This is a genomic window from Pelovirga sp. C15f, from assembly GCF_057178085.1.
Genome location: NZ_JBXUCV010000001.1, coordinates 230,687 through 461,372 on the forward strand (window position 1 = coordinate 230,687; position 230,686 = coordinate 461,372).

General features: G+C 49.3%; 231 protein-coding genes, 4 tRNA genes, 1 other RNA gene, 1 pseudogene and 1 riboswitch (2 of these 238 cut by a window edge). Of the genes and pseudogenes, 205 read left to right on the forward strand and 32 right to left on the reverse strand.

All coding sequences use genetic code 11. The features are described 5' to 3' along the window. The 21 genes from AC1931_RS01110 to AC1931_RS01210 all read left to right on the forward strand — a co-directional run. On the forward strand, window positions 1-164 hold the 3' portion of the coding sequence (locus tag AC1931_RS01110; RefSeq protein WP_483875387.1) for a ComEA family DNA-binding protein. The gene continues 115 nt to the left of window position 1, outside the view; the window shows 164 of its 279 coding nt (coding positions 116-279); its start codon lies off the left edge, out of view; it ends in the stop codon at window positions 162-164. An 87-nt stretch (window positions 165-251) separates the two neighbouring features. Continuing rightward, window positions 252-1,259 (forward strand): NAD-dependent epimerase, encoded by a 1,008-nt coding sequence (locus tag AC1931_RS01115; protein ID WP_483875388.1) that lies wholly within the window; start codon window positions 252-254, stop codon window positions 1,257-1,259. Window positions 1,260-1,472: 213 nt separating this feature from the next. Next, a tRNA-Val gene (locus AC1931_RS01120) sits at window positions 1,473-1,547 on the forward strand. A 74-nt stretch (window positions 1,548-1,621) separates the two neighbouring features. Continuing rightward, window positions 1,622-3,538: a threonine--tRNA ligase gene (thrS, locus tag AC1931_RS01125; protein WP_483875389.1), complete on the forward strand. Its 1,917-nt coding sequence runs from the start codon at window positions 1,622-1,624 to the stop codon at window positions 3,536-3,538. A gap of 80 nt (window positions 3,539-3,618) precedes the next feature. Further along, the gene (infC, locus tag AC1931_RS01130; RefSeq protein ID WP_483876151.1) at window positions 3,619-4,131 is read left to right on the forward strand and encodes a translation initiation factor IF-3; all 513 of its coding nucleotides are present in this window, start codon (window positions 3,619-3,621) and stop codon (window positions 4,129-4,131) included. A 200-nt stretch (window positions 4,132-4,331) separates the two neighbouring features. Further along, the gene (gene rpmI, locus AC1931_RS01135; RefSeq protein ID WP_483875390.1) at window positions 4,332-4,529 is read left to right on the forward strand and encodes a 50S ribosomal protein L35; all 198 of its coding nucleotides are present in this window, start codon (window positions 4,332-4,334) and stop codon (window positions 4,527-4,529) included. A gap of 121 nt (window positions 4,530-4,650) precedes the next feature. After that, window positions 4,651-5,007, forward strand: coding sequence for a 50S ribosomal protein L20 (rplT, locus tag AC1931_RS01140; RefSeq protein ID WP_483875391.1), 357 nt, complete (start codon window positions 4,651-4,653; stop codon window positions 5,005-5,007). 145 nt (window positions 5,008-5,152) lie between these two features. Next, window positions 5,153-6,172: a phenylalanine--tRNA ligase subunit alpha gene (gene pheS / locus AC1931_RS01145; protein WP_483875392.1), complete on the forward strand. Its 1,020-nt coding sequence runs from the start codon at window positions 5,153-5,155 to the stop codon at window positions 6,170-6,172. Window positions 6,173-6,192: 20 nt separating this feature from the next. Continuing rightward, window positions 6,193-8,604 carry a phenylalanine--tRNA ligase subunit beta gene (gene pheT / locus AC1931_RS01150; protein WP_483875393.1) on the forward strand — a complete coding sequence of 804 codons (2,412 nt, stop codon included), beginning with the start codon at window positions 6,193-6,195 and terminating at the stop codon, window positions 8,602-8,604. A 93-nt stretch (window positions 8,605-8,697) separates the two neighbouring features. Further along, complete coding sequence (locus tag AC1931_RS01155) at window positions 8,698-8,979, forward strand: integration host factor subunit alpha (RefSeq protein WP_483875394.1); 282 nt, start codon at window positions 8,698-8,700, stop codon at window positions 8,977-8,979. Window positions 8,980-8,997: 18 nt separating this feature from the next. After that, a complete protein-coding gene (locus AC1931_RS01160; protein ID WP_483875395.1) occupies window positions 8,998-9,372 on the forward strand; it encodes a MerR family transcriptional regulator in 375 nt (124 codons plus the stop codon). Between the two features lie 4 nt (window positions 9,373-9,376). Next, window positions 9,377-10,135 (forward strand): 5'/3'-nucleotidase SurE, encoded by a 759-nt coding sequence (gene surE / locus AC1931_RS01165; protein WP_483875396.1) that lies wholly within the window; start codon window positions 9,377-9,379, stop codon window positions 10,133-10,135. 2 nt (window positions 10,136-10,137) lie between these two features. Then, entirely contained in the window at window positions 10,138-10,794 is a 657-nt protein-coding gene (locus tag AC1931_RS01170; RefSeq protein WP_483876152.1) for a protein-L-isoaspartate(D-aspartate) O-methyltransferase, read from the forward strand. A gap of 21 nt (window positions 10,795-10,815) precedes the next feature. Further along, entirely contained in the window at window positions 10,816-11,412 is a 597-nt protein-coding gene (locus AC1931_RS01175; protein WP_483875397.1) for a YqaA family protein, read from the forward strand. A gap of 67 nt (window positions 11,413-11,479) precedes the next feature. Then, complete coding sequence (locus tag AC1931_RS01180; protein ID WP_483875398.1) at window positions 11,480-12,247, forward strand: peptidoglycan DD-metalloendopeptidase family protein; 768 nt, start codon at window positions 11,480-11,482, stop codon at window positions 12,245-12,247. 46 nt (window positions 12,248-12,293) lie between these two features. After that, entirely contained in the window at window positions 12,294-13,256 is a 963-nt protein-coding gene (locus AC1931_RS01185) for a sigma-70 family RNA polymerase sigma factor (protein ID WP_483875399.1), read from the forward strand. 24 nt (window positions 13,257-13,280) lie between these two features. After that, window positions 13,281-13,796: an adenine phosphoribosyltransferase gene (locus AC1931_RS01190; protein ID WP_483875400.1), complete on the forward strand. Its 516-nt coding sequence runs from the start codon at window positions 13,281-13,283 to the stop codon at window positions 13,794-13,796. A gap of 45 nt (window positions 13,797-13,841) precedes the next feature. Further along, window positions 13,842-13,918 (forward strand) — tRNA-Arg (locus AC1931_RS01195). A gap of 869 nt (window positions 13,919-14,787) precedes the next feature. Beyond that, window positions 14,788-15,456, forward strand: coding sequence for a PEP-CTERM sorting domain-containing protein (locus tag AC1931_RS01200; protein WP_483875401.1), 669 nt, complete (start codon window positions 14,788-14,790; stop codon window positions 15,454-15,456). A 303-nt stretch (window positions 15,457-15,759) separates the two neighbouring features. Further along, a tRNA-Val gene (locus AC1931_RS01205) sits at window positions 15,760-15,834 on the forward strand. An 82-nt stretch (window positions 15,835-15,916) separates the two neighbouring features. Then, window positions 15,917-16,075 carry a rubredoxin gene (locus AC1931_RS01210; protein ID WP_483875402.1) on the forward strand — a complete coding sequence of 53 codons (159 nt, stop codon included), beginning with the start codon at window positions 15,917-15,919 and terminating at the stop codon, window positions 16,073-16,075. 10 nt (window positions 16,076-16,085) lie between these two features. Here the strand turns inward: AC1931_RS01210 and AC1931_RS01215 are convergent, their stop codons facing one another. The 3 genes from AC1931_RS01215 to amrA form a co-directional block, all read right to left on the reverse strand. Next, window positions 16,086-17,255, reverse strand: a complete 1,170-nt coding sequence (locus tag AC1931_RS01215) for an aminotransferase (RefSeq protein WP_483875403.1) — start codon at window positions 17,253-17,255, stop codon at window positions 16,086-16,088. Window positions 17,256-17,290: 35 nt separating this feature from the next. Continuing rightward, window positions 17,291-18,031: a methylenetetrahydrofolate reductase gene (locus AC1931_RS01220; protein WP_483875404.1), complete on the reverse strand. Its 741-nt coding sequence runs from the start codon at window positions 18,029-18,031 to the stop codon at window positions 17,291-17,293. Between the two features lie 181 nt (window positions 18,032-18,212). Next, complete coding sequence (gene amrA, locus AC1931_RS01225; protein WP_483875405.1) at window positions 18,213-18,767, reverse strand: AmmeMemoRadiSam system protein A; 555 nt, start codon at window positions 18,765-18,767, stop codon at window positions 18,213-18,215. A gap of 289 nt (window positions 18,768-19,056) precedes the next feature. On the opposite strand from amrA, the gene AC1931_RS01230 reads away from it, so the two are divergent. From AC1931_RS01230 to AC1931_RS01255, 6 genes are all read left to right on the forward strand, one after another. Then, entirely contained in the window at window positions 19,057-20,181 is a 1,125-nt protein-coding gene (locus AC1931_RS01230) for a tetratricopeptide repeat protein (RefSeq protein WP_483875406.1), read from the forward strand. A 5-nt stretch (window positions 20,182-20,186) separates the two neighbouring features. Beyond that, on the forward strand, window positions 20,187-20,690 hold the full coding sequence (locus AC1931_RS01235; protein ID WP_483875407.1) for a hypothetical protein: 504 nt from the start codon (window positions 20,187-20,189) through the stop codon (window positions 20,688-20,690). A 78-nt stretch (window positions 20,691-20,768) separates the two neighbouring features. Continuing rightward, window positions 20,769-22,094 carry a tRNA (N6-isopentenyl adenosine(37)-C2)-methylthiotransferase MiaB gene (gene miaB / locus AC1931_RS01240; protein ID WP_483875408.1) on the forward strand — a complete coding sequence of 442 codons (1,326 nt, stop codon included), beginning with the start codon at window positions 20,769-20,771 and terminating at the stop codon, window positions 22,092-22,094. 16 nt (window positions 22,095-22,110) lie between these two features. Next, window positions 22,111-22,761 carry a histidinol phosphate phosphatase domain-containing protein gene (locus AC1931_RS01245; RefSeq protein WP_483875409.1) on the forward strand — a complete coding sequence of 217 codons (651 nt, stop codon included), beginning with the start codon at window positions 22,111-22,113 and terminating at the stop codon, window positions 22,759-22,761. Between the two features lie 163 nt (window positions 22,762-22,924). Beyond that, entirely contained in the window at window positions 22,925-23,992 is a 1,068-nt protein-coding gene (locus AC1931_RS01250; protein WP_483875410.1) for a M42 family metallopeptidase, read from the forward strand. A gap of 10 nt (window positions 23,993-24,002) precedes the next feature. Further along, on the forward strand, window positions 24,003-25,193 hold the full coding sequence (locus tag AC1931_RS01255; protein ID WP_483875411.1) for a cation diffusion facilitator family transporter: 1,191 nt from the start codon (window positions 24,003-24,005) through the stop codon (window positions 25,191-25,193). Between the two features lie 34 nt (window positions 25,194-25,227). Here AC1931_RS01255 and AC1931_RS01260 read toward each other — a convergent pair whose 3' ends face one another. The 3 genes from AC1931_RS01260 to AC1931_RS01270 all read right to left on the reverse strand — a co-directional run bounded on the left by AC1931_RS01260 (window position 25,228) and on the right by AC1931_RS01270 (window position 31,331). After that, window positions 25,228-26,973: a DEAD/DEAH box helicase gene (locus AC1931_RS01260; protein ID WP_483875412.1), complete on the reverse strand. Its 1,746-nt coding sequence runs from the start codon at window positions 26,971-26,973 to the stop codon at window positions 25,228-25,230. Between the two features lie 91 nt (window positions 26,974-27,064). Then, entirely contained in the window at window positions 27,065-29,572 is a 2,508-nt protein-coding gene (locus AC1931_RS01265; protein ID WP_483875413.1) for an efflux RND transporter permease subunit, read from the reverse strand. Between the two features lie 139 nt (window positions 29,573-29,711). Next, complete coding sequence (locus AC1931_RS01270; RefSeq protein WP_483875414.1) at window positions 29,712-31,331, reverse strand: fumarate hydratase; 1,620 nt, start codon at window positions 31,329-31,331, stop codon at window positions 29,712-29,714. 298 nt (window positions 31,332-31,629) lie between these two features. Here AC1931_RS01270 and cysE point away from each other — a divergent pair, with 298 nt between their 5' ends. The 6 genes from cysE (at window position 31,630) to mtaB (ending at window position 36,902) form a co-directional block, all read left to right on the forward strand. After that, on the forward strand, window positions 31,630-32,328 hold the full coding sequence (cysE, locus tag AC1931_RS01275; RefSeq protein ID WP_483875415.1) for a serine O-acetyltransferase: 699 nt from the start codon (window positions 31,630-31,632) through the stop codon (window positions 32,326-32,328). Beyond that, the gene (locus AC1931_RS01280) at window positions 32,325-32,771 is read left to right on the forward strand and encodes an Rrf2 family transcriptional regulator (protein ID WP_483875416.1); all 447 of its coding nucleotides are present in this window, start codon (window positions 32,325-32,327) and stop codon (window positions 32,769-32,771) included. The genes cysE and AC1931_RS01280 overlap by 4 nt, the downstream gene beginning before the upstream one ends. A 33-nt stretch (window positions 32,772-32,804) precedes the next feature. Continuing rightward, window positions 32,805-34,025: a cysteine desulfurase NifS gene (gene nifS, locus AC1931_RS01285; RefSeq protein WP_483875417.1), complete on the forward strand. Its 1,221-nt coding sequence runs from the start codon at window positions 32,805-32,807 to the stop codon at window positions 34,023-34,025. Window positions 34,026-34,077: 52 nt separating this feature from the next. Beyond that, window positions 34,078-34,446, forward strand: coding sequence for a Fe-S cluster assembly scaffold protein NifU (gene nifU / locus AC1931_RS01290; protein ID WP_483875418.1), 369 nt, complete (start codon window positions 34,078-34,080; stop codon window positions 34,444-34,446). A gap of 96 nt (window positions 34,447-34,542) precedes the next feature. Then, a complete protein-coding gene (gene mnmA / locus AC1931_RS01295) occupies window positions 34,543-35,595 on the forward strand; it encodes a tRNA 2-thiouridine(34) synthase MnmA (RefSeq protein ID WP_483876153.1) in 1,053 nt (350 codons plus the stop codon). After that, window positions 35,583-36,902, forward strand: a complete 1,320-nt coding sequence (gene mtaB, locus AC1931_RS01300) for a tRNA (N(6)-L-threonylcarbamoyladenosine(37)-C(2))-methylthiotransferase MtaB (protein WP_483875419.1) — start codon at window positions 35,583-35,585, stop codon at window positions 36,900-36,902. The genes mnmA and mtaB overlap by 13 nt, the downstream gene beginning before the upstream one ends. A gap of 5 nt (window positions 36,903-36,907) precedes the next feature. Here the strand turns inward: mtaB and AC1931_RS01305 are convergent, their stop codons facing one another. Then, the gene (locus tag AC1931_RS01305) at window positions 36,908-37,198 is read right to left on the reverse strand and encodes a YkgJ family cysteine cluster protein (RefSeq protein ID WP_483875420.1); all 291 of its coding nucleotides are present in this window, start codon (window positions 37,196-37,198) and stop codon (window positions 36,908-36,910) included. Continuing rightward, window positions 37,161-39,380: a vitamin B12-dependent ribonucleotide reductase gene (locus AC1931_RS01310; RefSeq protein ID WP_483875421.1), complete on the reverse strand. Its 2,220-nt coding sequence runs from the start codon at window positions 39,378-39,380 to the stop codon at window positions 37,161-37,163. Before AC1931_RS01310 ends, AC1931_RS01305 begins: the two co-directional genes overlap by 38 nt. Before the next feature lie 318 nt (window positions 39,381-39,698). On the opposite strand from AC1931_RS01310, the gene AC1931_RS01315 reads away from it, so the two are divergent. The 29 genes from AC1931_RS01315 (at window position 39,699) to AC1931_RS01455 (ending at window position 67,869) form a co-directional block, all read left to right on the forward strand. After that, a complete protein-coding gene (locus AC1931_RS01315; RefSeq protein WP_483875422.1) occupies window positions 39,699-40,847 on the forward strand; it encodes an aminotransferase class V-fold PLP-dependent enzyme in 1,149 nt (382 codons plus the stop codon). Window positions 40,848-40,887: 40 nt separating this feature from the next. Further along, window positions 40,888-42,204, forward strand: a complete 1,317-nt coding sequence (locus tag AC1931_RS01320; RefSeq protein WP_483875423.1) for a PhoH family protein — start codon at window positions 40,888-40,890, stop codon at window positions 42,202-42,204. A 16-nt stretch (window positions 42,205-42,220) separates the two neighbouring features. Beyond that, window positions 42,221-43,234: a tRNA (adenosine(37)-N6)-threonylcarbamoyltransferase complex transferase subunit TsaD gene (tsaD, locus tag AC1931_RS01325; protein WP_483875424.1), complete on the forward strand. Its 1,014-nt coding sequence runs from the start codon at window positions 42,221-42,223 to the stop codon at window positions 43,232-43,234. Then, window positions 43,231-43,761: a DUF2062 domain-containing protein gene (locus tag AC1931_RS01330; protein WP_483875425.1), complete on the forward strand. Its 531-nt coding sequence runs from the start codon at window positions 43,231-43,233 to the stop codon at window positions 43,759-43,761. Before tsaD ends, AC1931_RS01330 begins: the two co-directional genes overlap by 4 nt. Then, window positions 43,758-44,558 carry a 16S rRNA (adenine(1518)-N(6)/adenine(1519)-N(6))-dimethyltransferase RsmA gene (gene rsmA, locus AC1931_RS01335; RefSeq protein ID WP_483875426.1) on the forward strand — a complete coding sequence of 267 codons (801 nt, stop codon included), beginning with the start codon at window positions 43,758-43,760 and terminating at the stop codon, window positions 44,556-44,558. The genes AC1931_RS01330 and rsmA overlap by 4 nt, the downstream gene beginning before the upstream one ends. 110 nt (window positions 44,559-44,668) lie before the next feature. Further along, complete coding sequence (locus AC1931_RS01340) at window positions 44,669-49,426, forward strand: NAD-glutamate dehydrogenase domain-containing protein (RefSeq protein ID WP_483875427.1); 4,758 nt, start codon at window positions 44,669-44,671, stop codon at window positions 49,424-49,426. A gap of 319 nt (window positions 49,427-49,745) precedes the next feature. Next, entirely contained in the window at window positions 49,746-50,549 is an 804-nt protein-coding gene (gene panB, locus AC1931_RS01345; RefSeq protein WP_483876154.1) for a 3-methyl-2-oxobutanoate hydroxymethyltransferase, read from the forward strand. A 10-nt stretch (window positions 50,550-50,559) separates the two neighbouring features. Continuing rightward, window positions 50,560-51,411: a pantoate--beta-alanine ligase gene (gene panC / locus AC1931_RS01350; RefSeq protein ID WP_483875428.1), complete on the forward strand. Its 852-nt coding sequence runs from the start codon at window positions 50,560-50,562 to the stop codon at window positions 51,409-51,411. Then, complete coding sequence (gene panP, locus AC1931_RS01355) at window positions 51,408-53,057, forward strand: pyridoxal-dependent aspartate 1-decarboxylase PanP (protein ID WP_483875429.1); 1,650 nt, start codon at window positions 51,408-51,410, stop codon at window positions 53,055-53,057. The genes panC and panP overlap by 4 nt, the downstream gene beginning before the upstream one ends. Continuing rightward, window positions 53,057-54,340 (forward strand): amidohydrolase family protein, encoded by a 1,284-nt coding sequence (locus tag AC1931_RS01360; RefSeq protein WP_483875430.1) that lies wholly within the window; start codon window positions 53,057-53,059, stop codon window positions 54,338-54,340. Before panP ends, AC1931_RS01360 begins: the two co-directional genes overlap by 1 nt. 2 nt (window positions 54,341-54,342) lie before the next feature. Beyond that, on the forward strand, window positions 54,343-54,792 hold the full coding sequence (locus AC1931_RS01365; protein ID WP_483875431.1) for a SoxR reducing system RseC family protein: 450 nt from the start codon (window positions 54,343-54,345) through the stop codon (window positions 54,790-54,792). A gap of 16 nt (window positions 54,793-54,808) precedes the next feature. Further along, complete coding sequence (gene smpB, locus AC1931_RS01370) at window positions 54,809-55,264, forward strand: SsrA-binding protein SmpB (RefSeq protein ID WP_483875432.1); 456 nt, start codon at window positions 54,809-54,811, stop codon at window positions 55,262-55,264. Window positions 55,265-55,506: 242 nt separating this feature from the next. Continuing rightward, window positions 55,507-55,863, forward strand: a transfer-messenger RNA (tmRNA) gene (ssrA, locus tag AC1931_RS01375). A gap of 232 nt (window positions 55,864-56,095) precedes the next feature. After that, on the forward strand, window positions 56,096-57,331 hold the full coding sequence (locus AC1931_RS01380) for a tyrosine-type recombinase/integrase (protein ID WP_483875433.1): 1,236 nt from the start codon (window positions 56,096-56,098) through the stop codon (window positions 57,329-57,331). Window positions 57,332-57,340: 9 nt separating this feature from the next. Beyond that, complete coding sequence (locus AC1931_RS01385) at window positions 57,341-57,517, forward strand: hypothetical protein (protein WP_483875434.1); 177 nt, start codon at window positions 57,341-57,343, stop codon at window positions 57,515-57,517. Window positions 57,518-57,585: 68 nt separating this feature from the next. Beyond that, window positions 57,586-57,789, forward strand: a complete 204-nt coding sequence (locus tag AC1931_RS01390) for a hypothetical protein (protein WP_483875435.1) — start codon at window positions 57,586-57,588, stop codon at window positions 57,787-57,789. Window positions 57,790-57,863: 74 nt separating this feature from the next. Continuing rightward, on the forward strand, window positions 57,864-58,331 hold the full coding sequence (locus AC1931_RS01395; RefSeq protein WP_483875436.1) for a JAB domain-containing protein: 468 nt from the start codon (window positions 57,864-57,866) through the stop codon (window positions 58,329-58,331). A 108-nt stretch (window positions 58,332-58,439) separates the two neighbouring features. Beyond that, the gene (locus tag AC1931_RS01400) at window positions 58,440-59,189 is read left to right on the forward strand and encodes a hypothetical protein (protein ID WP_483875437.1); all 750 of its coding nucleotides are present in this window, start codon (window positions 58,440-58,442) and stop codon (window positions 59,187-59,189) included. Window positions 59,190-59,317: 128 nt separating this feature from the next. Continuing rightward, window positions 59,318-59,521, forward strand: a complete 204-nt coding sequence (locus AC1931_RS01405; protein WP_483875438.1) for a helix-turn-helix transcriptional regulator — start codon at window positions 59,318-59,320, stop codon at window positions 59,519-59,521. 2 nt (window positions 59,522-59,523) lie between these two features. Further along, window positions 59,524-59,742 (forward strand): helix-turn-helix transcriptional regulator, encoded by a 219-nt coding sequence (locus AC1931_RS01410; RefSeq protein ID WP_483875439.1) that lies wholly within the window; start codon window positions 59,524-59,526, stop codon window positions 59,740-59,742. Between the two features lie 76 nt (window positions 59,743-59,818). Then, window positions 59,819-60,205, forward strand: a complete 387-nt coding sequence (locus AC1931_RS01415) for a hypothetical protein (RefSeq protein WP_483875440.1) — start codon at window positions 59,819-59,821, stop codon at window positions 60,203-60,205. Between the two features lie 180 nt (window positions 60,206-60,385). Next, complete coding sequence (locus AC1931_RS01420; RefSeq protein WP_483875441.1) at window positions 60,386-61,057, forward strand: hypothetical protein; 672 nt, start codon at window positions 60,386-60,388, stop codon at window positions 61,055-61,057. Between the two features lie 246 nt (window positions 61,058-61,303). Beyond that, window positions 61,304-61,561, forward strand: coding sequence for a hypothetical protein (locus tag AC1931_RS01425; RefSeq protein WP_483875442.1), 258 nt, complete (start codon window positions 61,304-61,306; stop codon window positions 61,559-61,561). Window positions 61,562-61,730: 169 nt separating this feature from the next. Continuing rightward, window positions 61,731-62,168, forward strand: a complete 438-nt coding sequence (locus tag AC1931_RS01430; protein ID WP_483875443.1) for a hypothetical protein — start codon at window positions 61,731-61,733, stop codon at window positions 62,166-62,168. 31 nt (window positions 62,169-62,199) lie between these two features. Beyond that, window positions 62,200-63,669 (forward strand): toprim domain-containing protein, encoded by a 1,470-nt coding sequence (locus tag AC1931_RS01435; protein WP_483875444.1) that lies wholly within the window; start codon window positions 62,200-62,202, stop codon window positions 63,667-63,669. Continuing rightward, a complete protein-coding gene (locus AC1931_RS01440; protein WP_483875445.1) occupies window positions 63,670-65,238 on the forward strand; it encodes a DNA primase family protein in 1,569 nt (522 codons plus the stop codon). Window positions 65,239-65,632: 394 nt separating this feature from the next. Beyond that, on the forward strand, window positions 65,633-67,066 hold the full coding sequence (locus tag AC1931_RS01445) for a hypothetical protein (RefSeq protein ID WP_483875446.1): 1,434 nt from the start codon (window positions 65,633-65,635) through the stop codon (window positions 67,064-67,066). A 24-nt stretch (window positions 67,067-67,090) separates the two neighbouring features. Continuing rightward, a complete protein-coding gene (locus tag AC1931_RS01450) occupies window positions 67,091-67,435 on the forward strand; it encodes a hypothetical protein (RefSeq protein WP_483875447.1) in 345 nt (114 codons plus the stop codon). 176 nt (window positions 67,436-67,611) lie between these two features. Continuing rightward, on the forward strand, window positions 67,612-67,869 hold the full coding sequence (locus AC1931_RS01455) for a hypothetical protein (RefSeq protein ID WP_483875448.1): 258 nt from the start codon (window positions 67,612-67,614) through the stop codon (window positions 67,867-67,869). Between the two features lie 305 nt (window positions 67,870-68,174). Here the strand turns inward: AC1931_RS01455 and AC1931_RS01460 are convergent, their stop codons facing one another. The 3 genes from AC1931_RS01460 to AC1931_RS01470 are packed head-to-tail and all read right to left on the reverse strand — an operon-like array spanning window position 68,175 to window position 69,477. Further along, on the reverse strand, window positions 68,175-68,669 hold the full coding sequence (locus AC1931_RS01460; protein ID WP_483875449.1) for an alpha/beta hydrolase: 495 nt from the start codon (window positions 68,667-68,669) through the stop codon (window positions 68,175-68,177). Window positions 68,670-68,704: 35 nt separating this feature from the next. Next, window positions 68,705-68,938 carry a hypothetical protein gene (locus tag AC1931_RS01465; RefSeq protein ID WP_483875450.1) on the reverse strand — a complete coding sequence of 78 codons (234 nt, stop codon included), beginning with the start codon at window positions 68,936-68,938 and terminating at the stop codon, window positions 68,705-68,707. Between the two features lie 26 nt (window positions 68,939-68,964). Beyond that, entirely contained in the window at window positions 68,965-69,477 is a 513-nt protein-coding gene (locus AC1931_RS01470; protein ID WP_483875451.1) for a tetratricopeptide repeat protein, read from the reverse strand. 283 nt (window positions 69,478-69,760) lie between these two features. Between AC1931_RS01470 and AC1931_RS01475 the strand changes: the two genes are divergently transcribed. The 6 genes and pseudogenes from AC1931_RS01475 (at window position 69,761) to AC1931_RS01500 (ending at window position 72,550) form a co-directional block, all read left to right on the forward strand. Further along, on the forward strand, window positions 69,761-70,066 hold the full coding sequence (locus AC1931_RS01475) for a GIY-YIG nuclease family protein (RefSeq protein ID WP_483875452.1): 306 nt from the start codon (window positions 69,761-69,763) through the stop codon (window positions 70,064-70,066). Continuing rightward, window positions 70,063-70,308 (forward strand): YheU family protein, encoded by a 246-nt coding sequence (locus tag AC1931_RS01480; RefSeq protein WP_483875453.1) that lies wholly within the window; start codon window positions 70,063-70,065, stop codon window positions 70,306-70,308. Before AC1931_RS01475 ends, AC1931_RS01480 begins: the two co-directional genes overlap by 4 nt. A 205-nt stretch (window positions 70,309-70,513) precedes the next feature. Then, on the forward strand, window positions 70,514-71,209 hold the full coding sequence (locus AC1931_RS01485; protein ID WP_483875454.1) for an aspartate/glutamate racemase family protein: 696 nt from the start codon (window positions 70,514-70,516) through the stop codon (window positions 71,207-71,209). Between the two features lie 2 nt (window positions 71,210-71,211). Further along, a complete protein-coding gene (locus AC1931_RS01490; RefSeq protein WP_483875455.1) occupies window positions 71,212-71,457 on the forward strand; it encodes a hypothetical protein in 246 nt (81 codons plus the stop codon). Between the two features lie 12 nt (window positions 71,458-71,469). Next, window positions 71,470-71,853, forward strand: a pseudogene (locus tag AC1931_RS01495) (thioredoxin domain-containing protein); the annotation flags it as partial. A 100-nt stretch (window positions 71,854-71,953) separates the two neighbouring features. Then, window positions 71,954-72,550, forward strand: coding sequence for a histidine phosphatase family protein (locus AC1931_RS01500; RefSeq protein ID WP_483875456.1), 597 nt, complete (start codon window positions 71,954-71,956; stop codon window positions 72,548-72,550). A 92-nt stretch (window positions 72,551-72,642) separates the two neighbouring features. Here the strand turns inward: AC1931_RS01500 and thiE are convergent, their stop codons facing one another. Genes thiE through thiF form a run of 5 tightly spaced genes read right to left on the reverse strand, consistent with a single transcriptional unit; the run spans window position 72,643 to window position 76,286 of the window. Beyond that, complete coding sequence (gene thiE / locus AC1931_RS01505; RefSeq protein WP_483875457.1) at window positions 72,643-73,278, reverse strand: thiamine phosphate synthase; 636 nt, start codon at window positions 73,276-73,278, stop codon at window positions 72,643-72,645. Between the two features lie 7 nt (window positions 73,279-73,285). Then, the gene (gene thiH / locus AC1931_RS01510) at window positions 73,286-74,416 is read right to left on the reverse strand and encodes a 2-iminoacetate synthase ThiH (RefSeq protein WP_483875458.1); all 1,131 of its coding nucleotides are present in this window, start codon (window positions 74,414-74,416) and stop codon (window positions 73,286-73,288) included. After that, window positions 74,413-75,189, reverse strand: a complete 777-nt coding sequence (locus AC1931_RS01515) for a thiazole synthase (RefSeq protein WP_483875459.1) — start codon at window positions 75,187-75,189, stop codon at window positions 74,413-74,415. Before AC1931_RS01515 ends, thiH begins: the two co-directional genes overlap by 4 nt. Window positions 75,190-75,247: 58 nt before the next feature. Beyond that, window positions 75,248-75,448: a sulfur carrier protein ThiS gene (thiS, locus tag AC1931_RS01520; protein ID WP_483875460.1), complete on the reverse strand. Its 201-nt coding sequence runs from the start codon at window positions 75,446-75,448 to the stop codon at window positions 75,248-75,250. A gap of 7 nt (window positions 75,449-75,455) precedes the next feature. Further along, a complete protein-coding gene (thiF, locus tag AC1931_RS01525; protein ID WP_483875461.1) occupies window positions 75,456-76,286 on the reverse strand; it encodes a sulfur carrier protein ThiS adenylyltransferase ThiF in 831 nt (276 codons plus the stop codon). Window positions 76,287-76,324: 38 nt separating this feature from the next. Then, a riboswitch (TPP riboswitch) is annotated at window positions 76,325-76,430 on the reverse strand. Window positions 76,431-76,608: 178 nt separating this feature from the next. Here thiF and AC1931_RS01530 point away from each other — a divergent pair. Further along, complete coding sequence (locus AC1931_RS01530; protein WP_483875462.1) at window positions 76,609-76,929, forward strand: hypothetical protein; 321 nt, start codon at window positions 76,609-76,611, stop codon at window positions 76,927-76,929. A gap of 5 nt (window positions 76,930-76,934) precedes the next feature. On the opposite strand, the gene AC1931_RS01535 is transcribed toward AC1931_RS01530, so the two are convergent. After that, window positions 76,935-77,990, reverse strand: a complete 1,056-nt coding sequence (locus AC1931_RS01535; RefSeq protein WP_483875463.1) for a 3-deoxy-7-phosphoheptulonate synthase — start codon at window positions 77,988-77,990, stop codon at window positions 76,935-76,937. Between the two features lie 244 nt (window positions 77,991-78,234). On the opposite strand from AC1931_RS01535, the gene AC1931_RS01540 reads away from it, so the two are divergent. From AC1931_RS01540 to gcvH, 7 genes are all read left to right on the forward strand, one after another. Next, on the forward strand, window positions 78,235-78,519 hold the full coding sequence (locus AC1931_RS01540; protein WP_483875464.1) for a YggT family protein: 285 nt from the start codon (window positions 78,235-78,237) through the stop codon (window positions 78,517-78,519). 26 nt (window positions 78,520-78,545) lie between these two features. After that, on the forward strand, window positions 78,546-79,076 hold the full coding sequence (locus AC1931_RS01545; protein ID WP_483875465.1) for a DivIVA domain-containing protein: 531 nt from the start codon (window positions 78,546-78,548) through the stop codon (window positions 79,074-79,076). After that, window positions 79,076-79,378: a DUF167 domain-containing protein gene (locus AC1931_RS01550; protein WP_483875466.1), complete on the forward strand. Its 303-nt coding sequence runs from the start codon at window positions 79,076-79,078 to the stop codon at window positions 79,376-79,378. The genes AC1931_RS01545 and AC1931_RS01550 overlap by 1 nt, the downstream gene beginning before the upstream one ends. A gap of 71 nt (window positions 79,379-79,449) precedes the next feature. After that, entirely contained in the window at window positions 79,450-81,846 is a 2,397-nt protein-coding gene (locus AC1931_RS01555) for a TonB-dependent receptor plug domain-containing protein (RefSeq protein WP_483876155.1), read from the forward strand. Between the two features lie 135 nt (window positions 81,847-81,981). Then, a complete protein-coding gene (locus AC1931_RS01560; protein ID WP_483875467.1) occupies window positions 81,982-82,245 on the forward strand; it encodes an FmdB family zinc ribbon protein in 264 nt (87 codons plus the stop codon). A 169-nt stretch (window positions 82,246-82,414) separates the two neighbouring features. After that, window positions 82,415-83,263 (forward strand): bifunctional methylenetetrahydrofolate dehydrogenase/methenyltetrahydrofolate cyclohydrolase FolD, encoded by an 849-nt coding sequence (gene folD / locus AC1931_RS01565; protein ID WP_483875468.1) that lies wholly within the window; start codon window positions 82,415-82,417, stop codon window positions 83,261-83,263. 84 nt (window positions 83,264-83,347) lie between these two features. Continuing rightward, a complete protein-coding gene (gene gcvH, locus AC1931_RS01570) occupies window positions 83,348-83,734 on the forward strand; it encodes a glycine cleavage system protein GcvH (RefSeq protein ID WP_483875469.1) in 387 nt (128 codons plus the stop codon). 19 nt (window positions 83,735-83,753) lie between these two features. Here gcvH and AC1931_RS01575 read toward each other — a convergent pair whose 3' ends face one another. Continuing rightward, window positions 83,754-84,638 carry an energy transducer TonB gene (locus AC1931_RS01575; protein ID WP_483875470.1) on the reverse strand — a complete coding sequence of 295 codons (885 nt, stop codon included), beginning with the start codon at window positions 84,636-84,638 and terminating at the stop codon, window positions 83,754-83,756. Between the two features lie 344 nt (window positions 84,639-84,982). On the opposite strand from AC1931_RS01575, the gene pta reads away from it, so the two are divergent. The 10 genes from pta to dxs all read left to right on the forward strand — a co-directional run bounded on the left by pta (window position 84,983) and on the right by dxs (window position 95,823). Then, window positions 84,983-85,984 (forward strand): phosphate acetyltransferase, encoded by a 1,002-nt coding sequence (gene pta, locus AC1931_RS01580; RefSeq protein ID WP_483875471.1) that lies wholly within the window; start codon window positions 84,983-84,985, stop codon window positions 85,982-85,984. A 30-nt stretch (window positions 85,985-86,014) separates the two neighbouring features. Further along, complete coding sequence (ftsE, locus tag AC1931_RS01585; RefSeq protein ID WP_483875472.1) at window positions 86,015-86,704, forward strand: cell division ATP-binding protein FtsE; 690 nt, start codon at window positions 86,015-86,017, stop codon at window positions 86,702-86,704. A gap of 24 nt (window positions 86,705-86,728) precedes the next feature. Then, window positions 86,729-87,625: a permease-like cell division protein FtsX gene (gene ftsX, locus AC1931_RS01590; RefSeq protein ID WP_483875473.1), complete on the forward strand. Its 897-nt coding sequence runs from the start codon at window positions 86,729-86,731 to the stop codon at window positions 87,623-87,625. Further along, window positions 87,625-88,782: a murein hydrolase activator EnvC family protein gene (locus tag AC1931_RS01595; protein WP_483875474.1), complete on the forward strand. Its 1,158-nt coding sequence runs from the start codon at window positions 87,625-87,627 to the stop codon at window positions 88,780-88,782. The genes ftsX and AC1931_RS01595 overlap by 1 nt, the downstream gene beginning before the upstream one ends. A 14-nt stretch (window positions 88,783-88,796) precedes the next feature. Then, on the forward strand, window positions 88,797-90,143 hold the full coding sequence (locus AC1931_RS01600; protein WP_483875475.1) for a S41 family peptidase: 1,347 nt from the start codon (window positions 88,797-88,799) through the stop codon (window positions 90,141-90,143). Window positions 90,144-90,238: 95 nt separating this feature from the next. Further along, entirely contained in the window at window positions 90,239-91,342 is a 1,104-nt protein-coding gene (locus AC1931_RS01605) for a divergent polysaccharide deacetylase family protein (protein ID WP_483875476.1), read from the forward strand. A 43-nt stretch (window positions 91,343-91,385) separates the two neighbouring features. After that, window positions 91,386-92,624, forward strand: coding sequence for an exodeoxyribonuclease VII large subunit (gene xseA / locus AC1931_RS01610; RefSeq protein WP_483875477.1), 1,239 nt, complete (start codon window positions 91,386-91,388; stop codon window positions 92,622-92,624). A 112-nt stretch (window positions 92,625-92,736) separates the two neighbouring features. Further along, window positions 92,737-92,964, forward strand: coding sequence for an exodeoxyribonuclease VII small subunit (gene xseB / locus AC1931_RS01615; protein WP_483875478.1), 228 nt, complete (start codon window positions 92,737-92,739; stop codon window positions 92,962-92,964). Next, window positions 92,954-93,859 carry a polyprenyl synthetase family protein gene (locus AC1931_RS01620; RefSeq protein WP_483875479.1) on the forward strand — a complete coding sequence of 302 codons (906 nt, stop codon included), beginning with the start codon at window positions 92,954-92,956 and terminating at the stop codon, window positions 93,857-93,859. Before xseB ends, AC1931_RS01620 begins: the two co-directional genes overlap by 11 nt. Window positions 93,860-93,921: 62 nt before the next feature. Beyond that, window positions 93,922-95,823: a 1-deoxy-D-xylulose-5-phosphate synthase gene (gene dxs, locus AC1931_RS01625; protein ID WP_483875480.1), complete on the forward strand. Its 1,902-nt coding sequence runs from the start codon at window positions 93,922-93,924 to the stop codon at window positions 95,821-95,823. Window positions 95,824-95,839: 16 nt separating this feature from the next. Here the strand turns inward: dxs and AC1931_RS01630 are convergent, their stop codons facing one another. Then, window positions 95,840-96,613 carry an alpha/beta hydrolase family protein gene (locus AC1931_RS01630; protein ID WP_483875481.1) on the reverse strand — a complete coding sequence of 258 codons (774 nt, stop codon included), beginning with the start codon at window positions 96,611-96,613 and terminating at the stop codon, window positions 95,840-95,842. Window positions 96,614-96,744: 131 nt separating this feature from the next. Between AC1931_RS01630 and AC1931_RS01635 the strand changes: the two genes are divergently transcribed. The 9 genes from AC1931_RS01635 to AC1931_RS01675 all read left to right on the forward strand — a co-directional run bounded on the left by AC1931_RS01635 (window position 96,745) and on the right by AC1931_RS01675 (window position 104,501). Further along, the gene (locus tag AC1931_RS01635; RefSeq protein WP_483875482.1) at window positions 96,745-97,842 is read left to right on the forward strand and encodes a phosphotransacetylase family protein; all 1,098 of its coding nucleotides are present in this window, start codon (window positions 96,745-96,747) and stop codon (window positions 97,840-97,842) included. A 78-nt stretch (window positions 97,843-97,920) separates the two neighbouring features. After that, a complete protein-coding gene (locus AC1931_RS01640) occupies window positions 97,921-98,112 on the forward strand; it encodes a GSU3473 family protein (RefSeq protein WP_483875483.1) in 192 nt (63 codons plus the stop codon). A gap of 10 nt (window positions 98,113-98,122) precedes the next feature. Continuing rightward, window positions 98,123-98,797 carry a lipoyl(octanoyl) transferase LipB gene (gene lipB, locus AC1931_RS01645; RefSeq protein ID WP_483875484.1) on the forward strand — a complete coding sequence of 225 codons (675 nt, stop codon included), beginning with the start codon at window positions 98,123-98,125 and terminating at the stop codon, window positions 98,795-98,797. Window positions 98,798-98,871: 74 nt separating this feature from the next. After that, window positions 98,872-99,693 (forward strand): SDR family oxidoreductase, encoded by an 822-nt coding sequence (locus AC1931_RS01650; protein WP_483875485.1) that lies wholly within the window; start codon window positions 98,872-98,874, stop codon window positions 99,691-99,693. Window positions 99,694-99,775: 82 nt separating this feature from the next. Then, the gene (locus AC1931_RS01655; protein ID WP_483875486.1) at window positions 99,776-100,636 is read left to right on the forward strand and encodes an HDOD domain-containing protein; all 861 of its coding nucleotides are present in this window, start codon (window positions 99,776-99,778) and stop codon (window positions 100,634-100,636) included. Window positions 100,637-100,714: 78 nt separating this feature from the next. After that, window positions 100,715-101,458: a TlyA family RNA methyltransferase gene (locus AC1931_RS01660; protein ID WP_483875487.1), complete on the forward strand. Its 744-nt coding sequence runs from the start codon at window positions 100,715-100,717 to the stop codon at window positions 101,456-101,458. Window positions 101,459-101,553: 95 nt separating this feature from the next. Then, window positions 101,554-101,901 (forward strand): histidine triad nucleotide-binding protein, encoded by a 348-nt coding sequence (locus AC1931_RS01665; RefSeq protein WP_483875488.1) that lies wholly within the window; start codon window positions 101,554-101,556, stop codon window positions 101,899-101,901. A gap of 74 nt (window positions 101,902-101,975) precedes the next feature. Continuing rightward, complete coding sequence (locus AC1931_RS01670) at window positions 101,976-103,436, forward strand: HD domain-containing protein (protein ID WP_483875489.1); 1,461 nt, start codon at window positions 101,976-101,978, stop codon at window positions 103,434-103,436. Between the two features lie 3 nt (window positions 103,437-103,439). After that, on the forward strand, window positions 103,440-104,501 hold the full coding sequence (locus AC1931_RS01675) for a polysaccharide deacetylase family protein (RefSeq protein WP_483875490.1): 1,062 nt from the start codon (window positions 103,440-103,442) through the stop codon (window positions 104,499-104,501). 1 nt (window position 104,502) lies between these two features. Here AC1931_RS01675 and AC1931_RS01680 read toward each other — a convergent pair whose 3' ends face one another. Next, window positions 104,503-105,387 carry a glucosaminidase domain-containing protein gene (locus AC1931_RS01680; protein ID WP_483875491.1) on the reverse strand — a complete coding sequence of 295 codons (885 nt, stop codon included), beginning with the start codon at window positions 105,385-105,387 and terminating at the stop codon, window positions 104,503-104,505. A 202-nt stretch (window positions 105,388-105,589) separates the two neighbouring features. On the opposite strand from AC1931_RS01680, the gene AC1931_RS01685 reads away from it, so the two are divergent. The 6 genes from AC1931_RS01685 (at window position 105,590) to htpG (ending at window position 110,284) form a co-directional block, all read left to right on the forward strand. Continuing rightward, window positions 105,590-106,009, forward strand: a complete 420-nt coding sequence (locus AC1931_RS01685; protein WP_483875492.1) for a secondary thiamine-phosphate synthase enzyme YjbQ — start codon at window positions 105,590-105,592, stop codon at window positions 106,007-106,009. Window positions 106,010-106,095: 86 nt separating this feature from the next. Beyond that, a complete protein-coding gene (locus AC1931_RS01690) occupies window positions 106,096-106,260 on the forward strand; it encodes a hypothetical protein (RefSeq protein WP_483875493.1) in 165 nt (54 codons plus the stop codon). 25 nt (window positions 106,261-106,285) lie between these two features. Then, window positions 106,286-106,783 carry a ferritin family protein gene (locus AC1931_RS01695; protein WP_483875494.1) on the forward strand — a complete coding sequence of 166 codons (498 nt, stop codon included), beginning with the start codon at window positions 106,286-106,288 and terminating at the stop codon, window positions 106,781-106,783. Between the two features lie 392 nt (window positions 106,784-107,175). Then, on the forward strand, window positions 107,176-107,394 hold the full coding sequence (locus AC1931_RS01700) for a hypothetical protein (protein ID WP_483875495.1): 219 nt from the start codon (window positions 107,176-107,178) through the stop codon (window positions 107,392-107,394). A 201-nt stretch (window positions 107,395-107,595) separates the two neighbouring features. Then, on the forward strand, window positions 107,596-108,087 hold the full coding sequence (locus tag AC1931_RS01705) for a PEP-CTERM sorting domain-containing protein (RefSeq protein WP_483875496.1): 492 nt from the start codon (window positions 107,596-107,598) through the stop codon (window positions 108,085-108,087). Window positions 108,088-108,442: 355 nt separating this feature from the next. Next, entirely contained in the window at window positions 108,443-110,284 is a 1,842-nt protein-coding gene (htpG, locus tag AC1931_RS01710; RefSeq protein WP_483875497.1) for a molecular chaperone HtpG, read from the forward strand. 54 nt (window positions 110,285-110,338) lie between these two features. Here the strand turns inward: htpG and AC1931_RS01715 are convergent, their stop codons facing one another. The 3 genes from AC1931_RS01715 to AC1931_RS01725 all read right to left on the reverse strand — a co-directional run bounded on the left by AC1931_RS01715 (window position 110,339) and on the right by AC1931_RS01725 (window position 113,886). Further along, the gene (locus AC1931_RS01715; protein WP_483875498.1) at window positions 110,339-110,830 is read right to left on the reverse strand and encodes a tRNA (cytidine(34)-2'-O)-methyltransferase; all 492 of its coding nucleotides are present in this window, start codon (window positions 110,828-110,830) and stop codon (window positions 110,339-110,341) included. A gap of 162 nt (window positions 110,831-110,992) precedes the next feature. Then, on the reverse strand, window positions 110,993-112,273 hold the full coding sequence (locus AC1931_RS01720) for an O-acetylhomoserine aminocarboxypropyltransferase/cysteine synthase family protein (RefSeq protein WP_483875499.1): 1,281 nt from the start codon (window positions 112,271-112,273) through the stop codon (window positions 110,993-110,995). A 326-nt stretch (window positions 112,274-112,599) separates the two neighbouring features. Beyond that, entirely contained in the window at window positions 112,600-113,886 is a 1,287-nt protein-coding gene (locus AC1931_RS01725) for an O-acetylhomoserine aminocarboxypropyltransferase/cysteine synthase family protein (protein WP_483875500.1), read from the reverse strand. A gap of 205 nt (window positions 113,887-114,091) precedes the next feature. Here AC1931_RS01725 and AC1931_RS01730 point away from each other — a divergent pair, with 205 nt between their 5' ends. From AC1931_RS01730 to AC1931_RS02025, 60 genes are all read left to right on the forward strand, one after another. Further along, window positions 114,092-114,457 (forward strand): DUF1622 domain-containing protein, encoded by a 366-nt coding sequence (locus AC1931_RS01730; RefSeq protein ID WP_483875501.1) that lies wholly within the window; start codon window positions 114,092-114,094, stop codon window positions 114,455-114,457. Window positions 114,458-114,470: 13 nt separating this feature from the next. Continuing rightward, entirely contained in the window at window positions 114,471-115,892 is a 1,422-nt protein-coding gene (locus AC1931_RS01735) for an Rqc2 family fibronectin-binding protein (protein WP_483875502.1), read from the forward strand. Window positions 115,893-115,965: 73 nt separating this feature from the next. Beyond that, window positions 115,966-116,052 (forward strand) — tRNA-Leu (locus AC1931_RS01740). A gap of 379 nt (window positions 116,053-116,431) precedes the next feature. Then, window positions 116,432-118,678, forward strand: a complete 2,247-nt coding sequence (locus tag AC1931_RS01745) for a hybrid sensor histidine kinase/response regulator (RefSeq protein ID WP_483875503.1) — start codon at window positions 116,432-116,434, stop codon at window positions 118,676-118,678. A 413-nt stretch (window positions 118,679-119,091) separates the two neighbouring features. Further along, window positions 119,092-121,728: an XrtA/PEP-CTERM system TPR-repeat protein PrsT gene (gene prsT, locus AC1931_RS01750; RefSeq protein WP_483875504.1), complete on the forward strand. Its 2,637-nt coding sequence runs from the start codon at window positions 119,092-119,094 to the stop codon at window positions 121,726-121,728. Window positions 121,729-121,739: 11 nt separating this feature from the next. Then, window positions 121,740-123,101 (forward strand): TIGR03013 family XrtA/PEP-CTERM system glycosyltransferase, encoded by a 1,362-nt coding sequence (locus AC1931_RS01755; RefSeq protein ID WP_483875505.1) that lies wholly within the window; start codon window positions 121,740-121,742, stop codon window positions 123,099-123,101. Between the two features lie 3 nt (window positions 123,102-123,104). After that, complete coding sequence (locus AC1931_RS01760; RefSeq protein WP_483875506.1) at window positions 123,105-123,896, forward strand: polysaccharide biosynthesis/export family protein; 792 nt, start codon at window positions 123,105-123,107, stop codon at window positions 123,894-123,896. A gap of 13 nt (window positions 123,897-123,909) precedes the next feature. Next, a complete protein-coding gene (locus tag AC1931_RS01765; protein ID WP_483875507.1) occupies window positions 123,910-125,445 on the forward strand; it encodes an XrtA system polysaccharide chain length determinant in 1,536 nt (511 codons plus the stop codon). A 7-nt stretch (window positions 125,446-125,452) separates the two neighbouring features. Further along, window positions 125,453-126,292, forward strand: a complete 840-nt coding sequence (locus tag AC1931_RS01770) for an XrtA-associated tyrosine autokinase (RefSeq protein WP_483875508.1) — start codon at window positions 125,453-125,455, stop codon at window positions 126,290-126,292. Between the two features lie 22 nt (window positions 126,293-126,314). Next, window positions 126,315-127,556 (forward strand): TIGR03016 family PEP-CTERM system-associated outer membrane protein, encoded by a 1,242-nt coding sequence (locus AC1931_RS01775; protein WP_483875509.1) that lies wholly within the window; start codon window positions 126,315-126,317, stop codon window positions 127,554-127,556. Between the two features lie 163 nt (window positions 127,557-127,719). Then, a complete protein-coding gene (locus AC1931_RS01780) occupies window positions 127,720-128,892 on the forward strand; it encodes an XrtA/PEP-CTERM system-associated ATPase (protein WP_483875510.1) in 1,173 nt (390 codons plus the stop codon). Window positions 128,893-128,984: 92 nt separating this feature from the next. After that, on the forward strand, window positions 128,985-129,938 hold the full coding sequence (locus AC1931_RS01785; RefSeq protein ID WP_483875511.1) for an NAD-dependent epimerase/dehydratase family protein: 954 nt from the start codon (window positions 128,985-128,987) through the stop codon (window positions 129,936-129,938). A 112-nt stretch (window positions 129,939-130,050) separates the two neighbouring features. Next, a complete protein-coding gene (locus tag AC1931_RS01790) occupies window positions 130,051-130,920 on the forward strand; it encodes an XrtA system polysaccharide deacetylase (protein WP_483875512.1) in 870 nt (289 codons plus the stop codon). A gap of 156 nt (window positions 130,921-131,076) precedes the next feature. Then, window positions 131,077-132,549 (forward strand): mannose-1-phosphate guanylyltransferase/mannose-6-phosphate isomerase, encoded by a 1,473-nt coding sequence (locus tag AC1931_RS01795; RefSeq protein ID WP_483875513.1) that lies wholly within the window; start codon window positions 131,077-131,079, stop codon window positions 132,547-132,549. 87 nt (window positions 132,550-132,636) lie between these two features. Further along, complete coding sequence (locus tag AC1931_RS01800) at window positions 132,637-133,041, forward strand: four helix bundle protein (RefSeq protein ID WP_483875514.1); 405 nt, start codon at window positions 132,637-132,639, stop codon at window positions 133,039-133,041. Between the two features lie 70 nt (window positions 133,042-133,111). Beyond that, window positions 133,112-134,530 carry a phosphohexomutase domain-containing protein gene (locus tag AC1931_RS01805; RefSeq protein WP_483875515.1) on the forward strand — a complete coding sequence of 473 codons (1,419 nt, stop codon included), beginning with the start codon at window positions 133,112-133,114 and terminating at the stop codon, window positions 134,528-134,530. A 228-nt stretch (window positions 134,531-134,758) separates the two neighbouring features. Further along, complete coding sequence (locus AC1931_RS01810) at window positions 134,759-135,175, forward strand: nucleotidyltransferase substrate binding protein (RefSeq protein WP_483875516.1); 417 nt, start codon at window positions 134,759-134,761, stop codon at window positions 135,173-135,175. Window positions 135,176-135,195: 20 nt separating this feature from the next. Further along, window positions 135,196-135,531, forward strand: a complete 336-nt coding sequence (locus AC1931_RS01815) for a nucleotidyltransferase domain-containing protein (protein ID WP_483875517.1) — start codon at window positions 135,196-135,198, stop codon at window positions 135,529-135,531. 93 nt (window positions 135,532-135,624) lie between these two features. Beyond that, on the forward strand, window positions 135,625-136,674 hold the full coding sequence (locus AC1931_RS01820) for a FemAB family XrtA/PEP-CTERM system-associated protein (RefSeq protein WP_483875518.1): 1,050 nt from the start codon (window positions 135,625-135,627) through the stop codon (window positions 136,672-136,674). 2 nt (window positions 136,675-136,676) lie between these two features. Beyond that, window positions 136,677-137,879 (forward strand): DegT/DnrJ/EryC1/StrS family aminotransferase, encoded by a 1,203-nt coding sequence (locus tag AC1931_RS01825; RefSeq protein WP_483875519.1) that lies wholly within the window; start codon window positions 136,677-136,679, stop codon window positions 137,877-137,879. 31 nt (window positions 137,880-137,910) lie between these two features. Beyond that, window positions 137,911-138,948: a GNAT family N-acetyltransferase gene (locus AC1931_RS01830; protein WP_483875520.1), complete on the forward strand. Its 1,038-nt coding sequence runs from the start codon at window positions 137,911-137,913 to the stop codon at window positions 138,946-138,948. A 49-nt stretch (window positions 138,949-138,997) separates the two neighbouring features. Beyond that, window positions 138,998-139,249, forward strand: a complete 252-nt coding sequence (locus AC1931_RS01835; RefSeq protein WP_483875521.1) for an acyl carrier protein — start codon at window positions 138,998-139,000, stop codon at window positions 139,247-139,249. A gap of 11 nt (window positions 139,250-139,260) precedes the next feature. Next, window positions 139,261-140,406, forward strand: coding sequence for an acyl-CoA dehydrogenase family protein (locus AC1931_RS01840; RefSeq protein ID WP_483875522.1), 1,146 nt, complete (start codon window positions 139,261-139,263; stop codon window positions 140,404-140,406). 2 nt (window positions 140,407-140,408) lie between these two features. Further along, complete coding sequence (locus AC1931_RS01845; RefSeq protein WP_483875523.1) at window positions 140,409-141,992, forward strand: amino acid adenylation domain-containing protein; 1,584 nt, start codon at window positions 140,409-140,411, stop codon at window positions 141,990-141,992. After that, on the forward strand, window positions 141,989-143,080 hold the full coding sequence (locus AC1931_RS01850) for an amidohydrolase family protein (protein WP_483875524.1): 1,092 nt from the start codon (window positions 141,989-141,991) through the stop codon (window positions 143,078-143,080). Before AC1931_RS01845 ends, AC1931_RS01850 begins: the two co-directional genes overlap by 4 nt. A 38-nt stretch (window positions 143,081-143,118) precedes the next feature. Continuing rightward, a complete protein-coding gene (locus AC1931_RS01855) occupies window positions 143,119-144,138 on the forward strand; it encodes an acyltransferase family protein (RefSeq protein ID WP_483875525.1) in 1,020 nt (339 codons plus the stop codon). Window positions 144,139-144,144: 6 nt separating this feature from the next. Further along, the gene (locus AC1931_RS01860; RefSeq protein WP_483875526.1) at window positions 144,145-145,323 is read left to right on the forward strand and encodes a GNAT family N-acetyltransferase; all 1,179 of its coding nucleotides are present in this window, start codon (window positions 144,145-144,147) and stop codon (window positions 145,321-145,323) included. Further along, on the forward strand, window positions 145,323-145,937 hold the full coding sequence (locus AC1931_RS01865; protein WP_483875527.1) for an N-acetyltransferase family protein: 615 nt from the start codon (window positions 145,323-145,325) through the stop codon (window positions 145,935-145,937). Before AC1931_RS01860 ends, AC1931_RS01865 begins: the two co-directional genes overlap by 1 nt. A gap of 21 nt (window positions 145,938-145,958) precedes the next feature. Then, window positions 145,959-147,047, forward strand: coding sequence for a GNAT family N-acetyltransferase (locus AC1931_RS01870; RefSeq protein ID WP_483875528.1), 1,089 nt, complete (start codon window positions 145,959-145,961; stop codon window positions 147,045-147,047). A 12-nt stretch (window positions 147,048-147,059) separates the two neighbouring features. Continuing rightward, window positions 147,060-148,016, forward strand: coding sequence for a polysaccharide deacetylase family protein (locus AC1931_RS01875; RefSeq protein WP_483875529.1), 957 nt, complete (start codon window positions 147,060-147,062; stop codon window positions 148,014-148,016). Window positions 148,017-148,049: 33 nt separating this feature from the next. Further along, window positions 148,050-148,967: a glycosyltransferase family 2 protein gene (locus tag AC1931_RS01880; protein WP_483875530.1), complete on the forward strand. Its 918-nt coding sequence runs from the start codon at window positions 148,050-148,052 to the stop codon at window positions 148,965-148,967. Between the two features lie 52 nt (window positions 148,968-149,019). Further along, window positions 149,020-150,456 carry a lipopolysaccharide biosynthesis protein gene (locus AC1931_RS01885; protein WP_483875531.1) on the forward strand — a complete coding sequence of 479 codons (1,437 nt, stop codon included), beginning with the start codon at window positions 149,020-149,022 and terminating at the stop codon, window positions 150,454-150,456. 45 nt (window positions 150,457-150,501) lie between these two features. Continuing rightward, window positions 150,502-151,635: a glycosyltransferase gene (locus tag AC1931_RS01890; protein WP_483875532.1), complete on the forward strand. Its 1,134-nt coding sequence runs from the start codon at window positions 150,502-150,504 to the stop codon at window positions 151,633-151,635. 103 nt (window positions 151,636-151,738) lie between these two features. Continuing rightward, window positions 151,739-152,278 (forward strand): GNAT family N-acetyltransferase, encoded by a 540-nt coding sequence (locus AC1931_RS01895; RefSeq protein WP_483875533.1) that lies wholly within the window; start codon window positions 151,739-151,741, stop codon window positions 152,276-152,278. A 485-nt stretch (window positions 152,279-152,763) separates the two neighbouring features. Then, a complete protein-coding gene (locus AC1931_RS01900) occupies window positions 152,764-153,288 on the forward strand; it encodes a GNAT family N-acetyltransferase (RefSeq protein ID WP_483875534.1) in 525 nt (174 codons plus the stop codon). Between the two features lie 9 nt (window positions 153,289-153,297). Beyond that, window positions 153,298-154,485, forward strand: coding sequence for a carboxylate--amine ligase (locus AC1931_RS01905; protein ID WP_483875535.1), 1,188 nt, complete (start codon window positions 153,298-153,300; stop codon window positions 154,483-154,485). Then, on the forward strand, window positions 154,482-155,687 hold the full coding sequence (locus AC1931_RS01910) for a glycosyltransferase family 2 protein (RefSeq protein ID WP_483876156.1): 1,206 nt from the start codon (window positions 154,482-154,484) through the stop codon (window positions 155,685-155,687). The genes AC1931_RS01905 and AC1931_RS01910 overlap by 4 nt, the downstream gene beginning before the upstream one ends. A 398-nt stretch (window positions 155,688-156,085) precedes the next feature. Continuing rightward, window positions 156,086-156,310, forward strand: a complete 225-nt coding sequence (locus AC1931_RS01915; RefSeq protein WP_483876157.1) for an acyltransferase — start codon at window positions 156,086-156,088, stop codon at window positions 156,308-156,310. Next, window positions 156,303-157,421: a glycosyltransferase gene (locus AC1931_RS01920; RefSeq protein WP_483875536.1), complete on the forward strand. Its 1,119-nt coding sequence runs from the start codon at window positions 156,303-156,305 to the stop codon at window positions 157,419-157,421. Before AC1931_RS01915 ends, AC1931_RS01920 begins: the two co-directional genes overlap by 8 nt. Further along, window positions 157,418-158,623, forward strand: a complete 1,206-nt coding sequence (locus AC1931_RS01925) for an O-antigen ligase family protein (protein WP_483875537.1) — start codon at window positions 157,418-157,420, stop codon at window positions 158,621-158,623. The genes AC1931_RS01920 and AC1931_RS01925 overlap by 4 nt, the downstream gene beginning before the upstream one ends. After that, window positions 158,620-160,686 (forward strand): hypothetical protein, encoded by a 2,067-nt coding sequence (locus AC1931_RS01930; RefSeq protein ID WP_483875538.1) that lies wholly within the window; start codon window positions 158,620-158,622, stop codon window positions 160,684-160,686. Before AC1931_RS01925 ends, AC1931_RS01930 begins: the two co-directional genes overlap by 4 nt. Further along, entirely contained in the window at window positions 160,679-161,629 is a 951-nt protein-coding gene (locus AC1931_RS01935) for a glycosyltransferase family 2 protein (protein WP_483875539.1), read from the forward strand. The genes AC1931_RS01930 and AC1931_RS01935 overlap by 8 nt, the downstream gene beginning before the upstream one ends. 12 nt (window positions 161,630-161,641) lie before the next feature. Further along, window positions 161,642-161,983: an EamA family transporter gene (locus AC1931_RS01940; RefSeq protein ID WP_483875540.1), complete on the forward strand. Its 342-nt coding sequence runs from the start codon at window positions 161,642-161,644 to the stop codon at window positions 161,981-161,983. A 121-nt stretch (window positions 161,984-162,104) separates the two neighbouring features. Further along, complete coding sequence (locus AC1931_RS01945; protein ID WP_483875541.1) at window positions 162,105-162,659, forward strand: ElyC/SanA/YdcF family protein; 555 nt, start codon at window positions 162,105-162,107, stop codon at window positions 162,657-162,659. A gap of 99 nt (window positions 162,660-162,758) precedes the next feature. Then, window positions 162,759-164,606 (forward strand): hypothetical protein, encoded by a 1,848-nt coding sequence (locus AC1931_RS01950; RefSeq protein WP_483875542.1) that lies wholly within the window; start codon window positions 162,759-162,761, stop codon window positions 164,604-164,606. A 157-nt stretch (window positions 164,607-164,763) separates the two neighbouring features. Continuing rightward, window positions 164,764-166,383 carry an AMP-binding protein gene (locus tag AC1931_RS01955; protein WP_483875543.1) on the forward strand — a complete coding sequence of 540 codons (1,620 nt, stop codon included), beginning with the start codon at window positions 164,764-164,766 and terminating at the stop codon, window positions 166,381-166,383. A 1-nt stretch (window position 166,384) separates the two neighbouring features. Further along, complete coding sequence (locus AC1931_RS01960) at window positions 166,385-166,618, forward strand: acyl carrier protein (RefSeq protein WP_483875544.1); 234 nt, start codon at window positions 166,385-166,387, stop codon at window positions 166,616-166,618. 4 nt (window positions 166,619-166,622) lie between these two features. Then, complete coding sequence (locus tag AC1931_RS01965) at window positions 166,623-167,765, forward strand: SGNH/GDSL hydrolase family protein (RefSeq protein ID WP_483875545.1); 1,143 nt, start codon at window positions 166,623-166,625, stop codon at window positions 167,763-167,765. A gap of 17 nt (window positions 167,766-167,782) precedes the next feature. Further along, entirely contained in the window at window positions 167,783-169,285 is a 1,503-nt protein-coding gene (locus tag AC1931_RS01970; protein WP_483875546.1) for an MBOAT family O-acyltransferase, read from the forward strand. Window positions 169,286-169,382: 97 nt separating this feature from the next. Next, the gene (locus tag AC1931_RS01975) at window positions 169,383-170,771 is read left to right on the forward strand and encodes a GMC oxidoreductase (RefSeq protein WP_483875547.1); all 1,389 of its coding nucleotides are present in this window, start codon (window positions 169,383-169,385) and stop codon (window positions 170,769-170,771) included. A 392-nt stretch (window positions 170,772-171,163) separates the two neighbouring features. Further along, a complete protein-coding gene (locus AC1931_RS01980) occupies window positions 171,164-171,463 on the forward strand; it encodes a type II toxin-antitoxin system RelE/ParE family toxin (RefSeq protein ID WP_483875548.1) in 300 nt (99 codons plus the stop codon). Then, complete coding sequence (locus AC1931_RS01985; protein WP_483875549.1) at window positions 171,456-171,785, forward strand: addiction module antidote protein; 330 nt, start codon at window positions 171,456-171,458, stop codon at window positions 171,783-171,785. Before AC1931_RS01980 ends, AC1931_RS01985 begins: the two co-directional genes overlap by 8 nt. Before the next feature lie 607 nt (window positions 171,786-172,392). Continuing rightward, complete coding sequence (locus AC1931_RS01990; RefSeq protein ID WP_483875550.1) at window positions 172,393-173,388, forward strand: NAD-dependent epimerase/dehydratase family protein; 996 nt, start codon at window positions 172,393-172,395, stop codon at window positions 173,386-173,388. 151 nt (window positions 173,389-173,539) lie between these two features. After that, the gene (locus AC1931_RS01995) at window positions 173,540-173,923 is read left to right on the forward strand and encodes a GxxExxY protein (protein WP_483875551.1); all 384 of its coding nucleotides are present in this window, start codon (window positions 173,540-173,542) and stop codon (window positions 173,921-173,923) included. Between the two features lie 402 nt (window positions 173,924-174,325). Then, a complete protein-coding gene (asnB, locus tag AC1931_RS02000) occupies window positions 174,326-176,233 on the forward strand; it encodes an asparagine synthase (glutamine-hydrolyzing) (protein WP_483875552.1) in 1,908 nt (635 codons plus the stop codon). Further along, on the forward strand, window positions 176,230-177,360 hold the full coding sequence (locus tag AC1931_RS02005; RefSeq protein ID WP_483875553.1) for a glycosyltransferase family 2 protein: 1,131 nt from the start codon (window positions 176,230-176,232) through the stop codon (window positions 177,358-177,360). The genes asnB and AC1931_RS02005 overlap by 4 nt, the downstream gene beginning before the upstream one ends. Before the next feature lie 29 nt (window positions 177,361-177,389). Continuing rightward, window positions 177,390-178,001, forward strand: a complete 612-nt coding sequence (locus AC1931_RS02010) for a YdcF family protein (RefSeq protein ID WP_483875554.1) — start codon at window positions 177,390-177,392, stop codon at window positions 177,999-178,001. A gap of 114 nt (window positions 178,002-178,115) precedes the next feature. After that, window positions 178,116-179,678 carry an exosortase W gene (gene xrtW, locus AC1931_RS02015; RefSeq protein WP_483875555.1) on the forward strand — a complete coding sequence of 521 codons (1,563 nt, stop codon included), beginning with the start codon at window positions 178,116-178,118 and terminating at the stop codon, window positions 179,676-179,678. A gap of 416 nt (window positions 179,679-180,094) precedes the next feature. After that, on the forward strand, window positions 180,095-180,595 hold the full coding sequence (locus AC1931_RS02020) for a PEP-CTERM sorting domain-containing protein (RefSeq protein ID WP_483875556.1): 501 nt from the start codon (window positions 180,095-180,097) through the stop codon (window positions 180,593-180,595). Window positions 180,596-180,835: 240 nt separating this feature from the next. After that, window positions 180,836-182,200, forward strand: a complete 1,365-nt coding sequence (locus AC1931_RS02025) for an MBL fold metallo-hydrolase (protein WP_483875557.1) — start codon at window positions 180,836-180,838, stop codon at window positions 182,198-182,200. A gap of 248 nt (window positions 182,201-182,448) precedes the next feature. Here AC1931_RS02025 and AC1931_RS02030 read toward each other — a convergent pair whose 3' ends face one another. Together AC1931_RS02030 and relB are read right to left on the reverse strand one after the other, a co-directional pair. Next, window positions 182,449-182,721: a type II toxin-antitoxin system RelE family toxin gene (locus AC1931_RS02030; protein WP_483875558.1), complete on the reverse strand. Its 273-nt coding sequence runs from the start codon at window positions 182,719-182,721 to the stop codon at window positions 182,449-182,451. After that, a complete protein-coding gene (relB, locus tag AC1931_RS02035) occupies window positions 182,705-182,929 on the reverse strand; it encodes a type II toxin-antitoxin system RelB family antitoxin (protein ID WP_483875559.1) in 225 nt (74 codons plus the stop codon). Before relB ends, AC1931_RS02030 begins: the two co-directional genes overlap by 17 nt. A 274-nt stretch (window positions 182,930-183,203) precedes the next feature. Between relB and AC1931_RS02040 the strand changes: the two genes are divergently transcribed. The 8 genes from AC1931_RS02040 (at window position 183,204) to AC1931_RS02075 (ending at window position 189,885) form a co-directional block, all read left to right on the forward strand. Next, window positions 183,204-184,541: a UDP-glucose dehydrogenase family protein gene (locus AC1931_RS02040; RefSeq protein WP_483875560.1), complete on the forward strand. Its 1,338-nt coding sequence runs from the start codon at window positions 183,204-183,206 to the stop codon at window positions 184,539-184,541. Between the two features lie 88 nt (window positions 184,542-184,629). Then, window positions 184,630-184,866: a transposase gene (locus AC1931_RS02045; protein ID WP_483875561.1), complete on the forward strand. Its 237-nt coding sequence runs from the start codon at window positions 184,630-184,632 to the stop codon at window positions 184,864-184,866. 12 nt (window positions 184,867-184,878) lie between these two features. Next, window positions 184,879-185,169 (forward strand): transposase, encoded by a 291-nt coding sequence (locus AC1931_RS02050; RefSeq protein WP_483875562.1) that lies wholly within the window; start codon window positions 184,879-184,881, stop codon window positions 185,167-185,169. Between the two features lie 49 nt (window positions 185,170-185,218). Beyond that, window positions 185,219-186,097, forward strand: coding sequence for a YicC/YloC family endoribonuclease (locus tag AC1931_RS02055; protein ID WP_483875563.1), 879 nt, complete (start codon window positions 185,219-185,221; stop codon window positions 186,095-186,097). After that, window positions 186,090-186,707, forward strand: a complete 618-nt coding sequence (gene gmk / locus AC1931_RS02060) for a guanylate kinase (protein ID WP_483875564.1) — start codon at window positions 186,090-186,092, stop codon at window positions 186,705-186,707. Before AC1931_RS02055 ends, gmk begins: the two co-directional genes overlap by 8 nt. 149 nt (window positions 186,708-186,856) lie before the next feature. Further along, window positions 186,857-187,063 (forward strand): DNA-directed RNA polymerase subunit omega, encoded by a 207-nt coding sequence (gene rpoZ / locus AC1931_RS02065; RefSeq protein WP_483875565.1) that lies wholly within the window; start codon window positions 186,857-186,859, stop codon window positions 187,061-187,063. Window positions 187,064-187,157: 94 nt separating this feature from the next. Then, window positions 187,158-189,308 carry a RelA/SpoT family protein gene (locus tag AC1931_RS02070; protein ID WP_483875566.1) on the forward strand — a complete coding sequence of 717 codons (2,151 nt, stop codon included), beginning with the start codon at window positions 187,158-187,160 and terminating at the stop codon, window positions 189,306-189,308. Window positions 189,309-189,480: 172 nt separating this feature from the next. Beyond that, window positions 189,481-189,885 carry a RidA family protein gene (locus AC1931_RS02075; protein WP_483875567.1) on the forward strand — a complete coding sequence of 135 codons (405 nt, stop codon included), beginning with the start codon at window positions 189,481-189,483 and terminating at the stop codon, window positions 189,883-189,885. Window positions 189,886-189,953: 68 nt separating this feature from the next. On the opposite strand, the gene rpmB is transcribed toward AC1931_RS02075, so the two are convergent. From rpmB to purM, 3 genes are all read right to left on the reverse strand, one after another. Continuing rightward, complete coding sequence (gene rpmB, locus AC1931_RS02080; protein ID WP_483875568.1) at window positions 189,954-190,145, reverse strand: 50S ribosomal protein L28; 192 nt, start codon at window positions 190,143-190,145, stop codon at window positions 189,954-189,956. A gap of 118 nt (window positions 190,146-190,263) precedes the next feature. Further along, a complete protein-coding gene (gene purN, locus AC1931_RS02085) occupies window positions 190,264-190,920 on the reverse strand; it encodes a phosphoribosylglycinamide formyltransferase (RefSeq protein ID WP_483875569.1) in 657 nt (218 codons plus the stop codon). A 15-nt stretch (window positions 190,921-190,935) separates the two neighbouring features. Continuing rightward, window positions 190,936-191,979: a phosphoribosylformylglycinamidine cyclo-ligase gene (gene purM, locus AC1931_RS02090; protein ID WP_483875570.1), complete on the reverse strand. Its 1,044-nt coding sequence runs from the start codon at window positions 191,977-191,979 to the stop codon at window positions 190,936-190,938. Window positions 191,980-192,211: 232 nt separating this feature from the next. Between purM and rimI the strand changes: the two genes are divergently transcribed. The 33 genes from rimI (at window position 192,212) to coaBC (ending at window position 225,984) form a co-directional block, all read left to right on the forward strand. Further along, window positions 192,212-192,688, forward strand: coding sequence for a ribosomal protein S18-alanine N-acetyltransferase (gene rimI / locus AC1931_RS02095; RefSeq protein WP_483875571.1), 477 nt, complete (start codon window positions 192,212-192,214; stop codon window positions 192,686-192,688). After that, the gene (locus AC1931_RS02100; protein WP_483875572.1) at window positions 192,685-193,560 is read left to right on the forward strand and encodes a dihydroorotate dehydrogenase electron transfer subunit; all 876 of its coding nucleotides are present in this window, start codon (window positions 192,685-192,687) and stop codon (window positions 193,558-193,560) included. The genes rimI and AC1931_RS02100 overlap by 4 nt, the downstream gene beginning before the upstream one ends. Then, window positions 193,557-194,495: a dihydroorotate dehydrogenase gene (locus AC1931_RS02105; protein ID WP_483875573.1), complete on the forward strand. Its 939-nt coding sequence runs from the start codon at window positions 193,557-193,559 to the stop codon at window positions 194,493-194,495. The genes AC1931_RS02100 and AC1931_RS02105 overlap by 4 nt, the downstream gene beginning before the upstream one ends. Window positions 194,496-194,661: 166 nt before the next feature. Then, complete coding sequence (locus tag AC1931_RS02110) at window positions 194,662-197,361, forward strand: CBS domain-containing protein (protein WP_483875574.1); 2,700 nt, start codon at window positions 194,662-194,664, stop codon at window positions 197,359-197,361. A gap of 71 nt (window positions 197,362-197,432) precedes the next feature. Then, the gene (locus tag AC1931_RS02115; RefSeq protein ID WP_483875575.1) at window positions 197,433-198,119 is read left to right on the forward strand and encodes a site-2 protease family protein; all 687 of its coding nucleotides are present in this window, start codon (window positions 197,433-197,435) and stop codon (window positions 198,117-198,119) included. 76 nt (window positions 198,120-198,195) lie between these two features. Further along, window positions 198,196-198,966, forward strand: coding sequence for a segregation and condensation protein A (locus tag AC1931_RS02120; protein ID WP_483875576.1), 771 nt, complete (start codon window positions 198,196-198,198; stop codon window positions 198,964-198,966). Next, entirely contained in the window at window positions 198,959-199,513 is a 555-nt protein-coding gene (scpB, locus tag AC1931_RS02125) for an SMC-Scp complex subunit ScpB (protein ID WP_483875577.1), read from the forward strand. Before AC1931_RS02120 ends, scpB begins: the two co-directional genes overlap by 8 nt. Window positions 199,514-199,529: 16 nt before the next feature. Continuing rightward, window positions 199,530-200,243: a pseudouridine synthase gene (locus tag AC1931_RS02130; RefSeq protein ID WP_483875578.1), complete on the forward strand. Its 714-nt coding sequence runs from the start codon at window positions 199,530-199,532 to the stop codon at window positions 200,241-200,243. Window positions 200,244-200,404: 161 nt separating this feature from the next. Then, window positions 200,405-202,570, forward strand: coding sequence for a tetratricopeptide repeat protein (locus tag AC1931_RS02135; protein WP_483875579.1), 2,166 nt, complete (start codon window positions 200,405-200,407; stop codon window positions 202,568-202,570). A gap of 36 nt (window positions 202,571-202,606) precedes the next feature. Next, the gene (locus AC1931_RS02140; protein WP_483875580.1) at window positions 202,607-203,509 is read left to right on the forward strand and encodes an ExeA family protein; all 903 of its coding nucleotides are present in this window, start codon (window positions 202,607-202,609) and stop codon (window positions 203,507-203,509) included. 90 nt (window positions 203,510-203,599) lie between these two features. Next, window positions 203,600-205,456: a DNA mismatch repair endonuclease MutL gene (gene mutL, locus AC1931_RS02145; RefSeq protein ID WP_483875581.1), complete on the forward strand. Its 1,857-nt coding sequence runs from the start codon at window positions 203,600-203,602 to the stop codon at window positions 205,454-205,456. After that, entirely contained in the window at window positions 205,453-206,406 is a 954-nt protein-coding gene (miaA, locus tag AC1931_RS02150; protein ID WP_483875582.1) for a tRNA (adenosine(37)-N6)-dimethylallyltransferase MiaA, read from the forward strand. Before mutL ends, miaA begins: the two co-directional genes overlap by 4 nt. Then, window positions 206,399-206,632, forward strand: coding sequence for an RNA chaperone Hfq (gene hfq / locus AC1931_RS02155; RefSeq protein WP_483875583.1), 234 nt, complete (start codon window positions 206,399-206,401; stop codon window positions 206,630-206,632). The genes miaA and hfq overlap by 8 nt, the downstream gene beginning before the upstream one ends. An 86-nt stretch (window positions 206,633-206,718) precedes the next feature. Further along, window positions 206,719-208,032, forward strand: coding sequence for a DUF512 domain-containing protein (locus AC1931_RS02160; protein WP_483875584.1), 1,314 nt, complete (start codon window positions 206,719-206,721; stop codon window positions 208,030-208,032). Window positions 208,033-208,066: 34 nt separating this feature from the next. Beyond that, window positions 208,067-210,289, forward strand: coding sequence for a heavy metal translocating P-type ATPase (locus AC1931_RS02165; RefSeq protein WP_483875585.1), 2,223 nt, complete (start codon window positions 208,067-208,069; stop codon window positions 210,287-210,289). Continuing rightward, window positions 210,289-210,765, forward strand: coding sequence for a TIGR00725 family protein (locus AC1931_RS02170; protein WP_483875586.1), 477 nt, complete (start codon window positions 210,289-210,291; stop codon window positions 210,763-210,765). Before AC1931_RS02165 ends, AC1931_RS02170 begins: the two co-directional genes overlap by 1 nt. Then, entirely contained in the window at window positions 210,762-211,844 is a 1,083-nt protein-coding gene (locus AC1931_RS02175) for a DHH family phosphoesterase (protein ID WP_483875587.1), read from the forward strand. Before AC1931_RS02170 ends, AC1931_RS02175 begins: the two co-directional genes overlap by 4 nt. 48 nt (window positions 211,845-211,892) lie before the next feature. Next, the gene (locus tag AC1931_RS02180; RefSeq protein ID WP_483875588.1) at window positions 211,893-212,954 is read left to right on the forward strand and encodes an N-acetylmuramoyl-L-alanine amidase family protein; all 1,062 of its coding nucleotides are present in this window, start codon (window positions 211,893-211,895) and stop codon (window positions 212,952-212,954) included. Then, complete coding sequence (gene rph, locus AC1931_RS02185) at window positions 212,954-213,688, forward strand: ribonuclease PH (protein WP_483875589.1); 735 nt, start codon at window positions 212,954-212,956, stop codon at window positions 213,686-213,688. The genes AC1931_RS02180 and rph overlap by 1 nt, the downstream gene beginning before the upstream one ends. 3 nt (window positions 213,689-213,691) lie before the next feature. Further along, window positions 213,692-214,288, forward strand: coding sequence for an XTP/dITP diphosphatase (locus AC1931_RS02190; RefSeq protein WP_483875590.1), 597 nt, complete (start codon window positions 213,692-213,694; stop codon window positions 214,286-214,288). A gap of 60 nt (window positions 214,289-214,348) precedes the next feature. Further along, window positions 214,349-214,762, forward strand: coding sequence for a nucleoside-diphosphate kinase (ndk, locus tag AC1931_RS02195; protein WP_483875591.1), 414 nt, complete (start codon window positions 214,349-214,351; stop codon window positions 214,760-214,762). A gap of 169 nt (window positions 214,763-214,931) precedes the next feature. Next, a complete protein-coding gene (rlmN, locus tag AC1931_RS02200) occupies window positions 214,932-215,981 on the forward strand; it encodes a dual-specificity RNA methyltransferase RlmN (protein ID WP_483875592.1) in 1,050 nt (349 codons plus the stop codon). Window positions 215,982-216,001: 20 nt separating this feature from the next. Further along, window positions 216,002-216,877 carry an S-methyl-5'-thioadenosine phosphorylase gene (mtnP, locus tag AC1931_RS02205; RefSeq protein ID WP_483875593.1) on the forward strand — a complete coding sequence of 292 codons (876 nt, stop codon included), beginning with the start codon at window positions 216,002-216,004 and terminating at the stop codon, window positions 216,875-216,877. Between the two features lie 150 nt (window positions 216,878-217,027). Continuing rightward, window positions 217,028-217,939 (forward strand): PfkB family carbohydrate kinase, encoded by a 912-nt coding sequence (locus AC1931_RS02210; protein ID WP_483875594.1) that lies wholly within the window; start codon window positions 217,028-217,030, stop codon window positions 217,937-217,939. A gap of 130 nt (window positions 217,940-218,069) precedes the next feature. Beyond that, window positions 218,070-218,561 (forward strand): hypothetical protein, encoded by a 492-nt coding sequence (locus AC1931_RS02215; RefSeq protein ID WP_483875595.1) that lies wholly within the window; start codon window positions 218,070-218,072, stop codon window positions 218,559-218,561. Window positions 218,562-218,581: 20 nt separating this feature from the next. Continuing rightward, on the forward strand, window positions 218,582-219,346 hold the full coding sequence (locus AC1931_RS02220) for a tetratricopeptide repeat protein (RefSeq protein WP_483875596.1): 765 nt from the start codon (window positions 218,582-218,584) through the stop codon (window positions 219,344-219,346). Between the two features lie 78 nt (window positions 219,347-219,424). Next, window positions 219,425-219,928, forward strand: a complete 504-nt coding sequence (locus AC1931_RS02225) for a response regulator (protein WP_483875597.1) — start codon at window positions 219,425-219,427, stop codon at window positions 219,926-219,928. Further along, on the forward strand, window positions 219,925-220,737 hold the full coding sequence (locus AC1931_RS02230; protein WP_483875598.1) for a purine-nucleoside phosphorylase: 813 nt from the start codon (window positions 219,925-219,927) through the stop codon (window positions 220,735-220,737). Before AC1931_RS02225 ends, AC1931_RS02230 begins: the two co-directional genes overlap by 4 nt. Window positions 220,738-220,874: 137 nt before the next feature. Then, on the forward strand, window positions 220,875-221,324 hold the full coding sequence (locus tag AC1931_RS02235; RefSeq protein ID WP_483875599.1) for a universal stress protein: 450 nt from the start codon (window positions 220,875-220,877) through the stop codon (window positions 221,322-221,324). A 93-nt stretch (window positions 221,325-221,417) separates the two neighbouring features. Continuing rightward, entirely contained in the window at window positions 221,418-223,013 is a 1,596-nt protein-coding gene (locus tag AC1931_RS02240) for an NAD(P)/FAD-dependent oxidoreductase (protein ID WP_483875600.1), read from the forward strand. Beyond that, on the forward strand, window positions 223,010-224,152 hold the full coding sequence (locus AC1931_RS02245; RefSeq protein ID WP_483875601.1) for a 3'-5' exoribonuclease YhaM family protein: 1,143 nt from the start codon (window positions 223,010-223,012) through the stop codon (window positions 224,150-224,152). Before AC1931_RS02240 ends, AC1931_RS02245 begins: the two co-directional genes overlap by 4 nt. Beyond that, a complete protein-coding gene (locus tag AC1931_RS02250; protein WP_483875602.1) occupies window positions 224,149-224,772 on the forward strand; it encodes an MBL fold metallo-hydrolase in 624 nt (207 codons plus the stop codon). Before AC1931_RS02245 ends, AC1931_RS02250 begins: the two co-directional genes overlap by 4 nt. Before the next feature lie 12 nt (window positions 224,773-224,784). Continuing rightward, window positions 224,785-225,984 (forward strand): bifunctional phosphopantothenoylcysteine decarboxylase/phosphopantothenate--cysteine ligase CoaBC, encoded by a 1,200-nt coding sequence (gene coaBC, locus AC1931_RS02255; RefSeq protein ID WP_483875603.1) that lies wholly within the window; start codon window positions 224,785-224,787, stop codon window positions 225,982-225,984. 117 nt (window positions 225,985-226,101) lie between these two features. Here coaBC and AC1931_RS02260 read toward each other — a convergent pair whose 3' ends face one another. Then, a complete protein-coding gene (locus AC1931_RS02260; protein ID WP_483875604.1) occupies window positions 226,102-227,013 on the reverse strand; it encodes a zinc dependent phospholipase C family protein in 912 nt (303 codons plus the stop codon). A 56-nt stretch (window positions 227,014-227,069) separates the two neighbouring features. Between AC1931_RS02260 and AC1931_RS02265 the strand changes: the two genes are divergently transcribed. Further along, complete coding sequence (locus tag AC1931_RS02265; protein ID WP_483875605.1) at window positions 227,070-227,804, forward strand: uracil-DNA glycosylase; 735 nt, start codon at window positions 227,070-227,072, stop codon at window positions 227,802-227,804. On the opposite strand, the gene AC1931_RS02270 is transcribed toward AC1931_RS02265, so the two are convergent. Continuing rightward, a complete protein-coding gene (locus tag AC1931_RS02270; RefSeq protein ID WP_483875606.1) occupies window positions 227,788-228,135 on the reverse strand; it encodes a hypothetical protein in 348 nt (115 codons plus the stop codon). The genes AC1931_RS02265 and AC1931_RS02270 overlap by 17 nt on opposite strands. Window positions 228,136-228,217: 82 nt before the next feature. After that, complete coding sequence (locus AC1931_RS02275) at window positions 228,218-228,568, reverse strand: hypothetical protein (protein ID WP_483875607.1); 351 nt, start codon at window positions 228,566-228,568, stop codon at window positions 228,218-228,220. 213 nt (window positions 228,569-228,781) lie between these two features. Here AC1931_RS02275 and AC1931_RS02280 point away from each other — a divergent pair, with 213 nt between their 5' ends. Beyond that, entirely contained in the window at window positions 228,782-228,979 is a 198-nt protein-coding gene (locus AC1931_RS02280) for a tautomerase family protein (protein WP_191153485.1), read from the forward strand. Between the two features lie 74 nt (window positions 228,980-229,053). On the opposite strand, the gene AC1931_RS02285 is transcribed toward AC1931_RS02280, so the two are convergent. Then, on the reverse strand, window positions 229,054-229,350 hold the full coding sequence (locus tag AC1931_RS02285; protein ID WP_483876158.1) for an ArsR/SmtB family transcription factor: 297 nt from the start codon (window positions 229,348-229,350) through the stop codon (window positions 229,054-229,056). Between the two features lie 177 nt (window positions 229,351-229,527). Between AC1931_RS02285 and AC1931_RS02290 the strand changes: the two genes are divergently transcribed. Beyond that, window positions 229,528-230,686, forward strand: the 5' portion of a protein-coding gene (locus tag AC1931_RS02290; RefSeq protein WP_483875608.1) for a putative manganese-dependent inorganic diphosphatase. It continues 497 nt past the right edge of the window; only the first 1,159 of its 1,656 coding nucleotides appear in the window; the start codon lies at window positions 229,528-229,530; its stop codon lies beyond the right edge, outside the window.

A 230,686-nucleotide genomic window follows, 5' to 3' on the forward strand; every position in this document is an offset into this window, starting at 1 on the left:
AATTAACTCAATTAAATGGTGTCGGTCTGGCTACGGCACAAAAGATTGTTGATTATCGACAAGAAAAAAAATTCAGCAGTATTGATGAACTGACTAATGTGAAAGGGGTTGGAGAGAAGACCCTGACGAAGTTTCGTGATCAACTGACGGTTGAAGACAAGTAAGTCTCTACAACCGATTATCCGGCCACTCACGCAACGCTGACGGGTGGGGGTATTGCCCCCTCCCGTTTTTTTTTACGGAGATAACAAATGAAGGTTCTGGTGACCGGTGCTGCTGGTTTTATTGGTTTCCACCTTTGTCAAAGGCTTCTCAAACGTGGTGATGAGGTCGTTGGGCTTGACAACCTCAACGATTATTACGATGTGAATCTCAAGTATGCCCGCCTGGCACAGATTGAGAACCATTCCAATTTCCGACTGGTCAAAATCGATCTGGCCGACCGTGAAGGCATTGCCGATCTGTTTCGCGCCGAGGGTTTTGACCGGGTTGTCAATCTCGCGGCCCAGGCCGGGGTGCGGTATTCCCTGATCAATCCCTACGCCTACATCGACAGTAATCTGCAGGGGTTTATCAATATCCTTGAGGGGTGCCGTCACGCCAACGTGGAGCATCTGGTGTACGCCTCGTCTTCTTCGGTCTATGGCGCCAACACCAGCATGCCTTTTTCAGTGCATGACAACGTCGATCACCCCTTGTCCCTCTACGCGGCCAGTAAAAAAGCTAATGAGTTGATGGCCCATACCTACAGCCACCTCTATGGACTGCCGACTACGGGACTGCGTTTTTTTACCGTCTACGGCCCTTGGGGGCGCCCTGACATGGCTCTGTTTCTATTTGCCCGGGCGCTTCTGGCAGGTGAGCCGATTGATGTTTATAACTACGGCAAGATGCGGCGCGATTTTACTTACATCGATGATATTGTCGAGGGGGTTGTGCGTACCCTGGATCATACCGCAACCGCCAATGCCAACTGGGACGGTGCAACCCCTGATCCGGGTACCAGCGCGGCAGCCTACCGACTTTATAATATCGGCAACAATAACCCCGTAGAGCTGATGTATCTGATCGAGGTACTGGAGGAAAAACTGGGAGTTACAGCGCAGAAAAATATGCTCCCTATCCAGCCCGGTGACGTACCGGCGACCTATGCCGATGTTGATGCTTTAAGCGCCGCTGTCGGTTTCAAGCCGGCAACGCCAATCGAGGTTGGCGTAGAGCGTTTTGTTGCCTGGTATCGGGAATTTTATAAGAAATAAAAGATGGCGTCGCAAAAACTCACCAACTGCTGCGTTGCTGCAATTGTCTCACTGCTTCGACGTACGTAAGTACGCCTCATTGCTCAACAATGGCGCGCCTTGCATTCGGCGCTTTTTGCTTAGCCATCCAACTTGATGCTTTTTTGCGAAAGCATCATGAAAGCGCTTGACTTTTTCTGTTGTGATTTGTTAAAAGGACGCCTCGGTTGTTGCAGGCACGTAGCTCAGTGGGAGAGCACTACCTTGACACGGTAGGGGTCGGCGGTTCAATCCCGCCCGTGCCTACCAGCGACTGCAGCGAGACAATTCCAACCGAGTCAAGGCATCTAACCGATGCCTTTTTTGTTTTGGAGATAATGCTGATGGCCGCTATACAGATAGAACTTCCAGATGGATCGATCAAGGATGTTGAAGCTGGCGCGACACCTTACGATATTGCCCTGTCAATCAGTGAAGGGCTGGCACGCCAAACCCTCGCAGCACGTTTTAATGGTGTCCTGATTGACACCACCCGTGCCCTGGATGAATCCGGAAAGCTACTGCTCATCACCCTCAACTCTCCGGAAGCTTTGGAGATGATTCGCCACTCTTGTGCGCACCTGATGGCACAAGCAGTCAAGGAACTATATGGTAACGAGGTGCAGGTTACCATCGGACCGGCGATCAAGGATGGTTTCTACTACGATTTTTACAGCGAAACCAAAAAGTTTGTTCCCGAAGATTTTCCCGTCATCGAAGCCAAGATGGAAGAACTGGCAAGAGCTGACATGGCCGTTGAACGTAAGGTGATGAATCGTGACGAGGCAATCGCCATGTTTCGCTCCATGGGTGAGAACTACAAGGTTGAACTGATTGAAGATCTTGAGCAGGACACCCTTTCATTGTACCAGCAGGGTAGTTTTATCGATTTGTGTCGCGGACCACACGTGCCGCGTACCGGAGTTTTTAAGGCCTTCAAGTTGACCAGCCTGGCTGGTGCCTATTGGCGTGGCGACGAAAAGAAGGCGATGCTCCAGCGCATTTATGCGACTGCGTTTTTGAATAAAAAAGATCTAAAAAAGCATCTGGAGCGGCTTGAAGAGGCGCGTAAGCGTGATCATCGCAAGCTGGGACGTGAGCTCGATCTGTTCTCTTTCAGTGATGAGATTGGTGCAGGGATGGTTCTCTGGCATCCCAAAGGGGCGCTGTTGCGAATGCTGATAGAGGATTTTGAGCGTAAGGAGCACCTTAAGCGCGGTTACGATATTGTTGTCGGTCCGCAGCTGCTGAAAACCGAGTTGTGGAAAACGTCCGGCCATTACGACAACTATCGGGAAAATATGTATTTCACCGAGGTTGACGAACAGGGCTACGGTATCAAGCCGATGAACTGTTTGGCCCACATGCTCATTTACAAATCAAAACCACGCTCCTATCGTAACCTCCCGGTTCGTTATTTTGAGCTGGGGACTGTCCATCGTCACGAAAAGTCCGGCGTATTACACGGTCTGTTGCGGGTCCGAGGTTTTACCCAGGATGATGCCCATATCATTTGTCGTCCCGATCAGATTGACGCGGAAGTCAAAGGTGTCATGTCTTTTGTCCGGGATGTCGCCGGTATTTTTGGTTTTGATTACACCATGGAGCTGTCAACCCGTCCGGAAAAGTCGATCGGCAGTGATGCTGACTGGGAACTGGCAACCGGCGCTTTAAGAAATGCTCTGGATGATGTTGGTGAACCCTATGAGGTCAATGAAGGTGATGGTGCTTTTTACGGGCCAAAGATTGATGTAAAGCTCAAGGACGCGCTTGACAGGGAGTGGCAGTGTGCTACAATCCAGTGCGATTTTACCCTGCCGGAACGTTTTGATCTGACCTACACAGGACAGGATGGAGAAAAACACCGCCCGGTCATGCTTCACCGGGTGATTGTTGGTTCCATCGAGCGGTTCATTGGTGTTCTCATTGAACATTATGCTGGTAGTTTCCCTCTCTGGTTATCTCCGGTACAAGCCATCGTGCTGAACGTGACGGATCGTCAGGCAGAGTACGCCCAGCAGGTTTTTGAGCAGTTGCGCGCTGCTGGTGTACGGGTTGAGCTTGATCTGCGTAACGAAAAACTGGGCTTTAAAATTCGTGAAGCACAGGTAGCAAAGATTCCCTACATGCTGGTTATTGGCGATCGGGAAATGGAAGAGCAGACGGTGGCACCGCGCTTCCGTGATGGCAGTACCTTGGATTCGTTAAGTGCGGCGGATTTTGCTGCATTTGTTGCGGCAGAGGCCGCAGCATATAAATAGTTAGCGCTGAGCAAGAGGCCCGTAGCGGGTCTTTTATGTGTGAAAAAGTGCCTTAGCTTGCCAAGAATAGGAGACATGTCATAGCCAAAGAAGCGAACATCAACGAAGACATCAGGGCTCGCCAGGTGCGTGTTATTGATGATGAGGGCGGCCAGTTGGGAGTTCTTGATATTGACCGGGCGTTGGAGTTGTCGCGGGAGCAAGGCCTGGATCTGGTTGAAGTTTCACCACAGGCTGAGCCTCCAGTGTGCCGGATCATGGATTATGGCAAATACAAATACCAGCAGGCCAAGCGTTCATCGGAAGCGAAGAAAAAGCAAGTCAAGTTCGAAATAAAAGAAGTTAAGATGCGTCCAAAAACCGACGAGCATGATTTCCTCTTTAAAATGAAACATGCCCGCCGCTTTCTTGACGAAGGTAATAAGGTCAAATTGACTATCATGTTTCGCGGACGCGAAAATGCCCACCCTGAGCAGGGAATGATGCAGCTTAATAAAGCTGTTGAAGCGTTAAAAGATATTGGCCAGGTTGAAGCCCAACCAAGCAAGATGGGGCGCTTCATGACCATGATGATCGGTCCACTTAAAAAATGATTGCGTCGCAAAAACTCACCAACTGCGGCGTTACTGCCATCGTTTCACTGCTTCGACGTACGTAAGTACGTCTCACTGCTCGACAATGGCGGGCCTTGCATTTGGCGTTTTTTGCTTAGCTATCCCAACTATTGCTTTCTGCGAAAGCATTTTTAAAAGTCTGTGGCTGTGTACAGTCACATCGGTAACAGGAGAGAACCATGCCAAAGATTAAAACAAATCGCGGTGCCGCCAAGCGTTTCCGTAAAACCGGTACCGGCAAGATTCGTCGCAACAAGGCTTATACCAGCCACATCCTTACCTCAAAAACGACGAAGCGTAAGCGCAACCTGCGCCAGGGAAGTACGGTGAATAAGGCCGATGAGAGAAATATCGGTCAACTGATTCCTTACCTGTAGCATGTAAAAAAGATGTAACTGCCCGAAGCAGTTACGGCAGTGAACTGTGGGGACGATCTCCCCCTGCAGATCCGGCCACGGCAGATGCCGAAACCACCATTTAAGTGAAGGAGCAAGTGAGATGGCAAGAGTAAAAAGAGGTTTCAAAGCCAGACGTCGTCGTAACAAGATTCTTAAACTGGCAAAAGGGTACCGTGGTGCCCGGAGTAAATTGTTTCGCTCAGCAACCGAGGCAGTTGATCGTGCCTTAAATTATGCGTTTCGTGACCGACGTGTAAAAAAGCGCGATTTCCGTGCCCTGTGGATTGCTCGCATTAATGCCGCTGCGCGTGAAAATGGGTTGTCTTACAGTCGTTTGATCCATGGCTTAAAGCAGGCCGAAATAGGTCTTGATCGCAAAATTATGGCCGATCTTGCTGTTAATGATCCTGCGGCTTTCAGCGTTATTGCCGAAACGGCCAAAGCCCGTCTGCAGTAAATAGATAGGTGTTCATTTCCGGGAGACCGAGTGCCAGGCTCTGTCTCCCTTTTTTTTTGCAAGCTGTTTTTTCTCGTTTTCCCTGTAAAAGTCAAGATCTGAACTAAACCACCGGTACGCGGTAGCTCGAGATACGGACAACGTCATGATAGAACGTATACAGCAACTTCAGCACGATTCTTTGGCAGCGTTGCAAGCTGCTGCATCACTGAAAGATCTTCAGGCAATCAGAATCCAGGTTCTCGGCAAAAAAGGGAGCCTGACCGATATCATGAAGGGGATGCGTGACCTTTCTGCGGAGGAACGTCCGGCGATTGGAAGTCTTGTTAATACCTTCAAGGATGCTTTTGAAGAGGCGTATGCACAACGCCAGATTCATCTTGATGAACTTGAAATTTCGACCCGACTCAATCGAGAAACAATCGATGTGACTCTGCCCGGACGTAAAAACCCTTGCGGCAGTCTGCATCCGGTGTCCCTGGTAACCGACGATATCGTTGATATTTTTTCCCGCCTGGGCTTTTCGGTAGAGGAGGGCCCCGAGATTGAGAAGGATTTCTACAATTTTGAAGCTCTCAATATTCCCAAGGATCATCCCGCCAGGGATATGCAGGACACCTTTTACATCAATGATGATCTGGTACTGCGAACCCATACTTCACCGGTACAGATCCGTACCATGCTGAAGCAGCCGCCTCCTATCCGCATTATTGCCCCAGGGACCGTTTATCGGCGCGATTCCGACCTGACCCACAGCCCGATGTTTCATCAGATTGAGGGGTTTCTGGTCGATGAGCGGGTAACCTTTGGCGACCTGAAAGGGATTTTGACCCATTTTCTCAATGAATATTTTGGCGCCGGGCTGCAGGTGCGTTTCCGCCCTTCTTTCTTCCCGTTTACTGAGCCCAGCGCCGAGGTCGATATCGCCTGTGTTATCTGTGGCGGAAGCGGTTGTCGAGTGTGTGGTGGCACCGGCTGGTTGGAGATTCTTGGCTGCGGAATGATTGATCCGGAAGTTTTTGCCGCGGTCAACTATGACGCAACACATTACAGCGGATTTGCCTTTGGCATGGGTCTTGAGCGGATTGCCATGTTGAAGTATGGAGTCAGTGATCTGCGCCTGTTCTTTGAAAACGATATACGCTTCTTAAAGCAGTTCAGTTAAGCGCAAAGGGCCAAAAAGTTATGATCGTTACCTATAACTGGTTAAAAGAATTTGTGGATATTGACGCGCCGCCGCAAGAATTATGTCATCGCCTGACCATGGCCGGCCTCGAGGTCGATTCCATCAAAGAATTGGGTGCCGGTCTTGAGACGGTGATCGTTGCCAGGCTAGACCAGGTCGATCCCCATCCGGACGCCGATCGTCTGACCCTGTGTCAGGTCAATACCGGCAGCGAAGTCGTCTCGGTGGTCTGTGGTGCGACCAATCACAAGGCGGGAGATCTGGTGGCGCTGGCGCAGCCGGGTACGGTTTTGCCGGGCGATTTCAAGATAAAAAAATCGAAGATTCGCGGCCAGGTTTCCTGTGGCATGTTGTGCTCTGAAAAAGAGCTGGGATTGGCTGATGCGTCTGAAGGGATCATGATTCTGCCGGCACAACTACCGCTGGGTCAGCCGGTTTTTGATGTAATGGGGTGGCGAGACTATCAGATTGAAATTGGTTTGACCCCGAACCGTCCGGACTGTCTCAGTATTATCGGAGTTGCTCGTGAAGTAGCGGCCCTGTACGGCAAACAACTGAAACTCCCGACGATAAAACTGACGGAGGCTGGTGAATCAATAGTGTCGCACGCCAGCGTTGATATTGAAAACACTCAAGCCTGTCCACGTTATGCTGCGCGCATGATTCGCGGGGTAAACATTGGACCCTCACCCGACTGGATGGTGCGGCGTCTAGAGGCGGTTGGTATGCGTTCGATCAACAATATTGTCGATGTCACCAACTACGTCATGATGGAATTGGGGCATCCGCTTCATGCTTTTGATTTTCGCTTTGTTGAGGACGGGCGCATCGTCGTTAAGTGCGCACAAGAAGGTGAAAAATTCGGTACCCTTGACGGTCAGGAACATCACCTCTCAGCAGATGACCTGATGATTTGTGATGGTCGTAAAGCTGTCGCCCTGGCAGGTGTGATGGGCGGGTTGAATTCCGAGGTCCAGGATGATACGCAAACAATCTTGCTTGAAGCGGCATATTTTAACCCGTTATCGGTGCGTCGTACGAGTAAGCGTCATGGTTTGCATACCGAATCCTCACATCGTTTTGAACGTGGCGCAGACGTTGATATGGTTCCCGTTGCCTTGGATCGGGCCGCGGCTCTGATGGCGGAATTGGGAGGCGGCAACGTTCTGGCTGATGTCATTGACACTTATCCACAGGCGCTGCCACAACGAAAGGTTAAGTTAGCGTTGGCGAGTGTCCAGCGCACCCTTGACCTCCCTCTGAACGCTGCCACGGTCAGTCAGTGTCTTGAATCCATTGGTTTGAACGTTGCAATATGCCCAGGTGAAATCCCCCTGTTTGAGGTCAGTATCCCGAGCTTTCGCCCGGATCTCGAGCGCGAGATTGACCTGATTGAAGAAATTGCGCGTCTTTATGGCTACGATAAAATTCCGGTAACGATGCCGGTTGGCGCAGTTGACGCGAGCGTACCGGCTGATCATCAGCGCCTGCAGAAAAAATTGCGCGATATGCTGGTCGCTGCCGGGTTTTCTGAGACCATCAATTATTCTTTCATTGCTGCTCACGCGGTTGAGAGGATCGGGCTGCCAGAGGATGATGTGCGTCGCTGTCAGGTACCGATTTTAAATCCACTTTCGGAAGAACAGGCGGTGATGCGCACCAGTCTGGTACCGAGTCTGCTGGAAACGGTTACCAGGAACCTGAATTACCGCAGCACTGACCTGCGTTTGTTTGAATTGCGGCCGGTTTTTTTGTCTGGTGAAGGAGACCAAACAACTGAACGCTTGTCCCTGTCTGCCGTCATGACGGGACGCAGAGAGCCCGAAGGTTGGGCGCAGAGTAGTGCCCTGGTGGATTTTTACGATTTGAAGGGGACGGTTGAGAATATTCTGACAGCTTTTGGACTGGAACATGTCAGATTTGACGCAAGGTCAACACAACCTTATCTGCATCCTGGCAAGTCCTGTGCCCTGACGGCTGAGGATGGGGTCCTCCTGGGGTATCTAGGCGAGGTCCACCCCCGCACCTTGTCAGCGTTTGATATTGATCAGCCGGCTTATCTGCTTGATCTGGATGCTGAGGAATTGCTTTGCCGCTGTGTTTCACGCCGGTCTTTTACTCCCCTGTCACGCTTTCCCGATGTCAGTCGTGATACGGCGTTGCTGGTGGATGAGGAGGTTCGGGCCGAACAGATTCTTGATATTTTACGTCAGCACCAGGCCAGAACCGTTGAGGATCTGACCCTGTTTGATCTCTACATCGGAAAAGGCATTCCGTCTGGCAAAAAAAGCATCGGGGTTCGTATTCGTTATCGCGACATGACCAAGACTCTCACGGAAGAAGAGGTTGGCAAAGCGCATGACAGGATGATCAGCACCTTATGCGAAAAATTAGCTGCTGAAATTCGCTGATAGCACTTGCGGCAACTTTGTCTCTATGGTACAAACTATTGAAATCAAATAGATACTTGGTTCCAGTCTTATTTGAAAAGGGTAGGAGGGTTTATGACAAAAGCAGATTTGATAGAGAATGTTTATCTGACAACCGGGTTCTCAAAAAAAGAATCTGCCGAAATTGTCGAGATGGTTTTTGACTTGATGAAGTCAACTCTCGAGGACGGTGAAAAAATCAAGATTGCCGGCTTTGGCAATTTTGTTGTCAAAGAAAAAGCCTCCCGGCGCGGGCGCAATCCGCAGACCGGCGGCGAAATTGAAATCTCTGCTCGTAAAATTCTGACATTCAAGCCGAGTCAGGTACTCAAGGCAGCTATCAACGAGGCTCCCTGAGCTACTTAAAGAGAAGCTGTGGCTGATATACCCGACAAACTGTTTTTTAAAATAGGTGAGGTGGCGGATCTTCTCGATCTTAAAACCCATGTATTGCGTTATTGGGAGACAGAGTTCGGCTGCCTTAATCCGGTTAAAAGTCGAACCAATCAGCGACTTTATCGCCGTAAGGATGTAGAAACTGCCCTGTTGATCAAAGACCTTCTTTATCATCAGGGCTTTACTATAGCCGGAGCGCGTAATCAGCTTGATCATCAAAATAGTCTCGACCTGCCTGCCGCTTCAAGTGAAGAGTCCTCTCCTTCCGTACAGCAACGGTTGATACAGGTTAAGTCAGATCTGTTGGCGTTGCGCCAATCATTGTTAGAAAACCAAAGACCCATCGAAAAGTAATGACGTGCTGATATTGGTAACCAATGATGATGGCGTATATTCTCCCGGTCTGAGAGCGCTTGCGGGCGCCATGGCGACCCTCGGCGAGGCTGTGATTGTTGCTCCGGATCGCAATCGCAGCGCCGTTGGTCATGCCCTTACTCTGGAGCATCCACTGCGTGCTCAAGAAATTGAGCCGGGCATCTTTGCCGTCGATGGAACCCCGACTGACTGTGTCAATCTGGGAATTCACGGCTTGATAATGCAGCGCCCCGACCTGGTAGTTTCGGGCATTAACAGTGGTAGTAATATGGGCGATGATATTACCTATTCAGGAACCGTCAGCGCGGCGCTGGAAGCTTCTTTGATGGGGATACCGTCCATAGCCGTATCCCTGGACGCCAGCATATTTTCAGAATCTGACCTGCTGGTTGCAACCCGGTTTGTCGTTAGTCTTGCCGGGCAGGTGATGAAAAAAGGATTGCCGCCCGATACTTTTCTTAATGTCAATATCCCCTCCGGCAGCTGTCGTGGGGTGAAAATTACCCGTCAGGGCAAACGCCGTTATGGCAAGGCCGTAATTGTTAATGAAGACCCCCGTGGTCGAAAATATTACTGGATCGGGGGTTCCAGCGTTGGTTTTGAGGATATACCAGGTACCGATTGCTCTGCCCTATCACGAGGATTTATCTCGATAACGCCCCTGTACACCAATCTGACCAGTGACAGTTGTTGCGAGAGCCTGAAAACTTGGTCACTTCAGTGCGATGAGGAAGGAGCGTGATGGTGGACTACTCTGTCGCTCGGCGGCGTATGGTCGAACAACAGATTGTTGCCCGCGGGATTGACGATCCGCGTCTGATTGATGTGATGAACAAGGTGCCGCGTCATTTGTTCGTTAATGAGGGTCTGCGCGGTCACGCCTATGCTGATGGCCCTCTGACGATCGGGCACAAACAGACCATCTCCCAGCCTTACATGGTTGCTGTCATGTCAGCTGCACTGAATTTACAGGGGCAGGAACGGGTGCTTGAAATCGGTACCGGCTCAGGCTATCAGACCGCCATACTTGCCCTGTTGGCTAAACGTGTCTATTCCGTTGAACGTATCGCTACCCTTGCTGCCTGCGCCCGCAAGGTGCTTGATCAATTGCACATCAGTAACGTCAATATAAAGACTGCGGATGGCACCCTGGGATGGAAAGATCAAGCTCCATTCGACAGGATTTTAGTTGCTGCCGGCGCTCCTGATATACCACAGGAATATCTGGCGCAGTTATCTGTAGGTGGCAAACTTGTTATGCCGGTCGGAGGTTATAATCAGCAAAGCCTGATACGCATAACCCGCCTTGATAAAGATCAGTTTAAACGTGAAGAACTGATGGCTTGTCGCTTTGTACCACTGATCGGCGCAGCTGGTTGGTCTGACGCCGATGAAACCTAGGAACCTTGCGGTGGTCTTATCATGCTGAAATCTATCCGCCGCCTCTACGACTGGGTACTGACCTGGGCCAACAGCCGCTACGCGCTGCTGGCGTTGGGATTGCTCGCCTTTACCGAAGCCAGTTTTTTCCCAATCCCGCCCGACGTTCTGATTATGGCTCTGGCCCTGTCCATGCCGCAGATGTCGTTCCGCTATGCCCTGATTGCCACGATCGGTTCCGTGCTGGGTGCCGCACTAGGCTATGCCATCGGCTGGGGGCTGTGGGATGTGCTGGCGGTACATTTCTACGCCTATGTGCCGGGTATTACCGAAACAGGTTTTGCTCGGGTTGGAGAACTATTCAGCGAATATGATTTCTGGATCATTTTTGCGGCCGGTTTCACCCCGATCCCTTACAAGATATTTACTATTGCCGCCGGCGTGTTTGCCATCAATTTCCCGGTATTTATGCTGGCATCCCTGATTGGCCGCGGTTTACGCTTTTATCTGGTTGCCACCCTGTTCTATTATATGGGTCAGCCGGCTCGCACTCTGATTGAAAAGTACTTCAATCTGTTAACCATCATTGTTTTTGTTCTTATTGTGGTTGCAGTTGTTGTCGTTCGGCTGACCAGTTGATGGCCAGGGCTGACGACAAGTAGACAATCTTCTTTTAATTGCCGGCCGCAGAAAGGTGATCGTGTCTTTGTCCCGCTTCTCATTGGCTCTGTTGATCGCTGTGACAGTTATGACTTTTTTGTCAGCCTGTCACCGTGGGGTCTATCATACGGTTGCTCCGGGTCAAACCCTTTTCAGGATCAGTCGTACTTATGGGATTGATAGCAATTATCTCGCCCGTATCAACAATATATCCGACCCGACGCAACTGCGAGCCGGTACCAAGCTGTTTATTCCGGGAACAGATCAGCACCGTCGCGTTGAAGTAATAACATCGCCACCGGCTTCCACGACGACCCGCACAACCCCTCCGTTGCGACCAGCAACGTCCGCATCTCCAGCATCTGTTCCTGCCCCGGTAACCCGCCCAACCCCGGTGCCACCATCATCACCACCACCCTCCACTGTTGCCGGCGTGCCACAGAAGAAACTGAACTGGCCACTTAAAGGGCGCATTGTACGACAGTTCAGCTCAGCGGCAGAAACGGGTGCGGGGCGCGGTATTGAAATAGCTGCGATGCCGGGCTCATCCGTACTGGCAGCCGAAGCCGGGCGGGTTATTTATAGTGGCGATGGAGTCAGTGGTTACGGACATCTGGTGATTTTACAGCACGATAACCAGCTATTTACTGTTTACGGATTCAATCAGCGCACTCTGGTAAATCAGGGGGTATTTGTCAGCCGGGGCGACAGAATTGCCTTGTCTGGGACCCCGCCTGCGGGGGGGGAGCCACGTTTGCATTTTGAGGTTCGATCGGGAAAGGAACCGGTAAATCCTCAATTGTATCTCCCATAGTGATCACTGCGACCATATTTAAAACCCAGGGATTTGGAGATTATTGATGAGCGGATACAATTCAGAAGAGGAGCAACCGGAAGAGTTGGATACTTTACCTGATGGTGAGGAGAATACCCGAGATCAGGAAGCGGATGCAGTGGAAGAGGAAGAAGAAAAGGAATACCAGTCTGATGATCAGTCATCAACGGCTGATGCCATCAAGCTCTATCTCAAGGACATCCAGAAAAGTCAGCTGTTAAGCGCCGCCCAGGAACGTGAACTGGCTGAATTGATCGCTGCCGGGGATGATCACGCCAGAGCGCGGATGATCGAATCGAATCTGCGCCTGGTTGTTAAAATTGCCAAGCGTTACATGAATCGCGGCCTGCCTTTTCTTGATCTGATCGAAGAAGGCAACATGGGTCTGATCAAGGCTGTTGAAAAGTTCAAAGTCAGCAAGGGGTGTCGTTTTTCTACCTACGCTACCTGGTGGATTCGGCAGTCGATTGAGCGGGCTCTGGTGAATCAAAGCCGCACCATTCGCTTGCCGGTACATGTCGCCGACGAAATCAATAAGCTTGTTAAGGTGAATCGCGAACTGGTTCAGACCCTTAAACGTGATCCCTCCACCGCAGAAATCGCTGCCGCTATGGGTGTTGGTGAGGCGCAGGTGGAAAAGATGCAGATTCTGCTCAGAAAGACCTATTCAATTGAGCATCCCATGGGGGACAATAATGATTACAGCCTCATTGATACCGTAGAGGACAAAAATCTTGTTGATCCTGCCAGCACGATAGAAGATGTCGATCTTTTTGCCCATGTGTTAGAGCTGATGGCTGATTTGACCGAGACCGAACGTGACATTCTGATTATGCGTTTCGGTCTGGACGATTCCGAACCTCAAACCCTCGACACCATCGGCCAACTTTTCGGGGTGACCCGCGAGCGTATCCGCCAGATTGAGGCCAAGAGTTTGGCAACCCTGCGCAAAGCCGCTCAGCAAAAACTCATGTCGTCTGAACCTTAACCATTGTTTATGGGAGAACAGTAAATGGATGATTTAAAGAATATTATTCGGGATATCCCCGATTTTCCCAAAAAAGGGATCATCTTTAAGGATGTTACCACTTTACTGGCCGATGCAAAAAGTTATCAACGCATGATTGACTTGCTTGCCCATCGCTATATTGGTGAGAAAATTGATCAAATCGTCGGTATTGAAGCACGCGGGTTTATTCTCGGGGCGGCACTGGCATATAAGCTTGGTACCGGCATCACCCTGGTACGTAAATCGGGAAAACTCCCCTACAAAACCCATCAGGTAACCTATGACCCGGAATATGGCAGTGATATTCTTGAAATCCATGAAGACGCATTCAAGAAAGGTGACCGGGTTATTATTGCCGATGATCTGCTTGCCACCGGCGGCACCATGGCCGCCGTGATTCAACTCCTTGACCGTGCCGATGCCGAGTTGGTTGAGTGTGCTTTTCTGGCGGAGCTGGAGTTTCTGAATGGTCGCAGTAAGTTGCCCGAGGGGAAGGTTTTCAGCCTGCTGAAATTCTGATGATGGGTTGCCGCAAGCAGCGGTTTGATGTATAAGCCTGCATACGACCCCATAGCTCAGCTGGATAGAGCGACTCCCTCCTAAGGAGTAGGCCGGAGGTTCGAATCCTCCTGGGGTCGCCATTAATATTAAACAATTCAACAGGAAGATTAGAAGCGCAGCGAACGCTGACTGGATGTCAGAAGAGCGGCCATGGACGGCCGCGTCAGTGGGCGCAGGGGAGCCGACGCAGGAGCCGCCGTGATGGCGGCGAAGTGAGTTAACGCTCCTTGAACCGTAAAAATTATATAAACAGCCTCTTGGCTAATTATTAGGCGAATTTTTTATCACAAAAACATTAACCTGTGACCGGGTCTGTTATTAATGGGAAACAAAAAAGAGTTGTTTCCTTTTTGTCGTCGACCGATAGGGTAGGGCTAAACCTGTTTGACGCGTTCCAAGTGGTCGGCTACATTAAGTTTGTAGGGGGTGTTTACGTCCTTCTAGCCCTTCGTGTTGCCCTCCTCCGGCGGCACGAGGGGCTTTTTATTGCGTTGGGCTAGTGGTTCGTAGGTTTCTATTGGTTGTTTTCTTATCGTCCTGCCATGTTGACATTCTGCCGTTTCAAGTTTTATCAAATTCCTTTGTCTTCCCTCCTCGTATTGCTAGCCTTTCTGTGTGTGCGAAACGTCCACCTATACATTGACAACGTGGCGTTCAACCCGAAGCCTCTTGGTGCGGATTCTGGCGGAAATGTTATAGGCTAACATCTGCCAGTGTTCGCTGGTCAGAGTGCGTGACCCTAATCATTTCCATATTCTAATAAATTATGTGTCGACATTTTTTACACATTATTTTTTTATTATTTTGACCACCGTAACCCACTGAAATGGTTAGCATTAGGTATCATGGTACGCGTATTGCTAACCAATATGGTAACAATGGAAAGGAGAAAATAATTTAAGTAAATCTTCACAAGTAGTGGAGATCAGCATGTAAAGGAGACGTATAAATGGAAAAATCCAACAGTTATAGACTCGTAAAACTCGTGGCAATTTTCATTCTTCTATATGTGCTCGTCGGGATCAACGTAGCAAGTGCATCACTCATTGAAAACTTCAACGACGGCGAGGCGCAGGGTTGGGTTCTGTCCGGTCTCTGGCACGTAACCGGCAACTCACCGAATGGAACTCAAGCGCTTGGATATGTTAAAGACGAAACAGAGGGCACCACTCTAAATGGGAATTACGATACATTTGGCTTCGCAAATAGCGGTACAGCGACAACATCAGAGTTTGTATGCGGTGATATATGCTCGGTTAGCTTTGACTGGCTTGACGACTCTGAAGGTGGTAGCATCTTCGACCTCTTATCTGTCAATGTCTTGCTCGAAAGCGATGTAGAGACTATTTTTTCACCTGAGACAAGAAGCACCTCCTACTCTTACTTCAGCACTGACTTACTATCGCTTGTAGGAACAGGAAACCTGTTCAGTTTACAGTTTTCATTCGCCACGTTAGACTCTATTGCTAACTCTACTTCTGGTGTCCGTATTGACAATGTCGAGATCAATACTGGCGCTGTTCCTGCTCCCGTCCCAGAGCCCGGCACGCTACTGCTCCTCGGTTCCGGGCTTGCCGGTCTGGCGTTATATCGTCGTCGAATGAACAACAAAACGTAAAGTTTTCCGATAACTGTAAAAATTATCGACAAAAGAAGCGGGGTCAGCTATGGCCTCGCTTTTTTGTGCCGCCCTGTTACTTCAGATGATGAAGCATCCGATAACCGACATTGACCAATGACGTTCTTTCCAACCGTTTATAATATTCCCTTATCAGCTGGTTGATTTCCTTCGGATCTTCCACTATTAACTATCACGGACAGTGTGTCGTGATAAGTAGTACCCGAAGGTTTGACTCCTCCCGGGGCGCGAGAACAACCAATTGACAGATCACCATGATGCTGCTATAAAAGTGCGTCATGCGGGCGGTTAGCTCAGCGGGAGAGCATTCGCCTCACACGCGAAGGGTCACTGGTTCAATCCCAGTACCGCCCACCAAAAGATACAAGACTCAAGCTTATATGACTTGGGTCTTTTTTTGTTCAGGTTTGACACTTGAGTTTCAAAGGATGGAAATAATATGCGCTATATCTGCACCTGCTGTGGTTATGTTTATGATCCCGAACAGGGCGATTCTTTGAATAATGTGCTTCCCGGCACTGAATTTGCTGATTTGCCGCCGGAATGGGTTTGCCCTTTGTGTTATGCAGAGCGGGATCAATTTGATCCCCTGGACTAAACCAGGTATCTTATAGTCTTCTTAGTCGCTGTTCCAATTCACTTATCTGGGCCGTTTCGATGTTGCCAAAGGCCAGCCGCACGTAGGGCTCCAGACCTGGACCGAAGGTCTCGCCCGGCAAACAGATAATCCCCGCCCGCTCAAGCAGCTTCCGTGCTGCCTGGCGACCACTCATGCCGACCCAGGGGTGCTTGACCCAGGCGAAAAAAGAACCACTGGCGGTCAACTCAAACCCGTTGATTCCCGTGCCGAAGCAAGCAGTAACGGCGGTATGGCGTTCCTGCATCTGCTGTGCTTTTTCTACAATCCAGCCATCTAGATGACAACAGCCATATTGTAGGGCCAGTTGTGCCGGGCGTGGCTGGCAAACCACCATACTGTCCTGAATTTTCAACCCCTGTTCGATCAGTTCCGCAGCACCAATCAGAGCGCCACAGCGCATGCCGGTCAAGGCAAAGGTTTTGCCGAAGGACGCAATGTGAACAAAGTTGTTCTGCCAGTTTCTACGCGAAAAGAGCCGGTGCGGAGGGGAGTTTCTGAAGTCGCTGATAAAGCTGTTATAGGTTTCGTCAATTATCAGGATGATGGAGTGCGCCTGAGCGAGATCAAAAAGTTGCTCCAGTTGCCGGGGCGGGATAATCGCCCCGGTCGGGTTGCTGGGCGACACCAGTAGCAGGGCACGGGTCCTTGGGGTGATCTTCTCTTCGATGGCAGCAAGGCTCACAAGACCGCCGGTGGCTGGATTAAAGGGAATGCATGATGACGTTATTCCATAACTTTGCAATGCCATCAAGTGATCGAAATAGGCCGGCAGGGGGACAATGATTTCATCCCCTGGTTGACACAGGCACAGCATCGCCAGCCAGAAAGCCTGACTGGCACCTATGGTCAGGCAGACCTGGTCGGGCTCGGGGCCACTCTGGTAGTGACGCTGATACCAGTTACACAGATCTGTCCGTACTTCCGGCAACCCTTCGTCCGGGCTGTAACGGTAGGTAGCCGGATCATCAAGGGCTGTGTGCAGACAAGCAATGAGGCCGGGTGCCGGTGGATAATTTGGTACCGCCTGGCAGAGATCAAGCAGGGCGGTTGTTTCCAAGATACAGTCCCCACCAAGCCAGTTTTTGACTTCGGTAATTGGAGGTGGCTGCACCTGGAATATGCGGTTATTGATCTTCATGACTTAAAATCCACCCGAGTGCTCGTAACCTGACATTAAAGAATGCCCTGGAGATACTGGATGATGTCGGTTTTGATCGGCATAAAGTAAACATTGTCATCATGGCTCTTGCTGAATTCCAGAACCTTGCGCGCAAATTCACGATTCCATTCCAGGGTCGGTTCAAAGTCGCGCGGAAATATGGCGTGGTTTTTATTCTCCCAGTAACTGCGACTACTGTCGGTAAGAACCGGTGAAACCCCCCAGTAAACGATGGTATTACGGAAGAATCCCTGGTAAATCTCCATCAAGCGCAGATCAAAAAACGGCTGGGTAAAAAAACCATCAGCGCCGGCGTCCTGTTTGGCACGCATGTAGTCGATTTCATCCTTGATGCCGCTACGATAGGGATCAATTCCAGCGTAAATGGTCAGCTCGGGGCATTCCCGCTTGATACGCCGAATCAATTCCAGGGAACTGGTACGGTAGTAGGTGTGTTTCATCTCCTGCGGCGGATCGCCATTGATAATCAGTAACGCCTCGATTTTACTGTCACGCAGCTGTTCAAAAATCGGCAGGGGCGCATCAGGATTAAAATCGATGGCGCGCAAGTGGGGGATAGTGCGAGGAACGTACTCTCCAGCAATGGCGCAGCCCTGCCAGCTGCGCATATTAAAACGCAGGATGTCAGGGATATTGATCCTTTTCACCAGCGGGAGATGCCGGCACACCAGTTCCAGCTCTTTTCGCAGGGAAGATTCACTCCGGGGTACAAGTTCCAGTGAAATTTCAGTCATTCCGGCTCCTGACAAAGGATTTAGTTCCCTGTAGTTCATGATCTGTCTTGTCATGCTTGTTATTTAAAGTGTCAACGACGTTATGCTCAATGTAGATCAGCTAAGGGCAAGCAGCCATGGTCATACCTTGTTGATTCCCCAACCTCCTGAGCACTCTTTCCGTCAGGTTACAGGTTACAGGTTACAGGGCGCCAGGCTTCTCTGCAATGATCTCACCACGGAATCGATAAATCTCGGTATCAGGCGCCTGCCACATGTCTGCTGCCAGCCCGGCCTTCTGACAGGTCTGACGCAGAAAAGTCAAGGCATCCCATTGGTGTTCAGTAGCGACTTGAGGGAGCAAAACGCCCCGGTTGATGCCATGTTCAAGATAAATACCATGTTCACCAATGGTGATATCTTCGGGATCGGAGATTTTTTCCAGTGGCGACAGTATGGTGATTTCAATATTTACCAGATCAAGTTCGGGTTTGGTCAGGGGTGCGAAACGCGGGTCCTGGGTTGCGGCAGCAACAGCCATTAACGCCACCTCCTGATACAGAGGGCGGCGGGACTGAAAATTGCCGATACAGCCGCGCAATTGATCGTTCATTTTAAGGGTGACAAAGCACCCTGCGCGGTCATTAAGTGACTGTTCTTCCCGGGGTGGCGGGCTATAGGGTTGGTTATTGATTTTATGGTCAATCGCGGTTCGTGCAATGTTCAGCAAGAACTGCGTTGCGGTTTCGGTCATCATGGCAGCTCCTTATTTTAAATAGGTGAAAAAGTTGTTTTTCGGCGACGAGATAACTTATAGTTGCTGCTTGTTTTCGGTGCAACTGTTTTAATATCAGGCATTAGAGTGATATTGACTTGATCATTTGCAAATGGGGTATCTGTTGGTACGAATTGTTCAATTTTTGTTGGTTGTTTTTATCCTGCTTGTGGTTGCCGGATGTGCCCCGAGGGCACTTGTCGAAAAGATTACGGATGATAGGCCCCTGACTCCACAACAGGAAGCCCGGCTGGGCGGGATATTGAGTGATATGCTAATTCAATATCTGGGAGGGGACTGCCCCGACACCGGCCTTGAAAACCATGTCAATCAGGTTGCCGGACGCTTGAGGGCTGATGATCTCAGCCAGCCCATTCAGGTTCGGGTTGCCGATCACTCTGACCCACATTCTTTTGCCCTCCCGGGGAACATTGTTGTTGTTACCCGTGGACTGTTGCAGGAACTTGAGACGGAAACCCAACTTGCGGCCCTGTTGGCACGTGAAATCGGTTATTATCAGGCCGGTCTTGTCACTGAGAGTCTGCGGCCGATGGTTCGGGGTCGTGCGGTCTTTTTACAGGATGTGCCACCCGGAGATGCAAACTATTCACAACGGTTATTGCTGGTACGCGAACTGACCGATGTTGCCCTGCATCGGAGCTATGGAAATGAGAAAGACAATAGCCCTGATATCGCAGCCATCGATGTGCTGGTGCGTAGTGGTTATTCTCTGAACGGTTTTTTTGAGCTGGACGAGATGTGGCGGCGTCTGAACCGGGCAGCCATTGACAGTGGTCGGTCAGTCTATCCTGATCAATTATCAGCACTGCGTCTGCAGGCAGCACGTGATTATATCGTCGCAACTTATCCCAACTATCGTGGTGCTAAAAGTTTTGATTCAAACACCAATGTCCGCCGGCTGGCAAATCCTGACGAGCTGACGATTGCCTATCAACTTTATGATCAGGCGCGCTCTGCTGAGGCGGCGGGGGAGCAAACACGAGCTCTGCGGTTATATCATCAGGCGATTCAGCAACAGCCCCGGAGTCTGTTACTGACAGCGCTGGGGATGGCTTATCTGCGCGGAGAAGACCTGATCCCGGCACGCCGTTATCTGCGCCAGGCAGTTCATGTCGATGGGGACTTTTATCAGTCGCGTCTGGGGCTTGGCTACATTCATCTGCGGCGCTCAGAATGGTCGGATGCGGTAGCAGAGCTAGAGGCTTCCCTGGTACTGTTTCCAACCTTACAGGGAACTTTTCTGCTGGCAGAAACCGAGGAGGGGCGTGGCAATCTGGTCCGGGCGCGCGAGCTGTATCGCCATCTGTTCGAGGTTGATGGGCAAAGTGCCCTTGGGCGTGCTGCCGCAGAGCGTTTGCGCCGGTTGCCGCGCTGATCTGTATGCTCAGATGGCCCCTGGAAAAAGATGAGGTTTTGCTCTGGCAAGGGCGGCCGGCGCCCCGCTGTTACCTTTTCAGGTATTGGCGCAGCCAGCTCGTCGCAGTTGTAGTTCTATTGATGGTGGCGGCGTGCTTGTGGCAAGGCCGGGATCATGACGTTACCCCCTGGCTCCTGGTTTTTTTACTGGTGCTGTCCCTGTTGGCACTGGTGTGTGGACCTGTTCGGTTGATCTATTTGCGCTGGCGCTGGGAAACCCTTTTTTATGCCATCAGTGACCAGCGGTTATTGGTTCGGCCTGGAAGCAATAAACAGACTGTCAGTTATCCCTGGCTCATGTTATACGCCATAGCTCTTCATCCCTACACAGACCATCTGGCCGATATTGAACTGAAATTTACCGACTCGCAACGGGTGGTGCTTGAATGTCTGGAAGAGCCCGGGACCTGCCTGCGCGTCCTGTCTGCATTGGCTGCGAATTCTCCGGAACAACAGGATCCGGTTTGACTCTGATAAGTTCCCGTGACTATGATACATGGTTAATTCTAAATCCTTGCCGAAAGGCATTTTAGCGATGATGGTGATATGAAGTCCTTTTACCTGGAAACATTTGGTTGTCAGATGAATGTTGTTGATTCCGAGCAGATTGTCGCTTTGCTGCAGGGGATCGGCTATCAAGCGGTAGGTTCTCCCGATCTGGCTGATCTGGTGCTGCTCAATACCTGCTCGGTGCGTGATAAAGCGGAACGTAAAGTTTACGGTCATCTTGGGCGCTTCAAACCGATCAAGGACAGACGTCCGGAGCTGATTATCGGTGTCGGGGGTTGTGTTGCCCAGCAGGAAGGACAACGCATGCTTGACTCGGTTTCTTATCTCGATCTGGTTTTCGGCACCCACAATATCCACCGTTTGCCGGAGATGGTGCAGCAGGTGGAACAGACCCGCCAACGCGCCAGTGAAACCGACTTTCTCGATCGCGATACGCGTTTGAATCTGTTCCCCGAGCGCTCGGCCGGCGAGAGTGCTACCCGCTTTGTCACCATCATGCAAGGTTGTGATAATTTCTGCTCCTACTGTATTGTCCCTCATGTTCGCGGACGCGAGATCAGCCGACCCAGCGCTGAAATCCTCCGCGAAATCGAAGCCCTCGTCGCGACCGGGGTCAGGGAAGTGACCCTGCTTGGACAGAACGTCAACTCCTACGGTTTCAAGAATGACAATGAATTGTCCTTTCCCCGGCTGTTAGAGGCAGTAGATGCCATTCCTGACCTGGAGCGCTTGCGCTTTGCAACCTCACACCCCAAGGACATTACGGCAGAGTTGATTGACTGTTTCGGGCGCTTAAAAAGTCTTTGTCCACAGATCCATCTGCCGGTTCAAAGTGGTTCCGACCGGATTCTGGCGTTGATGAATCGCGGCTATGATGCCGCTGATTATCTGGATAAGGTGAGTCGCTTAAAAGCCGTGTGTCCGCAGATCCGTTTGACCACCGATATGATTGTCGGCTTTCCCGGGGAGACGGAAGAAGATTTTCAGGCGACCCTCGATCTGGTAGCACAGGTCCGGTATGCTGATGCCTTCACCTTTTTATATTCACCCAGAGTGGAAACAGCCGCAGCGTCCATGCCCGATAACGCCTCTGCGCGGCAGAAACAGCAGCGTTTTGAGCGGCTGCTGACATTACAGCAGCGTATCAGTGGAGAAATCTGGCAAGAAGATGAGGGGATGGTATTGCCGGTGCTGGTTGAGGGGGCGAGTAAACAGGGTGATGGTCAGCTCTTCGGGCGCAGCGTCTGGAATCGGATTGTCAACTTTAGTGGGCCCCAAGAGCTGATCGGTCGGATTGTCCCCGTAGCTATTAAAAAGGTGTTGCGCAACTCCCATCTGGGTGAATACCAGAATAACTTATGATGACAGGAATACTACAATGATTGATCTTCATACCCATACCTTTTTCAGTGATGGTGAACTGGTGCCGGCTGAACTGGTGCGCCGCGCTGCGGTTGCCGGATATCGCGCTATGGCCATTACTGATCATGCCGACAAAAGCAACATTGCCTGGCTATTGGCCAATATTGTCCCCGTGGTTGATGAACTCGGTGAGGCCAATGGTATGCAGGTTCTGGCCGGAGTGGAACTGACCCATGTAGCTCCGGCCGCCATCGCCGATGCGGCCAGGCTGGCCCGTGATCATGGTGCCGAACTGGTGGTAGTTCATGGCGAAACCATTGTCGAACCGGTAATGCCCGGAACCAACCTGGCCGCCATCAGGGCCGGTGTTGATATCCTCTCACATCCGGGACTCATCACCCCTGAAGAGGTACAGCTGGCCGCTGAAATGGGTGTCTGTCTGGAAATTACCACCCGTAAAGGACACTCACTCACCAATGGTCATGTCGCCAGGCTGGCGCACAAATACGGTGCCAAACTGGTCATCAATAATGACGCCCATGGTCCCGGAGATCTGGTCGCTACCGAACAGATGCGGCGAATTGCATTGGGGGCGGCGATGACTGAAGAGCAGTTTCTGCAGGCTCAGGCAAACTCAAGCGCTCTGGTTGCTCGCGCCAAGGGGTGATGGCGTCGCAAAAACTCACCAACTGCGGCGTTGCTGCGATTATTTCACTGCTTCGACGTACGAAAGTACGCCTCATTGCTCAATAATCACGCGCCTTGCATTTGGCGCTTTTGGCTTAGCCATCCAAATTGATATTTTTTACGAAACCAACAAAGGGTAGTTGATGAACAATTTGTGTAATTTTGATTTTCTTAAGCAACTGGTTGAAACCCCCAGCCCATCAGGTTTTGAACAGCCGGTGCAACGCCTGATTCGTCAACAGCTTGAGTCTGTGGCCGACACTATTGAGACCGATATCATGGGTAATCTCATCGCCCTGCTCAAAGGGCGTGGCGGCCCCACGGTCATGCTTGCCGGTCACTGCGATGAAATCGGCTTCATGGTCCAGTTTGTCGATGATAAGGGCTTTATCTATTTTGGCGCTATCGGGGGTGTTGATCCCCACCTGTCACCGGGACAGCGGGTGGCAATCCATACTGACCAGGGTGACATTGCCGGCGTGATCGGAAAAAAAGCCATTCATCTGATTGACAGTAAAGACCGGGATACCGTCATTAATCTGAAGAAGCAATACATCGACATCGGCTGTACATCGCGCGAAGAGGTAGAAAAGCTTGTCTCCATCGGTGATCCGGTCACTTTCGCCGTTGGTTTGCAACCGCTCCAGGGACGGCGGGTTACGGCCCGAGCCTTCGATGATAAAATGGGGGCCTTTATTGTCACTGAGGTGCTGAAACAGGTACGCCAAAACGGTGGCATAGCTGCCGATCTGTATAGCGTCTCGACGGTGCAGGAAGAAGTCGGGTTGCGCGGTGGTACAACCAGTTCCTATGGGGTCAACCCCGACATCGGTATCGTTGTTGAAGTGACTCACGCCACCGACTGCCCGGATGTTGAGCGCAATGGTATTGGTCGCGTTGAACTTGGCAAAGGGCCGGTGATTGCCCGTGGCGCCAATATCAATCCGATGCTGTTCAGATTGCTGGTAGAAACGGCAAAAGCCGAAGACATTCCAGTGCAGATTATCGGCGTGCCGCGCGCTACTGGCACCGATGCCAACGTGATGCAGCTTTCCCGAGGTGGGGTGGCGACAGCGCTGTTGGGGATTCCTTTACGCTACATGCACACCCCGGTAGAAACCCTCGATCTGAACGATCTGGAACGGGCAATTAAGCTGCTCACAGCTACCCTGTCGAGGATCGACAGCCAAACCAGCTTTGTTCCGGCCTGATAGATTTGTGATGGTGATAGAATCTCAAATGCACGACCAGCAATCGCAAGCGGCGCGCAAGGTCACCCTGATTGGCCTGGTGGTTAATGTCATCAATGCATTTATCAAGGTCATTGTTGGTTTTTGGGCCAACTCCTATGCCCTGATTGCCGACGGTATTCATTCTGCGTCCGACATGCTCAGCGATGTTCTGGTGCTGGTGGCCAGTCATTATGGGCGTCAGCAGCCGGACAAAGACCACCCTTACGGCCATGATCGTTACGAAACCCTGGCCACCCTGATCCTGGGTGCCTTGCTGATCGCCGTTGCCGGTGCACTGGTCTGGGACAGCATGATGCGTCTGCTGACGCCGCGCGAACTGGTGACCCCTAATGCCATTGCCCTGGTCGTTGCCCTGGCTTCGATTGTCAGCAAGGAATGGATATATCGCTATACCTTGCGTATTGCCCGGCAGAACAACTCACGCCTGCTCGAAGGCAACGCCTGGCATCATCGCACGGATTCCCTGTCTTCCATTGTGGTCTTTGTTGCCATTGGTGGTGCACTACTGGGTATTACCTGGCTCGATCAGCTGGCCGCAGTGGTTGTCGCATTGATGGTGGCGCGCATCGGTTTTACCCTGATCTGGGACAGCCTCAAAGAGCTGGTCGATACGGCGCTGCCCCAGGATGAAGTCACCAGCATCCGCGCAAGCGCCCTGACCATTCCCGGTGTCAGGGGTGTACACGATCTGCGTAGCCGGCGCATGGCAAATCGCACGTTGCTTGATATTCATCTGCAGGTGGATCCGCACATCAGTGTTTCAGAGGGACATGAAGTTGGTGCCTGGGTAGCGCGTTTGTTACGCAATCAATATGATCACATCTCCGATGTCATCTTTCATATTGATCCCGAATGTGATGAACAGGTTGATGTCACCGAAGACAACCGGCGTTTACCTTTGCGACCGGATGCCGTTGCCCAGTTGACTCAACGCTGGCAGGGAATGCCGCTTTTTGAACAGCCTCATCATACCGTTCTGCACTATCTTGATCTGGCTATCGATGTTGATCTGTTCTATGGGATCGACGATATCTCTGCTGACGATATTGAGCTTTTACAGGTGAGCCTGATGGCTCGTGCCCATGATTTGCCGTGGCTTCGACAAGTGAAGGTCTGGGTTGGTCAGCCACGGGATATTAGCAGCAAACCTTCCCCCTGACTATCTATGACGATAATGATCGGGCCCGCCCGTCTCAGCTGCGCTTCGGGTTTCTGCTCCGAGGTGCTGTTTTTCTGGGGGCTGAATTTCGTCCCTTGCCGATAATCCGCTTACCACGATTCGTTCTTTTATGAGCGTCCGGTTGGGATGATCCCTTGGTGTCAAGACTGATCAATAAAGGGTGTTGATTGATGGTGATGTCCCTGACCCGTTTGACCTGCACCGCGTCCAGGGGGATGAGCAAATCGACCAGGCTGAAGTGCTCAAAAATATTGATGCGACCGATTGAGCGACTGTCGATCCGACCTTCGTTGCTCAGGGCACCAACAATATTGCCCGCTTCGATGCCGTGACTGCGGCCCACCTCGAGCCGGTAGCAGGTGGCCTGCTCGCCGGTTCTGCGTTCAACTCGCTTGCCGGAAGCGCGCGGTTCAGCTGGCTCCTCTTGAACAAAATTGTCCTCTTCCATCTGCAGGGGACGTTCCTTCTGCAGCAGAAACGCCAGGGCCGCAGCAATGCGACGGTGACCAATATCGTAGTCAGTCTGAATGTCATCAATCAGCTCTTCAAAGAACTCAAGATCCTGGGATTCCAGGATAGCATTGACCTGTTCTTTAAACAGCCCGACGCGGCGATTAGTAATTTCTTTGCGGCTCGGCAATGCCATGGCCTTGATCGGTTGCCGGGTGGCCCGTTCAATCGCTGCCAGCATTCTTTTTTCCCTGGGGGCAACGAATAAGATGGCTTTTCCTTCCCGGCCGGCCCGGCCGGTGCGGCCGATGCGGTGCACGTAGGCCTCCGTATCGTGGGGAATATCATAATTAACCACGTGGCTGATACGTTTAACATCCAGCCCGCGAGCCGCCACATCGGTAGCAACGACGATATCAAGAGTCCCCTCCTTGAGTCGTTCAACCGTTTTTTCGCGCATCACCTGGGTCATGTCGCCATTTAAAGGAGCACTTGAAAAACCCCGTGCTTCAAGTTTTTCCGCCAGTTCCACGGTGGCTATCTTGGTGCGTACAAAGATGATCATGCCGTCGATCTCTTCCGCCTCAAGAATTCGGGTTAGCGCATCCAGCTTGTGGAGACCTTTGACCTGCCAGTAGCGCTGGGTGACCTGTTCAACCGTTGAAGTTCTGGATTTGATCCGGATTTCAACCGGGTCTTTGAGATGACGCCGTGCAATTTTGAGTACTTCCTGTGGCATGGTGGCTGAAAAGAGCGCGGTCTGATGCTCGGGTGGGGTATGGGAGAGGATTTCTTCAACCTCGTCGATGAACCCCATTTTCAGCATTTCGTCAGCTTCGTCGATCACCACGGCAGTGAGTCTGTCGAGTTTAAGTGTGCCCCTGTTAAGGTGATCCTTGATACGGCCCGGGGTGCCGACCACAACCTGCACACCACGTTGTAGCTGGCGCAACTGCTGGACCATATTCTGTCCACCATAAACCGGCAGAACCTGAAAACCCGGAAGATGGCGGGCATAGGTCTGTACGGCCTCGGCTACCTGGAGGGCGAGTTCGCGGGTCGGGGTCAGAATCAGCAGTTGCGGATATTTCAGCTCAGGTTTAAGGCGGGACAACAGTGGCAATGAAAAAGCAGCCGTCTTGCCGGTACCGGTCTGGGCCTGGCCAAGTAGATCTCGGCCGGCGAGCAGGGGAGGGATGCTCTGTGCCTGGATTGGCGTTGGCGATTCGTAACCGACTTCGTCGATAACTTTAATGATGGCCGGTGCCAGAGCCAATTCGCTGAAAGAAAGTAGTTCGTCGCTGCTCATGTTATTCCTGTCCTGAAAAAGTCGTATTTTGACGGCAAAGTTTTGGACAATAGCCTGTCCGTCGGTTGAATACCAGTTTTTTATGTCGTTTTTACGTCGGTTCCTGCCGGGGTTGCCACAATAAGAGCAACAGCGCGAGCAAGGTTAAGTTGGCAAACATGGCAACAATCATGGCCAGACCGGTAAACAGTCCAAAGTAGATGGTTGGGTTGAAATTGGACAGGGCCAGAATGGAGAAACCGGTAATAATTGTAATCGATGTGTAATACATGGCGCGTCCAACACTGTCGTGGGTCCGTTTGACAGCCGCCAGAGGGTCACCATCGATTCGCAGTTCGTCGCTGTAGCGATGGATATAATGGATGGTGTCATCCACCGCAATGCCGATGGTGATGGCAGCAATGGTGATGGTCATAATATCCAGCGGGATGTTCATCAACCCCATCAGCCCCAGTACCGCAGCCGCCGACAGGAGGTTGGGGACAATCGCAATGAGTGCCAGCCGCAATGAACGGAACTGGATCAGAAACATGCCGACAATCACCAGAAAAACCACGCCGATGGTCATGATCTGGGATGAGAAGAGACTCTGCAGAACATTATTGTAGAGCACGAACATGCCGGTCAGATGAACCTGCTCCGGTTTGAGATCAAACAAAGCAACCAGATCATCTTCAACCTTGCCGATCAGCTGATTGCGCTGCAAGTTCGGGTCGGAGTCGATAATCCGCAGATTAAAACGGATCTGGTTGCCATCCGTAGCCATGTAAGGGCGAAACAGGGTTTCGTCAATCACCTCAGGCAACTTACGGTGAATGACTGACAGAGCTATGTTGTCAAGTGGTTGCCCTTCATTAACATGCTCCATCAGGGTAAAGGTGGTCGACATAGACAGCACCTTGCCCGACTCCGGGAGTTGATCAAGATAGTCATGGATGGCGTGAATATCATTTACCCGGTAACTGTTATACCAGTAGCTGCTACCGGAAAGACCTGCTTCAACCGTATCATCAGCAAAGAAATCGTCTGCAAAGGGGTCATCATCAGCAGCGGCTGATTCCTGTTCAAGAGCGGCTAAAAATTCCGGATCAGCATCGATAATGACATCGAGGGGGGTGGTGCCGCCCAGTTGCCGGTCGATCAGTGCCATTCCCTGATAGATTTCTGTCGTTGGTTTGAAATAGTCGATAAAGCGATTTTCAACCGATAATTGGGCGATGCCGTAAATGCTGATCAGGGTGATCAGGGCAAAGGTCAGCAATGTTGCCCGGCCATGGTGTTCAACCAGATGACTGCAAAACCTGGTGATATAGCCGGTAATATCGAGGCGTGAGACAAAGGGTTGGGGTTTTTTCAACAGCACCAGTCCGGCCGGGAAGAGAATGAGGCTTATTACCAGGGCAAAACCGATACCGATGGCCATCATCCACCCGAAGTCGATAATAGGTCGAATATCGCTGGTCAGTAACGAGGCAAAAGCGGCGATGGTGGTTAATGCGGTATAAATACTCGGCAGCGCTTTGGAGCGAATGGTTTCACGGATCAGGGCAGCATGGCTGGCTTCAGGCTGTTCGGCTAACAGTTCGTTGTAACGAACAATCAGATGAACACAGAGGGAAAGGGTGATGATCAGCAGTAATGAGGTGAAGTTGGAGGAAACAACCGTGACTTTCCAGCCAACCAGTCCCAAAAAACCAAACATGAATAAAACCGCTAAAAAACAGCAGGCCATGGGCAGCAATACCCATTGGGAACGCCGGAAAATCAGAATCAGCATGGTAACCAGAAATACCAGGACGCCAAGACCGAACTTAACCAGATCGTTGCGAATAAAATCGATCATGTCGACAACAATCATCGGGATGCCGCCTAAAAACAGCTCAGCCGTATCACGATGCTCATCCATGATGGCACGGATGGTGGCAATATCGCGTGCTTCCTGATCATTGTGGGCACGACTGACCCGGTCGTAAGCGTTGGAAATAGCCGTCAGTTGTTGTTCTTCTGCGGCCGTGATCTTCCCATCATCGCGTTTTTCACGGAGTTCGGTACGTTGGCGATGTAAAGCGCGCAGCTCTTCATTGGTCGCCAGCATGACCTGGAGGGCGGTGGTGCGCCCATCAGCACTGACCAGGAGATTTTGATAGATCGGCCCGGTGGTAAATTCAGCCAGCGCCAGCTCCATATCGATACCTGGTGTTTCGACGGTGCGGATCTCGCGGCTGAGTTCCGACAGGGTGACGCGTGGGCTGTCGATCAGTGGCGCATCAAGGATACTCATTACCTGGGTGACGCGTTCAATTTCGAGCAGGCTCTCCCGCAAGGTGCGAAGATCGGCGATGGTTTCCGGTGCCAGCAGTTCACCTCTGGGGGTATAGCTGATAATCAGGAAGTCGCTGGTACCATACTGGGCGTTAATCTGGCGAAAATAACGCAGATCCTTGTCGTGCTCGAGCATCAACGAGTCCGCTGAGGCATCAAGGTGAAAATCCTTGGCAAAAAGGCCCACGCTTGCAATCAGTGTCAACAGCAAGCCGAGGGTGACCAGAGGGTGTTTCAAAACCAGACGTTCGTAGATCGAAATGATCGTTTGTTTCATTAATTGTCCATCGCTATGACTGCAGCAGGGGGAAATAAAAAGTGTCAAAATCAAAATGCCACTATAACGCCACCAGGGTAAAAAGACAAAAGCCCCGGCTTAGCGCCGGGGCTTTTGGGCAGTTTCTGGTCCCAGTTGATTAGAGACCAAGTTTTTTGAAGAAATCGTTGCCCTTGTCATCAACTAGAATAAAGGCCGGGAAGTCAACAACCTCAATCTTCCAAACGGCTTCCATTCCCAGTTCGGGGAAATCGATACATTCAACCTTCTTGATATTTTCTTCAGCAAGAACTGCGGCCGGTCCACCGATTGAGCCAAGGTAAAAACCACCGTGTTTGGCACAGGCGTCAGTAACTTGTTGGCTGCGGTTGCCTTTGGCAATCATCACCATCGAGCCGCCATTACTCTGAAGCAGATCAACATAGCTGTCCATGCGCCCGGCCGTGGTTGGGCCAAAGGAACCGGAGGCTTTGCCGGATGGGGTTTTGGCCGGACCGGCATAGTAGATCGGATGCTGTTTCAGGTAGTCAGGCAACGGCTTGCCGCTGTCGAGAATTTCCTTGAACTTTGAGTGGGCAATATCCCGACCTACAACAATAGTTCCATCTAAAAGAAGGGGTGCTCCAACTTCAAGTTTGGAAAGATCAGCGAGAATATCCGGCATCGGCCGGTTGAGGTCGATACGGGTTCCCTGGCTGGTTTTGCCACGATATTTTTCCGGAATCAGGCGTCCGGGATTGCGATCCATTTCTTCGACAAAGAGTCCCTCGCGGGTAATCTTGGCTTTGATATTACGGTCTGCTGAGCAGGAAACTGCCATGCCGACAGGGCAGGAGGCACCGTGGCGCGGAAGACGGATGACGCGCACATCGTGGGCAAAATACTTGCCCCCAAACTGGGCGCCGATACCGAGCTCCTGGGCAGCGTTGAGAAGTTTCTCTTCGAGTTCGATGTCACGGAAGGCCCGGCCGTGGTCGTTGCCACTGGTCGGCAGGCCATCTAGGTAACGAGCGGTTGCCAGTTTGACGGTTTTCAAGCAGGCATCTGCCGAAGTGCCGCCGACAACAAAGGCCAGATGGTAGGGCGGACAGGCTGCAGTGCCGATGGTCTTCATCTTCTGGACGAGAAAGTTATAGAGCGAATCAGGGTTGAGCAGGGCCTTGGTTTCCTGATAGAGCATGGTTTTGTTGGCGGAACCACCCCCCTTGGCGATAAACAGAAATTTATAGGCATCCCCATCGGTTGCGTAGATGTCGATCTGAGCCGGCAGGTTAGTACCGGTATTTTTTTCCTTGTACATATCGAGGGCGACAGTTTGGCTGTAACGCAGATTTTCTTCTTTATAGGTTTTAAAGACACCTTCTGAGATTTTTTCTGCATCGTTGCAGCCGGTCCAGACCTGTTGCCCCTTTTTGGCAACGACGGTGGCGGTACCGGTATCCTGGCAGGTGGGCAGCTCGAACATGGCGGAAATTTCAGCATTACGCAAAAAAGCCATGGCTACGCCGCGATCATTGTCGCTGGCTTCAGGGTCGCTGAGAATTTTAGCTACCTGTTCGTTGTGTTCAGGGCGCAGCAGAAAGGAAACATCGCGCATCGCCATATTGGATAATACTTTTAACGCTTCCGGGTCGACCTTGATCACTTCTTTGCCTTCGAAATTGGTGACAGTGACATATTTTTCAGACCCTTCAATCTTGTAGTACCTGGTAGTGTCTGCTCCCATCGGCATGGGATCCTGATAGGTGAATTCCGGCATCTCTCTCACTCCTTGGTCAATGTTAATAGGATGATAAGGCCTTTGCGGCCGGCAAAATTAATGCAAATAACTATAGGTGATTTTTCATCCAGTGTCGACCGCTAACTACAGTGTCCCGGTGTAAAACAACAGGACTATTTCTTATGAAATTTCAGGATGAGAATACCTGACCGTTTCTCTTTAATAGAAATTGACAGAAACAGTCAGGTATGATAGTCAATTGAGATAATTTATAGCGCGCAAGCTGGTCGTTGTCCGATCCAGTATCATGTCGTTAGGGCTTGTCAGGAGGTTGTTCATGTTAGCTTTTTTAAAAGACGATATCAGGGCAGTGTTTGATCGCGATCCGGCTGTGCGCAGCGTGTTTGAGGTGATTTTCTGTTATCCCGGTTTTCATGCCATGCTGTTTTATCGGCTATCCCACTGGTTATGGATTAACAACTGTAACTTTATGGGGCGCTTTGTCTCGCACCTCGGGCGCTTTTTTACCGGTATTGAGATCCACCCCGGGGCAAAAATCGGGCGAGGTTTTTTTATCGACCACGGTATGGGAGTAGTTATTGGCGAGACCGCCGAAATCGGTGAAAATTGTACTCTCTACCATGGCGTGACCCTGGGGGGGACATCCTGGGCCAAGGAAAAACGCCACCCGACCCTCGGCAATAATGTCGTAGTCGGCTCCGGCGCCAAGATTCTCGGTCCATTCAAGGTCGGCGATGATAGCAAGATCGGCTCGAATTCTGTTGTAGTTAAAGAGGTTCCAGCCACGGCTACAGTGGTGGGAATTCCTGGGCGCGTAGTGCTGTCAGGGGAAAAACGGGTCGGTGTCGATTTGCAGCACGGTGAATTACCTGACCCCGTAGCCAAAGCCGTGAGTTGTGTGTTTGATCAGATTCAGAGACTTGAAGAGCAGGTAGTCGGTTTACGCCATGAACAGGATAAGCTCAAGGCTGAACTGGTGAGGTATCGGGCTGACGAGGAGGATGCAGTCTCATGAGATTGTCAACCAAAGCTCAGTATGCTGTCCGTGCTCTGGTGAGTCTGAACCTGGCCAGCAGTGGAAGCCCGGTGACCATCAAGGATATTTCCGAGCGTGAAAAAATTTCACTGACCTATCTCGAGCAGCTTTTTGTCAAGCTCAGGCGCGGTCAGATTGTTAAAAGTGTACGTGGTCCCGGCGGTGGGTACCTGCTGGCTCGCGCGGCTGATCAGATTCGCGTAGACCAGATTATTGATACCGTTGAAGAGATTCTCGTGCCGGTCTCCTGTATGAACGCTGATGGCAGTTGCGGGTGCGACCTGGAATGTGCGACCCAGTCGGTATGGCAGGGGTTGGGAAATCAGATCCGTACTTTTCTCGCATCCATGACCCTGGAAGATCTTACCAAAGAAGCCCGTTGCCGTCTCGATCAACGATTTGGAGGGCAGGTTTGCATTTGATGTTTTACATTCACGTTACCCCGGAGGATTTTTGTGAAGCAGATTTATCTTGATAACAACGCAACGACAACAGTCAAGCCGGAAGTGCTGGAGGCTATGCTTCCTTATTTTCGTGAGCAATTCGGCAACCCCTCCAGCGTCCACTGGGCCGGCCGCATGGTCAGTGGGGCCATCGAGAAGGCCCGTGAACAGGTCGCGGAATTGCTCAACTGCTCACCGGCAGAAATTATTTTCGTCTCCTGCGGCAGCGAAGGGGATAACTTCGCAATCAAAGGGACTGCTGAAGCGTTGCGCCCCAAGGGAAACCACATTATCACTACCACAGTGGAGCACCCGGCCGTATTGGAGACCTGTGAATATCTGGAAAAAAACGGCTTTGAAGTAACCTATCTGCCGGTCGATAAAGATGGCATGCTCGATCTGGATGAGCTGGAGGCTGCTATCACCAGCAAGACCATCCTGATTTCGATCATGTGGGCTAATAATGAAACCGGCAATCTGTTCCCGATTCCCGAGATCGGTGAGATTGCCAGTCGTCATAAAGTACGTTTCCATACCGACGCGGTTCAGGCGATCGGCAAGGTTCCGGTGGACGTACAGGCTGCCAAGGTTGATATGCTGGTGCTGTCAGGTCACAAGATTGGCGCGCCCAAGGGCGTCGGCGCCTTGTACCTGCGTCGTGGTACCCGTATGACGCGTTTTATGCATGGCGGTCATCAGGAACGCAATCGTCGCGCTGGAACCCATAACGTGCCCGGTATTGTCGGTCTTGGTGTGGCTTGTGAACTGGCCCGTCTGAATCAGCAAAAGGACTATGCCTATGTCCGTCGCCTGCGTGACAAGCTCGAACAGGGGATTCTCAGCACGGTTCCTGATGTTAAACTGAACGGCCATCCGAACCCTGACCTGCGGCTGCCCAACACGCTGAATATCAGTTTTAATTTTATTGAAGGGGAATCGTTGCTGTTGTTTTTTGATATGAAGGGAATTGCCGCTTCCTCGGGCTCTGCCTGTACTTCCGGTTCGTTGGAGCCCTCTCATGTGATGCAGGCGATGGGCGTTGATATTGTGCTTGCCCACTCAAGTGTACGTTTCAGCTTCAGTGCTGACAACACTGAGGAGGAAGTAGACTATATCCTGGCCGAACTTCCCCCGATTGTTCAACGCCTGCGAGAGATGAGCCCCCTTTATCAACGTAAAGAACCGACACCGTTGCACTGTGATGAGTGCCGGATGGTTCATAAGGCCAGCTGAACAGAAAATAACGAACCTTTGTTGTGAATATAAGAAATAGGAGACCAAAAGGATGTACACAGAAAAAGTCATGGAACATTTCAGCAACCCACGCAATGTTGGTGAAATCGAAAATGCTAACGGGGTGGGTGAAGTCGGCAATGCCTCCTGTGGCGATATTATGAAGATCTACCTGAAGGTCGAAGACAATATTATCAAGGATGTTAAATTTAAAACCTTCGGTTGCGGTGCAGCGATAGCTACTTCTTCCATGGTGACGGAGCTCGCCATCGGCAAGACCATCGACGAGGCACTGGTATTGACCAACCAGGCAGTTGCTGAAGCCCTTGACGGTCTGCCGCCGGCTAAAATGCATTGTTCCAACCTGGCCGCCGATGCCCTGCATGAAGCAATCAAGGATTACAAGGCCAAGAATTCCTGATTTGTCGGTCTTTTTGCCGGCAATCTTTTCAAAAGGCTCCGCTTATACCGGGGCCTTTTGTGTGAGGTGGATGTGAAAAAACGTGTTGTCGTTGCCATGAGTGGCGGCGTTGATTCCTCGGTAACCGCCGCACTGCTGAAAGAGCAGGGGTATGAGGTTGTTGGTATGACCATGCAGATCTGGGATTATTCCCAGTATACTGACAAGCATGGTGAGACCTTCGGCAGTTGCTGTTCCCTTGATGACGTCTACGATGCTCGGCGGGTTGCCGAACAGCTGGATATTCCTTTTTATGTCATCAATTTTGAAAAGCAGTTCAAGCAGCAGGTGATTGATCGTTTTTGTAATGATTATCTTGCCGGACGGACACCCAATCCCTGTGTGCTCTGTAATCAGGTGCTCAAGTTTGAATTACTGATGCGCAAGGCGCGTGAACTTGAGGCGGATTTTCTGGCAACCGGCCATTATGCACAGATTCTTCCCCGTGCCGAAGGTGGTTTTGCCCTGCATAAAGGAATCGATCAGGATAAGGATCAGAGTTATTTCCTTTTTACCCTGACGGCGGAGCAGATGGCGCAGGTGCGTTTTCCCCTGGGCGGGATGACCAAGGAAGAAGTGAGAGCACACGCCGCGCGCTTTAATCTGCGCGTTGCTGAAAAAGCTGAAAGTCAGGACATCTGTTTTGTGCCGGATGGCGACTATGTCCGGTTTTTGGAAGAAGAACGACAACTCGATCATTGTGCCGGACCCATTGTTCATGTATCAGGGCAGGTGCTGGGACACCATCAAGGCTACTACCGCTATACCGTCGGTCAGCGCAAAGGACTCGGTGTCGGCTGGAGTGAGCCTCTCTATGTGATCCGTATTGATGCTGCCAACAAGAGTGTCGTCGTCGGAGAAAAACAGCACTTGCAGTGTGATCAGATGATTGTCGGCAACTGTGTGTGGAACATGGCGGCCCCGCAACTATCTTTTACCAGCGCCTGTCGTATCCGTTACCGCCAGCTGGAACAAACGGCCGAGGTTGTCCCCTTTGATCATGAGCGTGTCAAGGTGATTTTTTCTAATCCCCAGTCGGGAGTAACTCCGGGGCAGGCTGCCGTTTTCTATCAGGGTGATCGGGTGTTGGGGGGGGGATGGATTCAGTAACCAGGTCAGTTGCGATTGTTACTCTCGGCTGTAAAACCAATCAGTTTGAATCAGCGGCCATGCTTGAACAATTAACCGCCGAAGGCTATCAGCAGGTGAATTTTTCCTCAGGAGCCGATCTGGTGATTGTCAATACCTGCACGGTGACGGCGGCTACTGATTCCCAGTCGCGCAACCTGATTCGCCGCGCGCAGCGGCTAAACCCGGCGGCCCGGATTGTCGTTACCGGCTGTTACGCCCAGATCAATCCAACTGAACTGCAAAAACTTCCCGGTGTCAGTTTGATCATCGGGAATGAGCAGAAAAGAGAATTGCTGCGGCTGCTGGCACGGGCACAAGAAAACAACACCAGCAAAACCACCATTGAAGTGACCGATATCCGCGCGGTCGAGCACTGTAATCCTCTCGATCTTAGTACTTTTGCCCAGCGCAGCCGAGCTTTTGTGCAGATCCAGAACGGTTGTGACGCCTTTTGCTCTTACTGTATTATTCCGTATGCTCGTGGTACCAGCCGCTCGGTGACGGTTAATCAGGTTGTTGCCCAGATCGAGCGCCTGGGGGCGGCCGGTTATCGAGAGGTTGTGCTGACAGGTATCCATATCGGAGGCTATGGCCGGGATTTTGGGGATGGTACCAGTCTGCTGACATTATTGCGGGCGATAGAAGTTTGTGGGTTTGTCGGCCGTGTGCGTTTAGGGTCGATTGAACCAACGGAGCTGCCCCTTGAGCTGCGTGATTATCTCGTACAGAAGCAGTGGCTCTGCTCTCATCTGCATATCCCTTTACAGGCCGGTGATGACGAGATTCTAAGGCGCATGAATCGTCATTATGATACCGCATTTTTTGCTGATCTGCTTACAGATATGCATCAGCGTCACCCTGCGATGGCTCTTGGGCTTGATGTCATCTGTGGCTTTCCCGGAGAAACCGAGGATCATTTCTTAAACACTTACCGATTGTTAGAGCAGCTTCCTTTCAGTCATTTACATGTTTTCCCCTTTAGCCGCAGGCCTGGAACCCCGGCTGCGACTATGCCCGATCAGATTGCTCCAGCGTTGATCAAGGAGCGTGCTGCCAGATTGCGCGCGTTGGGAGAAGCAAAACTACAGCAGTTCAGTAGCCATTTTATCGGAACGGAATTGCTGATGCTGGTTGAGGGGGGGGGCTGCAAAGGGCTACACAAGGGACTGTCGGAAAATTATCTGACACTGCTGATCAATCAGCACCAGGCGCGGGCGGGGGAACTGTGTCTGGTGCGGGTTGTTGATCAGGTCAAAGACGGGCTGATGGTCGAGAGAGTGAACTGATGAGCTTATCGTGGTGTACGATATGCACAGGCTAGCGGTAACCACTTCAGGTCATCAATATTCTCCGGCGTCAGTTGAATACAATCTTCCTCCAGTTCCTGGCGTTGTGCATAAACGCGGCAGGTACGCTCATGGATGTCGAGAAAGCGGCAGGGGACACTTGTTGTGTGAACCCTGCCGTAACGATCGATAGTTTTTTCGAAACAGCATTCCCCGCAGCGTCGGCACCGGCTTTCCCATTCCGTCAATGCTGTTGTATCAGGCACACTCACTGTAGCCACAGGCGTGGCAAACACAGCAGCCTCCTTCATGCTCTACCGGACCACCACAATCGGGACAGGCGCCACCACCATTGTTGACTGCCGTCAAGATTTCTTCAGAATCTGCCATGTGCAGCTGAATCGCCTTGGCTACAGCGTCGGCACAGGAGGTGATACGGTTATTGCCGAAGCCGCTGGGTTTGTGACAGGTGATGCCGATCAGCTGTTTAACGCTCTGACGTGCCTGCACGCCGCTGCGCCAGGCCAGCGATACCAGACGGCCGATGGCTTCACACTGTGATGCGGCACAGCCTCCCGCCTTGCCCATGGTCGTGAAAAGTTCAAACAGCCCTTTTTCATCCTGATTGATGGTGATATAGAGGGGTCCGCAGCCGGTTTCCATCTGGTAGGTAGCGCCGGTCAGGGCGCGTGGGCGCTCACGTTTTCGCAACCCCTTGCGGGTTTCCATCGGGACATCCTCTTCGGTTTTGGCTTCCGCTTTGCCGGCCACTGAGAGAACCTGCATGGAGCGCGAGCCATCGCGATAGATGGTAACCCCCTTGCATCCCTGCTGATAGGCAAGACGATAAACCGTGGAGACATCTTCACGGGTGGCGTTATGACAGAAATTCACGGTTTTGGAGACGGCATTGTCGGTATGTTTCTGGAATGCCGCTTGCATCATCACGTGATCTTCGGGGGTAATGTCGTGAGAAGTGACAAAGATTTTGCGGATATCGTCAGGGACCCCTTTAACCGTCTGCACCGAGCCTTTTTCGGCGATCTCCTGCATCAGCTCTTCCGAATAAAAGCCGCGTTCGCGGGCAATGCGGGCAAAAACCGGATGAACTTCAATTAACTTGTTGTTGTCCATGACCTGGCGCACGTAGGAGACAGCGAACAGGGGCTCAACTCCGCTCGAACAGTTGGCAATAATTGAAATTGTACCGGTCGGGGCAATAGTGGTGCAGGTAGAATTACGCATAGCGCGACCTTCGGGATGATCAAAAATACTCCCCTGGAAGTTGGGGAAGGGGCCACGCTCAGCTGCTAACTGCGCTGACTCTTCGTGAGCAGCGTCATTGATAAAGCGCATGACTTTTTCCGCCAGGGCCACCGCTTCCGGGCTGTTGTAGGGAGTTTTGAGTAGAATCAGCAAATCGGCCCAGCCCATGACGCCAAGGCCGATCTTGCGGTTGGCACGGGTCATCTGATCAATTTCCGGTAGCGGATAGGCGTTGGCTTCTATGACGTTGTCGAGAAAGCGGGTAGCCAGTCTCACAGTTTTCTTCAGCTTTTCCCAGTCGATTTGTCCATTGTTGATCATCCGCGCCAGATTGATTGAGCCCAGATTGCACGACTCGTAGGGGAGCAGAGGCTGCTCACCGCAGGGATTGGTGCTCTCAATTTCTCCTACCAGCGGAGTCGGGTTGTCACGGTTCAGACGGTCGAGGAAGACAATCCCGGGTTCGCCATTGGTCCAGGCCATATCAACAATCTGGGTAAACACCTTGGTGGCATTCAGCAGTTTGACCTGCTCGCCGGTACGCGGGTTGATCAGCGGGTAGTCATCACCTGCTTCCACCGCCTGCATAAAGGTTTCGGTAACACCAACCGAGATGTTGAAGTTAGTCAGCACCGTCGGATCGCGTTTGGCCATGATAAAGTCCATGATGTCTGGATGATCGACCCGCAGGATGGCCATGTTGGCACCGCGGCGGGTGCCGCCTTGTTTGATGGTTTCCGTCGCTGCATCAAAGACCTGCATGAAAGAGATGGGGCCCGAGGAGACACCGCTGGTCGATTGCACCTCGTCATTGGCCGGACGAATACGTGAAAAGGAGAAGCCGGTGCCGCCGCCGCTTTTATGGATCAGGGCGGTATGCTTGATGGCATCGAAAATACTCTCCATGGAATCACCAACCGGCAAGACAAAGCAGGCCGACAGCTGTCCCAGGGGACGTCCGGCATTCATCAGGGTCGGCGAGTTAGGCAGGAAATCAAGTTGAGACATCATCTCATAGCAGGCGGCTTCAAACTGCTCACGCCGATTGCTGTCGGCTTCAACGCCGGCGATTGTACGAGCAACGCGGCGAAACAATTCTTCGGCATTTTCCAGGGACTTGCCGCCGGCATCGCGGATGAAATAGCGCTTGCGTAAAACAGTGAGGGCATTACTGGACAGGTTAAGGGTGTTTTCTGAGTGATTATCGGTCATGTTCAGGTCCTTCTGATCTGGATGGCGAGACAATGTGTTTATCTTGCTTAGCACTATATATATGAAGATTGAAACTTTAACGACTATATATTGTGGTTTCAAGTTCTTTTTTATTTATTTCTTGTAACCCGCCGACTGCGCCGAAGCAGGTGCCGGTGCGGTTTTCATCGGTACAGGAATCCGTTATAGTGAACGGTGTATTTGTGGCATTATGTTGCCGGCGCGAGAATGTCTTGTCGCCACCCTGGATTTTAAGTATTGTCCAGATCTTGATGAAACCTTACTGTTTTTTTGCCTTTGACAGGATCAACTGCGTCCATGAATCGGGTTTATCTTGACAACGCTGCGACCAGTCATCCCAAGCCGGAGGTCGTTTATCATGCGGTTGATGCCGTTCTGCGTCGTGGTGGCAGTGCCGGACGCGGCAGTCATCAACAGGGAATTAGTGCTGATCGTGAGGTTTTTGCCACGCGCGAACTCTTGGCACAGCTGTTCGGAGTTGCCTCCTCAGAACGCTTTATTTTTACCGCTAATGCAACCCAGGCGCTCAATCTGGCAATCTTTGGCCTTCTGAATAACGGCGATCGGGTAGTCACTACCAGCATGGAACACAATGCGGTAACCCGGCCTTTACGCGTGTTGCAGGATCAGGGTGTCGAGATTGTCAAGATTGCAGCCGATGCACAGACCGGAATGGTAGCTATAACCGATATCCAGCGGGCCTGTCTGGCAGCGCCCACCCGCCTGCTGGTGATTAATCATTCATCCAATGTGTTCGGTTCGCTCCAGCCGCTGGATGGCCTCGGACACTGGTGTCGTCAGCAGGGTATTATCCTGCTGGTTGACGGTTCCCAGAGCGCGGGGCTGCTACCAATCAATCTCGAAGAATTAGCGATTGATCTTTTCGCTGCTCCCGGTCATAAAGGATTGTTGGGACCTCAAGGTACCGGTTTTTTGTATATCCATGAGGGAATCGCATTACGTCCCTTGATCTATGGTGGTACCGGGGCCAATTCCCACTCGTCACAGCAGCCGCAAGTTCTGCCCGAACGCTTCGAAAGCGGTACCTTCAATATTCCCGGCCTGGCGGGCCTGGGTGCCGCCCTGCGCTTTTTGCTGGAAACCGGCGTTGAGCAGATTCACGCCCGGGAGACACAACTGGTGCGGCTGTTGATCACCGGGCTGGTCCAGATGGATATGGTTCAGCTTTACGGTCCGCCCGCCGATCAACCCCGCGGTTCCGCTGTATCTTTCACTATCAAGGGGCTCGATACATCAGCAGCAGGGTTTCTTCTCGATCAGCGTGGTATTGCAGTACGTACCGGCTTGCATTGTTCTCCGGATAGCCATCGCAGTTGTGGGACTTTTCCTGAAGGAACCATTCGCGTGAGTCCCGGATTTTTTACCACTGAAGAACACATCTACTATTTTCTTGAGCAGGTTGATAGCTTAAAGCAGGTTTTTTGAACTGGACTGTTGGAGTCCTGCCCCCAGGGAGAGGTATGTAATGAAGTATTATATTCTTGATACTAATGTTGTCCTGCACGATCCCCAGGCTATTTTTAAATTTGATGACAATGTCGTTGTGCTTCCTTTAACGGTGATTGAAGAGATTGATCGCTTCAAAAAAGATCAGAGCGAAACCGGGCGTAATGCGCGTCATATCTCGCGGATGATCGATGGCTTCCGTTCCCAGGCCAAGCTGGTGGAGGGCGTAACGCTGGAAAATGGTGGAATTCTCAAGGTCGCTATCTACAAGCAGGAGTTCATGCAGAAGCTGCCGCCGGAATTGCGCGTCGATCGTGGTGATAACCGTATTCTGGCGGTTGCTAACGACCTGATGGAGTCCCTGCCTGATGGCAGGGTGGTTCTCGTTTCCAAAGATATCAACCTGCGTATCAAAGCCGACACCCTGGGCTTGCAGGCGGAGGATTTTCAGAATGACAAGGTGCCGGTAGATGAGCTGTACACCGGGACGGCAGAACAGTTGGTCAGCAAGGAACTGGTTGATCAATTTTACGAAGAAGGTTCTATTGATATTGAGCTCGACTTTTACCCCAATCAGGGGGTGACTCTGGTTGATGACACCAACCCTTCACACACTGCCCTTGGTCGTTTTGTTGCCGCACAGCGGAAGATCGTTCCCTTGATCAAGGTTCCAAAAGAGGGGGTATGGGGGATCCATCCACGTAATCGCGAACAGCAGTTTGCATTTGATCTGCTGCTGAATGATGATGTTCAGCTTGTTTCGCTGGTCGGCAAGGCCGGTACCGGTAAAACGTTGCTGGCTATTGCCGCGGGTCTGCTAAAATCCGCCGATGAGGGAACTTATAACCGGTTGCTGATCTCGCGACCGGTCTTTCCTATGGGGCGGGATTTAGGGTTTTTACCGGGAGATATTGAAGAAAAACTGGCACCCTGGATGCAACCGATTTTCGATAATGTTGAACTGCTGCTGTCATCCCACGATGAAGGGGGAAAGCGCAAACGCGGTTATCGTGAACTGATTGATCTGGGACTGATGGAGATTGAACCCTTAACCTATATCCGTGGGCGTTCAATCCCAAAACAATACCTGATTGTCGATGAAGCCCAGAATCTGACTCCCCATGAAATAAAAACGATCATCAGTCGCGCCGGTGAAGGAACAAAAATTGTCCTGACCGGTGATCCCTATCAGATTGACAACCCCTATGTTGATTCAGCGAGTAACGGACTCTCTTTTTCCGTCGAACGGTTCAAAGGGCAGGAGCTGATTGGCCATGTCACTCTGACCAAGGGTGAACGCTCGGCGTTAGCTGAGCTGGCCGCCAATTTATTGTGATTGATAAGGATCTGTGATGTTGCTTCTGGCTCTGGAAAGCTCCTGCGATGAAACTGCCGCCGCCGTTGTCCGGGATGGTCGCGAGGTCTTATCGAATATTATCTCGTCACAGATTGATCTGCATTCAATTTATGGTGGGGTAGTGCCCGAACTGGCTTCGCGCCGCCATCTGGAAGTAATCAATCCATTGGTTGACGAAGCCCTGCAACGTGCTGGAATAACGGCGGAGGATCTTGAAGGGGTCGCCGTGACCAGTGGCCCCGGGTTAACCGGTGCCCTGCTGGTTGGTGTGTCATTTGCCAAGGCTTTTGCCTATGCCCTGAATATTCCTTTTATCGGGGTCCACCATATTGAGGCACACATCCAGGCGATCCGCCTTGAACAGGAGGTTTCCTGTCCGTTTCTGGGAGCTGCGGTTTCCGGCGGACATACTCACCTGTATCGCGTTGATGGAATCGGTTCCTACCGTTTGCTCGGGCGTACCATCGATGATGCTGCCGGTGAAGCCTTTGATAAGGTTGCCAAGATGCTTGGACTTGGTTACCCTGGTGGCCCGCTGATCGATAAACTTGCGGCCAGGTACGATAGTGGTGATATTAAATTTCCTCGCCCTTTGCTCAATCGTGACAATCATGACTTCAGTTTTTCAGGTCTGAAAACCGCTGTACTTAGTCACATTCAGGGGTTGCCGCAACCACTGAATGAACAGCAGGTTGGACAGATTGCCAGTGCTTTTCAACAAGCGGTGGTCGATGTGCTCACGATCAAGATTCTACGCGCGGCACAGCAGGAAGGGCTGGTACGAATTGTTGTTGCCGGCGGGGTTGCTTGTAACTCGGGGTTGCGTCAGCGTTTTGCTGACCTTACTGCTGAAACAAAGACGCAGGTTTATTTCCCCAAACCCTTGTTGTGTGCTGACAACGCAGCAATGATTGCCGTGGCCGCCGACTTTTATTTAAGCCACGGCAAAAGCTCCGGTTTTGATCTTAATGCGGTGTCCAGCTGGCCTCTGGAGCAGGTTTCCCTTTGACCGACTTCTCTACTAATCGCTGGCAGCGCTTCGGTTTTTTTCGCCAGTTCAAACTTCATTTGATCCGCCTGGCGAGAATCAAATCATCCCCCGATGCGATCGCGCGGGGGATGGCTCTTGGTGTCTTTATCGGGTTTACCCCGTTTTTTGGCCTTCACATCCTGATTGCTCTGCTTTTTGCCTTTGTCCTGCAACAGAACAAGATTGCTACTTTCGTGGGTGTCTGGGTTACCAATCCGCTTACTGCGCCCTTTATTTACGCTCTTGAATACGAAATCGGCCGCATGCTGCTTGGCAAACCGCCCATCGGTATCCTCATGTTTAATCGTGAATTGACCTGGGGTGCTGCTTTGCAGATGGGTTTACCGTTGGGGCTCGGCTCTGTCGTTCTTGGTCTGCCGCTGGCGTTGATCAGCTATGCCCTGACCTTACGTCTTATTCCCTGGTTACGCCAATACCGGATACCACGCTGGCCCAAGCCCCTGCGCAAGCTGCTACCTCACGACAGCAAGAACGAGAAGCCATGAGCTATCAGACAAAAAAACGCTTTGGCCAGCATTTTCTACATGATCCCGCGGTGATCGCCAAGATTATTGGCGCCGCCCGCCTTCAAAGCCAGCAGTCGGTTGTCGAAATCGGACCCGGGCTGGGGGTTCTTACTGACCAGCTGCTTGAGAAAGTAGGTCGGGTTGAAGTAATCGAAATCGATCGTGATCTGATCACGCTGCTGCACCAGCGACAGGAGGAACGTCTGATCATCCATGAGGGCGACGTGCTTAAGCTGTCCTGGCCTGATCTGTTGACTGAGCCTCCCTACACTCTGGTTGCCAACCTGCCTTACAACATTTCCAGTCAGATCATTTTCAAGCTGCTGGATCATCGTCCCCTGTTTGCGCGGATGGTTCTGATGTTTCAGCGCGAGGTGGGTCAACGTCTGATGGCCCGGCCCGGCACCAAAGATTATGGTATCCTCTCGGTATTGTGCCAGCTCTGGTATGATATAAATAAAGTTGTGCTGGTCAAACCCGGAGCCTTTAATCCACCTCCCAAGGTCGATTCCCTGGTGCTCTCTTTTGTCCCGCTGGCAGCGCCCCGTGTGGATCCGGGTGATGAGTTCCTGTTCAAAAAACTGGTAAAGGGGGCTTTTACCCAGCGCCGCAAAACCCTGCGCAACAGTTTGCTGGCCAGCGGGATTAAAGCCATAGACATCGATGTGGCCCTGTCCCTGGCGGAGATCGATCCCGGCTGTCGTGGTGAAACCTTGGGCCTGCAGCAGTTTTCAGCTTTGACCAGGGCCTTTCTGGCCATTGAATCGGCTGAATAAATCTTTCGATCTCATTGCACCCCGGCCGCGGCTATTTTATATTTCACAGGTGTTAACATGGTATTGTCAGTAACAAGAGCTCGTTTCACCCACCAACAAAGGAGTCGGTAATGAAGGTAACGGTTCTAAGTAGCGGATCAATAGAAGAAAATGAACAGCTGTTTGAACCGGAGGCGATCAAGAAGGAGTTGAAGCGTCAGGGGCAAAAAGGACATCTCGATACCTTTGTTGTCCTAGCTGAGATCCTGCGCGCGGAGATTCCAGAGCATTTACTGACCCAGTTGAGTTTTGCCGAATTGACCCAGCAGTTGATCGAGGCTGGTAATTTTCTCTTTAAACAGGATCATGAGGTCAGGGTTAAACTGTTTCCCCTCAAGGATTCAGGAAATTATCGCCTCTTCACCAACTCACCTGACGCCAATCATATTTTTTTCTCATTGCAGGAATATCTGCACCGCAGAGCCCTGCAGTTTCACGTGGTATGCCATCCGATTCTGTCGGTAGCGAGAAAAGACGGCATGATTGAAGTGCTCACCAACGCTTGCGATGAACTTCCACGTGAGTCGTTTGTCTGGATGGAGTTTGAGCGTCTCGCTGAAGGGCAGGTTGAGGAGATTGAATCGGCACTTAAATCAATTATTTCAGCGGCTCTGACCATCTACCGGGATCGCCCGGCGATGCTTGAAAAATTCGATGAGCTTTTGAAAATAAAAGAGTTTTCCGGACACCAGGCCCTGTTTGAATGGTTGAAGCAGGAGAACTTCATTCCCGTTGCCACGCGTAATTTCACTTACACTTCAGGTAACGATATCAGTCACTTCAAAGAAGAGAAAAACAAAGCCCTGGGGTTGACCGAGTTTTATCTCCAGCCCTTTCACAAAGCTGATAAACCATTTGCTCTGAGTGTCGAAAAAGTTTTTTCACTGCTTGGCCATGGTAAAATAGTCGACGTCGAACGCACGGAATTGCGTTGTCCGTTGCACCGCTTTGAACGGCTGACCTATCTCGGATTTCGCGAAAAAATCAAGGGTGGCTACCGCGAATACTGTTTCTTTGGTTTTTACACGCAAAAAAGCATTGATGAAAACAGTTATATGATCCCGGCCCTGCGCCAGCGAATTGAAAAGGCGCAACAGCAGTTGAATATCGTCCGCGATAGTCACAACTATCGTAAGACGGTGCAGATCATCAACAGCTTCCCCAAAATCGAACTTTTTTTGATGGAAGAGGATGAATTGCGGCGCATGTTGCGTTCTTTTATCCAGATGCACCGTCAGGCCGGTGTCAAGGTGGTGATCGCACCGACAACCGCGGAGCAGGGGTTGACGCTGCTGCTGATCATGCCTAATGAATATTATCTGCCTGAGCATATTGAGCGTCTGGAGGCCTATCTGCGTCGTTATTTCAAGGCCGTCAGCGTCGATATTCGCCTCATCCATGCCGCATCGGATTATTTGACCCTGCACGTCAACCTGCAGCTGCGCCATAAAGAGGTGCAGGTTGATCTGCTCAAGCTGGAGCAGGGGTTGACCCGTCTGACCATGCCGTGGAAGCTGCGTTTTCGTACCCTGCTGGAAAAGAACTTCAGCAGGGAATCCTATGCGACCTGGGATACTTACATCAAAGCTTTTGATAAAGAATACCGGGCGCGCAATGAACCGCGTTTTGCCATCCGGGATTTGCGAAATATTGAAAAGCTCCTGCATTTTCAGCAGGATGTTTTTGATTTATGGGGGCCATTCCACGGTCAGCGCGATTATTATCGTCTGCAGTTTTACAGTTTGAACCGTTGTTACCTGAACGACCTGATGCCCTTTCTGCAGAACCTCAATCTGTATGTGCTGCATCAGGTCGATTCTGATCTGGTCATTAACGATCAGCCGGTTTATATCAAAAGTTTTTCGGTGCGCGCTGATACCGCTAAAAGTTTGCCAATGGCACAGGTTAAAACACCACTGATCGAAACCCTGCGCGCGCTGAAAAGTAACGAGGTGGAGAATGATTATCTCCACCAGCTGTTGTTGCCAACCGGACTCTCATGGCGTCAGATCGATGTCTTCCGGGCCTATCGAAATTATTATCTGCAATTAGGAAGCCCTTTTTCCAAAAAACGGGTAGCAGAAACCTTGACCAATAATATCGCTGCAACGCAGTTGTTGTATCGCTATTTTGAAGGACGTTTCAAGCCGGCACCAGAGTGGGAAGATCCGATGGTGCGTGAGTTGGAGGTGCTCTCGCCGGTGCGACAGGAATTGGTCAAGGTCTTGGAAGATGTCACTAACCCCAATGAAGACAAGATCCTGCGCACCCTGTTTAATCTGATTGATTCCACCATTCGCACTAACTTTTTTGTGCGCTGCGACCAGGAAGACTATCTTATTTCCCTCAAGATCAGCTCGTTGGGTGTTATCGATATGCCCACTCCGCGACCGCTCTACGAGGTCTATGTTCATTCAGCGCAGATAGAAGGTGTTCACCTGCGTGGCGGCAAGGTGGCCCGTGGTGGCATCCGCTGGTCCGACCGGCCGGATGATTTCAGGACCGAAGTATTGGGTCTGGTTAAGGCTCAGATGACCAAAAATGCGGTGATTGTGCCGGAAGGGTCCAAGGGAGGATTTGTTACAAAACGCAGCAGTGCCGATCGCGAGCAGATGGGGCAGATCGTCAAGGAGGCCTACCAGACCTTCATGCGTGGTCTGCTGGATATCACTGATAACCGGGTCGGCAATGAAATCGTCCGTCCTGTCGGGGTGATTGCCCATGATGATAATGACCCCTATCTGGTGGTTGCGGCCGATAAGGGCACGGCTCATCTATCCGATGTTGCTAACGCAATCAGTGAATCCTACAACTTCTGGCTGGGTGACGCCTTTGCCAGTGGCGGTTCTCACGGTTATGATCACAAAAAGCTGGGGATTACGGCGCGTGGTGCCTGGGAGAGCGTTAAACGCCTGTTCCGGGAGATGGGACGCGATATTCAGACAGAACCTTTTACCGTGGTCGGCATTGGCGACATGAGTGGCGACGTCTTTGGCAATGGCATGTTGTTATCGAAAAAAATTCGTCTGCTGGCGGCTTTTGATCACCGTCATATTTTCCTTGACCCTGATCCCGATACGGAAACGTCCTGGCAGGAGCGTCAGCGCCTGTTCAACCTGCCGCGCTCAACCTGGGAAGATTACAACAGTCAACTGATTTCTGCCGGTGGCGGCATTTATTCGCGCCAACTCAAAGAGATTCCCCTGACGCCGCAAGTGGCCAAGTGGCTGGGTGTGCGCCAGAGCAGTATTGACGTTCCCGGCTTGATAAAGTTGTTGCTCACCGCCCCGGTAGATCTGTTGTGGAACGGTGGTATTGGTACTTATATCAAAGCCTCAACCCAGAACCATGAAGAAGCCGGTGACCGGGCCAATGACGGATTGCGCGCCGATGGTATTGAGGTGCGTGCCAAGGTGATAGGTGAAGGGGGCAACCTTGGCCTAACCCAGGCGGGACGCATAGAGTTTGCTCTTAATGGTGGCCGGGTGAATACCGATGCCATCGACAATTCAGGTGGTGTTGACAGCTCCGATCACGAGGTCAACCTGAAGATACTGTTACGCCTGTTGCGTCAGGAAAGGAAAGTTAAATCACTCAAGGCCGGTTACGCTTTGCTGGAAGAGATTGAGGAGACCGTTTGCCAGGACGTACTGACTAACAACTATACCCAGACGCTGTCTATCTCTCTGGATGAGTTGCGCATCGAAAATGATGTTGAACCGCACCTGGAGCTGATCGATCGCTTGAGTCGCGCCGGGTTGCTGGATCGTCGCGGAGAGGGCCTGCCGAGTCGCAAAGACGTGGCACTGCGTCAGCCCAATCGCCTGACGCGCCCGGAACTGGCGGTCCTGTTGGCCTATAGTAAGATGTTCCTGTATCGCGGCCTGCTCGATGCAGAGCTGCCGGACAATAAGGTCGTTAAAAAACTCCTTTTTGATTATTTCCCGGCAGAAATTGGTGAACGCTATGCAGAGCAGGTTCCCCATCATCCGCTGGCGCGAGAAATTACTGCGACCATGCTGACCAACCGTGTCGTCGATCAGGCTGGTAGTGCATTTTTGCAGACCGCCAGTCGTTTGACCGGGCGTTCGCAAGTCAGTGTCGCCAATGCCTATCTGATTTTTGACAGTCTGCTCAGCGGCCCTGAACTACGTCATGCGGTTTATTCATTAGATAACCGGATGTCGGCAGCGCGTCAATACGAGCTGCTGTTGCGCCTTGAAAACATTCTAGCCACCTTCTGTGTCTATGCCCTTGGCAACGGCATGACAATTCCGGCGACAACCACCGATCTTGATCGGATCAGTGCCCAACTTAATGATTATGCGGGCCTGTTGCCGAAGGTATTGCCGGCCAATGTCTGGCAGGAATGCCGACAACTTAAAAGCACCCTGCAGAATGAGGGCTTGAATCCAGACCTTGCCTACAAGTTTTCGGTGCTGGATAACCTGGTCGACTTTCTGCCGCTCTTGTGTATGGTCGACCGCTCCGGTCAGAGTCTGGAAGCTCTGGCTCAGATCAAGGTTATGGTCGATCAGCAGGTCAAGATTGATGTGCTCTTGGAACAACTGGCGAAAGTGCCGGTCCGTGACAGTTGGGATCGTCAGGCTCGTGAATCCTTAATCAGCAGCCTTCATGCGGTCAATGTCAGCCTGGTGTACCAGGTGGCGACGGAATCAGTAGCGCGTCCGGAAGCGTTTTTCAGCCAGCGACGAGCGAAGATACGTTTCCTTGACAGCGCACGCCAATCGTTGATCGCTGAGGAACCGCAGAACTTTCACCCGTTTTCGGTGTTGCTGCATCATCTTGAGGGACTGGTCAAGTCCTGAAGAAAAAACAGCTGTTGCTGCGTGGAAACTGATTGTCTTGTCGGCGCAGAGGGGAAAAGATGGGCGGCTTTGTCCAGATGATTGGCAACGATATTGGTGGTGTGGTAATTATTATCCTGGGTATTGACTGAAACGTGACTGAACCCAGGGACCCGGAACGTGTGCCGGAGTCCAGTCTGGTGGTTTAACCGAACAACATATCGCCTGGATCATCAAGACCGGGACGAAATGGTATTCTTTTCAGCGAAGCCTGATGCTTCGACTGATGCCTTTCGTTACGACGGAAGGCTTTTTTATTAGAAAAACAGGATACTTTATGGTGCAAAAACGAAAAACCATCCTTGATATTGCCCGCATGAAACTGGACAAGAGCAAGATCGCTGTCCTCACAGCCTACGATTATCCCTTTGCTCGCCTGATGGACGAGGCGGGCATCGATATCATTCTGGTAGGTGATTCAGTTGGTTCGGTGGTGTCCGGTTATGATAACACCCTGCCGGTCACTCTGGACGAAATGATCTACCACACCAAAGCGGTCATGCGTGGCAGCCACCAGGCACTGGTGGTGACCGATATGCCCTTTATGTCCTATCAAACTGATATTCGCGACGCCCGTATCAATGCCGGACGTTTGATCAAAGAGGGTGGGGCTCAGGCAGTCAAACTTGAAGGCGGCGTGCCAATGGCCGCCACTATTCGCGCGTTGGTCGATATTGACATACCGGTCGTTGGTCATATTGGCCTGACCCCGCAGTCGATCCATCGCATGGGTGGATTCAGGGTCCAGGGGCGGGCTGATGAACAGGCTCAAAAGCTAATTGCGGACGCCCGGGCGGTTGAAGAAGCGGGAGCTTTTGCCATGGTGCTGGAGGGCATTCCGGCGCCACTGGCGCGGGAAATTACCCGCCTGGTGACCATTCCTACGATTGGTATCGGTGCCGGTATTGGCTGCGATGGTCAGGTGCTGGTGATTCATGATGTGCTGGGCCTCTATGACAAATATGCGCCCAAGTTTGTCAAGCGCTATGCCGATGTTGCCCCGTTAATTGCGCGTGGTATCGAAGACTACATTCACGAAGTCAAGCAGGGGATTTTTCCGACTGATGATCATTCCTTCAAATAGGTGCTAAGGGATGGAGATTGTTGAATCCATAGAGTTGATGCAGCAGCGGATGATGAGTGCACGTGCTGCTGGTGAAACCATCGCATTTGTCCCCACGATGGGGTTTCTCCACGCCGGACATCTGTCCCTGCTCGAAGAGGGGAGGCACCGGGGTGATTTGCTGGTCCTCTCGATTTTTGTCAATCCGACCCAATTTGGTCAGGGGGAGGATTTTGAAGACTATCCGCGCGATCTGCAGCAGGACTGTACCCTGGCCGGAAACGCCGGGGTCGATATCGTTTTTGCGCCGTCAGCTTCAGCCATGTACCCGCGGGGGTATGCCACCGATGTCAATGTCAGTGGCGTCAGCGCCGGGCTCTGTGGTGCCAGCCGCCCGACCCACTTTCGTGGGGTCTGCACCGTTGTCACCAAGCTGTTCAATATTGTTCAACCCCATGTTGCTGTTTTTGGTACGAAAGACTTTCAGCAACTGGCGGTGGTACAGCAGATGACCCGGGATCTGAATCTGCCGGTCGAGATTATCGGTATGCCGATCTACCGTGAATCAGACGGCCTTGCCCTAAGCTCTCGCAACGTCTATCTCGATTCCGAGCAGCGTCAGCAAGCCCTGGCCTTGTCGCAGGGGATAGCCCTGGCACAGAAACTGGTCAAACAGGGGCAGACCGATGCCGCGACAGTTATTGCTGCCGTTTCTCGTCACCTGGGTAAGCAGTCACGCATTCGTAGCGACTACGTTGCCATCTGTCATCAATCAACCCTTGAACCGCAGCAGCAGATCGATGGCGATTCGGTGCTGCTTATCGCCGCATTTGTCGGTCAGACGCGTCTGATTGACAACGGCTATCTGATGGATCTGCCATGACTGAAACCGCACGGGCCAATCTTGAAAACCTCTACCGGATCTTTACCGTACCGGAAGCCCCCGATTCAACCCTGGGTGCCATTGATCAGGCCATTACCAAGAACGTCGCTGATTTTTTGCAGGAACACGTGGTCACTCTGGAGCGCAGCCTGGAGGACATCGAAAAGGATTTTTCTCACAGCCGTATTCCTGATGAACCAACCTTTGTGTCCGAGTACACTACCTTCGTCAAGGAAAAACTGGTTGCCCAGTCGGTTCACACGGCAGCCCCAGGTTTTATCGGTCACATGACCTCGGCGCTGCCTTATTTTATGTTACCCTTGTCGCGCATCATGATGGCCCTCAATCAGAATCTGGTTAAAGTTGAAACCTCCAAAGCCTTCACCCCGATGGAGCGGCAGGTGTTGGCCATGCTGCATCGGCTGATTTATGCTGGTGATGACAGCTTTTATCAGCAGTGGATTCACGACAGCCGCCACGCCCTTGGTGCCTTTTGCTCCGGTGGAACCATTGCCAACATCACTGCCCTGTGGGCGGCCCGTAACCGCCTTTGTGGGCCTCGGGACGATTTCGCGGGACTGGCAATCGAAGGCCTGCCGCGAGCCCTTGAATACCTGAATTGTGCCGGCCTGGCGGTCCTGGTGTCACGCCGTGGCCATTATTCCCTTGGCAAGGCCGTTGATCTGTTGGGTATCGGGCGCAAGCAACTGATTCTTGTCGATACGGATTTCAATAACCGGATAGATATGCAGTCTCTGCGTGAGGAATATGACAGGCTGCAGCAGCAGAATATACGTGTTCTGGCATTGGTCGGCATTGCCGGTACCACAGAAACCGGCCATATTGATCCCCTGGCGGCAATGGCTGACTTTGCCGCCGAGGTCGGTTGTCATTTTCACGTAGATGCGGCCTGGGGTGGACCGACCCTCTTCTCCGACACCCATCGCCATTTGTTGCGTGGTGTCGAGCAGGCCGATTCCGTTACCATTGATGCTCACAAACAGCTTTATGTGCCGATGGGGGCAGGGATGGTTCTCTTTAAAGACCCCCATACTCTGACCGCGATTCAGCACCATGCCAACTACATTCTGCGGGAAGGTTCCAAGGATCTGGGCAGTCACACCCTTGAGGGATCGCGTCCGGGTAAAGCGATGCTGGTTCACGCCGGATTATCGATCATCGGTCGTCGGGGTTATGAGTTGCTGATTGATCTGGGGATAGAAAAGGCCCGGCGTTTTGCCGATATGATCAGCGCTCATCCCGATTTTGAGCTGGTCACGGCACCGGAACTGAATATCCTCACCTACCGCTACCACCCTGCCTGGTTGCAGCAGCAGATGGCGAAGCTTGACCCGCAACACCGACAAAAAGTCAACGATCTACTGGATCAACTGACCCGCGAGGTGCAAAAACGTCAACGTGAAGCCGGCAAAACCTTTGTTTCCAGAACCCGTCTGCGAAGCGCGGTCTATGGAAAGGAACAGATTACCGTCTTTCGTGTCGTCCTGGCCAACCCACTGGCAACAGATGACATCCTTGAAGCGGTGCTGGCGGAACAGCTTGAAATTATTTTTTCCCCTGACCTGCAAGCGCTGCTCTCTTCAATAGCAGAAATCTGTCAGTTGGCAGCACCGAAGATCTGCTGATGCCATCGCAGCAACCACAGATCATTACTGCCAGACTTCTGGTGACGGCTGGTCGCCCTCCGCTCGAAGGTGTGGGACTGCTCTGCCATGCTGATCGGATCGTCGCTGTTGAAGACCTGCCCGCCCTTAAAAAAAGCCATCCTGGCGTCGCGGTAAAAGACTATGGCGATGCAATTATTCTTCCCCTGTTTGTCAACGCCCATACTCACCTGGAACTCACCGATTTTCCCTGCTGGGCAGATGTTAAAGGCGAACAGACAGGAGAATACAAAAGCTTTGTCGACTGGATTCTTAAGCTGATTCAGGTCAAAAAAAAGATCAATCCAGACTCTTATCGTCATGCGGTGATTAACGGCATTGAACAATCCATCAGAGCCGGCACCGGGGTAGTTGGTGACATCCTTGCTCATCACAGCGCCCGTAGCGCCTATCAAGGTGCACCACTGGCCGGAGTCGTTTTTCTTGAAACCCTGGGCCAGGATCCGGCGATGATCCGTCGCCTGAAAAAGTCCCTGTACCAGATCCTCGCCGAGCCGTTTGCAGCAGAGGCCTTGCTTGGCATTTCACCCCATTCTCCCTACACAATCAGCAATCTTTATTTGCGCCACATCTATGATCTCTGTAAACGTCGGGAACTACGCTGCTGCACCCATGTTGCCGAATCAGAAGACGAGTTGAAGTTTACCCGCGACAGCCGGGGGCCACTAGCCGATCGGTTTTATCAGGCCATCAACTGGCAGAGATTTATCCCCCCACCGAGTGGCTTGACTCCCGTAAGATATCTTGAAAAGCTGGGTGGATTGTTTCCCGAGAATCTACTGGTCCATGGGGTCCATCTTGACGATAAGGATATTACCGTACTGGCGCATAACCGGATGTCTCTGGCGCTATGTCCACGCAGTAATGAACGCCTCAAGGTCGGCAAGGCACCTGCCGGTCGCTTGCTGAAGGCCGGCGTCAACCTTGCTCTTGGTACCGACAGCCTGGCCAGCAATGACAGCCTGTCAATCTGGGATGAAATGCACTTTGCCGCTCACTGGTTTGCAGGAGAGCTCGACGCACCGACAGTTTTTGCGATGGCAACCCAACAGGGAGCCGATGCCCTTGGGGTCGGTGATGATTATGGCAGTTTGAGCGCGGGTAAAAGGAGCAGCTTCCAGGTTGTCAGTGCTCCTGGCTGTGCAGCCACCCAAGCGTATGAATATTTCACCTCCGGGATTGCCACGGATGATATAATGCAAATCTACCGTGATGGACTTCCACAGCTTTCCGGGGTTAAATAGCCATGATTGAGGAGTTCGGAACCGTTATCGCGCTGCGCGAGGGCGGGCGTATCGCTCTGGTTCAATGTTACAAACAGACAGCCTGTGACGCCTGCCAGGCAGTCAGTGTGTGTCAGCCGGGACAAGGAAGACTGCGAGAGGTCGAAGCGCGTAACGATGCGCATGCAATGGAACATGACCGGGTCAGGTTGGCTACCAGCAGCAGAAAATTTTTGCGTTCATCTTTTATCCTCTATATCCTCCCGGTACTGGGGTTGCTTGGCGGTGCCGGGTTCGGACAGCAACTTGGCCGTTCCGGGTTTATAAACATTGATCCGGAATTGCTTATGGCTTTATCTGCCGTTACCACCATGCTGGTTGTGTTCGGTTTGATTTGTTACCTGACCCGGCGTCTTAACCGGGATGCGTTTATGCCGGTCATCGTCGCGGTAGAGATAAAAAAACAGCAGTAAAAGGACATATCCAGCAATGGGAATCAAAATTATCGCCACCAATAAAAAGGCCTATCACGATTATTTTATCAGTGATGTGTTTGAGGCTGGTCTGGTGTTGACCGGAACGGAAGTCAAGTCGATCCGTGCCGGCAAAGTCAATTTGAAAGAAGCCTTTTGCCGTATCAAGGACGGTGAAGTCTTTATCAATAACATGAATGTAGCCGAATACACCCACGGCAACCGCGAAAATCACGATCCAACGCGGATGCGCAAGTTATTGTTACATCATGGTGAAATCGATAAGCTGATCAGAATGACCGAGCAGAAAGGCTTGGCTCTGATACCGACCAAGATTTATTTTAAAAATAACTACGTCAAACTGGAGCTTGGCCTCGGGCGCGGAAAAAAACTCCATGATAAGCGCGAAACCTTAAAGCGCAAGGAAGCCGACCGTGAAATGGCCAAAGCGGTAAAACAACATACGCGATAGCCAGGAATGGTTAGACCGGTTCTTAATTCCAAATCGAAATCGAAATCGCTATCGGGATCGTTTTTGCTGTTGTAGATTGCCTGATCCTTTCTGGTTAGAGAATTCCCTGTTTTGTTCTCGATCTCGATTTCGATTTCAACAATCAAGGATCTTCTTTTAGTGTATAAAAATACGGGATTGATTTGCTTTTTTTGTTTATTTTTGAGATAATTACACCATTGCTGTTAAACAACTTTATTAATGGGGGTGTCAAGGTTTCGACGGGGGAAGGAAACGAAGTGCCGCATGCCGGAGTGGGCGGGCTCCGTAAAAAAGCCCAACTTAACTAAACGCAGACTCTGACGTTAGTTACGCATTAGCAGCTTAATTGCTGCTACGTCCTGGTACCCATCGCCTGTGTGGCTTTCGGGACGTTAATTGAAGCGGGCTGGTTTTGAAGAAAGACTGTGGCTTCGAAACGAGACTAAAAGCAGACTCGCCTGATCCGTATCCTGTCTGTAGGAGCCTGATCAAGGTTAAATTTAATTAACAGACTAAGCATGTAGACGCCTTACGCGGATAGCTTTCGGACGCGGGTTCGATTCCCGCCACCTCCACCAACCATAAAAAAGCTCAGCCCTTACCGGCTGGGCTTTTTTTGTATAAAAACCACTAAAAACAGCTATTTACCTTATTTTTGCTGGTTCGTTTGTGTTCGTTTGTGTTCCTCGGTGTTGCTTGACGTTTGTCAAAAAAGCGGGTAGAGTGCGGGTAAAGTTGGTTTTCTACCCACATAACATAAAAAGTCTACCCGCATTTTGGCTTAAAAACCTGCAACAAAGAGGGGTAAGAATGAAACTCACCGACAGCCAGATCCGATCAGCCAAACCAAAAGAAAGAATGTATCGAATAACCGATGGCCGCGGTCTGATGTTGCAGATCGACCCGAACGGGGTGAAGTCGTGGCGGTTTCGCTATCGCTTTCGTAAAAAAGAAAACATGATCAGCCTGGGCCGGTATCCGGAACGATCCCTCAAGGATGCCCGCGAGGATCATTTTGAGCTGCGTCGCCTCCTGGCTGCGGGCACTGACCCTGCAGAGCTCCGGCGAGCTGAAAAAGAAGAGAGAGAAAGAGTCGCCAGCGGTGTTGATCTGTTTGAGACAATCGCCCGTGAGTGGTACGAGATGAAGCACGCCAAGGAAGTTAGCGAAGGGCACGCCAAGACCAGCCTGCGCCGCTTGGAGCTGAACGTTTTCCCATGGCTGGGGCAGGTGTCCATCAATGACATAACACCGCCACAAGTGCTGGCCGTTCTTCGGCGCATTGAGACCCGCGGGGCCCTTGAGACTGCCCACCGCGTCAAGTCGATCTGCGGGCAGGTTTTTCGCTATGCAGTCGCTACCGGCAGGGCTGAACGTGATCCCTCCACCGATCTGCGCGGAGTGTTGCCGAACGCCGGTAAAAACCACCTGGCGGCCCTGACCGAACCGAAAGAGGTTGCAAAGCTCCTGCGGGCCATCGATGACTATGAGGGTTCTGAAGTGGTCCGCTGTGCCCTGCGGTTTGCCTACCTGACATTTGTTCGCCCTGGTGAGCTGCGCCATGCTGAATGGCGGGAAATTGATTTTAAATCGGCACAGTGGAACATTCCCGGCCATAAGATGAAAACCAAAGCGCCGCATGTGGTGCCCTTGTCGCGCCAGGCTCTTGATGTGTTGCGTGAGGTCTCACCCATAACCGGCGATGATCGCTATATTTTCCCTAGTGTTCGATCAGGTCAACGCGCCATGAGCGATAACACCGTCAATGCGGCCATCCGGCGGCTAGGATACACCAGGGAAGAAATGACCGGCCACGGATTCAGGGCGATGGCTAGAACGTTATTGGATGAGGTCCTGCAGGTGCCGCCAGCAATTATAGAGCAGCAGCTGGCGCACAGTGTTCGCGATCCGCTAGGCCGAGCTTATAACAGAACCTCCCACCTCAAGCAGCGACAAGAAATGATGCAACTATGGGCTGACTACCTGGATGGACTCAAGAAGGGCGCAAAGGTGTTGCCGCTACGGGGTCGAGTCAACAACGAATAAGGGGGAACTATGGGGTGCGATTGCACGCAAGTGTTGAACGAAATCCGCGAGGTAAAGGCGCTGCTTGTCGCCCTGATTGGCGAATCTGAGACAGCAGCTCCACCGCAGCGCGACGCTATTCGCAGGGCTGCTGCCCTAGCTGATTTTGCGGCAAAGGAGGAGCGACGCAAAACCAAAAATAAATAAAGCGGCTTGGCCTTGTGTATGAGGCACAAGGCCAAGCCTGACCGCAACAACCTACTGAGGAGGCTATCATGGCTAGTATGACTGTATCACCAAGCATCGCTGAACACTATTGCCTAAACCTTGAAGAAAAAGAGATCATCCAGAAGTTCAGGGGGTTGAGCCCTGAATCAAAAAGAATAATGTTAAAACGGCTCGAGACTTTTTCGGGGTGGGATAAGTTGAGCATTGACCAGCAGGAGGCTCTGATAAAGAAGGTGCCGCCCTGCTTGTAAAAATTGAAGCGGCCCGGCTTGGTGTTTGCCCACCAGGCCGAGCCTTACCACAACCGCCTACTTAGGAGGCAACCATGGCTAAAGCGATGTTATCACCACAACCTGTCAAACGCTACCCAAGGCTACCTTTGCTGAAAATATCTAAACAGGGTTACGTCAAAGAGAGCCCGGAAACTTACCGGAGCAGTGACTTGGTTTATGCCTATGTAAAACAGATGATGAAGCTTGACCGCGAGGAGTTTTGGTGCCTTCACCTTGACACCAAAAGAAAGCTTATCGGTTATGAAGTTGTTTCTGTCGGCAGTCTAAATGCCAGTATTGTGCATCCGCGTGAGGTGTTTAAAGGGCTACTCCTTAACAATGCTGATGCCGTTATTTTCGCCCACAACCACCCTTCTGGCGATCCGACCCCGAGCCATGAGGACAAAGAAATAACCACCCGGCTGAAGGCTGCCGGGGAGCTGCTCGGGGTCAGGGTCCTGGATCATCTTATTGTCGGCGATGATTGTTACTGCTCTTTTGCCGACAGGGGCGAACTATAGCGATAAAATCCACTTTGCCCAGGCTAGGTTTGGCCGCCGAACGCCGGAACCCTTCACCGGCCCGCCTGGGTGATTTTTTGAGGGGCTACCATAGAAGGGTGGTGACTGATGGATGTTTTTGACAAAGAATTATCCGACCTATGCGACAAAGCTCAGAGCAAGCCCTATTCAGGAAACACTCAACACAAAATAAAACTTATTGCTGCCGCTAAAGTTCTAGCCTCATATAAGGACAGGTATGAGCAGGGCGGCGGGGAAGATTATAACAAGCTACTATTAATTGACACTGTGATTTCTTCTTTTACTCTGGGTTTTCATGTCCCAATGTGGGCCCACAAGGAGCTTTCACAAGTATATGAAATATATAGCAGAGAGGAGGGGGAGCGAACGCTTGATTGTATTATGGGGTTAAATAAAACACAGGGAAGAAGCGGCCCCTTTGCTTTTTTTGACAGCCTGACAACTCAAATGAGCATCGTTTGTATGGTGGTTTTTCTCAATAAGATTGTAGGGTTTCCTCTTCTGTTCTGTTATATGCTTTTATCAAGGTCCGGGATTCCATACGGTACTGGGCCTGATCCTAAAATCAAATACCTATCCCCAAGCTACATTCAAGATATCTATGAGGAAACCGACTCGAACAAAAAAACAGTAGAAGCGGCATTCCCTAGAAAAGAAACCAGCCCATTTTTCCCGGTTGAACTATTTGAAAGCGATTTTAAAGAGGCGTTTCTTTTTTTGTGTGAGTCTAATGATGATGTTTTGCCCGAAGTGAAAAGGCCTTCACCAAAAGAGAAGGAGCGCTATAAGAAAAAATATGAAAACTTTTTAAAAAAATATAACGATAGATTTATCTAAAACAAAAAAATGGGGGGGTAAAACGATCTTTTTGTTCCCCTTAGATAAATAAAAAGACCTGTCATAAAGTCTACCCATATCAAGACAGGCCCTCACGGAGCAGGGCTTAATCGATATGGGAGGACTGAATGCCAACTAAAGATGACCCTACAAAGATCGACCCCATCATCAATTCAAGGCAGATAGGCGAAATTGTCGGCCTGCACCCTAAAACGATTCGCCGCCTAGAAGATCGCGGAGAATTTCCAAAAGCAATCACTTTATCAGAGCGCAACCGTGGCTATTTTACCTCCGAGGTTAAGCGTTGGCTTGCCGACCGGCGGAATAGTTAGCAATGGCCCGCTACGCAAAAAAAACAGCTGCCCCTGCGGATGGCGCTGATTTTATTCGCCAGCAAGACGTCCCTGCTGAATTTTTTGGTAACTGTGGCCGGACAACGTTCTGGAGAATCAAAAGACAGCCAGGCTTTCCACGTCCGCGTAAAATTACCGACGCTCTTATTTTGTACCGCCGCAGCGAACTGGCCGCCTGGATCGACAGCTGCGCCACCTAAGCAACACGCACCGCCCGCCCTTTGAATGGTTCAAGGGGTTGAGGCGGTTTTTTTATCTAACGAAAAGGACAAGAAAATGATCATCAACGATGAGTACCGCGATCGAATCGCCGCCATCAACAATGTCAAAAATCAAATCAACCAGGTGGAGCTAAATATAAAAAAGCTTGGCCCTGACGTTTTAGCGACTCTCGAAGAAAAAGAGGCCGAGGAGCGGGCAAAGATAGAGAATGGCCGCGGTAATTTCGAAACCCTGAGCCAGCTGATCGAGCGCATTGCATCTGCCCGTGTGGATGCACAGGAGCGGGCTGGCTTATGGCAAAAATGGGAATCTCTGAAGCAAACGCTTAAAAATTTGGAGGCTGACCTGGAGGACTCTCGAAAAGATCCGGGAGCGCCTAGAGGGAGAGCTTCAATCGAATCACTGCAGCAAAAGATCAAGAATCTGCCATCTGGGAGCTGATTAAGGAGAGGGTAGTGGGCAAGTATAAGCGAAATAAAGGATTGATTGGAGCCTCTTATCTTCGGGCCGATGAAAGCACGAAAAGAAAAGGCCGCCGACATGCCTGGTTCGGTAAGCTCAAACCCTCTGAAGTTCCGATTAATGTCACTATCAAAGACCCTATAACGAATGGAGAACAAAATGAAAAAAATCAGCATATCAAAAGAACAACTGAACGAATTTGTTGCCCTCGAAGATCAGCACCGGGCAGCCCTGGATGACCGTGGAAAATATGAGAACCTGGTTGCCCAAAAGACCAAACTGATGAACGACACCAGCCATGCGGAAAGCCTAGAACAAAAAATTAAAGAAGCTTTGATTGCCATCGATGATGGTGATGACAGTGCACGCGGTAGGCTGGCGAATCTCAAGGCTGAACGTGATGACCTGAATGACCTTCCCGCCCTGGTCGATGGTTATAACCAAAAAATGGCGGCAGCAAATTCAAGGGTTGTTTCTGCTGAGCACAAGAAAAACCAGCTTGCTGTCAGTGTCCTTTTGGCCGAAGCCAACAAGCTTGGCAGCGAGTATCTTGCGGCTGCCCAAGTAGTAGCTGAAAAATTCCGGAGTCTTATTGCAATTTCGTCGATCTTGTCGCGGGGGCAATACGGGCGAGGGTTTTGCCCTGATGGATTTCACGCGAAATTGAATATTCCTGTTTTTGACTTGCCTGCACATGCTGGGCAACAGATGTCAACGGGGGGCTTTGATTGGGTTGTATCAAGAGATATCCAAGATAACTCAGGAAATATGATCTCTGTTGATGTTGAAAAAACTGAATCAGCGCTCCGGGACGCTGGAATATCTATCTAGCCTTATGGTTTCAAGCTCAAGCTGCCACGTCGTTGTGGTAGCAGGGCCTTAGTCATTTTCCCGGCGGCGTCGCTCGCCGCAACGCGATGACTGTCCATAACTTCTTCTTGTGTCAAAAGCTGCCGGGCGTTCCGGTAGCAGGGCTGTGATTCACCTCTGCAGGATCGAGCCTCCCGGCGAAGAGTTTCGCAATACGGCTCAGTTTTAATACATAGGGTTGAAGGTCAACCAACTGAGAGGAAAGAAATGAAAAACTTATCTGTTCAACAGGTTGTCGAGCAGGAGTTCGCGGCAGCGGCTCAGATGTCTATCTGTTCGGTCAGGTTTGAGCTTGAACCAATACTGGCAGCATTACCACCAGGGCAGGGGCTAGCAACAGATCTGACCGAAGAGCAGGCCGCTGATCTGCGTCGCGTTGTGCGGCAGCGAATCTATCAGCACGCAGAGACAAAACCCCGCACCCCTTCCGAGGGATCAAAGAAACCATTCAAAGGTAATCAATGAGCGGGCACGCGCTGAGCTTGAGAGCTGCAGGATGTCAAGCACTCGGCAAATATTTTCTAGCGGGTCCTTCTGGGGTCTTTGCTATTGCGGGATATTCGCACCTCAATAACTGACCACACGCAAACAAAATAGGTCTTTCCCTTTTTCCATCTGTATCGGTGAGTTTGACATGAGCTTAGCAAAAACAACAGATGATCAGCCCTCGCCACTGGTGGAATTTGTAATTCTTTCAGCACTGGCCGAGATGATCGACAGTGAAATGTGCGCCTGGCGCATGATGCCGCTGGTTTGTCCTGATCCGCTATGGTCGATTTGCCCGAAGTGTCATGTTGCTCTTGCAGATCGTCAAAAGGACCGAATCTTATCCGGTAAAAAGGGGCGCTGTAATAAATGCAGGGCTGTTTTTACCCGCTGGTTCGGGTCGGATTTACATGGCGTCAAAATGACCCCGGCACAGATCGTCATGATTGGAGCTTGCAAGCGTTTTAATATTTCAATCAGGCAGGCCGCTAAAATTGTCAGGTGCAGCACGTCGGGCGCAAATACCTGGTACGTCAAAGGCGAAGATCTGGGAATTTTTAGCCTTTTTTTCGGTGACCAACAATGACCCTGCGAAAACTTCAAAGGGGCCAGCGCTAGTGGCAATTCTATCAACAGTCGAGAGCCTGGGCTTAATGCCTCGCCGCGTCAGTGGTGGCGAATACTGTTGCGCCTGCCCTTTTTGTGGCGATGGCGGCAAAGGGGCAGAGTCTGATCGGTTTCGGATCTGGCCGGACAAGGGCAACTGGTGGTGTCGGCAGTGCGATCAGCGAGGAGATGAAATACAGATCCTGCGCGACGCCGGGGGCATGTCTTACCGTGACGCTTGCGCCGCTGCAGGTGTTGAACCAAAAGAGCAGACCGGCCTGGAAACAGCGCGACTGCCCCGCCAGGCATTGAACGACTCATGGCAGCCCAGCCCAGCAACAGCACCAGCGGCCCTTTGGACTGACCACGCGGAGAAGTTGACAGGGTGGGCGCATGAACAGTTGCTAAGTGAGCCAGGCGGGGCAATGCGGCAATACCTCGCCGCCCGCGGGCTTGATGGTGAAGCTGTTGAACGGTTTTGTCTTGGTTTTACACCTGAGGACTTTTGGCGCACCCGGTCTGCCTGGGGGCTTGAGGATGTATTTAAAGAGGATGGAAAAAAGAAAAAACTCTGGATCCCTGGGGGCCTGCTGATCCCTTGTTTTGGGACAGATGGACACCTGCAGCGGGTCCGGATCCGGCGGTCGGTGGGTGACCCTCGTTATTATGTCTTGCCGGGATCGAGCGCGGCACCAATGACGATCAGGGGGGATGCCCGCGCTTGGGTGGTTGTTGAGTCAGAGCTTGATGCCATGCTGATTGCTCAAAAAACACAAGGATCAGTGTCCGTTGTTGCCCTTGGCAATAGCAGCGCAAAACCTGACGAAAAAACAACCACAATGCTGCGCTCCAGTGCCTGTTTGCTGGTGTCTCTGGACAGCGACGAAGCAGGTGCCAAGGCCGCTCGCTGGTGGCTTGATCAATTCCCACAAGCGAAACGCTGGCCGGTTGTAGGCGGCAAGGATCCGGCGGACGCATGGCAGGCAGGGCTTGATTTGTTGGAGTGGATCAAGGCCGGACTGCCGGAAGGGTTGCGAATGCAGCTCGACCGACCCGCGCCAGAAGAGCCAAAGAAGCTCAAAGAGATTGAATCGGAGAGAGCGAAGCGGAGAATTTCACCGGGAACAAATCAATATAGCTCGGTGGAAAATTTACCACCGACCACCGAAGGCAAAGCCCGCGACCTAGCCGCCGAAAAAGTCGGCATGAGCGGCCGCACAGCAGAGAAGGCCGCCGAGATCAACCAGGAGCAAGAACCGGCCCCGGTCATTATCGAGGGTATCAGCGAGGGTGGAATCCCTTACGCCATCGTTCCTGATCAGGATCATGTCAAAAAATACCAGGCAGAAAACCCCGGCAGAGCTGTTTTTGATTATTACGAGATGGCCCAGCTCAAGGGCAAAAAAGAAGAAGCGGCAGCGGCCCTGATGATCAAATCGGTCATGGGTGGCGGCGAGGTCTTGTCAGTGAAGGGGCAATAGATGGACGCACAAGAATTGCAACAACAGATTGAAGCGGCGGCAGCGGCTGAGCTGGAAAAATACGGCAGCACCACCGCAGAGCATGACAAGCCTCAAGAGATTGATTCCGATTTTGTCAATCAATGCCTTAACAATAATGAGCGCGGCGATGGTCTGCTGTTTGCGGCCCTTCACCGGGGCAAATATATCTATAACGCCACCGCAGGAGAATGGCTTTTTTGGGCTGGGCACTACTGGCAACGCGATCAGATCGGACGCGCCCTCAACGCTGTTGAAGAAGTGGCGGCTTGTTATGCCAAGGAGCTCAGCGCCATTTTTCGGCAACTGCGGGCTACCCAAAACAGCGACAAAGAAGGGGAGAGCCCAGAAGCAAAACATCTGCAGGGCAAGGTTGACAATTTGAGCCGGCGCATTAAACGCCTGAGAAGCACGCGCGGGCGTAAAGCCTGCCTGGAGTTTGCCGCGACAATCGGCGATCAATCCCTGACCGTTGTCGGTGATCAGCTAGACGCTCGCGAATGGCTGCTTGCCTGCAAAAATGGGGTGATTGATCTGCGAACCGGAGAACACCGACCAGGGCGGCCAGACGATCTGTTGAGCAAAGCAGCAAATGCCGAGTGGAAAGGCTTACATGCTGAGGCGCCACGGTTTGAACAATTTACCAGTGAAATTATGGCCGACGACCAGAGCAAGGCCGATTACCTGCGGCGGCTCTTTGGTTATGGGATCACCGGCAAAACCAGTGAACACGTTTTTGCGCTGCTGTTTGGTGATTGTGGCAGAAACGGAAAAGGGCTGTTGATCGAAACCCTGCAGCGGGTTCTTGGCCCGCTTGCCGGTCCAATTCAATCTGAAATGTTGCTTAACCAGGGGCCGCGAAGCGCTGCGGGCCCCTCTCCGGATATCATGTCACTGCGGGGCTTGCGCCTGGCGTTTGCCAGCGAGACCGATCAAAACCGCCGGTTTTCTGCGGCGCGGGTAAAATGGCTTAGCGGCGGCGACACACTGACCGGCAGGAACCCGCACGACCGAGACAATACCAGTTTTCTACCTTCTCATCTGCTCGTCATGCTGACCAATTTTAAGCCAAGGGCTAACGCCGATGATCAGGCGTTCTGGTCACGGCTGCACCTGGTTAACTTTCCGATCACATTTGTTGAAACACCGCTGGCAAAAAACGAGCGAAAGATTGACCGCAAGCTCGATGAAACCTTGCTCGAAGAGGCTCCGGGTATTCTTGCATGGTTAGTGCGTGGGGCCCTGGAGTGGCAGCGGGACGGACTGAAACCACCACCGGCCATTCTTGACGCAACCGCAGAGTATCGCCGAACAGAGGACGATCTGGCTGAGTTCCTTGAAGCCTGTTGCGTCATTGGTGAAGGAAAAGAGGCTCCGGCAACAGCGATCTATAAGGTTTTTAATAACTGGTATACCGAAAATATCAGCGACAAAGTACCGACACAAAAACGGTTCGGCGAGGCCATGACCCGGCGCTTTGAAAAAGACCAAAAAGGCCATGGCAAGACATATCGTTACATTGGTGTCGGCTTACTTGGGGGGTTAGATTGATTAAAAAAGAGGCAAATACACCTAAAAATAAGGACTTCTTAATTTCAATGGTCCGCAATTCGGGACGATTGTCCGCTCTCCAACCAGTTGAAATTACATGGACAATTCAGCCGGTCGGGACCATTGGGGGGTGTTTTGCATATATTCTCTATATTTTTTCACCCCTTTTTACTTTTCTTTTTTTTCCCATATTCTCCTTTTTAAAGGTCCAAAGGTCCAGAAAAGATAAAAACAATAATATATATAGTAGGTTAGTGCGCGGACGATTACACAACCAAAGGTCCGCATATCGTCCCGAAGGTCCGCAGCCAACAAGCCCGCCATTTCCTGAACGATTGGACATTTTCTCTTGTCCGGTTCAGGGGGAGGCGGGCTTTTATTTCAAGGAGAATTTATGAGCAAATCAAGAACAATTCAGCTGATCATTGCAGGCAAAGACAAGGTAAGCGGAGTGCTGACAAAGATCAGCGGAAGCATTAAGCGTTTTGGCGCGATGGCCCTCAAGGGGTTTGCTGGGGCTGGGGCTGGTATCACTGCCCTGGGCGCTGGACTTGCCGCCCTGGGCTCGAAGATGGCCGGTCTGATCGATGAACAGGCCAAAGTATCAAAATCGGTCGGCTGGATGAACAAGGAGTTTGCCGCCGCCAGCGATGCCATGCGGGATGCCGGTGTTGATATTGCGCAGCAAGAAGTTGTCCTGCGCACCATGAACAGAACAATAGACGACGCCGCTGATGGCAATAAGCGCGCCGCAGACGCCATCAAGAGACTGGGACTCAATGCAGAAGAGCTTAAACGCATGGGGCCGGAAAAGGCTTTTGATGCCATTGTTGGCGCTCTTGACAAGCTCCCTATCGGATTTGACAGATCAAACCGCGCTATGGAGATTTTTGGTAACCGTGGTGCAAAAATGGCTAACCTTACGGCTGCCGGGTTGCGCCAGGCGCAAAGCGATGCTGAAAAGCTCGGGCTAAAACTTACCAGCGCCCAGGCCGCTGGGGTTGAAGCTGCAAATGATGCCTGGGCAAAGATAAAAAGTGTTTTTCGGGATTTTCTTCAAAATGTTACCGCTCGTCTGGCTCCTGGAATTAAGGCTGCGTTTGACAAGGCTTTTGATTTTATCAAGAGCCAGGATCTAAATGTCTGGGCAGCAAAAACCGCGAAAGGCATTGCCGTTGTTTTTCAGGCCGCCGCTGTTGTCCTGGGTGGTGTTGCTGAGACGGTGATTGCTATCAGCAGGGGGTTGTCCGGCGCGGTATCTATCGTTAACAGCCTGACAAAAGATTCCCTGTCAAAGCTGCTGGCCCGGCACGTCAAAGACCTTGACGCGATCAACGCAAAAATAAAAAGGTTGCAGGAGCTTGGCGGTAGTGGCGGCGCTGAGATGGCGGGCCTCATGTCGCAACGTGATACAAAGCAGAACACCATACGAGAGACCTATAACGCAGTTAACCAGGCTGAGCGCATTGAAAAGATCACCGCCAACATCTCAGAAAACCTGGCCAAGGCGCAAGGTTTCACCGTCTCAACCCAGGCGATGAACGCGATGAGGGTTATCGATGAGGCCGCCGAGGGGTTCAGCAAAAAAACAGAAGAAGCAGGGGCGACAGCAGAAAAAACCGGCGGTACGATGCGGATCGCGTTTTCCGGCACCGCTGAAGCGGCAGACATCGCTGGGGATAAGATGCAGCGGATCAACGCCATCCTTGAGGAGATGAGGTCAAAAGCTAACAGGGCCGCTGCGGCCGTTCGCGATATTCCCGCAATGCCTGATCAGTTTTCGGCTGGTGGCGAGGACTACATCAAAAAGGCTGAGCGCACTGAATAACAACACAACCAAGGGAGAGACACCGTGAAAATGGAAGAGCTGATCACCGTGAATGAAAACCAGATGAAAGCCAACAAGGAACTGAAAAGTAAGATAGAATCTCTAGAGGCCCTGAACCATATTGCCCTCAGTCTGGCTTTTTTTACGACAACCATCCACACCGACAAAGATCCGGACTATAAGAGCGCCCTGCTGGAATATATCGATACAGTAGACAGCCCGCCAGGCACCAACAAGCACCTGGTAGGCGAGGCCATCAAAAAAACCCGCGCGTTTATTGCAGCCAGGGGCAACGATCCCGATCGAAACCTCAAGCCTGATCTGAGGCTGATCACGACGCCGCCGGGAGATCCTGGCGCTTTACACTGACCACCGCAGAGCGGGCGCGAGAAGTCGTTCCCGCTTTTTCTTTTTCTGCTAAAACTGACCCTCTGGCTTGCCCTGTGTCGCGTGATCGGCTGCGGGGGCAGGGTAAGCCCTGCAGCTTGAAAGTTGGGAGCGGCGGTGGTAGTGTTTAAAGCATAACCATTGCCAAGGAGGGGGACATGGCGAACTATACCGCAATTATGATTCATGCCTATGGTCGAGCGACCGGCAAGACCATTCAACAGTCAATTATTGATCTCAACATCGATGGCCTGATCTCTCCAGGGGACATTGAATCGCTTGACACTGAGGGCAGGGGGCTGGTTGAAGTTTTGGCGTCAGATGTTGCCGGGGTGATGGCTTGGCGGGTGCCAGGTAGAGAAGATACCAACCCCGGTTCGTGGCCCGCTGCTATCTGCCCGTTGCATAAAAATTAAGCAGAAAATAGGAATAGAACCCGTACACGAAAAGGGTGTGCGGGTAGATGCGGGTAGACTTTTTTGTGGGTAGAGTAGTAAACCCCTTGAAAATAAAGGGAAAAAATCGCGTAAGATTCCCGCCACCTCCACCATTAAAAGCATCATGATTACAGATAGTTATATGTTTTCGTGATGCGACTTTCGCCAGACCTTTCGCCAAGGAAGCTTTAATGTTTCTTTGGCGAAAATCATTATAGACCAATAAAATCGTTTCCGAAGTAGACAGGAATTCTACCTTATCCTTTTCAAGGCTCGTGGTTGTGCTACGAGACCAGATGATTGAGCCGTGCTAAATTAAGCTTCATATCAAAGACTGCCTTCAAGATGTCCGGCATGCTGTTACCCAGGCGGTGATCATCGTTAACCGCTATCAAGCGTTTTCCAAAAATCAAACTACAATCAAAAGGAACCACAGTATCTGCTTTACCGTGAATCACGATGGTTGGTGGCAGCTTTTCAATATTCAGATTTTTAGCTGCCGGTCGATGGATGGCCGGAGCACAGAGAACCATGCCGGCAACCTTGTCCGGACTTGCCTGGTTCAGCAGCAACGCCATCAATCCTCCCATGCTCGAACCAACTACTATGACAGGCTCTTTTACAGCTTCAAGCGACTGCTGAATGATGCGCAGGCGTTGTGACTCGTCTTTAACACCGGTGCAATCGGGTGCCAGAACATCCCCAAACATCCATGTCAGAGCTTGGTATTTGCTGCCATGGGGACCGGATTCAAGGCCGTGAAGGAACAGAATGTTCATGTCATCACCTCAGCAAATTCAATTTCCATTTGGCTTCAGGATTGAGAGCGTCGCCAAGGCCGTTCCAGCGCTAGCTTAACCATTAATAACAGCGCTGGCGCGAGGTGGAAAAACAGATCAAAGATATCAAGCGGCCGGGACAGCTCACCGTGCAGGAGTAAACGGGTTTTTTCCACCAGGTGCGGCTCAGGGGAAAAGGGGGCCAGACCCAGGAGCAGTGAGGCGGCAATCAGAAGGGAATAACTCAGATGAGACAAAAATCTTTTCATAGCCGCCATGGTAATCCACCAAATATTTATTGGCTTTCGATTTCATTCAGTTTGACACGAGCCTGTTCATTATCCGGGTTCTCTTTGATTTCAAGAATCAGTGCATCAATGGCTTTATCTTTTATCCCTTTGCGGTAATATTCCATGGCCTGATGATAATGAGCGGAGGTCGTTTCTTTTTCCTTATTTCTGGCTGTAATGAATTTATCATGGGCTTCAGTATTGGCGGGATCGATCTTAATAGCCACCTGATAAAAGAAAATGGCATCGTCAATTTCACCCTTGTTAAAGTAGGTGTCGCCGACTTTTATGGCCTCCGTTGAATCTTCAATGTTCCATTCTTTCATTCGCTCCCGTTCACGTTGCTGAAGCTCAAAATCAAAATCCTTCATTTGATTAATCTCATCGCCAACGCCTGTGCGATCATGTTTAAAAATGATCGTGGTATCCTCGCCGGTAACCGGGCCGACAATCAGGAAAATCACCAGAATACTGAAAATCAGCGAGACTGTAATTTTTATTTTCATTTGTAACTCCAATATCTTAAGCCTAGTTTAAAAGTCATCAGGATCTATCAAGGTCAGCATTGTCTTTCACCTCAAAATATTCACATACTTTATCAATCTGAGTCTACATTTTTGAGGAGAAATCAACCTGCAAGGTGGCTGGTCAGTCCCTGGGTGAGATGAATCCATTTTTTCATGGAAAGAAGTAAATTGGTGTGAAGTGTCGTTGTGATGGTATATTTATTCCGGCAGATAAAGTTGCTTCGTCGTCAGATTCTACCGGTTGTGATCGTGATTGATGGAAAGCTAAGAAAATATGCACTGGCAGGTCTATATTCTCCTCTGTTCGGATGGTTCTCTTTATACCGGCATCAGTACCGATGTTAAACGGCGAGTTGCTCAGCATACCGCCGGGACCGGGGCTAAATATTTCCGTGGCCGTTTTCCTTGCCGCATTGTCTATCTGGAATCCGGCCACAACCGCAGCAGCGCCAGCCGTAGGGAGATGACGATTAAAAAAATGGGCTTAACTGAAAAACAATCTTTGCTCAGATCGGTGGATAATCAGCTGGAAGCGGTTTTTCCGAACCAGAATTCGTTATGTTTGAGGTATGACCGGTGACTGATGAAAACAACGATAAACTGCAGGAGGAGGGAGTCCATGTGCCGTATCAGCAGCTCGATCAAGAGACGTTGCGGAGAATGATTCAGGAGTTTGTTAGTAGAGATGGTGCCGATTGGGGCGATGCCGGTTGTGCTTTAGACGATAAAGTCGAGCAGGTTTTTCAGCAGTTGCAGCGCCAACAGGTCAGAATTGTTTTCGATCTTCGTTCGCAAACAGTAAATATTGTTGCTTGTCGTTAAAGTAGTAAGGTGCCGTATACACATCTGGTACGAGGATGATCCGCAATCAGAAATATCAGAACCTGAGCCGGCCCTTTTCAGAGAGTGCTCTGATGATAGCAATCACTTAACAGGTTAAGTATTCTGTCCAAAAAAGAGTTGCGGCGCTGCGATTTTTCGGAAATTAGAAAAATTTCCAACTAAAAAGTAATCATGGAGACTGCGGATGAAAACAATAGGGCTGATCGGAGGGATGAGCTGGGAGTCTACCCAGAGTTATTACCGGCGGATAAATGAAATGGTGAGGGACGAGCTTGGCGGGCTGCATTCAGCCAGGCTTGTTCTTTACAGTGTCGACTTTGCCGAGATTGAAGCCCTGCAGCATCAGGGAGATTGGCAAGCAACAGCTGGTATCCTTGGCTCAGCGGGCCGTGCGCTTGAATCTGCAGGGGCAGAATTTCTCGTTCTCTGCACGAACACGATGCACAAAGTCGCTCCCCAGATCGAAGGGGCTGTCAGCATTCCCCTTCTTCATATCGCAGATGCGACGGCCAGGGTGCTAAAAAAGGATGGAATAACCTGTGTCGGGCTGATGGGGACCAGGTTTACGATGGAGGGGGCATTTTACTGCGACCGTCTCCGTGAGCATGGTATCCAGATTGTTGTGCCTGATGATGCCCAACGAGAAGGTATTCACGCCGTGATTTATAATGAATTGTGCCGTGGTGAGATCAAGCCAGAGTCAAAGGTCTTCTATCTGGGTGTGATCACATCATTAGCGAAACGCGGCGCCCAAGGAGTCGTCCTGGGGTGCACTGAGATAGGTCTGTTGATTCAGTGCCCGGATACAGAGGTTCCGCTTTATGACACAACAGAAATACATGCGCAGCAGGTGGTTCAGCTGGCGCTAGGAAGGAATTAACCATGCTTAAAGAACAACTTGAGAACCTCAAAAAAAACGCGGCCAGTAAAATCTCACCGGAGAATATGAAGAAGATGCTTCATTCCCGTATTGCAGTGGAGAACTCCGGTATTTTAGACAGGGCCATTCGACCGGGCGAAAAGATCCCGGACTTTTCTCTAGAGGATGCCCAGGGTAACCCGGTTTTTCTAAAGGAGTTGCGGGCGCGAGGGCCGGTGCTGATCACTCTTTATCGGGGAGTGTGGTGACCTTACTGCAATGCGGAGCTGGAAGCTCTGCAACAGGTATTGCCACAGATTGAGGATACCGGTGCAACACTGGTGGCAATCTCCCCGATGTTGTCCAGGTATGCCGGTCCTCTGGTCAGTAAATTGGGGCTGAAGTATCCAGTGCTGAGCGATCCTGGTTTTTCCTATCTTGATCAACTGCGGGTGATGTTTGATCTGCCCGCAGAGCTCATCGAGATCTATCGCGGATTCGGCATCGATCTGGAACGCTTTAATGGTGAAAAGCACTGGCGCCTGCCTCTGGTCGGCAGGATTGTTGTCGATACTGATGGCGTTATCCAGGATACTGCCTTTTTTGCCGATCATACCGAACGTGTTGAGCCGGAGGTTTCGGTTGCACTGTTACGCGGTCTTTAGCATTCCAGACTTGTCACTTGTGATCCGTTTGTTGTTAAAGTGGTGGACCTTAGATGTTTTTTTGCGCAGATCATCTCTAAATACCATCGGGAGCCTTGTCATGACATTTCCTCCGTTCTTTCGGCGTAGTGTCCCGGCAATCCTGGCGCTGACCATCTTGCTGGGCTGGAATCTACCTCTGCGCGCAGATGAAGCTGAAAAAGAACTCTGGGCAGCACTTGAAAGTGGCGAGGCGGCGGCACTGATCCGCCATGCCCTGGCTCCCGGCACCGGTGATCCGGTCGGTTTCCAACTGGATGATTGCACGACCCAGCGTAACCTGTCGGAAGAGGGGAGACGTCAGGCGCGCCAGATTGGCAAAGCGTTCCGCGAGAACGGCATCGCCAGCGCTCAGGTATGGTCAAGTCGCTGGTGCCGGTGTCTTGAAACCGCGCGCTTGCTTGAATTGGGATCGGTGGACCCTTTACCGTTCCTGGATTCTTTCTTTGGTCATCCTGAACGTGGTCCTGCACAAACGACCACCTTGCGAGAGTTTCTCAGCCGTCCATATCAAGGGCCGCCGCGCGTGCTGGTCACCCATCAGGTCAATATCACCGGCTTGACGGGTGTTGTGCCACGTTCTGGCGAAATGGTCGTGATTCAAGCGACATCAGACGGGGCCATTCATGTCATTGGGCGTTTATTATCAGGCAGATAGCACCGCGCACCTTGATGATGAAACGAGGGGCCTGAGGAACTGCAAACAACAACCCCCATTTGCTGACATGCTGGTGCTTGAAAAGAGCAGATTTAAGGGCGCCCGATGGCGTTGATGAGTTTTTGACACACAGGCGTTGGATTTGTTGCAGTCATTAAAGTGGAGATGACAGCAACCCCGTGGGTGCCGGTGGTCATAACCGCAGGGGTGTTGGTGACCGATATCCCTCCCAGGGCGTAAACAGGCAGTGCCGTTGAACAACAAGCGTCTTGTAGCTCAGAAAGCCCCTTAGGGGGGCCGTAGTCAGCTTTCGAAGGGGTATAAAACACCGGGCCATAGGTGGCAAAGTCAGCACCCTGAAGGGCAGCAGCGGCAATCTCTTGAGTTGAATGGGTAGATACGCCAATCAGTTTGTCTGTGCCTAATAATTTACGTACTACCGCAGTGGGCAGGGAATTGGTTCTTAAGTGGACACCGTCGGCATTGACCGCCAGAGCAATATCAACGCGGTCATTGATGAGGAGCAGGCAGTTGTGACGCAAAGTCACGATGCGTAGCTGATGTGCCATTTCGTACAGTTGGTGTGCCGGCAAGTCCTTCTCGCGGAGCTGGATCATCCGTATTCCGGCTACCATCAATTGTTCCAGCACCACAAAGAAATCCTGATCCGGTCGCATTAATTGGCGATCAGTGATCAAGTAAAGGGGTGGCGGTGGGGACTTCTTCATATGGTTGCTAGCGTTCTTCAGCTGAAGTTAAAAAAGCCGTGTCCCAATCTTTCCAGACCGGATCATAGCCCTGTTTTTTGAGCAGTTGTTCAATCTCGGCCGGGCTGCGATCATCGCTGATACTGAACTGCCCCCCTTCATCTGAATGATTGCCATAGCCGCCGGGAGCGGTGCAGGAACCGGCACTCATCTGGGTGATTCCCAATGGCAGGAGATTGTCGCGCAAGGCAGCACTTTCGCGGGTCGAAAGAACCAGCCCGGCATCGGGCAACAACAGGCGCAACGCACAGATGAACTGGGTTAATTGACGATCTGAAACAATATGTGCTGGTGTAAATCCCCCTGCTGCCGGGCGCAGACGCGGAAAGGAAAGGGTAACCAGGGTTTTCCAGAAGCGGTGCATCAGATAGCGAGCGTGCAGGCCGGAGTAGAACAGATCACTCAGGCTGTTACCAAGGCCGAGCAGAGAACCAATGCCAATCCGGCGCATGCCGGCTTCACCGGCCCGCTCGGGGGCAAGCAAGCGGTATTCATAATCGCTTTTGGGACCGTAGGGGTGCAGGTCGCGGTAGCGATCCCGATCGTAGGTTTCCTGATACAGCGTCAGACCATCGACGCCGGCGCTAACCATTCGCCCATAGTCATCGGTCGCCATGGGGAAAACCTCAATTGAAATGGAACCACAGTACGGCTTGATGATCTCTACCGCCGCTTCAAGGTAGTCGACGTTGGCGGCTTGCGGTGCTTCACCGGTCAACAGCAGCAGGTGCCGAAACCCCTGATCGTGGAGATAACGGGCTTCGCGCTTGACTTCATCTAGGGTCAGGGTTTTGCGTAACAGATCATTCTCGGCATTAAAACCACAATAGCGGCAGCCGTTCAGGCACTCATTAGAGAGATAAAGAGGAGCATAAAGCAGAATTGTCCGGCCAAAACGCTGGCGGGTGATCTGCTGCGCTTTGAGTGCCATCCGTTCGAGTTGCTCAGCATTGATTGCAGGATTCAGCAGGCAGGCAAAATCTTCGATGCTGATTCGCTGTTGGCCGAGGATATGGTCTATTCGGGTTGGCGTGGCTGTGGTGATGGCATGAAGTACCATCTCCTGAGGATAGGCGTTAAGCTGATCTAGAAAACTCACGATTCATCCCTTAAAAAACCGGTTAACGGGCTGGAAGCGCTGGCCTGCTGACGTTTTGGCCCCAAACCGGCGCGGTAAGCTTCGCGGCCGGCTTCAACCCCCTTGCAAAAAGCGCGGGCCATGGCCGCCGGATCGGGTGTGTCGGCCAGGGCAGTATTGACCAGGACTGCATCAGCGCCCATTTCCATGGCTTCGGCGGCATGGGAAGGAGCACCCAGGCCGGCATCAACGACAACTGGAATCTGTGCCTGCTCAATAATAATAGCGATCAGCTCGCGAGTTAACAGACCGCGGTTGGTGCCGATGGGGGCACCCAGGGGCATCACAGTCGCAGCGCCTGCTTCTTCGAGCCGTTTGGCAAGAACCGGATCGGCGGGCATGTAGGGCAGTACAATGAAGCCCTCCTTGACCAGGATTTCTGTTGCTTTAAGGGTTTCTATGGGGTCGGGTAACAGGTAATAAGGATCCGGGGTTACTTCAAGCTTAACCCAGGGCTCACATCCCGCTGCCCTGGCAATGCGGGCCAGACGGATTGCTTCCTCAGCGCAACGTGCGCCACTGGTATTGGGCAGGAGCAGGTAGCGGTCCTGGTCGATATGGGACAAAAGGCTGTCCTGGGGGTTATTGATGTCGACCCGGCGCAGGGCAACAGTCACAATCTCGCAGCCGGAGTGCTCCATAGCATCGAGCATGGCCTGATGTGAAGAAAACTTGCCGGTACCAACCATCAGACGTGAACGAAAGGTGCGATTCGCGATCTGTAATAGATCCATAGAAATTGAAACCTCGCTTGATGTATCAGGTAAATGTAATAGTGTCCTATCGGGCAAATCAACCGCCCCCGACAAATTGAATCAGCTCAATGATATCGCCATCGCTCAGATAGATTTCGCCGTAACTTTCCGGTGAGATGATCTGACCATTGTGCTCTGCCACGACCTGTTCAGGATCCACGTCGACGCTCTTAAGCAGCGCTGCGATGCTGGTGCGGTCCGAAATCTTTTGTTCGTTGCCGTTAACAGTAATCCGCATGTTGTAGTCAACTTTCTGCTGCCGGATCTTCTCCGAGAATCAGCCTTAATACTGCATTGGCCTGATGATGGGCGGCAATTCCGACTCGCGGAGCCATGAGCCCGCAACCGGGCCCTGCGGACGTTGAGTTGTCTCCACACAGATAGAACCGGTGGTTGATTTTCTGTGTGCGAATTGTGTTGCCAGGTTCATAGCCGGCCATCCCGGATGCTGCAACCAGATATTTTTCGGGAAGTTCGCGCAGAAAAGTATTGGCGAGCATGGCTTTTTGATCCGCGCCATCGAAAGCTTCCACCAGAATATCAACATCGGCAAACAGTTCCAGGATATTCCGGGCAGTTACCTTGCCATGATAGACATCAACAGTGACCAGTGGGTTGGTGCGTTGCAGGTTAACGCGCAGGGCATGAACCTTTGGCAGACCAATCTGATCGATGAAATACTGCTGGCGGTTGAGATTTGACGGTTCAACCACGTCGTAATCGGCAATTCTGATAAAACCAACCCCGGTACGGGCCAGAGCAATAGCAATGGCCGAGCCGAGGCCCCCGGCACCGGCAATGCCAACCCGTGCGCCTTTAACTTTTGCGTGCACGCCAGGGGTGTGACGTGCCATCATCAAGGCTTCAAGTTCTTCTGATTGAGGAACTGCACCACGGCGAATCATGACAATACGATCCTGATCAGTGATGATTCGGTCTTCAGCGCAAGGGTAGCCGTTAACAATCAGCAGATCGGCGTCCGGAAAATGCTGGCGCTGCAGTTCGCGCAACAAGGTGCCGGAAGTAACGGTCAGGAGGCGCTCATTGAGGTAAATCTGCATCGATTGTCTGCTCATAAAAAAAAGCCACCATGCAAGGCGGCTGACGAAAAAATTTCGTATATATGCCGCTTCCCTACGCCGGTATCATCCGGATCAGGTTCCAAGGGTCATTCCGTCGGGACGGAACTCTCAGTAACTGTGACTCCCCTAGCGCTATCAATGTCTTGAAAGCTACCAGAAGGGTTTTATTCAAGTCAACAGCTAAGGCCGAACGTCCTCACTGTGAGGGGGTTTTAAACCCGTGGTTTTTTGCTGGAGGTTCACGTATGATACGCCCGTTTTGCTTCTGATATGGACTTGCTGAACTAAAAAACCGAACGGGATTAAAAGGATATCTATGACAATTTCTGAACGCTACCGTGACCTTGTGCAACTGCTGGAGCAGCAGGCTGATGATTTTTATACGATGCTGCCGGAAGAAGCGACAAAGCCGTTACATTTTGTTGATCGCGCAGCAGAGGAGTTGCTTGAATGGGTAGAAGGTGTTGGAGAGATTCCCCGTAACCAGCTTGAAGCTAAATTATCACCGGTTTTGCTCAAGGCGCATGGTGATCTGGATCGCGCCAGAGTTCAGCTTGAACAAGCTGAGCAGGGTGCCGTCGCCGGCATGATCTGGGAACTGGAGCAGTTGATTTATCGTCTGCTTAATGATCTGTAGCCTGGTTAAAGTTGGCGTGATTTCAGGCGCTGATAAGCCGTGGTCAGCATCTTAACCGTGGTCTCCCAGTCAACACATTTATCGGTAATCGAAACACCATATTGCAGATCACGCGGGTCGGCTGTTAACGCCTGGTTGCCGGCGTTGATATTGCTTTCAATCATGACGCCGGTGATGGAGCCGGGACGCTCAACCAGCTGGTCAACAACACTTTCCAGCACTTCTTTTTGCCGTTCGTGATCCTTGCAGGAGTTGGCATGGCTACAGTCAACCATGATCGCAGTAGAAAGATTTTTTTTGCGCAGCAAGGTTGCGGTCTGTTCAATATCATCAGGGTAGTAGTTAGGGCGATCATTGCCACCACGCAGAACGATATGAACGTTCGGGTTGCCGCTGGTCTGGACAATGGACGAGCGTCCTTCGCGGTTAATGCCGAGGAAACTGTGGGGGTGCTTGGCCGCCGCCATGGCATCGGCAGCAATAGTCAAGGTGCCATCGGTGCCGTTTTTAAAGCCGACGGGAAAAGACAGGCCGCTGGCCATTTCCCGATGGGTCTGCGATTCGGTGGTGCGGGCACCAATCGCACCCCAGCTGATCATGTCGGCCAGATACTGGGGCGTGATCGGGTCAAGCATTTCGCTGGCAATCGGGAGGTTCATGGACGTCATGGCGCAAAACAGCTGCCGGGCGATCCCTAAGCCCTTGGAGATCTGGTGACTGCCGTTCATATCGGGATCGTTGATCAACCCTTTCCAGCCGATGGTCGTACGGGGTTTTTCGAAATAGACACGCATGATGATAAACATCTGGTCACTGAGTTCGGCTGCCAACGTCGATAGGCGGCGGGCATAATCGAGGGCCATGGTGCTGTCATGGATAGAGCAGGGGCCAACGACCACCATCAGTCGCTTGTCTTCGCCACGCAGGATCGCTTTAATGGTGTTGCGACTGTTGTTGACAAAATTGGCGCCATCAAGAGACAAAGGGAACACCTGCTTGAGTTCAGTCGGCGCAATAATTGGGGTGACATCAAGCACATTCAGATTGTTGGTTTGAACCATGAGATCGTCTCCGAAAAACAGGTTGCCATGCAGTATCGACAAGCAGGGGTAGCAATCTAACCATTTTTAGCGTTGCTGTCAAAGACTGATTTCGTCAGTCTTTCAGGGATTTATTGACACTGATGAGGCCTTTTAGTTATAAGATCCGACAACTCTAACGATCTCTTTTATGTGTCGATTCAAATAAACAACAGTGTATTTATCCGATGCTTGCGGATCAATACTCATATCAGCGAGGTATAATATGGATTTTCTGCTGATCGCCATTGCCCGGATTCTGGAGTTGGCATTCACCATCTATATTTTTATTGTTATTGCCAGAGCATTGATTTCGTGGGTCAATCCCGATCCTTACAACCCCATTGTGCGTTTTCTTCACAACATGACCGATCCGGCTCTTTATCGGCTCCGGCGGCTGATGCCTTTTCTGCAAATGGGCGGGCTTGATTTGTCTCCTATCGCCCTGTTGATCCTTTTGTCGGTTGCACAGCAGCTGCTGGTCGGTTTTCTTTACCGTCTGGCGGCCTGATCTTTTGCATTCAAGCAGGGCAGTGTATGCGCATTACTCCTATTGAGATCCAGCAACATCGATTTAAAAGTCGACTGTTTGGTTATGATACTACAGCAGTCGATCAGTTTCTGGAAATGCTTGCTGATGAGCTGGAACAGCTATATCACCAGAATAATGAATTGAAGGAATCCCTGGCACGTACCAGGACCTCGCTGGAGCAGATGCGCGAGCGTGAAAAATTGCTGCAGCAAACCCTGGTAACTGCGCAGAAGATGACCGAGGAACTTAAAGATCAGGCGCGCCGCGATGCGGATATTGTTGTTGCCGAAGCCCATATCGAGGGGGAACGAGTACTTCGTGATGCCAACGAACGACGTATTCAGCTGGTTGGTGAAATACAGGAAATCAAACGGATCAGGCACTCCTTCAGAAACAGCCTGCGGGCCCTGATCGACAACCATAAACAGCTCCTCGACATGGACATTGATACCCTGCAGATTGATCTGCAAAACCATCCGGAAAAACTACAGGTTCTTTTTGCCGACGGAATAACGGATGATGAGCTGCCCGATTGATGCCTGACTATCTCACCGAAACCGCGGATGGGATCATTCTTTCCCTGGTGGTGCAGCCACGCTCGTCAAAAAACCAGCTGGTGGGTCGCCATGCGGGTGCCCTCAAAGTAAGACTGACGGCGCCACCCGTTGATGGTTCCGCCAACAGCTGTTGTTGTGTTTTTCTCGCGAAGCTCTTGCATAGGCCGGTTCGTGACATAGAAATTATTTCCGGAACAGCGTCGCGTCATAAACGCGTGCTGATCCGTGGGCTCAGCAGCAGCGCTATTGTTGAACGCCTCGGTATAGAACATGATGAATAAATAAACAGCTCAGGCCGCGGGGATACGAGCTTCAACTGAAAAAGCTTTGTCTTATGAAGATCTTTCTGGTGATGATTGTACTGTTTCACCCTCTCTTGCTGTGGGCTGAGGATTCGCTTTTTGTTCCTGCGGATGGACAGGGAACAGCTGCCACAGATCTGCACACCTTAAGTCCGGTCTTTGTTCATGCCACCTCCATTGAATCTGGTGAGACCACCATCGAGGGTGCTGACCTGGAGATGTTGCCGTCCGCCACTGGTTCAATTACTGAGGCCCTCAAGGGCATGTCGCAGATTCAATATGACAACGACCACCAGTCGAGCCTGACCGTTGGTGAAATCGCCCCTCCCCGTATTTCCATCTCCGGTGGCAAGCCGTACGAAAATAATTTCATGATCGATGGGATGAGTGTAACCAATACTCTTAATCCCTCAGGGTTGGATGATACCAGGTCGGCTACAGATTTAACCATTGGTGGCGGTGATGCCTCAATTTTTTACGATACGTCTTTGATTGAATCAGTTCAGGTTTTTTCCAGCAATGTGTCGGCCAGATATGGTGGTTTTGTTGGTGGTGTGGTTGACGCGACGTTGCGTGAACCTGCAACCGATCGCTGGCGTTTTACTTTGTCTGGTCGTTACACTGAAGATAGCTGGTTCGATTTGCGTGACGTTGATGAAGAATCGCGCGAGCCTGATAATCAGCCTCGTTTTACCATCTACCGTACCGGTCTCAGTGCCGAAGGACCTGTGAATGATCATATGGCGGTACTGTTATCCTATTCGCGCCACCATTCATCCTTTCCACTGACGCGGATCAAGTCTGACGGGACAGAATTCAAGGACAGTCAACAACGCACCAATGAAAACTATTTTGCCCGGATAAATCTGCAACCCCATAATGAAATAAATATCAATCTTGATCTTACTTATGCGCCCTACAGGGAATTACGCTGGGATTATGCTTATCGCGACAGTGAATGGTATATAGAAAATCGTTCATGGCGCTTTGCAAGCCAGGCTGATTATTTTTTTAGTAGGGGTCTGCTAACAACGAAAGCGGTTTTTTCACAGCACGGTTTCGGCCGTGACAGCGCGACCAACTTGAGATATTCAGGTCTGGATGACCAGTATGGCGGACTGGGTGACGCCGAAAATAAAACCCGCGAAGCCGGCGCATCTTTGAGCTTTGTTTCGAATGACCATTATGGTGACAACGGTTATATTAATTACATGGCAGGTCTTGAATATGGATATAAACATGTCGACATGTGGAATGAGGGCGCAGAAATCATTTCATTGACGTCGACCAGAAGAACGATTCAAACCTACGAAGAAGTTTCACAGTCAGGACACAACAGCAACCTCGGAGGATACGGTCAGTTTGAAGTGGCCTGGCACAGGCTTCTTGTTCGTCCCGGAATCCGTGCTGATTATGACCGCTTTTCTGATAATACCAATATCGCTCCGCGACTCATGGTTGAATATGACGTTTTTGGTAACAGCGCCATGCGCCTTAGTGCCGGTGCAAATCGCTACTATGGCCAGCATTTGAGCGCTTATGCCTTTCACCGCTATCGACCGATTAACACGCTAATATACGATATTCAACCCGATGGCAGCGAAGTTCCGCGTGATCCGACCGTAAGTACCAGTAAAAGTTATGGTAGTGATGGGTTATCAACCCCTTATTCTGATGAGGTTTCAGGTGCTATTTCGGGACTTGTTCTTGGTTTTGAATATAATTTTTCAGCTTTACAACGCGAACACAAGAAACAGTTAATCAGTAAGTCAGATGATGGAAACTTCTATTATTTAACCAATGACGGGAAAAGCGAATACCGGGAAATTAGTTTTTCAATCCAGCGTGATATCCGGTTGAAAAATTTGGGAATTCACCTTTTATCCTTGAGCGTTTCAAAATCAACAACGCATTCTTTGAACGGGTATTATTATTCAGATGTTCGATCCAGTCGAACCCTTCTTGGTTTAGATTATAATTTTGATAAGGTTTTTTTAAACGGGAAGTATATCTCTCGAGCTGATATGCCCGCCGAAAACTACAACTCTCCCTGGGTAATGACTTTAAGAACAAACAGCAGTTTTTTGAATGATTGCCTCCGTCTTTACACTGTTACGCGATGGCGTGGTTCTTCCGAAGGTTTTGTTTCAGATCGTACTGATGATACCCCTTATGGAACGCTTACAGGAAGTGCCAGCAGCTTCTGGATTAATCCCGACGGTGGATATTCCGACGCCTATAAATCAGGAACAATCTCCGGTGGATCGACGACCGATATTACCGCAGAGTTCGACACGATAAAAACCGACCGCTACAATCTGACTCTGATTCTCGAAGTTTTCAACATTTTCAACGGCAACATGCAGACCGGTATTGCCAGTGATGCGACCGGAACCGGTGATATCCGTGGGCGGGGATTTTACCTCGGTGCGCGCATGACCTTCTGATCGCCCCTGCAAGTCATCTCTATCCCTGTCAAAAACCGCTTTTTTCAAAAACTGATATTGACATCAGATAAAATCCGATCCTATTATCCAAGGTTGTTCAATAACTATATTTATAGCAGATGGAGGGTTCATCACATGCCAGTATATGAATATCAGTGTGAAGACTGCGGTCACCGATTTGAAGTGCGCCAGAAATTCTCGGATCAACCGCTTTCTGAATGTACTCAGTGCGGTGGCCACGCTAAAAAAGCCATTTCTGTAGCCGGTTTTGCTTTAAAGGGGGGTGGCTGGTATCAGCAGGGGTATAACAATGCCGGTGTCAAGGCAGAAAGCTGTCCGGCTGCCGGTAGTGCTCCCGGCGATTCCTGTGCCGGTTGCCCCAAGGCGGCTAACGCTTGAGAACAATCATCTTATGACAGCTTAAAAATCTTCCCCGTTGCTCGTGACGGGGATTTTTTTTGCATTTTTTTTCGTTAGAGGTTGCTTTACAAACGAACATGCCTGTGTTTAGAGTTTAAAAACAAATCATGTCGATGTTATTTGAAATCCATATCCAGGAGGACAATCAGTGGCACAGATTATCGATGGTAAGGCCCTGGCAGGGCAGATTCGTGAAGAAATAGCACAACAGACACAAGAACTGATAGCTGGCGGGATAACGCCCGGACTGGCGGTGGTTCTGGTGGGTGAAGACCCGGCCAGCCGTGTCTACGTTACCATGAAAGAAAAAGCCTGTGCCGCGGCGGGAATTTATTCCGTTGAGCATAAATTGCCGGCAACAACGACGCAGCAGGAACTGCTTGATCTGGTGATACGCCTCAATCATGATGACCGCATCGATGGAATCCTGGTTCAGTTGCCCCTGCCGGAGCAGATTGACGAGGCTAAAATTCTTGAAGCCATCTCTCCTGCTAAAGATGTCGATGGTTTCCATCCGTATAATGTCGGCCGTCTGGTCACGGGTAATGCCCTGTTCCAGCCGTGCACTCCCTACGGTGTGATGGTGATGCTTGATCGCATCGGTGTTGATCTCACGGGTAAGAATGTCGTCGTTGTCGGTCGTTCAAACATTGTCGGCAAACCGGTTGCCCTGATGTGCCTGGCCAAGCACGCCACGGTTACCATCTGCCACTCACGCACCCGGGACCTCGCTGCCAAAGTTGCTGCCGCTGATGTGGTGATTGCTGCGGTAGGGCGTCCGGAAATGATTCAAGGGGACTGGATCAAGCCGGGAGCGGTCGTTATTGATGTCGGAGTCAATCGCGTTGGTGACAAAAAACTCGTAGGTGATGTTGCTTATGCAGCTGCTGCCGAGCGCGCCTCTGCAATTACCCCGGTGCCGGGTGGGGTCGGTCCGATGACGATTGCCATGCTCTTGCAGAACACCCTGGAAAGTGCTAAACGACGCGCCGGCTAAACCCTTTGCAATTCATCAGTGACACTTTGCAACGCGTTACCCTTTTATTTGGAGCTCATCGAACAGCAGTTTTGGGAGGATTTCATGGATATACCGGATGATTTAAAATATTCTGAAGAGCATCAATGGGTGCAGGTAGAAGATGATATCGCTTTGATCGGCATCACCGACTTTGCCCAGGAGCAATTGGGTGAGATTGTTTTTCTGGAGCTGCCTGAAGTGGGCGATCAGTTGCAATCAGGAAAACCTTACGGCGTGGTTGAATCAGCCAAAACGGTTTCTGACCTGTATGCACCGGTCAGTGGTGATGTCATTGAGATCAACGACGAGTTACCCGATAGTCCGGAAATCATTAACAGCTCCCCTTACGAAGATGGCTGGCTGATCAAGGTGAAGCTGATTGACCCTACTGAACTTGATGATCTGTTTGATGCTGCAAATTATGAAGAGATGATTGATGACGAAGAATAACCCTTGATGGGTTAACTTGTTACCGTCCGTAGATATAGCGCCCGGTCAATCGATACTCAAAATAAACTCTGATACGCAGCTGATCGTGGGGATAGTGTCTGCCGAGTGGCCCGAACGGGGCCGCCCGGTAGACTGCCTGAATTGCCTCGAAGTCAAGCAAGTCAGAGCCACTGGTCTGACGCAAATCAACATCAATCAACTCTCCCTCCTTACTGACGATAATCAGCAGTTCCAGAGTGCCGTCAATACCGTTCATGGCCGCTTCAGTCGGATAATTCCAGACCCTCTCGACGCGATCGTGAAAGCGTCTGAAAAAAGAGACCAGCCGGTCGTGTTGCAAGTTCAGCCAGATCTCTTCACCTATTTCAACGTCATCCCGTTCCCGAGTTCTGTCACGTTGTTCCTGCTGGCCGGCGGCAATTTCAGCCAGTTTGCTGGGCGAAGGAAATAACTGTTCACGGGTTAATCGGGGAGTTTCTTGCTGTTCCAGTGACGCCGGATCTTCCGCAACTCGTTCCGATTCCTGCGGTTTTTCCTCGTTCCGGGTTAGCGGCTGTTCCGGCCTTACCGCGGCGGCCGGCGGGGGCGTCGGAGCAGGTGCGGACGCTGCCGGTGGTTCTGGAGCTGGTGCCGGCCGTGATGCCGGTGCTGGTGGTTGTGTCGGGAGCGGGGTGACGCCTTGACGTTGGTCGCGTACATCGTCACCCGGTGGTGCCTGTTCGCGCTCTACCAGCTGGTCTTGATCGGCCCGGCGTGGTGACTCCACCTCCTGTTCCGGGGTGAGGGGAGACTGGTCGATTTCGTAGCTGGGCTGTGGCTCAGGCTCTACCGGGGGAAGATCGACCAGCTGGATAACTGTAGGTTGCGGTGCCGTTTCCGAGAATTCTCCGGACTGAAGGAACAATATAGCTACGCCATGCAAAAGCAAGGATAAGAGCAGACAAGCCAGGAACAGTTGTGTGCGGCTCAAGGGCCTGGTTGATTTTTGTGATGAAAAAATGTCCATGATTTCTGACTATACACTGTCATTGCAGCTGGTCACCAGTAGCTTTTGACCCGTCAACAGTACTAAAATATCATCAACCGACAGGTCAACCCCGGCGTTATAAAATTGAGCCTGGAAGACACTTTAAAACAGGAAAAACATTGACCCTCAGGGAGGTGCTGAGTATAACCAACAGACACAAAATTTATATGCTGCACAGGCAATGAATCGTTTTTTTTTGCGTTAGATAAAGGAGGTTACAAATGCATCTGGTTGATCAGATTAAAGCCAAGGCACGTGCCAATCTGCAGACCGTTGTTCTGCCTGAAGGGTACGATGATCGCATGATTGAAGCAGCAGCCAGGATCGTCGGCGATAACCTTGCCAATGTTGTACTGTTGGGCAAACCCGCCGAACTCAACGCGCAAGCGGCAACCCTCGGGGTTTCCCTTGCCGGCGTGTCCCTGGTGGAACCAAAGAACTCTGAGAGCTTGCCGGCCTATATCGATGAGTTGGTTGAATTGCGCAAAAAAAAGAATCTGACACGGGATCAAGCGATTGCTCTGTTGACCGCTGAAGACAACCTCTACTTTGCCGCGATGATGGTTCGTCTTGGTGAGGCTGGTGGAGCGGTTGCCGGCGCCGCCAACACCACCGGGGATGTCTTGCGTGCAGCTTTTCAGGTGGTGGGAACCGCTGCTAATATGAATACCGTTTCCTCGGTTTTTCTGATGGTTACCAAAACCCCGGAATTTGGAGAAAACGGGGTATTGTGTTTTGCCGACTGTGCCGTTAACCCTAACCCCGATGCTCAGGCTTTGGCGGAAATCGCTGTCAGTACTGCGGCCAGTTGCAAAAGTTTTCTTGGCGTTGATGCGCGGGTCGCCATGCTCAGTTTCTCAACCAAGGGTAGCGCTGCTCATAGCGACTGCGACAAGGTTCTCAAGGCTCTGGAAATTGCCCGTAAACTGGCGCCGGAATTGGCTATCGATGGTGAATTGCAGGCCGATGCGGCATTGCTGCCGAAGGTTGGTGAAAAGAAAGCCCCGGGCTCCCCGGTTGCCGGTCGTGCCAATACGATTATTTTTCCTGACCTGGATGCAGGTAATATCGGCTACAAGCTGGTTGAGCGCCTTGCCGGAGCGGAAGCGGTCGGTCCGATTATTCAGGGCCTCGCAAAACCGATTAATGACCTCTCCCGCGGGTGTTCGGTTGATGATATTGTCAATGTAGCTGCGATCACAGCAGTACAGGCACAGGCTTGATGGTCGACTCCATCTTGCCGGCAGATAGCCATGATCCAGCTGTATAACGTTTCCAAACGCTACAGCCGCGATTCCGTTGCGGTGAACGATTTATCGCTGAAAATTGACAAGGGTGAATTCGTCTATGTTACCGGTGCCTCAGGCGCCGGTAAGACCACCTTTTTACGGATGCTGTATGTTGCCGAACGGCCAACCCGTGGCCAGATTCTTGTTGATGGTCAGAACATCACCCGCATCCGCAGTCATCATATCCCCTATCTACGCCGCAAGATTGGTGTCGTCTTTCAGGATTTTAAACTGTTACAAAGTCGCAGTGTCTACGAGAACGTCGCTTTTGCTCTGGAGGCCCAGGGTAAAAAACGTTTTGAGGTCAGTAAAAAGGTTTATCAGGCCCTCAAAGAGGTGGGGCTTGAACATCGTTTACAGCGCAAACCCCAGGAGCTTTCCGGTGGTGAACAGCAGCGCATCGCCATCGCTAGAGCGTTGGTTGTTGATCCCCTGATTCTGTTAGCTGACGAGCCGAGTGGAAATCTTGACCTGGGTGTTACTCTTGAAATAATGGAACTTTTCAAACGAGCAAACGCCCGTGGCACGACGGTGTTGCTCGCAACCCATGATTATAACCTTCATCAACGTTTCCCCCGTCGTATAATTACCCTGGATGAAGGTAAACTGGTCGGCGACCAGCGTCCTTTGGATTCCGTCGGGGTAGAGCTTTAACTTGTCGAAATGGAGGTTCCGGCGGTGCTGGAAACAGTTCGCTATTTTTTTATAAGAGCCTTGCGCAATATGCGTCAATGGCCTTTTTTGTGCAGTGCTGCAATCCTTACCATGGCGGTTTCTTTAGCTACGATTGCGACCTTTTTCCTGATTGTCGTCAACATTGAGCAACTGGCGGCGCGGTGGACCCAGGAAATCCAGGTGATTGCCTATTTGCAAGCAGCACCGTCACCCCGGGAGTTGCCTGAACTCATCAAAAAGATGGAGCAACTGGATGGTGTTGAGCGGGCTAACTATGTTTCGCCGGGTGAAGCAATGAAGCGTTTCAGCGAGCGTCTGGGGCAAGACGCTGCGTTGCTGCAGGGGGTTCGGCCTGACTTGTTGCCGGCTTCCTTCGAGCTGGCTTTGCACCGGGATTTTCGCAGTCAGCAAGGGATAGATACGATTATCAGGCAACTGGAAAATCTGATTCCGGTTGATGATCTGCGTTATGGCCAGACCTGGCTGGAGCGTTTTAACCATTTCATCGGTATGCTGCGGTTTGTCGGGGCTTTTTTAGGTGGCTTTCTGTTGTTTGCAACCCTCTTTATCGTCGCCAACACCATCAGGCTGACTCTTTATGCGCGACGTGATGAACTGGAAATTATGGCCCTGGTTGGCGCGACCATGCGTTTTATTAAAATTCCCTTTATGCTGGAAGGGGCAATCCAGGGATTTGTCGGTGGTTTGTTGTCGTTACTGTTTTTAAGTTTTTCTTTTTCTCTGATTATTTCACGGGGCTTGAACGCCATCTGGTTGACTCCGATGGATTTTGATCTGCTGTTCCTGACTGCTCCCCAGCAGCTATTGCTGGTTGTGGCGGGGGTGGTGCTAGGTGTTCTCGGCAGCCTCTCGTCTTTGCGTCGCTTTGTTCGGATCTGATGGTGAAACGAACCGCTTTTTTGGTGATTGCTGTCATTACCCTGCTGTTGTCACCTTTGACCTACGCCGACAATCTGGAGCAAACCCAGCGTCAACTCGAGCAGATTCGCCTGCGCATAGAAAAGGCGGAAGCCGACATAAAAGCGCAGCGTCAGTCCGAAATCGACATCAGTCGTGATCTTGCTCTTCTGGGTGGCCAGCTGCAGCGTATTAATGAGCGTGTCGGCACGATCAAGGGCGAACAACAACGGTTGCAGCGCGAAGTTGGACAGCAGCAGCAACGTCTCAAGCAGAGTCAGTCGCAGTCGGAAAAAACAGCAAAAGGTCTAGAGCAGCGACTGATTTCCCTCTATAAGGAAGGTGAATCGGGTGTGCTGAAAATTCTTTTTTCAGCAGATTCACCCAGCGAGTTGATGCAGCAGTACCACTACCTGACCCGGGTCATGGAGAATGACAGAGAGCTGCTTGATGACTTTCGTCAGGCGATCTCCAACCAGCAGCAGCAGCTGGCGCAGCTTAATCTGCTCCAGCAACAACAGTCCGATCTGCTCAAACGTGAAGAGGCAGAACGGCAGGAGGCGGTTGGCGCGCGGCAATTGCAGGGTCGCCTGTTGCGACAGGCGCAGACACAAAACAAGAAACTGCAGGAAGAAATAGCCTCTTTACAGCAGGATGCCAGGCGCTTAAAGGGGCTGGTGGAAGAGCTGCAGAAAACTCCACCTCCGTCATCACGTATAGCTGTACCTGGCGGGGGTGTTGATTTTTCCGGCCAGCGCGGTCAACTCATTTGGCCACTTCAAGGGGCTGTGTTGATCAGGTTTGGAACCCAGCGAGATGACAAACTCGGCACATTTTATGAGAGTAATGGCCTTGAAATTTCCGCCCGTCCAGGAACAGAGGTTCGCGCTGTTGCCACTGGTCAGGTTGTTTATGCCGACTATTTCAGAGGTTATGGAAATCTCTTGATTGTCAGCCATGAAGGGGAGTATCACACCCTTTACGCCCAGTTGGATCGTTTGCATAAAAAAACCGGTGATGCAGTTGCCAAAGCAGAGCTGATCGGTCACAGTGGATTATCAGGTCGGGAAAGTATTTATTTTGAAATTCGCCACAAGGGCGCACCGGTCAATCCGTTGAACTGGTTAAGCCCTCTGTGACCAGGAGCAAGCTGATGTTGTTGCGCAAAAGTCTATTATCTATAAGTTTTGTTCTGCTGATCGGTCCCGGGATAGTGACGGCAGCACCGGCCCTGAACAGTCAGCAGGATTATCAGAACCTGGAATTGTTAATCGACGTACTGACCCTGGTGCGCGACAATTATGTCGAAGAGATCAGCCTTGAAGAATTGATTGATGGTGCCGTGCGCGGCATTTTTGACAATCTCGATCCGCACAGCAATTATCTTTCTGCAGAGATGTTTGATGATCTCAAAGTCGAGATACAGGGTCAGTTTGGTGGCATTGGCATTGAACTGGCGATCAGGAATCGTGACCTGGTTATTGTTGCTCCGATAGAAGGCACTCCCGCTTGCCGTGCCGGCATTCTTGCCGGGGATCAGATTATTTCGATCAACGGTAACACCGCTCGCGATGTTGACATGATGCAGGCGGTAAGGCTGCTGCGTGGAGAGGTGGGCGAGGCTGTTAATCTGACTATCTTACGGTCAGGCATGGCTGAACCCTTTGAGGTGAGCCTGGTCCGCGAGATCATTCAGGTGCAATCGGTGCGCAGTCGTCTGCTGGATAATAACTATGGCTATCTGCGCCTGATACAATTTCAGGAACGCAGTGGTGAGGACGTCGCCGAGCATCTGCAGCAACTGCACAGCAAAACAGATGATGGGCTCAACGGTCTGATTCTGGATTTACGAAATAATCCCGGAGGTTTGCTGGATGCGGCGGTCGCTGTGGCAGATCTGTTCATTGGCGAAGGCCTGATTGTCTCAGCCTCTGGACGCCAACCGGAAACGCACCAATCTTTCCCTGCCCAGCCTGATAATACCCAGCCGGACTATCCGCTGGTGGTGCTGATCAATGGCGGCAGCGCCAGCGCTTCAGAGATTGTTGCCGGCGCCCTGCAGGATCATCAACGTGCCGTTATCTTAGGAGAACAGAGCTTTGGCAAGGGGTCGGTGCAGACCATCATCCCCCTGCCTGATCGTTCCGGGGTGCGGCTGACAACGGCTCACTATTATACGCCTTCAGGTCGATCTATCCAGGCGCTGGGAATTACGCCCGACATTCTTGCCCCCCAGATGCTTCTCTCACATCAACGTGTCCCTGTTGGTATGCGTGAACAGGATCTGGATAAACATTTGCCGGCTCAGTCGCCCCCAACGCAGGACCAGCAATTAGTGTCGCAAGGGGAGCAGGAACAAGATGACCAGAGCAACGATTATCAACTGCAGCGCGCGCTGGATTTACTTAAAGGCTACCATCATTTTAATCGCAAGAAACAGACCGCCGATGACAGGAACCATATCAGTGGCCGCATAAATCCCGAAAGAATGTATCACTAATGGCAACCCCAAAAAAAACGTCATCCACAAAAAAGGTGGTGAAGAGAACAAAAACTAAGACAGCGCCAAAGCTGGTATTGAGTCAAACCGCGCGTATGCTGCTGGCAAGCCTCGTTCTGGTGGTTTTTGTCATTGCCTGTCTGCTGGTTTTGACCAGTTTGCGTGACCGGTTGCTGGTACGAACGGATGTCGTTGTCTATGAAGAACCTGTCAGAGAGTATCAACCGACCCGCCAGTATGATTATGACGATATTTACAGGCTGGTGGATCTGCAGCTGATCAGTGGTCCGCAATCACAAGGTTGGCGTCGGGTCGCTGCTCCGGACGGCGTTGATGCGCGCGAAATCTTTGGAAGTTTTCCTCCTCTCGGGCGCTTGACAGAGCTGGCGCAGCATATTGAGCAAACCCGCGCCCCGGCGCGCCTGGATATTGCTGAACCGGAAGGGGTAGTCCAATTGCTCTGGGAAGGGGAACTCCAGCTCAAGCTGATTTTTCAGCCTCCTAAGCCTGTAGACATTGCGCAACATTCACGTATCGCCATTATTATTGATGATCTTGGTCCGTCATTAACCACCTTGAACCAGTTTCTTGACCTGGGGCTGCCCCTCACTCCTTCGATCCTTCCGGGCAGTGACAGGGCCGGGGCTGCGGCAGAGCTGCTGCGCAATGCCGGGCGTGAGTTTCTGATTCATGTTCCTATGGAGCCGCGAAGTTATCCACAGACCAATCCCGGTGCTGATGCCCTGTTGCTACAGCATTCCGAAGATGACATCCGACGTTGGATGCACCGCTATCGTGACCAGGTGCCTGGCGCTGTCGGTATGAACAACCATATGGGTTCACGCTTTACCGAATATGCTGCGCCGATGCAGATTGTACTCGACGAACTGAAACGTCAGGATTTGTTTTTTGTTGACAGTGTCACTATCAGTAGTTCGGTCGCTTTTGCCGAAGCACGTCGCATGGGATTAAAAACTGCCGCCCGCGACATTTTTCTCGATAATGAGGAAGATGTTGACTATATCCGTCGCCAGTTACGAAAAATGGTTCAGCTGGCACAAAAGCAGCGTGAGGTCATCGCCATAGCGCACCCATATCCGGAAACCCTTGAAGCTTTGCGCCTCGAAAAAGACTGGCTACTGGCACAGCCCATCGATTTTGTCCCCGCATCGCGATTGGTAAAACGTTACAGCAATTGAAGCAGCGGCAAAGAAATTTTCGGCATAAATCAAGGGACCTTTCGTGGACGGAGAACATTACACTCAGGCGTTGGTGAAGGTAACCGAACTGGTCGGAGCGCTTCAGGACCTGGTTGAAGACAACTTTGTCGATGTCCTGGTTCAGGGGGAATTGAGTAATGTTTCGCGGCCTTCCTCCGGACATCTCTATTTTACCCTCAAGGATTCATCAGCCCAGATCCGTTGTGCCATGTTTCGCAGTCAGGCGCGTCTGCTGAACTTTCAGCCTCAGGACGGGGAGGGGGTTGTTTGCCGTGGTCGGGTATCTGTTTATCCACAGCGGGGTGATCTGCAACTGATTGTTGAAGAAATGAATCCCGAAGGGGTAGGAAGTCTCCAGCTGGCTTTTGAAGAAGTGCGGATGCGTCTTGATAAAGAGGGACTTTTTGCGCGTGAAAAAAAGAAGCCGCTGCCGGCTTTTCCGCAAACTATCGGCATTGTCACATCAGCCAGTGGCGCGGCGTTTCAGGATATTCTGCAGATTCTGCGTCGCCGTGCTGTCGGGGTGACGGTGTTGTTGCGTCCGGTACGGGTTCAGGGTGCTGGTTCGGCGGCGGAAATTGCCGCTGGAATCGCCGACCTGAACCGCCATGCCGATGTCAATGTCATGATTGTCGGTCGTGGTGGCGGATCGAAAGAGGATCTATGGGCTTTTAATGAGGAGGTTGTCGCCCGCGCCATTGCTGCTTCAAAAATTCCGGTGATATCTGCGGTTGGACATGAAACCGATGTCACTATTGCCGATCTGGTAGCTGACCTGCGGGCTCCGACACCTAGTGCCGCAGCCGAACTGGTTGTTCAGAACCGTCTCGAACTGGAGCGTCACCTTGATCAATTGATGCTTCGCCTCGGGCGGCAGATGCGTTGGCAGATCAACCTCCTCACCAGTCGCCTTGATGGCCTGAAAAAACGTCTGAAGTCACCGGCTGAGCAGTTGCGGCAGCAGCAACTGCAGGTTGCCCAGTTGCGGGCTCGCTTAGCCCAGGGGATGCGTTATTTATGTCAGGACCGTCATCATCACCTCAATCTGCTGACAGGACGCATGGCCGCCCTCTCGCCCTCGGCGGTACTTAAGCGCGGCTATGCTATTGTGCTGCACGATAATGCAGTGGTTTTCTCCAGCAGCCAGGTTCAATGCCGCGATAACCTGCGCGTTATCCTCGCACAGGGGCAATTACAGGTAAAAGTGTCAGCGTTGACTGCGGCAGCAGATGAAGATATGGATACCACTCTTGACCTGTAGCCTTCGGGGTGTGGATAATCAGAGACCGTTCAGTAAAGAGCCCCAGACCCTGCGACAAGATCGCGGCAGGGTCGTTAAATAATCATAGAGCAAAGTTTAAGGGACAGTTTTTATGTCAAAGAAAAGCGGATTTGAGGCAGCCCTGCAGCGACTTGAACAGGCTGTTGAACAACTGGAGTCAGGAGAACTCTCGCTCGAGAAGGCCCTTGCGGTCTTCAGTTCCGGGGTGAAGGAGGCCGACTACTGCCGAGACTCCTTGCGTGCCGTTGAGCTTAAAGTCGAACAACTGTTGCAGCAGAGCGATGGCGGCGAACAACGGGAGCCTTTAGATGGACAATAATGGCCGTGAATTACAGGCCTATTTAGGACGCCAGCTAGGGCTGATTGAAGAAGCTCTGGATCATTTTATGCCTGCCGCCACTATCCGGCCGGATCGCCTTCACGAATCCATGCGTTATTCGGTGCTGGCGGGCGGTAAACGCATCCGCCCGGTGATGATGCTGGCGGCTTGTGAGGCGGTAGGTGGTGATGCCCGCCATGCGCTGCCTGCTGCTTGTGCGGTTGAAATGATTCATGCATATTCGTTAATTCATGATGATCTGCCGGCTATGGATAACGACGATTTACGGCGCGGACGCCCGACCAATCACAAGGTCTATGGTGAAGCAACTGCTATTCTGGCCGGTGATGGTTTGTTGACCGAAGCCTTTGTGTTGCTCAGTCGCAGTGATGTGTTGCAGACCGTGTCTGAAGCTGATCGTCTGACGATCATCAACCTGCTGGCTACCCATGCCGGCACCCGGGGTATGGTGGGTGGCCAGATGGTTGATATGGAGGTTGAAGGAAACCCTATTGACCTGCCGATTCTTGAATATATCCATACCCACAAAACCGGCGCTCTGATCAAGGCAGCAATAGACATTGGCGGTATTATCGGTGGGGCTATGCCCGAGCAACGCGATGCCCTGCAGCGCTACGCTGCGGCAGTCGGGTTGGCGTTTCAGATAGCTGATGATATTCTTGACGTAACCGCAAAGACGGAGGCGCTGGGCAAACGTAGTGGCAGCGATCAGCAACGCGGTAAGGCGACTTATCCAGCTCTTCTTGGCTTGACACAGGCGCGGGAACGGGCGCGGGAACTGAATGAGGTGGCCATCAACGCCTTGCAGATTTTCGGACAGGAAGCGCAGCCGCTGCGAGCTATTGCGTGTTATATCATTGAACGGTCATACTGATCCTGTGACGGTCCCCGATTTGACGCAACATGCCGGTAAAGTCCGGTTGACAAGGAGAACAAATGGTAAGGCTATTGCCGCAGATTCAATCGCCGGAACAGCTTAAAGCTCTCGACAAAAAGCAACTGCCCCAATTGGCTCGCGAACTGCGTGAACAGATTGTCACGACAGTGGCCGCCAACGGCGGTCATCTCGGCAGTTCTCTGGGCGTTGTTGAACTGACCATTGCACTGCACCGGGTTTTTAGTTCCCCGGAGGATAAAATTCTCTGGGATGTGGGCCATCAGGCCTATGCACACAAGTTGTTGACCGGCCGCCAGGAACAGTTTTCTACGTTGCGCCAGTGGCAGGGTCTCAGCGGTTTTCCAAAGCGTAAGGAAAGCATTCACGATGTTTTTGATGTTGGTCACTCCAGTACCTCCGTCTCAGCGGCGCTGGGCATGGCTGTGGCCGGGGATATCCTCGGAACTGATGATCGTATTGTCGCGGTCATCGGTGATGGTTCGCTGACCGCTGGTATGGCGTTTGAAGCCCTTAACCATGCCGGTCATCTGAAGCAGAAAATGGTCGTTATTCTTAACGATAATGAGATGTCGATTTCACGCAATGTCGGTGCCCTCTCGTCGTTCATGAGCCGCAAAATGACGTCTGATACCTTCATCCGGTTTAAAAAAGAAACGGAAACCCTGCTGAACTATATCCCCGGGATTGGTCGTGATCTGGTTGGTATCGCCAAGCGCGCCGAGGAATCGCTGAAAAGCTTCATGACGCCGGGCATGCTGTTTGAGGGATTCGGTTTTGATTATTTCGGCCCCCTTGACGGACACAATCTGGAAGACTTGATGGAAACCCTTAAGAACGCTTCCCAGATTAAAGGTCCGGTTCTGCTGCACATATTGACCAAAAAAGGTCGAGGCTATGAGCCGGCAGAAAAAAACCCGGCAAAATTTCACGGAATCGGTCCTTTTGATGCGCAAACCGGCGAAGTGCCGGCACCTGCCGGCGCAGCGCCGCCGTCCTACACTGAAGTTTTTGGTCGCACTCTGGTCGATCTTGCCGCCGCTGATGAACGGATTGTTGCTATTACCGCAGCCATGGCTGAGGGAACCGGCTTAAAACAATTTTCGCAAGTTTATCCACAACGTTTTTATGATGTCGGCATCGCTGAACAGCACGCCGTGACTTTTGCTGCCGGTCTGGCTGCCCGTGGCTTGCGACCGGTGGTTGCCATCTATTCTACTTTTATGCAGCGGGCTTTTGATCAGGTGTTGCACGACGTCTGTCTGCAGCATCTGCCGGTAACCCTGGCGCTCGACCGAGGAGGCCTCGTCGGAGCCGATGGGCCGACCCACCATGGCGCTTTTGACCTGTCTTTTTTGCGCTCTATTCCCAACCTGATTTTGGCCGCACCGCGTGATGAATACGAATTGCAGCGATTGATGAAAACGGCGCTGTGCGTTGATGGGCCATTTGCTTATCGCTACCCGCGTGGCAAGGGGACGGGAATTCCGTTGCCCGAGGTCATTGAGCCGGTAACCATTGGCCGGGCAGAATTGCTGTGTGAAGGAGAAGACGGCTTAGTGATTGCGGTTGGTAGCATGGTACAGCAGGCTCTGGCTGCCGCCGCGCAGCTGGCAACCGAAGGAATTGTGCTGAGTGTTTTGGATGCGCGCTTTATTAAACCTCTGGATCGTGAACAAATGATCGCTCTGGCGGAAAACTCTCCCTTTGTGATGACGGTTGAGGAAAATGTTTTACATGGGGGATTCGGATCTGCCGTTCTGGAATTGTTCAGTGACGTCGGACTGCAGGTTCCGGTGGTACGCATCGGTATTCCTGATGACTTTATTGAACAGGGCTCACAGGCCCAGCTCTATGCCAGCCTTGGTCTCAACGCTGAGCATATTGCTGCCCGTATCCGCAAGCTGGTCAAGTTGGAAGGGCGGCGACAGTCCGCTGGATAGGCTCTTTAGTGCTGCTTCAGTTGTCTGCGCTCAGGTAGCGCCCTGCCCAGCAGGCTATCAGCTCGCCAACATATAGAGCATCTGCTTCTTTTGACAGCAAATGGTCAGTATTGTCGAGACTTATAAAGGATTTGGGGTGTCTGGCTGCCTGATAAATCAGCCGTGCGTTGTCGATGTCGACCACCGGGTCATTGGGTGAATGCAATACCAGCAACGGTCGTCCAAGTTTTTTGATTCTCTCTTCCGATCTATGGGTTGCCAGATCTGCAACGAAATCCCTGCTAATGGTGAAACTGCGTCCGGCTATTTCTACCGTAGCAGAGCCTTTTTCTTTGATTTCCTCAATCGCCTTATCCAGCAGGTGAGTAACGTGCTGTGGATCAAAAGGTGCAGCTACGGTCACTACGGCGCGGACGGATGAGATCAGGTTGGTCGCTTGCAGGACGGCCGCGCCGCCGAAGGAATGACCGATCAAAATATCCGGTCCGGAGGCGTTCTCTTTGAGCCAGGTAGCGGCGGCTACCAGATCACCGATATTTGAGGAGAGATGCGAAGAGGAAAAATCCCCCTGACTTTCCCCCAGTCCGGTAAAGTCAAAGCGCAATACGCCGATGCGTTTGTTGGTCAGGGCGCGGCTGATGTGGCGGGTTGATTTGAGGCTCTTGCCACAGGTAAAACAATGGGCAAACAGGGCCCAGCCACGTGGTTCAGTGTTTTCAGGTACATCAAGGATGCCCGCGAGCTGGTGACCACTGTCAGGATTTCTGAAGCTGATCTGCTTGTTGCTCATGTTGACTCCGACGTTGTTTAATGGTGTTTTGAATAATGATGATAAATCCGATCAGAAAGCTGAACTTTGCGTGACTTTTCCGTCAAATTATTTTATACGGTACCGAGCACCAGCTTTCAAGGAGATGGATCATGGCGCGCAAAATATTTGTAGCCGCAACCGGCATGAACAGTGGTAAAACGACTACCAGTTTATCATTGATGCATATGGCATTGCGTAAATACAAAAAAGTTGGGTTTATCAAACCGATCGGTCCCAAACCGGTCGAATTTCAGGGGCAGGTTGCTGATAAAGATGCGGTGTTGATGGCGCGTTACTTCGGACTTGAAGACGACCTGCAGCTGATGTCTCCCTTTGTCTTAAAAGGCGGGGATACGCGCCGTGTGATGGATGGGGAGTTGCCCCGGGAGCAGATTCGCAATCAGGTATTCGGGGCGATAGAAGAACTGGACAAAAAAAACGACTTTCTGATCATCGAAGGCGCAGGTCATACCGGAGTCGGTACTGTTCTGGGCTGCAACAATGCTCATATTGCCAAGACCACCGGTGCAACGGTGCTGCTGGTTACCGGTGGCGGACTGGGAAATGTTATTGATACCGCCCAGGTGAATATCGCGTTGTTTCAAAAAGAGCAAGCACGGGTAAAGGCTATTCTGATCAACAAGATCATACCGGACAAGCGTCAACAGACCCTCAAATATCTGGATATGGCCTTTGCCGATGAAGATATCAAGGTGCTTGGCGGCTTTAATTATCAGCCGATTCTTGCCAATCCGACCATGCGCCGTATTGCCGGGGTCCTTGGCGTTGAACTAAAAGCCAACCCCGATCAGTCTCAGCGTATTATCCATCACGTTCAGATTGGCGCGGCTTCAGCACAACGGGTCGTCGAATTGCTGCGCGAATCTACTCTGGTCATCGTTAATAGCAGTCGCGATGAATTATTGGTAACCCTGTCCAACCTTTATCACCTCGACGAGTTTCGCCCCAGGATTGCCGGCGTGGTTATTCCGGGATCAAGTGAGATCAGTCATATCACCATGAAAATCATTAACAACAGTGGTATCCCTTACATGATTGCCCGGCGCACCTCGTCCAAGGTGTTTGAGATGATCAGTGATGATGTCTCGAAGTTGACGGTGGAAGATACCCATAAACTAAAGTTATTGACTGAACTGGCCGAGAAAAGATTGAATTTTGAAGAGATTGATGCACTGCTTGACGATTAGGTTTTGTGCAGACAACCTGCTGTCATTGCTGCAGGATGGAACCATTTGTGCGACTTTTGCGATGGAGATAAAACAAGTATGTTAATCCGTGTACGTTATAAAGATGGTCGCATCGACCTGGTTCCCTCAGAAACCCTCGATGAAATGATCCTGATGAGTGACATTGAGCGCATTGAGCGCAATAACAGCTGGGTTGTGCTTGGTGAAGAACCGGTTCGCAGCACCTTGCGCGGTCGTTATTACGGGTTGGGACGACAGCGAAAAAAATAATGTGAGTGATATGTCTGTTACCACTGTTAAAAACGCCCCTTTGCTGCAGATCCAGGATTGGGGCGTACTTGTATATCCTCAGGCCTGCGCCCGTCAGCAGGAAATGGTCCAGGCGCTGTTGTCCGGTGATGGCATCAACACCCTGGTGCTGACTGAGCATCCAGCCACCGTGACCCTCGGGCGACGCGGGGGGGAATCAGATCTGCGTTGTGGTGAAGATGATTTTGCTGATCGTGGCGTATTCTTGCAGCGGATTAATCGCGGTGGTCTGGCTACCGCTCACGAACCCGGGCAGCTGGTAGTTTACCCGGTAATGGAACTGCCGGTCAGGGATCTGCGTCACTTTACTTCCGGCTTTCTCAAGGTTGTTATCGATCTGCTTGCACAATATGGTGTTGTTGGCGAGTTGCAATCGGGCAATCCCGGGGTCTGGGTGAAAGGACGTAAAATCTGCAGCTTTGGTATCGCCCTGAAACGTTGGGTGACCTGCCACGGTATCGCCCTGAACCTGAATAATGATCTCTCAACCTTTGATTTGATTGTGCCCTGTGGGGTGCCTCATGAGCAGGTAACATCCCTGGCACGAGAAATGGGCAAGCCGGTTGATATGCAGCAAAGCAAAGAACTGATGGCGACACTGTTTTGTCAGCAATTCGGCTATCAGCCCATGTTTAGTGACAAGTAAATCTTAAACCGTGAGCCGTGAGCGGTTAACTGTTCACAGCTCACGGTCTTAAACCAATGATAAGTGGAGGTTTTATGCGTAGTCTGGCTGGGAAAACCCTCTTCATTACCGGTGCCAGTCGTGGTATCGGCCTTGCCGTGGCACTGAAAGCGGCCACCGACGGTGCCAATATTGTTGTGGCTTCCAAAACTACAGAGGTCCATCCGCAACTGCCCGGCACCATCTACACCGCCGCTGAACAGATTTGCGCAGCCGGGGGACAGGCCCTCCCGCTGGCTGTTGATATCCGTGACGAAAATCAACTGCAGGCTGCGGTGGCAAAGGCCGCTGAGACTTTTGGTGGTATAGACATCCTGATCAACAACGCCAGCGCCATCTTTCTGGCTGGGGTGCAACAGACGCCGGTCAAGCGGTTTGACCTGATGCATCAGGTTAACGTCCGCGGTTCTTATCTGGCCGCAAGGTATTGCCTCCCGCATCTGCTCAAGGCAAAAAATCCTCATATCCTGTCTTTTTCTCCTCCACTGAACCTTGATCCCCGCTGGTTTAAACAGCACGCCGGTTACACCATGTCCAAGTACGGAATGAGTCTTGCGGTTATCGGTCTTGCCGCCGAGTACGGCGAGCAGGGCCTTGCCGTCAATGCGTTATGGCCGAAGACAGTCATTGATACGGCCGCTCTGGCGATGCTGGGTGGCATGGTCAAGGCTGAGAATTGTCGCACTCCGGAGATCATGGCGGATGCCGCCTGGTATCTTCTGACTCGTGATTGCCGCCATGCCAGTGGTCGCTTTTTTATTGATGAAGAGGTCCTGCGCGAAGAGGGTATTACAGATTTCAGCAGCTATGCTGTTGCGGCAGATCAGCCCTTGTACCCCGATCTTTTTGTGGATTGATGATTATATTAAAAGCGATGCGTCCCTGCACGATTTCTGCTAGGATGACGCTCTTGTCAGCGACATGCTTAAGGAGAAGAAGATGAACACAGATTTCCAGACGGTCGTCCGGTCGGTCCGTGATTTGCCACCGATGCCGGCGGTTGCCAACAAGGTTCTGGAGCTATTGGGCGATCCGGATGTCAACTATAGCAAGCTCGGCGAGGCAATCTCCAGTGACCCGGCAGTGTCTGCGCGCTTGCTCAAGGTTGCCAACTCGGCCTTTTACAGTATGAAGCGTCAGATCAAAACCCTAGATCACGCGATTGCCATCGTTGGTGAAAAAACCCTGCGCAGCCTGGTTCTGGCAGCCAGCCTGGAAGGGATCAGCAAATCCTACGGACTGCTGGAAAAACTGCTGTGGGAAGATGCCATGGGTTGCGCTATCGGCAGTCGTATTATTGCGCGCAAGTTTTCTTCCGCCGATCCGGAAGAAGCCTTTCTTGCCGGGCTGTTTCGCCACCTCGGAAAGGTTGTCATGAACTACAGCGAACCTGATACTTACCGTGCGCTGGTTGAGGCAGCTTACGCAGAAGAGATGGCAACATCCGAAATTGAAGAACGTTTTTTCCCTTATGCCCACGAAGTTGTTGGTGCTGCAGTTCTGCACAAGTGGAATTTTAACCGCTCTTTGGTGATGACGGCACTTCATCACAAAGATCTGGATATATCGCCGGATGAAGAGGAAGATGCAGAACAGATGCTGCGCCTGGCCGCTACCGTGAATCTTGCCGGGTTTGTCTGTATGAAGCTCGGGATTGGCCGCCGCCAACCGCTGGAGGATCTTAACGTGGCCGAATGTCCTGGTGCTAGAGCGCTAAAGCTCTCAGAAGAACAGGTAGATGGAGTACTGGAAGAAATTGACGAAGTTTTTAATGAAAATCGCGAGTTCTTTATTGGTTGAATTGTCGCCATCAATGTCACTGAAACGGGGGAAGCAATTTGCTTCCCTTTTTTTGTCCGGCCGGTTGCGGCATCTGACATGAAAGCGCGCCTTGATGTGATTCTTGTGGAGCGTGGTCTGGCTGCATCGCGCGATCGTGCTCGCGCATTGATTCTGGCCGGTCAGGTTGTGGTTGATGACCACCGTGTCGACAAAGCTGGCCAGCAGATTGATCAACATGCCGATATCCGCCTGAAATCAGGAGATATTCCGTATGTTTCCCGTGGCGGATTAAAATTGGCCGGGGCCCTGGAGGCTTTTGGGCTGCAGGTGAGTGGCCGGATTGCCCTGGATGTCGGTGCGTCAACCGGAGGTTTCACCGATTGCCTTCTGCAGAACGGTGCCGCTAAGGTTTATGCTGTTGATGTGGGTTATGGGCAGCTGGCCTGGATGTTGCGTGACGACACCCGGGTCATCAACCTTGAACGCTGCAATATCAGGCACCTGCAACCGGAACATTTAGCTGATATTCCGGGGCTGGCCGTCATTGACGCATCTTTCATATCGCTGGACAAGGTATTGCCTAATACCCTGAAGCTGTTGAGCCCTGAAGCTGACATCATCGCCCTGATCAAGCCACAGTTTGAGGTTGGCAAAGGGCAGGTGGGTAAGGGGGGAATTGTCAGGGATGCTGCGCTTCACGAACAGGTGGTTGAGCGCATTCGGCTGCTCGCACTCGATTCAGGTTGCCGGGTTGAGGGTGTTATCGAGAGCCCGGTGCTTGGATCTAAAGGCAACAAAGAGTTTCTCATCCATCTAAAAAAACAGTGGTCTTGTCGTTAACGGCGAAGTCAAATGATTAGCTCTTAAGGCCAATCTTTGTTAGAATACAGGGTCAGAAATGTAGCTGAAAATTATCATCAGAATAGAGGTGATCCATGTCGACTGATTGTCTGTTCTGTAAAATTGCCGGCGGCGACATACCGGCCAAGATCTGTTATCAGGATGATCTTGTTGTGGTGTTCGAAGATATCAACCCTCAGGCACCGACTCATCTACTCCTGATTCCCCGTAAACATATTGCAACCACCCTCGATCTTTCGCCGGACGATAACGCTCTGGTCGGTCATATTTTTCAGGTTGCCGCAAAAATTGCAGCGGATCTTGGGTTTGCTGAAGAAGGTTTTCGTATTGTAAATAATTGTAATCAGGCCGGTGGTCAAACCGTCTGGCATGTGCATTTTCATCTCCTTGGTCAGCGGCAGTTGACCTGGCCTCCTGGTTAAATGATGTCCATCGGTTACATTCTGGATGAGCATATTCCGGTTTCCGTACCGAAACTAGGTGACGCTGGTAACATATGATGATTATGGTTGACGACAAAACTGAACAACGCCTGATGCATGACATCATGGAGCTGCTGGTCACCCACTATGGTGCTGAGCTGAGCGAAGATGTTCTTGATCTTGAAATTGCACGTCTTGAGATGGCCCTTAACGATGCTCGAGAATCCCATCGTGGGCAGGTGCGCAAGTCGGGAGAGCCTTATATTTTTCATCCTTTGCGGGTTTCACATCTGGCAGCCCGGCATTGGATGGATTTTTCTTCGATTATCGCCGCACTGCTCCATGACGTGGTGGAAGACACGCCGGTAACCCTGGAGGAAGTGAGGGCCAAGTATGGCGACGAAGTTGCTCACCTGGTCGACGGCTTGACCAAAGTAACTTCGGAGTTGATGAGCCGTGAAGATTTAAAGAAAGAAACCTACAAAAAAACCCTTCTGGTAGCAATCAGCGACATTCGGGTCTTGTGCCTGAAGTTCTGGGATCGTATCGATAATCTGCAAACGATTGAGGCATTGCCTCTGCAAAAGCAAAAACTGATCGCTGAAGAGACCCGTAGCGTCTATGTGCCCCTGGCGCGGCATTTGGGAATGGGCTATGTCGCAACGGAACTCGAATCTCTTTCCCATTCGCTGCTTTACCCCAAACGCGCCAAACGATATCAGCAGGTGATTGCACAGCTGCAGGAAGAAACCTCGGGGTACCTGCGCCAGATTCGTGGCAAGATTCATATCGCCTGTGAAAAACAGAAATTATCGGTAGTGATAAAGGAACGCTGGCGGCCCTTTACCGTCCCGGCGGCACAGGAGATGGGGCGAGGCTTCGTTACCCTTTTTACCCTGGAAGTGCATGTTGACCGAATGATGGATGCCTATCTGTTCCTCGGACTTCTGCATAGTCTTTTTCCGCCCATTCCCGGCAAGCTGCGGGATCATTTGAACCAAACCTCTCAACATGGTTACCTGGCAATTAAAACCACTGTTCAGGCTGAAGAACAGCGGATGCGCGTAGAAATCACTACCCGCAAACTGGCACGTTTTAATCAGGCGGGGGTACTGGCGCCCGGATTCCGATTCCGTCATGACAACTTCCGGACCCTGATGAAATCCCTCATGGACGGCGAATCAGCCTTTGATACCGAATCGCTGAAGCTGGCATCGGCAACGATCCAGGTTTATACCCCGCAAGGGGAGGTGCGTAAGTTGCCGGAAGGCAGTAGTGTGCTGGATTTTGCCTTCGATATTCATGATTCGGTGGGTCTTCATGCCAGCCGTGGAATAATCAACGGACGCATTCGTCAGCTCAAGCACCGACTGCTGGATGGCGATCAGGTCATGGTTGAAACTTCGCAGGAACCTGAGGTGTTGCCAAAATGGCTGGAGTGGGCGATTACCCCGCGAGCACGCAACAGTATCCGCCGTTATCTGCGCAACAAGGTGCGGGCAGCGCAAACAGAAGCAATAAATGAAAAGGAGTAGCGATTGATCCGTTTAGTTATTATCTTTGTCTTCTGCAGTTTGTTGTTGCCGACGATGGCTGGTGCTGCTCAGGTTAACGCGTTTATTTACCATCGCTTTGATGACGACCGGTACCCCTCAACCAATATATCTGTTGATATCTTTGCCCAGCAACTTCAATACCTGCGTGAGCGCGATATCCCGACGGTTTCTACCCGAGACATTTCCGAAAGGATCGCCCGCGGTGCAGCATTGCCCGACCATGCGGTTATGGTTACCGTCGATGATGCCTATCTGTCCTTCTATGAGGCCGGCATGCCGGTTATCCGTGAATTCAGCATTCCCGTATCTCTGTTCGTTAACACCGATTCTGTTGGTACGCCGGGCTATATGTCGTGGGAACAGATTCGTGAGGTAGTCGCAGATGGAGTAGAAATCGGCAATCATACGGCCAGTCATGTTTATCTGGTAGAAAAGGCGGCGGGGGAATCGGATGCCCAGTGGCGTCGACGTATTTATGATGACATTTTAAAAGCGCAGCAAGCCTTCGAACGTGAACTTGGTTTTGCCCCGAATATCTTCGCGTACACCTATGGAGAATACTCGGCAGAAATTATTGATTTGGTAAAAGATCTCGGCTTTATTGTCGCCTACGCGCAACAATCCGGAGTGATTCATCAACAGCACGACCTTTTTACTTTGCCGCGCTTTCCCATGGGTGGACCTTTTGCTACCCTCGCTGATTTCAAATCAAAAGTGGCGATGAAAGCGTTGGTTGTCACTGAACAGCATCCCGTTAGTCCGGTGATCTTCGATACCAGCAGCCCCCCGGTACTGGATCTGTATCTGCCAGGTATTTCGGGTAACGGCGCCCAGTTTAACTGTTTTGCCCAAGGGGGGAACCGCTGTACAGTGCGTGTCAATCAGAAACGCGGCACAGGCTGGTATCAGGTAACGGCAGATGGACCATTGAAAGGTAGACGTAATAAATACACGTTGACGCGGCAGACGCCCGAAGGTGGGTGGCAGTGGTTCAGTCAATTATGGATTATCGCCGATAACCCGCCACACAGTGGACGGAAATAAATCAGTCTTTGCGCAGACTGGCGCCACCCAGACGTTGCAGATTGTTGTGGCGGATCATCGCTTGAATTTCACGAACATAGTCTTCACCGCGAACGGAATAACTCAATAATCCTTCAGCCAGAACCAAGCCATCGGGATTTGTATCTGTGTCCTGTTCCTGGCGTAAATAGCGGAAGCTTTGATAGGCGTCGTGGGTGTTCAGGTTGTTGGCGTAGGATCGAACTGATTCATACAGGCTGGAAAATTTGCGTACTTCGTAGATCTCCCCTTGCGGCCGTCCCTCAGGGACAATTCCCTGGCCGGGGATGAAGGTCCATTGGCCAAACAGATTGTTGGCGACCAGGCTGAAACGGGAGGTTCCCCAGGCTGATTCGTTAGCTGCCTGTGCCAGGGCGAGTTCAACCGGAATGATGTTGGCTCGACGTAATAGAATCTCAATCGCCTGGTTGATTCCTTCCGCCTCCAGATCGACTTTATAACGGGTGGCGAGGGCTTGGAGAGTTGCTGTCCGTCCCCGATCAAGGGAGCCTGTTGTGTCATACTGCTGTTGAATGGCTAATAACTGCTCGCGCTCGGTAAGAATTTCATCATTGACCAGCAGAATGAGCGGCAGCATGATTTTAAAAAAGATCTGCTTGCGTGTTTTAGTCTCCGGGATGTGGCTTAAGTCTTTCGGCATGCTATCGACGATCAGCGGCGGTACGCCATCGTCGATCTGATCAAGTTGATAATTGTAAAGCTTGAATGTTTCTTGCAGCCCCTGATATGATGGCGCATTGGCATCGATTGCTTCTGTGTCATCCGCTATTGGGCCGGTATTGTCGCGGCAACTTGCCAGAAACAGACCCGCCAGCAGGGTAATGAAGAGCAAGTTTGTTGTTTTCAAAAAACTGTCCTTTTTCGGATGGCGTCCGTACTGCCCATCTTAGATAGTGGCTACTGGAAACCTTCAGGTAGCCACTATGCAGTTTTCAGTGTCTTTGATCATAAAGAAAAAAAGAATTTGATTTTATACCCAAGCTGACAGATTTAGTCAATGCAGACACGGGTTTCGGCAGGAAAGCGCTACCGCAGACACAGGAGACGACATGAAAACCTATCGCAAAGAATTGTTTTTTGAAATACCTACCCGTCGTGCCTTTGTCAATATTACCGCTAACGTTGTTGATTGTATTGAACAGAGTGGGGTCAAAGAAGGCCTGTTGCTGTGTAACGCCATGCACATTACTTCCAGTGTGTTTATCAATGACCATGAATCGGGTTTGCACCAGGATTTTGAAGATTGGCTTGAAGGATTGGCTCCCCATGCGCCGATCAATCGTTATCGTCATAATGACACCGGCGAGGATAATGGCGATGCTCATCTTAAAAGAACCATTATGGGGCGTGAAGTGGTTGTTGCTATTACCGACGGCAGGCTCGATTTCGGCCCCTGGGAGCAGATATTCTATGGTGAATTTGACGGTAGACGGCGTAAGCGGGTGCTGGTCAAAATTATTGGCGAGTGACAGCCATAAACTTTGCTATTAATATGATATGATCCGCGTAAGAGAGAGTATGGCATCATGTAGATCAGTTGCTGAAGTGAGGCAACATGGAAACGATAAAAACAGCAAGCTTTGAATATTTGATCAGCCTGGCAAAGGAAAAACCCGAGGGCGGTTACCGTTTTGTTCTCGATGGCGCTGAATATGACATTCAGGATGTACTGGAAATTTCAGCGATTGCAACCAGGCATGGCTACATTGTGATTTATTAAACCATATGTTGAAGGGAGAGAGTAAATGTCTGATTTTATTGAAGAGGCTGGCGTTGAGAAGAATGTGTGCTACACCCTGGAGGTAGCGCTGGAAAAGTCCATTGTAATGGAAGAGAGAGCCTTCCGCAATCTGCTTCATGCCGTAAGAATCGTCAAGGATCGTCAGGCAAAAGCGATCCTGCGGGATGCGGCCAAGGAAGAACTCGGTCATAAAAATTTGATCGAGAATGCCCTGCTTGAAGGACATGATAAAAATGCTTCAATCATGACCGAACCATTATCAAGCATGAACCTTGACTATGTGCTCCAGCAGAAGGAAATAGCCCCTGACGCTGATGCCCGTGAATCTTTGGCCTATGCTATACATCTGGAAAAACAGGCGGTCAAGTTTTATAAGGCCCTGATTGCCGGCTGCGAAGGCGCCCCAATGATGGAACTGTTCAAGCGCCTGATGGCTGACGAAACCCGTCATCTGCGGACACTTGAAGATCTTTACGAGAAGATCTTTTTGACGGAGAATTGATAAAGACAGAATAAAGAATATAGGATACAGAATGTAAAGAACTCTTTTCTGGGTTTTATATTCTAACTCTTGAATTCTTATTATGTGAATAAAATATGTTTCCAAAGGGTTCGACCGATAAGGTCGGACCCTTTTTTTGATAAGTTTGGCTCGTAGAACAGTGTCACAACAGAGGCGGTTTTAGGTGTATCATCTTTATGGAAATGTTTCTTTTCTCCTGAATTCAGTATTCCATATCCTGTATTCTGCCTTATATGAGGACCCATAAAATATCAATATAAACAGATAATAAGTTTATATAATAAAAACACCAGTAGCTGAAAAACAATGTTTGCGCAATGTATTTTCTCCTGCTATAGTTTTAAAACAATGTTATGACTAGGGAGGATGCTATGGATCCCAATCTGATCAAAGGTGTTTTTGCTGTTTACATAGTAGGTGTTTCGTTGATTCGACTGATGGACGATGATGAACATTATTATCTGGCGGTGGTAAAAAAGGTTTGGGGTCGCAGTCAGGGGTTGACGCTGCATTTTATTGCCAATGTATGTATACCGATGGTCTTTGCCCTGATTGCTTTTTCTCAGGGGTTTGTTGCGATGGCATCTTAAGAACCTTACCAAAAAACCTTATAAGCATTAAAAAAGGTCGCAGGTCTTTATGGATCGCGGCCTTTTTTGTCGGAAAATTTTACATTGCGTTTAGGTGGTTAATGAGGGTTCTGCAAGTGTTTGTAACTACAAGAATTATTTATTAGGCATGAATTGTGCGATAGTGCTTTTAAATAAACAACGAGTCTGTGGGAGGCCGTTATGAAAAAGATTTTATTTAGTTTAGTAGTGATCATGTTTTTGTTTGCTCCGTTGGCGTTTGGTTTGACCATTAGTGACGTTGGTTCAGTGGATACATTCCTTGCAAAAAAAAATCTCACAAACTCTAACCCTGACACAGAAACTATTTTTGTCAATGATACCGTTGGTGGCAACAACAGTTTTGTTTTTAAGTTCGAAATTCCTGGTAAAGATCTAATTTTATACGATTTGGGTCAAAATCGTTATGCCTTTGATTTCGGCAAGTACCTCCCAGAATATTTTATTGTTAAAAAGGGAAGAAGCTCGTATTTGTATGAAAATCTAGATGAGTTTCAATACGGTGTTATTAAAAACCTTACTGGTGGACCGAGTTTTAGTGAAGTGAGTCATATTTCAATTTTTGGAGGAGTTCCGGTGCCAGAACCCTCAACTCTATTTCTCTTCGGTGCCGGTATCGCCGGTTTGGCAATGTATCGTCGTAAAATAAGTTAATCCGTACAGTAGATTACCGTAACAACCTCAAAGCCCCGGCATGACGTCGGGGCCATTTTTGTCGGAAAAAATTACAGTATTGACAGTATTGGAGCCGCGGTTGTTGTCATCCCTCTTGACAAAGCTGGTGGCTCTTTTTTATTTTTTGGTGTCAGGGTTTCACTGTAGGGGCACGATTCATTGCGCCCGATTGTCACTAAACAACACATGCAGGGCACAACGGATTACGCCCCTACGGTGGTATTTAAGTTTTCAACAAAAATAATCTGAATATGTTAGGCTCCCGCCTTTGCCAACATAAACTTTTCGATCAGAATTATGATGATCAATATTTTTTACGGAGGATTGAACCAATATGAGCAAGAAAGTTAAAAAAGAAGAAGGTCAGATTTCCATTCACACCGAAAATATTTTCCCCATCATCAAAAAGTGGCTCTACAGCGACAAGGATATTTTCCTGCGCGAGCTGGTTTCCAACGCGGTGGATGCCATTCACAAACTGCAGAACGTCAATCTGCTTGAAGGGTTGCAGCTTTCCGATGAGTACAAGGTCAATATCCACATTGACAAGGATGCCGGCACCCTGACCGTTTCCGATAACGGCATCGGCATGACCGCCGATGAGGTGCGTAAGTATATCAACCAGGTGGCTTTCTCGTCGGCGGAGGACTTTGTTGAAAAATTCAAGGACCTCGAAGATAAAAACCAGATCATCGGTCATTTCGGGCTCGGCTTTTATTCAAGCTTCATGGTCGCTGAAACCGTTGAAATCCGTACCCTGTCTTATCAAAAAGAAGCTCAGGGAGTGCATTGGATTTGCGAAGGGACCACCAGCTACAGCATTGAGCCGATCAAAAAAGAACAGCGTGGAACCGAGGTAACCCTCCATCTGAATGACGATGAAAAGGAATTCCTTGATCCGGTTAAGGTGCGCGAGTTGATCAAGAAATACTGCAACTTCCTGCCGGTCTCCATCTGCCTCGAGGGGGAGGAAGTCAATGACAAGAATCCTCTCTGGACCAAGGCATCTACCGAGATCAGCGATGATGAGTACAAGGAGTTTTATCGCAAACTCTACCCCATGTCGGAGGATCCTTTATTCTGGATCCATCTGAATATTGATTTTCCCTTCAATCTCAAAGGGATTCTCTATTTCCCGCGCCTTACCAACGAATTCGACGTCACTCGCAGCCACATTAACCTGTTCTGCAACCAGGTGTTTGTCTCTGATAGTACCCCGGAGCTGATTCCGGAGTTTCTGACCCCGTTACAGGGAACCCTGGATGCTCCTGATCTGCCATTGAACGTCTCACGCAGTTACCTGCAGAACGACCCACAGGTTCGCAAAATTCGCGAGGTGATCAGCGGGCGCGTCGCATCAAAAATCGTTGATCTGGCGAAAAAGGACCATGAAGCCTTTGTGCCGATCTGGGAGGATATTCATTCCTTTGTCAAATACGGCATGATGCGGGAGGACAAGTTTTACGACAAGGTCAAGGATCAGGTGATCTATCGTTCTACCGGGGAAAAGCGCTATACAACCCTGCCTGATTATCTTGAGCGAGGTAAGGATCAACACGAAAATAAGGTTTATTACGCTAACGATGAAGGAACCCAGGCAACCTACTTAAGGCTGTTCAAATCGCAAGGGTTGGAAGCACTGATCCTGGATGCAATGATCGACAATCATTTCATCCAGTTTCTCGAGTCGAAGAACAAGGATCTCAAGTTCGAGCGGGTCGATTCCGATATTACTGAGAACCTGCTTGAGCACGACGATTCCAAGAAAATTGTCACTGGTGATGACAACCAGACTAAAGAAGAGAAGATTGAAAAGATTTTCAAGGATCATCTCGATATCAAAGGGTTGCACATACGCGTTGAAACCCTCAAGGACGAATCGGTTCCGGGGATGATCCTGCTCAACGAGCAGCAGCGTCGCTTCAAGGAGATGACACGGATGATGGGGCAGGGTAGCGAGATGCCCGACCTGTTTGCCGACCACACCCTGATGGTCAACACGGCCAGCCCGGCCATCGCTAAAGTGTTGTCATTGCAGGATGCCGATGATACTGACACCGTCAACATGCTGGTTGATCAGATTTACGATCTCGCCATGCTCTCCCACCAGGCGATCAGCAAAGAACGTATGGCCGGGTTCATGGAGCGCAGTGGGAAGTTATTGGGGATGATTTAAAGTTCAGTGAGCAGTGAGCAGTGAGCGGTTTACCATTCACCGCTCACTGCCTACTTATTCCTCCAACTGCCCCGTTTGTCTCAACGCTTCAAAAAGAATAATCGCCGTTGCATTGGCCAGGTTCAGGCTCCGCACTACCGGTGAAAAGATCGGAATACGGATTGCGCGATCACCGGCTTCTTCAATAAGATCCTCCGGCAACCCTAAGGTTTCCTTCCCGAACACGATAAAGTCACCTGCCGCAAACTGCACCTGGGTGTAATTATTCCGTGCTTTTTTTGATGTGTACCAGAATCTGCCGGCGGGGAACTCCTGCTGCAGTTGCTCAAACGAATCCCAGCGCCGCAACTTAACGTGGGGCCAGTAGTCGAGACCGGCACGGCGTACCTGCTTGGCATCGATGGAAAAGCCCAGCGGGCCGACCAGGTGTAGCCAACAGCCGGTCGCCGCACACAGGCGACCAATGTTGCCGGTATTTGGCGGGATTTCCGGTTCAATCAGGACAATGTGAAAAGGAGGGATTGATGTTTTTGGATCGTTTGTCATGGTTATGAACACAATTTTTTTAAGTTAAATGGGCTCTTTTATGTGAGCAACGCAGCAATACCACAACCGGATGCTGCCGGAAAAGATAAAACTTGCCAAAGAAAAGCCCTGCTAACTTAGTAATCAGCAGGGCTTTTCTTTCAAACCTTTATAAAAGTCATTTCAACTCTGCAATGCCTGAGTAAAATCAGCGATCAGATCATCAATATGTTCCATCCCCACCGACACCCGGATCATTCCCGGTGTCACCCCGGCGGATAGCTGCTGCTCAGTGGTCAACTGGGAATGGGTTGTCGAGGCCGGGTGGATCACCAGAGTTTTAGCATCACCGATGTTTGCCAGATGGCTGGCGAGCTTGACCTTGTTGATAAAGCTCTTGCCGGCATCATGCCCGCTCTTGATTTCAAAGGTCAGGATCGCTCCTTGTCCCTTGGGCAGATATTTTTGAGCACGGTCATAATCTGGATGATTCGGTAATCCCGGATAGCTGACGTGTCCAACCTGGGGATGATTATTGAGCCAGGTGGCAAGCTTCAGGGCGTTGTCACAGTGGCGCGGCATCCGTACGTGCAAGGTTTCGAGCCCCTGGATAATCTGGAACGAGTTGAACGGAGAGATGCAGGGTCCCATATCGCGCAGCAGGGTCAGACGCATTTTGAGGATATAGGCCAGATTGCCCAGCGCCTCATGGTAGATCAGCCCGTGATAGCTGGGATCAGGGGTCGTGAATTCCGGGAAACGTCCACTCGCCCAATCGAAACGTCCGCTATCCACGACAGCGCCACCGATACTGGTACCATGGCCACCGATGAACTTGGTCAGGGAGTAACAGACAATATCGGCGCCATGGTCGATAGGACGAAACAGATAAGGAGTAGCGACCGTGTTGTCAACAACCAGCGGCAGACCATGCTCATGGGCAATAGCAGCAACAGCGTCAAAATCATCGACATTGTTCTGTGGGTTGCCGAGGGCCTCAATATAAACCGCCTTGGTGTTTTCATCGATAGCGGCGGCTATATTTTTTGGATCAGAACTGTCTACAAATTTTACGTTTATCCCCATGCGTTTAAATGTATGGTTGAAGAGATTGTAGGTGCCGCCGTAGAGGGTGCGCCCGGATACGATGTTATCACCGGCCATCGCCAGATTCATGATCGCCAGGGTGATGGCGGCCGAACCGGAGGCCAGAGCCAGGGCCCCAACACCACCATCAAGGGCGGCAAGGCGCTGTTCAAGGACGTCGCTGGTCGGATTCATCAGACGGGTATAAATATTGCCCAGTTGTTTAAGAGAAAAAAGGTCGGCCGCATGTTCTGCCGAGTCAAAGGTATAAGAAGTTGTCTGGTAGATGGGAACAGCGCGGGATTTGGTGGTTGGATCGGGCTGCTGACCGGCATGGAGGAGCAAGGTTTCAATGGCGTGCTGGTGTTGATCGGGCATGGGTATCTCCTGTTGTTGTGTACAACTATTTATAGTTTATCAATAAGGTAGGAAAAGCCTTTAGGATTCTATAGCAGACGGATGGTTAATCTGCAAGGGAGAATCCACGGATGATTAATTTTTCTCTGGCTTAGATTGTAAAAGTACATCGATAGTGGTAGTGCGTTTCCAGGTTCGCAAAGCTTGCCTTCGGCTCAACCATTCCTCACGGCGTCAAGGCACTACGACTGCCGCTTCTCATGGAAAAGGGACAGGCTCCGTGAGGTGCCTGTCCCTGTTTTTTGGTGAACTTGGTGCCATCATGGCCGGAAAGGGTCGCTTGCTGATCAGTTTTGACTGACCATCAACGCCTGCTCGACATCGGCTATGATATCGTCAATATGTTCAATACCCACCGATACCCGGATCAGGTCAGGCGAAACTCCGGACGCTATCTGTTGTTCTTCAGAAAGTTGGCGATGGGTGGTGCTGGCCGGATGGAGCACACAGGAACGCGCATCCCCGACATGAACGACCAGAGCAATCAGGTGACAGGCCTCCATAAATTTAATTCCAGCGTCTCTACCGCCCTTAATACCAAAGGTTAACACCCCACTGCAGCCTTTGGGCAGATATTTCTGGCCTAAATCATAGCTCGGGTGGCTTTTCAGCCCGGGATAGTTGACCCAGGTAACGCTTGGATGCTGCTGGAGATAGGCAGCCAGTGTCAGGGCATTGTGACAATGGCGCTCCATTCGCAAGGGGAGGGTGGTTAAACCCTGATTAAACAGAAAACTGTTTTGTGGCGCAGGGGTTGCTCCCAGGTCACGCATATACTGAACGCGGGTTTTGACAATGTAGGCAGCGGGTCCAAAGGTGTCATGATAGCGCAGACCGTGGTAGCTGGCATCAGGTTCGGTAAGTTCCGGATATTTGCCATCCCTGCTCCAGTCAAAGGTGCCACCATCGACAATCACCCCGCCAACGCTGGTGCCATGACCGTCGATATACTTGGTTGCCGAATGCACAACAATATTGGCTCCAAGCTCCAGGGGTTTGCACAAGTAGGGTGTGCCGAAGGTGTTATCAATGATTAACGGCACATTCATGCGCCTGGCGAGTTCGCTGAACTTGGCAAAATCGAGGACATTCAATCCGGGATTACCGATGGTTTCGGCAAACAGACAGCGGGTTTCCGGTCGAAATGCCGCCTGCAACTCCTCCAAAGCCGCTTCCGGGTTAACAAAGCTGACCTCGACCCCCATTTTGGGCAGGGTGTTGGCGAACAGGGAATAGGTGCCGCCATAGAGGGTGCCGGTAGACACAACGTGCTGACCGTTACGGCAGATATTGAGGATGGCCATAGCCGACGCCGCCTGTCCCGATGAGGTTGCCAGCGCGCCTACGCCACCTTCCATCAGGGCAATCTTGCCCTCAAAGGCGGCAGTGGTCGGATTGCTGATGCGGGTATACATGTGGTCGGGCAATTCCAGATCAAAGAGCTTGGCGACATGATCGGCACTGTCATATTTATAGGTTGTGCTTTGGCAGATGGCCGGGATGCGGGGTTCCGTCGGTTTGGGCTCGTAGGTCCCCTGAACCGCCTGGGTTTCAATTTTCCAGCCTTTTTGCATGGAATGCCTCCTTGAATAATGTCATTGTATAAATTGCTGCCTGGTATAAGTCATGAATTGCAAATACTAGCAGATTGGATTTAAAAGCGAAACGTATCTGTTGAACGCTGTCCCGGGAGCGGTTGAATCCCCGCAGTGAAACAAACAAGAGGATTGAAGGTGTTCAGAATACCGGTCGACGTGCGCCGGCAGAAGGGGAGAGATCATGACAGTAGACTTTTATGTGCTTGTTTCAACGATAGCCCAGTGGAGTGTGTTTTCCCTCGAGTTACTGGGAATCGGGATTATCATGTTGTTTTCGTTTTACGCAACCTTCTATAACCTTTACCTGTTAGCGACAAAGGGCGCAAGCGAGGAGCTGTTTCATAGTTATCGTTTGCAGCTAGCGCGTGGTATTCTGCTGGGGTTGGAGTTTCTTGTCGCGGCAGATATCATTAAAACCGTAGCCGTTGAACTTACTTTTTCCAGCGTCGGCATGTTAGCGGTCATCGTCCTGATAAGGACATTCCTCAGCTTTGCCATCGAGATAGAGATGAGTGGTTACCGGCCGTGGCAAAAACAACAGAAATGATCTGGTAGCATCAATGAAATATGCCCTTCTCAACGAAATCGTGGCCGAACTGCAAACACAGATTGCCGGTGCACGTATATCAAAAATCCATCAGCCCGAAGCTGAGATGCTGGTGCTGCGTCTGTGGAACGGCTCAGATAACCTGCGGTTATTGATATCTGTTAAGCCGGGTCAGCAACGCATTTACTTAACTGACAGGGAATGGCTTAATCCGCATCAGCCACCACGGTTCTGCCAGTTGCTGCGTTCACGGCTCAGTCGTATCGACCGGATACAGCTGGTCAATGATGATCGCGTGGTACGGATTGATTGCCATGGACCCAAGGGGCCTTGTTTTTTGATTGTTGAAATGTTCGGTGCCGTCGGCAATATGATTCTGGCCGATCAGCACGATACCATCTTTGATGTGCTCAAGCGCGATCGTGGTGAAGATTCAGGTCGACAACTGTCAGCAGGGAAACGCTATAATTACCCCGACAAATCCGGGGCCCCGATTGACCTGGCACAAAGCCCTGCGCCACTGCCGGAAGGATACGACTGCTGGAGTGATTATCTCGATCAGCAAGGAAACAATTCAGCTGTCCCATCGACCCCACAGGGAATACAGCTGCGCCTGCGCCAGGCGATTGGGCGTCAGCAAAAAAAACTAACGAAGCGTTTTCAAAAGATCAGCACAGAGCTTGACCGTCAGCAGCTGGCGCAAGAAGAAAGAATCAAAGGTGATTTGCTCCTGGCTAATCTCCATCTGGTGAAAAAGGGGATTGAACAGCTAACCGTGACGAATATATTTTCTGACGCAGAAAAAACGATGGATATCCTTCTGGATACACGCCTCTCCCCGCAACAGAATGCTCAGAACTACTTCAAAAAATACAAAAAAGCGGCGCGCGGCGTTGACCACAGCCAGCGCCGCCTCTTAGAAACGCGGGTCGAATTGCAGTGGTTGGAAGAATTACTGTACCAGCTGGACGATCATCCAGAACCTGCCGATCTGGAAACCATCTATGCCGAGCTTGATGAGTCCGGTCTGCTCAAAGGAACTGACGCGCACCATAAAAAACGTACCCGACAGTCCAGTGCGCCACAGGAACTGGTCAGCCCTTCCGGCATCAAGGTCCTGCGTGGCAGAAATAACCAGCACAACGATCAGTTGTCCGGGCGTCAGCTGAAAACCGGGGATTTCTGGTTTCATGCCAACGGTTGTCCCGGTGCCCATGTGGTTCTCAAGTCATCAACCGTCGCGGTGCCTGTAACCGATGAGGATATCATCTATGCTGCAACCATCGCCGCGGGATATTCCAAGGCCCAAAACGATGCCAAGGTCGAGGTGATGATGGCAACCGCAGAGAACATATCGCGTCCCAAGGGCGCTCGCCCCGGACTGGTCAGCGTAAAGAAGTACAAGACCCTGATGGTAGCGCCGTTACGGCCCTGATACCCTTTGATGAAGGTCAGTTTTTTTTGTTGCAAACAAAAAATTCCTTTGTTATAACGTGCCCACGTTTCATGCCGAAGTGGTGGAATTGGTAGACACGCTAGGTTCAGGGTCTAGTGGGCGTAGGCCCGTGGGAGTTCGAGTCTCCCCTTCGGCACCAAAAAAAAACAGACCGCGAAAGCGGTCTTTTTTTTTGCCCTCATATCGAGACTCGAAGCGGGCGAGCCATTCCTTTCACACCAGAAATAATGAGAATGGGGTGTTTAGATCAATCCTTTGATTATTAGGTGTGCCATTTAACAGATGTAAGGCGTCCGGATTATTCTTGAGTCCGCTGATTGAGTGAAAACCTAAAACTGTCCTGTCATTTTGATCAGATCCCTGCATGCCTCGTCTGGTTGCTGTCATAGTCCACAAGAATGTTCAGTATCTCTAATAATCTTATTGGCGAATCATATTTTTAGTTGCAGGAGAAGTAAAAGCTGATAATATGACCTAGTCTTAGCACCGTTTCATTTATTTATACCAAGAAGGTGTTGATGAAACTATTTCACGGCTCAATTCGTAAAAAATTGTTGATTCTCGTTTTGGTGGCGACAATGCCGGTGTTCATCGTGCTTTTAGGCACTGAACTGCAAAACAGTCATCGTGCTGCTCAACTCGCAGAAAAGGACACCGCCATATACCTAAGTGGTTTTGCAGAGATTCAGCGAAGAATCACTAATTCCACCCATACACTTTTGCGCACAGTTGCCTCGATCCCAGACATTTACAGTCTAGATGAGGAAAAATCACGGGTTATCCTTTCGACACTTTTAGAAACCAACCCTATCTATACCAATGTTATTCTGGTTGATCTTAAAGGTAACGTTGTTGCGGCCGGGAAATATCATGATAGCGCCAGAGCGCTAAACTTCGGCGACCGTAAACAATTTAATGAAGCTATCATATCGAAAGGTTTTGTGTCTGGAGAGTTTGTTGTCGGCAAATCTACCAAAGAAGCAATTTTCCCATTTGGGATGGCAGTACTGAACAAGCAGAGCGAGGTGACTGGGGCAATTATAATTGGTGTCAGTCTCGTTCATTATGGAGAGTTTTTTGAGCGTGGAGATTACCCTGAAAACAGCTTTTTCGGTATCTGCGATCATAATGGTATCAGGTTGTTTCGCTATCCTATCAGCAACCAGACGGGTATCGGAGAACCGATCAATCAGAATGTCTTTGAAGCAGCTAAGGTAAGTGAAATAAGGGGGAGCCTGTCTGCACAGAGCTCTGATGGAAAGAAACGCATCATTGCTTTTGAGCCTCTGCGACTTGAAGGTAGCAAAACGCCTTATATCTATATGTTTATGGGGGTTGCTTCAGAACAAATACAGGCACAAGCTCAATCAATCGTAAATCGCTTGATAACAACCAGCGCTCTTTCTCTTTCATTCTCCCTGGTTATTGCCTGGTTCCTGGGTGGCAGAGGTGTGGTTCAACTGATTGACAGGCTTTCATTCATAACCAAAAGGTTCAGTCAGGGGGATAAAAGTGTTAAGAGCAATATCGATTATAGTGACGGTGAGATAGGTGGTCTGGCTGAGTCTTTCGATAATATGGTTGATATAATCCATCAACGTGAAGAAGAGAAAACCAGGCTATTGGAGCAGCTCAATCAAGCCCATAAGATGGACGCCATAGGCCAGTTGGCAGGTGGCATTGCCCATGATTTTAATAACATGCTTGGTGGAATCCTTGGCGCTGGCCAAATGCTGCCGCGGTACCTCTCGGACGAACCCAAGGCCAAAAAACTCCATTCGATAATAATCCAGTCAGCCACCAGGGCGGCCGACTTAACCGGTAAACTGCTGACCTTTTCCCGCACGTCAAGTAAAGCGTCTACACCGGTAAATATGCATGCGCTTATTCAAGAAACTATCACTCTTTTGCATAATACAATAGATCGCCGCATCAAGATTGAAACAGAACTGAAGGCCGTCCAGAGTTCAATCGTAGGAGATCCTTCCCAGCTTCAAAGTGCAATGTTAAATCTGGGCATCAATGCTGCTCAGGCGATGTCAGATGGTGGAACCCTTCGCTTCTCAACCCGCCTGCTTGATATTGATGATATTACCTGTGACGCGTCTCCATTCGATTTACATCCGGGGCAATTTCTGGAGATAGAAGTTACAGATACCGGTTGCGGGATTTCCGTTGAAAATATACATAAAATCTTTGAGCCTTTCTTCACGACCAAAGAACAGGGAAAAGGAACCGGTTTGGGACTGCCCGCTGTTTATGGAACAATTACCCAACATGGTGGTTCGATAACTGTTCACAGTGAAGTAAATACTGGTACCAATTTCAAGATCTTACTTCCCTTGAATATATCAGCAAAGGAACAAAAACCGATACGTCAGGACACAATAAGGGGGCAGGGAAATATTTTGGTTGTAGATGATGAAGAGGTCATGCGTATAACGGCAAAAGCAATCCTTGAAGATTTAGGCTATTCAGTCCTTCTGGCTGCAAATGGTGAAGAGGCCTTATCTGTTTTCATGGAAAGCGGGGAGCCTGTCAATCTCGTCATTCTGGACATGATCATGCCTGCTATGAATGGCAAAGATTGTTTTTTTGCGCTCAAAAAATTGTATCCAGAGGTCCGTGTCATTCTCTCTTCTGGATTTGTCCAAGATGAAGACCTTGAGGACATGAAAAGAAGTGGACTTAAAGGGTATATTAATAAACCATACCTGAGTGAAGCCCTAAGTCAGTCCGTTTATCACGCCTTGTCGAATGGTTGATTTCTCCCTTTTTTTAATCACCGTTTTATCAATCAGTTGTCAATCCGCCAATTCAAAAACTGAATATTCTCTATCCGGACTTCTTTTTTTTCCTTCACGATTGTTTGTGTCCAGGTCCGATTCTGTATGGGGTCCTGAGAGCTAAAAAAGCATAAGTATTTATCTGCTCTTCCGGTTCAGATTCCAGCCCTAGATTATTGTAATAGAACCCAAAATTATATATTCTAATAATATGCATTTGTCCTTTGATTTTTGTTCAGTTCGTTGAACTTGCATGCTTGAGTCGATTGTACCCTTGCTTTTTATACGCTTTCTGTTAAATTGGATCACTAGTTTTCTTTATCTATTCAAGGATCGTTTTTAAAATAATCTTAAAACCAATTAAAACAATATGTTACGAAATTGGGGGTCAAGTGAAGAATCTAATCGTTCTATTCATTTTTGTTTTTATTTCGGCCTGTTCAAACCAGACACCGGATGAGCTTGTTGCAGAAGGTGACCGGCTTAAAGCAGAAGGCAATGTTCGCGGGGCGATTGTTCTTTATAAAAATGCCCTGGAAAAGGATGCCAATGATCTGGCTGCCCGCATCGGTCTGGCTTCAGCTTATCATGCAAGCGGCACCCTTGATCTGGCAGAGCAGGAGTATCAGAAAGTTTTACTCCAAAACCCCTCCTTGCATGACGTTTTACTTGAGTTAGCTGCCATTGCCGTTGATCGTGGTGAGCCGCAGCAGGGTTTAGCCGATATTCAGCGTTTCCATTCAGCTGCTTCTCCCAGTGCCCGATCGCTAACCCTTGAGGGGAGAGCAAATGGCGCTTCAGGAAATCATACAGAAGCAGAGAATCTATTCAATAAGGCGATTGAGCTTGATCCTTCCTTTGCACCGGCTCACCTGAATCTGGCTAAAATCAATCTGCAGCGTAACGATCTGTCCCGTGCAGAGCAGCTTCTTCGCCAGACAATTGCTCTTGATGGGCGCCAGTTTGAAGCTTATTTTTTATTGGCTTCAGTGATAACTGCCAAAGGCGAAATTGAACCCGCTCTGCAACTTTATCTGGATGTGGCTACGATTGAACCTCGTCAGCATTATGCCCTTTACATGGCGGGGATGTTGCAACTTGATCTCGACGATTTTGCCGCTACAGAGAAAACGGTACAGCAATTTGAAAAGAATTTTCCTGATCGCCCTGAAGGCTCTCGCTTAAAGGGAATGCTGCTTTATCGTCAGGGTCAATATGATGATGCCAAAGTGGCCCTTGAACAGTCATTGCGCAGCGAGCAGCATCCGCTGACCTACTTGTTTCTGGGCTTAAGTCATTACTCCCTTGAACGTTTTGAGCTGGCGCTCAATCAGTTTCAAAATGCTCTTGATATCAATCCCGAGTTTGAACGGGCGCGGGTGTTGGTTGCTTTGACCCTGCTTAAACAGGAACGTGTTGATGATGCCATCATCCAGATTCAGCGCGTCGTTGGCAACAACCCCAACAACGCCTATGCGCGTAATATTCTCGGCAGTGCCCTGCTTGCTGCCGGCGAACTTGATCGTGGTATGGCTGAGCTGGAAGCAGCAACCAACTTAGATCCCATGTTGGTTGAAGCGCACCTTCAACGTGGGGCTATCCGTTTGTCGCAGGGTGAGCTCAACGCCGGAGAGGAAGATCTCATTCGTGCCGTTCATGTGGCGCCGGAACTGTTGAACAGCCGCTTAATGCTGGTGACACACTACCTGCGGCAAAAGAACTATCCTGCTGCCATTGAAGCCTTGAACGAAGGGATGAACGATACTGCCCAGGATGCATTACTTAATAATTATCTGGCCGCAGCATATTTTTCCCAGAATCGTCCGCAACAGGCGGTTGCTGCCTTGCAAGCGGCTAAAGAAGCTAATCCTGATTACCTGACCCCGTATTTTAATCTGGCTTCCTATTATGCGTCGCAATCCGATTATGATCAGGCTCTGCAGCAGTTTAACGATGTGCTCAGCCGTGATGCTGACAATTTAAGGGCCTTACTTGGAAGCGCTGCTATCTACAATGTGCAGGGACGCAATGAGGATCTGGAATCTGCCTATCGCCGGGTTGAGGCGACAGGAACTGAGCAGGGCTTTGTCGCCACCGCCCAGTATCGCCTGCGTCAGCGCGATCTTTCTACCGCTCTGGCGGTGGCTGATCGTGGCTTGCAGCTCCATGGCAACTCAGCTCCCTTGCTGGAAATCAAGGGGTCGCTGCATCAACAGCAAGGAAACCTCAGCGCTGCTGAAGCAGCCTTTGTCAATCTGGCATCTGTGGCCCCCGAGCGAGGCAATACACTTCTGTGGCGCCATTACATGACCAATAACAATCGCGATGAGGCCGCCAAGCTGGTTGAGGTTCTTCTGGGTTCGCAATCCGGTCAGGAATATCCCTACCTGCTGGCGGCATCTTTGCACATGGCAACCGGGGATACAGATACAGCAACAAGTCTGCTGCAGCAAGGTATCAGCAGGCTGGAGCGTCCTTCACGTTTACAGTTGCAATTGGCCGGCATTTTCGAACAGTCGCAGCAAGTGGTTCGGGCAGAGCAGATATACCAGCTTATTCTCGACTCCGATCCAACCTTTGCCCCGGTTCACGTCGCGTTGGGAACCCTGGCAGAGCGTCGCGGCAACAAAGGAACAGCCCGTGACCATTACCAGAATGCTCTGGGCCATGATCGTGACAATGTTATTGCCTTGAACAACCTTGCCTATATTATGGCCGACAATTTCGGAGAAGACCGCCAGGCCCTTGATTATGCTATGCGCGCTTACCAGCTGCGCCCCAACGACCCACGCATTATGGATACCCTGGGCTACATTCTGGTGAAAAATGAACGCGCCCAGGACGCGTTGAATCTGTTGCAGCAGGCCCATAATCTCTTGCCGGAAATTCCGGTAGTGGCTATTCATCTTGCCCAGGCGAAAATTGCGCTGGGTGACAAGGAGGCCGCCCGGACGTTGCTCGAACAGGTCCGTGACGGTACGTCTGTAGAGGAAGCAGCAACCGCGAGAAAAATGTTGAATCAGCTGTAAAGGAGCGGGGGATGATCAGACCATCTTTTTTACTGCAGATGTGTGATGCTTTTATGGCAGTTGTCTGCCTCATTATCGCTCAATATCTGCGTTTCGGCCAATTGAGCATTGAGATGCTGCTACTTGACGGTGGCATGTTCAAGCTGATGGCCTGTGTTATTGTTGTTGTTACCGTCTCCTACCTGTTTAATCTGTATGACTTTCAGCAATTCAACGATCCGTGGAGGATCGCTGCCAAAGTCATATTTGCGATGGTGGTATCTTTACTGAGCCTTTCATCGTTGTTCTATATCCTTCCCGGGCTCGGTTTCTGGCGCGGGGTATTGCTGATCACATTGGTCTTGTTTGCGTTCAGTCAGATACTGGTGCGCTGGTTGGTTCGCAAATTCTCCCGGGCGTCAATTTTTGCCAACCGGGTATTAATTGTTGGCGCCGGAGATCTGGCTGAAAAGATTTCCGAAATTGTTCCGACTGATCAGAACATGCACAGCTATACCCGTTTTGTTGCTTGTACCGACAGAGACCCTGTTGTCGACCCGGCCCTGATTGTCGGTCATATTAACGACATTGACCAGATCGTGCGTGATTACCGCCCGCAAAAGATGGTGATAGCCCTGGCCGAACGACGTGGAAATTTACCTCTGAAGGATATCATGCACAGTAAATTGCGCGGTGTCGAAGTCTACGATGCTGCCGCCTATTATGAGCACGTCAGTGGCTGTCTGATGATCGAGGAAATGCATCCGAGCTCTTTTATCTTCAATCAGCGCTTTCGCATGACCCCCTTTATGCGCAGCTATAAGCGCCTATTTGATGTTGCCCTGTCGATGATGGGTTTGCTGATAACCGCCCCCTTTTTCCCTTTTATTGCGCTGGCGATCATCATCGATTCCAGAGGGCCGATTTTTTACAAGCAGTTGCGTGTCGGTGAAAACGAGCATGAATTTCTCGTATATAAGTTTCGTACCATGAGCGACGGTGCAGAAAAGGATTCCGGGGCGGTGTGGGCACTGAAAAATGATCCGCGGGTTACCAAGGTCGGTCAGTTTATGCGTAAAACCCGCATTGATGAGATTCCCCAGCTCTACAACGTTCTCAAGGGAGACATGAGCTTCATTGGCCCCCGGCCGGAACGCATGACCTTTGTTGAGCGGTTGAAAGAATCGATCCCCTTTTATTCAACCCGGCACTTTGTCAAGCCGGGGGTTACCGGTTGGGCGCAGGTACGCTATCCTTATGGCGCATCCGATGAGGATGCGCTGGAAAAGCTGCGTTATGATCTTTATTACATCAAGAACTATTCCCTTGCTCTCGATTTTAAGATCATTCTCGATACCATTCGTGTTGTTACTTCAGGCTTTGGCGGGAGATAAGCAATGAAAATTTTTGGATCAGTATGGTTTATTGTTCTGGCTGTGTTAATGACAACAGCAGTTGCTGAAGATTACCGTATCGGCAGTGGCGATGTGCTGGAGGTTTCGGTCTGGGGGGTGCCCGAAATGAGCCGAACAGTGACTGTGCGTCCGGATGGAAAAATCACCTTGCCGGCGGTAGGGGATGTGGTTGCTGAAGGGGTCGTGCCGATGGAGTTAAGCCGCCGTATTTCCGCGGTTATTAAAGATTATGTCAAACAGCCGGTTGTGACGGTGTCAGTGCAGGAAATCCGCAATAACCGGGTTTACGTGACCGGTGGCAGTGTCTCACGGGTCTTTGATATGACCCATCAGATGACATTGTTGAAATTACTCAGCGAGCTTGGCGATTTCAGTAACGCCGACTTGCGCAAAGCCTATTTGTCGAGATCGGGAGAAAAGGTCCCGGCAGACTTTTTTGCCCTTTATTTTAAAGGGGACCTGGACCAGGACGTAGCACTGCAAGCTGAAGACATTATTTTCATACCAAGCAACCTCAGTAATATTGTTTATGTGCTGGGTGCGGTGAATACCCCGCAGCCGATTCAGTATGTTGAAGGGATGCGGGCACTGGATGCAATTCTCGGGGCCGGCGGTTTTTCTGATTTTGCCCGGGAAAATTCCGTATCGATTATCCGTGAAGGGGCGAATAAGATCGGCATCGATCTGCGAAAAGTGCGTCGTGGTCAGGATATCGAGCAGAATGTTCTGTTGCTGCCGGGTGACTACGTTATTGTTGAAGAAAGCCTCTTTTAAGGACCTTTAGAAGATGAAAGATACCCTGAAGCAGATCTTAAGTTATCTGTATGCCCTCTATCGTAATAAATACCTCTTTGTTGCGGTGTCGTTGCTGGTGATGACCGCCATTGGAGTCTTCAGCCTCACCTTGCCGAAAATCTATCGCGCCGATACTACGGTTTTTATTGAAAGTAATGTCATTGATGAGCTGGTTCGCGGGATCGCCATTACCCCGCAGATCGAAGATCGCGTCAGGGTTCTGCAGGCTGCTATTCTAAGCCGTGACTTGATTGTCAAAACCCTGGAATCATTGAATTCCCCCATTTTTACCAAAAGTGACGCGGAACAACAGTCCTATGTATCAGATTTACGGCAACGGACCCGAATCAATATCACCCGGGATATGGATCGCTTTACTGTGTCTATTGATGACAAAAATCCACGTTTTGCCCAGCAATTCATCAACACGCTGGTTGGTCTCTATGTGGAAGAGAGCCTTTCCTCGACCAGAGAAGAAACATTTGGCGCCAATCGTTTCCTGCAGGAGCAGATCGATTCTTTTAAACTCAAGCTGGAAGCGTCCGAGGACAAGATAATCGATTTTCGTAAGCGCCAGGGGATCTATTTCTCTATTGACGAAGCGGCTACCCTAGCCAACATTCGTCAGATGTTGACCCAGGTCGAGGAAATAGAACTGACCCAGGATACCCTGCAGGCTCGACAGTCTCAGCTGGTCGATCAAATGAATCGGACCAGTCCGACGATTGATATGGTGAGTGAAACGGCAGAAAACAATCGCCTGATGGAAATGGAAAACCGACTCAGCAATCTGCTGTTGCGCTACACCGAAAACTACCCGGAAGTGATCCGTCTGAAATTTGAAATAGAGGCTCTGAAGCAACGGATGCTGGATCCGGAAGCCGCACAACAGGAGCGGGGCAGCACCCGTATGACCTCCCTGAATCCTCTTCATCAGGATCTGCAGGGCCAACTTTATGAAGTTGAAGCCGAGCTCTCTTCTCTTGAGGCCCGCAAAAAGAATCTGCAGCAGAACATTGCCAATCGTGAGCAGGAACTCAAAGAAGTGCCCGAGGCTCAGAAAGAATTGGCTATCTTGATGCAGGAACGTGATTCCTATCGCAGCATCTACAATGATCTGCTCGCCCGGATGGGACAATCCGAGGTCTCAACACAGATGGAGGTTGCCAACAAAGCTTCAACCTTCCGGGTTGTCGATCCGGCAGTGCTGCCCCAGGTTCCGATTTCTCCTGACATGTTGAGAATGTTAGTGCTCGCTGTCGCCGGCGGTTTTGGTTGCGGTCTCGGCCTGATTTTCCTTCTGGAGAATATGGACAGTCGGCTTCGAGACGTCTCCGTGTTGGAAGATCTCGGGATCGATGTCCTGGCCGTCGTCCCCACTATTTCCGATCCTGCTGTGTTGAAGCGACGTTTTGTCGGGGATGTTTTTCTGTTTGGTGCCGGCGGTATATATCTGGTCTGTTTTGTTGGGGTGTTTCTTTTTTCTGATCGAATTATTCCCCTGGTAACCTCCTTGATGACGGGTTGATGAAAGCATGAGTCGTATTGAAGAAGCACTAAAAAAGGCAGCCAGCTTACGCAACGCCCCCCCTGTCGATTCACCGGACTCGCAGAGCAGTACAGACGTTGAGCGTGAACCGCAACAGGTCCTTTCCATAAAACAAAAAGTCAGTGCCCTGCTTGATGTTGTGCCGCTGAAAATTGATCATTTGATGCTAGCTACCGCCCGTGACGAAAAGACGGCAGTGGTTGAGGAATACAACAAGTTGCGTTCGACCCTGATCGCCCTGACCAGTGGCGATACCTTTGCTAATACCATCATGGTCACCAGCACCGTCAGCGAGGAAGGGAAAACCATGACGGCACTGAATCTGGCCATTTCTCTGGCCAAAGAGCATGACCATACCGTGCTGCTGGTAGATACAGATTTACGCCGTCCCTCCGTTCACCGCTATCTCGATATCAAGCCAGAGGTCGGGTTGGTGCATTGTCTGCGTGACAACCTGCCGATTGAAAAGGCGCTGATCAAAACCGGGTTGGGCAAGCTGGTCCTTCTGCCTGCCGGTGAAGCAATCAAGGATCCTGTTGATCTGTTGTCATCAAACCGGATGAAAGCAATTGTCAAGGAACTCAAGCAACGTTATCCCGAGCGCTACGTGATTTTCGATACCCCCCCGGCGCTCCCCTTTGCTGATGCCGGAGTCCTGGCTGGTATCGTTGACAGCACCCTGTTTGTTGTTCGGGAAGGCAGGGCCAAGCTTGAAGATATTGTAGAAACCCTTGAAGAATTCAAACGCCACCGTCTGCTCGGCGTTGTCTACAACGATGCCCACAGTTTTGTTAATCGGCAGAGTTATTATTATGGCAATTATTAAATACCTAAGTGAGGAGCCAGCAATGAAAACATTCAGGCGATTGACTGTAGCCGCGGCAACTGTTCTTGGAATGTTGTTTTCTTCCTGTGTCTGGGCAGCAATTGAAATAACCCCCCGTTTCAGCGTGTCAGAAGAATACAATGACAATGTTTTCTTAACTGACAGCGACCGGGAAGATGACTGGATAACCACCGTCGAGCCGGGAATCGCTTTGCTTTATAATCAGCGGTCGCTTGAATTATCCCTTGATTATTCACTGCGCTACCGTGATTACAAGAACAACGACGAGGAGGATCAGGACCGTCTGCGCGATATCCAGCGGGGTGCTTTGGATGCCGTGTTTTTTGGCGGCCGACCCTTTACCCTTACGACTCGTGGTTCGATCACCCGTGAAACCCTGGATGAGCGTGATCGTGATCTCGAGTTTAACGATACGGTTGATCGATCCACGGTTTATCGCGTTTCTGTAACGCCGGAGTATCGCTTGCGGATAACGCCGACACTGGCAGCAGTGATCGGTTACAGCCTGAATCTGGTCGATTATGCCGATAGTCAAGGCGACGATTATCTGGAGCACACAGGGCGGCTGAGCATTGAAAAAAACATTTCACAGTCCCTGGATGTCTGGGCGCGCTACCAGTACATTGAACATGATAATGATGACACTCTCGAAGATTTTAATCGTCATGAGGCTACTGTTGGTGGCCGTTACCAGCTCGGTGCCCGGACTGCTCTTGATGCCATGATCGGACGCAGCAAGGTGGAATATGATTCAGGACCGGACACGAACAGCACCATCTGGTCGACCGATCTTTCCTACCTGTTGACGGACTCTGTGACCCTGGGTCTGTTGTACAGTCAGGATTATCAGGTCACGGCAACGGAAGGGCTGTCCCGGTTACGGGAAGCACGTTTTTCAATCACCTTTACCCGTCCCCTCACCAGTGTCACCACCGCGGTTTTCTGGCGTGAACTTGATTTTGTTCGAGATGATCGCGTCGATGAGTCCTATGGGGCAACCCTCGGCTTGACCCGCCAGTTGTCCCAGGCCTTCTCCGTCGGTACCGATGCCGGTTATGAACGCGCTGATAACCGTGGACCGGACGAAGAGTTACATCGTTACACTTTCGGAGCCAATCTGGGGTTTGAGTATCGACGCTTCTTAACCTCTCTGGGATATCGCTATCGCCTCAATGATTCCGATATCTCCGGCAATGATTATCGCAACAATATTGTCACTCTCAGCGCTACGGTACGGTTTTAAACTATGATGGCGTCGCAAAAACTCACCAACTGCTGCGTTGCTGCGACTATTTCACCGCTTCGACGTACGTAAGTACGCCTCATTGCTCAATAATCGCGCGCCTTGCATTTGGCGCTTTTTGCTTAGCCATCTCAATTGACACTTTTTGCGAAAGCATCAAACTATGTATACAGACTTTTTTGAACTCAGTGCAAAACCTTTTGATCTCTTGCCCAATCCGCAGTTCCTGTATTTGAGCAAAGGCCATCGCAAGGCCTTGAGCTATCTGCAGTACGGTGTTCAGGAGCGAGCCGGATTTTCCCTGCTCACTGGCGAGGTTGGTTCCGGGAAAACCACCTTATTACGGGATATCATCAATAAAATCAGTTCCGAAATGACCCTCGCCATGGTCTTCAATACCCGTGTCGATGGACGTCAACTCATTGCCCTGATTAACGATGATTTCGGACTGAAGACCGACGGCAAGGACAAGGTTCAACTGCTTAATGAGCTTAACGACTTTCTCCTGGATGAAAGTACTGCCGGGCGCCAGGTGATCATTATTATTGACGAAGCGCAGAATTTAACCGAAGAGGCTCTCGAAGAGATACGGCTGCTCTCCAATCTCGAAGCCGACAACTTCAAACTGGTGCAAATTATTCTGGTCGGGCAGCCTGAGCTTAAGCAGATCATTGCGCGTCCATCGCTGCGCCAATTGCGACAGCGTATCAGCATCAGCTGCCATTTGAACCCCTTGAATCGGGAAGAAATTGAGGAGTATATCCTGCACCGACTCGGCACGGTCGGTAAACGTGACTGTGTTACTTTTGAAGAAGGTGTTTTTGATGCCATCTTTAAGTTCAGTGGCGGCATTCCAAGACTGATCAATCTGATCTGTGATTTTCTGATGCTTTCAGCATTCGTCGAAGAAACCCGCGATATCGATATGGACATGGTTCATGATGCAATTAATGAACTTTCCTTTGAAGAGGAACATCCGGAAAGTGCTGAAGAGCGCGGGGCGGCTGCATCTGCTGAGAGGGTTCCACAAGCGCGACGAATTATCACCGGCTCAAGCCTTGACGACAGGGTCAGCCGCATTGAAGAAAATTACGCAAAACTCAGTTCTTCCCGTTCCCAAAATGAAGCAATTATCGAACGTCTGTCGAGCCAGGGGAGTATCCTTGAATATCTCATCAACCAGCAACAAAAGCAGTTCGGTCAGATCGAGGAACAGCTGAAAAGAATATCAGCCCAGGTTGAGCGCCTACGTCAGGCGGTCCTGACCGACACCCGCCGCGGTTCCAATCCGGATGTCATCAAACTTGAATCGGTTGTGCGTAAGGATAATGTGTAAAATAAGTAAGCAGTAAACAGTAAGCAGTAAGCCGTTACTGATCACGGCTCACCGTTCACTGCTCACGGGTGATTCCACAAAGCGGGAGAAAAATGGCAAATAACAAATTGAAAATTCTCGTAACCGGCGGTGCTGGATTTATCGGTTCGCATCTGGTGGATCTCCTGTTGTCGCAGAATCACCAGGTCGTGGTTCTCGATAACTTCAGTACTGGAAAACTGAACAATCTCCCCCGCAATGACAGTTCGTTACGCATCGTCGATGGTGATATCCGCTGTAGCGATACGGTCGACCAGGCCGCAGCCGGCTGTAATGCCATTGTTCATCTGGCAGCAGTGGCCTCGGTTCAGGCTTCCGTGGAGGATCCTTGCGGTACCCATCAGGTGAATCTGGTTGGTACTCTCAACTTGCTTGAAACAGCAAAAAAGCAGGGCATTGAACGTTTTGTCTACGCTTCTTCAGCTGCTGTTTATGGCGATACGGCTGTTCTGCCGGTTGGCGAAGATCTCCCGCTGCGCCCCCTCACTCCCTACGCTGCTGACAAACTGGCCGGTGAATACTATATCGATTTTTATCGACGTCAATACGATCTCAAGCCGGTCGTTTTCCGTTTTTTCAATATCTTCGGCCCCAGGCAGGACCCCTCATCTCCTTATTCAGGGGTCATCAGCATCTTTCTGCAACGGGCACTGGCCCGGCAGTCGATTACCGTCTTCGGTGATGGTGAGCAAACCCGCGACTTTGTCTATGTCGCTGATCTGGTGCGCCTGCTCGAACAGGCCGTGAGTACGTCAAAAAACATGACTGCACCAATGAATGTCGGTAACGGCGTGCAAACCAGTCTCAATCAACTGCTGGCCGCTATCCAAAATTTTTCAAGTTATCCGTTGGACATCAGCTATGACACCCCGCGAGCCGGTGATATTCGTCATTCCTGTGCCGACAACCAACGTGTCAAAGAACAAATGGATTTTCGCAACAAATATACAACTTCCGAAGGGTTGAAACACACCTGGGAGTGGATGAGAGAAAATAGTGAACCGTGAGCAGTAAGCAGTTTCCGCTCACGGCTCACCGTTCACCGCTCACGGATTTATCCAAATGACGCCGCTTTAGCGGCTGACAAAGGAAAAAGGATACCGCTTTGGCGGCAAACCAATGACTATAACTAACTACCTCACTATCGACGTTGAAGACTATTTCCACGTTTCAGCGTTTGAGAATATCTCTCCGCCGGACACCTGGAGTACGCGTGAGTGTCGGGTCGAAGGCAACACCGACTTGATCCTTGATATTCTCGATGAATACCACACCAAAGCCACCTTTTTTATTCTCGGTTGGGTGGCCGAACGCTATCCACACCTGACCAGAAGCATTGCTGCCCGTGGTCACGAAATAGCCTGTCATGGTTATCTTCATCAACGCGTTGCCCTGATGGAGCGCGAGGGCTATCGTCAGGACATTCGCCGCGCCAAAGCCCTGCTCGAAGACCAGAGCGGACAGGCAGTCAACGGTTACCGCGCGCCGAGTTATTCGATCACCAGGCAGACCAGCTGGGCTTTTGATGAACTCATTGATGCCGGATTTACCTATGACTCCAGTATCTTTCCAATGCACCACGATTTTTACGGCATTCCGGACTGGCCACGTTTTGCCGGATATGCGGTCCAACAGGGGGAAAAGTGGCTGGCAACTGACACCATACCGGCTGGTCAGAAAGGGATCCGTGAAATACCCATCACCACCCTGAATCTCGCCGGAAAAAACCTTCCCATCGCCGGGGGCGGCTACTTTCGCCTGCTGCCTTATCATGTCACCCGTTGGGGGCTGAAGCAGATTAACACCAGAGAACAGCAACCCTTTGTCTTTTATCTTCACCCCTGGGAGTTCGACCCGCGTCAACCTCGCATGCAGGGTGCCAAACTGAAAAGTCGCTTCCGCCATTATCTCAACCTCGACCGGACCGAAGCGAGATTCAGAGCGCTGCTGCGGGATTTTAAGTTTGGGCCGATAGGGGATAAGCAGTGAGCAGTGAACCGTGAGCCGTAAGCAGTAAGCAGCGAGCTGTTAACCGTTTACTGCTCACCGCTTACAGTTCACTGTTTTTAACCAATGACGCCACGAAGTGGCTGACATCGCTTTAGCGATGGACCAATGACAGCATCTATTTAAAGGACAGCCTTCATGCTCATCCCAGTTATCCTCTCCGGTGGAGCCGGAAGCCGATTATGGCCGCTATCGCGTGAGCTGTATCCTAAGCAGCTGCTCCCCCTGATCGGCCAACAAACCCTCCTGCAAGATACCATCACCCGTCTGGAGGGGATCGATGAGCTGTCCGCCCCGGTGATTGTATGCAATGACGCCCATCGTTTCATGGTAGCTGAACAGATCCGTCTGCTCGGGGTCAACCCGGCAGCAATCATCCTTGAACCCTGCGGACGCAACACCGCACCAGCGGTTGCTGTTGCTGCCTTACACGCTCTGCAACAGGGTGATGACCCGCTGCTGCTCATTTTGCCTGCCGATCATATGATCAAAAATATTGCATCATTTCAACAAGGGGTAGCGACCGCCGTTGACCTCGCCCGGCAGGATAAACTCGTGACCTTTGGTATCGTCCCGGAATGCCCGGAAACCGGGTATGGGTATATTCGCGCGGATCGCGCGTGTCCTTTGTCCTTTGTCCCTGGTCATTTGTTGAAAAACAATGAACTGAATGACGCCGCTCACGGCTCACCGCTTACCGCTTACCCGGTCGCTTCTTTCGTTGAAAAGCCTGATCTGGCAACGGCGCAGCGCTATCTGGACAGTGGCGACTATTACTGGAACAGCGGCATGTTTATGTTCCGTGCGAGCCGGTTTGTTGAAGAGTTGAATAAATACAACCCGGAGATGCTTCAAGCCTGTCAGATGGCCGTTACCGGCATGACTGAAGATCTTGATTTTTTACGTCTGGACACAAACCAGTTCAGTGCCTGTCCGGCAGATTCCATCGATTATGCGGTGATGGAAAAAACCGACAGCGCCGTTGTTATTCCCCTGTCGGCCGGCTGGAGTGACATCGGTTCCTGGTCGGCTTTGTGGGAGGTCCAGCAGCAGGATCAACTGGGCAATGTCAGCTTTGGCGATGTCCTGACTCACGACACCAGAAATTCCTATCTCCACGCCACTCATCGCTTAATTGCAGCGGTTGGCGTTGAGGATCTGATTGTCGTTGAAACAGCGGACGCTGTTCTGGTCGCAAAAAAAGATCAAGTTCAGAATGTCAAAAAAATTGTCGAACAATTAAAGGATAAAGGCCGCAATGAGTTTCTCCTGCACCGCCGCGTTAACCGCCCCTGGGGAGCCTATGAAGGTGTCGATGTCGGAGAGCGTTTCCAGGTCAAGCGCATCACCGTGAATCCCGGAGCCAGCCTGTCGTTGCAGAAACACCACCACCGCGCCGAACACTGGATTGTCGTCAAGGGTACCGCCCGCATCACCTGTGATGACAATGTATTGCTGCTCACAGAAAATCAGTCAACCTACATCCCCCTAGGTGCCGTTCACCGCCTGGAGAACCCCGGCAAAATCCCCCTTGAAATGATTGAAGTCCAATCGGGGAGCTACCTGGGGGATGATGATATTGTGCGTTTTAAAGATGATTATGGGCGGTAGCCCGTAATCATCTTTAAAACGGGTCATTGGTCCATCGCTACGCGATGTCATTTGTCCTTGGTTTGAAATCGTTGAGGAGGGGAGTGGATGGCTGGTAAGGGGTTTGAAAAACTCGAGGTTTACCAATTGTCGGAAAGATTGTCTGACGCAATCTGGGTTTTTGTTGTCAAATGGGATTTCCTTGCTAAAGATACCGTAGGTAAACAATTGATCAGGGCCGCAGACAGCGTTGGTGCAAATATCGCCGAAGGCAGTGGCCGTGGCAGTTATCAGGATAATCGCCGTTTTGTTAAGATTGCTCGCGGTTCATTATACGAAGTTCGACATTGGCTGCGCCGTGCGTATAGCAGGGGCCTGCTCGACCAAAATCAAGTTCAATCAACAAAACCACTATTAGATGAGCTATCCCCAAAATTAAACGCATACCTAAATTCTATAGGCCCTAAAACAAATGACCAAGGACCAAGGACAAATGACACCACGAAGTGGTAGACAAATGACCAAGGACCAAGGACCAAGGATACCACGAAGTGGTAGACAAATGACCAAGGACCAAGGACAAATGATACCACGAAGTGGTAGACAAATGACCAAGGACAAGGGACCTGGGACACCGCGCAGCGGTAGACAAGTGACAGCCTTCAAGGCCTACGATATCCGTGGCCGCGTTCCAGATCAGTTAAACGAAGATATCGCTTACCGTATCGGGCGAGCTTACGCGGAACTGTTTAAACCGGCTTTGACGGTTGTCGGTCGGGATGTGCGCCTGTCGAGTGAACCTCTATGCCAGGCCCTTGCTTGCGGGCTGATGGAGGGTGGCAGCAATGTCGATGATCTTGGCCTGTGCGGCACCGAAGAGGTCTATCACGGCACTGTCTGTCGCAATGCTGATGGCGGTATTATGGTGACCGCGAGTCATAACCCTATCGACTTCAACGGTATGAAACTGGTAAAACGTGATGCGGTGCCGGTCAGTGGTGATAGTGGCCTCGACAGTCTGCGGATCCTGGCGGAAAAAAATAATTTCACTGCGACCAGATCCGTAGGGACGATTCAATCAGTCAGTTGTCGCCAACAATATATCGACAAGCTCCTGTCATTCGTTCATAGGGTAAAAATCAAACCCCTCAAGGTCGTGGTCAATGCCGGTAATGGCTGCGCCGGTCCGGTGCTGGATCAGCTGCAAAAGTACCTGCCGCTACAGATGATCACCATCTGTCACGAACCGGATGGAACCTTCCCGTTCGGTATTCCCAACCCCCTGTTGCCGGAAAATCGCACCATCACCAGCAATGCGGTACGCGCACATGGTGCTGATCTCGGTGTTGCCTGGGATGGGGATTTTGATCGCTGTTTCTTTTTCGATGAAAAAGGCGACTTTATCGAAGGCTACTACCTCGTTGGTTTGCTGGCCACAGTATTGCTTGCTACTGATCCGGGTGGAAAAATCATCCATGATCCACGTCTGACCTGGAACAGTATCGACCAGATCACTGCCGCTGGTGGGGTGCCGATCCAGAGTAAAACCGGCCATGCCTTTATCAAGGAACGGATGCGCCATGAAAACGCCCTGTACGGGGGTGAAATGAGTGCCCACCATTACTTTCGCGATTTTTACTATGCTGACAGCGGAATGATTCCGTTCCTCATTCTTCTCGAATTGCTCAGTACCACCGGTAAACCCCTGTCATCCCTGGTTGAAGAACGCATCGCCAAATATCCGGCCAGCGGTGAAATCAACCGCAGCGTCACCGATACCACCACGGTGATCCAAACGATTCGTCAGCAATATGAACCCGAAGCGGTAGCTACCGATCTTACCGACGGCCTCAGCCTAGATATGGGAGCCTGGCGCTTTAATCTGCGCGAATCCAATACCGAACCCGTTATCCGCCTCAACGTCGAATCCCGTGGAGATATCGCGCTTATGCAGGACAAGACAGCAGAATTGCTGGAGAGGATAGGAAACAGTGAGCAGTGAGCGGTGAGCAGTGAGCAGTAAGCAGTAAGCAGTAAGCAGTAAGCAGTAAGCAGTAAGCAGTAAGCAGTAAGCAGTGAGCAGTGAGCAGTGAGCAGTGAGCAGTGAGCAGTGAGCGGTAAGCAGTTGCCGCTCACTGCTCACCGTTCACGGCTTACGTTTTTCAACCAATGACGCCGCTTTAGGGGCTGACAAGGGGCAAAGACACCGCGAAGCGGTAGAGGTTTAAATATGCCAAACGACATTCGCTGGAAGCAGCGTTTTCAAAATTATCAACGTGCTCTCCAGACCGTCACCGAAGCTGTTGATCTGGCACATCAGCGCCCTTTGACGAAACTGGAACAACAGGGCTTGATCCAGGGATTTGAATTTACCCACGAGCTGGCCTGGAATACGCTGAAAGATTATCTGGAAGATCAGGGTTTCATTAATCTGATTGGTTCTAAAAACGCCACCCGTACCGCCTTTGCCAATGGCCTGATCAAAGACGGTGAAGCCTGGATGGATATGATAAAAACAAGAAACTTGACGTCTCATACCTACAATCTGGAATTGGCTCAGCAAATGATCAACGATATTTTGCAGCGTTTTTACCCCGCCTTCGTTGAAATAGAACAGACTTTCTCTAGTTTGGTTGCTGACAAATGACAACGCGAAGCGATAGACAAATGACAAATGACGACGCGCAGCGGCAGACCAGCTTTGGGCTAAACGAAACCACAATCAATAAAATCAAACAAGTACTCGTTGGTTTTCCTGAGGTAGAACAAGTTAAGATTTATGGGTCACGTGCCAAAGGGAATTATCGGCCCGGTTCTGATATCGATTTAACCCTGTTCGGAGCTCATCTCGATCAACGCCAGTGTGCCGACATCGCTGACCAACTCGATGAGCTGCTTTTGCCCTATACGATTGATTTGTCAGTATTTCACCTTCTTGATCATGCAGATCTGAAAGAACATATCGAACGCGTAGGGAAGGTGTTTTATCAGAGGGAAAGGTGAACAGTGAGCTGTGAGCTGTGAGCAGTCGCCGCTCACGGCTTACTGCTTACCGTTCACGGTCTTTAACAAAGGACGCCGCACAGCGGTTGGTAAATGACTATTATTCAAGCTACAGAAACTGATTCTTCTGCCTGGGACGCTTATGTGCTCGGGCATCCACATGGTAACCCTTACCAGTTGTCTGCATGGAGCAGGGCAATCAGTAGCGCTTATGGGCACAAAGTATATTCCCTGCTCGCGAGTGATCATAATAAAGTTGTTGGCTTGTTACCCCTGATCCACATTAAACATCGGATTTTCGGTAATGCCCTTTTTTCCATGCCTTTTGCCGATTTGGGCGGGATCCTCGCTGATAGTGATCAAGCTGCTTCGGAGCTGATTGCCCACGCTGCAAAGATCGCATCAGCAAACAACATCCCTGCAATCGAACTGCGCCAGAGCAGCGCATTGACCATTAATACCCCCTTTTTTCACCAGAGCGCAGTCAGCGTCAACAAAGTGCGAATGCTGCTGGATCTGCCGGATACCGCCGATGATTTAATGAAAGGTTTTAAGGCCAAACTCCGCAGCCAGATCCGGCGTCCGCAGAAAGATGGTTTGACAACCGTTACCGGTGGTATTGAACTGCTGGATGATTTCTACCGCGTGTTTGCTGAAAACATGCGTGATCTCGGTTCGCCGGTCCATGCCAAACAATTCATCGCCGCGGTCGTCACCGAATTTGCCGACAAGGTGCGGATAATCACCGTCCGCAAGGGCAAGGATGTCTATGCCGCCGGTATCACCCTGGGGTGCGGTAACATTCTTTACAATCCCTGGGCATCATCCTTGCGGCGCCACAGTTCGTCCAGTCCCAATATGTTGCTATACTGGGCAATGCTTGAGTATGCCAGCAATAATGGCTACGCTAAATTCGATTTTGGCCGGTCAACGCCGGGGGAGGGCACCTGGAAATTCAAGCAGCAATGGGGAGCTGTTGAAGTTCCGCTCCACTGGCTGTTACTGACACAGTCGCCGGCGCTCGAAAAGCCGCTGTCACAACAGAAGTCGAAGTTTGATGTCGCCATGCAGCTCTGGCAAAAGATGCCGGTTTCTTTGAGTAAAGTTATCGGTCCCCCTTTGCGGAAATATATCGGGTTATAATCATGCGTATCGGCAGAACCTTACCACCTGCAGCATCACCTATCGGCTGGACCAATTTCGTTTTCGGTCTGCTTGGCCTGGTAAAAGGTCATGCTGCCCGCGATGCATTTGCTGCAGACTTGTCTTTGCACTATAACCAGCGCCACTGCTTCCCGGTTTCCTCCGGCAAGGCCGCCCTGACCCTGATTTTAAAGGCTCTGCATCAGCGTTATCCCGATCGCGACGAAGTCCTTATTCCCGCATTCACCTGCTACTCGGTGCCTTCGGCTATCGCTCGTGCCGGGTTGAAGGTGCGGTTGTGCGATATTGGCGAGAACAGTCTCGATTTTGACTTAAATAAGCTATCGCAACAACTTGATAACAAAAAACTTTTATGTGTTATCCCGACCCATCTGTTCGGTCTGCCGGCAGATATCGCCGCTATACGGTCACTGCTCACTGACCCGCAGGTCACCATTGTTGAAGATGCTGCTCAGGCCATGGGGGGAGAAGTTCAAGGGCAAAAGCTTGGCACATTGGGGGATGTCGGTTTTTTCAGTCTCGGGCGGGGAAAGGCCCTGTCCACGGTCGAAGGAGGCGTCATCCTCACCAGTGACGATGAGCTTGCCGCCTTGATCCGCAGTGAATATGAAACCCTGCCCGAATACCAGCGAACGGAAAAAATCAAGCTGGTGGTGTATGCTGTTGCCCTCAATCTGCTGATGCATCCCTGGCTGTTCTGGTTGCCGAAAAGCCTGCCGTTTTTAAAAATTGGTGAAACCATTTATGACACCGGTTTCAGCATAAAAAAACTCACCGCTTTTCAGGCGGGTCTGGGGCGGCACTGGCGCAACACCCTGGCAACATCAAAACTGATCAGAACGGCCCATGTCGGCGACTGGCAATCAATTTTCACCGGGTCCTTTACAGCCAGTGATCATGGCAAATCGCATCCCCTGATCCGCTTTCCACTGTTTCTGGATAGTCCGCAGCAGGCAGAATTGATGATCCGCCAAAGTGAAGATGCCGGACTTGGTGTTGCCATATCCTACCCTGACGCCATCCATCGCATTCCAGAGATTGCCGATCAGTTCACCGGTCAGGAGTATTTCCAGGCCGTATCTGTAGCTAAGAGGTTAATAACTCTTCCGGTACATCATTATTTAAAAGCTGGCGATCAGGGACGCATTGCTTTACTATGCCAGTCATTGGCCAAAAACAATTAATCTGGACTTATTTGGCGAGGAGAGGTTCATCGTGGGATACGTAATAACTCATGCAGATCTGGGTAAGGATCAGGATTTAATCGTTTCGTTGTGGCAACGTAATTTTGAAGGCTCACCACCCGGTCGCTATGAATGGATATACAATAATAACCCCTATGGTAAACCAACGACTTTTTTGCTTAAAGATGTAGAGTCTGACTCAATTGTAGGATCATATTCCTTATTTCCACGCCGGCTGATGTTGAACGGTCAGTATGTCGATAGCTATATTTGTGGTGATCTTGTCGTTGATACCAAGCACCGTTCCCTGGGTCCGGCCATCATGCTGATCAAGGCCGCACTGAAAAAAAGCGAAGAAGATAAGTGCGTACTATTTGGTTTCCCTAATCATCTCTCCGGTCCGGTTCTGATCATGAGTGGTTTTAAAGATATCAGTCCCCGTTTCAGCATGACAAAAGTATTAAGGGCTGAATATTTACTGAAAAGGCGCATGCCTGCCTTGCTGGCCAGGCTGTTTTCATATCCGCTGGACGGTTTTTTGTTACTCCGGTACGGCTTGTCCAGCGATAGTCGTTACAGATATGAAGCAATAAATTCGTTTGATGAAAGATTTGATGAATTCAATAAGGAAACCATCAACAACTATAAAATAAAAGGTGAGATAAACAGTGATTACCTCAACTGGAGGTTTTGTCAGTCTCCTTACGAAAAATATTCAATCTACACGATGCTGGATAAAAGTGACAATGCATTGAAGGCGTTCATCGTTTACAGCAAAACAGACAACAGAACATCAGTTGTAGATATGGCCATGACAAGCTCCGACTACTCGGAAGCGGACGCACTTTTTTCCTCATTTCATCGTTTTATGAAAAAAGAGGGTATTGAGTCTATCTCTACTGATTATGCCGGCGACAATGCTCTCATGGATAAATTAATCAAAAACGGTTTTTCCGTGCGGTCCAAAGAACTCAAAACGATACTCTACGTGCCCAAAGAAAAAAAAGAGGAGCTTCCGGATATCATGGCCGGCCATTGGTATTTGAGTGCCGCTGACAATGATATTTAAACTGTAGGATTGCTGTTGCCAATAATCAAGAACAAAGAAAGGACATAACATGACTGCCACTGAAAAATTGAAGCATTTCATCGTTACTCAATTGATGACGGATGGAGACCCAAGTCAATTGTCGGAAACCACCCCACTGATAGATTCCGGAATTATTGATTCCCTCGGCATCATGTCATTGCTCGGATTTTTAGAGTCCGACTTTTCCATTGAGGTTTCCGGGGATGATCTGGTCCCTGAAAACTTTGCTTCAATCGCTACAATTAACGGTCTGATCTCCCAGAAATGTGGCCAAAGTTAAGGGGGGAGTGCATGGATTTCGAACTGACCGATGAGCAACGCCTGTGGAAGGACACCATTATCAGTTTCTGTCGTAATGAACTTGTTTACGATCTGAATGACCTTGAGGTGCGGGATGAATTTCCCTGGGATGCCTGGCACAAATGTGCCGAGATGCAGTTGCTGGCCCTTCCGTTTGCCGAAGAATACGGCGGCTGTGAGGCGGATTTCCTGACGACGGTTCTGACCCTTCAATATCTTGGTTATGGCTGTAAAGATGCCGGTTTAGTTCACGCCATTGCCACGCAGATCCTCTGCGGCTTGCAGATTCAACTGTTCGGTAGCGCAGAAATAAAAAAGAAATATCTGCCTTTATTATGCTCAGGTGAAAAAGTTTTTGCCCAGGCTATCACCGAACCCGGTACCGGATCTGATGCCATGGCGATGCGAACCAGGGCCGAAAAATCCGACGCTAATTACCTGCTGTCTGGCAATAAAGTCTTTATCTCCAATGGTCCCATCGCCGATGTTGTGATTGTGTTTGCCGTGACCGATCAGCAAAAAAACACCCTCGGACGCATATCGGCGCTGGTTGTGGACAAAGAGACACCAGGTTTTGACAAGGGCAAGCCCTTTAAAAAAACCGGGTTGAGCAGTCTTAAAAACGGTGAACTGTTTTTTGACAACTGTTCCGTTCCAACTACTCAACTCCTGGGCAGGGAAGGGCAGGGTGCCATCATTTTTAACGATTCAATGGAGTGGGAACGTTGCTTTCTGCCGGCGGCTCATCTGGGGACTCTGGAGCGTATCTTTGAAATATCTGTTAACTACGCCAAGCAGAGAAAAGCCTTCGGTGCTCATATCGGAAGTTATCAGGCCATCGCCCACAAAATTTCGACCATGAAGGTAAATATCGAGCTCGGCAAGGGCATCCTTTATAAATGCGCAACCGCCAAGGATAAGAAAAAACGTGCCCCTCTGGATGCCTCTATCTGCAAACTTTTTATCAGTGAAAGCCTCAAGCAGGCCTGTCTTGATGCTGTACAGATACACGGCGGTTACGGTTTTATGAGCGAATACGAAATCGAAAGAGACCTGCGTGACAGTATCGCGGCAACCATCTACTCGGGAACCTCTGAAATGCAGCATAATATTATCTCGAGGCTGATTGGACTTTAGCCATGGCATCCTGTCTTTTACAACATTATCTGGATGACCAGCTCGACCGGCAACCTGACAAGATCGCTGTGACCGACGGCTCCTCCGGCTTGACTTATCGCCAGCTGTCAATCCACAGTTTGCGCATCACCAACGCTCTTAAACAACGAGAAGTCGCAGCACAGGATCGTGTCGTCATTTTTTTACCGCGATCCATCAACAGTGTGGTGGCAATCCTCGGCGTATTGCAAGCCGACGCTGTTTATCTGCCCCTCGATCACAAAACACCACCAGCTCGAGTCGCCGCTATTTTGCAGGATGCTGTTCCCGCAGCCGTTATCTGCGATAAAACTTCCAGGGAGCCTCTGGAAGCAGCCCTGCACGCAGCGCAGATGTCGTCTGTTGCCATCCTGCAACTTGAAACCGAATTGTCAGAAGACAGACGGACTGATGAGCTGAGGTCGGGTCCTCAGAGCACCAGCAGCAAGCCCTCACCTTTGCATGATTGCGTCAATCAGCCGGACGATCTGGCTTACATTCTCTACACCTCAGGCTCCACTGGTGTTCCCAAAGGGGTCATGATATCCCATGCCAATGTCAAGGCTTACGCCGACTGGGCATGCCGCCGATTCAATATCACGCCGGCCGACAGAATTCTTAGTACGGCGCCATTTCATTTCGACATGTCAACCTTTGACATCTACACCGCCCTCAAGGCCGGAGCAACCCTCTATATTGCCTCGGAGGCCTTGACCCTTTTCCCTCAAAAGCTGGTCAATTTTATTGATCAACATCAGATCACCCTGTGGAAAGGGGTTGCTTCACTGCTCATGTATATGGCCCGAACCGGATGTTTAACCCCCGGCTCCATGCCCCACCTGAAACAGGTATTGTTCGCCGGAGAGACCCTGCCGACAAAATACCTGATCGACTGGATGTCGGTATTTCCTGAAAAAACTTTTTATAATGCTTATGGCCCTACCGAAGCAACCGGTGTTTCCGTCTGTTATCAGATCGACAGCATACCGAGCGGTCCGCAGCAAAACATACCGATCGGAACCGCCCGAGATGATACCGGGATTTTACTGATTGATGACGAGTGCCGCCAGGTTGCGCCCGGAGAAGTCGGAGAATTGTGCATTTCCGGTTCAGGATTAGCCAGAGGCTATTTTAACGATCCGGTTAAAACCGCGCAGTCCTTTACGACCACCGAAAACGGGACGAGAATCTACAAAACCGGTGATCTGGCGCGTTTGGCCGATGACGGAAACCTTGAATTTGTCGGTCGTAAGGATCGTCAGCTTAAATATATGGGGTATCGGATCGAAGCCGCTGACATCGAAAAAGCCCTGCTCGCAATTCCGGGGGTCAGGGATGCTGCCGTTTGCCTGACCGACGCAAATCTGAACGACGGGGTAAAAAAACTGGTCGCCTTCTGGGAAGCCGACGAAGAAATAACCTCGACACACATCCTGGCCGAATTGCGCAGTCGTTTGCCTGTTCACATGGTACCTAAAACACTCATTCCCATTGACCGGATGCCTCGTTGCAGTCGTGGTAAAATCGACTGGAATCTCTTGTCCCGTCAGCTTACGGCAACACCATGATCAGAATGACAGCAGATGAAGTGCAGCAGGCGTTAACCGCCATTCAGGAATGTAAAGAAAATCGCCTGTTTTTCGACTGTCATGTTCACCCCTATGAAGTGATGTTTGATCCCTGCCAATTTGCTTCAGTACCTGATTCACCCGGGCTCTATGTCTGTGGAACGGCCGATTATCAACCGCCCTGTATCGTCGGGACGGACTTCACCGCGCCGGTTTCCTCAGCCGGAAAGAACATGCCCAGGAAATTTCAGATTATGGCGTCAACCCTGGCTGCGCGCCGAATCTACGCCCACACCGGCCCGCGAGTTTTTGCCGACCAGATGCAATTGTGCGGTATCGATAAGCTGTTGATGCTGCCGGTCGCCGCCGCCGATGAACGAGGTGACGCCCATCTGGCTGCAATGATCGAGATGTTCGGCGGCCACAAGGATTTCATGCTCGCCTGTTGTATCGGCAATGATGTTGCCGACGAGGATGTTGTCAAAGAAACCGCAAGACTTGTGACGCTGCACCCGCCGGCAGCAATGAAAATACACCCCAACGTCACTGCCATTAACCCGGCGTTAGCCTCCGGGAAAGAGCGGATTGAACGGTTGCTGGAAGCCGCCGGCAGCAATCATTTGCCGGTCGTGATTCACAGTGGTTTAAGTCCCGAATGTCAGGATCCTCACACAACCGCCTATGGGATATTGTCCAATCTGCAACAGATCAACTGGAATATCACCTCGTATCCGGTCGTTCTGGCCCACTCCGGAAGCTACGGTCATCCTTTGTCCGAGGTGGAAGCCGATATCTTGCCGATCCTGGTGCCACTGCTTGAACGTCACGATCACCTTTATGTCGATACCTCAGGGATCAGCCTGGAGGTATTGCAGCTGCTGCTGAACAATCTTGATCCGGCCCGGATTTTGTTCGGTTCCGACGCTCTGTACGAAAAATCCTGGACCGCCATGGTCAAGCTGTGGGCGGCCCTTGATCGAACCGGAATGACGAAAAATCAAGCTTTTTTACAGATGATCAGTACCAATCCACAAAAAGTGTTCGTCGGTGCCCTTGACACCACAACAATTACAAGGCTTACATTGTAAGTATGACTGATTGGGTAAGGTATGGAAGGAGCACTGTCATGACATCACAATCATTACAGAATGACCGGGTTGAGTGGGTCGATTATGCCAAGGGAATCTGTATTATCGCCGTTGTTACGCTTTACACAGCCGGTGAGGCGCGTGGTGCTTTTGACACCGCCGGGTGGATGCAATACTGGGTCGAATTTGCCAAGCCGTTCCGGATGCCCGACTTCTTTCTGCTCAGCGGCCTGTTTCTGGCCCGTGTGATCAATAAACCCTGGCGCCATTATTTCGACCGCAAAGTCGCGCACTTTCTGTACTTCTATATTCTCTGGAGCGTCATCTATATGATCTATCGGATCAGTATCGGTGAGTTTGCCGGAGAAAGCTTTATCTATATAGCCAAAAGCTTTATCAGCATGACCCTGTTCTGGCCCTTCAGCCAGCTCTGGTTTATCCTGATGTTGCCGATCTTTTTTGTTGCCACCCGGTTGGTCAAGGGCGTGCCTGTGTGGATTGTGTTTCCAATATTGTGCCTGGTGCATTTGTTCCCACCGGTTGATATCCAGATGTCGATGATGCCGGAACAGTTTTTTGAGCGTTTTGTCTTTTTCTATGCAGGTTACGCTTTTGCCAGCCACTTTTTTGCCTACGCCCGCAAGGTGCAGCAGTATCCGTGGATTGCCCTGACGATGCTCGGAGTGTGGATTGCGGTTAACAGCCTGCTGGTGTTCAACGACTTTCTTGAGTACACCATCTTCAGTCTGGTGCTCGGTTTTTACGGCGCCTATGCGGTGATCACTATCGGCGCTCTGCTGCAAAAACTCCCCAACATGGAATGGCTGCAATATCTCGGTGCTAATTCGATTATTATTTTTCTGCCGTTCTATCTGCCGATGAAGCTGATGTCCTATATCATGCAGTCGTTATATTCAAACTATCCACCCGGACTGTTCGCAGTAATCCTTACTGTATTTACACTGCTGGCGTCGGTCTTACTGTATTGGTTGGCACAAAAAGTCAATTCCGGCCTATGGCTGTTACAGCGACCGGCATGGGTAAAACTGGCACCGTGAGATGATATGAAAGAGCTCTACACACACACTGAAGGCCTTGATTCGGCCGTGATCTATCAGGTTGAATCCAGCAGCCAGGTCAAGAATATCTGGCTGGAGATCGAAGCCCAAAGTGACGACGGTTTCTTCAACTCCTGGTTCTGGATGTCGACCTGGCTGGAGATGGTGCTGGGGAAAGCGCCTGTCTACTTGTTTGTCTATCGTCATGACGGCGTTTCTCATTCCTGCTGTCTGCTGACCCTGTGCCCGGCACGCCGGAAAAAAAACCTGGTGCGCACCCTGCAGTTACAAATTAATGAATATCTCGCGCCGGGTTTCGACATGATCAAAGCCTATAATGGTCTGCTGACCCGTAAAGGTTCGGAGCAAAAGGCCTGGCGGATGTTCTTTCAGGCGGCAAAGCGGTTCAATAAGCAATGGGATGAAATTCTGCTGTCGTCATTACTGCCGGCAGATGTAGAACGGGTCAGCAACGTCGATCATGGTTTGGCAGTTGATACTGAAAAGACCGCTTTTGGCTGGGTCAAGGATCTGAATTTGCCTGACACTACAGGGGAAGCTCTTCTGCACACCTGCAAAAAAAAATCAAAAAAACAACTCAAACAGTCACTCAGTGCTTTTGCTGAGCTTTGTAATATTCATTTCGATGCCGCGGCGGATAGAGCCACCGCTATCGAATTTTTTGAGCAGATGCGCGATCTGCATACCCAGCGCTGGCAGGCGGCCGGCGAGGACGGCTCCTTTGCCAATCCTCATTGGACCGACTTTCATACGCGCATGATTAACAATTTTTTTGATGACGGGCTTATTCTGATGTTCAAGGTCAGTTGTGGTGAACTGGTTCTTGGGTATTTGTACGGACATTACTACCGCAACCGCGTCTATATGCAGCAGACAGGCTTTGTCCTGATGGACGATAACAGGCTGCGCCCCGGTTACGTTTCACACTTCGAAGCTATGCGTTACTGCGCCGGTATCGGCGCGCTATCCTATGATCTGCTTCCTGATGGCACCGAAAGCTACAAGAAGTTTTTTGTCGCCCCCGCACCACCGATCAGTCGGATCCTGGTCAAAAGACGCCGCTTTGTATTTCTTATTGAGAAACTGGTTGATTATTTAAAACAACTGACCAGCGCTAGGAATACGCCATCAGCTACAACACCATCGTCAAACGGAGCTGATTGATGATCGCTAAAATGCTCGATATCGCCAGGACAGAGGGGCTTAAGGGGATAACCGTCAGGTTGAAGCACCGATTGTATCTCAAAACCTATATCTACCAGACTGATATACCACCCGGGGATGATCTGCTTGATGGCTATGACTATCAGGCTTTGCTCTTGACGGAAGAGCTGATCGAGCAGTTGATTCGCGAGCATCCAGCGGAATATACCAAAGAAAAAGGACAGCAGTGGTTAAAGACCCTGGCACCGGATGCCACCGACATGGTTTACGTGATGGTCGATGCCAATGGTGAAACCATGAATTACTCGTGTGTTTCTTATGGTGACAACTATGAACCGCGCATGCGTTACAATATCAAAGCTATCCCGCAAAACGTCTATATTTTTGATTGCTATACCTTCGAAAAGCACCGCAACAAGGGGGTGCAGAAGTTTTCAATTCTTTCACTGTTCAACGAAGCCCGAAACAATGGTTGCAAAACCGCTACCTGCATGATTGATGATGGGAATGTTTATTCCGAAAAAGCGTTCATGAAGCTAGGGTTCAAGCGCATCGGTTATATCGCAACCTATCATCTGTTTTTTGGAAAATTAAACAGACGTAAAATCTTTTAAATCCTGGCTGTCGGGCGATTGATGTCAAATTTAACGATCACAGTATGTTCCGGTATGGATCAGTGGCGCGACATGCGCGATGAATGGAACAAGCTTCTGCATGAATCCGCTGTCTCATCCTTTTTTCTTACCTGGGAGTGGCTCTACTCATGGGCGCAGGCCTGTCTGACGACTGAGCGGACAATGTGGGTTCTTTTGCTGCGAGATAAATCCAGACTTGTTGGAATTGCTCCTCTATACCTGACAGTAAATAAGTCCGGTCCGCTGGCGGTCAGGGAGTTGCGCTATATCGGCACACCGGAATCCGGAACTGATTATGTTGATGTGATTTGCGCTAAAGGTTATGAAAAAAAAATAGCAACTGAACTGTTTGATTATCTGACCGGCGACATGGCCGATCAGTGGGATCAACTCACCCTGACTGACATTCGGGCCGACAGTTTGTTCTTGATCCATTTTGAAATGGTTATTGAGGAAAAAGGCAAAGCCAGCACCTTGAATCGCAGTTCGTATTGTCCGGTGATGGAATTGCCTGAATCGGAAGATGCCCTGTATGCTGCGATGTCGTCGGGATGGCGTAAAAAATTCAAGCAGGATGTTCGCGTTGCACAACGCGACTATCAGTTAAACCACCAACAGATCAAAGGTGCCGACGTCGCCGATGGCCTCAACGCCTTCTTTAAACTGTATCAGGACAAGGGCGGCCGATCCGTGCACCCGGTCAAAACCATTATCCAGAACTTGATGGCTAACTATTCAAAGCAAGCGCCATTACAACTGGATACATTGGTCGTTGATGGTACAGACGTGGCGGCGCTTCTCCATTTTGAATACCGCGACACCCTTTATATGTATCTGATGGCGGTCGATAAGGAGTACAATGCCAAAATCAGCTTCGGCAATATCCTGGTCGGGATGGTGTTGATTGATGCCTTGAAGACCGATTGTCGGTATTACGATTTTTTAAAGGGGACAGAGCGCTATAAATTTCATTGGGCCAGCACGGGGTATCGTACGCTGACCTTCCAGTTTCGGCAACGACGCTTCTCTACCGTTAGCCTGTCGTTTCTCGAAACCCATAGACAACTGGCCAAGCTGATTCTGCGATAGAGGGGGCGTGCAGTGAAACTTATCATCACCATCGATACTGAAGAAGACAACTGGGCGCGTTATTCATCTACAGATAATCCGGTCACCAATATCGAAAAGCTCATCCCTCTGCAGCAGATGTTCGACCGGTATCAGATTCGTCCCACCTACCTGATTACTTACCCGGTGGCCACCAGTCCTGAATCGGTCAAGATCCTCAAAGGTTTTCTTAATAACGGGACCTGCGAAATCGGTATGCACTGTCACCCCTGGAATACGCCACCCTTTGAAGAAGAGATCAACGATGTCAACAGTATGCTCTGTAATCTGCCGGAAGATCTGGTTCACAAAAAGCTGACAACACTGCATCAGGTTATTTGTGAAAACTTCGGCATTGTGCCGGTGTCTTTTCGCTCCGGCCGCTGGGGGTTCAGTTCGGCCGTTGCCCGCTCATTGGCCGCTTTGGGCTACAAGGTCGATACCTCCGTTTCGCCCTTTGTTGATTGGAGCGAGTATCACGGTCCCGACTATCGTGATTTTCCTCTGCATCCTTATCGTTTTCATCCGGATGATATTGCAACCCCTTGTGATAATGGCCCCTTGTTACAGGTGCCGGCCACCGTTGGATTTTTGCAGGGTAATTTCAGGCGTTGTCAACAAATCACCAAGGCAATTGAAACACCCATCGGTAGAAAACTGCGTCTTAAAGGATTGCTCTGTCGGGCCAAACTGCTTAACAAGGTGTGGTTGTCACCAGAACATGCAGACGCTAACACTATGATCAAGTTGGCGGAGCAAGTAAGGGGGCAGGGTGTACCGGTGCTGAATATGTCGTTTCATTCAACGACGCTTAAAGCGGGGTTGAGTCCGTTTGTTCGTAGCTCGGATGGTGAAAAGGGTTTTATCAGCTCGATAGAAGATTTTATGATTCATACAAACAACCACTTTTGCACTTCGACGTTATTGAAAGAAACCGTCAGTACTTTATGAGTTAAACTGCCGGGTTAAAGGAGTTTTTCATTTATGCCACGAGTCAGTGTTGTGATTCCTACATACAATCGTGAACATTTGATCAAAGCGGCAATTGAGTCAGTTTTCAACCAGACCTACCGCGATCTTGAAGTCATTGTTTGTGATGATGGCTCAACAGATAAAACAGTTGATGTGGTCAAGTCCATGATAGATAAAGCCCCTTTGCCGTTACGGCTGGAAATCTTGCCTCAAAATCTGGGGGTTTCAGCTGCCAGAAACTGGGGCATTTTTTGTGCACAAGGTGAATTTATTGGTTTTCTGGATTCGGATGACACCTGGAAGCCGAAAAAGCTCGAAAAACAGGTAGCTTTTTTAGATGTAGATTCAAGTTATGTTGGTGTCGGGTGTGCGATATCTCACATCCGAGACGACGGGACTGAAGTTTTTTTAGTTCATCAAGCTCCTGAGTTATCAGAAAACAGCGAACTGTATAAAATAATCAATGAATGCTACATCACTACCTCGTGTTTTTTGGTCAAGAAAAACGCTCTAATTTTTTCCGGTATGTTTGATATTAGGTTGAAAAGCAGTGAAGACCGTGACCTGTGGTGGCGCCTGCCTCGTTTTGGGCGGATAGGCTATATTGATGAGCCGCTCATTAACTACATGATTCATGGAAAAAGTCTTAGTAGTCTACATAGTAGCGCAACCGGTAAAACTTATCTTCCTGCAGTAATGAAAACAGTCTGGTATTGGCGGGATAAATTAACAAAAGAACAGATCCGAGCGATTTTCGCAAAATCATATATTCTGTTTGCCTATGATGCGTCCAGTGCTGGAAACCATCTTGAAGCCATAGGTTATGCGTTTAGGTCAATCACTTATGGCAGAAACATTTTCCAGGCAGTAAAGTTCGTGTTGCAGCAGTCTGTTGCAATCATTAAATCATCTTTGAAAATTACAAAATAATTTGATGGTCTGACACTTGTGTTTATGCCAATGAAAGAATGGTTGTTATTACATGATGTTACGTAACAAAGTGATGTCCGGGTTGCGATGGAGCGCAGGAATGCGCTTGCTCGGGCAGCTTTTTACCTGGTTGGTAACAATTTTTGTTATACGTTTATTAAGCCCTGATGATTACGGCTTGATGGCAATGGCAGGAGTATTTATTAACTTTTTTGGGATGGTAAGTGAAATGGGCTTAGGGGCTGCGATCGTGCAGCGACGCGATCTGACCCAGAAACAGTTGGAGTCTATTTTTGGATTTATTCTGTCGCTCAGTCTGGGTATATCTCTACTGCTGATAACCACTTCTCCACTCATTGCAAAATTTTATGAGGAACCTGAACTTACTCTGATTTTGTCCGTGCTTTCATTGATTTTTTTATTCTCGGGACTTGCTGTAGTCCCAAGATCTCTTATGTTAAAAAACTTACGATATAAAGAAATAGCCACAGTTGAATTCATTAGTGCAATAGCAGGTTCAGTTGTTACTTTAGCAATGGCATTGTTGGGGTTTGGCGTATGGTCTTTGATAGGGGGATATTTAGCAATAAGGATCACAATGCTGATTGCCTCTCACTATGTTCAGCCTTTTTTGTATTTACCTCAATTTAGTTTTGCCGGTATGAAGAAGATTTTTTCTTATTCCAGTCAGATTACATTGTCTAGAATACTTTGGTATTTGTATTTTAGCGCGGCGGGTTCATTAATTATTGGAAAAATGCTCGGTAGTGAGATATTGGGATTTTATACTGTTGGAATTACCCTGGCATTCATGTTGATGGATAAGGTCAGTGGCATTCTCAACCAGGTTGCTTTTCCTGCCTTTTCTTCAATCCAGGACAACCCGTCACTATCAGGCGAGTATCTGATAAAGGCCGTGCGTCTTTTATGCTTTATAACCATCCCTGTTTTTTGGGGGATTTCGTCCCTGTCTTCTGAAATTGTTCATGTTTTTTTAGGTGATAAATGGGCCGCCTCCGTTGTGCCGCTTCAAATTATTTCGCTCATTGTCCCTCTCTGCATGGTCCGAAATCTTTTTCATCCCGTTTTGACCGGACTAGGGCGAGCCGACCTGGACTTGAAAAATGAGATAGTTGGTGTTGTTTTACTACCACTTTCATTTTTAATAGCTGCCAGTTTTGGATTGATTGGCGTCAGTTTAGTTTGGGTGATTGTTTTCCCCATAGTTTTCATTATTAATCTAGAAAACACCAGAAAGGTTTTGGGAATATCCTTTTTTGTTGTTTATCGAGCATTATGGCGTCCAGCTGTTTGTGGTTTTATAATGGTTTCAGCTGTAACAATTACCAAAATTACAATGCTCAATACAGCTTACAATATTCTAAGTATAACGGTATTGGTTTTGATTGGTGTTTTAACATATGCGGTAGCAGCCTTGGTTATTAATCGACTGGTTTTCAATGAAGCCTTAGCTTTGATCAGATCCTAACTTGAGGGATATTTATTCTGATTTTAAGAAAATAACATTATTTATATGAAAATAAATGTTGCTTACGTACTTACACCAATCACTTTTGGTGGGGCAGAAAAAGTCAGCCTTAATTTTTTAAAAGCTGTTGATCGCAATCATTATGACATTACGCCAATTTTATTACTTCGTCCTTGGGAAGAACCACCTTATTTCGCCCGTGAAATTTCTAAGCTTGGCTACAAATATATCACGGTGCCAGTAAGTCTGAAAAAAGGTGGGGATCCCTTACGGGTGCCGCGTGTTGTCTGGCGAATATTTAAACAGCTCAGGGCAAGCCAGTTTGATCTGGTTCACACTCACGGTTATTTTGCCGATATTTGTACCATACCAACGGCTCGACTGCTTGGAATAAAAACCATCTCCACCTGTCATGGTTTCATCTCAAATAACGAAAAATTAAAACTATATAATAAGCTTGATATTTATGCTATAAAAGCAAGTCACAAAGTGATTGCCGTTTCTGAAGGGATTAGAGATCAGCTGCTGTCATCTGGAGTGAAAGAACGTAACGTATCAGTTGTTGCTAATGCGGTTGAGACCGAATTTGATGTCAGCGACATTGCAAACTGGCGTAATGGGAAACGTGCAGAGTTGGGTATTAAGGATCATGAGTTTGTTATCGGTTATCTAGGGAGGCTCAGTTGTGAAAAAGGTGTCAACTTTCTCATTGATGCCGTCTCCAAACTTATTACTGACGGGTTACCGATAACAATGCTGATCGTCGGTGAAGGCGACGAAAGAGCAGTGTTGGAGCAACAAGTTTTGCAATATGGTATAGGTGATAAGGTGATTTTTGCCGGTTTTCAAACCGACACGTTGAACTGGCTCGCGGCTTTTGATCTGTTCGCCTTGCCGTCATTGACTGAAGGTACACCCATGGCGTTGTTAGAGGCAATGGCAATGGGTGTTCCGGTTGTAGCCAGTAACGTGGGGGGTGTACCCAATGTTATAGAAGATCATTGTAGTGGCATGTTAGTTATGCCGGCTTCTGTTGAAGAGCTAAAGGAAAAAATAAGGCTAATTTATGATGATAAAAACTTAAGAAGAAATCTAGCCAGCTCTGCCAAAACCGTCATAGTTGATAAGTATGGCATTGAGAATTGGTACAAAAAAATATCATGTGTGTATATTTCATGAATCTGAAAGCAGGGGCATTATGAGGGCAATCAGAGTTCTTCAACTTCGATGGAAGGAGCTGTCCTTAAAGGATTTTATCCTTTATTTGAAGAGTACAGTTTATTTGAATGATCCTTATCTAGTTTACATGTTTGATCTTTCAATTGTTGATAAATTTGAAGTGAAGGAAATAGAAGGTGTCCAGATAGAAAAGGGAACTACCGAAGAATTAGATCACACTATATCTAAAATGAAAGATTGCCCATGGGAGTTCCGATGTCACCTACATGATAATGTCAAAGATTTTTTTGTAGCAAAAGATTTATCAGGCATTCAGCACATCAGTTGGATTTATTCAAAGGGTGACCATAACAGACTCCTTATTCTTGATGATGATGAGATTGAACTAAAACACGGTTTCACTTTGCCGGATGCTAGGGGAAGGGGGATTTCTCCAAATGTTATTAATTTTATTAAAAATGATGTCAAATTAAGAGGAATTACACGAATCTTTATTACTGTTCATCCAGAAAACAAGTCTTCAATAAAGAGTCTAGAAAAGGCAGGTTTTTATCATGTTGGTAAGTTGCGTTTTTTAAAAATACTCGGAATTGCCTGTTCACAGCGTTTTCGTACCAATCAAATACAAGACGTTAAAGGATGAAAATAATAATTGCAACGGACAAAATTCCAGTGATTTCAATTCAATCATAAGCCATTTTGCGAAGTTTAGAATGTCTATTGCCAGTGTCGTATAATGTTTGCAGCAACAGAAAGTTGCCTTGTCTCTGATGTTCCCACATATCGGTCGACTTTTTCTCCGACCGAAGAGACTCTTGCCAGCTTCCTTGAAAAAAACGTTATCTTAAACGTGTACTGGTTGAAAAACAGGATAACAAAATACATCCCCGGTAATCTTTCAGCGTCCCGCTAGCGCTCACTGTTTATATTAAGGTAGGGTTGATTTGGTAGTATAAGGTATTGTTGTTTTGTGAAGATTTATTAGTATTTATAATCTATCAATTTTTAAACTGGTACTCTATGAGGTCACTTAAAGTTCTAATATTTCGATGGAAAGAGCTGTCTCTAAGGGAGTTTTTCTTCTTCCTGAAAAGCACAGTTTATTTGAATGATCCGTATTTGGTATACATGTTTGATCTTTCAAATATTGATAAGCTAGAGGTGAAAGAAATTGAGGATATTCAGATAGAAAAAGGAAATACACAAGAATTAAATCAGTCCATATCCAACCTGAAAAATTGTCCATGGGAATTCAGGTGTCATCTATATGATAAAGTGACAGAGTTTTTTGTAGCTAAAGATTTCTCGGGCATACAGCATATCAGTTGGATATATTCTAAAGGAGATCACAACAGGCTTTTATCTCTGGAACCCACCGATATTGAGATAAAGCACTGTTATACAAGCCCAACTGTTCGTGGAAAAGGGATATACCCGAACGTTATTAATACAATAAAAAATGAAATGAAGAATCAGGGTAAAAAACGTGTTTTTATGAGTGTTTATCCTGAGAATGTTGCTTCAATCAGAGGCATTGTAAAAGCTGGGTTTTGCTTAGTAGGAAAAGTACGTGTTGTTAAAGTTTTAGGTATCCAATGTTCTCTCAGACTTGAAACTAAGAAAATATCAGAATCGCAAACACCTGTAAATTGAGCGCATATTTTGAATATATTGGTGACCAACGCGAAAAACCGTATCGCATATAACATTGTCAAAAGTCTTGCTGCCAGAGGGCACCGTGTTTATTGCGCCGATTTCGTTCCACGTGCGATGTCGAACTACTCACGTTACACCACAGGTAGTTTTTTATATCCTTCCCCCTTCAGCCAGCAGGAAGAGTTTATTGAATGTTTGCTGGCTAAAATTCATGAACTCAAGATTGATGTTTTGATTCCGGTCTTTGAAGAGTTGTTTCTTATAGCAAAATATAAAGAGAGATTTGCAGAACATGTCAAACTCGCAATACCCGATTACGTGCAGATTTTGACAACTCATAACAAAGATCAGTGGGAGCCTGTTGCCAGGCAGCTAAACATCCCCGTGCCGGAAACATTTTCAGTAGATCAATTATTGACTGACCCTTTATTAATAAAGCAGTTTGTATTTCCGGTATTACTCAAGCCTAAACAGGGTGGTGGTGGTTGGGGGATAGGTGAGATTGATACAGTGGATGAGTTGACCAACATTATTACGACGGGCAACTTTCAGGGCAACGATCTGGGTCGTTTCATCCTTCAGCAAAAAATTCAGGGCGAAACCATCTGTGTCGCCATGGTGTTCAACCACGGAAAATTACGCGGAAAGACAACATATCGCCAGATTCGCGAGTATCCGCCATTTAGTGGTCAGGCAACCTGTCGAGTTAGCCTTTCCAACAAGATGGCAGAAGAATATCTGGAAAAATTGTTGGAACATCTTGGCTGGCATGGTGTCTGCCAGGTGGATTTTGTCGTCGAAACGCAAACGGGCATACCTTATCTCATAGATATCAATCCGCGCTTCTGGGGCTCCCTGGCGCAGGGGATTGCCTCCGGGGTTGATTTTCCCCACTTGGTTTGTGAAATTGCCGCCCACGGCGATGTGCAGCAGGTTGAAGATTTTAAAGAGGGTGTCCAAACTCGGTGGCTTGGTGGCGAATTGAGAGGATTTTATCAGCATTTAGCTAAGGCTGAAAAAAAAGGGGTTTTTCTTCGTGATTTCTTTTGGCCTGTAACTCACGCCGAATGTTTCGATGATTTCAGTTTGGCTGATCCGCGACCTTTTTTGGCCTGGTGCAGAGATTCGCTGTATCGTTTGGTTAAATTTAGGGGAAACGCGCCGCATGAATCTTTAGAGGGGATTTGGCAATGAATACAATAATCTGGTTTGTTGCTTTAATTGCCCCTTTGTGCATTCTTCTACTATATTTGACCATATCAACTCTTTACCTTTTGTTGTTGGCCGTTTCTTTTTTTATCACCAAAGAACGAAAAACCGGAAGTGACGAACCGATTAACCGATTCGCAGTATTGGTGCCCGCCCACAATGAAGAGCTATTAATAGGCACCCTCTGTAAGAGCCTGCTCGATGTTGATTATCCTAAAGATTATTATGTTGTTCACGTTATTGCCGACAATTGTACCGACAGTACGGCAGATATTGCCACAACACATGGCGTACAAGTGTTGGAACGGTGTGACCCGACCAATGCAGGCAAGGGCCAGGCTCTTGCCTGGGTGTTGCAACAGATAGATCTAGATCAGTTCGATGCCGTGTTTATTGTTGATGCTGACAACTATGTTGACGGCAACATTTTGATTGAACTGAACAGACTGATTAACGCAGGTGAACAGGCCATTCAATGTTACAACGCGGTCGGTAATCGTGCGGATAGCTGGTTTACCGAGTTATTGTATGTGTCGCGAACTATCGGCAACCAATTGTATCATGAAGCCAAATATCGACTTGGTTTTTCATCGTACCTGATGGGGAATGGCCTCTGCTTCAGGGCCGACCTGCTCAAGCAGAAAGGTTGGACCGCTTTTTCCGCAGGTGAAGACTGGGAGTATTATGCCCAGCTCGTAGAGTCGGGGGTGATGATTGCTTTTGCCGCCAACGCCAAAGTGTTTCACCAGGAATCAAAATCCCTCAATCAGGCCACCAGCCAGCGGCTACGTTGGTCGAGTGGGCGATTCCATGTTGCACGTACTTTGGGCGTGCCGTTGTTGGTAAAGGGCCTGCGTGAAAAAAACTGGCGAGTGGTAGATGCCTCTTTTCCGTTGTTGTTTCCCAATTATTCACTATTGATCAATCTGACCCTGACAGGCTTTATCGTCTCATTGCTTTTGCCGTTATCGGGCTATAAATCGTTATTGCTCATCTCTTTTGCGGTCCTGGTGTTGGGGCAGTTTTTATTGTTTGTTGCTGGCGCCGTCATTGCTGGATCTCCTTTTAAAACCTTTAGGGCTACAGTTTATGTGCCATTTTTCCTCGTGTGGAAGGCGGTTATTGATCTACTCTGTATTACAGGTTTGTACCGCGGGAAAAAATGGGTGAGAACAAAACGTCATTAAATGTGTTTGTGAATGCATTCAATATTTTGAGATGAGTATTTTTTATGCTGGAAAAAGCTTATAAAATATTAGGTTATGCACGTGGATATCTTTTAAGAAGAAAAATAAAAATAAACGGATATGTTCGCAGTGAAGGTAAGACTTTTGTAGCGAATTCAGGTGGAATTATCGAGGCAGGTAACAGAACTTGTTTGTGGCCCGATGTGAAACTGGCTGTTATATCTAACGATTATTGTAGGATCCCGTTATTGACGATTGGTTCATTTTCTTCATTGGGAGATAGAACCCAAGTTCATTGTGGTAATAAAGTTGTTATTGGGGATCATGTTTTGATTTCCTGGGATGTTAACATCATTGAGTATGATTATCATGCTCCAGGAGGTGGGCAGCCTGAACCAATGCCGATTGTGATCGAAGATGAAGCCTGGATTGGAGCCAGATGTATTATCACAAAAGGTGTAACTATAGGAAGAGGCGCGATTATTGCTGCTGGTTCTGTAGTCACTAAAAGTGTTCCACCATACACACTCGCAGCGGGTAACCCGGCACGTCATATTAAAGAAGTGAAATCATGGAAGGGTAGTTGTAAGACGGATTCTCATCAAAAGGTAACAAATGGATAAAACATATAAGATCCGAGTACTTCATCTTCTTTTGAGCCTTGAAATAGGGGGGATGGAGCGGTTTGTCTATGAGCATTGTTTAGGCGTTGACAAAGAGCAGTTTGAAATTTCAGTTTGTTGTATCGACAGATTGGGTGGTTTTTACGACAGGCTGTTGGAGCATGATATCCATGTTGACCTGATTCAGAAAAATCAGCAGAAGTTTGACTGGTTTTTTCCGTTCAAACTTTCGAAATATTTACGTAAAAAGGATATTGACATATTGCATATCCATACAGGTGCTTTTTTTTTCGGAAGTGTCGCTGGATTTTTGGCCCGAATAAAAGGAATAATTTATACGGAGCATGGACGTCACTATAAAGAACCATGGCAACTTTTTATACTAGATCAAATTTCCGCTCGTTGTGTTGATCAAATTATAACCGTATCCGATCCTCTCAAAAACCACCTGATTAATAAAATGAAATTACCCGCAAAAAAAATTAAAACTATTATTAATGGTGTTAATATAGAGGTTTTTTCCCCACGTGAAAAGCCGGATTGTTTATTAGAGGAATTCTCTCTTGATAGGCAGTGTAAAATTGTCGGCACTATTGGCAGGTTGGCCGAAATAAAAGACCAGGCAACACTGATCAGGTCTTTTTGTCGGGTAAGAGATCAACGTGAAAATGTAAAATTATTTATTGTTGGTGATGGTCCGCTTGATGGAGAGCTAAAAAAACTGGTCAGTGATCTTGAACTGGATGATGATGTAATCTTTACCGGTAATCGGACAGACATTCCGAGCATTTTGAACCTGTTTGATATATATGCGCTGCCGTCATTGATGGAAGGGACCTCCCTGTCTCTCTTGGAGGCAATGGCTTCTGGTGTGCCGCCCATTGTAACCAACGTTGGCGGGAATGTTGCGCTTGTTGTTGATGGGAAGAATGGCTATCTGATTGATAAGGGTGATTATGAAAACCTGTCTTCTAAAATAATCACTATGCTGACTGAAAAGAAAGATTTATTTATCAATAATAACAGGGAGATTGTAGTTAAAAACTTTAGTTTAAAAAAGAATATAAAGTTATACGAAATGATTTATAGAAGTTTGGATACCTTACGGTGAAGCTTTTATATGGCTACATATTCTTTACATTTTTCCCAGTTATATATACTTATGCACCTTTTTTTGGAAAAATGAGGATTGTATATATATTAGGATTATTAATTTTAATATATTTATTTACTAACATAAAAAAAATAAATTATAAATTGTTTGAAAATAAGATATTTATTTTGAACTCTTTATTTATTTTATCTTTGTTGTTATCAATATTTTTTTCTCTTGATAGGGGTTTATCTTACGAGAAGCTTATTGTTCTATTGAAATATTCATTTATTAATATATCTATGATTTTTTTTGTCAGTAAAAACAAAGAACTCGATAATATTCTGATATCATGGGCTTTGTGTTCTTTTTTGATGGCGTTGTTTACAATAGTCAATTATCTTTTTGTTGGCGTTACATACATTGGTAGTATCCGTGGCGCGGCTATTACTTCAGGAATATTTGCTGATCCAAACGATTTAGCTTTGTTTTTTAATTCCTCATTACCGATTTTGTTTTATTTGTTTTATAAATATGACAAAAATAAAATCATTTTTGTGCCTATCATTTGTGTAGTGGTTGCAATCATTCTCTCTTATTCAAGAGGTGGATTTTTAGGTTTATCGGCTATATTGATAGGGCTTATTGTTCTTTTGGAAAAAGAGAGAGTTAGAAACCTTTTGTTTACATTAGGGTTCCTCATTCTATTTGTTTTATTTGCACCAGACACGTATAAAGAAAGACTTTCAACAGTAATTACCGAATCGCAAATAGATCAACAAACAGGTGAGTATCCTGGCAGGTTGCAAGCATGGATTGAAATGTTACCGCTAGGATTTGAAAGCCCTCTTTTTGGTAGCGGAGCTGGCGTCAGCCACTATCTTGCTTTTAGACATATTGGTGAGTTTACCCTGATCCATAACACCTTTATTCAGGTGTTTCTTGAAGTGGGGCTCTTTGGGTTTATAGTCTATCTGCTTTTTTATTTGTTGCCGATAAGTCAATACAAGAAGCTAAGGATGAATAAAAAACTTGCTGACTCAATCCTTTTGCTTCGACATAAATTTCTACTCTTAAGTTTTTTCAGTTTTGCTGTGACCGCGATGTTTCTGCCGCAGGCTTATTCAGCGATTTTCTTTTTTTTGGTTGGATTGATGGCTGTTCAGCAAAAACTTATTAATCATGAAATGCCAATCAACAAAAAGAGGCGTTTAACATGAACTTTCTTGATAAAAAAACAACATTAATATTGCTTAGTTTAGGCAATGCAGTGCTTTTAGTAGCGTTGGTTAATATTATAGTTATTTCTTACAGTGATTTTGCAATTAGCGGTTTAATATTCCTTATGATGACCCTGTGGGGCCATGTTCTGATGATTCCTATATACTACTGTAAGAAAATATATTTAGAAGGGTTTGTTTGGGGTTGCTGTCTTGGGGTAGCGCTTGCGTCATTAATGATTTCAGCGATTATTTATATTGCGGGCTGGAATTTGTTTCTTATCTTTTTGCTCTGTTTTGTGCTGCCTGTCATTACGTTTTTACTATTATTAAAAATCACCAATAACAATAAACAGGCAATATCAACTTCTCAAATCACTTTATCCGATTTCAATATAGTTTCACTACTTCTTCTGTTTGTTCTTGGTTTTCATATTTTTCCTTATCTCAATTTTGGATACCTCTCTGACGATAAATATTTATATGCCTGGTTATTTGGCCATGATTTTATCAATCGCATGGCGCATGTCGAGAGTCTTAGTAGGGGAATTCCTTTTGAGGCGATGTTTTTTGCGGGAGAAACCTTAAGTTATTACTGGCTGGGATATATATTGCCGGCCATGTTGAAAAATATTCAAGTAATTAATGTTGAAAATCATCAAGCTTTGATGGTGTCACAGTTGTTTTATACACTCAATTTAACTTTAGTTGTTTTTTTCTTTTTTAAAAAATATACAGCTAAAGGAATTCATTTATTGATTCCTATTAGTCTCTTTGCTGTTTTTTACAGCTATGCATGGCAGTTAAAAGCATTTGAAGCACTTTCATCATATGTAACATTTATCCCAGAGGGTTTCTTGCCCACATCTTTTACCGGGTTTTCGCATGGTTTTTACAGATTTTTACTGGTTGAACCGCATTCCATCATAGCCCTTTCTCTTATTATGATGACGCTTTATCATTATGATAAGAACTCCCCTATTTATCAGAGAGTCATCCTTGGTTTGTCAGTTGGTCTGCTATTTGGCGTGGAAGCAACAAATGGAATTATGTTGATGCTATGGTTTTGTTTGATGGGCCTTTTCTACTTATTTAAAGATGCAGGTAACAGACTCTCGGTGTTCAACGCTCATCTGGTTTCGGGCTTGCTGGCCATAGGCATTTATGCTTTTATGTTTGCTATCGAGATGTATAGCCTAACTACCGGCAAAGGTGTTTTGCAGTTATCTCTTAACATGTTTGCTGTAAAGTATGGTCTGCTTTATTTTCCAATCGCTTATGGACCTCCTTTCTTGTTGGGTTTAGTTGGTATTTATTATATTTTTAAAAATAGAGCCCCATGGGATCACTGGGTGATTCAGCCTTTTGTTTTGTTTCTGATAGCGTTGTTTTTTACGCTTTTCATTCAAAATGTTACGGAATACCATTTTGGTTTATTAAAGGCTACGCGCATTATTCCTTTAGCTGTTGTGCTTTTATCACTGTATGCGTATCAGCATATTGTGTGGACAAGAAAAAAAACAATACTTTTACTTATATTTTTAATAGCTTCACTGCCGACTTATTATACTGATAATTTAATTGCATCAGATACCTCCACCCCCTCAACTTTTTTGCGTAATAACGATATGAAGGCTGCAACTTGGATCAAAAATAATTTAGACCTAGATGCCGTCGTTCAAGCCGAACCAAATTACCCTGGTGTTGGCGATAAGGGTATATGGCCACAATATGCGTATAGTTTTATTCCAATATTTGCTCAAAGAAAAACGGCTGTTGGTGAATGGAAAGTATCACATCAGGAGCATTCTCGCCCGGAAGATGTTTATGAAAAATTTCATGGCGTTAAGGAAATGTATCATACTTTAAGTATAGCGAAAACATTAGATATCATAGCCAGATATAATATACAGTATGTCTATGTTGGGGCTTTAGAGAAAAGTTTATATGGGGACTCATTGATGAAATTTGTAGAGTATAAAAATTATTTTGAACCTTTGTACAACTATGATGGGGTTGAAATATATAAAGTTGTTTTAAGGAATGGCAAAATTTATGAATAAAGTAATAAGTATAATATTGCCTTGTTACAATGAAGAATCTAATATAAATAAACTTATACAGGATTTAGATTCTTGTTTTAATAAAATAGAAGACTATGTTATTAAGTACATATTTGTTGATGATGGTAGTTTAGATAATACTTTTAACCTGTTGCTTGATATTTCTAAGTCTAAACATAATGTCCGTGTGATTAAGTTATCACGAAACTTCGGTAAAGAATCGGCTTTGTTTGCAGGTTTGAAGGCTTGTGATTCTGATGCAGCAATAATTATGGATAGTGACCTACAGCACCCCCCTTACCTGATACCAGCAATGTTAGAATCTTGGGAAGGTGGATCAAATGTGGTCAATGCAGTAAAAATTAAAAGGCAAAGAGAGGGATTTTTAGCTAAGAAGCTAAGCCTTTCTTTTAATAAGATTATGACATTATTAACTGATATGGATTTTGATGGGGCCTCAGACTTTAAGTTGCTTGATCGCAAAGCTATTGCACATATTTTACAGATGAAAGAGTATAATCGGTTCTTTAGGGGTCTGTCGAATTGGGTTGGACTCAAACACAGCAAAATAACATTTGTTGTAGAGGATAGATATTCAGGTAATTCTAAGTGGAACTTTGTTAAGCTTTTTAATCTTGCCATTGATGCAATTACATCTTATTCTTCTAAGCCGCTACAGATTGTTACAGTGCTTGGAACACTTACCTTTATACTTTCATTTTTTTTAGGGATGCATACACTATATACTAGATTTTTTGGAGAAACTGTAAGTGGATTTGCAACAGTTATACTCGCTATTTTGATTACGTCTACTGCAATAATGTTTAGTCTTGGTGTTGTAGGGCTTTATCTTGGTAAAATTTATTTAGAAGTTAAAAATAGGCCAATATATCTATTGGATGAAGATAGTTTAGAAGATAATAAGGGTCGATCAAATGAATGATAAGGTAATTTGATGCCAAACATCACTTTAGATCCAAGACTTTATGTTCTTTTAGGTATTATCACTACTGTGTTGGCGCAAATATTATTAAAAAAAACTGGTTCAATCCCAGAGTTGACATTTTATTGGTTTATATATTTGTCTACCAGTTTGTTGTCATATTCGTTATCATTCTTATTTTATTATTATGCATTGAAAAATTACGATATAAGTACTGTCCAGCCTTTAATGATGGTTAGTATCGTTTGTATCATTGCAGCTTATGGGTATTTTATAGGAGAAACTTTTAACTTTAATAAAATATTTGGGCTTAGTTTTGCCATTCTTTCGATCATTCTCATAACAAGATCATAACTATAAGATAATGTATAAATATACATATAGGAAAATCTGTACTGTTTTTACCTTATTACTCTTTATTGTTTTTGTTTTATTTTTTCTTTACAATTCTCCCACGTTTAGAGATATTGTTAGATTGTACCTCTATCAAAAGGTGGTTTATGAGGAGAATTATTTAGATAAAAATTTAAGCAACCATAAAAAATCAATCATATATATTCTTGGTGGTTCTCATTCAAGTCTTGAGTTGAAATTTACAAAAGCAGCAAACTTGTACCGTGCTGGTTTTTCCGACCAAATCTATATATTAAATTCTGAAAATCTAACTTCTTATGATAAAAATCTTGGTCGGAATTTAACAGATAATGAATGGACAATTCGCGAGCTGTCTAAACTTGGTATCCTCCAAGAACATATAAATTTTATCAATATTTCTGATCATAAATTTGGAACTTTTTCCGAGGCTAAAACTTTAAAGGCAATTATTGAATCAAAAGATTTTGAACATGTCATTTTAGTTTGCTCTCGGTATCATTCTGCAAGAGTTAGATTGACCTTTTCTTCTATTTTGAAAATGGAGAACTCCAACATTTATGTGCTGAGTGCTGACGAGCCTGTGTTTTTAAGGCACTTGATAGCTGAAATTTTAAAATATTACCTTTACCGATATTTACTCTTGCCTCTTAATTGAACGCAAATAAACGCCTTGCTTTGATATTAGCCATGTGTAATAATTTTAAAATTGATTGAGAAGACCAACCAATAAATGAAAAGTAATGGAGGTATGATTATGAGCACCAGATTTATGTTTTCGAAACTGCTTTTTTTTGCAATCTTGCTGAGTTCAATCAATTCCTATTCTCAAATAATCTTTTCAGAAAATTATGATTCAATAACGTCTTGGAATTGTACACAATCAGTTCTTCCCGGTTTCTCAGGCAAGTCATCGTGTCCCTCCGAACCAGATATATACAATGGGGTGACTCATTATAGGGGGGAGATTTCTCCCGGAGGGAGATCTGGCAATTCCCTGAAGTTATGGCGCAGAAATAATGAGTCTATAACTCCGAATGGAGATTACACAGGTTACCTAAACAAACAATTTACACAAGAGGAATTTAACAATCATTACAAGGAACTTTATATAAGATGGTATGTGAAAATTCCACCTGAATGGAATACAGAGTCAGGGTTTGGTTATATGAAGTGGAACCGGCTGCATTCAGGACCAGCGGTTGGGAGTTTGTCGCGTGAGTGGTATTTTAACGTATCTGGGGGCGAAGGTACGGCAACAGGCTCTACATTCAAAACGACAAGTTTGTTTCTATACGTCACAGGAGTATCTGGAGGGATTTTCTACACTCAAAACTCTGTTTCACAAATTGGGCTTAATGATGGGAACTGGCACTCAATAGAGCTGAAATTTAAGCTAAACTCTACAACAGACGCAGGGGATGGCGGGTTGCAGTTGTTTGTTGATGGGGTGGCGCAGACTATTTGTAACGCAGGAGCAGCGAATTGCTCAACAAGTCCAAGCATCAACGTAGGCACAACTGATGAGTTTTTCTATAGTGCCTTTCCACCAGCTATTGGGAACCGTGCTGGTGAGTGGAACCATGCGACTGACGATTGGTACGCTATAGAGTTTGATGATTATGTTGTCAGCACGACTTATATCGGGCCTGATGATGTTAGTGACCCAATCCCTTCTCCTGTTGGTGACGTTTCAGGTCCTGAAATTGGTGTAGTTAAAGATGTTTCGCTTTTTTCTGAGTCCTTTGAGGATGAGAATTGGTCTTCTCGTGGCTGGTATGACGGAGTTAATTCGGGCGGTGTTGCTGCTGGAGGTTTCAGCGGAAATGCTTTGCGGTGGCATTGGGAGCAGGGAGCCACAGGTCCTGATAATATAGTAGTACTGAGGAGAATTTTTCCAGCAACTGACGAATTTTTGATTGAATACTATGTGAAATATGAAGCTGGTTGGCAGGGTTCGGGGTTGAACTGGCATCCGCATCTGATCCATGTGATGTCTACCGATGATGGTGCGTATCAGAGTTTGGCACGTGCGAGTAGTGGGTTGTATTTTGAGTCCTGGTCTTCAATGTCGTATCCTTATGCTAATTACCCGGTTATTGCTCACCAGGACATGTACCGAACAAACACTTCTTATGGAAATGTGCCAAACAATCTTGCATCTACTACAGAGATGCGTAGTGCAAACCAATGCAATACTCCGTTTTCTTTAGTTGGTGCCAGCAGTGGTAGTTGTTATAATGATGGGGTTGGGTGGTATTCGGCCAACACCTGGCGTTCTGATTCGGTGACAATTCCATCCGACAGTTGGGTAAAAATTACAGCGCATATAAAGAAAAACAGCTATACTAATGGTGTCGCCAATTTTGATGGTATTATGCGCTTGTGGGTAGACGATCAGCTTGCTATCGAAGGCACCTCTGTTGTGTACGCCGCCGGGGCGTATTCTAATACTCAGTGGGATAAGGTTGTTTTAGCTCCATGGATCGGCAACGGTTCACCTGTTAATCAAACCATGTGGCTGGATGAATTGCGTGTTTGGTCAGTTGCAGAAGGCTCTGCTGGTTTTGTGGCCCCGCCGCCGCTATTGCAGTTGCTACATTAATACAATCAAAGGTCCGGTCTTGGTTAAAAAAAGACCGGACTTTTTTTACCTGATTGACAACGCAAGTTGAAGATGCTGATTATTGATTATATGTGCGTTCGTCGCATAGCCTCTTTTGTTTGATCCCCCAAAAAAGGAGCCTGGTTGGGTACTGTTAATGATAATTGAAAGCGATCAGTATAATATCGGCCATATTTGCACAACTCAGCAGTGCCAAAGGGGCTACTCCGATAAGACAGCTTTTCGCTGGTTGCCGGCGCGGGGTACTCCGTCTGATGTTACTTTCAAGACCCTTGATCTGCATTCTAACAGGTTCGCGAATGTTTTAAACCACTTTGGTTTTAATAAAGGGGATATTTTCTTTACTTTTTTACCAAAGTGCCCTGAGCAGTTTTTCAGCTTTCTGGGAACCCTTAAAAAGGAAGTGATTTGTGGCACCCTTTTTTCGAATTTCGGCGATGAGGCATTGCTGGATCGACTTGGGGATTCGAAGGCCAGGGGCATACTGACGAAAAAAAGTTTTTTAAAAAAAATACAACGAATTAGAGGGCAGTTGCCTGCTTTGGAATATATTCTGATCACTGATATTGACGATCACGGTACCAATGGTGTTTTCAGTTATCCAAGGTTGATGAATGAGGTATCGGATAAATATCAGACACCGATTACGACACTTGATACGCCATCTGTTTTGCATTATACATCGGGATCAACTGGAAAGCCGAAAGGAGTATTGCATGTACATAATAGTGTGCTGATGCAACACGCTACTGCCCGAGATGTATTGATGCTGTCTCCTGAAGAAACTTTTTGGTGTACCGCCGATCAGGGGTGGGTAACAGGGACTTCGTATGGAATTATCGGCCCTTGGAGTCTTGGAGTCACCCAGGTCCATTTTGGTGGCATGTATGATGCAAAAAAATGGTTTGAGATCCTTGAATCTGAAAAAGTGACGATTTGGTACAGCGCCCCTACTGCTTTGCGCATGCTGATGCGGGAAGATGAATCCTTGTATCAATCATTCGATCTTTCACGTTTGAAACATATTTTCAGCGTTGGGGAACCTTTGAACCCGGAAGTTATTCAGTGGGCTCGTAACGTATTAAACAGAACAATTTACGACACCTGGTTTCAAACGGAAACGGGGGCAATTATGATTACCAATTTGCCAGGACGTGATGTGCGTCCCGGTTCAATGGGCAAACCTGTTAAAGGGATTGAACCGGCAATTATATCTGATACGGGAAATCCACTTGCGGACGGAGAACAGGGGAATTTATGTTTGAAGTCCGGCTGGCCCTCTATGTTTGTTATGTATTTGAATCGCAAAGAATCTTACCGGCAAAAATTCATAAAAAACTACTATTTTACCGGTGATACTGCGGTGAAAGATGATGACGGTTACTTCTGGTTCCGTGGGCGCAGTGACGATGTCATCAATACCGGTGGGCATCTGATCAGCCCCTTTGAAATTGAAAGTGCTCTACTTGAGTTAGAAGAGGTTGCAGAATCCGGAGTTATTGCCGCCCCGGATGAGATGTTATTCGAGAAGGTGGTTGCATTTGTTCACTTGAATACCGGTTATGGACCGACTAAAGAATTAGAAATTAAACTCAGGCTGTATGTTTCCAACAAGGTCTCATCTATTGCAACACCTCAGGATCTCGTTTTTATTGATAAAATTCCAAAAAACAAAAGTGGTAAAATTATGCGACGGGTATTAAAAGCCAGATATCTCGGACAGGATGTGGGCGATATCTCTACTCTGGAGGATTGAAATGACTGTAGAAAAAGCTTTGAATGATATCTTTTGCGAAGTGTTTGATGACTATATTATGATAAGACCAGAAATGACAGCTGATGATGTAGATGGCTGGGACTCTCTATCACATGTGAATCTTATTGTAACGATAGAGTCTCGATTTAATATCAAGTTCACTCAAAAAGAACTCCTGACCTTCAAAAATGTCGGTGATTTGATAAAGAGCATACTTTATAAATTAGAAAACTAAATGTATGTCTAAATTGTTTATAAAATTTATAATATCTTTTTCAAAGTATACTTTTTTTTTACTTATGGTTTTTTTTACTTTGGAAATATGTGCTCGATTCGATGATTACATTCGATACAAAGCCCCTCTGTTATCAAAATATTCAAGTGACAGGCTAAGAGGGATAAGCGACGGGTTTCAGTACAACATACCAAATACAAGATTTGAAAAATGGAAAAATAATAATTTAGGTTTTCGAGGACCAGATCTGGATTTAAGTAGAAATATTAATATAACTCGAATTGTTGTGATGGGATCATCTGAGTCTTATGGTTTATATGAAAGTGAAAACAATGAGTGGCCCGCACAGCTTAGAAATTTACTCCCTGATAACCAGTTTGAGGTAATAAATTCATCTGTTGCTGGTTTAGATTTACATCGATATAAACAATATTTTGATAGTCACATTTCATTACTTCAGCCCGATATTGTAATTCTGTTTATCAATCCTTACTTTGTTGCATGTAGTGAAAATTATAGCTCAATTTTAGATAGTAGTGCTATTGATAGAGACAGGACTACTAACCTGAAAATGATTTTAAATAACTTGACTGTAAAAAGAGATGGTTTTCAGCTTAGGGTTTTATCGAAGATAAAATCTTCTATGAAGGAAACAATCTCTTATTATTTGCCTAGATTGTTAGAATATTATCAATATAAAAATCTGAAAAAACAAATACTTTCACTGGAAAATAGTAGGTTACAGGACGTTTCTGCTTTAAGCAGAGTCGACAATGAGAGATTAGATATATACTTTGACGAAGTGTTAGGTGTTATTGATCACATACGATCTAACAATATCGATATAATATTAGCAACTTATCCAACTTTAATTTCGTCGACAAATTATAATGATCATCCAATACTTTTTTCTGATTTCAGAAGATTCTGTATTAGATACACGAGATCTGGTATGGCCGATATAGCAGAACGATATGCTGAAAAAAATATTGAAATTGCAAATATTAAAAATATTAAAGTGACGGATCTTTTTTCTTCTATACCAAAAAAAGTTGAATACTTTGGTGACAACGTACACTTCACTGATAATGGTTCAAAGTTGATAGCAGAAAATATATATGAATCTATAATTGACATATCGGAATAAAAACAGGTTAATTTAACATGGAAGTAACATCTTTAAAGTATATTATATTTGTTATTATAAATTTATCTCTATATTCAATTCTCAATAATATGTATAGGGCTTACTTTCTAATATTTTCTAGCTATCTATTTTATTATTTTTTTGGATCAACTTATCTTTTACTTGTTCTATTTTTTATAACAATAATTACTTATTTTTTTGGTAAATTGATATTCAAAAATATAAATAATAAAAGAGGAAGTTTATATCTTTGGATGGGTGTCTGTGTAAATGTTTTTACATTGGTTATTTTAAAATACTGTTCATTTATTTTAGAAAATATTGAAAATTTGCTAGATATTTTAAACATTTCTGTACCAATTTACTCAAATATTTATTTTACCATAGTCGGTATATCTTATTTTGTTTTTCAATCAATATCTTACCTTGCAGATATCTATCTTGAAAAAATTGAAGCAGAGCAAAGTTTTAGAGTCTTGGCTTTGTCTATTTGTTTCTTCCCTAAGTTGATTCAAGGCCCTATTGAAAGAGGTGGTAACTTACTCCCTCAAATGCAAAACCTTGGTAAAATAAATTATGAAAATATTTGGTCTGGGGCAAATCTATTTTTGTGGGGTCTTTTTAAAAAAGTAGTCATTGCTGATAGATTGGCGATGTATGTTGATCCTGTTTATTCAGACGTATCCAGTCATTATGGTATGTCTTTTGTCCTTGCAACATATATTTTCGCTTTCCAAATTTATTTCGATTTTTCTGGATATACTGATATGGCTCGAGGCATCGCTCGATGCTTTAATGTAAAGTTAATTGAAAACTTCAATGCACCTTATTTGGCTAAATCCATAGCTGATTTTTGGCGAAGATGGCACATTTCTTTTTCAAGTTGGATTTTGGATTATATTTTTAAGCCGTTACAATTCAAGTATCGCCATTGGACTATGTGGGGTGTTCCAGTTGCGCTTATTGTAACTTTTTTAATTTCTGGATTATGGCATGGCGCTGCTTGGACATATGTTTTCTGGGGCTTTATTCATGGTTTCTATCTCTGTGTCGGCGTAATTTTCAAAAAACAAATAGTGATTGTTTATAAAACCATATCTTTTGGAAACAAGCGCATAGAAAATTTACTTCATATTTTTACAACATTTAACCTTGTTTGTGTGTCTTGGGTTTTTTTTCGAGCTACCTCATTATCAGAAGCAGCTTATATTATTCATAGCACTTTTGTTGAATTACCAAAAAGCTTATATTTGATCAATGATGGATTTCACGTGTTTGCGGATCATTTATTCTTGGGGCAACCCGCTTTTGATGTGCTTGGTGTCCTGATATTAGTCCTGATTGTTTCGGTTTTGCCATTAATATTCAAAAAAATTCATTCTGATTGTTTTTCAAGGAATGATATGTATTGGTTCAATGCGATACCTACTTCATTGAAAGGTTTATACTACGGAATAATTTTATACTTAGTAGTTTTTTGTGGTGCGAGTACCCAATCTTTTATTTATATGCAATTTTAGTAAGTATCATGCTTCCCTTAACAATATGGCATCAGCTGGTGTTGTTTATATTGGTTTTATTATATTTTTTGTCAGAATGATTATGGGGGAAGACTAAATGAAAAAGCACATTCTCATCATCGGTAATGGCTTAGCCGGTTCATTGATCTGTAATGAGTTAAGCAAAAGCTATGACGTCACTCTGCTGGAAAGAGGCCCACAAGGCAGCATTACCTATCCCAAACTTCACTTCCACCACAAAAAATTCGCGGAAGTCCACACATGCTGCTATGGCGGCGGCGGCAGCACTAACCTGTGGCATAACGGGCTGATCCCTATTCGGGGCGAGGATGTAGTCGACCCCGAATTTAGGGAAGTTCTTCAACAGGCGCAAAGCTATATCGGCCAGACCGCCGCTGCGCTCTTTTACACCGGGGCATCTTTTACTGAAGATCATCGGCAACTTGTTCAAGAAGCCAACTCCCTTTCTCCCGATTTTAAAGCTTTCCCCGATGGCATCGACTGCCTGGTGTACCCGAAAAAATACCAGAAACTGTCGGTGTCACCTGCGGTCAAAGCAATCTATGATGTTGAGCAGATCAATTTTGTTTATCAGGATGGCTGTATCAGTAAGGTTGCTTACCAGGTATCAGGTCAGAAATGCGAGTTAGATGCTGATGTTGTTATCGTCGCAGCGGGAACATTGGGAACGCCGGGATTGATTCAAAAGGTTGTGAAGTCAGCCGGCAAATCGGATGAGTCGGTTGGGGTTGGTTTTATTGACCATCCAATGGGTTTTGTCGGTAAGGTTAAAGTAAAAAAACAACTATCGAATCTCATCAAAAAGCTTTCTGCCTGGGACCGTGGTGATTATATCAGCCGTAATGCTGTGCGGCTGAAAAGTGCGTGCGGCAACTACACGGCCTGTGCGTTTTTCCGCCCGGCCCTGACCATGGATAACCGCCTGGCGATTTATAAGTACAAATCCTCCCTTGGGGCCAGTAACGGCATGGCCCGGATCAAGAACATCTTTTCCTGGAAAATATTTCACCCCGACATGATCGCGGAAATATTCGCGCATGTGTTTGGCGTCAATCTCCCTAGCCGGACCTACAATATACTGCTGATCACCGAACAGAAACGTGGCGACAGCAGGGTGTATGAAGAGGATGGTGCTATTCAGGTGAAGTGGACGGTATCCGATGAAGAGCTGGGAATTTACCGGGCCATGCTCAAGGATTTTGAGGTCATGCTTGGGGATTTGGCCGTTGCCATCAACATCAACACCGAGATTACCAGCGACTGGCTCTGGTCCGCCGCGCATCACTCCGGCACCATCAGTATGGGTTCGGGTGAGGATGCCCTGGTTGATACCAATTTGAAGCTGAAATGTTGTGAGAATGTGTATGTGTGCGATGGGTCGGTACTGCAGGAGCATAGCTATGCGAATACAGGCCTGGCGATTGGCCAACTGGCGTTTCGGTTGGCGGATCACTTGAACAAATAAAGACTTATAGCCGCAGATGAACGCAGATACGCGCGGATAGGGTCAAAGGCATAAAGACTTTTTAGAGTTACGACCAAAATGACTGGTTTGCATGGTTTCATCTGCGTAACATCTGCGTGTATCAGCGGCTGAGAATGGTTTTGGTATAAAGGCATTAGCCGCAGATGAACGCAGATACGCGCGGATAGGGTCATGATTAAAATCCTGTTATTGTGGTTTATACACCAAAAAGAAGCCTGATTTTTTATTCACAAGAATTGATTTTATCTTCATCTGCGTAACATCTGCGTGTATCTGCGGCCAACATAGATTTGGTTTTGCCTTTGACCACTATCACAACTCACAACTGACAATAATAAATGTAGCCAAAAGGATACGGGTGGGGGTATGCTATGTATCATGTTATTGAAACAGAAACATTCAGCAAATGGTTACACAGCCTTAAAGATAGCGTCACAAAAGCACGATTGTTGAAAAGGCTACGTAAGGTGAGTCTGGGCAATCTGGGCGATGTTAAGTTTATTGGTGACGGTGTTTTTGAAATGTGTGAGTTTTTTGGTCCGGGGTGGCGGATGTATTATGTTCAACGAGGAGACATCGTAGTTGTGATGTTGGGTGGTGGTACCAAATCCACGCAGGGGCGCGATATACAAAGAGCCATCGCAATAGCTCAGGAGTTGAATCATGACTAAAAAGAAAATCACGACACGATCTTTCGATGCCGCAGCGTATTTAACCACAGAAGCGGATGTTGCAGCTTATCTTGATATAGTACTTGAAGAAAACGATCCCAATTTACTGGCTGCCGCTTTGGGTGATATTGCCCGGGCGCGGGGTATGAGTTCATTGGCTAAAGCAACCGGTCTATCGCGAGAAAGCTTGTATAAGAGCCTTTCAGGAGAGCGCGTTCCTTCAACGGAAACTCTACTCAAAGTACTTCACGCCTTAAACCTGAAGCTGTCTGTTTCACCTTTGAAAAATGAAAATATTGATTTTGTTGATCGGGTTCATTGATATTTGTACAGGGAACGGAAGAACCTAATACTGAAAACCATGCCTCAAGCAGAGCCCGCAAAGAGTGCTGAGAAAAGTTTTTTAGCCGCAGATGAACGCAGATACACGCGGATAGGGTCAACTAAAGCCAGAATATAGAATTTAGAAGACAGTTTTGGAAAACTCCTGAATTCCGTATCCTGTATTCTGAATTCGGTCTGACAAAGGTTTTATCTGCGTAACATCTGCGTTCATCTGCGGCTAACAAAGATTTTGTTTTGCTCTTCTTCGCGTCCTTGGCGTGCTTGAGTGAGTAAAGCGAACGGGCGCGAGATAAGTTTTTAGGACTATAACCCGCTGGACACGGATACAATCTGAAGGGTCTGATGAAAATCTGACTTTAGTCGCAGATGACATACACGAGAACACAGGAATTAGGAGTCAGAATTCAGAAGGTTAGAATCAGGCTTCTGAATGATTGAGGCTTTTCTTCTGACTCCTGTATTCAATATTCTAAATTCTGCCGTTATCCTGTCTGTGTTCGATGAAGATTTGATGCTGTTTTTAATCTGTAAAAATACGAAGTTTCAGATGTTATCCGTGTGCGAGAGGTTTTACGGGTGAGAAAATGAAAAAAGTACTGGTCACCGGTGCGACCGGTTTTTTAGGTCGGCGCATTGTCAACAAACTCATCGATAAGGGGTTTGCTGTCTGTGCCCTGGTGCGTAAAACCTCGCGGACGCAGGGTTTGCATCTGTCCGGTGTAGAATTTGTTTACGGTGATGTCACCGATCTGGGTTCATTACAGTTGGCGTTTAGTGGTGTCGATTACGTCATCCACGCTGCTGCCGGTACCAGTGGCTCTGAAGAGCAGATGCGGCGGGTGACCATTGAGGGAACACGCAACATTCTTGATCTATGCCGCCGGTATGCTGTGAAAAAGCTGGTCTATATCAGCTCCTGCTCGGTGTACGGCATTGCCGATCACGGTGATGGTGCGCTGCTTAATGAATCTGCTTCGTTGGAAGCTCAACCACATCTGCGGGGAGCCTATTCGTTAACCAAACTCGAAGCGGAAAAACTGGTGACGAATGCGATAGAGCAGGAGGGCGTTGCCGCTACCGTTCTGCGTCCCGGCACGATCTACGGCCCCGGCGGTGAAAATTACACGCCGATGGTGGGCTTTTCCCTGAAAAACAAGCTGTTTGTTATCATCGATCGCAAGAACTTTATTCTGCCACTGGTGTATGTTGATAACCTGGTCGATGCGATTATTCTGGCGATGACGGCGGATAACAGTACCGGGAAGGTCTACAATGTTGTCGATTCCGACCGGGTCGACAAAAAAAACTACATGAACACCTTTATCCGAAAGCTTCATCCGGGTGCGTTGTGCTTGTACTTCCCGTATAGACTGTTCGCGGGGATTGTTGCGGTGCAGGAACGGGTGTTTGGGGTAATGAGGCGAGAGCCGGTGATCAGTATGTACCGGCTCAAGTCGTCACAGAACCCGGTGGTTTATGATGTAACGAAAATCAAAAGTGAGCTTGGGTGGACGCCGAAGGTGGGATTTGTGGAGGCGGTTAAGAAAATAGTTGATCAAAATCAACAAGAAAACTTTTAGCCGCAGATGAACGCAGATAAGCGCGGATAGGGTCAAAGGAAAAAAACTTTTTTAAGGTTAAAACCAAAATGACTGGTTTGTATGGTTTCATCTGCGTACCATCTGTGAGTATCAGCGTCTAATAACGGGTTTTAGTTTTTCAGGAGGGGATATGATTCGGGACAGTGCATATATCAACAGTTTGACGGAAGAAATTATTGCTTGCGCCTATGCCGTTGGAAATACTCTCGGTAGCTGCTTTTTGGAGAAAGTTTATGAAAATGCTATGGCTCATGAGCTTCAAAAAACAGGATTAACATTTGTCAAACAGCAACCGATCAAAGTTTATTATGATGGTATTCTGGTCGGAGATTTTTTTGCTGATCTGGTTGTCGACGATGAGGTTATTGTCGAGCTGAAATCTGTTAAAAATATTGATGATTCTCACTTTGCTCAATGCTTGAATTACTTGAAAGCAACGGGTAAGCGGATTGCGTTATTAATAAATTTTGGTGGCAGTCGTGTCCAGGTCAAAAGAGTCGTGAACAACTTTTAAACGCTTAGCCGCAGATGACGCAGATCAACGCTGATAGGTTCAAGAGCAAAAGCTTTTTTAAGTTTTAGAACCTCAAAACAAAGACGGATTTTTCAGATTTTATCTGCGAACCATCTGCGTAAATCAGCGGCAATGATTGTTCTTGATTTTTAGAGACGAAAAACCCCCTTTTGCCGCAGATGAACGCAGATGAACGCAGATGAACGCGGATAGGGTCAAAGGAAAAATCTGGTTCTTTTTATGGTTTAAACAAAAGCTATCGATTTTCAAGGTTTTATCTGCGCCCATCTGCGTGTATCTGCGGCTGAAATAGATTCGGAATTTGATCTCTTTGCGATCGTTGCGTCGTGAGTGAGCATAGCGAACGGGCGCGAGATAAGTTTTCATAAAGGTTGATTTTTTATGTGCGGTATTTATGGGGTGTTGGGTGAGGGGATTGACCAGGGGTTTCTGGAACGGGCGACGTCTACCTTAACCCACCGGGGGCCGGATGCGGCCGGTTATTACCTTGATAATCACATCGGCCTGGGGCATCGGCGCTTGAGCATTATTGACTTGAGCGGTGGGCAGCAGCCGATTTTCAACGAAGACCGCACCCGCCTGATCATCTGCAACGGCGAAATTTTTAATCATGTTGCCCTGCGCAACGAGTTGATCGCCAAAGGGCATGTCTTTTCCACCTCAAGCGATTCGGAGGTGGCGCTGCATGCCTGGGAACAGTGGGGGGAACAGAGTATTGAGCGGCTGCGCGGTATGTTTGCCTATGCGATCTGGGACATGAGGGAACGTATCCTCTTTATCGGCCGCGACCGCCTGGGTATCAAGCCGATTTTTTTCAGCGCAATGCCGGGACGCTTTTCCTTTGCGTCGGAGATGAAGGCGATTCTGGCGGATGATGATTTCCCCCGGGCCATCGACGAGAAAGCCCTCGCGACTTATTTCAACCTCTCTTACATCCCTGGTGAGTTGACGATTTTTCAGCATATCCGCAAGCTGTTGCCGGGCCATACGATCACCGTCAAAGAAGGCCAGGTGACCCAGCGACAATACTGGGATCTGCATCACGAGCCTGACCGGAGCAAAACCGAAAAGCAATTTATTGACGGTTTCATGGACCTGCTTCACGAAGCGGTGGATATCCGGCTGATGAGTGAAGTGCCGTTAGGGGCATTTTTGAGCGGTGGTATCGATTCCAGCATGATCGTTGCCCTGATGAGTCGGGTGTCGCAACAACAGGCCAATACCTTCTGCATGGGTTTCGGTGGTGATGTCGGTGGTTACCTGGATGAACGAATTTATGCCCGCCAGGTTTCCGAGCGTTACGCAACCAATCACCACGAATATGAAGTCTTGCCGGAAGCGGAAGGATTGATTGAGAACATCGTTCGGGCTTTTGATGAACCCTTTGCTGATGATTCGGCGATCCCTTCCTGGTTTGTCTGTAAGATCGCCAGGGAAAACGTCACCGTGGCCCTGTCGGGCCTGGGTGGTGACGAGGTCTTTACCGGTTATGAACGGCACCTTGGGTTTTTGCTGAGCAGTCGTTATACGCGAATTCCTCGATTACTGCGGGAATCGTTGATCCGCCCCCTGGTGGAACGCTTGCCGGAACGCAAAGACGGCCATTACACTATCAATCACATGAAGCGGTTTGTCCGGGGAGGCAGTCTCCCCCCTGACCTGCGCTATTTCGGATTTATGTCGAAGCTGAATCCTGCGGTGCGCGATAGTCTGTTCAATGATCAGGTGCATTTCAACGGTCTTCTGGAATCCGGCAGGGAAAATGTGCTGGGATATTTCCGCTCCGATAAGGTTAGTGGCCCGGAGGATTCCCTTGATCGGGCTTTGTATTGCGATTTAAAGACCTATCTTCCTGAAGATATCCTGGCAGTGACTGACCGGATGAGTATGCAGCACGCCCTGGAGGTGCGGGTGCCGTTTCTGGATCATCATTTTCTGGAATACTGCGCGACCATCCCGCCGGAAATGAAAATGAAGGGACTGAAAAAAAAGTATCTGCTGAAAAAAGCGGCTGGTCAGTATCTTCCGGCAGAGGTGATCAGCCATCGTAAGCAGGGGTTTGTCGGCCCGATGACCAGCTGGCTGAAAAATGAATTAAAGCCGTTTGTCATCAGTACCCTGTCGGATGAACAACTGAGCAAACACAACTATTTGAACACCGTAACGGTGCGCCGGGTGCTGGATGAACACTTTTCCGGGCGTGAAATCCACGATACCCTGATCTGGTCAATGGTGGTGTTTCAGACCTGGTTTAATCTGTATATTGACAAAGGAGGGCAGGGCGCGTGAGTGCGGCTGAGTTTTTTTTCTGGGTGTTCCTGGTGTTGACCTTGTATCCCTATGTTATTTACCCGTTGCTGGTTTCTGTCTGGTCGAAAGTTGCCCCACGTTCATGGAATAGAGGTTCGGAACAGCCAACGGTAAGCCTGATTGTTTCGGTTTATAACGAGGAAGGGGTTATCCAACGCAAACTCGATAATGCCCTGGCGCTGGATTATCCGCATGATCGTCTGGAAATCATGATTGTATCCGATGGTTCTAGCGATGCGACCCACGAGATTGTCAACTCCTGTCACGATGAACGGGTGGTGCTGAAAGCTTATGAACGGGCCGGCAAAACGGCCTGTCTGAATCAGGCTGTGGCGGAAGCAAGTGGTGAGATAGTGGTGTTTACCGACGCCAACTCCATGTTTCCACCCCAGGCACTGCAGATGATCACCCGCAATTTCGCCACTGAATCCATCGGCCTGGTGACCGGCTGGACAAAATATCGACGGCCGGATTCCGATGTGGAGGAAGCGCCGGGAGCCTACGCGCGGCTGGAAAAAATCACCAAGGATGCGGAAAGTCGGATTTCATCCTGTGTTGGTGCCGACGGGGCGATATTTGCCATCCGCAAGGAGTTGTATCAGCCATTGGAAGATCAGGATATCAATGATTTTGTGATTCCTCTGAATGTGATCGGACAAAAGCATCGGGTGGTCCTGGATGAGGATGTTTATTGTCTGGAAGAACCGTCGGAGGATGCCGGCAAGGAGTTTCGTCGCCAGGCGCGCATGACCAATAGAACCCTGGGGGCGATTCGACGCAATCTGAAGTATCTTGACCCCGTTGACTATGGTTCCTTCGCATTTTTTCTACTGTCCCATAAGGTATTGCGTTTTCTGGTGCCGTATTTTGTAGTCGGGGCGTTTGTGTCCGGTTTGGCGCTGATGACGTCTTCCTTGTTTTATGGGCTGGCTTTTCTGGCCATGCTGGTGTTGGTGCTGGCCGGTTCTTTGGGATTGATGGGTTATGTCCAGTCACGCATTGTAGATATTTGCGCGACTTTTCTGTTGACCTGTGCCGGACAGGCGGTGGGTTGGTTGCGTTTTGTTGCCGGCAAAAAAGATACCATGTGGACGCCACAGAGATAGTTTTTGCGATGTTACGAGTTGCTACTAAGATGCTGATTGGATGTTTTGCCGTAATACTGGTTGTGGTGGTTGTGCTCTGGAACAAGCCGGAGTTTCTCGAAAAGGTTGTCGTGGCCGAACAGAGTCTGTTTCAGGCCGATGCCCTGGTACTGATGGCCGGGGGGAGTCGCTATCAGCGCCTGCCGGCCGTCGTCGAACTGTATGAGGATGGTGTTGCACCGCGTATTTTCCTCACGAATGATGGTGTAATTGGTAGATGGTCTGAGAAACATCAGAGAAATTTGTATCATGTGGAGTGGGCAAGGGAATACCTGCTGGACCGTGAGGTTCCTGCTGAAGCGATAGAAATACTCGATTTTATCGAAAGTGGCAGTTATTTCGATGCCCTGAACACCAGGCATTTTGTCGATGAAGATAACACGATTCGTTCGTTACTGGTGGTGAGTTCCAATTATCACACGCGGCGAACCCTGTGGACCTTTGAACGGGTATTTGCCGGCACTGATGTGAAAGTGGGTGTTTATCCAATTCCGCGCAGTCCGGATGATAATCGCCGCTGGTTGATACGCAATGGTATGGAAACGATAAAATTGGGTTTTTATTGGCTGCGGTATGGGTTATTTGGGTGGATTGGGCACTAAGTAAAGAACTTGGAATTAGTTCTCGCAATGAAGCGACGAGCGCAACGTAAACCATTTAGTCGCAGATGAACGCGGATAAACGCAGATAGAACCCCAAAAATAAAATAAGGCATTATGACTACAAATACTGAATCTCATAACCAGCCCAATAAACGAACTTTCCCTGTTAAGGTCATATCTGCGTTTTTCTTGTTTGGCTGCGTTTTTCTTGTTCTTTACCTCGACACAATTATCCATATTGTTGGAACCTGGAACAGCAATGAGGGCGCTCACGGTCCCTTGATCGTTGCTGTCAGCCTGTACTTGATCTGGTTGAAAAAAGACGATTTCAAAACCCTGCCCGGATATCCCGTTGTCTCCTGGGGAGGGCTTCTTGCTGCAGCGGGATGTTTCATGCTGTTTGCCGGCAAGCTCAGCAACACCATGTTGCTTCAGCAAATTTCCATGGTTCCTTTGTTGCTGGGCATGATTCTACTGCTAAAGGGGTGGTCATTTTTTAGAGCGTTGTTCCTTCCTGTTGTTTATTTGATATTTGTTACCGGCTTTGTCGAAACCCTGCTTTCAAACCTTGCTATTTATTTACAACACGCTTCAGCCTGGATTGCAGTTCAATTGTTTAAGCTGATTGGTATGCCGGTTGTTCTTACCGGGGTTATCATCGATCTGCCACATATTTCCCTTGAAGTCGTCAGGGCCTGCAGCGGTGTCAGCCATCTGGTAGCTATCATGGCTTTATCTGTTCCCCTTGGGATCATGAGCAAACTACCCCCGGTGCGTAAGGTTTTCCTCGTTATGGCAAGCTTTGTGATCGGCTTGTTTGCTAACGGATTCCGGATTTTTCTGATCGGTGTTTATGCCCTCTATAACGAAGGTGCCGATCTGCATGGTCCGAATGAGACCCTGGCAGTCAGTGTGATCTTCTTTTTTGGGATGATTCTCCTGGTGATTCTCAATCACTTTCTCAGGCCAAAAACCAAGGGTCAATCTGAAGTTCAACAAGAGATTGAAATCAGTGCTGAAGTTGCCGTACCAAAGGTACGAATCGATAAAGCTGATGTTCCCAGCTTCCGTAACGCCTGGATAATTGCCGTCATGCTTTTTGTCGTGACGTTGGGATTTGTGCAGTTTTACAAGGTAGCACCGGTGACCTTGAAAACTCCACTTTCACAATTTAACGCTAACATTGGCAACTTTTCCGGACAACCGCTGCATTCGGTTGAGGAAAGACTCAGACCTTTTCCGGCAGATGATGAGTTGATGAGATCCTATGTCGCCCCGGAACATCGGGTAGATGTTTATATCGGTTATTTTTCACAACAGAGTAGAGAACGAAAGCTGATTGATTATCGGCGGGGATGGATGCATGAAGAAGAGCAGCCGGTTTCCATTGAAATATCTGAAGGGTCTGTAACCATTAATCATACACGAGTGCGTGACCGTTTTAATCCGTCCGGTATTTATTTCTGGTACATCATGGATGACCACATCATTACAAGCCAGTATGTCGGAAAATTTTACACTTTCTGGAATGGCCTGATCAAACGGCGAACGAATGGTGCTGTGGTGGTGGTGGAAACACGACACAGCGAAGAAGAAGTGATGCCGTTTTTGAAGGAGCTGGTACCGCTGGTGAGGGACTTTATGGAGAAGGGAATATCAATAAGTGGTGAGCAGTAAACAGATTAATATTACAGCGGAGCGTCTCTTAGAATATTACAATATAACCTCGGGGCCCATCGATGTCCTAAAATTAAAGGTAATAATGATGTGATAAGGACGAAAGGCTGAATAATGAATTCATCATGTATTAAAACTTAAATACATACTAATTCTACATTCTGAACTCTTAATTAAGCTTTACATAGTTATACGCCACTCATTTACACCGCTACCGTTCAGTAATATTTTTTACAACTCTTGATTATTTTACTAAAGAAACAGCAATGTTGCCTGTCGATAAACTTTACACCTAGGCTTTTCAAAAAAGAAAACCTAATGATTTTATATGTCTGGGGTCTTGGCCTGGTATTTGCTTTTTGTTGATATTGAATCTCATTGGATCAAAACCCGTTTTATTGAAAAGGAGAGGATCAATGAAAAAGTTATTGTTGGTAATTCTGATGCTCGTATTGTTACCTTTAGCCAGTCAGGCCGCCCCCATATTAGATGCTGGCTGGTCAAGTGACCAGTATGCTTCATCTACTGCCCCTTCTGCAGGGTCTCCTTATGTTTTTGAATTAACTGGGCCAGCAATTTTCAGTATAATTGACTGTTGTATTGTTGGTGACGTAATGCAGGTTTTTGATTATGGTGTTGAAATATTAACTACGACGTTTGATGCATTTGCTACAGGATTTGATTTTGATACTAGTCAAGATAGCGCCTGGATGGGTACTTCCTATAGTAAAGGTCAAGTTTTGCTTACTGCCGGGCTACATTCTCTTGAAATATACGGGGATGGATCTGGTGGTTTGCCTGCCGGTTTCTATTCCAGACTAGATTCAGCACCTGTCCCCGAGCCCGCCACTCTGCTGCTTTTTGGTACGGGTCTGGCTGGTCTGGCACTGTATCGTCGTCGGAGCATGAATAAATAGTTTTATAGTAAAATATCAGCATGCTAAAAAAACCCGGCACCTTCATAGGTGTCGGGTTTTTTTTGTGATTGTCGAAAAAGTTTACACAAGAAAAAATGAGTGAAAAGTGGTAAACAGTGAACCGTGAACAGTAAGCAGAAGACCGCTCACGGCTCACCGTTCACTGCTCACTTTTATCAACCAAAGATTCCACAACGTGGCTCATGCCACTTTATCGTCAATTTCAGGAGGGGGGATGCAATGACTGAATATCCACAGCTAAAATTTCACGGCGGCACCACCGGGGTTACCGGCTCCTGTTATGAACTGCAGGGGGCGGATGACACCGGAATTCTGATCGATTGCGGTCTGTTTCAGGGAGCGGACGAACGGCCGCTGGAGATTGATTTTCCTGTCGATCACATCAAGGCGCTGCTGGTCACTCATGTCCATATTGATCATGTCGGGCGGATCCCTTACCTGTTGGCGGCCGGTTTTTCCGGCCCTATTTATTGTTCGGAAGCATCGGCTCATCTGTTGCCGCTGGTGCTTGAGGATGCGGTCAAGATTGGCTTTACCAGGGACAAACGCCTGGTAGGGCGCTTTTTGAAGTTGATTGAAGAACGGGTAATACCTGTCCCTTTCGGCAAGTGGGTCGAGGTTGTCGGCACTGATATCAGGGCGAAGTTCAAACGCGCCGGCCATATTCTGGGGTCGGCGTATATCGAATGTGATGTTGCGGGGCGTCGAGTCCTCTTCTCCGGTGACCTGGGGGCACCCTACGCGCCGCTGTTGCCGGCACCGGTTTCACCCTATCGCGCAGATGTTGTTGTTCTGGAAAGTACTTACGGGGATCGACTGCATTCCGGCCGCCGGCAACGTCGCCAATTGTTACGTCAGGTGATTAAACGGGCGCTGACGGATCGTGGTGTTATTCTTGTTCCGGCTTTCAGTATCGGCAGAACGCAGGAATTGCTTTACGAACTGGAAGATCTGATCTTTCGCTTTCGCCGGGAGGAGGTAACCGCCGGCATGACCTGGGACGATCTGGAAATTATCGTCGATTCCCCTCTGGCGAGTCGTTTCACCAGTGTTTATCGGCAACTCAAGAATTTATGGGATGTGGAAAGCTCTCGCAAGGTCGGAGCGGGGCGGCATCCCCTGTCATTTGAGCAGTTGATCACCATCGACTCCCATCAGGATCATCTCCACACGGTTGAATATCTGCAGCACACAGCGCGTCCTGCCATTGTGATTGCCGGCAGCGGAATGTGCAGTGGCGGGCGCATCGTCGCGTATCTCAAAGCGTTGCTGGGCGATACGCGCACCGATGTTCTTTTTGTCGGCTATCAGGCTGAAGGCACACCGGGCCGGGCTATCCAGACCTATGGCCCCGATGGTGGCTATGTGATTCTGGATGGCCAGCGTTATGATATTAAAGCGCAGATTCATACCTTGAGCGGCTATTCCGCTCATGCCGATCAGCGTAACCTGGTCAACTTTATCAAACGCATGCGCCATCTGCCGGAGACGATTTATCTGGTTCATGGTGATACGGACGCCAAGGTGGCGTTGCAGACGGAATTGCAGAAGTTGTCGGAGGGGATGGAGATTGTAATTCCGTGAAAAATCATTACTCACACGGAGCCACGAAGATCACGGAGAAATCTATTAGCCGCAGATAAACGCAGATGAACGCGGATAGGGTCAACGGCAAAATCCTTTTTTTGGTTTAAAACTCCAAGGTCTTGTCTGTGTATTTAACTTTACCGCGACAATTGTTTTTAGGTTAAATATTTAAAATCACTGGTTATAAGGTCTTATCTGCGTAACATCTGTGTATGTCTGCGGTTGAAACTGAACCGTAAAAAAAACTAATGATCTTCGTAAGTTTGACGCCGATGGCCAACACGCAAGACAAGAACGGTCAACTCATTATCGTTGATTGAGCAAATAATTCTATAGTTTCCGACACGATATTTCCATAGACCGGAGAGGTTGGCTCGAAGAGCTTGTCCGAAGTTGCGGGGATCATCGCTAACGGCGATCCGGTTGCGCAGATAGCGGAGAATATTTTTCTGTGCCTGTTTGTCCAGCTTGCTTAGTTCTTTGAATGCCGAGTCTTCAAAATTAATCTGCCAGGCCAAGATCGCGCTCCACTTCGGCTAATGATTTGACCCGGCTTTTTCCGGCACGAATATCTTCCAGACGTTTTTCCGCCAGATAGATGTCCTCTAATTGTTCCAGCGAGCGTTCGATTGCTTCACGTACGTAAAAACTCTTGGGGCGATGAGTTTCTTTGGCGAGGGTATCGAGGCGTTTTTCCACCTCGGGTGATAATCTTATACTTAACATGGCGCGCCTCCTGTCATATTTGTAATACATGTACCACAGCAACATGGTTTGGTCAAGTTGCAGTTGCTAAGAAGTATTCCTTTACTGCTCACTGTTTACCGCTCACGGGTCACAGTTTTCAACAAACGACCAGTGACATCGCGAAGCGATGGACTAATAACGCCGCGCTAGCGGTCGTATTTTCTTCACTTTAATGCTAATGCACTGTATCCTTCCAGCTGTTTTTGCAGAGTATCCAAGGATAGCTACTAATTTATAAATACGAGGGATTTTCATGAAATTGACGGTTATTGGTACCGGTTATGTCGGCCTGGTCAGTGGCGCCTGTTTTGCCGAAATGGGCAATCAGGTCTATTGTGTCGATATCGATCAGGAAAAGATTGAGGGGCTGAAAAAAGGGAAACTACCGATTTACGAGCCGGGGTTGGATGCGCTGGTTGCCGGCAACCAGCATGAGGGAAGGTTACATTTTTCCAGCAATCTGACGGAAGCGATGGAGGATTGCAGCCTTTATTTTATTGCTGTAGGCACGCCGCCGGGGGAAGACGGGTCAGCTGATCTTCAATATGTGCTAGCGGTGGCTAAAGAGATCGGTTCGTTGCTGACAGATTATGCTGTTATCGTCAATAAATCGACGGTGCCGGTTGGTACAGCGGATAAGGTGCGTGAAGCGGTTCAGCAGCAACTGGATCAGCGCGGTCTTGATCTTGACTTTGATGTCGTCAGCAACCCGGAGTTTTTAAAAGAGGGGGCAGCTATTGATGACTTCATGAAGCCCGACCGGATTGTTGTCGGCAGCAACAGTGCGCGGGCCCGTGATTTGATGCGCCAATTATACGCACCTTTTAATCGCAATCATGAGCGCACCATTTATATGGGCGTGCGCGATGCGGAAATGACCAAATATGCAGCAAACTCGATGCTGGCAACAAAAATCTCTTTTATTAACGAGATGGCCGGTTTGTGTGAATTGATGGGTGTTGATGTTGAAAATGTCCGGCGCGGAATCGGTTCGGATAGCCGTATCGGTTTTTCTTTTATTTATCCCGGCTGCGGTTACGGTGGTTCTTGTTTTCCCAAGGATGTGCAGGCATTGATCCGCATGGCTCAGCAGGTTGATTTTGAGCCGCAGGTGCTCCAGTCGGTGGAAGAACGCAATCAGTTTCAAAAAGGGTGGTTCGGACGTCAGCTCCGACGGCACTTTGGTGATGATCTGTCCGGTTTAAGCTTCGGGGTCTGGGGGCTTGCTTTCAAACCGGGTACCGATGATATGCGTGAGTCTTCCGCCAAAGTGCTGATTGCCGATCTGATTGCCGCCGGCGCCAGGGTTCTGGCCTATGATCCGGTGGCAATGGAAACCGCCGCTCGTGAGCTGCCGTCCGAGTGGTTCGCCTCGGGGCAGTTGCGTCTGGTGGATCATCAATATCAGGCCCTCGAAGATGTTGATGCCATGCTGCTGGTGACCGAGTGGAAACCGTTCCGAAATCCCGATCTTGATGCCATGCGCCGTATTATGAAGCAGCAGCTAGTTTTTGATGGGCGCAATCAGTATGATCCAGCGGTCATTCGGGGCGCCGGATTTGGGTATGTGGGGGTCGGGCGTTTGGTGTAACTTGCTAAAGCAGGGCGCGATGAATCGCGCCCCTACGGCGGGGGGAATGGTATACAATGCGGAGGTCCATCGCCGACGGTCTGTCCGTTTGCGTGATTATGATTATTCCCATGCGGGCGCATATTTTGTGACAATCTGTGCCTGGCAACGGGAATGTTTGTTTGGTGAGGTGGTAGATGGGGGGATACGATTGAGCGCGTTCGGTGAAATCGTTCAGGAAGAATGGCAACGAATATCAGCGCATTTTTCAGGTGTTGATGTTGATCAATGCGTCATTATGCCGAATCATTTTCATGGAATTGTATCAATCGTAGGGGCGGGGTGACCCCGCCCCGGTTTGGCACGAAACGTTGTAAAAAACCAGATAAACAATTGCGGGGAGGAAAACCAGGGCGGGGAGACCCCGCCCCTACGGGTGGCGACGTTGGGGCAGATCGTTGGTTATTTTAAATATCAATCCACCAAACACATCAACCAATTACGCAACAACCCCTGTGCTCCGGTTTGGCAACGCAATTATTACGAACGGGTCATCCGTGACGAGGTGGAATTGCATTCCATCCGTCAATATATTATCGATAATCCGATAAAATGGCCCGAAGATGAAAACCACCCATTACAGTTATAATTGTAGGGGCGGGGTAACCCCGCCCTGTTTTTTCGATGAAGGAAACCAGATGATCAAAAGTATGACCGGGTATGGGCGCGGGCAGTCGCAACGGGACAATTTGTCTTTTACCGTTGAGATCAAGGCGGTTAATCATCGTTATGCCGATATCAATATCAAGGCCCCGCGGCTGGTAACCCCCTTTGAGTCGCAGATTAAAAAACAGGTTGGCGAGTTCCTCAAGCGCGGTAAAATTGATATTTATATCACCCAGAATAACAACTCCCAGGCAACGGTCAGGCCGGTTGTCAACAAAAACCTGGCTGCAGCTTACCTGGAAGCATTGCAGGATATTCGCGATCTTAAGGGGGTTGTCGGAGAGGTTCCTCTGGAATATCTGGCATCTCTGCCGGATGTCGTCAGACTTGATGATGTATCGGTGGTGGAAGAGGAAATACTGTCTTGTCTGGAAACGGCGGTAGCAGAGGCTCTCGATGTCATTGTCAGCATGCGCTGTGCCGAGGGTGCGGCAACCGCTGTCGATATGACAGAGCGACTGGGGTTGCTCAGGGAGATGCTTACAGGTATTGAATCTCAGGCTGCGACGGTGCCGCTGGAGTGGCAACGTAAATTAACCGAACGCTTGACACGGCTGCAGAACGGTGCGGAAATGGATCCGCAGCGGGTTGCTCAGGAAGTTGCTGTTTTTGCCGATCGCTGTGATATCAGTGAAGAGCTGGTGCGTTTTCGTAGTCACCTTGACCAGTTCAGTGAGCTGATAAGTCATGCTGAACCCGTCGGCAGACAGCTGGATTTTCTGGTTCAGGAACTTAACCGTGAAGCCAATACCATGGGATCTAAATCGAACGATGCGACCCTGACCCGTTATGTGGTTGGTCTGAAGTCTGAACTCGAAAAAATCAGGGAACAGGTACAGAACATTGAGTAATGAAGGCCAGCATGAAGGTATTCTGTTTGTTGTGTCGGCCCCATCAGGTGCCGGAAAAACCTCCTTATGCCGCGAACTCATTGACTCTTTCCCGGAAATAGGGCAGTCTGTCTCGTTTACAACACGCTCCATGCGCAACGGTGAGCGAGACGGGGTCGATTATCACTTTGTTGATCCTTCAGTTTTTTTGCAGATGACTGAAAACCGACAGTTTGCCGAATGGGCCGAAGTTCACGGCAATCTATACGGTACCGCGGTTAAAACCCTGGAACAGGCCGCTGATCAGGGGATCGATCTGCTGCTTGATATTGACTACCAGGGCGCAGCCCAGTTAAAAAAGAATTGTAAACACGGGGTATTTATCTTTGTTCTTCCTCCTGACCTGAGGGAGTTGGAGCGGCGTCTTCGATCTCGTGGCACTGATATTGATGAGGTGATCCGGCGGCGCCTTGAGGTGGCACGTCAGGAAATTGCCCAGGCAGTGTGGTATGATTATCTGGTCGTTAATGACGATCTCACCACTGCCGTTAACAAAATTAAAGCTATTGTTATGGCCGAGCGCTGTCGCAGTGAGCGCTCGGGAAAATTGTTACAACAGATTGTCAGGTGAGTAGGGGCGGGGTTGCCCCGCCCAGGGCACGGTTTGGCAGGGTTGCCCCGCCCAGGGCGCGGAAACCGCGCCCCTACACCAACCAAAAAACCCGATATTTTCAGGTCGGGTCAATATAATAAAGAAGACCATCACTTAAGGAGAAACACATGGCTCGTGTAACCGTAGAAGATTGCCTGGAAGTTATTCCCAATCGTTTTTTGTTAGCAATGGTAGCTGCCAAGCGCGCCAAGCAGTTGTATAAGGGCGGAGAACCGTTGATTGAAAACAAGGCCGATAATAAGAAGGTGGTTGTAGCCTTGCGTGAAATCGCCGCAAACCGGATTGAGTTTGATATCCCTGTGCGCAAAAATTAGCGTCAAGCTGAATGTTAAGAAGGTGGCTGACACCACTTATTCAAGACGATTCGGCTGGCAGGTAACTTTGGCCGGCGTCTGACCCGGTCCCGATATGCTGACACGAGACGCCGTTTATTCGCAGTTTTCCTGTTATTATCCCCAGGCCGATCGAACTCTGTTTGATCGGGCCTGTGCCTTGGCTGAGCACGCCCACCGACTGCAGAAAACTCCAGATGGTCGCGACTATCTTCAACACTCTCTTGAAGTAGCATCCATTCTGACCCGTCTTAAAGTTGACCAGACGACTATTCTGGTCGGTATTCTTCATGACCTTCTTGATACCCCTGACGCTTCTCGCACCGAGATAGAAAAACTCTTTGGCGTTGAGGTGTTTAAGCTGATTGAAACCGGACATAAGATCAGCAGCATTCCTTATCGTCAAAAAAACCGCCAGCAGGTTGAAAGTTTTCGCAAGATGTTTGTCGCCATGGCGCGTGATCTGCGCGTTGTTCTGGTGTATCTGGCTGATCGTTTGAGTGACATGCGTGCTATTCATTTTTGTGGACAAGCAAGAAAGGAAGCTTATTCGCGGGAGACCCTGGAGGTTTACGCGCCTTTGGCCAATCGTTTGGGAATCAGCTGGCTTAAGGCAGAACTTGAAGATATGTCCCTGCAGGTGCTTGAGCCGGAAAAGTACGCGGCCTTGACCCGTCGCATAACCACCCACAAGGAAAAACGCGGCGATTACATTGCCAGGGTCGGTGAGCAGATCCGCAAACTGCTGTCCGACAACCAGCTTGAAGGAGAAGTGACCGGCCGTTTCAAACATTTTTATTCAGTTTATCGGAAGATGGAGCGCACCGGTGTTGATCTGGATGAAATTTACGATCTGATTGCTTTTCGCGTGCTGGTTGATTCGGTGCGGGAATGCTACGAAGTGCTCGGTCTGATTCATGCGACCTGGAAGCCCATCTCTGGCCGTTTCAAAGATTATATCGCCATGCCCAAATCCAATATGTATCAGTCCCTTCATACGACCGTCCTCGGTCCATTCGGTGAGCGCATGGAGGTTCAGATTCGTACCCATCAGATGCACAGTATTGCTGAAGAAGGGATAGCCGCCCACTGGAAATACAAGGAAGGTGGGCCGGTTCCGGCGGTTGGTCGCGATGATCAACGTTTCAGCTGGCTACGCCAGGTGATGGAGTGGCAGCAGGATGTCAGTGATCATGCTGCTGAAGAGTCCTCCTTTATCGATCTGTTTCCGGAAGAAGTCTATGTATTTACCCCGCAGGGTGAAGTGAAGGAGTTACCCCATGGCTCCTCGCCGGTCGACTTTGCTTACGCAATTCATACCGATGTTGGTTCCCATTGTGTCGGTGCGCGCATTAACGGCAAGCTGTCGCCACTGAAAACCGAGCTGAAAAACGGTGATATCATAGAAGTGATGACCGCCAGCCATCAGACCCCTCGCAAGGATTGGCTGGCGTTTGTCAAAACATCCAAGGCGCGTAACAAAATTCGCCAGTGGGTCAAGGCTGAGCAGCGAGAAAAAAGTATCCTGATGGGACGCGAACTTTTGGAAAAGGCACTCCGAAAGCACCATCTCAGTCTTAAACGGGCATTGGCATCGGGCTTGTTGGAGCAAGGGGCAACAGAGTTTGGCTACCGGACAACAGATGACCTGTTCGCATCGGTTGGCTACGGAAAAACCTCTCCGGGCCAGGTTGTTTCGCATATTATTCCACGTGATGAAAAGGCTGTTGATGCCCAGCGATCGGCAGCGGACGATGTCCAGGATAAATCTTCAAAGCGCCCGTCCCAGAGCGCGATTCTGATTGGTGGTATCGACAACGTGATGGTACGCTTTGCCCATTGCTGCAACCCGTTGCCGGGGGAACCGGTTACCGGTTTTATTACCCGCGGACGCGGTCTTACTGTTCATGCCATCGATTGTCTGCAGGTTCAGACCAGTGATCCGGAGCGGCGGATTGACGTTGAGTGGGACATGCAGCGTAAAACCCTGCGCCCGGTTAAGATTCGCGTTGTCTGTGAGGACCAAAAAGGAATGCTGGTGGGGATCTCCGGGGCGATCAGTCAGGCCGACGCCAATATCGTCAGTGCAACGGTTCATGCTCGCGGCGATAAAAAGGGGAACAATCTGTTTGTGGTCGATGTTGAAAATCTTGAGCACCTGAACCGGGTTATCCGGGAGATAAAAAAGGTCAAGGGGGTTACGCGGGTTGACCGGCTCAAAAACTGATGGCGTCTCAACACCATGTCAATGGCTGCGTTGCTACAAATGACTTGCTGCATCGACGTACATAAGCAGGTCTCATTGCGCGACCTTTGCGCACCTTGCATGTAACACTTTTTGTATAGCCATCTGGTTTGAAGATTCTTTAGATGGCGTTATCAATTAAAAAGGGGAGCTTATGAATAAAAAAGTGATTTCAACAGAAGCAGCCCCGGCTGCCATTGGCCCTTACTCGCAGGCGATTCAGGCAGGTGATCTGCTGTTCTGTTCCGGTCAGATCCCCCTTGACCCGTTAACCGGGACAATGGTCGAAGGAGGCATTGAAGAACAAACGCGACAGGTGATGAAGAACCTGGGTGAGGTGTTAAAGGCGGTCGGTGCAGGTTATAACGATCTGGTTAAAACAACTATTTATCTGACTGACCTTGGTAATTTTTCCTTGGTTAATGACGTTTATGCCGGATTTCTGGGAAACTGGGTGCCGGCTCGGGTTACAGTAGAAGTGTCTGCATTGCCGAAGGGGGCATTGGTGGAAATTGATGGCATTGCCCGCCTGGAAAACTCATCGGGGAAACAACAATAGCACCACGACAAAAAGGGATGTCCGTTGCCGGTCATCCCTTTTGATTTGTAATACTAAAAAGGTGTGTATTAAACGACCTTTTGAACCTTGCCGGAACGGATACAGCGGGTGCAGACCTTCATGGTCTTGATGGAACCTTCGTGGTCAGCACGGACCTTCTGCAGGTTCGGATTCCACACCGTGCGGGTTTTGTTGTGTGCGTGACTGACGTTGTTTCCGGTAATCGGCTTCTTGCCGCAAATTTCACATTCTTTAGCCATCTGGTTATCCTCCTGAAAGTTTCGAACGCGATTACTTAACACAGATCAAGAAATGATGCAATTTTTTATACGCGCTATGATAAAAAAATGTGTAGGGGTGCGGTTTCCGCACCCAGGGCTATAAACCAGTCGGGTTGATAAGCGCACGGTTACAGCGAGCGCTGTTTGCGATGATCACTTTTCGACCGTCAATATTTACCCGACCTTCAGCCAGCCACTGAATCGCTTGCGGGTAGATGTGGTGTTCCTGCTCCAGAATCCGCTTTGCCAGGGTTGCCGCAGAATCTTCCGGGAAGATCGGTACAACCGCCTGAACGATGATGGGTCCGGTATCAACTCCTGCGTCAACAAAATGGACCGTACAACCTGAGAACCGCGCGCCATAATCAATCGCCTGTTGCTGGACGTTAAGACCGGGGAACGCAGGCAGCAGGGCTGGATGAATATTGATAATCCGGTGCGGAAAGGCTTTTAACATGACCGGGGTAATTATTCGCATGAAACCGGCCAGAACGACCAGATCTACGTCAGCTTGCAGCAAGGCATCTACCAGCGACTGATCGAATTCTTCTCGCGTGGGGTGATTGCGGTGGTTGATACACAGAGTATTGATGCCTGCCTTGCGTGCACGATCCAGGGCCCCGGCTCCAGGATTATTGCTGATCACCAGGGCGATGTCGACAGACAGCTTGCCGCTTTGCTGCTGATCAATGATCGATTGCAGGTTAGTGCCGCCGCCGGATGCCAGTACAGCTATGCGAAAGGGTTTTTTCACTGGATTTTTCCGTAGCTACAGGATGTCGACACGGGGCGCATCAGAATCAGCAATATGACCAATATGCCAGGCAGTTTCGCCAAGGGTTGACAGCCGCTTGAGGATATCATCGGTTTGCGCCGCAGCTACAATGAGGACCATGCCGATGCCGTAATTAAAAGTACGGTACATTTCTTCGAGAGGTACATGCCCACCTTGCCGCAGCAATTCAAAGATGGCCGGTTTGTCCCAGCTGTTACCGTTGAGCACGGCTTTACAATGTTGCGGCAGTACCCGCGGGATGTTTTCCAGCAGTCCGCCACCGGTGATATGGGCAATTCCTTTGAGCTGGACATCTTGAAGCAGATTGAGAATAGTTTTAACGTAGATTCGAGTCGGCGTAAGGAGCGTCTCGCCTAAGGGTCGATCAAGCCCCGAAGGAACTGCAGCAAGATCAAGCTTGAGCGATTCGAGCAGTATTTTACGGGCCAGGGAGTATCCGTTGGAATGGAGACCACTGGAAGCAATACCGATAATCTGATCGCCTGTGTTAATGGTCGATCCGTCAATGATACGGTCCTGATCAGCGACCCCAACTGCAAAGCCGGCGAGATCATATTCACCGCTTTTATACATGCCGGGCATTTCTGCTGTTTCTCCACCAAGCAAGGCACAGCCCGCCTGCTTACAGCCTTCGGTGACCCCCTTTATGACCTCGACCGCCTGCGCCTGGGTCAACTTTCCGGTGGCAAAGTAGTCGAGAAAAAACAGGGGCTCAGCGCCCTGAACAATGATATCGTTGACGCACATGGCGACCAGATCGATACCTACGGTTTCGTGCTGATTCATCATAAAGGCGAGCATCAGTTTGGTGCCGACACCATCGGTTGCCGCCACCAGTACCGGGCGCTGGTATTTTGCTGTATTCAATGCAAACAGGCCGCCAAACCCGCCGATATCGGTAACCACTTCCGGCCGCGTTGTTTGCTTGACCAACGGTTTTATCTGGTTGACAAATTCGTTCCCGGCCGCAATATCAACACCGGCATCCTTGTACGTGATGGGGGTTTTCTGGCTCATTTATCAGACTCCTTGCTTGAGACGCGCGGCATTACAGCATTACCGGCAAACCTTGTCAATTGGTATGGACGGTCAGAATACAGAAAAATTTGCAACGGTGAACAGTGAACAGACATTGCTTACTGCTTACCGCTTACTGTTCTCCTGATTGTAAACATTTTTCTGTATTCCGGTGCACAGCTTACTATATTCTACCAGCATTTGAGCCAGGGTAATTGGTCCGGGAGAGGTGATGATCGAGCAATTAATTATCAGGACGGCATCCCGTGAGGATATTGACGATATGCTGGTTCTTGAACAGTGCTGCTATCGTTTTCCCTGGAGTCGCCAACATTTTGTTGATGAACTTGAGAATCCGGTTGCGGTGATTGATGTGGCAGTTATTGGACAGAAGATCGTTGGTTATCTCTGCTCCTGGTTGATCTGCGGTGAACTGCAGATCCAGAATCTGGTGACATCACCGCACTATCGCCGCCGTGGTATTGGTCAGGCGTTGCTCAAACATGTTATTGAGCGTAGCCGGCAACAAGGGCTCCTGGCGGCCTGGCTGGAAGTGCGTGAAGACAATCAGGCGGCTATTAATCTTTATCTGGCTTGCGGCTTTAAGCTGCAGGGGCGCCGTAAAAAATATTATCAGGATGGTGAGGATGCTTTATTGTTTGGCAGAAATTTTGAGCTGAAGTCACCAGAATCAACGGAGAAACTATGAAAAACCACAAGACCATTGTTCTGTCCAACCAGGAAATTTCGCCGGGCTATTTCCGTATGCGGATTCTGGCGCCGGACTATTCCCGTTTAGCCCAGCCGGGGCAGTTTGTCATGTTTCGCGTGCAGCGTGCCTTACTGCCCTTGTTGCGTCGTCCTTTTGGAATCTTTCGCGCCGGCTTCATGCCGGCCGATTGCGATACCATGCCACCCAGAGAATTTATCGAGATCATCTACAAGGTAGTCGGTAGTGGCACCGAGATCATGCAGGGGCTGCACTATGGTGATCCTGTTGAACTGCTTGGCCCTTTGGGCACCGGGTTCGACTTGAACCTGACCTCTGGCGACAGCATTCTGGTTGGTGGTGGTATTGGACTGGTTCCACTGTACATGCTTGCCGAGAGTATTGCTGATCCATCAAGGGCGGAAGTACTGATCGGTGGCCGCTGCCGCGATGACATCATCACGGTGACGGAGTTCGAACGCCTGGGTGTGAAAACTTTTGTGTCAACTGAAGACGGCAGCCTGGGTGATATGGGTCTGGTGACTCATGTGCTGGAACAACGGCTGGAACTAAAGCCAATGGCAAAGGTTTTTGCATGTGGCCCGATGCCGATGATCCGGGCGGTAGAAAAAATCTGTCGCAGCAAAGGGGTTCAGCTCCAGGTGTCCATGGAAGAGTTGATGGCTTGTGGTGTCGGTGCCTGTCTGGGTTGTGTGGTCAAAGGGGAGGGGCACACAATCGAAAAACCCAGCTATCTTTGTACCTGCACAGTGGGCCCTGTCTTCAATGCCGGTGATCTGGCCTGGGACGACCATCAAGGCGGCGGTAATGATTTCGGCGGCGAAGGTTGTGAATGTGGAGCGAAACAATGAAAAGAAGAGAAAAAATCGTAAAAAGCATCAATCTGCAGGTGGATATCGCCGGTATAACCTTGAAGAATCCGATCATGCCCGCGTCCGGCACCTTTGGCTATGGGGAGGAATATGCTCCCTATCTGGACCTGAATTCCCTCGGGGCCATTGTTACCAAAGGGCTTTCATTGAATCCTAAAGCCGGCAACAATACCCCGAGAGTGTGTGAAACTGTGGGTGGTATGCTTAACGCGATTGGCCTGCAGAATGTTGGTATCGAACAATTCATCTATCAAAAGATGCCATTTTTAAAGCAGTTTGACACCCCGGTTATTGTTAACTTTTTCGGCAACACCCAGGAAGAGTACGGCGAGGTCGCCGCCCGGCTTGATGAATTACCCGGGGTCGCTGGTCTTGAGATGAATATTTCCTGCCCTAATGTTAAGCACGGCGGAATCGTTTTCGGCACTGACCCTAAAGCTGCTTTTGCAACCGTTGCAACTGTACGTAAAAAAACCAGCAAGCCGCTGATTGTCAAGCTGACACCCAACGTGACCGATATTCAGGTTACCGCCCGAGCGGTTGAGGATGCCGGTGCCGATGCGATCAGTTTGATCAATACCCTCACCGGGATGGCGGTGGATGTGAAAACCCGGCGGCCGCGACTGGCAAACACCATCGGTGGCTTGTCCGGCCCGGCTATCCGTCCCATCGCAGTGCGCCTGGTGCACCAGGTAGTACAGGTGGTGAAGATTCCCGTTATCGGTATTGGTGGCATTTCCCGGGCCATGGACGCCCTTGAATTTCTGATTGTCGGGGCAACGGCCGTGCAGGTTGGTACCGCCAATTTTGTCGACCCCAATGCCATGGCGACTATTATTGCGGATCTGAAAACCTTCTGCCTGGAAGAAGGAGTCGATGATATCAATGAACTGATTGGGTCATTGAAGGCTTGATGTGTCTGTCTGGCATCGGGCCGGAGGTCCTATGCCAAGGGACGCTTTACGCCGTCCATGGCCGCTTGCCTGTCGCCGTCCATGACGACAGGCACCCCTGTCACAAGCCCACCGACCCGGTGCTAAAGATGAAGCTTGATATTTATGGTGTGTTAAAGGTTCTGGTATGGATGTCATAGCAACCCACATCAACGCTGATTTCGATTGTCTTGGCTCGATGATCGCCGCTAAGCGTTTGTATCCCGATGCGATACTGGTTTTTCCCGGTGGTCAGGAACGTGGACTACGGCATTTTCTACTGGAAAGTTCCCTCTATGCTTATGACATCAAACGCCCGAAAGACATCGATCTAAATAAAATCAAGCGCTTGATTCTGGTGGATGTGCGCAGCGCCCTGCGGATTGGCCCTCTGGCTGACGTTGCCCGCCGTTCTGATATTGAACTCCATATCTACGATCATCATCCTCGTGACGAAAACAGCTTGCAGGGCACCTTCGAAATGATTCGCGATGTTGGCGCCACCACGACGATCCTCACTGAGATGTTCATTGAGCGCGACATCACTCCGAGTGCCGATGAGGCGACCATGATGATGCTTGGACTTTTTGAGGACACCGGGCATCTGCTGTTTTCAAGTACTACTCCCGATGATTTCCGGGCCGCAGCCTATCTGCTCGAACAGGGTGCCAACCTCAATATGGTTGCTGATTTCCTGGTGCGTGAGATGACTCCGGAACAGGTTGAACTGCTCAGCGATCTGCTTAAATCGACAGAGCAAATCAATATCAACGGGGTTCAGGTTGCCGTTGCCAGCGCCTCAACCGACAGCTACAGCGGTGATATTTCAACCCTCGTCCACAAACTTAAAGACATTGAAAATCTCGATATTCTCATAGCCGTAGTGCGTATGGAAGATCGCGTTTTTATTATTGCCCGTTCGCGCGTACCGCAACTGCATGTCGGCGAATTATTGCGCGAGTTCGGTGGCGGCGGCCACGCTTTCGCCGCTTCGGCGACAGTGCGTGATAAACCTCTGGCACAGGTGCTTAAAGAGATTGAACAGCATCTGCCACGGTTTGTTCAATCCTACTGTGATGCCCAGCACTTGATGTCGCGCTCGGTGAAAAGCCTGCACCCTGGGGCGACAATACAACAGGCGCGCGAGCTGATGACACGTTATAACTTTAATGCTGTTCCCATTGTCCGGGACGATGGCAAAGTGGTTGGCATCTTAACTCGTCAGGTAGTAGAAAAAGCCGCCCATCATCGCCTGCACAAGCTGCCGGTGGCGGAAATCATGAACAGCGATTTTGAACAGGTTTCACCCACCGCTTCGTTGCAGGAATTGCAGCGGGTAATTGTCGAACATCAGCAGCGCAGTGTACCGGTGGTCGAACAGGGGAAACTGGTTGGTCTGGTGACTCGTACCGATCTGTTGCGCTACATGCTCGGCAATGCTACCGCTACTGAGGAAGGGGAGAGGCTAAACCTGGAACGGCGGGGTCTGCAGACGCGACGTAAAAATCTGGATCGCTATATTGCCACCCAGTTGCCACCCCGGGTGCGCAAACTGCTGCAGCAGCTAGGAGATGTTGCCGATGAATCCGGGGTCCGTGCCTATCTGGTTGGTGGTTTTGTCAGAGATCTGCTGTTACGGCAAAAAAATCTTGATATCGACGTGGTGATAGAAGGGGATGGTATTGCTTTTGCCAGGGCCTTTGCTGTCAAGGCAGCGTGCCGGATCCGTGCACATGACAAATTCGGTACTGCTGTGATCATTTTTCCTGATGGTTTCAAGGTCGATGTTGCCAGTGCGCGGATCGAATATTACGATCGTCCGGCGACCCTGCCGCAGGTTGAGGATGCCTCGATCCGCCACGATCTTTACCGCCGTGATTTTACCATCAACACCCTGACGGTCGCTCTGAATCCTGATAATTTTGGAGTGGTTCTTGATTTTTATGGTGGTCAGCGTGATCTGCGCGATAAATCGATTCGGGTACTGCATAACTTGAGTTTCATTGAGGATCCGACCCGGCTTTATCGAGCTGTGCGTTTTGAGCAGCGCTTGAATTTTCATATTGGTCGCCAGACCGAACGCTTGATGCATAGTGCCGTTGATTTGAAAATGGTACGCAAGGTTGGTGGAGTTAGAATTTTAAACGAGTTAAAACATATTCTGAATGAAGCCCAGATTATTCCGGCATTTGAGCGTCTGAATCAATTCGGCCTGCTTCAGATTATTGATCCACGGATTGACTTTGATGCTGATGCCAAAAAGATTTTTAAAGCTGCTGAACAGGCAATCAGCTGGTATGAGTTGCTCTACACCGGGATGTCATGCCGGCGTTGGCTGGTCTTTTTAATCTGTCTGTTTGACCGGCTGCCGGCTGGCGGTTTGCGCAAGGTGAGCCGCTGGTTTGCCATGCGTCCGGATGAAAACGCTATTATTGTTGATGAACTGCCACAGGTTCTCCGTTTACAACGTAAAATTTCACGCCTGCTACGCCACCAACATCAGCCAACGAATAGTGATTTGTACCACTGGTTCACCCCTTTCGCGATAGAATCCCTGCTTTCGTTGATGGCGCGGACAGTAGAGGAACGTGGCCGTCAGTGGATTTCCCGCTATGTGACCGATCTGCGACGCGAACAAGTGCTCATCGATGGTCATGATCTGGTAGGTCTGGGCTTAACCCCGGGACCTGAATTTCAGACGATCTTCCGGCACCTTCTTGATGGTCGTCTGGATGGCCTGATCACGACCCGTGTCGACGAAATTGACTGGGTGCGTCAGCATGTTTCCGGTGCCGGCCGAAAAGTTGACCACAACAGTTCGGTTGACCCGAAACCACAAGTCAACTAGTATCTCGTATCCCTAGGAATCCTCAAGTCGGAAGCAGGGTTTAGGCCACTTCTCACGTTACAAAGGTGTTCATGGAAGCCGTTCTTTCAAAATTAGCCGTCATGCTGGTTCCGGCCTTGCTGGCGATCATGATGCACGAAGTGTCCCATGGCTACGTGGCCGAGCGCTTTGGTGATCCGACCGCACGCCTGTTGGGTCGTTTGAACCTGAACCCATTTAAGCATCTTGATCCCATCGGCAGTATTGCCGTTTTTATTTTTGGCTTCGGCTGGGCCAAGCCGGTTCCGGTTAATCCCTCTAACTTTCGGCGCCCGCGCAAGGATATGATCTGGGTGGCTCTGGCCGGCCCGCTGACCAATCTACTGCTGGCGCTGTTTTCAGCGCTATTGCTGCGAATTCTTGGTTGGTTCGACCCGGTTTCTCCCGGCGAAGCTGACCTGTTACTGCAGATGCTGACACCGCTGAAGATGATGGTTGCCTTCAGCCTTTATATCAATGTTCTTCTAGCGGTTTTCAACCTGTTGCCGGTTCCGCCCCTGGACGGTGGCCGGATACTGATGGGCTTTGTTCCCGATGTTTATGCGGCGCTGTTGTCACGGCTGGAGCCTTTTGGTCTGATTCTGATTGTTCTGCTGGTGTTCTTCACCAACTTTTGGTCATTGGTTCTGGCGCCGATCATCAATTTTCTGGTGCTGTTGATGGCAGGCAAGCAGACGGTGCTGGTTGAGCAGGCCATGCGGTTTCTGTTCGGCCATTAGTTTCTGATGCAAAAATCACAAACACGACTGAAGATCCTTCGGGTTTCAGAATGACCACTTACCAACAAGGGATTCGATGACGGTTGATATCAAGCTTGAGAATTTTTCCGGCCCGCTTGATCTGTTGCTGCACCTGATAAAAAGCCAGGAGATGGATATCTACGATATCCGTATTGTTGAAGTTACTGAACAATATCTGGCGATTATTGATCAGATGAAACAGCTTGACCTAGATGTCGCTGGTGAATTTCTGGTCATGGCGGCGCAACTGATTCATATCAAATCGCGCATGTTGCTGCCTGTCAGTGAGGAACTCGCCGAAGAAGAGGGGGAAGATCCCCGCGCCGAACTGGTGAAGCGCTTGCTGGAGTATCAGCGCTACAAGCAGGCGGCGGTATTATTCGAACAGTTGCCGCAACTGGAACGTGATATTTTTTTGCCGCAAGGGGATGTTGACAACCTTCAACTGGAGGACGCACCCCAGGATGTGGAACTGACAATCAGCCTCTACCAGCTCGCGAACGCCTTTCATCAGCTGATGACACATGTCAAGACCGAGGTGTTTCACGAAGTGGTACGTGAGAACCTGTCGGTGACCGACTATATTGCCATGATCAGCCGTCGGTTGATGGAGCATTCACGCATCTGTCTGCGCGAATTTTTTCAGTCAGGATATCAGCGCACTGAACTGGTGGTAACTTTTTTGGCCCTGCTGGAATTAACCCGGATGCGGATGGTCAGGATTGAGCAGGTAGGTACTTTCAGTGATGTCTGGTTAACCCGAGTCGCCACAACAGACCAGTTGCAGCGCTTGCACCTGGTTGAGGAGATTCTCGATTATGACTGAGCTTAGGGCAGTCGTTGAGGCTTTTCTGTTTGTTGCCGGTTTTCCCTTGACGCTGGATAAACTTGCTGATCTGACGGAAGCTGACAGATCCGATATCAAAGAGATTATTGCCGGGCTGACAGAAGAATATCGCCGGCCCGGTCGAGGTATTCACTTGCAGGAAATTGCCGGCGGCTACCAGTTCCGTAGCGAACCGAACCTGGCGCCCTGGCTGCGGCGTTTACATAAAGAACGTGTGCAGCGCCTTTCAGCCGCGGCTCTGGAGTCCCTGGCGATTATTGCCTATCGGCAACCGGTTACCCGAGCGGAAATTGAATATTTGCGTGGTGTTGATTCCGGCGGGGTTTTGAAAACCCTGCTTGAGCGCAATCTGTTACGGATCCTCGGAAAAAAAGACGTCCCTGGTCGTCCTCTGTTATACGGGACCAGTCGCTACTTTCTTGAGTTGTTTGGCCTTAAGGACCTCAATGACCTGCCGACATTAAAAGAATTTTCCGCCCTTGACCCGGAGTTGGCAGATGCGCTGCCGCTTGAACCATCAGATTAATAAGAATGGGATAATTATGCAGGAACGTTTGCAAAAATTGATTGCCCGGGCCGGATTGGCATCACGTCGTCAGGCTGAAGAGTGGATTAGGGCGGGGCGGGTTACGATTAACAACAGGGTCGCCAGGATTGGTGAAAGTGCTGACTTGCGTAACGATCAGATTCGCCTGGATGGTGTACCTCTGAAAAAAGAAGAGCAGAAAATAACCTTGCTCCTGAATAAACCCAGAGGATATGTCTGCTCCCTGAATGATCCGCAAGGTCGCACATTAGTTACCGAACTGATCAAGGATATCCCGGAGCGGTTGTTTCCAGTCGGACGTCTCGATTATAATAGTGAGGGATTGCTGCTTTTGACTAATGACGGTGATTTGTCCCACGTCTTGACCCATCCTGGTAAAGAGGTTGAAAAAACCTACCTGGTCAAGGTTCGTGGTCAATTGACTGGTACCATGGCAGACCAGATGCGTAGTGGCATTGAACTCGATGATGGATTGACACAGCCGGTAAAGGTTGAGAATGTGCGCACGTCAGGCAGTAATTGCTGGTTTGAAATGACCCTGAAAGAAGGAAAAAACCGTCAGGTACGACGGATGTGTGAACATTTCGGGTTGATTGTAGTGCGCTTGAAGAGGATCAAGGTCGGCTTTCTTAACCTTGATGGTGTTCGACCTGGAACCTATCGGCTTCTGCAGGCGGCAGAAATAGCCAGGCTCAAAAGAAAATTTTGATTTTTGTTTGTTCATTAGTGTTTACTTTTAATTTTATACGTGATAACAAGGGTAATGTATTCTGATACTCAAGAGTGTTATCACTTGAGTTCAGGTTGATGAACGAGCTCTGAGGCAGCCCAAGTGGGTTGTTAAATGCAAACGATGGTACGGGGGTTTTTTTGGCTACAAACAAAGAAAAACTACTAGAATCAGCTCAGAAAAATCTGAGCAAAAAACAGTACGCCAAGGCGATCAAGGACTTTGCCAAGATTGTTGAAATGGAGCCGGGGGATATCCGTTCACGCCAGAAGCTTGCTGAGCTGTATGTGCGCACCAACAAGTCATCGGAAGCGTACGAACAATACGAAGCCATCGCCCGTTATTATTCCAGTAATGGTTTTTATCTCAAGGCGATCGCTATTTACAAACAGATGCAGCGCCTCGACCCCAGTCAGGTAGCTATCTACAGTCGTCTGGCTGAGCTGAATCAGAAGCAGGGCCTTATTGGTAACGCTATGGCTGAGTATCGCAGCCTGGTTGATTATTACGAACGTAACCAACTGGTTGCCGATGAGATCAAGACCCTGGAAAAGATGCGTGATCTCGATTCTGATAATCTCAATGTTCGGGTCAAGCTGGCGGAGGTTTTGGTAAATAATGATCGCAAAGATGAGGGATTTGAAGAAATAATTTCGATTATCGATGTCTTGAAGGACAAGAAAGACTTTGATAAGAGTCTCAAACTCTACACCATGTTCTTGCCCCACTTTCCCGGTAATCGTCAGCTGCAAACCGGTCTCGCTCATACTTTTTTTGAAAAAGGCGATTATGCTCGCGGGACAACAATTCTCGAAACTCTTCTTAAAGACAAGCCTTCAGATCCTGATCTGTTACGTCAGATCAGTAAAGGTTATGCGCAATCCGGGAATTATCTCCGGGCCGTTGCGACCAGTCGGCAATTGCTGCAGATGGATCCCAGCGATCTTGATATTCGTGAAGCTCTCATTCAGTGCGAAATCGACAATAAGCATTACGAATTGGCCCTTAATGAGCTGGAAGAGTGGAAAGATGCTTTCTTCAAAGGTGGACGATTGGAAAAACTCAAAGAATATTATGAGTTTTTAAATTCCGAGATGCCACATACAACAGCTATCATTCAAACCCTCGATTCGATTTACGAGCACACCGGCGAGGGAGGTAAGCTGCTCGATATTATTTCTGATCGTCATGATGATGTTGACATTGAATCTTCTGATCTATTGTCCGACTCCATCCTGGGTTCTGTTGATCTGGATATTGAAGATGAGGAGGACGAGTCGGCGGATAGTGCTTTCAGTTATGGCATCCTTGAAGATGACAACATCGATCTGCTGCTTGAACAAGATGATGAAGAATCAACAGACAGTGTCCGGCAGGACTCTTCTGACTCATTTATAGAGCTTGATCTTTCCGGTAATATCAACTTGACTGACGAGTCTGTGACAGATGATGGTGAAAATGACACCATGTTCGATCTGGACCTGGAAGAAGAGCCGTCTGACAATGTTGGCGGCGACCGGCAAAATCTCCAGGCTGATCTTGAGGAAGCAGAGTTTTATCTGCAGCAGGGATTGTTTGCTGACGCGTCGAGGTTGTGTCATGACATTCTTGTCTATGCCCCTGATTCAGAAGAATGTCGTCGTAAACTTCAGGAGATTGAAGAGCAACGCAATGCCAAGATAGAAAAATCTGAATCCCCGTCAGAGGTTGCTGCGGAAGACGGAGATGGTTTCGGTTTTGGGGATTTTGATTTTGATTCTGAGCTCGATCAGCTGCAATCCACTGATGCGGACAAGAAAAAAGTCTTTAAAACCGATGTCGATGAGCAGATAGCTGCTGACGATATGGAGTCTCACTATAATCTCGGCATAGCCTATCGTGAAATGGGACTGCTTGATGATGCCATAAGTGAATTTGAGAAAGCCCAGAAGGATCCCCTTCGCTATGTTGATTGTCTGACGCTCAAGGGGCTGACATACTCCGACAAGGGCGACTATCCCAACGCTGAAAAAATGTTTCAACAGGCTCTTGATTCCCCCCGGCTTGAAGATATTCAGCGATTGAATCTTGGCTATGAACTGGGATTGTTGTATGAACGCGCCGAGCGTCACAATGATGCCCTGATCAGCTATCGCAATGTACTCGCTCAGGACAGCAAATATCGCGATGTGACTGAGAAGGTTGCCACCCTGAAACACAGTCTGGGTATTCCTGATGAACTGCCGCCTGAAGGCACTAAGACCCAGTCAAAAAGCACACCAGATGGCGAGCCCGCCCCACCCAAAAGGCGTGTTTCTTTTTTATAGAAGTTATTTTTCAGTTGAATAAGCAGCGGGGTTTTCATGGGTTACTCAGATTACTTTCATTTTGAACGTGAACCATTTTCCAATGCTCCCAACGAGAAATTTTATTTCGACAGCGAACAGCACCGACGTGCTTTACAGCGGTTAAAGTATTCTGTCGATACCGACAAGGGGCTGGCCGTACTTGTTGGTGGTATTGGTACCGGTAAGACAACTCTGGCGCGACGGATGCTCGATAATCTTCCGGTTGAACGCTATGAATCCTCTCTGTTGGTTATTATTCACTCAGATATCACTCCTGAATGGCTGCTTTCGCGAATTTGTGTACAGTTGGGAGTGGAAAATCCCGACCCAACCCCGTTGAAAATGCTTAAACAGCTCTTCGAGCGTCTGATCCAGATCGAGGAAGAAGGTCGCAAGGCCGTGGTCCTTATTGACGAAGCGCAGATGCTGCAAACCCGTGAGCTGATGGAGGAGTTCAGGGGGTTGCTGAATCTGGAGATCCCCGGCAAGAAACTCCTCAATATCATTTTTTTTGGTTTGCCGGCTCTCGATGAGGTCATGATGCTAGATGAACCTCTGGCCCAACGAGTTGCTTTCAAATATACCCTGACGTCATTTGAGCCACGTGAAACCGCCGCCTATATTGCCTTTCGCCTGAAAGTCTCCGGCTGTGATCAGACCCCCTTTCTGCCGGAAACCCTGCCCTTGATTCAGAGTTATTCGGGAGGGGTGCCGAGGCTGATCAATACTATTTGTGACAATGCCCTGTTTGAGACCTACCTGCGCCATGGTAAAGCAGTAACGGGAGGGATTGTCACCAGTGTGGTCGAAGATCTGGGGCTGAAGAGACAGACGCCTGTGGATGCTGATCTGTTTTTTGATCAGGCAGCTGACGATGACGATCTTGAAATCGTGTTTGATGAACTGGGACAGAAATAGTATCGGGTGTCAGTAAAATTCAATCTCCTAACGGCCGGATTTTCCCGGCCGTTAGCGTTTTAAGTCAAAAGGATCTTAAAGCCAAGACATATGAAGACCAGACCCACTATCCAGATCTTACCCGAAGAGTTGTGCAACAAGATCGCTGCAGGCGAGGTGGTTGAGCGACCCTCTTCGGTTGTCAAGGAATTGCTCGAAAACGCTCTGGATGCCGGCGCAACAGAAATCATCATAGAACTGGGCGGTGGTGGCAAAACCCTGATCCGGATAACCGATAACGGCTGCGGCATGAACCATCAGGATGCGTTGTTGTGCTTTGAGCGCCATGCTACCAGTAAAATCAGCAAAGATGATGACCTGTTTGCTCTGACTACCCTGGGTTTTCGTGGTGAGGCGCTGGCCTCCATCGCCTCCGTATCGCGCTTAAGTCTGAAAACCTGCGATAATCGTGATGGCCTGGGTCGGCACATCCAGATCGACGGAGGAAAAGTTAAAAAGGTTGAACAACTCGGGCTGCCGGTCGGGACGATTGTCGAAGTAAAAAACCTGTTTTTTAACCTGCCCGCGAGAAAAAAGTTTTTACGCAAAGACCAGACGGAATTGGGACATGCTGCCGATGTTGTATCCAAGCTGGCGCTGGCACGACCGGATGTCAGCTTCCGGCTGCTTCATCAAGATCGTCTGATGCTTGATTTGCGCCATGAAAAAGCTTTGCCCGAACGCCTGGCTGCGCTGCTTGGACGCTCGTTACTGCGCGACATGCTCCCCGTTGATGTCGCCATGGATGATAGCTTACGGGTTTCGGGGTTGATCTCCCGTCCTGACCTCAATCGGTCGGCAACCAGCCATATCTATACCTTTATCAACGGTCGCTATATTCGTGACCGGGTGGTTCAACATGCGATCATGGAAGGCTACCGGCACCTGCTGATGAAGGGCCGTTATCCAGTGGTGGCGCTGTTCCTGACACTTGATCCAGCCCTTGTTGATGTCAACGTTCATCCGACCAAGCACGAGGTACGTTTTCGTGATCAGGGTGTTGTTCACGATTTTATTGCCACCGCCCTTCAACAGACCCTGAAACCTTCGAGCTGGATATCTCAGTCGCAACAGCCTCATCCACAAGAAGTCACGTCGACGGTCTATTCGACACCAAATCATCAGTCTCCATATCCATCCCCGACAGCCAGCACGGATGATGCTGAGCCCGCAGTCAGAGAACAGGGACATACATTTACTTTCAGTAATGGATTATCACCTCAACCTGTTCCCGCGCCGCATCCTGCCGGCCTGGAATATCGCTCCCCGGGTTCAGTCGATCAGATGCACCAGGAAGAACTGGCTGCCGGCAAGGGAGATGGGTTTTTTTCTCATCTGCACATTCTTGGGCAATATCATCAGACCTATATCCTGTGTCAGGACCAGGATGATCTGGTATTGATCGATCAACATGCTGCCCACGAGCGGATCGGCTTTGAACGCCTGAAAAAAGCGTATCAAGAGGGTGGAATACAACGCCAGCAACTGTTGTTCCCTGAAGTGTTCGAGCTTGATTACAAGAGCGCCGCTGCTCTGGAAGAACATCTGGCGGAACTTGCGCGTTTAGGTTTTGAGGTTGAGCCCTTTGGCGGCAAGTCATTTGCGGTTAAAGCCCTTCCGGCACTTCTGGCCGCAGCACCGGTTGTGAAGCTGGTCACGGATGTAGCCCTTGAACTTGAGCGTATCGGGCGCGAAGGCAGGTTGGCGGAATCACTCGATGATGTGCTGATTATGATGGCATGCCACCGGGTTATCCGCGCCAATCAAGCCTTGAGTCATCATGAAATCAAGACTCTGCTGGTAGATCTTGATGCAATCGACTTCAAGGGATACTGTCCCCACGGTCGGCCGGTGCATGCACGCATGACTCTGTATGAGATTGAACGTTTGTTTCGTCGACACGGATGAGTACTAAAAGGGAACATAAAATACCGTTACTGGTTATCTGTGGTCCCACCGGTTCCGGCAAAAGTGCCATGGCACTGGAATTGGCGCAGCAGATCCCTCTGGAGATTGTATCGGCTGATTCACGACAGCTTTACCGACTGATGGATATCGGTACTGCCAAGGCATCTAAAGACGAGCAGGAACAGGTGCCTCATCATATGATCGACCTGATTGATCCTGATCAGGAATTTTCGGTTGCGGCTTATGTTGATCTGGCCAGGCCGTTGATTGAACAGATACACCAACGGGGTAAACTTCCCTGTATTGTTGGTGGTACCGGCCTTTATATCAAGGCACTGCTGGGTGGATTGGCACAGTTGCCCAGTGGTGAACCGCAGTTGCGCCGAAGATTGCAACAGCGCGAGGAAGAGAAGGGCAGTGGAACTCTTCATCGCGAGTTACAACAATTGGATCCGGAATCCGCAGCGGCGATTCACCCGAATAATCTCATCCGTACCGTTCGTGCATTAGAGGTCTGTCTGCTGAGCGGCCGGAAGTTTTCGGCGATCAAGTCCGAACATCTTTTTGTCGAAGAGACCTATCAGGTGGTGAAACTGGCACCTGATTATCCGCGCCTGACTCTATATCAGCGCATTGATGCCCGTGCCGGAAAGATGCTTGAATCGGGTCTGATTGATGAAGTCAAGATGCTGGTTGAACGCTACGGCGGAGACTTGAAAGCCCTTCAGACCCTTGGTTACCGAGAGGTTCTGAATTATTTATCCGGTCGCTGTAATGCTGACCAGCTGTGCATCGAGATCCAGCTGCGTACCCGTCAGTATGCCAAAAAACAATTGACCTGGTTTCGTAAAGAACCTGATATCTTTTGGGTTGATTCCGCCAACAGGTCTGATAGAGTAAGAAAATACATTGATCATTTGATTTGTCATCAAAGGAGCGGACATGGCTAAATCACCATTTAATATTCAGGATCAGTACCTCAATCAAGCGCGCAAGGAACGAGTAAAGATTATTATTATCATGATGTCCGGAGAGCGTCTGTCCGGCTATATCAAATCCTTCGATAGTTTTTGTATCCTGGTGGAGAGCGAAGGGGATATCCTGATATACAAACATGCCGTCAGTACAATCACCTCGTCGGATGGAACCTTCCGGCTTCATGGTGGTCGCGATTAATTGCTGTTAGCTGCTAAAACTTTCTGAAATCTACGCAAGGGCGGTACCGGTGGTGCCGCCCTTGCTGTTGCTGGTGGGGTGACAAAATGATTGCAATAGAGCGAATTGAACCCGGTAGCTTTGCCGACGAGGCGGGGCTTTGTGCCGATGATCAGCTTGTCACTATCAACACCATCCCGATCAATGATCTGATCGATTATTATCGGGCCATGGAAGCAGAACATCTCGTGATCGAGGTGTTCCGCAAAGGGGAAATACTTGTTGTTGAATGCGAAAAATTTGCCGACGAAGAGATCGGGCTTGAGGTTGCGCACCCGCAACCACAGCAGTGTGGAAACCAGTGCCTGTTCTGTTTTGTTCATCAACTCCCGAAGGGTCTGCGGAGCAGCCTCTATATTAAGGACGAGGATTATCGCTTCTCTTACCTGTACGGCTCTTTTATTACCCTGACCAACGTCAATGAAGTTGATCTTGAGCGGATTATCGCTGAAAAGTTGTCTCCTCTGTATATATCCGTTCATGCTGCCGACCCATTGATCCGTAATCACCTGCTGGGCTGTCAGGTGCCGGCCATCGTTCCGCTCCTTAAACGTCTGGCGGCGGCTGATATCCAGATGCATTGTCAGATTGTGTTATGCCCGGGAATTAACGACGGTCAGGTGTTGCAACAGACCATCGAAGAATTGGCCGCATTGCATCCACAGGTTTGTTCGATCGCTGTTGTACCGGTCGGATTGACCCGTTTTCGTGAGCGTTTGCCGGTCTTGCAGGTTCCAGATCAGGCTGAAGCCGCGAACTGCATTGAACAAATCAGGGAATATCAGCAGCAATTTCTGCCAAAGTTGGAGACGCGGCTGGTTTTTGCAGCTGATGAGATGTATCAATTGGCCGACATGCCTTTGCCCGGCTTTGAAGAATATGAAGATTTTCCGCAACTCGAAAACGGGGTTGGTCTGGTGGCTCATTTTCGAGCTGAAGCTGAAGAAGTTCTCCTTGATACAGAACCCCTCGACCTGAAAACTGCTGTTGTCGTTACCGGCCGGTCATTTTTTCCTCATATGCAGGATGTCGTCAAACGTATGGGTTTGCGCACCGGAGTTGAGATGGAGGTCGTCGCCGTTGGTAATGATTTTTTCGGTTCGAGCGTTACCGTTGCCGGTTTGGTTACCGGTATTGATCTTGTCCGTCAGCTTCGTGATATGATCAAGGGCAGGCCGTTGCTGGTACCCGATGTCATGTTAAAAGCTGATGAACAACGTTTTCTCGATAACATGCATATTGATGAGCTGCGTTGCGCGCTGGGGGTAACGGTTGTTGTTGTTGAGTCTTCGGCATGGGGGCTTCTGGAGGGTCTGGAGTTTCTAGCGCGCGGATCTGTCGATGTTATCCGTTGTCCATGAACTGCAAATCACCGACTTACTTAAGGGTTGTTTCATGAAGGTGAATCATCCTGAATCTGCCGCCCATGGGCAGCAGCGACTACGTTTTTCCGTTGGTGGCATGAGTTGTACCTCTTGCGTTGCAACGGTAGAAAAGAAGCTACTGTCTCTGCCGGGGGTTAGTACGGTCAGTGTGAATCTGGCTGGTAACTTTGCCCAGGTCAATTTCGATGCAGAAGTAATTTCTCCACCAGAGATCTATGCCGCGGTTGAACAGGCGGGCTTCAGAACCCTGGCGCAGAACGAAGAATCCAAAGGCGACGCTTCGCGCAAGGAGTTGTTGATGGTGCTGATTGCCGCAGCCGGCGGTATCCCCATCATGCTGATGATGTTCGCACCTGTTTCCTCCAGGATGGAACTGCTGATCAGCGGAATCCTTGCTACCATTGTTCAGTTTACCGCCGGCCTGGGTTTTTATCGCAGCGCCTGGGGTGCTTTGAAAAATCGTGTTGCCAATATGGATGTCCTCGTGTCTCTTGGGATCAGCGCGGCTTATGGTTATTCCATGCTGGCCTTGTTTGGTTTGCTGGGCGAAAATGTGGCGGTTTTTTTCGAAACCAGTGTCATGCTGATCCTTTTTATCCGTTTTGGTAAGTGGCTCGAATCACGGGCAAAGGGACGTGCCGGTGATGCCTTGAAAAAACTTCTGCAATTGCAGGCAAAAACGGCCATCCTGCTGGTTAATGGTAAGGAAAAAAACATCCCGGTTGAACATGTCAGGCCTGGAGATCTCCTGCTGGTAAGACCTGGTGACACCATTCCGGTAGACGCAGAGGTAGAGGCTGGAACCGCAGCTGTTGATGAATCAATGATCACCGGCGAATCAGTGCCGGTTCACAAGGAACCGGGGGCAACAGTCGTCGGTGCCACCATAAATCGCAGCGGCCTGCTGCAGATCCGTGCGACTCACGTCGGCGAAGATGCGGTTCTTGCGCGTATCATCCGCCTGGTTGAGGATGCCCAGGCCGATAAGGCACCGATTCAACGTTTTGCCGACCGCGTGTCCGGTTTTTTTGTCCCTGTGGTTGTAGCATTGTCGCTGTTAACCTTTGTCGGCTGGTATCTGGTGGTCAGTGCCCCGTTTCTTACCGGCTTTCAGATGGCCATCGCTGTCGTGGTTATTGCCTGTCCTTGTGCCCTGGGACTGGCAACCCCGACGGCGATCATGGTTGGTAGTGCGGTCGGCCTTGAGCGCGGCATTCTCTATAAAAAGGCATCGGCACTTGAGACGATTTCCAAACTTGACGTGATGCTCCTTGACAAGACCGGTACCCTTACCAGTGGCAGCTTTGCCGTAGATCAGGTTGTCACTTGTGGCGACATGACAACTGAAGAGATTCTTGCCCTTGCAGCAGCACCTGAGCAGGGGAGTAATCATCCCCTCGCACAGGCAGTGGTTACCAGGGCGCGCAGCGGGAGCTCCATTATTTCTGCAAACCTCCAAGAACTTGAGGAGATTGGCGGTCAGGGTGTTCGTGGTCGGGTTGACAACCAGTTTGTTGTCTGTGGTAACCGTGCTTTGATGAATAAGGCAGGGATATCCATTGAACCGCTACAACAGCAATTGGAAGAGGGAGGGTTGTTGAATAAATCGCTCATTTTCGTCGCCGTTGAAGACCAGTTACAAGGGGTCATTGCCTTGTCCGACCAGATTCGTCCGGCCGCAGCGGTGGTCATTGAACAACTGCACCAACTCGGCATTCAAACGGTGGTGGTCAGTGGCGATCGACGTGATGTGGTTGAACAGGTTGCTAACCGGTTGGGGATAAAACATGCTGTTGCTGAAGTGACTCCCGATCAAAAACTGGGACTGGTTAAAAAATACCAGCAGCAGGGCCATCGGGTTGGCATGGTTGGTGACGGTATCAATGATGCCCCGGCCCTGGCTCAGGCCGATGTCGGAATCGCGATCGGAACCGGAACCGATGTCGCCCGTGAGAGCGGCGACCTGGTGTTGATCGGTGCCGATCTGTTCGACCTTGTCCGGGCGGTTGAATTGGGGCGACAAACCTTGAAAAAAATCAAACAGAACCTGTTCTGGGCCTTTTTCTATAACCTGGCTTTTATTCCACTGGCTGCCGGGCTTTTTTATTCATCCTTTGGGCTTTACTTGAAGCCTGAGTATGCCGGGCTGGCCATGGCGCTGTCCAGTGTCTGTGTCGTGTTGAACAGCTTGACCCTTAAGCGCTTTGCCCGACGCTTGCAGGAGATCGGTTAATGACTGAGCGGCGCCTTATTATTGGTGTGATAGGTGCGGCAGAGGCCAGTTCCAGTGGCCTTGAGAAAGCCTATCAGGTTGGCCGCCTGATTGCTCAACGGGACGCAGTTCTCGCCTGCGGGGGCTTGGGTGGAATCATGGAGGCGGCTGCGCGCGGCTGCTGTGAAGCCGGCGGCGAGGTGATCGGGATTTTGCCCGGCGACAATGCCGCCAGTGCCAACCCTTATGTAACCCATCCGATTGTGACCGCCATGGGACACGCCCGCAATGTGATTCTGGTCCAGACAGCTGCGGCCCTGATTGCAATCGAGGGCGGTTATGGTACTCTCTCGGAGATTGCCATTGCTCGTAAACTTGGAAAACCCCTTGTTCTGCTTGACAGCTGGCCGGATATTGATACTACATTGACAACCGACGCACCGCAGCAGGCGGTAGCCATCATTTTTTCTCTTCTTGGCAGGAATCATCAACAATGACTTACAACGAAAAAGCAGGGCAAGTTGACCGGATTGAATGTCCGCTTCCACTTCCTGGTGTTGATTTGATCGGTCAGGTTATTGAGTGGGTTCGGGGACGCGGTAAGGTTGTTATCGTCACTCATGACAATCCTGATCCCGATTCTATTGCTGCAGCCGTTGCGCTGCGCCATCTACTGATTGTGAAAACCGGTCAGAATGCAGTCCTCACCTACGGCGGTGTCATTGGTCGCAGTGAAAATCGCAACATGGTTGAACAGCTTGAGATTCCGATGATCCCCATCAGCGAACTGGAACTTAAACAGTTTCAGGTGGTCTGCATGGTCGACACTCAACCTAACACCGGCAATAATTCATGGCCCGCGACTCTTCCCGTCCATTTTATCATTGATCATCATCGTCCGAAAGCTGATCTGTCCAAGGTGTGCTGGGTCGATATTCGAGAAAGTTATGGTGCGTCGGCAACGATTCTCTATGAGTATCTGACCACACAGGGGGTTGCCATCAATACCCGTTTAGCCACCTGCCTGTATTATGCCATTAAATCCGAAACCCAGGATCTAGGCCGTGAATGGTCCAAGGCGGATCGTGAAGCTTATTTAAAACTGCTTCCTCTTGCTAACAATCGTATTCTCTTCAAAATCATTCACCCGCAGGTCTCCTCCGCCTATTTTTGTGCTTTTCGCCAGGCGATCGATAGTGCCCGCATCTATGGCAGTGCACTGGTTTTTAATCTCAACCAGATTGATAACCCTGACCTGGTTGCCGAACTGGCAGATTTTTTGCTCCGCCATAAAGGGATTAATTACGTATTGGGGATGGGATGGTTTGATGGTACCCAGATTTTGTCAATGCGTTCCCTTGACCCCGATGCCAAGTTAGGGCTGGTTATTCAGGAAATGGTAGCAGGCTTAGGAACCGCAGGCGGTCATGGTATGGTAGCCGGTGGTCAGATTAAAACAATCAATCTTGAAAAAGAGGTTCAGACAGAGCTCGAAGAAATCTTGACCCGGCGCATGTTGAAAGCCCTGAATATGCAAATACAATCAGGTAAACCATTGGTGCCCTCCTGTGATTGACAGTTGTCAGACAGTTGGGCTATAACCATGCGCTTTGACGGAGTTGCCATGCGTTTTATCCTGATTTTTTGCTGTTTTTTACTGGTCAGTTCGCCTGCTGTTGCGGCGGTTGAGATTGCCCTGCGTGGTCAACCGGCAGTGATTATTGAGGACGTTTATCGTCAGCAGGGTATTTCCTACGTTGCCATTGAGGACCTTCTTGACCTTGCCGGTTTGTCAGGAAACTGGGATTCTGTCGCTCATACGTACCGCATCCGTACCAGTCGTGGATGGGTTGTTCTTACCCCCGCCAGTGGTTATATGCAGATTGGTGATAATTTTTTCCCTCTGCAGGACAAACCGGTTTTTATCGATGGAAGATTACGGGTTTCTGAAAATTTTATTCAATCGCAATTAGCCCAACTAGCCGGACGGGCTGTATTTTTTCGGCATCTTGAGCCACAGGTCCCTGTTGTTGAGGAAGCACAGAGCGATGGAATTGACGAACTCTTCAGTCGTTTTTTCCGACGCACGGAGCGTAGCAGCACGAGTGGACCAGCCATCCGGGCGATTGCTATTGATCCGGCACACGGCGGCCTGGATACCGGGGTTATCGCCCCTGACGGATACAATGAAAAACTGGTGACCTTTGAGGTTGCTGATCGCCTTGCCCGCTTGTTGCGCATGCGCCTGGGTATCCCGGTCTATGTCAGTCGTACAGGTGATTACGATGTAACCCTGGATCAACGTCTGGAATCGGCATTACGTGACGATGTCGATCTCTGGATTCTACTCCATGCCCAGGCCTCTTTTTCATCCGAAGTCAGGGGGATTGACCTGTTGGTTCGTGACCAGGAGGAACCTGCAGGTCCGTTGCACGGCAGTCTGGTATTGGCTCAGGAACTTTCACAAGCGATGCTTGACACGGACCTTGCGGTACGCGGGATCTATCCCTCCTCGCGCCTGTCATTGGGTCGCGGCGATTTGCCCACGGTTCAGCTGGAAATCGGCTATCTCAGTAACCCTGATGAGTTGCGCTTGCTGCGGCAAGAAAACTATCAAAATCGTCTGGTAGAGTCTGTTTTTAAAGGCATCCAGAACTACATATCATTGTCCAGGGACACACGCTAATGGTACATGTAATTCCAGCTCGACCAGATAATCGCAAACCCGAACAGTTACGGCCCATTAGTTTTGAGCGGAGTTTTACTCGCTATGCTGAAGGGTCGGTGCTTGTCAGCTTTGGTGAAACCAGGGTGCTGTGTAACGCGTCGGTTGAACAGCGCGTTCCTCCTTTTATGCGTGGTCAAGGGCGTGGCTGGGTAACCGCTGAATACAGCATGCTGCCGCGTGCTACCCACACCCGTTCCAAGCGGGAAGCAAGTAGCGGTAAGGTTTCCGGTCGCACCCAGGAAATCCAGCGGTTGATTGGTCGTTCCTTGCGCGCGGTTACCGAACTTGGGGCACTGGGAGAAATAACCGTACAGATTGATTGTGATGTGTTACAGGCCGATGGTGGGACCCGTACCGCGTCCATTACCGGCGCGTACGTTGCCCTCCATGATGCTTTGTCGGGACTGGTGAGGCAGGGGCAGCTGAAAAAAATGCCGTTGCTCGATAGTGTCTCGGCGATCAGTGTCGGCATTGTCAAAGGATGCCCGATTCTTGACCTGAATTACGAAGAAGATTCCAGTGCCGACGTTGACATGAATTTTGTTATTACCGGTTCCGGGCGATTTGTAGAGGTTCAGGGAACCGCCGAGGAAGTTCCCTTTAGCGCTGTTGAACTGGACGCCATGCGCGATTTAGCCCTGTCTGGTTGCAAGGATTTAAAGCAATTACAACAAGCGGCGCTGGCCACTTAAACGATGAAACTACTAGTAGCGACAAATAATCAGGGCAAGCTGCGCGAATTAAAACAGCTCTTGACCCCCCTCCAGCTCGATGTTATGGGTCTTGATCAGCTCAATAACCCTCCCATTGTAGAAGAAGACGGGACGACTTTTGCCGACAATGCCAGGAAAAAAGCGCTCACTCTGGCACGCTTTTCTGATTGTCTGACCCTGGCTGATGACAGCGGTTTGTGCGTTGATGTACTGGATGGTGACCCCGGGGTGTTTTCTGCCAGATATGCCGGCAAGCAGGGTGATGATCAAGCCAATAACACCAAACTGTTGAAGGAACTGCTGGCGATACCATTGAAACAGCGTAAGGCACATTTTTATTGCTGTATCGCCCTGGCTTGGCCCGATGGGCGCTGTTCGACGGTAGAGGGGCAGGTTGATGGATTGATTGTAGAGCAGGAGCGGGGCACTCATGGGTTTGGTTATGACCCGCTGTTCCTGGTGCCGGAATATGGAAAAACCATGGCGGAGCTGCCGGCCGAAATAAAGAACCGCATCAGTCACAGAGGACGGGCTTTACAAAAACTGTTGCCGTTGTTCAGAGAAATAATTCAACATTAAAGTTACCTAAACCGGCACTGCGCTAACGCTTGCCACTATCCTGTCCAGGAGGAAAGAAGAATGGAAAGAACATTTGCCATCATTAAACCCGATGCTTTTGCCGCCGGTCATGCCGGGCAGATTCTTGCCCGTATTTATGCCGAGGGGTTCAAAGTTGTCGGGCTTAAAAAATTGTATCTGAGCAAGGTCGAGGCGGAAGGCTTTTACGCCGTTCATCGCGCCCGCCCTTTCTTCGGTGAATTGACTGATTTCATGAGCAGTGGTCCCTGTGTCGTCATGGCACTCGAAGCAGAGAATGCCATCTCCAAATGGCGCGACCTGATGGGCGCAACCAACCCGGCCGATGCAGCTGAAGGGACATTGCGCAAGGAATTCGGCGCTTCTATCGGTGAAAATGCCACCCATGGTTCTGATGCCCCCGATACCGCTGCTTTTGAACTGGGGTATTTCTTTAATGGCCTTGAGCTGCTTTAAGCGCTTCATTGCATAACAGCTTGTTTATCTTCAAGCCCTTCGGTAGACTGCCGAAGGGCTTGAATTTTATGAACTCTATATCCTTTAATAAAAATCGGCGCTCTGTTTTTCTGCAGCCCGCTGCCGGGTAGCTTGCTTTAGATAACAGTTCCTTTTTTGCAGGTTAGGTGTGGACGAAAAAATTGATCTGAAAAATATGACCCACGCGGATCTGGTAGCTTTTCTCGAAAGGCTGGGACAACCGGCCTTTCGCGCGGGCCAGCTGTTTAAATGGATCTATCAGCAGGGCGTCACCGATTTTGCTGCCATGACCAATATCAGCAAGGCCCTGCGGGAGGAACTGTCAGTACGCTGCCGGATATCCACATTGACACCCCTTACGGTCCAGAACAGCCAGGATGGTACGCGTAAATATCTGTTTCAGCTCGAAGACGGCGCTACCATCGAAGCCGTTCGGATTCCCATGGAAACCGACAAGGCGACCCTGTGTATTTCAACCCAAGCCGGTTGCGCTATGGGTTGTGCTTTCTGTATGACGGCAACCTCCGGTTTGTTGCGGAATCTAAGCGCTGCCGAGATTGTTAATCAGGTATGTGCCGCCTTGGAAGATGGGCCGATGGGGAATATTGTCATGATGGGGATGGGGGAACCATTACATAATCTTGACAATGTTATTAACGCGCTGAATATTTTTTATCTGGATGATGGACTCGGATTTGGAGCACGGCGGGTTACTCTGTCAACCTGCGGTCTGGTGCCTGAAATACTGGAACTGAAAAAACGTATCAAGGTCAATCTGGCCGTGTCCCTTAATGCCGCCGATGACGAAGTGCGTTCCCGCCTGATGCCGATTAATAGCCGTTATCCCCTCGCGGAGTTGATTCCGGCCTGTGGGGAGTATAGCCGTGTTACAAAACAACGGGTGACCTTTGAGTACATCCTGATCAACGGCGTCAACGACTCGCTGGTGATGGCAAAAAAGCTGGTAAAGCTGTTGCATCCGGTACGCTGCAAGATCAACCTGATTGCCTTTAACGAACATCAGGGTACCGACTTCAAGCCGCCCGTCGATGCTACTATCAGGGCGTTTCAGAAATATCTGCTTGACCACGGGATGGTAGCGACGTTGCGTGCCGGTAAGGGGCGTGATATCGACGCCGCTTGCGGGCAATTAAAAGGTAGAATGGATCCAAAAACTCATTACAATGTTGCAAAATGATGAAGCTGGGAGAAGATTCTATGAAAACAATGGTGGTCGGGGTAATTGGTGGCAGCGGACTGTACGAGATCGAAGGGCTTACAGAGGTTGAAGAGGTTATCATAGAAACGCCCTATGGTGCGCCTTCGGATGCATTCATAACCGGTACTCTGAACGGGGTAAAAATGGTTTTTCTGCCGCGTCATGGTCGTGGGCATCGTCTGCTGCCGTCAGAGGTCAATTATCGTGCTAATATTTTCGGCATGAAAAAACTTGGAGTATCGCGGATCATATCGGTCTCGGCAGTTGGTAGCATGAAGGAACATATTGTTCCGGGACACATTGTCATCCCCGACCAGTTTTTTGACCGTACCCAGGGTCGGCGGGCATCGACCTTTTTTGGACAGGGGATTGTTGGACATGTCCAGTTTGCGGACCCGATCTGTGCTGACCTGGCTTCAATTCTCGAGAAATCGGCACGCGAGGTTGGCGCTACGGTTCATGCCGGTGGAACCTATATCTGCATTGAAGGCCCCAATTTTTCTACCCGCGCCGAATCGCAGATTTATCGCAGCTGGGGAGTCGATATTATTGGTATGACGAATATCCCTGAAGCACGGCTGGCACGTGAAGCGGAAATCTGCTACGCCACGGTCGCCCTTGCAACCGATTATGACTGCTGGCACGAGGGGCATGATGATGTCTCGGTGGAGGCGGTATTGAATATCATTCGTCAAAATGTAGCAACCGCACGCGCCATCATCAAAACCGCCGTTGAACAGATGGGGGAGCAGCTAACCTGTAGATGTGATAAAGCCCTTGAGTTCGCGATCATGACTGATAAAGACCTGATTCCGGAGCAGACGCGACAGGCATTGGCACCTATTATCGGGAAATACATTGATCAGGATGCTTGATGTGCAGTGATCATGCAATTTCTCAGTCAGGGTGCACGGCTGTCCCCCTTAAGAGCCGGGCTCGATTGCTTGATTGTCGCCATTCGTGACGACAGAAACCCCATTCATCATAACGCCCTCATGATTTAACGTACCATAAAGGATTATAACATGAGCATTCTTGTTGTCGGCAGCGTTGCTCTAGATTCTATTGCCACCCCATTTGGCGAGGTTGATGAGATCCTCGGTGGCTCAGCTTCATATTTCTCCACTTCAGCCAGTTTTTTTACTGATGTTAACTTGCTGGCGGTTATTGGTGAAGACTTTCCCCAGGAGCATGTTGAGTTTTTAAGCTCACGCAACATCAACCTTGATGGTTTGATGCGGGTACCCGGCAAAACCTTTCGCTGGCGCGGTCGCTACGAATATGACCTCAATGAAGCCCATACTCTGGATACCCAGCTCAATGTCTTTGAAACCTTCGAACCGCAATTGCCGGATCACTACCGCCAGGCGGAATATGTATTTCTTGCGAACATTGATCCCGATATTCAACGTCAGGCATTAAGTCAGGTTGTTGCCCCTGAACTTGTTGCCTGTGATACGATGAACTTCTGGATCGGTGGCAAAAAAGAGTCCCTGTTGCGTACCCTGAAGCTGGTAGATATCCTCATTATCAACGAAGCAGAAGTAAGGCAACTGGCGCAGGAGCCCAACCTGGTCAAGGCGGCAGCCATTGTACGTGGTTATGGCCCCAGGACTCTGGTTGTCAAGCGCGGCGAATACGGTGTGCTGATGTTTGGAGAAGGATCGATTTTTTCAGCCCCGGCCTATCCATTAGAAGAAGTGTTTGATCCGACCGGAGCAGGTGATACCTTTGCCGGTGGTTTTTTCGGCTATCTGGCCGCGACGCGCAATCTCAGTGAAACAAACATGCGCAAGGCGATAGTCTTTGGTACAGTAATGGCATCATTTACTGTGGAAAAATTCAGCCTGGAACGCCTTAAACAGATAAGTCATGAGGATATTTCTGATCGTTTCAAGAAAATAAAAATGCTGACTGACTTTGCTGATCTGGAATAGTTCCTGTACATTGAGAATCGATCTTTTGTATCTGTTCAGCACAGGATTCCAGATCCTGTGCCGTGGGCAGCAACTCAAAAATTAGGTTTTTTTTCTGGTGATATTGATTGCCACCAGGTCTGGGGCGCTTATGTTTATACAGCATAAACAGTTGACGTATCTTTCTGCTCCCGCCACCAAGGTCACCTCTTTGCAATCGTCGCCGTCTGCGATTCAGCTGGCGTTCAGTGGCTTCTCGCCTCAGCCCTGTCGTGCTTATCTGTTGCAATTAGCTGGAGGCGGCAAAGCTCTGGTCATGGTTGCCTTTTATTTGTTGGAGGCGCGCAGAACCATATTTTTTGTACCGGAGAAAGGTGAGGTTCCCCTTGCCCAGGTCAGTAAGATTTATGAGGATGGCAATGGGTTTATTGAATCAATGGGATTCGTTCTGACGGAATCTGATTTTCACCTGCTGTCATCTGTAGACAAACAGAAATACTGGGAAAAATTGCCTATTACTCAACCACCAGAGGCGACAGTGATCAAGCCGCAGAGCGTACAGCCCAGTAAAAATGAAGAGGATTTGCAGCTGCTGCGAGAAAAAAGTCTGGCCAGCCTTGGCCGTTATCTGGCCTCATTGTAAGCTATCTGGAGTGTCTATTTATGTCGAAATATCTGACTGGTTTTCTGCTTTTCGGTCTGTTTGTACTGGGCGGATGTGCCGGTACAACCGCTAATGTTGACGAAGAACGCCATCAAGCTGATGTTCATCACAAGCTGGCGGAAGCACATTTGCAGGGAAACAACCCCAGTGCAGCATTGCGAGAACTGCTCAAGGCGGTTGAGCTTGCTCCTGCCAATGCTGCCATTCGCGCGTCACTGGCACAGGCCTATCAGGAACGTCGTGCTTATCAGGAGGCTGAAACCCACTATTTAGAAGCGATCAGACTTTCTAAAGGGGACCCTCGTTATGAGAACAATCTGGCAAATCTGTACCTGGTCATGGAAGAGTGGGACAAGGCGATCAGCTATTTTGACCGTGCGGCAAAAAACCTTCTTTTTGACAGCACTCACATTGCCATGACCGGAAAAGGGTATGCTTTTTTGCAACAAGGTGATTATGCCTCGGCCCTGCAGGCTTTTCGTGAAGCCGTTTTGATGATGGCCAACTTTGCTCCGGCCCATTATTACCAGGCAGAAGTTTACCGCCTGACGGAAGAAACTGTGTTGGAAAAAGCAGCCTTGCGCCGCACTGTCGAATTAGCGCCGGAACTGGTGCAGGCGCGCTACCGCCTGGCGGTGTTACTGCTTCGAGATGGAAACTATCAAGGCGCACGCCAGCAACTGGAAATTATTATCAACTTTGTTCCTGAGTCCAATGAAGGTAAAATGGCTGCAGAATTAATTAAAACCCTTCCAAAAGAGTAACGGCCTTGCACACTGTATCTTGGTGATGCGTCGCTTAGTGGTTTTTTAAGCACGAACATTTGCCATAAGTGGTTTCTTATGAAAATTCAGTGTCCCGAGTGTAAAGCAAAATATCGTGTTCAATCTGCCGTCGACTCTTCATCCCCTGTGGTTGTTACCTGTCCTAAATGTCGTCATCGATTTTCTGTAAAACCGGTCAAAGAAGAAAAACCAGCCCGGAAAATACTTATTGTTGATGATGCTCGTTTTTTTCGTGAATTAATCATGGATCTGCTGGATGACCGAAAATTCGAACTGACAACGGCTAATTGTGGTGAAGGTGCCTGGGAAATGCTGCAATCGGAATCCTTTGATCTGCTGATTGCAGACGTAAACCTGCCGGATATCAGTGGCCTTGATTTGATCAGGAGAGTACGCAGTGACCAGCGCTGTGCCCGCTTGCCGATTCTTTGTATCAGCGGTGTTTACCGTCAGGATGATGATGCCCGTCAGGCCTTTATCGCTGGCGCTAATGATTTTATGACCAAGTCGTTCCATCCCGAAGACTTTACTGCTCGAATTGATAAACTGCTGTCAACATGATGGTTCTTGACGACATCAGCGCTGCGGCGAGTCAGCTGCAAAGCAAGCTTGGTTCCTTTCAGCCGGAATTAGCTGTCGTCCTGGGCTCAGGTTTTGCCGGTATCCCTACCGGAATGCAGGTTCACCTTACTGTGCCCCTGGCAACACTCTCCGGGTTCCCGGATTATGGAGTTACAGGCCACTCCGCCGCACTAACCGCGGGGCGGCTGAATGATCGCAAGCTGTTGCTGTTTCATGGTCGTTTCCATCTGTATGAGGGTTATAGTGCCTGGCAGGTCAGTGCCCAGGTTCGTCTGGGAGCCGCAGTCGGCTGCCGGAAGATCCTGTTGACTAACGCTGCAGGAGGGATAAACCCGGCCATGATGCCGGGGGACTTCATGCTGGTGACCGATCATCTTAATCTGACCGGTCACAATCCGATGATCGGGCGCTCCGAGCGTGATTTTGTCGATCTCAATCGACTGTATAGCTATCATTATCTTTTGCCATTGCGTGAAGCTCTGGCAAGTAAGTCGGTTAATCTGCACTCGGGAGTACTTGCCTGGATGATTGGGCCAAGCTATGAAACTCCTGCTGAGATCAATTTTATCGAGGCTGCCGGGGCTCAGGCCGTATCCATGTCGACCGTACCTGAAGCAATTATTGCGCGCCGTTATGGTCTTGAAGTCAGTGCCTTGTCCCTCATTGCCAACCCTGCTGCCGGTCGTGGTAATAAATCGCTTGATCACCAGGATGTGCTGGCGGTTGGCTCAACCAGCCTTGAGCGTTTTCATCTTGTTCTTGCCGGAATTCTTAAGCTGTGGCGATGATGAAAAAGAAACTCCTGTGATTTCAGTAGATTTCTTGATTAAAGCAGTTTGTCCTGTCCTTGACAGACAAGCTATTGATGTTAAACTTTTTGTGTCGGAGAAAATAAATTACCCAATCTTTATGTGAGGAGGTCAGCATGAAAGATTTTACTACCATTCTGGTTGCTGTTGATTTTTCTGAAAGTTCCAATAACGCTTTTGAGCTGGCGCTGAATATGGCCAACAAATATTCAGCCCGGCTGGCGCTGCTGCATGTCATTAATGAGCCGGTTGATCTGCGGGGCTTTTATGTGCCTCATATCTCCTTTGAAAAACTGGAAGAAGAGATCGAGCAGGGGGCAAAAAAACTGATGGAAAGCTTCTGCCGCCAGCATCTGGACGGCTACAAAAATTATGAGACTTTTATTGTGCCCGGTTTGCCCTACGAAGAGATTATTAAGCAGGCGCAGGAGCTTTCAGCGGACCTGATTGTGTTGGGAACCCACGGTCGCACCGGCCTTGATCATGTGCTGTTTGGCAGTACTGCAGAAAAGGTAGTGCGCAAATCTCCGTTGCCGGTTCTTACTGTGCGCTTGCAGAATGATTGACAGATAAGTTTTCCCCCTCTATAAATGACGTTCGACCGAGCAGCCGCAAGGCTGCTCTTTTTTCTGGATCACAGATAAATATTCAGGATTTCAATGGCCCTGCGAATTCGGGATTTATCCCTCGAACTGGATGAAGAAGAAGCGCAGCTTGGCGACAAGATTGCTGAGCTACTCAGTTGTCATTCTGACTTGATTCTGTCCTGGAAAATTCTGCGCAAAGGCATTGATGCTCGTAAAAAAATAAAAATATTAAGAGTTTACACTGTAGAGTTTAATGTAGAAAATGAAGCTGCCTTTTTAGCTCAATTTGGTCCTCACCCTAAACTTGATCGGTCGGTTAATGATCCACCGCTGTTGATTGACAACGTGTCGCAACCACTTCATGTGGTTGTGACAGGGATGGGCCCGGCCGGTCTTTTTTGTGCACTGACTCTGGCAGAAAGTGGTTGTCAGGTCACCCTGCTGGAACGCGGCAAACCGGTTGAACAACGTTTGCCTGATGTGCGACATTTCTGGGACCGGGGTGTGCTGGATGAAAATAGCAACGTACAATTTGGTGAGGGGGGCGCCGGCACCTTTTCCGATGGTAAATTGACTACCAGGTTAAACCATCCCGGTATCGGTCACATCCTGGCGAGGCTGGTGGCCATGGGGGCGCCGGAAGAAATCCTCTATCAAGCGAAACCGCATATCGGTAGTGATCGGCTGCGAAAAGTGCTTATCCGTTTTCGCCGGCATTTAATAGAGCTGGGTGTAGATATCCGTTTTTCCAGCTTGTTCAGTGGATTTACGATGACGTCTGGTCGGGTTGCGGCGGTAACCATCAATCATCATGAACAGCTTCCCTGCGACCGGTTGGTCATTGCTCCGGGGCACAGTGCTCGTGACACCTATCAGCTACTGGAAGAAGCCGGTGTCAAGCTTCAACCCAAAGCTTTTGCTATGGGTTTACGGGTGGAACATCCACGTGAATCTATAAACCAGATTCAGTATGGTTTATCTGCTCATCCGCACCTTCCGGCAGCAGATTATCGTTTGACCTGGAACGATCCTGACAGCGGCCGCGGAATCTATTCCTTTTGCATGTGTCCTGGTGGTTCGGTGATTAACGCTGCTTCAGAAGCGGCTGGTATCGTGGTCAACGGCATGAGTGATTATCGCCGCGATGCTCCTTTATCGAACAGTGCGCTGGTGGTAACCGTCTCTCCGGCTGATTTCGCCCACAGCGGGGCGCTGGCCGGGATGGAATTTCAGCGCAGATGGGAACGTGCAGCCTGGCAGGCAGGAGAACCGGGTTGGCGTGCACCGGCCCAGCCGTTACTTGAATTTCTTCATGGTCGGGGAGGGCGATTGTATTCAAGTTGTCGCCCCGATGTTGTTCATGCCCCTCTTGATGATTGTTTACCTGACTACGTTGCCAAGGGCTTACGTCGTGCGCTACCATACTTTAACCGCAAGATGCGAGGTTTTATCAGTGAAGAAGCAACCCTGATCGGCGTCGAGACACGAACCTCCGCACCCTTGCGGATCCTGCGTGATAGTGCAGGTGAATCGGTCAGCCACCGCGGCCTGTTTCCTGCTGGGGAAGGCGCCGGTTATGCCGGTGGTATCATGAGCGCCGCTCTTGATGGGCTGAATTCGGCAATTCATATTTTACGCGCTGCACAAATACAGTTGAGGTCGATGTGAAAGAAATATACGTCAAGCAAATAAATGAACGTGATCGCGTCAGCAGCATTTTTCTGGTCCGCGACAAAATCACTGCCATGGCTAAAAATGGCAAACCCTATATGACCCTCAAGTTGATGGACAGTACCGGGGAGGTGGAAGCGAAGGTCTGGGATCGCATAGATGAGCTTTCGAGCCGCTTTGCTGCTGACGATTTTATCCGCGTTGAAGCTAAAGCCAGTGTCTATATGGGAAAGATGCAACTGGTTGTCCAGCAGCTGGAAAAAGTAGCTGATGAATCGGTTGATATTGGGGATTTTCTGCCGGTCAGTAGTCGCTCTGCCGAAGACATGCGAAACGAACTTGATCAGCTGCTTGATTCGCTGGAAAATTCCTATATTCGTGACTTGTTGCGATCGTTTTTCGATGATCCGGAATTTTATCGTCTTTATTCAAGGGCTCCGGCGGCAAAGTCAATGCATCATACCTATATTGGTGGCCTGCTGGAACACTCTCTGGCGGTAGCGGCTCTCGCCCTTGATGTTGCCAGGCGTTACCCCCAGGTTGATCGGGATCTGCTGATCAGTGGTGCGATGCTTCATGATGTAGGAAAAGTGCTGGAACTATCATTTGATCGTTCATTTGGCTATACCGATGAAGGAAAACTGCTTGGGCATATCGTTATGGGTGTGCAGATGATTGAAGACCATGTGCGCGCTATTCCCGGCTTTCCTGCGGAATTATCAATGAAGATCAAGCATCTGTTGTTATCTCACCACGGTCAATATGATTTTGGTTCCCCTAAGATGCCTCAATTTTTAGAAGCGGTTATCCTGAATTTTATTGATGATCTGGACTCCAAGATCAACGCGGTACAATTACATATTGAAAAAGAACAGCAGGATCATGGATGGACATCGTATCATCGGCTCTTTGATCGTTATTTCTATATGGGGCAACAAAAAAACGATGGGTCCAAACCACCCCTTTCAGACCAGCAGGCAGTTGCACCTGCTGCCCCACCAGTAACCAAGGACCGATCTGACAGCCGGCGTGACAGCCGGCATGAACGCCCCCTGGGTGCGACCCTGGGTGAACAGCTGAAAAGCCGGAATCTGGATCTTTTCACGCAGATCAATGAAAAAGGAGAGCCATCATGATAGTAACCAGTCTGCCGACTGGTCCTTTAGAGGTGAATTGTTATCTCGTGGGCTGTGAAAAAACCGGCAAAGCAGCAGTGATTGATCCCGGCGGTAACGTGAATAGCATTCTGGAACTTTTGCGCCAGCATGATTTGACCCTTGCCATGGTCATTAACACCCACGGACATTTTGACCATATCGGGGCTAATCGGTCACTGCTTGAAAAAACCGGATGCGAACTGTTGATTCATCAGGATGATGCGCCTTTGTTGCAGCGTGCTGCTGAACATGCTGCTTTGTTTGGCCTGTCCACCAGCCGTTCACCGGAGCCGACAAGGTTATTGAAGGATGGGGATACCATCCAGCTTGGAGATTTGACATTCACGGTTATTCATACGCCTGGGCATTCACCTGGTGGTATTTGCCTGCATGTTGATGATTGTCTTTTTGTTGGGGATACCCTGTTCTGCGGATCGATTGGTCGAACTGATCTTCCTGGTGGTAATCATCAGCAGCTGATCAACAATATCAAAAACAAATTGTTGGGCCTGGCCGATGATACCAAGGTTTATCCCGGCCACGGTCCGGCGACAACTATTGGTCATGAAAAACACCACAATCCTTTTCTGGTAGGGTGATGAGGTTGGCAGATGCTTAAAGGCAAAACCATTATTCTCGGCGTCAGTGGTGGCATTGCGGTGTACAAAGCGGTCGAGTTGCTGCGCCTGCTGACCAAAGCCGGTGCCACGGTGCATGTGGTAATGACTCATTCTGCTTGTGAGTTTGTCACTCCCTTAACATTTCAAACCCTCTCGGGGCAACCAGTGCATACCGAGCTGTTCAACCTTTATCAGGAGCAGGAGATTGGTCATATTTCGCTGGCAGATCGGGCCGATCTGTTCATCCTGGCGCCGGCAACGGCCAACCTCATCGGCAGGATAGCTCAGGGCCTTGCCGATGATCTGCTGACAACAACGGTGATGGCTACCAAGGCCCCTGTTTTGGTTGTGCCGGCAATGAACACCAATATGTACAAAAACCCCCTGTATCAACGCAATGAACAACGGTTACGTGAGGTCGGCTATCACCTGCTCGAGCCGGTTTGTGGCGAACTTGCCTGCGGCTGGACCGGCCAGGGGAAAATGCCTGATCCACACGATATCCTTTACGCTGCCGAGGACATCCTGAGCCGCAAAGACCTTGTCGGCTGCCGGATTCTGGTCAGCGCCGGTCCGACCCGTGAAGAGATCGACCCGGTACGTTATCTGACCAACCATTCCTCCGGCCGCATGGGGTTCGCCATCGCCGCTGCAGCCCGTCGACGTGGTGCCGCGGTGACTCTGGTTGCCGGGCCAGCCCAATTAGCCCCGCCTGCCGGGGTGCAGGTGTTTTCTGTTGTATCTGCCCAGCAGATGCACGATGTGATGCTTGACTGTTTTACTGATTCCGATGTTGTGATCAAGGCAGCAGCGGTCTCTGATTATCGCCCGTTGACCCGTCAGCAACAAAAAATGAAGAAAAAGTCCGTAGAGCTTCATCTTGAGCTGGAAAAAACTCCGGATATTCTAGCTGAACTGGGGCGTCGTAAAGCGCATCAGATTCTGGTCGGCTTTGCTGCTGAAACTGAGAATTTGCTGGAACATGCAACGCACAAACTGGACAGCAAAAATCTCGATATGATCGTCGCCAATGATGTGTCGATCCCGGGTGCCGGCTTTAATGTGGACACCAATATTGTCCGTTTTATTTATCGTGACGGGAAAGTGGAAAGCCTGGAGTTGATGAGCAAAACCGATGTGGCTGACCAATTGCTTAATCGGATCTGTCCGCTTTGGAGGAAAATCAGTTGATTAGCGTCCGGAACCGGGCCATTTTCGAATTATAAACTTGCCGGCTGGACACCGGAGTTTCGGGATGTCAACCGGTAGGCTACCCGATCAGAATGCCGATTTTTTGAACCGGAATACTCAAACGACGGTAAAAAGTGGCAATATTTCGTCCGGGTTGGTGATGCCGAGGCGAAAGCGGGTACGCAGCTCTTGGAGAATCAGATCAGAGTCTTCCTGCTCCAGCTTGCCGTCAAGCCACAGCAGTTTCATGTTTTTACGAATCAGATTGGAAGCGGTTAAAGCGCGATCACCGGTCGGATCAGCATTCCAGTAGGGACTTTCTTCATCACTGAGGATGCTGTAAACAGCCTCCAGTCCGAGTGCCATGTATTCATCGTGTTCAGCACGGTCAAAGGGCCAGCGTGAATGCATTGCGATGGTTTCGACCATTTTCTGCCAACGATTTAACCGGCTGATCAGCATCATCGAATTAAAAATTTGCTTGTTGGTACCAAAGGAAAAAATGGTGTCTGAGATGGACCCGCTAAGGACCTTGTCGAGTTGACGATTGTTGCGCTTGGCCAGTTGTTGAGCAATCTGCCAGGTTTCCTTCTTAACGCCGATATCTGCCCGGATTTCCCAATAGGCATGATTGTGAAAGGTGGTGTTAAAGGTCATGGCCAGCTTGTAGGGGACAAAATAGTTATGTGCTACCGTATCGGCGGCCAGATGAGATAAATAGCCATAGGCACAGGCTTCCGACTCGGGCCCGGCTTTCTTGCCCCGCTCAAGAATTTTACGGCCGATCCGCCAGTTATGGCAATGTTCCAGGTGGTGCGTGTGTTTTTTGCCCAGGGTGATGTCGGCAGCTATACAGCCGTACAGATAATCGAGAGGATGGGTAGCAAGTAGCAACTGCAATGTCTGTGGTAAGACCTCGGGGGCAGCCAGAACGCGCAGACAGGTTCCCAGATGAACCCCGGCTCCCCAGGCATATACTGGTTCCGGAACCAAAACCATCAACATCGTCAGGATCAAAAAAGGGAACATATACGGCCCATTATCGTTGTTTCAAAACATTTTAAGACATGTGAGTTGAAAAGTTCATGAAGGATAAATTGTACCACGAATGCTATACCCATGTCAGTCAAGCCCGCAGTCTTCTGCAGGAACTCAGGGAGTTGGGTTATAGCACGATTGCCCCTGTCGTTTCGACACAAAACACCCTGATCGACACTGCCGGCCCAGCGGCTGCGCGACCTTTGGCGAGGGGAGAAACTCTGTCAGCTTTGCGAGGAGAGGTTGAACTGTGTCGCGCTTGCCCCTTGTATGAAAAACGCAAAATGGCTGTTTTTGGACGTGGCAACCCTAAGGCCGATCTGGTGTTTGTCGGTGAGGCCCCCGGTTATGAGGAAGATCAGCAGGGCGAGCCTTTCGTAGGTGAGGCCGGGCGATTGCTTGACCGCATCCTGTTTGCCATGGCGGTGCCAGCAGAGGAAGTCTATATTTGCAATCTGATAAAATGTCGTCCACCGGCCAACCGGGATCCCCGCGCCGACGAGATAGCGGCGTGTGAGCCCTATCTCAAACGCCAACTGGCGCTGCTAAAGCCTACCGTCATTGTGGCCCTGGGCCGTTTTGCCGCCCAGACTCTGCTGAGAGTCCAGACACCGGTCAGTCGCTTGCGCGGTCAATGGTACAGCTATGAGGGTGTTGCTCTCATGCCAACCTTTCATCCGGCCTATTTGCTGCGTTCACCACAGGATAAAAAACTGGTTTGGGAGGATATGACAATGGTTAAACAGCGGCTGGGAGTCTTAACCGTTACGCCATCAGATTAACAAAACTGCCTGGTGAAGGCAGATCATTGAAGTTCTGTTGATAGCGTGCGATGAGCTCCTGATTACGGTCGCTAAAGCCGGATGTTGCTGCTTGTGGTTTAACCGCGGCATTTTCTTCGACAATCAGATTGCGCCACTGGTTATGCTGTTCGTCGGGGCGCTGGACGGGGCTGTATGTATCAACGTATTCAGCGTCAATGATCGGTTGAGGGGCAGAGCGATACTGATCCCTGGCAGGAGCGACAGTTGCCTGGCGGTTTTTCGATGTCACCGGGGGCGTAGCGTATCCCTGCTGTGTTGTTGCTACCCGGGAGGTTAGTCCTGCAGTCATGTTAGGTCCACTAAAATTCACGATCCGGCTCTTACTCTACTGAGGGGGTTATTATTCATCACCATGTTTTTTTTAATGACCTTCAGGGGTTCTGTGGAAGGATGCGAATCAGTCGCCATCCTTTAGCTTCCATGCAGACCCGGTAAAGTCTACTGAACTCTTCCTGATAGCGCATTTGTTCTAAATGATCGCGCCAGATCCAGTCATCAACATAGTACCTCCCATGATAATAGAAGGGGCGGTAGAAAGGGAAGAGGGGATCACCATAGGGATAATAAGGAAAGCGTGCCTCGCGCTGGGAAAGCTGTCGACACTCTTTTTGCGCCCGCTGTAACTCCAAATCGCCAAGTCCTTCACTATGCTCCCATACCAGCGTTCCGCGACCGGCACATCCGGTCAAAAGAATAAACAGGAGCAGCATGATGATTTTCATGATTGCCTCCGACTAGTGGAAGTTTTCTCTTCATTATACCTTGAATAACCTTCTTATGACCAACGTCTATACCGTTCACACCTTTCTTCAAATCAAATATGATTGCTCTAAAAATAGTGATTTGCTGTTTTCCACATTGATTTGGTTCTTGATTCTTTCACCGCTGGGGTTATAATTGCAACTCAGATGTCGCTTTAATGAAAGGAGACACAAATGCCGGTTGTTACTGTTCGCACGGTTGAAGGTATCAGCGCAGAAAAAAAAGAAGAGCTCATGGAGCGGATCACTACTGCATTAAAAGAGGTTCTTGGAAAAAATCCTGAAGCTACTCACGTTGTGATTGAAGAGATCCCGCCGGAGAACTGGGGAATTCGTGGAAAAACTGTCGCTGCTATTCGTTCCGGAAAATAGAAGTTAATGGTTTTATTAAAAAAACGGTTGTCTTAACAGGGCAACCGTTTTTTCGTCGAGGATATTGAGGACAATTATTTTGCTATGGGCACGTGTTGCAGCAAAGCGCTAACAATTCGGATTGCTTCCGGTGAGGTGACCTGGTAGTAAACCTCGACCCCTTCGCGCCGGCCGATGATAATGTTTTTGTTTTTCAGTAAAGCCAGATGTTGCGAGACGGTTGCCTGAGGAAGACCAAGGCATTCCCAGATTTTTTTGACATTGCACGCCTGGGAAATCAACCCGGCAACAATTTTGAGCCGTATCGGGTGACCGAGAACTTTCAGGATTTCAGACTCACGGTCGTAATCAATTTCACTTTCAAAAGGCATGTCCGATTTTGTCTGCGCCATATTCATTCTCCTATTTAATTTTGACTATATCTATATATATTAGTTGACAGTTTTACTACAGGTCAACAGCTGAATGCGATAAGCTTTTCCAGCGCAGCAGGTCAGCTGCCCGGGTTTTTTTCGTTAAGGCAATTTCTATTTAGAGAGCTTTTGCAGATGTCGAATACCCCCGTTGTTTATGTTGTTGGTCATCGCAACCCCGACACCGATTCTATCTGCAGCGCCCTGGCATACGCTCGGCTGCGTTGTCTTCAGGGCTTATCAGGTGTACAGGCGGCGCGCGCCGGTAACATTAATCAGCAGACCCAGTTTGTTCTGGATGAGCTGGGTGTTGAGGTGCCGGTTCTATTGTCCGATGTACATCCCCGCATCAAGGATGTAGTGACGGAAAAAGCCATCAGTATCCATCAGGACGAACCGATGGCGCGGGCCATTGAACTTTATCATCAACACCATATCCGCATGTTGCCGGTAGTTGATGATGCCGGCAGGGCACAGGGGTTGCTGCTGCTTAAGCGCGCAACAGAATTTTTTCTGGTGCCGACCGATCCCGAGAAGATGCGACGGATCAAAGCATCGTTGTGCTCTATTCAGCGTTGTCTTAATGCCGATGCCGTAAATCTGGTCTCAGCAGATAAGGTGGAGGATCTGAACCTTTATGTAGGCGCCAGGCGCGAAGCAAGCTTCGATAGCTGGATTAAGAAGATGGACCTGTCGCGAGCCGTGTTGATTACCGGCGATCGTCCGGGAATTCAGCGGCGGGCTGTCGAAGCCGGGGTGCGGTTGCTGATTGTCAGCGGCGGCGGTGGAGTTGATGATGACTTACTGGCTCTGGCAAGAGTCAATCAGGTATCTATTCTGGTGAGTGATTATGATACCGCTAACTCAGTTTGGTTAACCCGGATGGCAACACCGGTGGGCGCATTGGCTGATACCGACTTTATTACCGTTAAACCCAATGATCTGCTTGACGATTTACGGATCAAACTGATGCATGGCAAACAGTCAGGAGCCATCGTCTGCGCTGGGGAAAAGCAGGTTGTTGGTGTCGCAACCAAGAGTCACTTAATCAAAAGTTCATCAGTCAAATTGATTCTTGTCGACCATAATGAATTATCACAGGCCGTTCCAGGCGCGGATAAGGTAGAAATTCTCGAGGTCATTGATCACCACCGTCTTGGAAACTTTCACACAGATCAGCCAATTCGCTTTATTAATCAGCCCCTTGGCAGTACCTGCTCCCTGGTTGCAACTCTCTATCAGCAGGCGGGTGTTAAGCCTGATGCTTCAATAGCGGGACTGCTGCTGGCTGGTC

Bases quoted from the DNA above. Each gene is read 5' to 3' on its own strand.
- AC1931_RS01270 (WP_483875414.1), bottom strand. From the start codon at position 31,331: ATGCCGGAATTCACCTATCAGGATCCCATGCCGATGGGAGCAGACACT.
- AC1931_RS02275 (WP_483875607.1), bottom strand. From the start codon at position 228,568: ATGAAAATCATCATGCTGCTCCTGTTTATTCTTTTGACCGGATGTGCC.
- AC1931_RS01445 (WP_483875446.1), top strand. From the start codon at position 65,633: ATGAGCAAATCAAGAACAATTCAGCTGATCATTGCAGGCAAAGACAAG.
- AC1931_RS02250 (WP_483875602.1), top strand. From the start codon at position 224,149: ATGATAGTAACCAGTCTGCCGACTGGTCCTTTAGAGGTGAATTGTTAT.
- hfq (WP_483875583.1), top strand. From the start codon at position 206,399: ATGGCTAAATCACCATTTAATATTCAGGATCAGTACCTCAATCAAGCG.
- AC1931_RS01260 (WP_483875412.1), bottom strand. From the start codon at position 26,973: ATGAGCAGCGACGAACTACTTTCTTTCAGCGAATTGGCTCTGGCACCG.
- nifU (WP_483875418.1), top strand. From the start codon at position 34,078: ATGTACACAGAAAAAGTCATGGAACATTTCAGCAACCCACGCAATGTT.
- AC1931_RS01190 (WP_483875400.1), top strand. From the start codon at position 13,281: ATGGATGATTTAAAGAATATTATTCGGGATATCCCCGATTTTCCCAAA.
- AC1931_RS02270 (WP_483875606.1), bottom strand. From the start codon at position 228,135: ATGACTGCAGGACTAACCTCCCGGGTAGCAACAACACAGCAGGGATAC.
- AC1931_RS01595 (WP_483875474.1), top strand. From the start codon at position 87,625: ATGGTGAAACGAACCGCTTTTTTGGTGATTGCTGTCATTACCCTGCTG.
- AC1931_RS01310 (WP_483875421.1), bottom strand. From the start codon at position 39,380: ATGACCGATAATCACTCAGAAAACACCCTTAACCTGTCCAGTAATGCC.
- AC1931_RS02040 (WP_483875560.1), top strand. From the start codon at position 183,204: ATGAAATTGACGGTTATTGGTACCGGTTATGTCGGCCTGGTCAGTGGC.
- AC1931_RS01800 (WP_483875514.1), top strand. From the start codon at position 132,637: ATGGCTGGTAAGGGGTTTGAAAAACTCGAGGTTTACCAATTGTCGGAA.
- AC1931_RS01425 (WP_483875442.1), top strand. From the start codon at position 61,304: ATGAAAAACTTATCTGTTCAACAGGTTGTCGAGCAGGAGTTCGCGGCA.
- AC1931_RS01415 (WP_483875440.1), top strand. From the start codon at position 59,819: ATGATCATCAACGATGAGTACCGCGATCGAATCGCCGCCATCAACAAT.
- AC1931_RS02170 (WP_483875586.1), top strand. From the start codon at position 210,289: ATGACTGAGCGGCGCCTTATTATTGGTGTGATAGGTGCGGCAGAGGCC.
- AC1931_RS01900 (WP_483875534.1), top strand. From the start codon at position 152,764: ATGTTTGATCTTTCAAATATTGATAAGCTAGAGGTGAAAGAAATTGAG.
- rph (WP_483875589.1), top strand. From the start codon at position 212,954: ATGGTACATGTAATTCCAGCTCGACCAGATAATCGCAAACCCGAACAG.
- AC1931_RS01815 (WP_483875517.1), top strand. From the start codon at position 135,196: ATGACAAATGACGACGCGCAGCGGCAGACCAGCTTTGGGCTAAACGAA.
- purM (WP_483875570.1), bottom strand. From the start codon at position 191,979: ATGAGCCAGAAAACCCCCATCACGTACAAGGATGCCGGTGTTGATATT.
- scpB (WP_483875577.1), top strand. From the start codon at position 198,959: ATGACTGAGCTTAGGGCAGTCGTTGAGGCTTTTCTGTTTGTTGCCGGT.
- AC1931_RS01795 (WP_483875513.1), top strand. From the start codon at position 131,077: ATGCTCATCCCAGTTATCCTCTCCGGTGGAGCCGGAAGCCGATTATGG.
- AC1931_RS01380 (WP_483875433.1), top strand. From the start codon at position 56,096: ATGAAACTCACCGACAGCCAGATCCGATCAGCCAAACCAAAAGAAAGA.
- AC1931_RS01975 (WP_483875547.1), top strand. From the start codon at position 169,383: ATGAAAAAGCACATTCTCATCATCGGTAATGGCTTAGCCGGTTCATTG.
- pheT (WP_483875393.1), top strand. From the start codon at position 6,193: ATGATCGTTACCTATAACTGGTTAAAAGAATTTGTGGATATTGACGCG.
- AC1931_RS01890 (WP_483875532.1), top strand. From the start codon at position 150,502: ATGAAAATAAATGTTGCTTACGTACTTACACCAATCACTTTTGGTGGG.
- panP (WP_483875429.1), top strand. From the start codon at position 51,408: ATGACTGAAACCGCACGGGCCAATCTTGAAAACCTCTACCGGATCTTT.
- AC1931_RS01910 (WP_483876156.1), top strand. From the start codon at position 154,482: ATGAATACAATAATCTGGTTTGTTGCTTTAATTGCCCCTTTGTGCATT.
- AC1931_RS01635 (WP_483875482.1), top strand. From the start codon at position 96,745: ATGGCGCGCAAAATATTTGTAGCCGCAACCGGCATGAACAGTGGTAAA.
- AC1931_RS02100 (WP_483875572.1), top strand. From the start codon at position 192,685: ATGAAAAACCACAAGACCATTGTTCTGTCCAACCAGGAAATTTCGCCG.
- AC1931_RS01265 (WP_483875413.1), bottom strand. From the start codon at position 29,572: ATGAAACAAACGATCATTTCGATCTACGAACGTCTGGTTTTGAAACAC.
- AC1931_RS01320 (WP_483875423.1), top strand. From the start codon at position 40,888: ATGAAGTATTATATTCTTGATACTAATGTTGTCCTGCACGATCCCCAG.
- AC1931_RS01870 (WP_483875528.1), top strand. From the start codon at position 145,959: ATGTCAAATTTAACGATCACAGTATGTTCCGGTATGGATCAGTGGCGC.
- rpmI (WP_483875390.1), top strand. From the start codon at position 4,332: ATGCCAAAGATTAAAACAAATCGCGGTGCCGCCAAGCGTTTCCGTAAA.
- AC1931_RS01515 (WP_483875459.1), bottom strand. From the start codon at position 75,189: ATGGATCTATTACAGATCGCGAATCGCACCTTTCGTTCACGTCTGATG.
- thiE (WP_483875457.1), bottom strand. From the start codon at position 73,278: ATGAAGAAGTCCCCACCGCCACCCCTTTACTTGATCACTGATCGCCAA.
- AC1931_RS01885 (WP_483875531.1), top strand. From the start codon at position 149,020: ATGATGTTACGTAACAAAGTGATGTCCGGGTTGCGATGGAGCGCAGGA.
- xrtW (WP_483875555.1), top strand. From the start codon at position 178,116: ATGACTACAAATACTGAATCTCATAACCAGCCCAATAAACGAACTTTC.
- AC1931_RS01690 (WP_483875493.1), top strand. From the start codon at position 106,096: ATGGAAACGATAAAAACAGCAAGCTTTGAATATTTGATCAGCCTGGCA.
- panC (WP_483875428.1), top strand. From the start codon at position 50,560: ATGGAGATTGTTGAATCCATAGAGTTGATGCAGCAGCGGATGATGAGT.
- AC1931_RS01390 (WP_483875435.1), top strand. From the start codon at position 57,586: ATGGCTAGTATGACTGTATCACCAAGCATCGCTGAACACTATTGCCTA.
- AC1931_RS01785 (WP_483875511.1), top strand. From the start codon at position 128,985: ATGGCAAATAACAAATTGAAAATTCTCGTAACCGGCGGTGCTGGATTT.
- AC1931_RS01550 (WP_483875466.1), top strand. From the start codon at position 79,076: ATGCCTGACTATCTCACCGAAACCGCGGATGGGATCATTCTTTCCCTG.
- AC1931_RS01745 (WP_483875503.1), top strand. From the start codon at position 116,432: ATGAAACTATTTCACGGCTCAATTCGTAAAAAATTGTTGATTCTCGTT.
- AC1931_RS02165 (WP_483875585.1), top strand. From the start codon at position 208,067: ATGAAGGTGAATCATCCTGAATCTGCCGCCCATGGGCAGCAGCGACTA.
- AC1931_RS01930 (WP_483875538.1), top strand. From the start codon at position 158,620: ATGAACTTTCTTGATAAAAAAACAACATTAATATTGCTTAGTTTAGGC.
- AC1931_RS01315 (WP_483875422.1), top strand. From the start codon at position 39,699: ATGAATCGGGTTTATCTTGACAACGCTGCGACCAGTCATCCCAAGCCG.
- AC1931_RS01720 (WP_483875499.1), bottom strand. From the start codon at position 112,273: ATGCCCGATCAACACCAGCACGCCATTGAAACCTTGCTCCTCCATGCC.
- AC1931_RS02230 (WP_483875598.1), top strand. From the start codon at position 219,925: ATGATGGTTCTTGACGACATCAGCGCTGCGGCGAGTCAGCTGCAAAGC.
- asnB (WP_483875552.1), top strand. From the start codon at position 174,326: ATGTGCGGTATTTATGGGGTGTTGGGTGAGGGGATTGACCAGGGGTTT.
- AC1931_RS02265 (WP_483875605.1), top strand. From the start codon at position 227,070: ATGAAGGATAAATTGTACCACGAATGCTATACCCATGTCAGTCAAGCC.
- mtnP (WP_483875593.1), top strand. From the start codon at position 216,002: ATGAAAACAATGGTGGTCGGGGTAATTGGTGGCAGCGGACTGTACGAG.
- AC1931_RS01995 (WP_483875551.1), top strand. From the start codon at position 173,540: ATGATTCGGGACAGTGCATATATCAACAGTTTGACGGAAGAAATTATT.
- AC1931_RS01990 (WP_483875550.1), top strand. From the start codon at position 172,393: ATGAAAAAAGTACTGGTCACCGGTGCGACCGGTTTTTTAGGTCGGCGC.
- AC1931_RS01360 (WP_483875430.1), top strand. From the start codon at position 53,057: ATGCCATCGCAGCAACCACAGATCATTACTGCCAGACTTCTGGTGACG.
- AC1931_RS01880 (WP_483875530.1), top strand. From the start codon at position 148,050: ATGCCACGAGTCAGTGTTGTGATTCCTACATACAATCGTGAACATTTG.
- AC1931_RS01735 (WP_483875502.1), top strand. From the start codon at position 114,471: ATGAAATATGCCCTTCTCAACGAAATCGTGGCCGAACTGCAAACACAG.
- AC1931_RS01540 (WP_483875464.1), top strand. From the start codon at position 78,235: ATGGATTTTCTGCTGATCGCCATTGCCCGGATTCTGGAGTTGGCATTC.
- ftsE (WP_483875472.1), top strand. From the start codon at position 86,015: ATGATCCAGCTGTATAACGTTTCCAAACGCTACAGCCGCGATTCCGTT.
- AC1931_RS01400 (WP_483875437.1), top strand. From the start codon at position 58,440: ATGGATGTTTTTGACAAAGAATTATCCGACCTATGCGACAAAGCTCAG.
- AC1931_RS01705 (WP_483875496.1), top strand. From the start codon at position 107,596: ATGAAAAAGATTTTATTTAGTTTAGTAGTGATCATGTTTTTGTTTGCT.
- AC1931_RS01210 (WP_483875402.1), top strand. From the start codon at position 15,917: ATGCGCTATATCTGCACCTGCTGTGGTTATGTTTATGATCCCGAACAG.
- AC1931_RS01810 (WP_483875516.1), top strand. From the start codon at position 134,759: ATGCCAAACGACATTCGCTGGAAGCAGCGTTTTCAAAATTATCAACGT.
- AC1931_RS02130 (WP_483875578.1), top strand. From the start codon at position 199,530: ATGCAGGAACGTTTGCAAAAATTGATTGCCCGGGCCGGATTGGCATCA.
- AC1931_RS01545 (WP_483875465.1), top strand. From the start codon at position 78,546: ATGCGCATTACTCCTATTGAGATCCAGCAACATCGATTTAAAAGTCGA.
- AC1931_RS01605 (WP_483875476.1), top strand. From the start codon at position 90,239: ATGCTGCTGGCAAGCCTCGTTCTGGTGGTTTTTGTCATTGCCTGTCTG.
- AC1931_RS01245 (WP_483875409.1), top strand. From the start codon at position 22,111: ATGATTGATCTTCATACCCATACCTTTTTCAGTGATGGTGAACTGGTG.
- AC1931_RS01825 (WP_483875519.1), top strand. From the start codon at position 136,677: ATGCGTATCGGCAGAACCTTACCACCTGCAGCATCACCTATCGGCTGG.
- dxs (WP_483875480.1), top strand. From the start codon at position 93,922: ATGGTAAGGCTATTGCCGCAGATTCAATCGCCGGAACAGCTTAAAGCT.
- AC1931_RS01200 (WP_483875401.1), top strand. From the start codon at position 14,788: ATGGAAAAATCCAACAGTTATAGACTCGTAAAACTCGTGGCAATTTTC.
- AC1931_RS01850 (WP_483875524.1), top strand. From the start codon at position 141,989: ATGATCAGAATGACAGCAGATGAAGTGCAGCAGGCGTTAACCGCCATT.
- AC1931_RS01835 (WP_483875521.1), top strand. From the start codon at position 138,998: ATGACTGCCACTGAAAAATTGAAGCATTTCATCGTTACTCAATTGATG.
- lipB (WP_483875484.1), top strand. From the start codon at position 98,123: ATGTCTGTTACCACTGTTAAAAACGCCCCTTTGCTGCAGATCCAGGAT.
- AC1931_RS01725 (WP_483875500.1), bottom strand. From the start codon at position 113,886: ATGCAAAAAGGCTGGAAAATTGAAACCCAGGCGGTTCAGGGGACCTAC.
- AC1931_RS01940 (WP_483875540.1), top strand. From the start codon at position 161,642: ATGCCAAACATCACTTTAGATCCAAGACTTTATGTTCTTTTAGGTATT.
- AC1931_RS01455 (WP_483875448.1), top strand. From the start codon at position 67,612: ATGGCGAACTATACCGCAATTATGATTCATGCCTATGGTCGAGCGACC.
- AC1931_RS01280 (WP_483875416.1), top strand. From the start codon at position 32,325: ATGAGATTGTCAACCAAAGCTCAGTATGCTGTCCGTGCTCTGGTGAGT.
- AC1931_RS02070 (WP_483875566.1), top strand. From the start codon at position 187,158: ATGCTGACACGAGACGCCGTTTATTCGCAGTTTTCCTGTTATTATCCC.
- AC1931_RS01500 (WP_483875456.1), top strand. From the start codon at position 71,954: ATGACATTTCCTCCGTTCTTTCGGCGTAGTGTCCCGGCAATCCTGGCG.
- AC1931_RS02160 (WP_483875584.1), top strand. From the start codon at position 206,719: ATGATTGCAATAGAGCGAATTGAACCCGGTAGCTTTGCCGACGAGGCG.
- miaB (WP_483875408.1), top strand. From the start codon at position 20,769: ATGAAGTCCTTTTACCTGGAAACATTTGGTTGTCAGATGAATGTTGTT.
- AC1931_RS01385 (WP_483875434.1), top strand. From the start codon at position 57,341: ATGGGGTGCGATTGCACGCAAGTGTTGAACGAAATCCGCGAGGTAAAG.
- AC1931_RS01630 (WP_483875481.1), bottom strand. From the start codon at position 96,613: ATGAGCAACAAGCAGATCAGCTTCAGAAATCCTGACAGTGGTCACCAG.
- AC1931_RS01490 (WP_483875455.1), top strand. From the start codon at position 71,212: ATGCTTAAAGAACAACTTGAGAACCTCAAAAAAAACGCGGCCAGTAAA.
- AC1931_RS01730 (WP_483875501.1), top strand. From the start codon at position 114,092: ATGACAGTAGACTTTTATGTGCTTGTTTCAACGATAGCCCAGTGGAGT.
- AC1931_RS01650 (WP_483875485.1), top strand. From the start codon at position 98,872: ATGCGTAGTCTGGCTGGGAAAACCCTCTTCATTACCGGTGCCAGTCGT.
- miaA (WP_483875582.1), top strand. From the start codon at position 205,453: ATGAGTACTAAAAGGGAACATAAAATACCGTTACTGGTTATCTGTGGT.
- mutL (WP_483875581.1), top strand. From the start codon at position 203,600: ATGAAGACCAGACCCACTATCCAGATCTTACCCGAAGAGTTGTGCAAC.
- AC1931_RS01460 (WP_483875449.1), bottom strand. From the start codon at position 68,669: ATGAACATTCTGTTCCTTCACGGCCTTGAATCCGGTCCCCATGGCAGC.
- AC1931_RS01115 (WP_483875388.1), top strand. From the start codon at position 252: ATGAAGGTTCTGGTGACCGGTGCTGCTGGTTTTATTGGTTTCCACCTT.
- AC1931_RS02210 (WP_483875594.1), top strand. From the start codon at position 217,028: ATGAGCATTCTTGTTGTCGGCAGCGTTGCTCTAGATTCTATTGCCACC.
- AC1931_RS01230 (WP_483875406.1), top strand. From the start codon at position 19,057: ATGCTAATTCAATATCTGGGAGGGGACTGCCCCGACACCGGCCTTGAA.
- AC1931_RS02175 (WP_483875587.1), top strand. From the start codon at position 210,762: ATGACTTACAACGAAAAAGCAGGGCAAGTTGACCGGATTGAATGTCCG.
- pta (WP_483875471.1), top strand. From the start codon at position 84,983: ATGCATCTGGTTGATCAGATTAAAGCCAAGGCACGTGCCAATCTGCAG.
- AC1931_RS01865 (WP_483875527.1), top strand. From the start codon at position 145,323: ATGATCGCTAAAATGCTCGATATCGCCAGGACAGAGGGGCTTAAGGGG.
- AC1931_RS01685 (WP_483875492.1), top strand. From the start codon at position 105,590: ATGAAAACCTATCGCAAAGAATTGTTTTTTGAAATACCTACCCGTCGT.
- AC1931_RS01220 (WP_483875404.1), bottom strand. From the start codon at position 18,031: ATGACTGAAATTTCACTGGAACTTGTACCCCGGAGTGAATCTTCCCTG.
- AC1931_RS01775 (WP_483875509.1), top strand. From the start codon at position 126,315: ATGAAAACATTCAGGCGATTGACTGTAGCCGCGGCAACTGTTCTTGGA.
- AC1931_RS01235 (WP_483875407.1), top strand. From the start codon at position 20,187: ATGCTCAGATGGCCCCTGGAAAAAGATGAGGTTTTGCTCTGGCAAGGG.
- AC1931_RS01805 (WP_483875515.1), top strand. From the start codon at position 133,112: ATGATACCACGAAGTGGTAGACAAATGACCAAGGACAAGGGACCTGGG.
- AC1931_RS01215 (WP_483875403.1), bottom strand. From the start codon at position 17,255: ATGAAGATCAATAACCGCATATTCCAGGTGCAGCCACCTCCAATTACC.
- AC1931_RS01405 (WP_483875438.1), top strand. From the start codon at position 59,318: ATGCCAACTAAAGATGACCCTACAAAGATCGACCCCATCATCAATTCA.
- AC1931_RS02190 (WP_483875590.1), top strand. From the start codon at position 213,692: ATGAAACTACTAGTAGCGACAAATAATCAGGGCAAGCTGCGCGAATTA.
- gcvH (WP_483875469.1), top strand. From the start codon at position 83,348: ATGGATATACCGGATGATTTAAAATATTCTGAAGAGCATCAATGGGTG.
- AC1931_RS02010 (WP_483875554.1), top strand. From the start codon at position 177,390: ATGCTGATTGGATGTTTTGCCGTAATACTGGTTGTGGTGGTTGTGCTC.
- AC1931_RS02140 (WP_483875580.1), top strand. From the start codon at position 202,607: ATGGGTTACTCAGATTACTTTCATTTTGAACGTGAACCATTTTCCAAT.
- coaBC (WP_483875603.1), top strand. From the start codon at position 224,785: ATGCTTAAAGGCAAAACCATTATTCTCGGCGTCAGTGGTGGCATTGCG.
- AC1931_RS01440 (WP_483875445.1), top strand. From the start codon at position 63,670: ATGGACGCACAAGAATTGCAACAACAGATTGAAGCGGCGGCAGCGGCT.
- AC1931_RS01395 (WP_483875436.1), top strand. From the start codon at position 57,864: ATGGCTAAAGCGATGTTATCACCACAACCTGTCAAACGCTACCCAAGG.
- AC1931_RS01935 (WP_483875539.1), top strand. From the start codon at position 160,679: ATGAATAAAGTAATAAGTATAATATTGCCTTGTTACAATGAAGAATCT.
- AC1931_RS01560 (WP_483875467.1), top strand. From the start codon at position 81,982: ATGCCAGTATATGAATATCAGTGTGAAGACTGCGGTCACCGATTTGAA.
- AC1931_RS02180 (WP_483875588.1), top strand. From the start codon at position 211,893: ATGCGTTTTATCCTGATTTTTTGCTGTTTTTTACTGGTCAGTTCGCCT.
- AC1931_RS02055 (WP_483875563.1), top strand. From the start codon at position 185,219: ATGATCAAAAGTATGACCGGGTATGGGCGCGGGCAGTCGCAACGGGAC.
- AC1931_RS01555 (WP_483876155.1), top strand. From the start codon at position 79,450: ATGATTGTACTGTTTCACCCTCTCTTGCTGTGGGCTGAGGATTCGCTT.
- xseB (WP_483875478.1), top strand. From the start codon at position 92,737: ATGTCAAAGAAAAGCGGATTTGAGGCAGCCCTGCAGCGACTTGAACAG.
- AC1931_RS02215 (WP_483875595.1), top strand. From the start codon at position 218,070: ATGTTTATACAGCATAAACAGTTGACGTATCTTTCTGCTCCCGCCACC.
- AC1931_RS02025 (WP_483875557.1), top strand. From the start codon at position 180,836: ATGACTGAATATCCACAGCTAAAATTTCACGGCGGCACCACCGGGGTT.
- AC1931_RS01655 (WP_483875486.1), top strand. From the start codon at position 99,776: ATGAACACAGATTTCCAGACGGTCGTCCGGTCGGTCCGTGATTTGCCA.
- AC1931_RS01535 (WP_483875463.1), bottom strand. From the start codon at position 77,990: ATGGTTCAAACCAACAATCTGAATGTGCTTGATGTCACCCCAATTATT.
- tsaD (WP_483875424.1), top strand. From the start codon at position 42,221: ATGTTGCTTCTGGCTCTGGAAAGCTCCTGCGATGAAACTGCCGCCGCC.
- AC1931_RS01670 (WP_483875489.1), top strand. From the start codon at position 101,976: ATGATGATTATGGTTGACGACAAAACTGAACAACGCCTGATGCATGAC.
- AC1931_RS01790 (WP_483875512.1), top strand. From the start codon at position 130,051: ATGACTATAACTAACTACCTCACTATCGACGTTGAAGACTATTTCCAC.
- AC1931_RS01465 (WP_483875450.1), bottom strand. From the start codon at position 68,938: ATGAAAAGATTTTTGTCTCATCTGAGTTATTCCCTTCTGATTGCCGCC.
- AC1931_RS01640 (WP_483875483.1), top strand. From the start codon at position 97,921: ATGTTAATCCGTGTACGTTATAAAGATGGTCGCATCGACCTGGTTCCC.
- ndk (WP_483875591.1), top strand. From the start codon at position 214,349: ATGGAAAGAACATTTGCCATCATTAAACCCGATGCTTTTGCCGCCGGT.
- AC1931_RS01860 (WP_483875526.1), top strand. From the start codon at position 144,145: ATGAAAGAGCTCTACACACACACTGAAGGCCTTGATTCGGCCGTGATC.
- AC1931_RS01950 (WP_483875542.1), top strand. From the start codon at position 162,759: ATGAGCACCAGATTTATGTTTTCGAAACTGCTTTTTTTTGCAATCTTG.
- AC1931_RS02120 (WP_483875576.1), top strand. From the start codon at position 198,196: ATGACGGTTGATATCAAGCTTGAGAATTTTTCCGGCCCGCTTGATCTG.
- thiS (WP_483875460.1), bottom strand. From the start codon at position 75,448: ATGCGGATTACTGTTAACGGCAACGAACAAAAGATTTCGGACCGCACC.
- AC1931_RS02240 (WP_483875600.1), top strand. From the start codon at position 221,418: ATGGCCCTGCGAATTCGGGATTTATCCCTCGAACTGGATGAAGAAGAA.
- AC1931_RS01430 (WP_483875443.1), top strand. From the start codon at position 61,731: ATGAGCTTAGCAAAAACAACAGATGATCAGCCCTCGCCACTGGTGGAA.
- AC1931_RS01970 (WP_483875546.1), top strand. From the start codon at position 167,783: ATGGAAGTAACATCTTTAAAGTATATTATATTTGTTATTATAAATTTA.
- AC1931_RS02285 (WP_483876158.1), bottom strand. From the start codon at position 229,350: ATGCCTTTTGAAAGTGAAATTGATTACGACCGTGAGTCTGAAATCCTG.
- AC1931_RS02115 (WP_483875575.1), top strand. From the start codon at position 197,433: ATGGAAGCCGTTCTTTCAAAATTAGCCGTCATGCTGGTTCCGGCCTTG.
- AC1931_RS01365 (WP_483875431.1), top strand. From the start codon at position 54,343: ATGATTGAGGAGTTCGGAACCGTTATCGCGCTGCGCGAGGGCGGGCGT.
- AC1931_RS01755 (WP_483875505.1), top strand. From the start codon at position 121,740: ATGATCAGACCATCTTTTTTACTGCAGATGTGTGATGCTTTTATGGCA.
- AC1931_RS01600 (WP_483875475.1), top strand. From the start codon at position 88,797: ATGTTGTTGCGCAAAAGTCTATTATCTATAAGTTTTGTTCTGCTGATC.
- rplT (WP_483875391.1), top strand. From the start codon at position 4,651: ATGGCAAGAGTAAAAAGAGGTTTCAAAGCCAGACGTCGTCGTAACAAG.
- AC1931_RS01155 (WP_483875394.1), top strand. From the start codon at position 8,698: ATGACAAAAGCAGATTTGATAGAGAATGTTTATCTGACAACCGGGTTC.
- AC1931_RS01695 (WP_483875494.1), top strand. From the start codon at position 106,286: ATGTCTGATTTTATTGAAGAGGCTGGCGTTGAGAAGAATGTGTGCTAC.
- AC1931_RS01760 (WP_483875506.1), top strand. From the start codon at position 123,105: ATGAAAATTTTTGGATCAGTATGGTTTATTGTTCTGGCTGTGTTAATG.
- AC1931_RS01665 (WP_483875488.1), top strand. From the start codon at position 101,554: ATGTCGACTGATTGTCTGTTCTGTAAAATTGCCGGCGGCGACATACCG.
- rpoZ (WP_483875565.1), top strand. From the start codon at position 186,857: ATGGCTCGTGTAACCGTAGAAGATTGCCTGGAAGTTATTCCCAATCGT.
- AC1931_RS02220 (WP_483875596.1), top strand. From the start codon at position 218,582: ATGTCGAAATATCTGACTGGTTTTCTGCTTTTCGGTCTGTTTGTACTG.
- AC1931_RS01485 (WP_483875454.1), top strand. From the start codon at position 70,514: ATGAAAACAATAGGGCTGATCGGAGGGATGAGCTGGGAGTCTACCCAG.
- thrS (WP_483875389.1), top strand. From the start codon at position 1,622: ATGGCCGCTATACAGATAGAACTTCCAGATGGATCGATCAAGGATGTT.
- AC1931_RS01700 (WP_483875495.1), top strand. From the start codon at position 107,176: ATGGATCCCAATCTGATCAAAGGTGTTTTTGCTGTTTACATAGTAGGT.
- thiF (WP_483875461.1), bottom strand. From the start codon at position 76,286: ATGAGCAGACAATCGATGCAGATTTACCTCAATGAGCGCCTCCTGACC.
- AC1931_RS02225 (WP_483875597.1), top strand. From the start codon at position 219,425: ATGAAAATTCAGTGTCCCGAGTGTAAAGCAAAATATCGTGTTCAATCT.
- AC1931_RS01770 (WP_483875508.1), top strand. From the start codon at position 125,453: ATGAGTCGTATTGAAGAAGCACTAAAAAAGGCAGCCAGCTTACGCAAC.
- cysE (WP_483875415.1), top strand. From the start codon at position 31,630: ATGTTAGCTTTTTTAAAAGACGATATCAGGGCAGTGTTTGATCGCGAT.
- AC1931_RS01955 (WP_483875543.1), top strand. From the start codon at position 164,764: ATGATAATTGAAAGCGATCAGTATAATATCGGCCATATTTGCACAACT.
- AC1931_RS01340 (WP_483875427.1), top strand. From the start codon at position 44,669: ATGAAGGTAACGGTTCTAAGTAGCGGATCAATAGAAGAAAATGAACAG.
- AC1931_RS02020 (WP_483875556.1), top strand. From the start codon at position 180,095: ATGAAAAAGTTATTGTTGGTAATTCTGATGCTCGTATTGTTACCTTTA.
- AC1931_RS01620 (WP_483875479.1), top strand. From the start codon at position 92,954: ATGGACAATAATGGCCGTGAATTACAGGCCTATTTAGGACGCCAGCTA.
- AC1931_RS02110 (WP_483875574.1), top strand. From the start codon at position 194,662: ATGGATGTCATAGCAACCCACATCAACGCTGATTTCGATTGTCTTGGC.
- AC1931_RS01985 (WP_483875549.1), top strand. From the start codon at position 171,456: ATGACTAAAAAGAAAATCACGACACGATCTTTCGATGCCGCAGCGTAT.
- AC1931_RS02260 (WP_483875604.1), bottom strand. From the start codon at position 227,013: ATGTTCCCTTTTTTGATCCTGACGATGTTGATGGTTTTGGTTCCGGAA.
- AC1931_RS01660 (WP_483875487.1), top strand. From the start codon at position 100,715: ATGAAAGCGCGCCTTGATGTGATTCTTGTGGAGCGTGGTCTGGCTGCA.
- AC1931_RS01820 (WP_483875518.1), top strand. From the start codon at position 135,625: ATGACTATTATTCAAGCTACAGAAACTGATTCTTCTGCCTGGGACGCT.
- AC1931_RS01410 (WP_483875439.1), top strand. From the start codon at position 59,524: ATGGCCCGCTACGCAAAAAAAACAGCTGCCCCTGCGGATGGCGCTGAT.
- AC1931_RS01420 (WP_483875441.1), top strand. From the start codon at position 60,386: ATGAAAAAAATCAGCATATCAAAAGAACAACTGAACGAATTTGTTGCC.
- AC1931_RS01250 (WP_483875410.1), top strand. From the start codon at position 22,925: ATGAACAATTTGTGTAATTTTGATTTTCTTAAGCAACTGGTTGAAACC.
- htpG (WP_483875497.1), top strand. From the start codon at position 108,443: ATGAGCAAGAAAGTTAAAAAAGAAGAAGGTCAGATTTCCATTCACACC.
- AC1931_RS02235 (WP_483875599.1), top strand. From the start codon at position 220,875: ATGAAAGATTTTACTACCATTCTGGTTGCTGTTGATTTTTCTGAAAGT.
- AC1931_RS02075 (WP_483875567.1), top strand. From the start codon at position 189,481: ATGAATAAAAAAGTGATTTCAACAGAAGCAGCCCCGGCTGCCATTGGC.
- AC1931_RS01960 (WP_483875544.1), top strand. From the start codon at position 166,385: ATGACTGTAGAAAAAGCTTTGAATGATATCTTTTGCGAAGTGTTTGAT.
- AC1931_RS01175 (WP_483875397.1), top strand. From the start codon at position 10,816: ATGCTGAAATCTATCCGCCGCCTCTACGACTGGGTACTGACCTGGGCC.
- mtaB (WP_483875419.1), top strand. From the start codon at position 35,583: ATGGATTCAGTAACCAGGTCAGTTGCGATTGTTACTCTCGGCTGTAAA.
- AC1931_RS01765 (WP_483875507.1), top strand. From the start codon at position 123,910: ATGAAAGATACCCTGAAGCAGATCTTAAGTTATCTGTATGCCCTCTAT.
- AC1931_RS01255 (WP_483875411.1), top strand. From the start codon at position 24,003: ATGGTGATAGAATCTCAAATGCACGACCAGCAATCGCAAGCGGCGCGC.
- AC1931_RS01980 (WP_483875548.1), top strand. From the start codon at position 171,164: ATGTATCATGTTATTGAAACAGAAACATTCAGCAAATGGTTACACAGC.
- relB (WP_483875559.1), bottom strand. From the start codon at position 182,929: ATGTTAAGTATAAGATTATCACCCGAGGTGGAAAAACGCCTCGATACC.
- AC1931_RS01185 (WP_483875399.1), top strand. From the start codon at position 12,294: ATGAGCGGATACAATTCAGAAGAGGAGCAACCGGAAGAGTTGGATACT.
- AC1931_RS01855 (WP_483875525.1), top strand. From the start codon at position 143,119: ATGACATCACAATCATTACAGAATGACCGGGTTGAGTGGGTCGATTAT.
- AC1931_RS01715 (WP_483875498.1), bottom strand. From the start codon at position 110,830: ATGACAAACGATCCAAAAACATCAATCCCTCCTTTTCACATTGTCCTG.
- AC1931_RS02280 (WP_191153485.1), top strand. From the start codon at position 228,782: ATGCCGGTTGTTACTGTTCGCACGGTTGAAGGTATCAGCGCAGAAAAA.
- AC1931_RS01780 (WP_483875510.1), top strand. From the start codon at position 127,720: ATGTATACAGACTTTTTTGAACTCAGTGCAAAACCTTTTGATCTCTTG.
- mnmA (WP_483876153.1), top strand. From the start codon at position 34,543: ATGAGTGGCGGCGTTGATTCCTCGGTAACCGCCGCACTGCTGAAAGAG.
- pheS (WP_483875392.1), top strand. From the start codon at position 5,153: ATGATAGAACGTATACAGCAACTTCAGCACGATTCTTTGGCAGCGTTG.
- AC1931_RS01965 (WP_483875545.1), top strand. From the start codon at position 166,623: ATGTCTAAATTGTTTATAAAATTTATAATATCTTTTTCAAAGTATACT.
- rimI (WP_483875571.1), top strand. From the start codon at position 192,212: ATGATCGAGCAATTAATTATCAGGACGGCATCCCGTGAGGATATTGAC.
- rpmB (WP_483875568.1), bottom strand. From the start codon at position 190,145: ATGGCTAAAGAATGTGAAATTTGCGGCAAGAAGCCGATTACCGGAAAC.
- amrA (WP_483875405.1), bottom strand. From the start codon at position 18,767: ATGATGACCGAAACCGCAACGCAGTTCTTGCTGAACATTGCACGAACC.
- AC1931_RS01915 (WP_483876157.1), top strand. From the start codon at position 156,086: ATGCCGATTGTGATCGAAGATGAAGCCTGGATTGGAGCCAGATGTATT.
- AC1931_RS01475 (WP_483875452.1), top strand. From the start codon at position 69,761: ATGCACTGGCAGGTCTATATTCTCCTCTGTTCGGATGGTTCTCTTTAT.
- smpB (WP_483875432.1), top strand. From the start codon at position 54,809: ATGGGAATCAAAATTATCGCCACCAATAAAAAGGCCTATCACGATTAT.
- AC1931_RS01530 (WP_483875462.1), top strand. From the start codon at position 76,609: ATGACAATTTCTGAACGCTACCGTGACCTTGTGCAACTGCTGGAGCAG.
- AC1931_RS01840 (WP_483875522.1), top strand. From the start codon at position 139,261: ATGGATTTCGAACTGACCGATGAGCAACGCCTGTGGAAGGACACCATT.
- AC1931_RS02105 (WP_483875573.1), top strand. From the start codon at position 193,557: ATGAAAAGAAGAGAAAAAATCGTAAAAAGCATCAATCTGCAGGTGGAT.
- rsmA (WP_483875426.1), top strand. From the start codon at position 43,758: ATGAGCTATCAGACAAAAAAACGCTTTGGCCAGCATTTTCTACATGAT.
- AC1931_RS01845 (WP_483875523.1), top strand. From the start codon at position 140,409: ATGGCATCCTGTCTTTTACAACATTATCTGGATGACCAGCTCGACCGG.
- AC1931_RS01920 (WP_483875536.1), top strand. From the start codon at position 156,303: ATGGATAAAACATATAAGATCCGAGTACTTCATCTTCTTTTGAGCCTT.